The organism is Streptococcus parasanguinis CC87K (assembly GCF_000507765.1).
GTDB lineage: Bacteria > Bacillota > Bacilli > Lactobacillales > Streptococcaceae > Streptococcus > Streptococcus parasanguinis_J.
This window is the reverse complement of sequence record NZ_KI669402.1, coordinates 115,343-341,077: the sequence shown is the minus strand read 5'-3', so window position 1 is coordinate 341,077 and position 225,735 is coordinate 115,343. Positions and strand designations below refer to the sequence as shown.

At 41.8% G+C, this 225,735-nt stretch carries 206 protein-coding genes, 1 tRNA gene, 1 other RNA gene and 3 pseudogenes (1 of these 211 running past the window's edge); 163 read left to right on the top strand and 48 right to left on the bottom strand.

Annotated elements, in window-relative coordinates:
- Positions 1-38 precede the first annotated feature (38 nt).
- The 4 genes and pseudogenes from HMPREF1195_RS08120 to HMPREF1195_RS08105 all read right to left on the bottom strand — a co-directional run.
- Positions 39-1,961: pseudogene (locus HMPREF1195_RS08120) on the bottom strand (GH92 family glycosyl hydrolase); the annotation flags it as partial.
- Positions 1,962-2,042: 81 nt separating this feature from the next.
- A complete protein-coding gene (locus HMPREF1195_RS08115) occupies positions 2,043-3,182 on the bottom strand; it encodes a tyrosine-type recombinase/integrase (protein ID WP_023919699.1) in 1,140 nt (379 codons plus the stop codon).
- Positions 3,169-3,372, bottom strand: a complete 204-nt coding sequence (locus tag HMPREF1195_RS08110; RefSeq protein WP_000998327.1) for a DUF3173 family protein — start codon at positions 3,370-3,372, stop codon at positions 3,169-3,171. The genes HMPREF1195_RS08115 and HMPREF1195_RS08110 overlap by 14 nt, the downstream gene beginning before the upstream one ends.
- Positions 3,369-4,361, bottom strand: coding sequence for a hypothetical protein (locus HMPREF1195_RS08105; RefSeq protein ID WP_023919696.1), 993 nt, complete (start codon positions 4,359-4,361; stop codon positions 3,369-3,371). The genes HMPREF1195_RS08110 and HMPREF1195_RS08105 overlap by 4 nt, the downstream gene beginning before the upstream one ends.
- Positions 4,362-5,018: 657 nt before the next feature.
- On the opposite strand from HMPREF1195_RS08105, the gene HMPREF1195_RS08095 reads away from it, so the two are divergent.
- Positions 5,019-5,312, top strand: coding sequence for a helix-turn-helix transcriptional regulator (locus tag HMPREF1195_RS08095; RefSeq protein ID WP_023919694.1), 294 nt, complete (start codon positions 5,019-5,021; stop codon positions 5,310-5,312).
- 153 nt (positions 5,313-5,465) lie between these two features.
- On the opposite strand, the gene HMPREF1195_RS08090 is transcribed toward HMPREF1195_RS08095, so the two are convergent.
- Positions 5,466-6,314, bottom strand: a complete 849-nt coding sequence (locus HMPREF1195_RS08090) for a helix-turn-helix domain-containing protein (RefSeq protein ID WP_023919692.1) — start codon at positions 6,312-6,314, stop codon at positions 5,466-5,468.
- 244 nt (positions 6,315-6,558) lie between these two features.
- Between HMPREF1195_RS08090 and HMPREF1195_RS08085 the strand changes: the two genes are divergently transcribed.
- Positions 6,559-7,734: an MFS transporter gene (locus tag HMPREF1195_RS08085; protein ID WP_023919690.1), complete on the top strand. Its 1,176-nt coding sequence runs from the start codon at positions 6,559-6,561 to the stop codon at positions 7,732-7,734.
- Positions 7,735-7,978: 244 nt separating this feature from the next.
- Here HMPREF1195_RS08085 and HMPREF1195_RS08080 read toward each other — a convergent pair.
- Positions 7,979-8,149, bottom strand: a pseudogene (locus HMPREF1195_RS08080) (cell wall anchor); the annotation flags it as partial.
- A 215-nt stretch (positions 8,150-8,364) separates the two neighbouring features.
- On the opposite strand from HMPREF1195_RS08080, the gene HMPREF1195_RS08075 reads away from it, so the two are divergent.
- From HMPREF1195_RS08075 to HMPREF1195_RS08030, 10 genes are all read left to right on the top strand, one after another.
- Positions 8,365-9,645 carry a glycoside hydrolase family 125 protein gene (locus HMPREF1195_RS08075; RefSeq protein ID WP_023919687.1) on the top strand — a complete coding sequence of 427 codons (1,281 nt, stop codon included), beginning with the start codon at positions 8,365-8,367 and terminating at the stop codon, positions 9,643-9,645.
- Positions 9,646-9,721: 76 nt separating this feature from the next.
- Complete coding sequence (locus HMPREF1195_RS08070; protein WP_023919685.1) at positions 9,722-12,367, top strand: alpha-mannosidase; 2,646 nt, start codon at positions 9,722-9,724, stop codon at positions 12,365-12,367.
- 90 nt (positions 12,368-12,457) lie between these two features.
- Complete coding sequence (locus tag HMPREF1195_RS08065) at positions 12,458-13,327, top strand: ROK family protein (RefSeq protein WP_023919683.1); 870 nt, start codon at positions 12,458-12,460, stop codon at positions 13,325-13,327.
- Entirely contained in the window at positions 13,321-15,201 is a 1,881-nt protein-coding gene (locus tag HMPREF1195_RS08060) for a beta-N-acetylhexosaminidase (protein ID WP_023919681.1), read from the top strand. Before HMPREF1195_RS08065 ends, HMPREF1195_RS08060 begins: the two co-directional genes overlap by 7 nt.
- Positions 15,202-15,428: 227 nt before the next feature.
- Positions 15,429-16,358, top strand: coding sequence for an ABC transporter permease (locus HMPREF1195_RS08055; protein WP_003009701.1), 930 nt, complete (start codon positions 15,429-15,431; stop codon positions 16,356-16,358).
- Positions 16,359-16,371: 13 nt separating this feature from the next.
- The gene (locus tag HMPREF1195_RS08050; protein WP_003004100.1) at positions 16,372-17,304 is read left to right on the top strand and encodes a carbohydrate ABC transporter permease; all 933 of its coding nucleotides are present in this window, start codon (positions 16,372-16,374) and stop codon (positions 17,302-17,304) included.
- A gap of 79 nt (positions 17,305-17,383) precedes the next feature.
- Positions 17,384-18,865, top strand: coding sequence for an ABC transporter substrate-binding protein (locus HMPREF1195_RS08045; protein ID WP_023919678.1), 1,482 nt, complete (start codon positions 17,384-17,386; stop codon positions 18,863-18,865).
- Positions 18,866-19,036: 171 nt separating this feature from the next.
- Positions 19,037-19,648 (top strand): YesL family protein, encoded by a 612-nt coding sequence (locus HMPREF1195_RS08040; RefSeq protein ID WP_023919676.1) that lies wholly within the window; start codon positions 19,037-19,039, stop codon positions 19,646-19,648.
- Positions 19,649-19,650: 2 nt separating this feature from the next.
- Positions 19,651-21,297, top strand: coding sequence for a sensor histidine kinase (locus HMPREF1195_RS08035; protein WP_023919674.1), 1,647 nt, complete (start codon positions 19,651-19,653; stop codon positions 21,295-21,297).
- A 10-nt stretch (positions 21,298-21,307) separates the two neighbouring features.
- Positions 21,308-22,612: a response regulator transcription factor gene (locus tag HMPREF1195_RS08030; RefSeq protein ID WP_023919672.1), complete on the top strand. Its 1,305-nt coding sequence runs from the start codon at positions 21,308-21,310 to the stop codon at positions 22,610-22,612.
- 40 nt (positions 22,613-22,652) lie between these two features.
- Here the strand turns inward: HMPREF1195_RS08030 and HMPREF1195_RS08025 are convergent, their stop codons facing one another.
- Entirely contained in the window at positions 22,653-23,507 is an 855-nt protein-coding gene (locus HMPREF1195_RS08025) for a putative RNA methyltransferase (protein ID WP_023919670.1), read from the bottom strand.
- Positions 23,508-23,614: 107 nt separating this feature from the next.
- Complete coding sequence (locus tag HMPREF1195_RS08020; protein WP_023919667.1) at positions 23,615-23,932, bottom strand: YciI family protein; 318 nt, start codon at positions 23,930-23,932, stop codon at positions 23,615-23,617.
- 87 nt (positions 23,933-24,019) lie between these two features.
- On the opposite strand from HMPREF1195_RS08020, the gene HMPREF1195_RS08015 reads away from it, so the two are divergent.
- From HMPREF1195_RS08015 to HMPREF1195_RS07995, 5 genes are all read left to right on the top strand, one after another.
- Positions 24,020-24,337 (top strand): winged helix-turn-helix transcriptional regulator, encoded by a 318-nt coding sequence (locus HMPREF1195_RS08015; RefSeq protein ID WP_023919666.1) that lies wholly within the window; start codon positions 24,020-24,022, stop codon positions 24,335-24,337.
- 124 nt (positions 24,338-24,461) lie between these two features.
- Positions 24,462-25,328 (top strand): ABC transporter ATP-binding protein, encoded by an 867-nt coding sequence (locus HMPREF1195_RS08010; RefSeq protein WP_023919664.1) that lies wholly within the window; start codon positions 24,462-24,464, stop codon positions 25,326-25,328.
- The gene (locus HMPREF1195_RS08005; protein ID WP_023919663.1) at positions 25,328-26,170 is read left to right on the top strand and encodes an ABC transporter permease; all 843 of its coding nucleotides are present in this window, start codon (positions 25,328-25,330) and stop codon (positions 26,168-26,170) included. Before HMPREF1195_RS08010 ends, HMPREF1195_RS08005 begins: the two co-directional genes overlap by 1 nt.
- Positions 26,171-26,188: 18 nt before the next feature.
- Positions 26,189-26,644, top strand: coding sequence for a LytTR family DNA-binding domain-containing protein (locus tag HMPREF1195_RS08000; RefSeq protein ID WP_023919662.1), 456 nt, complete (start codon positions 26,189-26,191; stop codon positions 26,642-26,644).
- Positions 26,645-26,653: 9 nt separating this feature from the next.
- Positions 26,654-27,067, top strand: a complete 414-nt coding sequence (locus HMPREF1195_RS07995; protein ID WP_023919661.1) for a DUF3021 domain-containing protein — start codon at positions 26,654-26,656, stop codon at positions 27,065-27,067.
- 62 nt (positions 27,068-27,129) lie between these two features.
- Here the strand turns inward: HMPREF1195_RS07995 and tyrS are convergent, their stop codons facing one another.
- Positions 27,130-28,386 carry a tyrosine--tRNA ligase gene (tyrS, locus tag HMPREF1195_RS07990; RefSeq protein ID WP_003004779.1) on the bottom strand — a complete coding sequence of 419 codons (1,257 nt, stop codon included), beginning with the start codon at positions 28,384-28,386 and terminating at the stop codon, positions 27,130-27,132.
- A gap of 182 nt (positions 28,387-28,568) precedes the next feature.
- Between tyrS and pbp1b the strand changes: the two genes are divergently transcribed.
- The 23 genes from pbp1b (at position 28,569) to folK (ending at position 54,869) form a co-directional block, all read left to right on the top strand.
- A complete protein-coding gene (gene pbp1b / locus HMPREF1195_RS07985) occupies positions 28,569-31,025 on the top strand; it encodes a penicillin-binding protein PBP1B (RefSeq protein ID WP_023919660.1) in 2,457 nt (818 codons plus the stop codon).
- A 351-nt stretch (positions 31,026-31,376) separates the two neighbouring features.
- Positions 31,377-34,946 (top strand): DNA-directed RNA polymerase subunit beta, encoded by a 3,570-nt coding sequence (rpoB, locus tag HMPREF1195_RS07980; protein ID WP_023919659.1) that lies wholly within the window; start codon positions 31,377-31,379, stop codon positions 34,944-34,946.
- A 159-nt stretch (positions 34,947-35,105) separates the two neighbouring features.
- A complete protein-coding gene (gene rpoC / locus HMPREF1195_RS07975) occupies positions 35,106-38,759 on the top strand; it encodes a DNA-directed RNA polymerase subunit beta' (protein ID WP_023919658.1) in 3,654 nt (1,217 codons plus the stop codon).
- 323 nt (positions 38,760-39,082) lie between these two features.
- Positions 39,083-40,237 (top strand): non-hydrolyzing UDP-N-acetylglucosamine 2-epimerase, encoded by a 1,155-nt coding sequence (gene wecB, locus HMPREF1195_RS07970; protein WP_023919657.1) that lies wholly within the window; start codon positions 39,083-39,085, stop codon positions 40,235-40,237.
- Entirely contained in the window at positions 40,238-41,026 is a 789-nt protein-coding gene (locus HMPREF1195_RS07965; protein WP_023919656.1) for an MMPL family transporter, read from the top strand.
- Between the two features lie 9 nt (positions 41,027-41,035).
- Complete coding sequence (locus HMPREF1195_RS11240) at positions 41,036-41,176, top strand: hypothetical protein (RefSeq protein ID WP_003004308.1); 141 nt, start codon at positions 41,036-41,038, stop codon at positions 41,174-41,176.
- A complete protein-coding gene (locus HMPREF1195_RS07960) occupies positions 41,169-42,479 on the top strand; it encodes a glycosyltransferase family 2 protein (protein WP_023919655.1) in 1,311 nt (436 codons plus the stop codon). Before HMPREF1195_RS11240 ends, HMPREF1195_RS07960 begins: the two co-directional genes overlap by 8 nt.
- A gap of 8 nt (positions 42,480-42,487) precedes the next feature.
- Positions 42,488-43,591 carry a family 8 glycosyl hydrolase gene (locus tag HMPREF1195_RS07955; protein WP_023919654.1) on the top strand — a complete coding sequence of 368 codons (1,104 nt, stop codon included), beginning with the start codon at positions 42,488-42,490 and terminating at the stop codon, positions 43,589-43,591.
- 223 nt (positions 43,592-43,814) lie between these two features.
- Positions 43,815-44,204 carry a DUF1033 family protein gene (locus HMPREF1195_RS07950; RefSeq protein WP_031572596.1) on the top strand — a complete coding sequence of 130 codons (390 nt, stop codon included), beginning with the start codon at positions 43,815-43,817 and terminating at the stop codon, positions 44,202-44,204.
- An 87-nt stretch (positions 44,205-44,291) separates the two neighbouring features.
- Positions 44,292-45,233 carry a competence type IV pilus ATPase ComGA gene (gene comGA / locus HMPREF1195_RS07945; RefSeq protein WP_023919652.1) on the top strand — a complete coding sequence of 314 codons (942 nt, stop codon included), beginning with the start codon at positions 44,292-44,294 and terminating at the stop codon, positions 45,231-45,233.
- On the top strand, positions 45,166-46,197 hold the full coding sequence (comGB, locus tag HMPREF1195_RS07940; protein ID WP_192832140.1) for a competence type IV pilus assembly protein ComGB: 1,032 nt from the start codon (positions 45,166-45,168) through the stop codon (positions 46,195-46,197). The genes comGA and comGB overlap by 68 nt, the downstream gene beginning before the upstream one ends.
- Complete coding sequence (comGC, locus tag HMPREF1195_RS07935; RefSeq protein ID WP_023919650.1) at positions 46,194-46,511, top strand: competence type IV pilus major pilin ComGC; 318 nt, start codon at positions 46,194-46,196, stop codon at positions 46,509-46,511. Before comGB ends, comGC begins: the two co-directional genes overlap by 4 nt.
- Positions 46,501-46,905: a competence type IV pilus minor pilin ComGD gene (gene comGD, locus HMPREF1195_RS07930; protein ID WP_003004513.1), complete on the top strand. Its 405-nt coding sequence runs from the start codon at positions 46,501-46,503 to the stop codon at positions 46,903-46,905. The genes comGC and comGD overlap by 11 nt, the downstream gene beginning before the upstream one ends.
- Complete coding sequence (gene comGE, locus HMPREF1195_RS07925; RefSeq protein WP_003004353.1) at positions 46,871-47,158, top strand: competence type IV pilus minor pilin ComGE; 288 nt, start codon at positions 46,871-46,873, stop codon at positions 47,156-47,158. Before comGD ends, comGE begins: the two co-directional genes overlap by 35 nt.
- Positions 47,148-47,600, top strand: coding sequence for a competence type IV pilus minor pilin ComGF (comGF, locus tag HMPREF1195_RS07920; RefSeq protein WP_003004681.1), 453 nt, complete (start codon positions 47,148-47,150; stop codon positions 47,598-47,600). The genes comGE and comGF overlap by 11 nt, the downstream gene beginning before the upstream one ends.
- Complete coding sequence (comGG, locus tag HMPREF1195_RS07915) at positions 47,566-48,024, top strand: competence type IV pilus minor pilin ComGG (protein WP_023919648.1); 459 nt, start codon at positions 47,566-47,568, stop codon at positions 48,022-48,024. The genes comGF and comGG overlap by 35 nt, the downstream gene beginning before the upstream one ends.
- 30 nt (positions 48,025-48,054) lie before the next feature.
- Positions 48,055-49,008 carry a class I SAM-dependent methyltransferase gene (locus tag HMPREF1195_RS07910; protein ID WP_023919647.1) on the top strand — a complete coding sequence of 318 codons (954 nt, stop codon included), beginning with the start codon at positions 48,055-48,057 and terminating at the stop codon, positions 49,006-49,008.
- 51 nt (positions 49,009-49,059) lie between these two features.
- Positions 49,060-50,253, top strand: a complete 1,194-nt coding sequence (locus HMPREF1195_RS07905; RefSeq protein WP_023919646.1) for an acetate kinase — start codon at positions 49,060-49,062, stop codon at positions 50,251-50,253.
- Between the two features lie 72 nt (positions 50,254-50,325).
- Positions 50,326-51,057, top strand: a complete 732-nt coding sequence (locus HMPREF1195_RS07900; protein ID WP_023919645.1) for a CPBP family intramembrane glutamic endopeptidase — start codon at positions 50,326-50,328, stop codon at positions 51,055-51,057.
- Positions 51,058-51,209: 152 nt separating this feature from the next.
- Positions 51,210-52,160, top strand: coding sequence for a dihydropteroate synthase (gene folP / locus HMPREF1195_RS07895; RefSeq protein WP_023919644.1), 951 nt, complete (start codon positions 51,210-51,212; stop codon positions 52,158-52,160).
- Positions 52,161-53,471, top strand: coding sequence for a bifunctional folylpolyglutamate synthase/dihydrofolate synthase (locus HMPREF1195_RS07890; protein ID WP_023919643.1), 1,311 nt, complete (start codon positions 52,161-52,163; stop codon positions 53,469-53,471). It begins immediately after the preceding gene.
- An 8-nt stretch (positions 53,472-53,479) separates the two neighbouring features.
- Positions 53,480-54,034 carry a GTP cyclohydrolase I FolE gene (gene folE / locus HMPREF1195_RS07885; RefSeq protein WP_003019101.1) on the top strand — a complete coding sequence of 185 codons (555 nt, stop codon included), beginning with the start codon at positions 53,480-53,482 and terminating at the stop codon, positions 54,032-54,034.
- A 25-nt stretch (positions 54,035-54,059) separates the two neighbouring features.
- Complete coding sequence (folK, locus tag HMPREF1195_RS07880) at positions 54,060-54,869, top strand: 2-amino-4-hydroxy-6-hydroxymethyldihydropteridine diphosphokinase (protein ID WP_023919641.1); 810 nt, start codon at positions 54,060-54,062, stop codon at positions 54,867-54,869.
- 335 nt (positions 54,870-55,204) lie between these two features.
- Here the strand turns inward: folK and HMPREF1195_RS07875 are convergent, their stop codons facing one another.
- Complete coding sequence (locus tag HMPREF1195_RS07875; protein ID WP_003009791.1) at positions 55,205-56,689, bottom strand: DUF1846 domain-containing protein; 1,485 nt, start codon at positions 56,687-56,689, stop codon at positions 55,205-55,207.
- Positions 56,690-56,933: 244 nt separating this feature from the next.
- Positions 56,934-57,998, bottom strand: coding sequence for a glutamyl aminopeptidase (pepA, locus tag HMPREF1195_RS07870; protein WP_014712788.1), 1,065 nt, complete (start codon positions 57,996-57,998; stop codon positions 56,934-56,936).
- A 142-nt stretch (positions 57,999-58,140) separates the two neighbouring features.
- Between pepA and HMPREF1195_RS07865 the strand changes: the two genes are divergently transcribed.
- The 19 genes from HMPREF1195_RS07865 to HMPREF1195_RS07770 all read left to right on the top strand — a co-directional run bounded on the left by HMPREF1195_RS07865 (position 58,141) and on the right by HMPREF1195_RS07770 (position 74,267).
- Complete coding sequence (locus tag HMPREF1195_RS07865) at positions 58,141-58,431, top strand: DUF4651 domain-containing protein (RefSeq protein WP_003004245.1); 291 nt, start codon at positions 58,141-58,143, stop codon at positions 58,429-58,431.
- On the top strand, positions 58,428-58,745 hold the full coding sequence (locus tag HMPREF1195_RS07860; RefSeq protein WP_023919639.1) for a thioredoxin family protein: 318 nt from the start codon (positions 58,428-58,430) through the stop codon (positions 58,743-58,745). The genes HMPREF1195_RS07865 and HMPREF1195_RS07860 overlap by 4 nt, the downstream gene beginning before the upstream one ends.
- Before the next feature lie 9 nt (positions 58,746-58,754).
- The gene (gene ytpR, locus HMPREF1195_RS07855) at positions 58,755-59,381 is read left to right on the top strand and encodes a YtpR family tRNA-binding protein (protein WP_023919637.1); all 627 of its coding nucleotides are present in this window, start codon (positions 58,755-58,757) and stop codon (positions 59,379-59,381) included.
- Between the two features lie 101 nt (positions 59,382-59,482).
- On the top strand, positions 59,483-59,878 hold the full coding sequence (locus HMPREF1195_RS07850; RefSeq protein ID WP_021154298.1) for a single-stranded DNA-binding protein: 396 nt from the start codon (positions 59,483-59,485) through the stop codon (positions 59,876-59,878).
- 190 nt (positions 59,879-60,068) lie between these two features.
- Positions 60,069-61,052, top strand: coding sequence for a substrate-binding domain-containing protein (locus HMPREF1195_RS07845; protein ID WP_023919635.1), 984 nt, complete (start codon positions 60,069-60,071; stop codon positions 61,050-61,052).
- On the top strand, positions 61,052-62,368 hold the full coding sequence (locus tag HMPREF1195_RS07840) for a sensor histidine kinase (RefSeq protein WP_023919633.1): 1,317 nt from the start codon (positions 61,052-61,054) through the stop codon (positions 62,366-62,368). Before HMPREF1195_RS07845 ends, HMPREF1195_RS07840 begins: the two co-directional genes overlap by 1 nt.
- A 5-nt stretch (positions 62,369-62,373) precedes the next feature.
- Positions 62,374-63,057 carry a response regulator transcription factor gene (locus HMPREF1195_RS07835; protein WP_037585171.1) on the top strand — a complete coding sequence of 228 codons (684 nt, stop codon included), beginning with the start codon at positions 62,374-62,376 and terminating at the stop codon, positions 63,055-63,057.
- Entirely contained in the window at positions 63,054-64,352 is a 1,299-nt protein-coding gene (locus HMPREF1195_RS07830; RefSeq protein WP_023919631.1) for an ABC transporter substrate-binding protein, read from the top strand. Before HMPREF1195_RS07835 ends, HMPREF1195_RS07830 begins: the two co-directional genes overlap by 4 nt.
- Positions 64,353-64,492: 140 nt before the next feature.
- Positions 64,493-64,930, top strand: coding sequence for a PTS sugar transporter subunit IIA (locus HMPREF1195_RS07825; protein WP_023919629.1), 438 nt, complete (start codon positions 64,493-64,495; stop codon positions 64,928-64,930).
- A gap of 14 nt (positions 64,931-64,944) precedes the next feature.
- Complete coding sequence (locus tag HMPREF1195_RS07820) at positions 64,945-65,439, top strand: PTS sugar transporter subunit IIB (protein ID WP_000261775.1); 495 nt, start codon at positions 64,945-64,947, stop codon at positions 65,437-65,439.
- 56 nt (positions 65,440-65,495) lie between these two features.
- The gene (locus HMPREF1195_RS07815; RefSeq protein WP_014712796.1) at positions 65,496-66,338 is read left to right on the top strand and encodes a PTS mannose/fructose/sorbose/N-acetylgalactosamine transporter subunit IIC; all 843 of its coding nucleotides are present in this window, start codon (positions 65,496-65,498) and stop codon (positions 66,336-66,338) included.
- The gene (locus HMPREF1195_RS07810) at positions 66,322-67,176 is read left to right on the top strand and encodes a PTS system mannose/fructose/sorbose family transporter subunit IID (protein ID WP_037585172.1); all 855 of its coding nucleotides are present in this window, start codon (positions 66,322-66,324) and stop codon (positions 67,174-67,176) included. The genes HMPREF1195_RS07815 and HMPREF1195_RS07810 overlap by 17 nt, the downstream gene beginning before the upstream one ends.
- Positions 67,177-67,277: 101 nt before the next feature.
- Positions 67,278-67,571 carry a hypothetical protein gene (locus HMPREF1195_RS07805; protein WP_003004348.1) on the top strand — a complete coding sequence of 98 codons (294 nt, stop codon included), beginning with the start codon at positions 67,278-67,280 and terminating at the stop codon, positions 67,569-67,571.
- Between the two features lie 129 nt (positions 67,572-67,700).
- Entirely contained in the window at positions 67,701-67,982 is a 282-nt protein-coding gene (groES, locus tag HMPREF1195_RS07800) for a co-chaperone GroES (RefSeq protein WP_003013619.1), read from the top strand.
- Between the two features lie 21 nt (positions 67,983-68,003).
- Complete coding sequence (gene groL, locus HMPREF1195_RS07795) at positions 68,004-69,629, top strand: chaperonin GroEL (protein WP_003004647.1); 1,626 nt, start codon at positions 68,004-68,006, stop codon at positions 69,627-69,629.
- Positions 69,630-70,541: 912 nt separating this feature from the next.
- Complete coding sequence (locus HMPREF1195_RS07785) at positions 70,542-71,276, top strand: response regulator transcription factor (protein ID WP_023919626.1); 735 nt, start codon at positions 70,542-70,544, stop codon at positions 71,274-71,276.
- A 13-nt stretch (positions 71,277-71,289) separates the two neighbouring features.
- Positions 71,290-72,594 (top strand): sensor histidine kinase, encoded by a 1,305-nt coding sequence (locus tag HMPREF1195_RS07780; RefSeq protein ID WP_023919625.1) that lies wholly within the window; start codon positions 71,290-71,292, stop codon positions 72,592-72,594.
- A 288-nt stretch (positions 72,595-72,882) separates the two neighbouring features.
- Positions 72,883-73,557: an ABC transporter ATP-binding protein gene (locus HMPREF1195_RS07775; RefSeq protein ID WP_023919623.1), complete on the top strand. Its 675-nt coding sequence runs from the start codon at positions 72,883-72,885 to the stop codon at positions 73,555-73,557.
- Positions 73,558-73,559: 2 nt separating this feature from the next.
- Positions 73,560-74,267 carry a hypothetical protein gene (locus HMPREF1195_RS07770; protein WP_023919621.1) on the top strand — a complete coding sequence of 236 codons (708 nt, stop codon included), beginning with the start codon at positions 73,560-73,562 and terminating at the stop codon, positions 74,265-74,267.
- A 132-nt stretch (positions 74,268-74,399) separates the two neighbouring features.
- Here the strand turns inward: HMPREF1195_RS07770 and HMPREF1195_RS07765 are convergent, their stop codons facing one another.
- On the bottom strand, positions 74,400-74,933 hold the full coding sequence (locus tag HMPREF1195_RS07765) for a hypothetical protein (protein WP_003004327.1): 534 nt from the start codon (positions 74,931-74,933) through the stop codon (positions 74,400-74,402).
- 215 nt (positions 74,934-75,148) lie between these two features.
- On the opposite strand from HMPREF1195_RS07765, the gene HMPREF1195_RS07760 reads away from it, so the two are divergent.
- From HMPREF1195_RS07760 to HMPREF1195_RS07750, 3 genes are all read left to right on the top strand, one after another.
- On the top strand, positions 75,149-75,679 hold the full coding sequence (locus HMPREF1195_RS07760; RefSeq protein ID WP_023919619.1) for a hypothetical protein: 531 nt from the start codon (positions 75,149-75,151) through the stop codon (positions 75,677-75,679).
- 209 nt (positions 75,680-75,888) lie between these two features.
- A complete protein-coding gene (locus tag HMPREF1195_RS07755; RefSeq protein WP_003004721.1) occupies positions 75,889-76,476 on the top strand; it encodes a type IV toxin-antitoxin system AbiEi family antitoxin domain-containing protein in 588 nt (195 codons plus the stop codon).
- The gene (locus tag HMPREF1195_RS07750; protein ID WP_003004480.1) at positions 76,469-77,290 is read left to right on the top strand and encodes a nucleotidyl transferase AbiEii/AbiGii toxin family protein; all 822 of its coding nucleotides are present in this window, start codon (positions 76,469-76,471) and stop codon (positions 77,288-77,290) included. The genes HMPREF1195_RS07755 and HMPREF1195_RS07750 overlap by 8 nt, the downstream gene beginning before the upstream one ends.
- Positions 77,291-77,784: 494 nt before the next feature.
- On the opposite strand, the gene HMPREF1195_RS07745 is transcribed toward HMPREF1195_RS07750, so the two are convergent.
- Both HMPREF1195_RS07745 and HMPREF1195_RS07740 read right to left on the bottom strand, forming a co-directional pair.
- Positions 77,785-78,930, bottom strand: a complete 1,146-nt coding sequence (locus HMPREF1195_RS07745; protein WP_023919618.1) for a low temperature requirement protein A — start codon at positions 78,928-78,930, stop codon at positions 77,785-77,787.
- Between the two features lie 216 nt (positions 78,931-79,146).
- Positions 79,147-79,656: a helix-turn-helix domain-containing protein gene (locus tag HMPREF1195_RS07740; protein ID WP_005591592.1), complete on the bottom strand. Its 510-nt coding sequence runs from the start codon at positions 79,654-79,656 to the stop codon at positions 79,147-79,149.
- A gap of 208 nt (positions 79,657-79,864) precedes the next feature.
- Here HMPREF1195_RS07740 and HMPREF1195_RS11390 point away from each other — a divergent pair, with 208 nt between their 5' ends.
- From HMPREF1195_RS11390 to HMPREF1195_RS07720, 4 genes are read left to right on the top strand one after another with little or no spacing between them, the layout of a single operon-like run.
- Positions 79,865-80,047, top strand: a complete 183-nt coding sequence (locus HMPREF1195_RS11390) for a hypothetical protein (protein ID WP_003009863.1) — start codon at positions 79,865-79,867, stop codon at positions 80,045-80,047.
- A 45-nt stretch (positions 80,048-80,092) separates the two neighbouring features.
- The gene (locus HMPREF1195_RS07730) at positions 80,093-81,070 is read left to right on the top strand and encodes a replication initiation protein (RefSeq protein ID WP_037599698.1); all 978 of its coding nucleotides are present in this window, start codon (positions 80,093-80,095) and stop codon (positions 81,068-81,070) included.
- An 11-nt stretch (positions 81,071-81,081) separates the two neighbouring features.
- On the top strand, positions 81,082-81,270 hold the full coding sequence (locus HMPREF1195_RS07725) for a DUF3173 domain-containing protein (protein ID WP_000369785.1): 189 nt from the start codon (positions 81,082-81,084) through the stop codon (positions 81,268-81,270).
- Position 81,271: 1 nt separating this feature from the next.
- Positions 81,272-82,411: a site-specific integrase gene (locus tag HMPREF1195_RS07720; RefSeq protein ID WP_023919611.1), complete on the top strand. Its 1,140-nt coding sequence runs from the start codon at positions 81,272-81,274 to the stop codon at positions 82,409-82,411.
- Positions 82,412-82,497: 86 nt separating this feature from the next.
- On the opposite strand, the gene HMPREF1195_RS07715 is transcribed toward HMPREF1195_RS07720, so the two are convergent.
- The 3 genes from HMPREF1195_RS07715 to HMPREF1195_RS07710 all read right to left on the bottom strand — a co-directional run bounded on the left by HMPREF1195_RS07715 (position 82,498) and on the right by HMPREF1195_RS07710 (position 84,106).
- Positions 82,498-82,570 (bottom strand) — tRNA-Lys (locus HMPREF1195_RS07715).
- A 5-nt stretch (positions 82,571-82,575) separates the two neighbouring features.
- A non-coding RNA gene (gene ssrS / locus HMPREF1195_RS10785) (6S RNA) lies at positions 82,576-82,768 on the bottom strand.
- A 66-nt stretch (positions 82,769-82,834) separates the two neighbouring features.
- Entirely contained in the window at positions 82,835-84,106 is a 1,272-nt protein-coding gene (locus HMPREF1195_RS07710) for a replication-associated recombination protein A (protein WP_003013609.1), read from the bottom strand.
- A 114-nt stretch (positions 84,107-84,220) separates the two neighbouring features.
- Between HMPREF1195_RS07710 and HMPREF1195_RS07705 the strand changes: the two genes are divergently transcribed.
- From HMPREF1195_RS07705 to dtd, 12 genes are all read left to right on the top strand, one after another.
- Positions 84,221-84,691: a DUF3013 family protein gene (locus HMPREF1195_RS07705; RefSeq protein ID WP_003014200.1), complete on the top strand. Its 471-nt coding sequence runs from the start codon at positions 84,221-84,223 to the stop codon at positions 84,689-84,691.
- A 50-nt stretch (positions 84,692-84,741) separates the two neighbouring features.
- Complete coding sequence (locus HMPREF1195_RS07700) at positions 84,742-87,057, top strand: P-loop NTPase family protein (protein WP_023919608.1); 2,316 nt, start codon at positions 84,742-84,744, stop codon at positions 87,055-87,057.
- A gap of 254 nt (positions 87,058-87,311) precedes the next feature.
- Positions 87,312-87,743, top strand: coding sequence for an NUDIX hydrolase (locus tag HMPREF1195_RS07695; RefSeq protein ID WP_023919606.1), 432 nt, complete (start codon positions 87,312-87,314; stop codon positions 87,741-87,743).
- Entirely contained in the window at positions 87,740-88,636 is an 897-nt protein-coding gene (locus HMPREF1195_RS07690; RefSeq protein ID WP_023919605.1) for a GIY-YIG nuclease family protein, read from the top strand. Before HMPREF1195_RS07695 ends, HMPREF1195_RS07690 begins: the two co-directional genes overlap by 4 nt.
- Before the next feature lie 10 nt (positions 88,637-88,646).
- Positions 88,647-89,597, top strand: a complete 951-nt coding sequence (prmA, locus tag HMPREF1195_RS07685) for a 50S ribosomal protein L11 methyltransferase (protein WP_023919603.1) — start codon at positions 88,647-88,649, stop codon at positions 89,595-89,597.
- Position 89,598: 1 nt separating this feature from the next.
- Positions 89,599-90,342 (top strand): 16S rRNA (uracil(1498)-N(3))-methyltransferase, encoded by a 744-nt coding sequence (locus HMPREF1195_RS07680; RefSeq protein WP_023919601.1) that lies wholly within the window; start codon positions 89,599-89,601, stop codon positions 90,340-90,342.
- A 142-nt stretch (positions 90,343-90,484) separates the two neighbouring features.
- Entirely contained in the window at positions 90,485-90,877 is a 393-nt protein-coding gene (locus tag HMPREF1195_RS07675) for a DUF1310 family protein (protein WP_021154325.1), read from the top strand.
- A 2-nt stretch (positions 90,878-90,879) separates the two neighbouring features.
- Positions 90,880-92,196: a hypothetical protein gene (locus HMPREF1195_RS07670; RefSeq protein ID WP_023919600.1), complete on the top strand. Its 1,317-nt coding sequence runs from the start codon at positions 90,880-90,882 to the stop codon at positions 92,194-92,196.
- A gap of 3 nt (positions 92,197-92,199) precedes the next feature.
- A complete protein-coding gene (locus HMPREF1195_RS07665; RefSeq protein ID WP_023919598.1) occupies positions 92,200-92,589 on the top strand; it encodes a hypothetical protein in 390 nt (129 codons plus the stop codon).
- Entirely contained in the window at positions 92,576-92,869 is a 294-nt protein-coding gene (locus tag HMPREF1195_RS07660; protein ID WP_023919596.1) for a hypothetical protein, read from the top strand. The genes HMPREF1195_RS07665 and HMPREF1195_RS07660 overlap by 14 nt, the downstream gene beginning before the upstream one ends.
- 83 nt (positions 92,870-92,952) lie before the next feature.
- Positions 92,953-95,172 carry a RelA/SpoT family protein gene (locus tag HMPREF1195_RS07655; RefSeq protein WP_023919595.1) on the top strand — a complete coding sequence of 740 codons (2,220 nt, stop codon included), beginning with the start codon at positions 92,953-92,955 and terminating at the stop codon, positions 95,170-95,172.
- Between the two features lie 206 nt (positions 95,173-95,378).
- Positions 95,379-95,822: a D-aminoacyl-tRNA deacylase gene (gene dtd, locus HMPREF1195_RS07650; RefSeq protein WP_003004672.1), complete on the top strand. Its 444-nt coding sequence runs from the start codon at positions 95,379-95,381 to the stop codon at positions 95,820-95,822.
- Positions 95,823-95,843: 21 nt separating this feature from the next.
- Here dtd and HMPREF1195_RS07645 read toward each other — a convergent pair whose 3' ends face one another.
- Positions 95,844-96,497: a metal-dependent transcriptional regulator gene (locus tag HMPREF1195_RS07645; RefSeq protein ID WP_023919592.1), complete on the bottom strand. Its 654-nt coding sequence runs from the start codon at positions 96,495-96,497 to the stop codon at positions 95,844-95,846.
- Positions 96,498-96,621: 124 nt separating this feature from the next.
- Here HMPREF1195_RS07645 and HMPREF1195_RS07640 point away from each other — a divergent pair, with 124 nt between their 5' ends.
- Positions 96,622-97,647, top strand: a complete 1,026-nt coding sequence (locus tag HMPREF1195_RS07640; RefSeq protein WP_023919590.1) for a DUF3114 domain-containing protein — start codon at positions 96,622-96,624, stop codon at positions 97,645-97,647.
- A gap of 34 nt (positions 97,648-97,681) precedes the next feature.
- Here the strand turns inward: HMPREF1195_RS07640 and tpx are convergent, their stop codons facing one another.
- The 4 genes from tpx to HMPREF1195_RS07620 form a co-directional block, all read right to left on the bottom strand.
- A complete protein-coding gene (gene tpx / locus HMPREF1195_RS07635; RefSeq protein WP_023919588.1) occupies positions 97,682-98,176 on the bottom strand; it encodes a thiol peroxidase in 495 nt (164 codons plus the stop codon).
- 78 nt (positions 98,177-98,254) lie between these two features.
- Complete coding sequence (fimA, locus tag HMPREF1195_RS07630; protein WP_023919586.1) at positions 98,255-99,184, bottom strand: metal ABC transporter substrate-binding lipoprotein/fibrin-binding adhesin FimA; 930 nt, start codon at positions 99,182-99,184, stop codon at positions 98,255-98,257.
- Positions 99,185-99,195: 11 nt separating this feature from the next.
- Positions 99,196-100,038: a metal ABC transporter permease gene (locus tag HMPREF1195_RS07625; protein WP_003004302.1), complete on the bottom strand. Its 843-nt coding sequence runs from the start codon at positions 100,036-100,038 to the stop codon at positions 99,196-99,198.
- A complete protein-coding gene (locus HMPREF1195_RS07620) occupies positions 100,035-100,757 on the bottom strand; it encodes a metal ABC transporter ATP-binding protein (RefSeq protein ID WP_023919584.1) in 723 nt (240 codons plus the stop codon). The genes HMPREF1195_RS07625 and HMPREF1195_RS07620 overlap by 4 nt, the downstream gene beginning before the upstream one ends.
- Positions 100,758-100,949: 192 nt before the next feature.
- Between HMPREF1195_RS07620 and HMPREF1195_RS07615 the strand changes: the two genes are divergently transcribed.
- The gene (locus tag HMPREF1195_RS07615; RefSeq protein WP_023919580.1) at positions 100,950-102,845 is read left to right on the top strand and encodes a M13 family metallopeptidase; all 1,896 of its coding nucleotides are present in this window, start codon (positions 100,950-100,952) and stop codon (positions 102,843-102,845) included.
- Between the two features lie 404 nt (positions 102,846-103,249).
- On the top strand, positions 103,250-104,341 hold the full coding sequence (locus HMPREF1195_RS07610) for a glycerol dehydrogenase (RefSeq protein WP_023919579.1): 1,092 nt from the start codon (positions 103,250-103,252) through the stop codon (positions 104,339-104,341).
- Positions 104,342-104,657: 316 nt separating this feature from the next.
- On the opposite strand, the gene HMPREF1195_RS07605 is transcribed toward HMPREF1195_RS07610, so the two are convergent.
- Entirely contained in the window at positions 104,658-105,980 is a 1,323-nt protein-coding gene (locus tag HMPREF1195_RS07605) for a DUF1958 domain-containing protein (protein ID WP_080674710.1), read from the bottom strand.
- A 165-nt stretch (positions 105,981-106,145) separates the two neighbouring features.
- On the opposite strand from HMPREF1195_RS07605, the gene HMPREF1195_RS07600 reads away from it, so the two are divergent.
- The 3 genes from HMPREF1195_RS07600 (at position 106,146) to HMPREF1195_RS07590 (ending at position 111,608) form a co-directional block, all read left to right on the top strand.
- Positions 106,146-108,122, top strand: coding sequence for a peptide ABC transporter substrate-binding protein (locus HMPREF1195_RS07600; RefSeq protein WP_023919573.1), 1,977 nt, complete (start codon positions 106,146-106,148; stop codon positions 108,120-108,122).
- A 120-nt stretch (positions 108,123-108,242) separates the two neighbouring features.
- Positions 108,243-110,744, top strand: coding sequence for a leucine--tRNA ligase (gene leuS / locus HMPREF1195_RS07595; protein WP_023919571.1), 2,502 nt, complete (start codon positions 108,243-108,245; stop codon positions 110,742-110,744).
- A 192-nt stretch (positions 110,745-110,936) separates the two neighbouring features.
- The gene (locus tag HMPREF1195_RS07590) at positions 110,937-111,608 is read left to right on the top strand and encodes a DUF4352 domain-containing protein (protein ID WP_023919569.1); all 672 of its coding nucleotides are present in this window, start codon (positions 110,937-110,939) and stop codon (positions 111,606-111,608) included.
- 76 nt (positions 111,609-111,684) lie between these two features.
- On the opposite strand, the gene HMPREF1195_RS07585 is transcribed toward HMPREF1195_RS07590, so the two are convergent.
- From HMPREF1195_RS07585 to cbiM, 3 genes are read right to left on the bottom strand one after another with little or no spacing between them, the layout of a single operon-like run.
- Complete coding sequence (locus tag HMPREF1195_RS07585; protein WP_023919567.1) at positions 111,685-112,410, bottom strand: energy-coupling factor ABC transporter ATP-binding protein; 726 nt, start codon at positions 112,408-112,410, stop codon at positions 111,685-111,687.
- A gap of 12 nt (positions 112,411-112,422) precedes the next feature.
- The gene (locus HMPREF1195_RS07580) at positions 112,423-113,211 is read right to left on the bottom strand and encodes an energy-coupling factor transporter transmembrane component T (RefSeq protein ID WP_023919566.1); all 789 of its coding nucleotides are present in this window, start codon (positions 113,209-113,211) and stop codon (positions 112,423-112,425) included.
- A complete protein-coding gene (gene cbiM / locus HMPREF1195_RS07575) occupies positions 113,204-114,187 on the bottom strand; it encodes a cobalt transporter CbiM (RefSeq protein ID WP_021154344.1) in 984 nt (327 codons plus the stop codon). Before cbiM ends, HMPREF1195_RS07580 begins: the two co-directional genes overlap by 8 nt.
- A 290-nt stretch (positions 114,188-114,477) precedes the next feature.
- On the opposite strand from cbiM, the gene HMPREF1195_RS07570 reads away from it, so the two are divergent.
- The 5 genes from HMPREF1195_RS07570 to HMPREF1195_RS07550 are packed head-to-tail and all read left to right on the top strand — an operon-like array spanning position 114,478 to position 118,654.
- Positions 114,478-114,927, top strand: a complete 450-nt coding sequence (locus HMPREF1195_RS07570; RefSeq protein WP_003018359.1) for a MarR family winged helix-turn-helix transcriptional regulator — start codon at positions 114,478-114,480, stop codon at positions 114,925-114,927.
- 18 nt (positions 114,928-114,945) lie between these two features.
- Complete coding sequence (locus HMPREF1195_RS07565; RefSeq protein ID WP_023919563.1) at positions 114,946-115,800, top strand: SDR family oxidoreductase; 855 nt, start codon at positions 114,946-114,948, stop codon at positions 115,798-115,800.
- Complete coding sequence (locus HMPREF1195_RS07560; protein ID WP_023919561.1) at positions 115,793-116,521, top strand: ATP-binding cassette domain-containing protein; 729 nt, start codon at positions 115,793-115,795, stop codon at positions 116,519-116,521. The genes HMPREF1195_RS07565 and HMPREF1195_RS07560 overlap by 8 nt, the downstream gene beginning before the upstream one ends.
- Positions 116,514-118,034, top strand: coding sequence for an ABC transporter permease/substrate-binding protein (locus HMPREF1195_RS07555; protein ID WP_023919560.1), 1,521 nt, complete (start codon positions 116,514-116,516; stop codon positions 118,032-118,034). The genes HMPREF1195_RS07560 and HMPREF1195_RS07555 overlap by 8 nt, the downstream gene beginning before the upstream one ends.
- Positions 118,031-118,654, top strand: coding sequence for an endonuclease III domain-containing protein (locus tag HMPREF1195_RS07550; protein ID WP_003009934.1), 624 nt, complete (start codon positions 118,031-118,033; stop codon positions 118,652-118,654). The genes HMPREF1195_RS07555 and HMPREF1195_RS07550 overlap by 4 nt, the downstream gene beginning before the upstream one ends.
- A 76-nt stretch (positions 118,655-118,730) precedes the next feature.
- Here HMPREF1195_RS07550 and HMPREF1195_RS07545 read toward each other — a convergent pair.
- The 3 genes and pseudogenes from HMPREF1195_RS07545 to HMPREF1195_RS07535 form a co-directional block, all read right to left on the bottom strand.
- Positions 118,731-118,961: pseudogene (locus HMPREF1195_RS07545) on the bottom strand (IS3 family transposase); the annotation flags it as partial.
- Between the two features lie 231 nt (positions 118,962-119,192).
- Positions 119,193-121,856, bottom strand: coding sequence for an ABC transporter permease (locus tag HMPREF1195_RS07540; protein ID WP_021154352.1), 2,664 nt, complete (start codon positions 121,854-121,856; stop codon positions 119,193-119,195).
- Positions 121,857-121,868: 12 nt separating this feature from the next.
- Positions 121,869-122,570, bottom strand: a complete 702-nt coding sequence (locus HMPREF1195_RS07535; protein ID WP_023919558.1) for an ABC transporter ATP-binding protein — start codon at positions 122,568-122,570, stop codon at positions 121,869-121,871.
- Positions 122,571-122,799: 229 nt separating this feature from the next.
- Here HMPREF1195_RS07535 and HMPREF1195_RS07530 point away from each other — a divergent pair, with 229 nt between their 5' ends.
- The 5 genes from HMPREF1195_RS07530 to glmS all read left to right on the top strand — a co-directional run bounded on the left by HMPREF1195_RS07530 (position 122,800) and on the right by glmS (position 127,781).
- Positions 122,800-123,174, top strand: a complete 375-nt coding sequence (locus tag HMPREF1195_RS07530) for a TetR/AcrR family transcriptional regulator (protein WP_023919556.1) — start codon at positions 122,800-122,802, stop codon at positions 123,172-123,174.
- Between the two features lie 9 nt (positions 123,175-123,183).
- Entirely contained in the window at positions 123,184-123,348 is a 165-nt protein-coding gene (locus tag HMPREF1195_RS11305) for a TetR-like C-terminal domain-containing protein (protein ID WP_230514280.1), read from the top strand.
- Positions 123,349-123,524: 176 nt separating this feature from the next.
- Positions 123,525-124,220: a gamma-glutamyl-gamma-aminobutyrate hydrolase family protein gene (locus tag HMPREF1195_RS07525; RefSeq protein ID WP_023919554.1), complete on the top strand. Its 696-nt coding sequence runs from the start codon at positions 123,525-123,527 to the stop codon at positions 124,218-124,220.
- Between the two features lie 134 nt (positions 124,221-124,354).
- Positions 124,355-125,740, top strand: coding sequence for a glycoside hydrolase family 1 protein (locus HMPREF1195_RS07520; RefSeq protein ID WP_023919552.1), 1,386 nt, complete (start codon positions 124,355-124,357; stop codon positions 125,738-125,740).
- Positions 125,741-125,972: 232 nt separating this feature from the next.
- Complete coding sequence (gene glmS, locus HMPREF1195_RS07515; protein ID WP_013904548.1) at positions 125,973-127,781, top strand: glutamine--fructose-6-phosphate transaminase (isomerizing); 1,809 nt, start codon at positions 125,973-125,975, stop codon at positions 127,779-127,781.
- Positions 127,782-127,839: 58 nt separating this feature from the next.
- Here glmS and HMPREF1195_RS07510 read toward each other — a convergent pair whose 3' ends face one another.
- Positions 127,840-128,697, bottom strand: coding sequence for a 5'-nucleotidase, lipoprotein e(P4) family (locus HMPREF1195_RS07510; RefSeq protein ID WP_003004374.1), 858 nt, complete (start codon positions 128,695-128,697; stop codon positions 127,840-127,842).
- Between the two features lie 435 nt (positions 128,698-129,132).
- On the opposite strand from HMPREF1195_RS07510, the gene HMPREF1195_RS07505 reads away from it, so the two are divergent.
- The 12 genes from HMPREF1195_RS07505 to HMPREF1195_RS07450 all read left to right on the top strand — a co-directional run bounded on the left by HMPREF1195_RS07505 (position 129,133) and on the right by HMPREF1195_RS07450 (position 137,951).
- Complete coding sequence (locus HMPREF1195_RS07505) at positions 129,133-130,134, top strand: uroporphyrinogen decarboxylase family protein (RefSeq protein WP_023919550.1); 1,002 nt, start codon at positions 129,133-129,135, stop codon at positions 130,132-130,134.
- A gap of 17 nt (positions 130,135-130,151) precedes the next feature.
- Positions 130,152-130,352, top strand: coding sequence for a hypothetical protein (locus HMPREF1195_RS07500; protein WP_023919548.1), 201 nt, complete (start codon positions 130,152-130,154; stop codon positions 130,350-130,352).
- Between the two features lie 99 nt (positions 130,353-130,451).
- Complete coding sequence (locus tag HMPREF1195_RS07495; RefSeq protein ID WP_023919547.1) at positions 130,452-131,453, top strand: uroporphyrinogen decarboxylase family protein; 1,002 nt, start codon at positions 130,452-130,454, stop codon at positions 131,451-131,453.
- Positions 131,454-131,479: 26 nt separating this feature from the next.
- Entirely contained in the window at positions 131,480-132,358 is an 879-nt protein-coding gene (locus HMPREF1195_RS07490; RefSeq protein WP_023919545.1) for a transporter substrate-binding domain-containing protein, read from the top strand.
- Between the two features lie 66 nt (positions 132,359-132,424).
- Positions 132,425-133,117: an amino acid ABC transporter permease gene (locus HMPREF1195_RS07485; RefSeq protein ID WP_023919543.1), complete on the top strand. Its 693-nt coding sequence runs from the start codon at positions 132,425-132,427 to the stop codon at positions 133,115-133,117.
- A 3-nt stretch (positions 133,118-133,120) separates the two neighbouring features.
- A complete protein-coding gene (locus HMPREF1195_RS07480) occupies positions 133,121-133,807 on the top strand; it encodes an amino acid ABC transporter permease (RefSeq protein ID WP_023919541.1) in 687 nt (228 codons plus the stop codon).
- 19 nt (positions 133,808-133,826) lie between these two features.
- Positions 133,827-134,591: an amino acid ABC transporter ATP-binding protein gene (locus HMPREF1195_RS07475; RefSeq protein ID WP_003016067.1), complete on the top strand. Its 765-nt coding sequence runs from the start codon at positions 133,827-133,829 to the stop codon at positions 134,589-134,591.
- 107 nt (positions 134,592-134,698) lie between these two features.
- A complete protein-coding gene (locus HMPREF1195_RS07470; protein WP_023919539.1) occupies positions 134,699-135,097 on the top strand; it encodes a DUF1310 family protein in 399 nt (132 codons plus the stop codon).
- A gap of 186 nt (positions 135,098-135,283) precedes the next feature.
- Positions 135,284-135,670, top strand: coding sequence for a DUF1310 family protein (locus HMPREF1195_RS07465; protein ID WP_023919537.1), 387 nt, complete (start codon positions 135,284-135,286; stop codon positions 135,668-135,670).
- Between the two features lie 2 nt (positions 135,671-135,672).
- A complete protein-coding gene (locus tag HMPREF1195_RS07460; protein WP_023919535.1) occupies positions 135,673-137,274 on the top strand; it encodes a lipase family protein in 1,602 nt (533 codons plus the stop codon).
- Positions 137,253-137,633, top strand: a complete 381-nt coding sequence (locus HMPREF1195_RS07455) for a hypothetical protein (RefSeq protein ID WP_023919533.1) — start codon at positions 137,253-137,255, stop codon at positions 137,631-137,633. Before HMPREF1195_RS07460 ends, HMPREF1195_RS07455 begins: the two co-directional genes overlap by 22 nt.
- A gap of 18 nt (positions 137,634-137,651) precedes the next feature.
- On the top strand, positions 137,652-137,951 hold the full coding sequence (locus HMPREF1195_RS07450) for a hypothetical protein (protein WP_023919531.1): 300 nt from the start codon (positions 137,652-137,654) through the stop codon (positions 137,949-137,951).
- Positions 137,952-138,008: 57 nt separating this feature from the next.
- Here HMPREF1195_RS07450 and HMPREF1195_RS07445 read toward each other — a convergent pair whose 3' ends face one another.
- Positions 138,009-138,851 (bottom strand): DUF4839 domain-containing protein, encoded by an 843-nt coding sequence (locus HMPREF1195_RS07445; RefSeq protein WP_023919530.1) that lies wholly within the window; start codon positions 138,849-138,851, stop codon positions 138,009-138,011.
- Between the two features lie 366 nt (positions 138,852-139,217).
- Here HMPREF1195_RS07445 and HMPREF1195_RS07440 point away from each other — a divergent pair, with 366 nt between their 5' ends.
- The 7 genes from HMPREF1195_RS07440 to HMPREF1195_RS07410 all read left to right on the top strand — a co-directional run bounded on the left by HMPREF1195_RS07440 (position 139,218) and on the right by HMPREF1195_RS07410 (position 147,180).
- Entirely contained in the window at positions 139,218-141,347 is a 2,130-nt protein-coding gene (locus HMPREF1195_RS07440; RefSeq protein WP_023919529.1) for an AAA family ATPase, read from the top strand.
- Positions 141,348-141,572: 225 nt separating this feature from the next.
- Positions 141,573-141,818, top strand: a complete 246-nt coding sequence (locus HMPREF1195_RS07435; RefSeq protein WP_003009969.1) for a hypothetical protein — start codon at positions 141,573-141,575, stop codon at positions 141,816-141,818.
- A 156-nt stretch (positions 141,819-141,974) separates the two neighbouring features.
- Positions 141,975-142,301, top strand: a complete 327-nt coding sequence (gene yajC, locus HMPREF1195_RS07430) for a preprotein translocase subunit YajC (protein WP_003004444.1) — start codon at positions 141,975-141,977, stop codon at positions 142,299-142,301.
- A 154-nt stretch (positions 142,302-142,455) separates the two neighbouring features.
- A complete protein-coding gene (locus HMPREF1195_RS07425) occupies positions 142,456-143,205 on the top strand; it encodes an isoprenyl transferase (protein ID WP_003009971.1) in 750 nt (249 codons plus the stop codon).
- Between the two features lie 9 nt (positions 143,206-143,214).
- On the top strand, positions 143,215-144,018 hold the full coding sequence (locus tag HMPREF1195_RS07420) for a phosphatidate cytidylyltransferase (RefSeq protein WP_023919527.1): 804 nt from the start codon (positions 143,215-143,217) through the stop codon (positions 144,016-144,018).
- A gap of 36 nt (positions 144,019-144,054) precedes the next feature.
- Positions 144,055-145,314, top strand: coding sequence for an RIP metalloprotease RseP (gene rseP, locus HMPREF1195_RS07415; protein ID WP_003009974.1), 1,260 nt, complete (start codon positions 144,055-144,057; stop codon positions 145,312-145,314).
- 15 nt (positions 145,315-145,329) lie between these two features.
- Entirely contained in the window at positions 145,330-147,180 is a 1,851-nt protein-coding gene (locus HMPREF1195_RS07410) for a proline--tRNA ligase (RefSeq protein WP_023919525.1), read from the top strand.
- A 54-nt stretch (positions 147,181-147,234) separates the two neighbouring features.
- Here HMPREF1195_RS07410 and HMPREF1195_RS07405 read toward each other — a convergent pair whose 3' ends face one another.
- Entirely contained in the window at positions 147,235-147,786 is a 552-nt protein-coding gene (locus tag HMPREF1195_RS07405; protein ID WP_023919523.1) for a hypothetical protein, read from the bottom strand.
- Positions 147,787-148,263: 477 nt separating this feature from the next.
- On the opposite strand from HMPREF1195_RS07405, the gene HMPREF1195_RS07400 reads away from it, so the two are divergent.
- The 23 genes from HMPREF1195_RS07400 to HMPREF1195_RS07290 all read left to right on the top strand — a co-directional run bounded on the left by HMPREF1195_RS07400 (position 148,264) and on the right by HMPREF1195_RS07290 (position 179,781).
- The gene (locus HMPREF1195_RS07400) at positions 148,264-148,551 is read left to right on the top strand and encodes a WXG100 family type VII secretion target (RefSeq protein ID WP_003016069.1); all 288 of its coding nucleotides are present in this window, start codon (positions 148,264-148,266) and stop codon (positions 148,549-148,551) included.
- A 140-nt stretch (positions 148,552-148,691) separates the two neighbouring features.
- Positions 148,692-151,715, top strand: coding sequence for a type VII secretion protein EsaA (gene esaA, locus HMPREF1195_RS07395; protein ID WP_023919521.1), 3,024 nt, complete (start codon positions 148,692-148,694; stop codon positions 151,713-151,715).
- A complete protein-coding gene (essA, locus tag HMPREF1195_RS07390; RefSeq protein WP_003009984.1) occupies positions 151,712-152,167 on the top strand; it encodes a type VII secretion protein EssA in 456 nt (151 codons plus the stop codon). The genes esaA and essA overlap by 4 nt, the downstream gene beginning before the upstream one ends.
- Positions 152,168-152,410 (top strand): EsaB/YukD family protein, encoded by a 243-nt coding sequence (locus HMPREF1195_RS07385; RefSeq protein WP_003013697.1) that lies wholly within the window; start codon positions 152,168-152,170, stop codon positions 152,408-152,410.
- A gap of 1 nt (position 152,411) precedes the next feature.
- Entirely contained in the window at positions 152,412-153,701 is a 1,290-nt protein-coding gene (gene essB, locus HMPREF1195_RS07380; RefSeq protein WP_023919519.1) for a type VII secretion protein EssB, read from the top strand.
- Between the two features lie 3 nt (positions 153,702-153,704).
- Positions 153,705-158,120, top strand: coding sequence for a type VII secretion protein EssC (gene essC, locus HMPREF1195_RS07375; protein ID WP_023919517.1), 4,416 nt, complete (start codon positions 153,705-153,707; stop codon positions 158,118-158,120).
- A 13-nt stretch (positions 158,121-158,133) separates the two neighbouring features.
- On the top strand, positions 158,134-158,736 hold the full coding sequence (locus tag HMPREF1195_RS10525) for a hypothetical protein (protein ID WP_023919515.1): 603 nt from the start codon (positions 158,134-158,136) through the stop codon (positions 158,734-158,736).
- 10 nt (positions 158,737-158,746) lie between these two features.
- The gene (locus tag HMPREF1195_RS07365) at positions 158,747-159,136 is read left to right on the top strand and encodes a hypothetical protein (RefSeq protein WP_023919514.1); all 390 of its coding nucleotides are present in this window, start codon (positions 158,747-158,749) and stop codon (positions 159,134-159,136) included.
- A 6-nt stretch (positions 159,137-159,142) separates the two neighbouring features.
- Complete coding sequence (locus HMPREF1195_RS07360; protein WP_023919512.1) at positions 159,143-159,475, top strand: hypothetical protein; 333 nt, start codon at positions 159,143-159,145, stop codon at positions 159,473-159,475.
- A complete protein-coding gene (locus HMPREF1195_RS07355) occupies positions 159,472-160,140 on the top strand; it encodes a hypothetical protein (protein ID WP_023919510.1) in 669 nt (222 codons plus the stop codon). The genes HMPREF1195_RS07360 and HMPREF1195_RS07355 overlap by 4 nt, the downstream gene beginning before the upstream one ends.
- Positions 160,130-160,591 carry a hypothetical protein gene (locus tag HMPREF1195_RS07350; protein WP_023919508.1) on the top strand — a complete coding sequence of 154 codons (462 nt, stop codon included), beginning with the start codon at positions 160,130-160,132 and terminating at the stop codon, positions 160,589-160,591. The genes HMPREF1195_RS07355 and HMPREF1195_RS07350 overlap by 11 nt, the downstream gene beginning before the upstream one ends.
- Complete coding sequence (locus HMPREF1195_RS10520; RefSeq protein ID WP_023919507.1) at positions 160,588-162,699, top strand: hypothetical protein; 2,112 nt, start codon at positions 160,588-160,590, stop codon at positions 162,697-162,699. Before HMPREF1195_RS07350 ends, HMPREF1195_RS10520 begins: the two co-directional genes overlap by 4 nt.
- Before the next feature lie 167 nt (positions 162,700-162,866).
- On the top strand, positions 162,867-163,580 hold the full coding sequence (locus tag HMPREF1195_RS07340) for a DUF6572 domain-containing protein (RefSeq protein WP_230514283.1): 714 nt from the start codon (positions 162,867-162,869) through the stop codon (positions 163,578-163,580).
- A 182-nt stretch (positions 163,581-163,762) separates the two neighbouring features.
- Complete coding sequence (locus HMPREF1195_RS07335) at positions 163,763-164,290, top strand: hypothetical protein (RefSeq protein ID WP_023919504.1); 528 nt, start codon at positions 163,763-163,765, stop codon at positions 164,288-164,290.
- A 194-nt stretch (positions 164,291-164,484) separates the two neighbouring features.
- Positions 164,485-168,879, top strand: a complete 4,395-nt coding sequence (locus HMPREF1195_RS07330; RefSeq protein ID WP_023919502.1) for a PolC-type DNA polymerase III — start codon at positions 164,485-164,487, stop codon at positions 168,877-168,879.
- 354 nt (positions 168,880-169,233) lie between these two features.
- A complete protein-coding gene (locus HMPREF1195_RS11350; RefSeq protein ID WP_023919500.1) occupies positions 169,234-169,356 on the top strand; it encodes a hypothetical protein in 123 nt (40 codons plus the stop codon).
- A gap of 62 nt (positions 169,357-169,418) precedes the next feature.
- Positions 169,419-170,729: a DUF262 domain-containing protein gene (locus HMPREF1195_RS07325; protein WP_021154385.1), complete on the top strand. Its 1,311-nt coding sequence runs from the start codon at positions 169,419-169,421 to the stop codon at positions 170,727-170,729.
- Positions 170,723-172,600 carry a DUF262 domain-containing protein gene (locus HMPREF1195_RS07320; RefSeq protein ID WP_023919498.1) on the top strand — a complete coding sequence of 626 codons (1,878 nt, stop codon included), beginning with the start codon at positions 170,723-170,725 and terminating at the stop codon, positions 172,598-172,600. The genes HMPREF1195_RS07325 and HMPREF1195_RS07320 overlap by 7 nt, the downstream gene beginning before the upstream one ends.
- Positions 172,601-172,700: 100 nt before the next feature.
- Positions 172,701-172,964: a type II toxin-antitoxin system RelB/DinJ family antitoxin gene (locus HMPREF1195_RS07315; RefSeq protein ID WP_023919496.1), complete on the top strand. Its 264-nt coding sequence runs from the start codon at positions 172,701-172,703 to the stop codon at positions 172,962-172,964.
- Between the two features lie 246 nt (positions 172,965-173,210).
- The gene (locus HMPREF1195_RS07305) at positions 173,211-176,063 is read left to right on the top strand and encodes an AAA family ATPase (RefSeq protein ID WP_023919495.1); all 2,853 of its coding nucleotides are present in this window, start codon (positions 173,211-173,213) and stop codon (positions 176,061-176,063) included.
- Between the two features lie 255 nt (positions 176,064-176,318).
- The gene (locus HMPREF1195_RS07300; protein WP_023919493.1) at positions 176,319-177,560 is read left to right on the top strand and encodes an aminopeptidase; all 1,242 of its coding nucleotides are present in this window, start codon (positions 176,319-176,321) and stop codon (positions 177,558-177,560) included.
- A gap of 467 nt (positions 177,561-178,027) precedes the next feature.
- Positions 178,028-178,693: a DUF443 family protein gene (locus tag HMPREF1195_RS07295; RefSeq protein WP_023919491.1), complete on the top strand. Its 666-nt coding sequence runs from the start codon at positions 178,028-178,030 to the stop codon at positions 178,691-178,693.
- Positions 178,694-178,776: 83 nt separating this feature from the next.
- Positions 178,777-179,781: a hypothetical protein gene (locus HMPREF1195_RS07290; protein WP_023919487.1), complete on the top strand. Its 1,005-nt coding sequence runs from the start codon at positions 178,777-178,779 to the stop codon at positions 179,779-179,781.
- A 63-nt stretch (positions 179,782-179,844) separates the two neighbouring features.
- Here the strand turns inward: HMPREF1195_RS07290 and def are convergent, their stop codons facing one another.
- Positions 179,845-180,459, bottom strand: a complete 615-nt coding sequence (def, locus tag HMPREF1195_RS07285; RefSeq protein WP_003004253.1) for a peptide deformylase — start codon at positions 180,457-180,459, stop codon at positions 179,845-179,847.
- A 60-nt stretch (positions 180,460-180,519) separates the two neighbouring features.
- Positions 180,520-181,206, bottom strand: a complete 687-nt coding sequence (locus HMPREF1195_RS07280; protein WP_023919485.1) for a cyclic nucleotide-binding domain-containing protein — start codon at positions 181,204-181,206, stop codon at positions 180,520-180,522.
- A gap of 144 nt (positions 181,207-181,350) precedes the next feature.
- On the opposite strand from HMPREF1195_RS07280, the gene HMPREF1195_RS07275 reads away from it, so the two are divergent.
- The 7 genes from HMPREF1195_RS07275 (at position 181,351) to trxA (ending at position 188,830) form a co-directional block, all read left to right on the top strand.
- Entirely contained in the window at positions 181,351-182,514 is a 1,164-nt protein-coding gene (locus HMPREF1195_RS07275; RefSeq protein ID WP_023919483.1) for an MFS transporter, read from the top strand.
- Positions 182,515-182,619: 105 nt separating this feature from the next.
- Positions 182,620-183,783 (top strand): MFS transporter, encoded by a 1,164-nt coding sequence (locus tag HMPREF1195_RS07270; RefSeq protein WP_023919481.1) that lies wholly within the window; start codon positions 182,620-182,622, stop codon positions 183,781-183,783.
- Positions 183,774-184,502 (top strand): pseudouridine synthase, encoded by a 729-nt coding sequence (locus HMPREF1195_RS07265; RefSeq protein ID WP_023919479.1) that lies wholly within the window; start codon positions 183,774-183,776, stop codon positions 184,500-184,502. The genes HMPREF1195_RS07270 and HMPREF1195_RS07265 overlap by 10 nt, the downstream gene beginning before the upstream one ends.
- Positions 184,503-184,722: 220 nt before the next feature.
- Complete coding sequence (locus tag HMPREF1195_RS07260) at positions 184,723-187,446, top strand: Cna B-type domain-containing protein (RefSeq protein WP_023919477.1); 2,724 nt, start codon at positions 184,723-184,725, stop codon at positions 187,444-187,446.
- Between the two features lie 262 nt (positions 187,447-187,708).
- Positions 187,709-187,978: a 30S ribosomal protein S15 gene (gene rpsO / locus HMPREF1195_RS07255; protein WP_003004251.1), complete on the top strand. Its 270-nt coding sequence runs from the start codon at positions 187,709-187,711 to the stop codon at positions 187,976-187,978.
- A 300-nt stretch (positions 187,979-188,278) separates the two neighbouring features.
- Positions 188,279-188,503: a DUF4649 family protein gene (locus tag HMPREF1195_RS07250; protein WP_023919474.1), complete on the top strand. Its 225-nt coding sequence runs from the start codon at positions 188,279-188,281 to the stop codon at positions 188,501-188,503.
- A gap of 12 nt (positions 188,504-188,515) precedes the next feature.
- Positions 188,516-188,830 carry a thioredoxin gene (gene trxA / locus HMPREF1195_RS07245; RefSeq protein ID WP_023919472.1) on the top strand — a complete coding sequence of 105 codons (315 nt, stop codon included), beginning with the start codon at positions 188,516-188,518 and terminating at the stop codon, positions 188,828-188,830.
- Positions 188,831-188,880: 50 nt separating this feature from the next.
- Here trxA and pepF read toward each other — a convergent pair whose 3' ends face one another.
- The gene (gene pepF / locus HMPREF1195_RS07240) at positions 188,881-190,677 is read right to left on the bottom strand and encodes an oligoendopeptidase F (protein ID WP_023919471.1); all 1,797 of its coding nucleotides are present in this window, start codon (positions 190,675-190,677) and stop codon (positions 188,881-188,883) included.
- 154 nt (positions 190,678-190,831) lie between these two features.
- Here pepF and HMPREF1195_RS07235 point away from each other — a divergent pair, with 154 nt between their 5' ends.
- The 11 genes from HMPREF1195_RS07235 (at position 190,832) to HMPREF1195_RS07185 (ending at position 203,495) form a co-directional block, all read left to right on the top strand.
- Positions 190,832-192,148 (top strand): DUF6287 domain-containing protein, encoded by a 1,317-nt coding sequence (locus tag HMPREF1195_RS07235; RefSeq protein WP_023919469.1) that lies wholly within the window; start codon positions 190,832-190,834, stop codon positions 192,146-192,148.
- 104 nt (positions 192,149-192,252) lie between these two features.
- A complete protein-coding gene (locus HMPREF1195_RS07230; protein WP_023919468.1) occupies positions 192,253-192,990 on the top strand; it encodes a hypothetical protein in 738 nt (245 codons plus the stop codon).
- 371 nt (positions 192,991-193,361) lie between these two features.
- Positions 193,362-195,584, top strand: coding sequence for a polyribonucleotide nucleotidyltransferase (gene pnp / locus HMPREF1195_RS07225; protein ID WP_023919467.1), 2,223 nt, complete (start codon positions 193,362-193,364; stop codon positions 195,582-195,584).
- 24 nt (positions 195,585-195,608) lie between these two features.
- Positions 195,609-196,226 (top strand): serine O-acetyltransferase, encoded by a 618-nt coding sequence (gene cysE, locus HMPREF1195_RS07220; RefSeq protein ID WP_023919465.1) that lies wholly within the window; start codon positions 195,609-195,611, stop codon positions 196,224-196,226.
- A 12-nt stretch (positions 196,227-196,238) separates the two neighbouring features.
- Positions 196,239-197,105: a GNAT family N-acetyltransferase gene (locus tag HMPREF1195_RS07215; RefSeq protein WP_023919463.1), complete on the top strand. Its 867-nt coding sequence runs from the start codon at positions 196,239-196,241 to the stop codon at positions 197,103-197,105.
- Between the two features lie 3 nt (positions 197,106-197,108).
- On the top strand, positions 197,109-197,873 hold the full coding sequence (locus HMPREF1195_RS07210) for a nucleoside phosphorylase (protein ID WP_023919462.1): 765 nt from the start codon (positions 197,109-197,111) through the stop codon (positions 197,871-197,873).
- 41 nt (positions 197,874-197,914) lie between these two features.
- Complete coding sequence (gene cysS / locus HMPREF1195_RS07205; RefSeq protein ID WP_023919460.1) at positions 197,915-199,258, top strand: cysteine--tRNA ligase; 1,344 nt, start codon at positions 197,915-197,917, stop codon at positions 199,256-199,258.
- Positions 199,251-199,646 (top strand): Mini-ribonuclease 3, encoded by a 396-nt coding sequence (locus HMPREF1195_RS07200; RefSeq protein ID WP_023919458.1) that lies wholly within the window; start codon positions 199,251-199,253, stop codon positions 199,644-199,646. The genes cysS and HMPREF1195_RS07200 overlap by 8 nt, the downstream gene beginning before the upstream one ends.
- Positions 199,646-200,506, top strand: a complete 861-nt coding sequence (locus HMPREF1195_RS07195) for a helix-turn-helix domain-containing protein (protein ID WP_023919457.1) — start codon at positions 199,646-199,648, stop codon at positions 200,504-200,506. The genes HMPREF1195_RS07200 and HMPREF1195_RS07195 overlap by 1 nt, the downstream gene beginning before the upstream one ends.
- Before the next feature lie 124 nt (positions 200,507-200,630).
- Complete coding sequence (locus HMPREF1195_RS07190) at positions 200,631-201,761, top strand: ABC transporter ATP-binding protein (protein WP_023919456.1); 1,131 nt, start codon at positions 200,631-200,633, stop codon at positions 201,759-201,761.
- 66 nt (positions 201,762-201,827) lie between these two features.
- On the top strand, positions 201,828-203,495 hold the full coding sequence (locus tag HMPREF1195_RS07185) for an alpha-glucosidase (RefSeq protein WP_023919455.1): 1,668 nt from the start codon (positions 201,828-201,830) through the stop codon (positions 203,493-203,495).
- Positions 203,496-203,879: 384 nt separating this feature from the next.
- Here HMPREF1195_RS07185 and HMPREF1195_RS07180 read toward each other — a convergent pair whose 3' ends face one another.
- Together HMPREF1195_RS07180 and HMPREF1195_RS07175 are read right to left on the bottom strand one after the other, a co-directional pair.
- Positions 203,880-207,110, bottom strand: coding sequence for an LPXTG-anchored zinc carboxypeptidase (locus tag HMPREF1195_RS07180; RefSeq protein WP_037599734.1), 3,231 nt, complete (start codon positions 207,108-207,110; stop codon positions 203,880-203,882).
- Between the two features lie 117 nt (positions 207,111-207,227).
- The gene (locus tag HMPREF1195_RS07175; protein ID WP_023919451.1) at positions 207,228-208,190 is read right to left on the bottom strand and encodes an aromatic acid exporter family protein; all 963 of its coding nucleotides are present in this window, start codon (positions 208,188-208,190) and stop codon (positions 207,228-207,230) included.
- A 96-nt stretch (positions 208,191-208,286) separates the two neighbouring features.
- Between HMPREF1195_RS07175 and rlmB the strand changes: the two genes are divergently transcribed.
- The 5 genes from rlmB to rpsI all read left to right on the top strand — a co-directional run bounded on the left by rlmB (position 208,287) and on the right by rpsI (position 211,419).
- Complete coding sequence (gene rlmB / locus HMPREF1195_RS07170) at positions 208,287-209,015, top strand: 23S rRNA (guanosine(2251)-2'-O)-methyltransferase RlmB (RefSeq protein WP_003010074.1); 729 nt, start codon at positions 208,287-208,289, stop codon at positions 209,013-209,015.
- 18 nt (positions 209,016-209,033) lie between these two features.
- Positions 209,034-209,546, top strand: coding sequence for an NYN domain-containing protein (locus HMPREF1195_RS07165; protein ID WP_014712893.1), 513 nt, complete (start codon positions 209,034-209,036; stop codon positions 209,544-209,546).
- Positions 209,546-210,409, top strand: a complete 864-nt coding sequence (locus tag HMPREF1195_RS07160; RefSeq protein ID WP_023919447.1) for a DegV family protein — start codon at positions 209,546-209,548, stop codon at positions 210,407-210,409. The genes HMPREF1195_RS07165 and HMPREF1195_RS07160 overlap by 1 nt, the downstream gene beginning before the upstream one ends.
- A gap of 152 nt (positions 210,410-210,561) precedes the next feature.
- A complete protein-coding gene (rplM, locus tag HMPREF1195_RS07155; RefSeq protein ID WP_002876943.1) occupies positions 210,562-211,008 on the top strand; it encodes a 50S ribosomal protein L13 in 447 nt (148 codons plus the stop codon).
- Between the two features lie 18 nt (positions 211,009-211,026).
- Complete coding sequence (gene rpsI, locus HMPREF1195_RS07150) at positions 211,027-211,419, top strand: 30S ribosomal protein S9 (protein ID WP_000075973.1); 393 nt, start codon at positions 211,027-211,029, stop codon at positions 211,417-211,419.
- Positions 211,420-211,529: 110 nt separating this feature from the next.
- Here rpsI and HMPREF1195_RS07145 read toward each other — a convergent pair whose 3' ends face one another.
- The 3 genes from HMPREF1195_RS07145 to HMPREF1195_RS07135 form a co-directional block, all read right to left on the bottom strand.
- Positions 211,530-212,747 (bottom strand): site-specific integrase, encoded by a 1,218-nt coding sequence (locus tag HMPREF1195_RS07145; RefSeq protein ID WP_023919445.1) that lies wholly within the window; start codon positions 212,745-212,747, stop codon positions 211,530-211,532.
- Positions 212,748-212,818: 71 nt separating this feature from the next.
- Positions 212,819-213,025 (bottom strand): helix-turn-helix transcriptional regulator, encoded by a 207-nt coding sequence (locus tag HMPREF1195_RS07140; RefSeq protein ID WP_051385333.1) that lies wholly within the window; start codon positions 213,023-213,025, stop codon positions 212,819-212,821.
- Positions 213,026-213,103: 78 nt separating this feature from the next.
- On the bottom strand, positions 213,104-213,466 hold the full coding sequence (locus HMPREF1195_RS07135) for a MerR family transcriptional regulator (RefSeq protein WP_023919443.1): 363 nt from the start codon (positions 213,464-213,466) through the stop codon (positions 213,104-213,106).
- Between the two features lie 253 nt (positions 213,467-213,719).
- On the opposite strand from HMPREF1195_RS07135, the gene HMPREF1195_RS07130 reads away from it, so the two are divergent.
- Positions 213,720-214,475 (top strand): SDR family NAD(P)-dependent oxidoreductase, encoded by a 756-nt coding sequence (locus HMPREF1195_RS07130; protein ID WP_023919441.1) that lies wholly within the window; start codon positions 213,720-213,722, stop codon positions 214,473-214,475.
- Positions 214,476-214,654: 179 nt separating this feature from the next.
- On the opposite strand, the gene HMPREF1195_RS07125 is transcribed toward HMPREF1195_RS07130, so the two are convergent.
- The 6 genes from HMPREF1195_RS07125 to HMPREF1195_RS07100 form a co-directional block, all read right to left on the bottom strand.
- The gene (locus HMPREF1195_RS07125; protein ID WP_023919439.1) at positions 214,655-215,266 is read right to left on the bottom strand and encodes a Fic/DOC family protein; all 612 of its coding nucleotides are present in this window, start codon (positions 215,264-215,266) and stop codon (positions 214,655-214,657) included.
- Positions 215,259-215,447, bottom strand: coding sequence for a hypothetical protein (locus HMPREF1195_RS07120; RefSeq protein WP_000171299.1), 189 nt, complete (start codon positions 215,445-215,447; stop codon positions 215,259-215,261). Before HMPREF1195_RS07120 ends, HMPREF1195_RS07125 begins: the two co-directional genes overlap by 8 nt.
- Positions 215,448-215,855: 408 nt before the next feature.
- On the bottom strand, positions 215,856-216,488 hold the full coding sequence (locus tag HMPREF1195_RS07115) for an ABC transporter ATP-binding protein (protein WP_023919434.1): 633 nt from the start codon (positions 216,486-216,488) through the stop codon (positions 215,856-215,858).
- Position 216,489: 1 nt separating this feature from the next.
- Entirely contained in the window at positions 216,490-218,505 is a 2,016-nt protein-coding gene (locus tag HMPREF1195_RS07110) for a bacteriocin-associated integral membrane family protein (protein ID WP_023919430.1), read from the bottom strand.
- 307 nt (positions 218,506-218,812) lie between these two features.
- On the bottom strand, positions 218,813-218,944 hold the full coding sequence (locus tag HMPREF1195_RS11345; protein WP_023919428.1) for a PhrA family quorum-sensing system peptide: 132 nt from the start codon (positions 218,942-218,944) through the stop codon (positions 218,813-218,815).
- A gap of 478 nt (positions 218,945-219,422) precedes the next feature.
- Complete coding sequence (locus tag HMPREF1195_RS07100) at positions 219,423-219,785, bottom strand: hypothetical protein (protein ID WP_023919426.1); 363 nt, start codon at positions 219,783-219,785, stop codon at positions 219,423-219,425.
- Positions 219,786-220,438: 653 nt separating this feature from the next.
- On the opposite strand from HMPREF1195_RS07100, the gene HMPREF1195_RS07095 reads away from it, so the two are divergent.
- Positions 220,439-221,050 carry an SdpI family protein gene (locus HMPREF1195_RS07095; protein ID WP_037599669.1) on the top strand — a complete coding sequence of 204 codons (612 nt, stop codon included), beginning with the start codon at positions 220,439-220,441 and terminating at the stop codon, positions 221,048-221,050.
- Positions 221,051-221,153: 103 nt separating this feature from the next.
- Here the strand turns inward: HMPREF1195_RS07095 and HMPREF1195_RS07090 are convergent, their stop codons facing one another.
- Positions 221,154-222,932, bottom strand: a complete 1,779-nt coding sequence (locus HMPREF1195_RS07090) for an ABC transporter ATP-binding protein (protein ID WP_023919423.1) — start codon at positions 222,930-222,932, stop codon at positions 221,154-221,156.
- A gap of 46 nt (positions 222,933-222,978) precedes the next feature.
- Entirely contained in the window at positions 222,979-223,677 is a 699-nt protein-coding gene (locus HMPREF1195_RS07085) for a hypothetical protein (protein WP_023919421.1), read from the bottom strand.
- 454 nt (positions 223,678-224,131) lie between these two features.
- Here HMPREF1195_RS07085 and HMPREF1195_RS07080 point away from each other — a divergent pair, with 454 nt between their 5' ends.
- The gene (locus HMPREF1195_RS07080) at positions 224,132-224,980 is read left to right on the top strand and encodes a helix-turn-helix domain-containing protein (RefSeq protein ID WP_023919419.1); all 849 of its coding nucleotides are present in this window, start codon (positions 224,132-224,134) and stop codon (positions 224,978-224,980) included.
- 573 nt (positions 224,981-225,553) lie between these two features.
- Positions 225,554-225,735, top strand: the start of a protein-coding gene (locus HMPREF1195_RS07075) for a C39 family peptidase (RefSeq protein WP_023919417.1). 523 nt of this gene lie beyond the right edge of the window; the window shows 182 of its 705 coding nt (coding positions 1-182); its start codon is at positions 225,554-225,556; its stop codon lies beyond the right edge, outside the window.

Below are 225,735 nucleotides of genomic sequence, written 5' to 3'. Positions count from 1 at the left end.
AATTGAGAGGCTAGGACTTTTGTCCCAGCCTCTTTTTCTTATGCATGTGGGGGGAGCCAAGAAAGCTCAAATTGGAGCAATTGGGCTTCAAGGAGGTCTTGATGGGAAATCTCTTGTTTCTCTTTACCATCTAATAGGGCTTTTTGGATGAAATAGGCGCCTGCAGTGTGTGAGTTGGCGCAAATCTTGAGCTCTTGCTTGGGAAGATGGAGAAGGACTTCTTTAAAGAGGGGGAGCCCTAGATCATAGATTGGTTTTCCTGGGCAGGTTGGATAGAGTCCAAGGGCTGACCAGATGTACCAAGCAGATAGGCTACCGTTGTCCTCATCACCTGGATAGGCTTGGAAATTTGGATGGAAAGCTTGGGAACGGATCTGGTGGATCAGGAGATTGGTATATTCGGGGTGAAGACTGTGGCGGAAGAGGTAGGGAAGGTGAAAGCTGGGTTGATTGGAGATGGCAATCTGCCCAAATGGGGCTTGGGCCATTTCACTCATTTCATGGATTTCATAGCCATATCCTCTTACATCAAATTGAGGTTTTTGATTGGCCAGATCCAGCAATCGTTGGGTGAAGGCTTTTTTACCGCCCATCAGCTCTATCAGGCCGGAGAGGTCGTGTAAGGCTCCAAAAGTAGCCTGGGTTGCAGAGCATTCTGCATAATCTCCTCCCCAGCTGGTAGGAGAGAAGGGTTCTTTAAAGGTTCCATTGGTGGATCGTGCTCTCATAAAGCCTGTTTGGGCATCGTACAATGTTCGGTAGGAGAGGCTGGAAGCAGCATACCGAGCGGCTGTTTCTGTATGAACCAATTGCTTGGCAACGCTAGCAATGCAAAAATCACTATAGGCATAATCTAGGCTATGGCTAACACTTTCATGAAAATCTTCGGGTAGGTAGCCAAGGGCCTTGTAGCTTTCATTGCCATGGCGACCAAAATGTTGAGTGGGATCTGTTTTTTGAGCCGTCTGGAGCATGGCTGTCAGCATGTTTTCATGTAGGTCTGGTGCGATCCCTTTTGTGACAGCATCCGCAAAGACGCCATCGATGAGGGTACCTGGCATCATTCCTCGTTCATCTGGGGCCAACCATTTTGGTAGAAAACCAGTATCCTTGTAAGTGTTTAAAAATCCTTCGAGAAAGTGACGGTAGTAATCGGGGTAGACAAGGCTAAAGAGCGGAAAAGAGGTCCGAAAGAGGTCCCAAAATCCGATATTCGTATAAGCTTTTCCTGATTTGATTTCATTATGGGTGACATCCAGGTGCCAGTCATTTCCCTCAGTATCCGTTTCATAAAAAGTTTGAGGGAAAAGGAGGAGTCTGTAAAGGCAATGGTCGAAAAAGGCTTGGTCACGCCCTCCGGTATCCTTCACTTCAATTCGTTTTAGCAGCTGATTCCATTGATCGGTTGCTTCTTTTTTAGCTTCCTCTAGGGAAGGGTTGGGAAGATGGCTGTGAGCCATGTCTTGGGACAGATAAGAAGTTCCTAATTGGACGGTCACTTCCTTGCTAGAAAAGGTGAGAAAAAGATCATGATCGATGTGAGTGACGTTCTCAATCGGCTGGCTAAATTGCCACTGGAGATAGAAAGAGTAGGAAGTATCTGCGGTATGGGCCTGATCCAGAATGCGGAAGTGGCAGGTTTGGTCTGTCAGGGTCAAGTCCTCTAGTTCCTTTGCTGCATGAAAGCAGAGTGTCAGTCTTTCTGGTGCTCGAAAGTGCATGACAGCCCCGTAGCGGCTTGGAACCAGCTCGCTTTGAATCTGATAACGTTCCGAAAAAATACGGAGGTAGTGGGGCTGGAAAATAGCTTCTTTCATTGAATAACTGCTTTGGCGACGGAAGAGGTCGGAACTTGTAACTTCTCCTGTGATGGGCGTGATGAGGCACCAAGCGTAGTCTCCTATCCAAGGACTAGGCTGGTGGGTGAGGCGAAAACCCTGAAAAATAGGAAGTAGTGGGAAAATATGAAAAAAAGCCCTTTAAAATGAGGCTTTTGAGGCGTATTTTCTTTTTTTGGTAGCTAATTTGGTAGCCAAAGAGATTTAGTCGATAAAATCACTTGATATGAGATTGAGTTTATCTGTTAATTCGGAATCAGCGTTTGGGTATAAATGACTATAAATGCTAAGTGTAGTTTTGACATCAGAATGACCTAATCGTCTTTGAATATATAGAGCATTTACATTATATTCATTAATAAGTAATGACGCATGGGAGTGTCTTAAACCTTTTGGTTGAATGTATTTAACTCCTGCTCGTTTAGAATATTTTAGAATCTGGTCTCTAATACTACGTTTACGATATGGATTTCCATCAAGTGATAGAATGAATGGTATCTTGTCAACTTTTGCTTGTCGTTCTTTCCATTCTTTAAGTACGTTTAGAGTATTATCATCAAGGCCAATGGTTCGTCTGGAACTTTCAGTTTTTAGTTTGTTACGCCGAACCCAATTTTCACGGTTTATATACTGTAAGTTGTGATTGATTGCTAGAGTTTTCTTTTCAAAATCTACATCTTCCCAATAAAGAGCAGTCGCCTCATTTACACGCATTCCTGTAAAATAATAAAGCCAAAAAAGCGTATAAACAAAGTGCTCAAAATAACTCTTTTTATCAAGTGATTGTATTACTTTTTGGAACTCGTCTTTTGTCCAAAAATCTATATGTTTTTTTATGATTGGAATTGGACTAATATTACTTGTGGGAATTTCATGAAAAATCAACCCATATTTTTTTGCAGTTTTCAAAACTTGATTAAGCAAAGTCATCTTGTTTCTTGCATATGAATTTGAATATTTCTCTAATAAACCGTTTCTATAATTAATCACATCATAAGTAGTAATTTCTCTAGGTTTTTTCTTACCAAAGTATTGAATAAATTCATCGAATATAACTTGACGTCTGTGTTCGAGATCCGGACTTGTTGTAGCGTAATAATTTGGCATAAAAACTTCTTCCATAAACTGCTTAAAAGTCCATTGAGTATGCTTAATTCCTCCTTTTTGTTGTATCTTATTCAAGGCTCTTGTACGTGCTTCAAAGGCTTCTTTTGCGGTTTGAAAACCACGTCTACGTTCTTGATAAGGTTTACCAGTAGCTAGGTCAACTCCAGCTTTAAAATAATAAGTATATTTGCCAGTCTTATCATCTTTCGTAACACCGGTATATCTAGTTTTTGACATGTAGTTCCTCCAATCCAAGTATCTCTGCTACAACTGATACTGGAACAGTTCCAAGTCCTTTATTGTTATAGAAATCGAAACCACGCTCGACCATAATATGTTTTGCTTGCCGTAAAATATTATAAGCAGTCCATTTTGAAAAACCTAAGTCCATAATTTCTTGTACTGTCATAGTTAATTTATCGTTCATAAATCAATTTCTCCTTTACTAGTAAGTTCTAGGAATTCTCCTATTAATTGTTTGAGTTCATTATTTAATCGTGGGGTTTGTTCTTTAAGTGCATCTTGTAGCTCTAAAGAAAATGAGCTACTATCAAATGCTTTTAAATGTTTTCTAAGCCTAGTCTTTTTAACTCTAATAGTGTTAGGTTTCAGATAGGGGAATAATTCGGGTAAGAGTGCAGGTTCATGGAGAAAGATATAAGCAAATGCTTTGCTATCATCTGGAACACTTGAAAGACTAAAAAAGCTAAAATTCTCCAATCGTTTAGAAATTTCTGAAATGGTTTCCTCGTTTATAGCCTTTGTTCGTAGTTGGAACTCTAACCGCCACCAAAAGGGTTTGTTTTCTATATCTAATTTATCAGCTCTTTTGTGACTTAGTACCTCTATATTCTTATCGTACAAACGTACTTGAACGTTGCTACCACTTGCACCCCAGTATTTACTTTCTATATTGCCCCCTCTACCGTAGAATATTTTATGACTAACCCCTCCTTTGATATGTTGTAAAAAAACTATTTCTGGCCTATTAAAGATATCAAAAGCAAGGTCTAATCGTGACAGTCTAATTTCTAATCGATTTAATCGAGCGTAATTCATAATCTGCCTCCACACTTGTAACCCCTCAAATTCTTTTAGTGAGTTAGGGTTGAAGTCTAGGCGTATGACTTGATAACCACCATAATCCGATAGTTGAAAGAAAATTAGATTTATACTATCTTCGTCTATCGTTTTATAAAGAGTAAAATAGTCTTCTCTTAGATTTTCTTGAATACTAAATTCTTGAATTATATTATCGAGTGATTTTCGTAATTCACGAAATATTCGTCTAAGTGATTGGTTCTCGCTATCAAAGATTACTGTTAATCTGTCAATGCTGATATAAATCGATTTTTCTAGTTTTGATAAATCTACTTGACTTTGATATTCTCGTAGAGATTGAATGGTATTTTTCAACTGTAACGCCTCCTTTCTATACTTAAAATCTGCGTAATTCGTTGCTACTATTGATTTTTGCCGATGACTCGTTACTTAGGGCGTTGCCTTAAGTGTATCTGATTGCTGGCTGTTAGAAACGCCAGTTTTTATATTAGAGATTGGGAGAACTTCGAGCTTCGGGCGCTCTGCCTTCGGCCCGCGCCCTTGCACTTGTCTCCCAATCTCTAATTTATTAGTTTTTAAACTACCCAAAATACTTGTCTAGAAAAATCGATAGCAGTTCAAGTGCTCGAAGTTCAATTTCTTCGTCTCGAATATTGTTAAATACATCATCATTTATTAGAACTGATGCACCTAAACTAGGCGAATAAAAAGAATGAGTATTGTTAGTGTTGTTGTCTTTTATTGTGTATTGTGTAGATTTCATAATCTCCTCAATCTAGCCATATCTCGCTTCTTATGGACTTTTTATTACCATTTTGGTATAATTGTATTGGTTTTAAACGAAAGCCTCAGAACGCTTTGCAGAGCTTTCTGGGGTGTTTTTGCATACTCATAAAATTAACTAGTATCACTTATTTTGTATGCTTTGTTTTTATATAACCATTTTGGTTATATAAGTATAATACAACCATTTTGGTTATAAGTCAATAGAAAAACGAAAGGAATTTTAAAATGTTAAAAGACAATATAAAAAAAGCCCGACTAAATGCAGGACTTACTCAATTAGAAGTTGCTGAAAAGTTAGGTGTAGCTCAAGCTCAATATGCTAGGTGGGAAAATGGAGGGAGAAATCCGAAAGATGAAACAGTAGAAAAATTAGCTGAAATCTTTGGTACGTCTCTTGAGATTTTAAAAGGACGTGATGACGGACTAGAAGAAATTGTTAGTTTATTGAGAGAATATGAATTGACAGAAGCAGATAAAAACAAAATTATTAAAACTTTAAAGGATTTATTACATAAATAAATCAAAATAATGTGGTAGTTGGAGAGCACAAAGTGAATAATATCCGGGAGTAAAAAAAGCAAGCTAAAGCATTTATTAAACGCTGGGAAAATAGAGGAAACGAAAGGCAGGATAGTCAATCTTTTTGGTGGTTAAAGATTAACTATCTTTATGCTATTGATTAATATATTTGTCATAGTGCTCTTGGTACTGTGCTTTTATATTATATTCTCCTAGAATTTCAAATACCTGAAGTGCTTGTTTCATCTTTTCGATTCCGTTCGCAGGATTGCACTTAAATTCAAAGTATCCACATGTATATAAGAAGACGGTTTGTTCATAATAGTTTAATTCATTATTTAGTAATTTTTTTATTTCTTTGATTAGAAAACTACAATTTTGAAATTCTTCTTTATCAATACTAACAATTAGGCAATTGATTGCCAATTGTGTAACAAGCCGTTTATTTGTCTTATTTAATGTTGAATAGATATAATTTTTTAACATTTCTATAGTTAATAGGAAGTAGGAGTTATATTTAATTGTTCTTACACAGTTACCTAATAGGATAATTTCATAGTAACCCCAGTTTTCAACTTTAAAAAGATAATCTGTTAGCTGTAATAACTCCTCGTCCGAGGGGAGAAAATTTTTATTTGTTGTATAGAGAATCGATTTTACCATTGTCTTTTCATAAGGACCCAAGTTATAACTTGAAGAGTTTGATAGTAATTCAATAATACTATCAAAATTTTTTGTGTAGTAGTGTTTTCGAATATATTGCACCAAGTTAGCGAATGAACCAGTTCTAGTAGAATTATTGTCATGAAGAATAATAAATTCATCCAAAGTTATATGTAATTTATCTAAAATATTGATTAGTCGAATACAAGAGATTTCTGATTCTCCCCGTTCAAATCTAGATATTTGAGATTTAGATAAATTACTATCAGCAATTGAACATAAACTGATTTGCTTTCCTTTTCGAAGTTTTCTGAGTGTTATACCAAGTTTTGATTTCATATTTCCCATTTTCCCAACAAAAAAGTAATTGATTTTTATTTATTGTACAATAAATAAAAACTGAAAGGAAGTCTAAATATGAAGAAAATTTTAAAAAATTCCCTAATTTTATTGTTGGTTATGGATATTATTATTGTCGGTGGATAAAATGTTTAGGTATACACCTCAGTCTTTAGATATCATCTAAAGACCTATTTAATAAAAAGTGATATTCATCGTGATTTAACTAGAAAGAAGGGACATTTTGGATATTAACAAGAAAACGTTTTATACAATTACTTTTGGTGAGTTTATATCAAATGTTGGAGATAGATTTCAGAAAATTGCTTTTCCAATTTTAATTTACCAAGAATTTCATTCGTCTTTTGCAATGGGAGGAATGGTGATTATTGAATTGCTACCTCAATTCTTCTTGGGATTTGTTATGGGTTACTTATTAGATAATTTCAATAAGAAAAAAATACTATTATGGTCTACATTAATACCTGCATTATTATGTAGTGTAATACCGATATTATCTAAATATTCAGTTTCTATATTTTTTTACTATGTTATTGCATTTTTGATACCTTTATTTTCGACACTTTTTCAAACAGGATTCTCAGTCATTACTCCTGCCTTATTTGAGAAGGAAGAATTGCAAAAATATAATTCTCAGTTTCAAGGTGTTCGAACTATTTCAAAATTAATTTCTCCAGCTCTAGCAGGGGTACTAATGTTAAAGTTTAATATTAATAGCATTTTTTTTATTAATAGTGCTTCTTTCTTGTTATTATTTCTTTCAATCCTAATTTCATATATTCCAGAGCAAGAACACAAGGAGAATGGTAATGATGATATAAAAGAAATTTTTGTAGGTTTTAAAGAGAACTTTACAAATATTAAATTGAGGATTTCTTTACTCTTTACTATTGTTGTGAATATCGCTATGCTAGGTTTCAATGCAACGATTATTTTTTATTTACAGGATCAATTAAAATTATCAAATAGTCTTGTTGGGATTGTTTACTCAATTGCTGGATTTGGAAGTTTGATAGCAGTAACCTTTCTTTCTACTTTTTTGAATAAGAAGGATGCCTTTATCTTGATGAATATATCAATGGCAACCATCCCACTTGTCATTATGGCGAGTGGAATAGTAGAAAATTGGATATTTTTTGGAATTTGTTATTCCATTTTGAGTGGACTAATTACAATAGCTTCTGTCTCGATTACAACAATACAGCAACAAGAAAGTACTGAGTATAATATTGGTAAAATACTTTCTAGTTCTTTTGTAATAGCTACCATTTTTGCTCCTTTTGGAGGGATACTGGCTGCTTATTTTAATTGGCTTTTAAATCCGAGATTAAGTCTAGTTATTTTGGGATTACTAAGTAGTTTATTGGTTATTCTTATAAAGAGTTATGAAAAAAATTAACTAAGAAAAGAACGGCAATAATTATTAAGGAAGATTAGTAGAAAAATTATCATTATCTAAATAGAATCATATCATCTAGAAAATTTGATACTTGACTTTTGGTATAAATCATATTAAAAATAATTCCAAATTTGTTGGTAGCTTTTTGGTAGCTAAACAGACAAATTTTATAATGTTTATCAAAATGAACATAAAGAGAATGTTGATTTGTCAGCATTCTTTTTTATTTCAAATGTATTCTCGGAATTAGAAGATTGGGGTTGAAAAACCAAGCCCCTTGTTCGTGTGTCGTCTGGGGAAGGAAGTAGTTCATTCCAAAAGGGACTCCAGTATAAGGGAGGGTATTTCCGTGGGAATAGTGGGGATGATTCTCGCTTCCCCAGCGGGTATCGATGGTCTGGCAAGTTGTGCGCATCTTGTCTCCTTTTTCTTCATCAACCTTAAATGATCTGTGTTTTTCTTGGAACACGCGGTGGTATTTTCTTCATTGTATCAAAGTGTTGTCAAATATGATAGCGTTTTTATCAAATGGAAAATTTTGTAGAAAAAGGGCTATAGTTTGCGTATGTATTTCCCCTTTGAAATCTTTTATACTGAATAGGAAAGAATCGATACGTGTGAGGAAAATAAATGACCTATTCAAAAGAAATTGTGCGAGAATGGTTGGATCAAGTGGCTGAGCGAGCTAAGGAGTACCCGGAGTGGGTGGATGTCTTTGAACGTTGTTATACAGACACTTTGGACAACACAGTTGAAATTTTAGAAGATGGTTCAACCTTTGTGTTAACAGGGGACATCCCAGCTATGTGGCTGCGTGACTCAACGGCTCAATTGAGACCCTATCTTCATGTGGCAAAAAGAGACCCTCGTTTGCGCCAGACCATTGCTGGTTTGGTCAAACGCCAGATGACCTTGATCCTCAAGGATCCCTATGCTAACTCTTTTAATATTGAGGAGAACTGGAAAGGCCACCACGAGACCGACCACACCGATTTGAATGGCTGGATTTGGGAGCGCAAGTATGAAGTGGATTCGCTTTGCTATCCCTTGCAATTGGCTTATCTCCTGTGGAAGGAAACAGGTGAGACTAGCCAATTTGATGAGACTTTTGTTACAGCGACCAAGGAAATCCTTCATCTTTGGACAGTGGAACAAGACCACAAGAATTCCCCTTATCGCTTTGTTCGGGATACAGATCGTAAGGAAGACACGCTGGTGAATGATGGCTTTGGGCCAGATTTCGCTGTGACAGGGATGACCTGGTCAGCCTTTCGTCCAAGTGATGACTGCTGTCAGTATAGTTACTTGATTCCGTCCAATATGTTTGCAGTGGTTGTCTTGGGTTATGTGCAAGAAATCTTCGCAACATTGAATCTAGCCGATAGCGAGAGCATCATTGCAGATGCCAAACGCCTGCAGGCGGAGATTCAAGAAGGGATCGAAAACTACGCCTACACCACTAACAGCAAGGGTGAGAAAATCTATGCCTTTGAGGTAGACGGTTTGGGAAATGCTAGCATCATGGATGATCCGAACGTACCAAGCTTGTTGGCGGCTCCTTATCTTGGTTATTGTGCGATCGAAGATGAAGTCTACCAAGCCACTCGTCGGACGATTTTGAGCCCTGAAAATCCTTACTTCTATGAAGGGAAGTATGCTAGTGGGCTCGGAAGTTCTCATACCTTTTATCGCTATATCTGGCCGATTGCTTTATCCATTCAAGGATTGACAACAAATGATAAAGCTGAGAAAAAACATTTGCTGGACCAGTTGGTTGCCTGCGATGGAGGCACGGGCGTCATGCACGAAAGTTTCCATGTAGATGATCCAACCAAATACTCGCGTGAATGGTTCTCTTGGGCCAACATGATGTTCTGTGAATTGGTCTTGGATTACTTGGATATTCGCTAATGAGCTGTCGCTTAACAGATTCTGGGAAAGAATCAAAAATATATTTTTAAATTTAAGTTAGAATGAGGTTTTACTCATGGAAAATGTTGTTGTACATATCATCTCTCACAGCCACTGGGATCGTGAGTGGTATTTACCTTTTGAAAGTCACCGCATGCAATTGGTGGAACTCTTTGACAATCTCTTTGATCTTTTTGAAAATGACCCTGAATTCAAAAGTTTCCACTTGGATGGACAAACCATTGTCCTTGACGACTATTTAGAAATTCGCCCTGAAAACCGTGACAAGGTGCAGCGCTATATCGACGAGGGCAAGCTCAAGATTGGTCCCTTCTATATTTTGCAGGATGATTACCTGATCTCTAGTGAAGCCAATGTCCGCAATACCTTGATTGGACAGGCTGAATGCGCTAAATGGGGCAAATCTACTCAGATTGGTTATTTCCCAGATACCTTTGGAAATATGGGGCAAGCCCCTCAAATCCTTCAAAAATCAGGGATTCACGTAGCAGCCTTTGGTCGTGGTGTTAAACCAATCGGATTTGATAACCAAGTCCTCGAAGATGAGCAATTCACCTCTCAATTTTCTGAAATGTACTGGCAAGGGGCGGATGGTAGCCGTGTGCTAGGTATTCTCTTTGCCAACTGGTACAGTAATGGGAACGAAATTCCAGTGGATAAAGATGAAGCTTTGGCTTTTTGGAAACAAAAATTGGCAGATGTTCGTGACTATGCCTCCACCAACCAATGGTTGATGATGAACGGCTGCGACCACCAACCAGTTCAACGAAACTTGAGTGAAGCAATTCGCGTGGCTAACGAACTATTTCCTGACGTGACCTTTATCCATAGCTCTTTTGATGAATATGTGCAAGCAGTGGAAAGTGCGCTTCCTGAGCAATTATCAACAGTTACAGGAGAATTGACCAGTCAGGAAACCGATGGTTGGTACACACTGGCAAATACGTCTTCCTCTCGGATTTATCTCAAGCAAGCCTTCCAAGAAAACAGCAACTTGCTCGAGCAAGTGGTGGAACCTTTGACCATCATTACTGGTGGGCACAACCACAAGGATCAATTGACCTATGCCTGGAAGACACTCTTACAAAATGCGCCACACGATAGTATTTGTGGATGTAGCGTAGATGATGTTCACCGTGAAATGGAAGTTCGTTTTGCCAAGGTCAACCAAGTTGGAAACTTCGTCAAGACCAACCTTCTGAACGAATGGAAGGGTAAGCTAGCAACTCAAAAAGCCCAGAGTGAGCACCTCTTTACGGTCATCAATACTGGCTTGCATAATAAGGTGGATACCGTCAGCACGATTGTCGATGTAGCAGTTTGTCCGTTTAAGGAATTGCATCCGACAGAAGGCTTCAAGAAAATGGCCGCTTTGACCTTGCCAGACTACCACGTAGAAGATTTAGATGGGCATCTTGTAGAAGCAGAGATTGAGGACTTGGGAGCAAGCTTTGGCTATACCCTGCCTAAGGATAAATTCCGTCAACCTTATATCGCGCGTCAAGTGCGCGTGACGGTTCCGGTTCACCTAGCGCCTCTTTCTTGGACCACCTTCCAGCTCTTGGAAGGCAAAGCACCTCATCATGATGGTCTTTTCCAAAATGGGGTGATTGATACGCCATTTGTAACCCTTAGTATCGATGATGGCTTGACCCTCTATGATAAAACGACCAATGAGGCTTATGAGGATTTCCTTCGTTTTGAAGATCGTGGTGATATCGGTAATGAATATATCTACTTCCAACCAAAAGGAACCGAGCCGATCTATGCGGAGTTAACAGCTTATGAGGTCTTGGAAAACAATGCTCGCTATGCCAAAATCTTGCTCAAGCATGACTTGACGATCCCGGTTAGCGCGGATGAACAATTGGATGCGGAGCAAAGAGGCATTATCGAGTTTATGAACCGCAAGGCAAGTCGCTCAGAAGAGATGACAACCATCCCTCTTGAAACGGAGATGACCATCTTTGTGGATGACCCGCAAATTCGCTTCAAGACACGCTTTACCAATACTGCTAAGGATCACCGCATTCGTCTCTTGGTCAAAACTCATAACACTCGTCCAAGCAATGACTCGGAAAGCATTTATGAGGTGGTCACACGGCCAAATAAACCGGCTGCTTCTTGGGAAAATCCTGAAAATCCTCAACACCAGCAAGCTTTCGTCAGCTTGTATGATGACGTCAAAGGGGTAACAGTGGCCAATAAAGGATTGCATGAATACGAAATCCTTGGAGACGATATGATAGCTGTAACACTTCTCCGTGCTTCCGGTGAACTTGGTGACTGGGGCTATTTCCCAACACCAGAAGCACAATGCTTACGGGACTTTGAGGTTGAATATGCAGTAGAATGCCATCAAGCTCAGGGACGCTTCTCTGCTTATCGCCGAGCTAAAGCTTTGCAGACACCGATGACCAGCCTTCAAGTTGAAAAACAAGAAGGAAGTGTAGCAGCATCTGGTAGCTTACTCAAGCATACAGCCTTGACACATCCTCAGGTTTGTCCAACAGCCTTTAAGGTAGCAGAAAATGAAGAAGGTTACATCCTTCGCTATTACAATATGAGCCAAGAAAATGTGCGCGTGTCAGAAGGACAACAAACGGTTGTCGATCTTCTTGAACAACCGTATCCGGTCCATACAGGTTTATTGGCACCGCAAGAAATCCGGACAGAATGGATTAAAAAAGAAGAAGTCTAGCTGGTTGCAGCTGAAGAAACAATAAAAGGAAAGGAGGAGCGAAAAAGTAAGAACCAACTGCTGACTCGCTCCTTTTTACAGGTAAAAGCAATGACCATTGCAACGATTGATATCGGAGGGACTGGGATTAAGTTTGCTAGTCTCACTCCGGATGGAAAGATTTTAGATAAGGCCAGCACCCCAACGCCAAAAACTCTAGAAGATTTGTTGGCTTGGTTGGACCAGCGATTGTCAGAACGTGACTACCGTGGGATTGCTATGAGTGTGCCAGGGGCTGTTAACCAAGAAACAGGGGTAATTGAAGGGATCAGTGCCATTCCTTACATCCATGGTTTTTCATGGTATGAGGCCCTTTCTCATCACAAGCTACCTGTCCATCTAGAAAATGATGCCAACTGTGTTGGACTGAGTGAATTGCTGGCGCATCCTGAGATTGAAAATGCAGCCTGTGTCGTGATTGGTACAGGGATCGGTGGCGCCATGATCATCAATGGCAAGCTTCACCGTGGTCGTCATGGCTTGGGCGGTGAGTTTGGCTACATGACAACCATCGAACCTGCAGAAAAGCTCAATAACTGGTCACAACTAGCATCAACAGGAAATATGGTGCGCTATGTCATTGAAAAATCTGGTCAGTCTGACTGGGATGGCCGTAAGGTGTACCAAGAGGCGGCAGCAGGCAATGCCCTTTGCCAAGAAGCTATTGAGCGGATGAATCGCAACCTAGCCCAAGGACTGCTCAATATCCAGTATCTCATCGACCCAGATGTCATTAGCCTGGGTGGCTCTATTAGTCAGAATCCAGATTTTATCAGAGGGGTTCAAAAAGCAGTAGATACTTTTGTGGACAGATATGAAGAATATACAATTGCTCCAGTGATTCAAGCTTGCACCTATCAGGCAGATGCCAATCTCTACGGTGCCCTTGTCAACTGGTTACAGGAGGAAAACCAATGGTAACTTTTACCGGAATCAGCAGTAAACAAGCGCAAGCTTTAGAGTTGCTCCAAAATCACATTTCTCTACCAGATGTAGAAGTGGCGGTTGGTCAGTCTGACCATGCTTCTATCTCTATCAAGGGGGAGAATGGGCAGTATCAATTGACCTACCGTAAACCTCATCAACTCTACCGTGCCTTATCTGTGCTCGCAACAGCTTTAGCAGAAGGGGACAAGGTAGAGATTGAAGAGCAGGCGGCCTATGAAGATTTAGCCTATATGGCGGACTGTTCGCGCAATGCCGTGCTCAATGTCGCATCTGCCAAGCAGATGATTGAAGTCTTGGCTCTGATGGGTTATTCAACCTTTGAGCTCTACATGGAAGACACTTATCAAATTGAAGGACAACCTTACTTTGGTTATTTCCGTGGAGCATACTCAGCTGAAGAGTTACAGGAAATCGAAAGCTACGCCCAGCAGTTTGACATGACCTTTGTGCCATGTATCCAAACTTTGGCTCACTTATCAGCCTTTGTCAAATGGGGCGTCAAAGAAGTGCAAGAGCTCCGCGATGTAGAAGATATTCTTCTCATCGGTGAAGAAAAAGTTTACGACCTGATTGACGGTATGTTTGCGACGTTGTCTAAACTACAAACTCGCAAGGTCAATATCGGGATGGACGAAGCCCACCTGGTTGGTTTGGGACGCTACCTTATCCTAAATGGTGTGGTGGATCGTAGCCTCCTCATGTGTCAACACTTGGAGCGCGTGCTGGATATTGCCGATAAGTATGGTTTCCACTGCCAGATGTGGAGCGATATGTTCTTCAAGCTCATGTCAGCAGATGGCCAGTACGACCGTGAGGTGGAAATTCCAGAAGAAACGCGTGTTTACCTTGACCGTCTCAAAGACCGTGTGACCTTGGTTTACTGGGATTATTATCAGGATAGCGAAGAAAAATACAATCGTAACTTCAGTAACCACCACAAGATTAGCCAGGATATTGCCTTTGCAGGTGGGGCTTGGAAGTGGATTGGTTTTACGCCCCACAACCATTTCAGCCGTCTCATTGCAGTAGAAGCCAATAAAGCTTGCCGTGCCAACCAAATCAAGGAAGTTATCGTGACGGGTTGGGGGGACAATGGTGGGGAAACAGCCCAGTTCTCTATCTTGCCAAGCTTGCAAATCTGGGCAGAACTTAGCTATCGCAATGATTTAGAGCGTCTATCTGCCCACTTCAAGACTAATACAGGTCTATCTGTTGAGGACTTTATGCAGCTGGATCTTGCCAACCTCTTGCCAGACCTACCAGACAATCTTAGTGGTATCAATCCTAACCGCTATGTCTTTTATCAGGATGTTCTTTGCCCAATCCTTGACAAGCACATGACTCCTGAACAGGACAAGCCATACTTTGCCAAGGCGGCTGAAATTCTTTCTGACATTAAAGAAAAAGCTGGTGTCTACGCCTATCTCTTTGAGACTCAGGCTCAGTTGAATGCCATTTTAAGTAATAAAGTGGATGTGGGCCGACGCATTCGTGAGGCCTATCAAGCAGGTGATAAAGAGAGCTTGCAACAAATCGCTAGAGGAGAATTGCCAAAACTCAGAAGTCAGATTGAAACCTTCCATGACCTCTTTAGCCACCAATGGTTGAAAGAAAACAAGGTCTTTGGCTTGGATACCGTAGACATCCGGATGGGTGGACTCTTGCAACGGATCAAGCGAGCTGAAAGTCGGATTGAAAACTACCTAGCAGGCGAAATCTCTCGTATCGATGAACTAGAAGTAGAGATCTTGCCATTCAACGATTTCTACGGAGATCAGGACTTCGCAGCCACAACGGCTAATCAGTGGCACACCATTGCGACAGCTTCGACCATTTATACAACGTAAAAAATGCCAAGTTGGATGACAGGTATCTCATCCACGGTGGGATAGGAGTAGAAGAGGAACTGTCTTTACGACCACCCTTTTCTACTCTTTTTTAAAGCTATGTCATAAATTTGTAGAATTTTTTCTATAATTAGGAGTTTGAAAATGTAAATGGGCTATCTTATAATAGGTGATGTAAACGCTACCAAAGTAAATAAACACGCTCAAGGCTCAAAGGGGGGAGTTAAATGAAAAAGTTTGTAAGGACTCTGAGAGAAAATTTCATTTTTCTTTTAATGGTCTTACCTGGTGCAGCGTGGTTAATCTTATTCTTCTATATTCCGGTTTTTGGGAATATCGTAGCATTTAAGGACTATCATATTACGGGAGAGGGCTTCATTGACAGTGTCATGAAGAGTAAGTGGGTTGGCTTTGACAACTTCAAGTTCCTCTTTAGTTCCAAAGATGCCTACATTATTACAAGAAACACGGTATTGTACAACTTAGGATTCATCTTCTTAGGATTGATTGTTTCCGTTGGGATCGCCATCATCTTTAGTGAGTTGAGATCAAAAAGAGTGGTCAAGGTGCTTCAAACCTCCATGCTCTTCCCATACTTCCTATCATGGGTTATCATCAGCTTCTTCACCGATGCCTTCCTTAACGTGGACAAAGGATTGGTCAACCACATCTTAACTTCATTTGGTATGAAAGCCATCAATTTCTACTCGGAATTGTGGATCTGGCCAGCGCTTCTCCTCTTCTTAGGAATCTGGAAAGGCTTTGGTTATAGTAGTGTCATGTACTATGCAACCATCATGGGAATTGACCCAACTTACTATGAAGCAGCGACTGTGGATGGTGCGTCTAAGTGGCAACGCATTCGCAACATCACCATTCCTCAGTTGTCTTCCTTGATTACGGTTTTGACTATTCTTGCAGTCGGAAATATCTTCCGCGCAGATTTCGGTCTTTTCTACCAAATCCCGCATAATGCTGGAGCGCTCTATAGTGTGACCAACGTTATTGATGTTTATGTCTACAACGGTTTGACCAAGTCAGGGGATATCGGGATGACAGCAGCAGCCGGTCTTTACCAATCGGTAGTCGGTTTGGTTCTTGTTTTAATCTCAAATATCATTGCCCGTCGCATTGATAAGAATGCCGCTCTCTTCTAGAAAGGAGGATCGTATGAAAAAATCAACCATTCAAAAAGAAAAAATTGATAATGTCGGGATCCATTCTTTCAGTAAGAAGAGCAACTTCTTCTTTACCTTGTTGTTGACCTTGGTCGGATTGACCTGTGTGCTTCCCTTCATCTTCGTTGTCATGATCTCTTTGACTGACGAACAAAGTTTGGCAGTCCATGGCTTCCAATTCTGGCCAGCAAAATTTGGATTTGATGGTTACCTCTTCTTGGTACAGTTCAAAGACAAAATCTTGCAAGCCCTCTTCATTACCTTGTTTGTGACCATTGTGGGAACAGCATGTAATGTCTTTATCACCACAACCTATGCTTACGCAATCTCACGGAGTACCTTTAAATACCGCAAGTTCTTTACCGTATTTTCACTCCTTAGTATGCTCTTTAGTGCAGGGTTGGTTCCAAGCTACATTGTGACCACTCAACTCTTGCAGTTAGGTGATACCATCGGGGCTTTGATTATCCCAATGTTGCTCAGTCCATTTAACATCATATTGATGCGGACCTTCTTTAAACGGACCATTCCAGAAGCTATCCTTGAATCCGCTCGGATCGATGGGGCAAGTGAAACACGGATCTTCTTCCAAATCTGCTTGCCATTGTCTCTACCAGGGATTGCGACCATCAGTTTGTTCACCGCTTTAGGGTTCTGGAATGACTGGTTCAATGCCCTCCTCTATATTAAGAGTGACAACCTTTACCCATTGCAATACCTCTTGATGCAAATCCAAAACAATATGGATTACATCGCTAAAAATGTCGGGGTATCCGGCCAATTGGCAGGAGCTGTACAATCCATCCCACGGGAAACAGGACGTATGGCCATGGTGGTTGTGGCAACAGTGCCAATCGCCATTCTCTATCCATTCTTCCAACGCTACTTTGTAAAAGGCTTGACCATCGGTGGTGTGAAAGAATAACATCGTTCATTGAAAATCAACAGGATTTTCAACTCATAACTTAGTCTAAAAAGAAAATAACATAAAGGAGATTTTTCTTATGAAAAATTGGAAAAAATATGCGTTAGCATCTGCTAGTGTCATCGCTCTTGGAGCTACTCTTGCTGCTTGTGGAAGCCTTACAGGTAACAACAAGAAATCTGCAACAACTGAAGACGGTAAACCAATCATCAAGATGTACCAAATCGGTGATAAACCAGATAACTTGGATGTTCTTCTTAAAAATGCCAACAAGATCATTGAAAAGAAAGTTGGCGCAAAATTGGATATCCAATATCTTGGTTGGGGTGACTACGCACAAAAAATGAACGTTATCATCTCATCTGGTGAAAACTATGATATTGCCTTTGCTAATAACTATGTCATTAACGCTCAAAAAGGTGCTTATGCTGACTTGACAGAATTGTACAAGAAAGAAGGAAAAGACCTTTACAAAGCACTTGACCCAGCTTACATCAAAGGGAACACTGTAAATGGCAAGATCTATGCTGTTCCAGTAGCAGCTAACGTGGCATCTTCTCAAAACTTTGCCTTCAACGGACCACTTCTTGAAAAATATGGTATCGACGTTTCAAACGTGAAAGACTATGCTTCTCTTGAACCAGTCTTGAAAGCTATCAAAGAAAAAGATCCAAACGTTGTTCCATTTGCAATGAACAAGAGCTACGGTGGACCTTCAGATGACTTCGACTATGTGGCTGTTGATGGACTTCCATTCGTTGTTGACTTGAAAGGTGACACCACTAAGATCGTTGACCGTTACACAATTCCTCGTTATGTAGAAAACTTGAAGACTCTTCACAAATACTACGAAGCAGGATACATTCCAAAAGACGTAGCAACGAGCGACACTGGTTATGATCTTTCTCAAGATACATGGTTGGTTCGTGAAGAAACAGTAGGACCAGCTGACTACGGTAACAGCTTGCTTACTCGTGTAGCAAACCGTAAGATCGACATCAAACCATTTACTGAACTTTACAAGAAGAACAACACTACTCAAGTAGCTAACTTTGTTATCTCAAACAACTCTAAGAACAAAGAAAAAGCCATGGAAGTGTTGAACCTCTTGAACACTGATCCAGAACTCTTGAACGGCCTTGTTTATGGACCAGAAGGCAAGAACTGGGAAAAAGTTCCTGGCAAAGAAAACCGTGTCAAAGTCTTGGATGGCTACAACGGAAACACTCACATGTCTGGATGGAACACTGGTAACAACTGGATTCTTTACATCAACGAAAACGTAACAGATGAACAAATTGCACAATCTAAGAAAGACTTGGAAACTGCAAAAGAATCTCCAGCACTTGGCTTCATCTTTAACACAGATAAAGTGAAATCAGAAATCACAGCTCTTACAAATACTTTGAACCAATTCGCAGGTGCGATCAATACTGGTACTGTGGATCCTGAAGTAGAAGTTCCTAAGATGCTTGAAAAATTGAAATCAGAAGGTGCTTACCAAAAAGTGCTTGACGAAATGCAAAAACAATACGACGAATTCCTTGCTTCTAAAAAATAAGAGCAGGTAGTGCGAAAAAGGCTTTGGAGGGATCTCCAGAGCCTTTTTGTGTCTTTATGAAAATGAATCCTGTAAATGAAAATCAATATTTCAATTTACCAATGCAAATAGGGGGAAAGCGTTTTATTTTTATGGTATAATAGAATCACTAATTGGAAAAGAGGCTGAATGATGGGAAAAATCATCGAGTTCATTTTTACGAGAGTCTATGTTGCTATGCTGGTAACAGGGATTTTTTGGGTCTTGACGATCTGTGGGGGTGTTCTCTTGGGAGTAGGACCGGCTAGTGCCACTATCATGAGCCTCTATGCGGAAAATGGCATGACCTACAAGGACTATCATTGGTCACGCGCTTGGGAACTCTTCAAAGAAAATCTACGCCCGGCTAATCAAGTCTTTTATACCTTCTTTGCCATTGAAGGGGTTCTCCTCTATGGCATGTACCTCATGATCCAGATCCCTCACTTGAATTTCTTCCAAATTTTGGTTCTCTTGTTTAATCTGGTTTTCCTCTTGGTAGCGCCTCTAGCTTACGCCGTTTATTTGAAATTACAAGTTCATTTCGATCTTTCTTATGCTAATAGTATCAAGCTTAGTTTGATCGGAATGTTGCTGGACATTCGTCCGGTTCTGAAGCTCATCCTTGGAACTGCGCTACTTGGCGTCATTAGCTACTATATGCCAGCCCTTCTCTTTTTCGTCTTGATCGGTGTATGGCATTTCTTTGTCAATGATATCTTTGACCCTGTTTATCAAAACATCCACGAAAAATTGGTATCCTAACGATGAAAAAAATTTGGTTAAGTACGCTTTTAAAATTCTACGCCTATGTCATGGTGGTCATTTTGACTATTATGGGCCTGGTCGTTGCGGGGATCTCTTGGAAAAACCAGCAAGCTGAAGCCGACCGGATCGCCCAACGGGTCTTGACCGAAGTGGTGACGGATCTCGAGACCTCTTATCAACGGGTCACACAAGAAGGTCGTAGCCTCGTTGAAAACCCTGCAAAATTAGAAGGGATTTATCGCTATTTTACCTTGTCACCATCGGAGTATGAGACTTGGCGATTGAATGCCCAATTCCCTTCCTATATCCAATTGTCCCTACATAAGAATATTGACAGCCTCTATTTGAGCAATAAAAACATCGAGGGCATCGATGTCACCTTGTCTGATTACAAGACGGTATTTGTCTCTACCCGGCAATCAAAGGGAGGCAAGCAGGTCTCAGCGGACCATTACAAGGCTCCTGCAACAGCTATTCCAGTTCCTTTGACAGACCCGACAACGGGTGCTGGAGTTGGGATTGCTTATATGACGCTGGACCAGGAAATTTTGACGGCAGCGATTGACAATGCCAGAGGTGATCTTCCGGTCGCTGTGCGGATCTTCACTCCCTTTGGGAAAGAGATGTACCATGAAGGGGATAAGGGACAATCAAAAGATGTTAAATGGCAAACCCGTAGCACGATCTATGGCTACAAGGTGGATGTAGCTGTTTCTGAAAGTTATCTGCTCAAAAAGGGTCTAGCCAACCTGACCACTTTTCTCTCCATTGCTTTCTTGATTTTCTTGATCCTTTACTTATTAATGCGGCAAATTTTCAAAAATTACCGTCGTCAAGTCCTTGATCTGGTCGATACCATGAATCTGATCAGTCAAGGCGATAGTGAACGACGGATTGATACCTCGACCAAGGACCAAGAACTGCTGGTTATTGGTAATATGATCAATACCATGTTAGACAATATGGATAAGAACATTCGAGATATCTACCAGCTACAGCTCAGCCAAAAGGATGCCAATATGCGGGCCCTACAAGCCCAGATCAATCCCCACTTCATGTACAATACACTGGAATTTATCCGGATGTATGCCGTCATGCAAGAGCAAGAAGAGTTGGGTGATATTATCTATGAGTTTAGTAGTCTCTTGCGCAATAATATCTCAGATGAGCGAGTGACGACAGTTGAAAATGAGCTAGAATTTTGTCGCAAATACAGTTACCTCTGCATGGTACGTTATCCAAAATCAATTGCCTATGGCTTTAAGATCGATCCAGGCTTGGAAAAAATGAAGATTCCAAAATTCACCATCCAGCCTTTGGTCGAGAACTATTTTGCACATGGAGTGGACCACAAACGCAAGGACAATGTGATTAGTGTCAAAGTCTTGCAAGGAGAAGGGCAAGTCATGATTCTAGTTACTGATAATGGGCGCGGGATGGAAGAAGAACAGCTAGAAAAAATTCAAGAGATACTAGCCAATCGCAATCCACGCTCAGAAATCGAAGAAAAGAGTGGGCGGCAGTCCATCGGAATTGTCAATGTTCATGAACGCATGCTACTCTACTTTGGAGATCGCTACCATATCCAAGTCTTCTCCCAACCTCACCATGGAGTGACCTATACGATAACCATTCAAGATGAATAAAGGAGACAGAATGTACAAAGTCTTATTAGTAGACGATGAGTATATGATTACAGAAGGGTTAAAAAAATTAATCCCCTTTGACCACTGGAATATGGAAGTGGTCGCAACTGCTGAAGATGCAGATCAGGCTCTTGATTATGTGCGAGAACATCCGGTGGATGTGGTGATCACGGATGTCAATATGCCTGGAAAGACCGGACTTCAGATGATTGCAGAGATGAAGGATTTAATTCCAGATGCTGCTTTTATCATTATGTCAGGCTATCAGGATTTTGAATATGTCAAGACAGCCCTCAATTTGCGCGTGGCAGACTACCTGCTCAAACCTGTCAATAAGGTGGAGATGGGCAATATCCTAGAAAAAATCCAGCACCAAATCCAGCAACCAAGCCAAGAGTTGGCCAACCGCTTGATTCACGATGACATCTCTGAGGAAGAGTTTTGTCGGTATATCGCAGGCCGGAATTCACTGTGGATTGGGATTGCTAAGGAGAAAAAAGGTTTTATCAGCTCGTCTTACCAAGTTCTCGGGCAAAATCTTCAACTCTTTATCTCAGATCAAGAAGAAGAAGCCATGATTGAGAAGGCCTTTGAGCCACCCTATAAGGAGCACTTTCATCAATTTAAGGACCTAGTGGAGCGGAGACTCTTTTATGGAGCGACCCCTCTCAATCAAGACGAGGAAGTCTTCAATTATTATGAACCAGCCTACCGGGTGATCATGCAAGGAAATATCCAACAGATCTTAGAAGAACTGGATTGGTTAGAAAAAATGATCCTTGAGAAGACCCCTAAGGTCTCACTGACCAAGCAGCTCTTTATCCAATTTTTGATGGATGTCTTTCATTTGTTTGAATACCTGCAAGGTGATAATTTAGCTGATGTAGTCAAGAAAGTCCAAGAAACTGCCACTTTTAGCGAGATGATTGGCTTTATCCAGGAAGAGTTGTCCCGTTTCTTATCCCACTATCGGATGAATGAAAATGTAGCGAGTGTCCTCCAAGTGATTAGCCGTGATTACCAAAAAGAGCTGTCACTCAAGGACATCAGTCAGGGTCTCTTTATCAATCCAGTCTATTTAGGCCAATTGATTAAACGAGAAACCAATGCGACTTTCGCAGAACTCCTCAACAAACAGCGAATTAAGGCCGCCCAGCAGCTCCTCTTATCGACCAATGACAGCATTGAAGATATCTGCTATAAAGTCGGTTACAGCAATGTGGGCTATTTCTACAAGGTTTTCCGTAAACTCTGTGGAAAATCGCCTAAAACCTATCGCTTACAAGTCATGACAGAGCAGGCAGAAGATGAGTAAAAGGCTGAGACGATTTGTCTCAGCCTTTTCACTTTTCATTTTACGTCCTTTGTATCTTGATTTTCCCAACCAGCAGCTCCGCTTCAATGGTGATTTCTGTGAGTTGATTCCAGTCGATCTTTTCTTGGTCAACGTGAAATAGAAGAGGGGTCATGGCGAGGAGCGCTTGGCGTTCTTCAGGAGTTAAACTCTTGGTGAGGCTGACCGTTTCGGATGAAAGGATCTGGCAGTGGTCTTTAAAGTGCTCCAAAATTTCCTGGTTGGAGTAGGATTGCTTGGTCAATTGATCTTGGGCCAGCTGACGAATTTCTTTCAGATGAGAAGAGGTTGGGACGACCTTAATGATCACCCCTTCAGCCTTTAAGACACGCTCAAATTCAGCGTAATTAGCCGGGGAGAAGATGTCCAAAATGACCTCCATACTCTTGGATTGAATGGGTAGATGAGCCAAGTCTCCTACAAACCAATTGACCTTCCAGCTAGTGTCACTCTTGGCAGCTAGTTGCACAGATTCCTTGGAAAGATCAAATGCATAGAAAGTAGCTTCGGGATAAGCCTCTTGTAGCTTTCGGGAGTAATAGCCTTCTCCACAACCGGTATCTAGAATCTTGGCATCACTGGTCGGAATTTTTTGTCCGATCGCTGTTAGAATCGGCTCATAAAAACCTGCTTCTAAGATCAGCTGGCGATTCTGAAAATTTTCTTTGTCATAGTCCTTTGATTGCTTGATCTGGGGAGCCAGGTTGACATAGCCAAATTTCGCCAAATCAAAAGAATGGCCCTTGGGACATTTAAAACTGGTCTCCACAAGTTCTAGGTCCAGTTGACAGACGGGACAGGCAAAAGCAGTGGCTGTTTGAAATCGTTGTAACTTTGGTTTAATCGGTGTATTCATATTAGTAGTGTAACAAAAGAGCCTCTAGATAGCAACCGATGTTTTAATGGTACTAAGTCACACTTTTTTAACGATCCTACGCAGTATTGAATGGAACTTGAGTCTCTTTATTTAATTTCCTCATTTTCGTCCAATGGATTGTTCAGGACGTTTTTCAATTCTGGACAATATTTACTTGCCTCAAATTCAATGATCTCATATTGAGCAATCTCATTTTGATAGAATGGATCGTGTGTAATGATTTCTTGAACGGCTTCTTTATTTTTAGCTCTCATGAGAATGATACCGCCGGTCCTTGGATTTTTCCTTCCAGATGCGATAAAATGACCTTTTGTATAATACTGATTTAAAAACTCTATGTGTTTTTCTAAGAATTTTTCAACTTCATCAAGGGGCTTGATATAGGTAAGATTTACAATAAACATAAGTGACTCCTTTAAAATAAATGATAAATAGATTATAATACTTTACAAACTACCTGAATAGTAGGCACATTTTTGTAAGGAGAAAAAATGTTAACAAATAAAAATTGGAACTGTAGTATGTCTCGAGTCTTAGATGTGGTTGGTGGGAAATGGAGGATGAATATATTATGGGTTATAAACAAGCATAAGAGAGTTCGTTTCAATCAATTGAGAAGAGAAGTTGAAGGGATTACAACGATCAGTTTGACACGTGGATTAGATGTTTTAATAGAGAACCAATTGATTGAGAAATATGATTTTAAAACGATGCCACTCCATACAGAATATGAGCTGACAGAAAAAGGCAAGTCACTGATGCCGATTTTAAAGGACTTGAATCAATGGGGAAAAGAATGGTTGCAATAAATTTTTTCCTCATTTTAATCTCTTCTATCTCGCCACTCATCTCTTCATTTTGACCACTTATCCCCAAAAGCCGTTTTTTAAACGGCTTTTTTGCTAGACTGGTTCTATCAAAAGGAGAGAGAACATGATATTACAAGCTAAAAACATCAGTAAACGATATGGAAATCATATAGCCGTAAACAATATTCACTTACAGTTTGAAAAGGGAACGTTTAATGCGATTCTAGGACCAAATGGGGCGGGGAAATCAACGACGATTTCCATGTTGATTGGTTTGAAACAACCAACGCAAGGTGAAATCATCTATGAACCAGGTACTAAAATTGGTGTGGTCTTCCAGACTAGTGTCTTAGATGAGATGCTAACGGTTAGAGAAAATCTGACCATTCGTGCGAGACAGTATAAAGGCTTGAAACCCAATCGTGTATCTAGTCTCATTGATCGGCTAGGTCTATCAGCTTTCCAAAAGCAGAAATACGGGACGCTTTCAGGTGGCCAAAAGCGTCGGGTTGACATTGCGCGTGCCCTGCTCTCACAACCAGATATTCTGTTCTTAGACGAACCAACGACAGGTTTGGATATCCAAACTCGGAAGTCTATCTGGGATTTGCTCTATCAATTGCAGAGAGAAGAGGGAATGACTGTTGTATTGACCACGCATTATCTTGACGAAGCAGATGAAGCTGATCAAATTTATATTGTGGACCATGGGGAAGTGATTGCTCAAGGATCGGCGCTAGATATTAAGAGTCAATATGCAAAAAACATCTTGAAGATTCGTTTCAAGGAGAGACAGCAGATAGAAAGTCTCAAATCTTTGGGAATGTCAGTAGAGCAACAAAGTCAATTGGAGTATATTTTTCAACCCAAGAGTGAAAGGGAAGCCATTGATTACCTGGCACAAGTTAGAGATAGAATAGCCCATTTTGAGTTTCGTCCAGGGACCATGGATGATGCCTTTATTGCACTTACAGGAAGGGAGGTCCGCTAATGCTAGCCTTACTAAAGCGAAATTTTTTATTGTACTTCAGAAATCGTTCAGGAGTTTTCTTCTCCCTGTTGGGAGCCTTGATTTCCTTTGTTCTCTATATTATTTTTCTTCAAAAAAATCTAACAGATGCTTGGGCTCAGCTCCCCAATAGAGGTCCTGTGTTAAATAATTGGTTAATGAGTGGGACGCTGGCTGTAACAGGGATTACGACAAGTCTGGCTGCCCTGACTCAGTTAGTAAAGGATCGTGAACGTCAAGTAGATCAGGATCTTTATTTATCGGATCAAGGAAAGTGGCGGTTACCATTTTCGTATCTAACGAGCGCAATCATCATCTCTTTTTTCATGCAGGCCCTTATGTATGTGCTGATGTGTGGCTATTTTAGAGAAGTTCCAGCACTGTCTTTATTACCTGAAGTACTCCACATCATGCTGCTTAGTAGCCTGCTTTCTAGTTTGGTGAATGCCATTTTTGTTTATTTTTTCCATTCCGTAGACAGTCTTGGGAAGTTTTCGACCATAGTGGGTACAGCTTCTGGTTTTTTGGTAGGGACTTATGTACCTTTAGGTGTTCTACCTGATTTTGCACAACTACTAATGAAATGTACTCCAGCAACTTATATTGCTGCACTTTATCGGCAAGTACTCATGAAAGAAGCATTAAATGAGACCTTTAAAGGTCAAGATAATCTTCTTCAAGAGTTTCAAGAAAAAATGGGCGTTCAGCTCAAATGGCAAGCCTTATTGACAAAGGAACAAACATACCTTATAGTGTTAGGTGGTATTCTTTTAGCTTTGGGGATTTGGGTTTCCTTAGCAAAAAGATCGAATAAAAGAAAGTAAGTGAGAATTGGAGTAGGAATGAAGATTCGTTTTGAGGAAAAACAGGATATCCCAGAAAACGACCCCTGTGTGGTCATTCAAGCCAAGCAATTATCTGATCAAGCACGAGAGGTGATGGACTATCTCGAACAGTTTTCGACAGTGAATCAAGTAGTGATCCCTATCAAAACAGAAGATCATTTGATCATGGTGAAAATTGATGACATTATTTTAGCTGAGATTGATAAGAATCAGCTAACCATTTATACGACATACAAAACGTTCACCGTCAGAGATACTTTGACAAATTTTCAACATCGGGTTAATCGTCGTAATTTTTTACAGATATCACGCCACGCGGTGATGAATATCGACCATTTAGAATCGCTATCGGATAGTTTTTCAGGCAATATGATGGCTAAACTGACACGCGGAGTGAAATCAAGTGTCAGTCGGAAATATGTCAAATCCTTGATGGATTATTTAGGGGTATAGGAGAAAGTGATGAAACGATTTATAGCTTATTTTGTATCTGGTATGAGGACAGGATCCTTCTTTTATTTGTGTTTGGTGTTATTATCCCATGTCTATCCCAACATCGTCTATCCCGCTGTAAATGTCCGCAATATCCTGGCGATCTTTTTGATGAGTGGGACAATGGGGGTCTTGACATTCATTCTTGAGGAAGAAGAGTTTTTGACCTATAGTTTGCGTGTGGCCTTGCATTTAGTTGCGACAGCTGCCATCTTAGCATTAACCTACTTGTTTTTTGGCTGGGGGACAGCCTTACGGAGCCCGATTCCTTGGTTGATCTTTCTAGCCATTTACGGCCTGATCTGGCTGTACCAGATTTGGCAGCTCCATAAAAAAACTCAACGAATTAACCAAGCATTGTTGCATCGCAGAAAAGGGAAATAGTCCCAGAAAAAAGTGTATAAGAAAACCACGAAGTTCATACCAAACTTCGTGGTTTTACTTTCTTAATAAGTTAAAACAAAGTATTTTTTCTTACCGCGACGGATAACGGTCAACTCATTTTCTAATTTATCGCTATCGCTCAAGACATAGTCAAGGTCTTGGATGCGTTCGCCGTTGACGTAGATAGCTCCGTTTTGAACATCTTCGCGGGCTTGGCGTTTAGAATTTACCACACCAGCTGTGACCAAGAGTTCAACAATGTTGAGGTTGTCTTCTGCTTGGACCTGGTAGTTTGGCACACCACGAAGGCCTTGTTTGAGTTCTTTAACAGAAAGGTTTTTGATATTTCCTGCAAAGAGTTGTTCTGTGATGTTGAGGGCTTCCTTGTAGGCTTCTTCGCCGTGGACAAGGGTAACCACTTCACGCGCTAAGATCTTTTGAGCCAAGCGTTCATGAGGAGCAGCCTCAAACTGTTTGCGGATCTCTTCGATTTCGTCCAGTGACAAGAAAGTGAAGATCTTCAAGAAGCGCACAGCATCTGCATCCATCACATTCATCCAGAATTGGTACATTTCGTATGGAGATGTTTTGTCTGCATTGAGCCAGACCGCATTGCCTTCTGATTTACCGAATTTCTTACCAGTTGCATCTGTGATCAAAGGCACAGTCATAACATGACCAGTTTTATCTGCTTTACGACGCATCAACTCAGTACCGGCTGTCATGTTTCCCCATTGGTCAGATCCACCGATTTGAAGGGTTACATTGTGTTCTTGGTTGAGGACGTAGAAGTCATAGCCTTGCATGATTTGGTAGGCAAACTCTGTGTAAGAAATCCCTGTTTCAATCCGTTTTTTAACAGATTCTTTACTCATCATAGCATTGACCGTAAAGTATTTTCCGACATCACGAAGGAAGTCAATAAAGCTAATGCTTCCAAACCAATCGTAGTTATTGACCATTTCGGCTTTATTGTCCCCATTTTCAAAATCGAGGAAACGAGACAATTGCCCTTGAATAGAGCGAACCCATTCTTGTACAGTTTCTTTTGTTTGGAGACTACGTTCAGCATCTTTGAAGGACGGATCACCAATGAGACCAGTCGCACCGCCAACGAGCGCATAAGGTTTGTGTCCTGCTAGTTGAAGACGACGGCTCGTCAAGATGGCAACCAAGTGACCAAGGTGAAGGCTGTCAGCAGTTGGATCATAACCAGTATAATAAGAAACCTGACCTTCTTCCAGTGCTTTGCGTAAGGCTTCTTCATCCGTCGTTTGAAATACCAAACCACGCTCTTTTAGCTCATCAAAAATGTGCATGTGTCTTTTCTCCTTTATAAGTTTATTCATTTCTCTATTCTACCATAAACCACGGAAATGGCAATGCTTTCCATCATTTTCTTGTCCTTACCCAGGCAGAATGAGTGACGATTTCTACGCTCTTGTGATTGAAAACAAGGGGTCTAATCTGCTATAATATAGGGAACAAGGAGAAAGAATCAGTGAATCAATTAAAAGAGAAGCTGCAAGAGTTTTGGAAGAAGGTTCAAAAATTCTTTGCAAAGATGTATACAGAAACTCCGAATAAGGAAAAAAATGAGGAAAGTAGCTGGTCTGTCGGCGATATTTTTGCGACCTTTTTGCGCACCCTCAAACTCTTGTGGGATGTGATGATCGCCCTGTTCGTGTGCCTCTTTTTATTTGGCGCAGGGATCGGGATTGGTTATGCGGCGAGCCTCTTTAGCAATGTCAAGGTTCCAAAGACAGAAGAATTGGTCCAGCAGGTCCGCAACGTTAGCAGTGTTTCAAAACTGACTTATTCCGATAAGAGCTTGATTGCAGAAGTGGACAGTGATTTGATCCGTACGCCCGTAGCTGGAGATGCCATTTCAGACAATGTCAAGAAGGCTGTGATCGCTACTGAGGATGAGAATTTTGAAAGCCACAAGGGGGTTGTGCCTAAAGCCGTTCTTCGGGCAACACTTGGATCTGTAGCCGGCGTGGGTTCCTCTAGTGGGGGATCAACCCTGACCCAGCAATTGATCAAACAGCAAGTCGTGGGAGACGCTCCAACCTTTACTCGTAAGGCGACAGAGATTGTCGATGCCTTGGCTTTAGAGCGGGGAATGGATAAAAATGAAATCCTAACCACCTACTTAAATGTTTCGCCTTTTGGACGAAACAATCGGGGACAAAATATTGCAGGTGTGGAAGCTGCAGCTCAAGGGATCTTTGGCGTCTCTGCAAAAGACTTGTCTGTTCCACAAGCAGCCTTTATCGCTGGCTTGCCACAAAGTCCGATTGTCTACTCTCCTTATGCTGCAGACGGTAGCCTAAAGAGCAAGGAGAATCTCGAGTTAGGTCTGGCGCGTGCCAAAGACGTTTTGTTCAATATGTACCGGACGGGAGTCTTGTCGAAAAAAGACTATGAGACCTATGCTCAATACGACTTGACCAAAGACTTCATGGCTCCAGATGGCATCGAGAAAACACCGCATGACTACCTCTACTTCCAAGCCATGGAAGAAGCAAAAGAGGCCATGTATGATTACTTGATCAAGCGAGACAATGTCACCAAGCAAGACTTGAAAAATAATGAAACCGTCAAGGCTTACCAGGAATTAGCTGAGAGCGAGTTGCGCGAAGGTGGCTACACCATTCAAACCACGATTAACAAACCGGTTCACAATGCGATGCAGGCGGCAGTAGCGAATTTTGGAAGCGTCTTGGATGATGGGACGGGTCTTGTAGAAGTTGGGAATGTCCTTATGGACAACCGAACGGGTGCCGTTTTAGGATTTATCGGTGGACGGAATTTTGACGGCAACCAAAACAACCATGCTTTTGATACAGAGCGTTCCCCAGGTTCTACTATCAAACCATTGTTGGCCTATGGGATTGCCATCGACCAAGGCTTGATGGGAAGCAATAGCATCCTTTCTAACTACCCGACTAATTTCTCAAGTGGTGAGCCAATCATGCACGTGGATAGCCGAGGGACAGCCATGATGGATCTCCGTGAGGCCCTCAATACCTCATGGAATATTCCAGCTTACTGGACTTACCGGACCCTTCGTGAAAAGGGTGTGGATGTCCCATCCTACATGAAGAAAATGGGCTATGATATCCCTGAATATGGCATTGAGAGTCTGCCAATGGGGGGAGGAATTGAGGTCACTGTTGCCCAACATACCAATGGTTTCCAAACCATTGCTAACAATGGGAACTACCTCAAACGCTACATGGTAGAGCAAATCATTGATCGAGATGGGGATGTAGTATACAAGCACGAGGCAGATCCTGTTCGTGTTTACTCTCCAGCGACGGCAACGATTATGCAGGATCTCTTGCGCGGGGTTATTACGTCTGGTGCTACAACGACCTTTAAGTCACGGATTAGCCAAGTCAATCCAACGCTGGCAGGTGCTGACTGGATTGGAAAAACCGGTACCACTAACTCAAATGGGGATATGTGGCTCATGCTGTCCACCCCTAATGTTTCTTTAGGAGGTTGGATTGGCCATGACAACAATGCTTCCATGCAGACCTTGACTGGATACAACAACAATGCCCAATACATGGCGCAGTTGGCAAATGCGATCTACCAAGCAGATCCAAGTCTCTTCGGAATTCAGGATAAATTCACTCTCGATAAGAGTGTGATCCGCTCTGAAGTGCTCAAATCGACTGGTGAAAGACCGGGTCGCGTCAATGTCAATGGCCGGGATATCGATGTGAGCGGTCAAATGGTGACGAGTCTTTGGGCCAAAAACGGAGCGCCAACCACTCAATACCGCTTTGCCATCGGGGGATCGGATAGCGATTATCAAAGTGCTTGGGCAGCGATTCTCGGTAATAGCAGTGGAAATCAGTCGAATAATAAGAACAATTCGACAACCAATAGTTCATCAAGCAATAGTTCAAATCGAAACAGCTCAAATCGTGGCAATCGACGCTAGTCTGATCCAGTAGAAAACCTAGAGAAAGCCTTGATTTTTGGAGCAAAAAACGGTATAATAGTGATAACTAATTTGTCGTGTGCTTTATTTGAAATATTGTCCAAATAAGAGCTTACAGCAGTTAAATCTTACTTGAATAAGTCGATTTAGCTGCTCTTTTTGTGCCTATTTTTCAGAAAAAACCTAGTTTGTTACACAAATTTAATTTTTCTAAAAATTACAAAAAGCGACGAATGAGGTGAAGAGACAGCTCTTCACGTGATGCAAATCACACAATTGTAGTTAAAACCGGATAGGTGGTGAAAGTCATTTTACCAAGCTATCCTAGTATGGAAAAAGGAGCTAAAAACTTTGGCAGGACATGACGTTCAATACGGGAAACATCGGACCCGTCGTAGTTTTTCAAGAATCAAAGAGGTTCTTGATTTACCAAACTTGATTGAAATCCAGACAGACTCATTCAAAGATTTCTTGGATCATGGCTTGAAGGAAGTATTTGAAGATGTGCTTCCCATCTCAAACTTCACGGATACAATGGAATTGGAATTTGTGGGTTATGAAATCCGCGAACCTAAGTATTCGCTTGAAGAAGCGCGCATCCACGATGCCAGCTACTCAGCACCAATCTTTGTGACCTTCCGTTTGGTCAACAAAGAAACAGGTGAAATCAAGACCCAAGAAGTTTTCTTTGGTGATTTCCCAATCATGACGGAGATGGGAACTTTCATCATCAATGGTGGAGAACGGATTATCGTATCTCAGTTGGTCCGCTCACCAGGTGTCTACTTCAATGATAAGGTGGACAAGAATGGTAAGGTTGGTTATGGATCAACTGTTATCCCTAACCGTGGGGCTTGGTTAGAGCTTGAAACTGACTCAAAAGACATTGCTTACACACGTATCGACCGCACACGTAAGATTCCATTTACAACTCTTGTGCGTGCTCTTGGATTCTCTGGAGATGATGAAATCATCGATATCTTTGGGGACAGCGAATTGGTTCGCAATACCATTGAAAAAGATATCCACAAAAATCCAATGGATTCACGGACAGATGAAGCCCTCAAAGAAATCTACGAGCGTCTTCGTCCAGGTGAACCAAAAACAGCGGAAAGCTCACGTAGCTTGTTGGTAGCTCGTTTCTTTGATCCACGTCGTTATGACTTGGCACCAGTTGGTCGCTACAAGATCAACAAGAAACTCAATATCAAGAATCGCTTGTTGAACCAAACAATCGCAGAACCATTGGTAGATGCTGAAACAGGGGAAATCCTTGTAGAAGCTGGTACTGTCATGACGCGCGATGTGATCGACAGCATCTCAGAACAATTGGATAACGGTTTGAACAAAATCACCTACATTCCAAATGATGCTGCTGTTTTGACAGAGCCAGTAGAATTGCAAAAATTTAAAGTTGTCGCTCCGACAGATCCAGACCGTGTTGTCACCATCATCGGAAATGCTAACCCATCTGACAAAGTACGGATTGTGACTCCAGCTGACATCTTGGCAGAAATGAGCTATTTCTTGAACCTTGCAGAAGGTATTGGCCGCGTGGATGATATCGACCACCTTGGAAACCGTCGGATTCGTGCCGTTGGTGAATTGCTTGCCAACCAAGTGCGTCTTGGACTTTCACGGATGGAACGAAACGTTCGCGAACGGATGTCTGTACAAGATAACGATGTCTTGACACCACAACAAATCATCAACATCCGCCCAGTAACTGCAGCAATTAAAGAATTCTTTGGTTCTTCCCAATTGTCACAGTTCATGGACCAACACAACCCGCTTTCTGAGTTGTCTCACAAACGTCGTTTGTCTGCCTTAGGGCCTGGCGGTTTGACACGTGACCGTGCCGGATATGAAGTGCGTGACGTGCACTATACCCACTATGGTCGTATGTGTCCAATCGAAACACCTGAAGGACCAAACATCGGTTTGATCAACAACTTGTCATCTTATGGACACTTGAACAAATATGGCTTCATCCAAACGCCATACCGTAAAGTGGACCGGGAAAAAGGTGTAGTCACCAACGAAATCGTTTGGTTGACAGCCGATGAAGAAGATGAGTACATCGTCGCTCAGGCTAACTCTAAGTTGAACGAAAAGGGTGGCTTTGCTGAGCCAATCGTTATGGGACGTCACCGTGGTAACAACCAAGAATTCCCATCTGATCAAGTCGACTACATGGACGTATCTCCAAAACAAGTAGTTGCCGTTGCGACAGCATGTATTCCTTTCTTGGAAAACGATGACTCCAACCGTGCCCTCATGGGTGCCAACATGCAACGTCAGGCTGTGCCATTGATCGATCCAAAAGCCCCTTATGTGGGTACTGGTATGGAATACCAAGCAGCCCATGACTCAGGAGCTGCAGTCATTGCTCAACACGATGGTAAAGTTACTTATGCAGATGCAGACAAGGTAGAAGTTCGTCGGGAAGACGGTTCGCTTGATGTCTACCATATTCAAAAATTCCGTCGTTCAAACTCAGGTACTGCCTACAACCAACGTACCCTTGTAAAAGTTGGCGATGTCGTTGAAAAAGGCGACTTTATCGCTGATGGTCCATCGATGGAAAAAGGGGAAATGGCCCTTGGTCAAAACCCAATTGTCGCTTACATGACTTGGGAAGGGTATAACTTCGAGGATGCCGTTATCATGAGCGAACGCTTGGTGAAAGAAGATGTCTACACATCTGTTCACTTGGAAGAATTCGAATCAGAAACACGCGATACCAAGTTAGGCCCTGAAGAAATTACCCGTGAAATTCCAAACGTCGGTGAAGATGCTCTTCGTGACTTGGATGAAACAGGTATTATCCGTATTGGTGCAGAAGTAAAAGAAGGCGATATCCTTGTCGGTAAGGTAACACCGAAGGGTGAAAAAGACCTTTCTGCTGAAGAACGTCTCCTTCACGCGATCTTTGGAGATAAATCTCGTGAAGTGCGGGATACTTCTCTTCGTGTACCTCACGGTGGAGATGGAGTCGTTCGCGATGTTAAGATCTTTACGCGTGCAAACGGAGATGAATTGCAATCGGGTGTCAACATGTTGGTTCGTGTTTACATCGCACAAAAACGCAAGATCCGCGTCGGAGATAAGATGGCCGGTCGTCACGGAAACAAAGGGGTTGTGTCTCGTATTGTTCCAGTTGAAGATATGCCTTACCTTCCAGACGGTACACCGGTTGATATCATGTTGAACCCTCTTGGGGTGCCATCACGTATGAATATCGGTCAGGTTATGGAACTTCACCTTGGTATGGCCGCTCGTAACTTGGGTATTCACATCGCAACACCAGTCTTTGATGGAGCAAGCTCAGAAGACCTCTGGGATACTGTGAAAGAAGCTGGTATGGATAGCGATGCCAAGACCATCCTTTACGATGGACGTACAGGTGAGCCGTTTGACAACCGTGTTTCTGTTGGTGTCATGTACATGATCAAGCTTCACCACATGGTTGATGATAAACTCCATGCCCGTTCAGTCGGACCATACTCAATGGTTACCCAACAACCACTCGGAGGGAAAGCTCAGTTTGGTGGACAACGTTTCGGGGAAATGGAAGTGTGGGCCCTTGAGGCTTATGGTGCATCAAATGTCCTTCAAGAAATCTTGACTTACAAGTCAGATGATGTCAACGGACGTTTGAAAGCTTATGAAGCGATTACCAAAGGTAAACCAATTCCAAAACCAGGTGTACCAGAATCCTTCCGCGTTCTTGTCAAAGAATTGCAATCTCTTGGTCTTGACATGCGTGTCTTGGACGAAGATGATCAAGAAGTGGAACTTCGTGACCTTGATGAAGGGGAAGACGATGATGTGATTCATGTGGATGACCTTGAAAAAGCACGTGAAAAAGCAGCAAAGGAAGCAAAAGCAGCCTTTGATGCCGAAGAATCAGAAAAATAATCAGTAAAAATGATTGTCCTGTGAGCAACCAATGCTTCTAGCAGGATGATTCGATAACAAGATACAGACACAAGGAGGTGGCAAGAAAGTTTCCTTTCTTTCCCCACCTAAGCTGTATCCAAATGAAACAAGTATGAAAACAAGGAAAGGTAAGAAATAGTGGTTGATGTAAATCGTTTTAAAAGTATGCAAATCACCCTAGCTTCTCCAAGCAAGGTCCGTTCATGGTCTTATGGAGAGGTCAAGAAACCTGAAACAATCAACTACCGTACATTGAAACCAGAACGTGAAGGTCTCTTTGATGAAGTCATCTTTGGACCTACAAAAGACTGGGAATGTGCGTGTGGGAAATACAAACGGATCCGTTACAAAGGGATCGTTTGTGACCGCTGTGGGGTTGAAGTAACACGTGCGAAAGTTCGTCGTGAACGCATGGGGCACATCGAGTTGAAAGCTCCTGTATCACACATCTGGTACTTCAAAGGCATCCCTTCTCGTATGGGATTGACCTTAGATATGAGCCCTCGTGCCCTTGAAGAAGTCATTTACTTCGCAGCTTACGTGGTGATCGATCCAAAAGATACACCACTTGAGCACAAATCCATCATGACAGAACGTGAATACCGTGAACGCTTGCGTGAATACGGACCAGGTTCCTTTGTAGCTAAGATGGGTGCAGAAGCGATCCAAGACCTCTTGAAACAAGTGGATTTGGAAGCTGAAATTGCTCTCTTGAAAGAAGAATTGAAGACTGCAACTGGTCAAAAACGTGTGAAGGCTGTTCGTCGTTTGGATGTCTTGGATGCCTTCTACAAATCTGGTAACAAGCCAGAATGGATGGTTCTCAACATCCTTCCGGTTATTCCACCAGATCTTCGTCCGATGGTCCAATTGGATGGTGGCCGTTTTGCTGCCTCTGACTTGAACGACCTTTACCGTCGTGTGATCAACCGGAACAACCGTTTGGCACGTTTGCTTGAGTTGAATGCCCCTGGTATCATCGTGCAAAACGAAAAACGGATGCTCCAAGAAGCCGTTGATGCTTTGATCGATAACGGTCGTCGTGGTCGTCCGATCACAGGACCAGGTAGCCGTCCACTGAAATCATTGAGCCACATGCTCAAAGGGAAACAAGGACGCTTCCGTCAAAACTTGCTCGGTAAACGGGTTGACTTCTCAGGACGTTCCGTTATCGCCGTTGGTCCAACTCTTAAGATGTACCAATGTGGTGTGCCACGTGAAATGGCGATCGAGCTCTTCAAACCATTCGTCATGCGTGAAATCGTTGCGCGCGATATCGTACAAAATGTTAAAGCTGCAAAACGCTTGGTCGAACGCGGAGATGAACGTATCTGGGATATCTTGGAAGAAGTGATCAAAGAACACCCAGTTCTCTTGAACCGCGCACCGACCCTTCACCGTTTGGGGATCCAAGCCTTTGAACCTGTCTTGATTGACGGGAAAGCCCTCCGCTTGCACCCCCTTGTCTGTGAAGCCTACAATGCCGACTTCGATGGAGACCAAATGGCCATCCACGTACCGCTTTCAGAAGAAGCTCAAGCAGAAGCTCGTATCTTGATGTTGGCTGCTGAGCATATCTTGAACCCTAAAGATGGTAAACCAGTCGTTACGCCATCTCAGGATATGGTATTGGGGAACTATTACCTCACGATGGAAGAAGCTGGTCGTGAAGGTGAAGGAATGGTCTTTAAAGACCGTGATGAAGCCGTGATGGCCCTTCGCAATGGCTATGTTCACTTGCATACACGTGTCGGAATTGCGACGGATAGCTTGAACAAACCTTGGACAGAAGCACAACAACACAAGATTCTCTTGACAACTGTTGGTAAGATCCTCTTTAACGATATCATGCCTGCAGAGCTTCCATACCTTCAAGAGCCAAATAATGCCAACTTGACAGAAGGCGTTCCAGCTAAGTATTTCTTGGAGCCTGGTCAAGATGTCAAAGCAGCGATTGAGAAATTGGAATTAAACGTTCCATTCAAGAAGAAAAATCTTGGAAATATCATCGCAGAAATCTTCAAACGCTTCCGTACAACCGAAACATCTGCTTTCTTGGACCGCTTGAAAGACTTGGGTTACCATCACTCAACCCTTGCTGGTTTGACAGTGGGGATTGCCGATATTCCGGTCGTTGAAGATAAGGCAGAAATCATTGAAGAATCTCACAAACGTGTGGAACAAATCACCAAACAATTCCGTCGTGGTTTGATCACAGATGACGAACGCTACAATGCCGTTACAGCTGAATGGCGTGCAGCCCGTGAGAAATTGGAAAAACGCTTGGTAGATAACCAAGATCCGAAGAACCCAATCGTTATGATGATGGACTCTGGAGCCCGTGGTAACATCTCAAACTTCTCGCAACTTGCCGGTATGCGTGGTTTGATGGCCGCTCCAAACGGACGGATCATGGAATTGCCAATCCTGTCAAACTTCCGCGAAGGTTTGTCAGTACTCGAAATGTTCTTCTCAACTCACGGTGCCCGTAAAGGGATGACCGATACGGCCTTGAAGACAGCCGACTCAGGTTACTTGACTCGTCGTTTGGTTGACGTGGCCCAAGACGTCATTATCCGTGAAGACGACTGTGGAACAGACCGTGGACTTGTGATCCGTGCCATTACTGATGGTAAGGAAATGATCGAGCCACTCGAAGAACGTTTGACTGGTCGTTATACCAAGAAATCTGTTAAACACCCTGAAACAGGTGAAGTCATCGTTGGTCCAGATACCTTGATTTCAGAAGACCTAGCACGTGAAATTGTCAAAGCTGGTGTGGAAGAAGTCACTATCCGCTCTGTCTTTACATGTAACACCCGCCATGGTGTCTGCCGTCACTGTTATGGTATCAACTTGGCGACTGGTGATGCGGTTGAAGTGGGTGAAGCAGTTGGAACTATTGCTGCCCAATCTATCGGGGAACCTGGTACACAGTTGACCATGCGTACCTTCCACACGGGTGGGGTTGCCTCAAATACCGATATCACGCAAGGTCTTCCTCGTGTCCAAGAAATCTTTGAAGCCCGCAATCCAAAAGGGGAAGCGGTCATCACTGAGGTCAAAGGGGAAGTCACAGCGATCGAAGAAGATGCTTCTACACGGACCAAGAAAGTCTTTGTTAGCGGAGCAACTGGTGAGGGCGAATACGTTGTCCCTTACACTGCCCGCATGAAAGTCGAAGTGGGAGATCAAGTCTCTCGTGGTGATGCTCTGACAGAAGGGTCTATCCAACCAAAACGTCTCCTTGCCGTTCGTGATGTCTTGTCTGTTGAAACTTACCTTCTTGCAGAAGTACAAAAAGTATACCGTAGCCAAGGGGTAGAAATCGGCGACAAACACATCGAGGTAATGGTGCGTCAAATGATCCGTAAAGTACGTGTCATGGATCCAGGAGATACAGACCTTCTCATGGGTACTCTGATGGACATTACAGACTTTACAGATGCCAACAAGGACGTCCTTATTTCTGGTGGAGTTCCTGCGACAGCTCGTCCAGTCCTTATGGGAATTACCAAAGCCTCACTTGAAACCAACAGTTTCTTGTCTGCGGCTTCCTTCCAGGAAACAACTCGTGTTCTTACAGACGCAGCGATCCGTGGTAAGAAAGACCATCTCCTTGGACTTAAGGAAAATGTTATCATTGGTAAGATTATTCCTGCAGGTACAGGTATGGCTCGTTACCGTAACTTGGAACCACAAGCAGTCAATGAAGTCGAAATTATCGAAGAAGTGCCATTAACAGATGGAACAGTCGATGAAGTTCAAACAGCTGAAGTCGTAGAAGAATAAGAAAATAAGTCGGAACTACAAGTTCCGGCTTTTTTTTTGCAAAAATTATAAAAATTTATTATTTGAAAAATAATTGTATAATTATTGAATTATTTTTTTACCAAAAATATTAGCCCGGTAAAAGTCGTGCTGTAAATACTTACAATTAGTGATTATATGGATATGTATTCTAAACACCAAAATAATAAAATGACTAACTATTAGTAATTTCTTTATAAAACCCAAAATCGGTTTGACATTTAAAGTCATTGGCGGTAGAATGAAAAAAGATGTACACAATTTAAAAAAATGTTGAATTACATGCATGTCAACGGGAGAAGTTTATGGGAAAATTGAAAATTATGGTTGTGTTTGGGACGCGACCGGAGGCCATCAAGATGGCCCCTTTGGTGCTGGAGTTACAAAAACAAAAGGAGGTTATTGAGACCATCACAGTGGTCACTGCCCAGCACCGTCAAATGCTGGACCAGGTCTTAGAAACCTTTAACATCGTACCTGATTACGATTTGGATATTATGGGAAAAAGCCAGACCTTATTGGACATTACCTCTAAAATTCTGAATCAATTAGATCCAATTATCAAAAAAGAAAAGCCGGATATGGTGCTCGTCCATGGAGATACGACAACCACCTTTGCGACGAGTCTGGTTGCCTTTTACAATCAAGTCCGCATTGGTCACGTCGAAGCTGGTTTGAGAACCTTTGATAAATATTCACCGTATCCTGAAGAGATGAACCGTCAAATGACGGATGATTTAGCGGATCTGTATTTTGCGCCGACAGGCGAAAGTAAGGCCAATCTCTTAAAAGAAAATCATCCGGAATCCTCTATTGTAGTGACGGGAAATACTGCCATTGACGCGTTGAAACTCACGGTTCAAGAGGACTATCACCACGAAGTGTTAGATCAATTGGATCCAGATAAAAAAGTCATCCTGGTCACCATGCATCGAAGAGAAAATCAAGGCCAACCCATGCGAGCGGTCTTTGGAGCTCTGAGAGAAATGGTGGATCAAGAACCGACTATTGAAGTGGTTTACCCAGTGCATCTTAGTCCAGCGGTCCAAGAGGCGGCAAACGATCTATTAGGAGATCATGATCGGATCCACCTCATTGAGCCTCTAGATGTGCTAGATTTCCACAACTTAGCTTCGAGAAGTTACTTTATCATGTCGGATTCAGGTGGGGTGCAAGAGGAGGCGCCATCATTAGGGAAACCGGTATTGGTATTACGCGATACAACGGAACGCCCAGAAGGGGTCAAAGCGGGAACTTTGAAATTAGTTGGAACGGATCCTGCCGTCGTCAAAACGACGATGACAGAGCTCTTAACCAACGAAAGCCTGTATCTTCAAATGGCAAATGCCCGAAATCCTTATGGGGATGGAAAAGCTTCTGAGCGAATCGTACAAGCCATTAAACATTACTTTGGCCAGGGAGAGGTTGCTGAAGAATTTCATGAGGGAGAGAAAGAATAAATGAAAAAAACGGAAAAGTTAAGTAGATGGTTGCTGATTTTGATTGTTTTCGAAGTACTTCTTTTACTTTACTGCTTGTTTTTTGCAAGAGAGATTCTGATTGAAGAAGGATTGTTCTTTGTTTTAGGATTATTTTCTGCTATTGTTTTATCGGATTTATTGTTGACATGGACCATCCTGTTGTCATTTGCCCTTGGGATTGTCTTTTTAGTGGCGGGTGTCGTCTATATCCCATTTCATCAAGCCTTGCTCTTGCTCTTTAGTTTTCCGATCCTGATTGGAATCTTGACCCGAATTCGCTATCACCTCTTTAAAGAGATTGCAAAAGTGAAGGATCAAGAGCCAGAAGCTTACGCAGATTACCGCAACCGCATCGCTTCTTATGGCGGACAAACCAATGATACGATTCAGGCCTTACTCATTCACTGGTCGCACGAGGAATTGTTCTTCCAATTGCAACCGAGAGAGTACAATCGGACCTTGAACCAAATCAACTATTTGTTAACGCATCATCTAAAGCCAAATGAAAGCTTGTATTATGTATCAGACGGTAATTTCTTGATCTTATCTTCTGATAGCGAGCGGGATCTGAAGAGCGATTATATGACGGTCTTAAAACCACAGTTGGAAGGACTGGTGTTCCAAGGAGAAGATGGGGTTCAGGGCATCCAATTTCAGTCAGGATTTCTTGTAGTGGATCAATCCAATCGAACCAAATACCATCGCTATAAAGAAATGATTCGTTACTTAAAACGTCAACTTGAAACAGATATTATTGTGGAATATTAGGAGGAAAACATGTCTCTTACAAATATATTTTTTAATATAGCTGTAGGCATTAGTGTATTTTTTGCCTTGTGCTTTATTGTATTATTTGTAGCTTATACGGTGATTTACCGCCGTGTCAATAAAAACTTTAAGGCGGTGGACCATGATTAGTCAAATTGTGATGATTATTGCCTTGATTTCGATTTGGTTATCCTTAGCCTGGGGCTTAGTGATCCTCTTTTCAGCCGTTCATTTTTGGTTTAAACACAGTGATTTTCGTGTCAATACGGATCCGCTTCCTTATTATCCAAAAGTGACGATCGTCGTACCTGCCCATAATGAGGATGTGGTTATTGCACAGACAGCCAAAGCGATCCTTGATTTGAACTACCCACATGATCGTGTAGAATTACTACTGTTTGCGGATAATTGTTCCGATCGCACTTATGAAGAGTGTTTGGCAGTTAAAGCATTGCCAGAGTATGCAGGACGTGATTTGACCATCATCAATCGCAGTGGGACAGGTGGGAAAGCCGGTGTGTTAAATGACGCTTTGGCCATGGCGACCGGAGACTATATCTGTGTCTATGATGCAGATGCCATGCCTGAAAAGAATGCTCTTTATTTCCTTGTGAAAGAAGTGCTCAAAGATCCAGAGCGTCATGTGGCTTCTTTTGGTCGCAATAAAACGCGGAATGCCGGTCAAAACTTCTTGACCCGCTGTATCAACCAAGAAATTGTCGTTACCCAACGGGTTCACCATGTAGGCATGTGGCATCTCTTTAAGATTGGACGGATTCCAGGAACCAACTTCATTATTCAAACTGAATTTGTCAAGAGTATTGGGGGATGGAAAAACGGTGCCTTAACAGAGGATACTGATATTTCCTTTAAGATTATGCAAAGTGGGAAATTGATTGCTCTAGCCTATAATTCAGAAGCATTTCAACAGGAACCTGAGACCCTGAAGAGTTATTATATGCAGCGGAAACGTTGGGCCAAAGGGAATTATGAAGTGGTTCTTTCTAACTTCAAGCATTTATTTGGTAAGGGAAATTGGCGCGTGAAGTTAGAAGTGACCAACTATTCCTGTATCTTCTTCTGGTTCAATGCAGCTATCGTGTTATCAGACTTGATCTTTTTTGCCAATATTCTGGCCATGTGTCTCCATACAGTGGTGCCAGGCGTGCAAATTCCATTTGCCTTTGATTCAGAAAATATCTATATTGCGCAATTGATGTTGTTCAATTGGATCTTGATGATTGGGCTCTACTTACTTCAGATTAATGTGGCTCTTGCCTCACAATTTGGTCAAGCAACTACCAAGCAAATTTGGTTGGCCTTAGCTGCCTACTTCACCTATTCTCAACTGTTTATCATTGTATCGATTGATGCCATCTCTTCGATTGTGATGGATAAATTATTGCACCGGAAAGAAACTAAATGGGTTAAAACAAAACGATTCGCAGGATAGGAGAAATTATGAATACGAAAAAGATGAGATATGTATGGTTTCTAGTCATCCTTTGCATTTTCTGTTTGACCTTGTTTTTAGCGAGAACGAGAAGTAAAGTGGACATGCGAAATCGAATTTATCGTCAGTGGAATGAGCATTTGGTTGTTTCAAAAGGAAAAGAATCCTATGTTCGAACTACCAATGATAGCAATCAAACGGTAGTGTTATCCGAAGCGCAAAGTTATGGAATGCTCATTACTGTTGCGGCTGCTGAAAAAGGACAGGCCCAACAAGCAGACTTTGACAGACTCTATCAATATTATCTAAATCATCGCTTGGAGGGTACCCAATTGATGTCTTGGAAACAAACCATCAGCAATGGAAAAGCAAAGGATGAGGACCATAACGCCACAGATGGAGATCTCTATATTGCCTATGCTCTTCTAAAAGCTGCTCAGCAATGGCCAAAGCAAGCCAAAGACTACCAGGCTCAAGCCAAAGCGATTTTAGAAGATATTCTCGCACACAATTACAATGAAGAAACCGGTGTGTTAACGGTGGGAAATTGGGCCAATCAGGATTCGGAATTCTATCATTTGATGCGGACGTCTGATACACTGCCAGCGCAATTCCAGATCTTTTATGAAGTGACAAAAGATTCGAAGTGGTTGGACATCAAAGAAAAGATGTTGCAGCAACTCCAAACGATCAGCTCCCAAACAAAAACAGGTTTACTACCTGATTTCATCTGGGTAGATGAGCAAGGGACTCGCGTAGCGGATCCCAAGACGATTGAATCCAAGTATGATGGAGCCTACTCGTATAATGCTTGTCGCCTTCCATATAATCTTGTTCAAAGTAAGGATGCAACCAGTCAAAAATTGGTGAAAAAGATGTTAAACTTTTTCAAGAGTCAAAGAAACCTGTACGCGGGTTATGACTTGAAAGGAAAAGCCTTGAACAATCATCAGGCAGCAAGTTTTTTGGCACCGATAGTCTATGCTTCTGAACACGAAAAAGGCTATCTGAAGTTGGTGCAACAGAACAAGTATATCTTTACACAAGATCTACCTCTGAATAACTATTACGATGCAACCATGACAACTATGATTGCACTAGAATTGTTCTAAATACTTGAGAAAAGAGAGTTCCCCAGGATGGTCTGTCCATTTTGTTGGGACTCTCTTCTTTTGATTCTCGAAAAAAGGAACCAATAGCAATTAGGCAGTCTATTTTTGAAAAATAATTGTGAAAATCACCTGAAAACTACCTGAAAAATCATGCTCTGAGCAGAAAACTTTTATTCTCAAAGGATTTTCTATATAATAGAGGATACAAAGGATGGAAGAGTTTATGTATCGAGTGATTGAAATGTACGGGGACTGTGAACCCTGGTGGTTTTTAGAAGGTTGGGAAGAAGATATCGTGAGTAGTCGGAAGTTTGAAGACTATTACCAGGCTTTGAAATACTACAAGCAGAAGTGGTTGGAGTTAAATGAGCACTTTCCAAGTTATAAGAGTCGGAGTGACCTCATGACGATCTTTTGGGATACCAAGGAGCAAGAGTGGTGTGAGGACTGCAGTGAAGATGTGCAGTTTTTCCATTCGATTGTCCTCCTAGAAGACGAGCATAAGATCCCTAAAAGCAAGCTCCGCCCAGGCTACGAAAAGGAAAGAGGCAGTCGCAAACACCGTTCTTGTCAATATACACTCGATTCAAAAAAGGGGACGACCCTGTCATAAGAGAAATGCGGAAGATTTTTTAGAGCGATCTAGAAAGTCTTCTTTTTTTGTCTTCTTTTTCGAATAGTATAAGTGAGAGGAGGAACTATGATTCAAGAAATTGCAAAAAAACTGATCCGTATGGGAAAGAAGGAAGAGGCTCAGGATCTTTACTTCATTCCTCGGAAGGAGGAGTACCAGGTTTTTATGAGGGTGGGAGACGAGAGGCGCTTTGTGCAGTCCTTCCCTTTTGAGGACATGACGGCTATGATTAGCCACTTTAAGTTCGTGGCAGGGATGAATGTGGGAGAAAAAAGGCGCAGCCAGCTAGGGTCGTGTGATTACCCATTAGAGGATGGAGTGGTCTCGATTCGCTTGTCGACGGTGGGAGATTATCGTGGCTATGAAAGCTTGGTCATTCGGCTCTTGCATGATGAGGAACGTGAATTGCGGTTTTGGTTTGATCAGTTGCCAGACTTGCAGAAGAAATTGGCCGGTCGTGGTCTCTATCTCTTTGCAGGTCCTGTTGGTTCGGGAAAGACCACTCTCATGCATGCTTTGGCGCAAGAGCGCTTTGCGGACCAGCAAGTCATGTCTATTGAAGACCCTGTCGAGATCAAGCAGGATAATATGCTTCAGCTTCAGCTGAATGACCAGATCGGCATGACCTATGACAACCTGATCAAACTCTCCTTACGCCATCGGCCGGACCTTCTCATCATTGGAGAGATCCGAGATAAGGAAACAGCTCGTGCAGTCGTACGAGCTAGTTTGACAGGAGTCACCGTCTTCTCTACTATTCATGCCAAGAGCGTTCGAGGTGTTTATGAGAGGCTCTTAGAACTTGGAGTGAGTGAGGAAGAGCTCAAGATTGTTTTACAAGGTATTTGCTACCAACGATTAATTGCAGGAGGAGGTGTGGTCGATTTTGCGACGGAAAACTACCAAGAGCACTCAGCCAGCCGCTGGAACCAACAAATGGATCTCTTGGCTCAATCGGGATATATCCAGCTGGCTCAGGCCCAAGCCGAAAAAATTATCTACCGCTAAACAAAAGCAAATCATCGAATTGTTTTTGAATCTTTATTCGAGTGGTTTTCACCTGTCTGAGATTGTCGATTTTCTGGATCGCTCTCACCTAGTGGAGAGTCGTTTGGTTTCCCAGATGCGAGAGGATCTCTCGCGGGGGCGGAGTTTTTCAGAGATGATGGCAGGGATCGGTTTTTCAGATGCAGTGACGACACAGCTGTCTCTCGCTGAGCTCCATGGCAATCTTGCATTGAGCTTGGAGAAAATCAGTGCTTACCTAGAAAACATGCGCAAGGTCAAGAAAAAGTTGATCGAGGTGAGCACCTATCCTCTCATCTTGCTTGGATTTTTAGTTCTAATTATGCTAGGCTTGCGCAATTATTTGCTTCCTCAAATGGATGCTCAAAATATTGGGACGCAATTGATCAGTTCCTTCCCCCAACTCTTTTTGGTCTTAGGAGCGGGACTGGTGGCCTTCTTTTTACTCGGATTTCTCTATTACCGCCAGTCAGGCAAGATCAACGTTTTTAGAACCTTGTCTCATCTGCCTTTCGGAAAAGGCATGATTCAAGCTTATTTGACAGCCTATTATGCCAGAGAATGGGGCAATCTGATTGGGCAAGGATTGGAATTGACTCAGATTTTTTCCATGATGCAGGACCAAAAATCCCAGCTTTTTCAAGAAATTGGAAGGGACTTAGCTCTTTCTTTAGATCGTGGCCAGTCCTTTTCAGAGACGGTCAGGGGGTATCCTTTTTTCAAAAAAGAATTGCCTCTTATGATTGAATATGGTGAAGTCAAATCAAAGCTCGGAAGTGAGCTAGAGATCTATGCTGAAAAAACATGGGAAGATTTCTTTCGTCGGGTTCACAAGGCCATGAATGTAATACAACCCTTGGTGTTTGTCTTTGTGGCTCTTGTGATTGTCTTACTCTATGCAGCCATGTTGCTGCCGATTTATCAAAATATGGAGGTTCGTTTATGAAAAAATTAAAAACCTATAAGGTTAAGGCCTTTACACTTATTGAAATGTTGGTGGTCTTATTGATCATCAGTGTGCTCTTATTGCTCTTTGTGCCGAATTTGACCAAGCAAAAAGACTCCGTGAAAGAGACAGGAAATGCAGCGGTTGTGAAGGTGGTCGAAAGTCAGGCTGAATTGTACGAGCTCAATCATACCAATGACCAAGCCACTCTATCAAAGCTAATTGCTGATGGAAATATTACCAACAAACAAGCAGAATCTTATCGTGCCTATTATGCGAAAAATAGTGGAGAAACTCGTGCGGTTGCAGATTAAGGCCTTCACCTTGGTGGAGACTCTTCTGACCTTGATGATCGTCAGTTTTATCTATCTGGGCTTATCGGGATCGATCAAGACGAGCTTTCAGCAGGTGGAAGAAAAAGTATTTTTTGCAGAGTTTGAACACCTCTATCAAGAAAGCCAGAAAATAGCGCTGGCAAGGCAAACGGAATTGGATGTTGAAGTGACTGCAAGGAAGATTCAAACGCCTTACCAGACGGTGGAGATTCCTGATTCTGTCATTTTGCAAGATCCTAAAACTATTCGTTTAGACCGTGCAGGTGGCAATTCATCCCTGGCCAATGTTCACTTTCAGACACAGAGAGGAGTGGTGACCTATCAGCTTTCGCTTGGAAATGGGAAAATTAAAAAAAGCATCCGTTCCCGCTAGTATTCTCATAGAATCTTTGGTAGCCTTGGGTTTATTTGCCATGATTACGACCTTATTGTTAGGGGAGATCCGGCGTTCGCGCAAGGAGCGACTAGCGGATTTCAAAGAGGTAGAGGTCTTATCTGTCGCTCAAATGGCGCTTCAGACAGGGCAAAATCATCTAGAGGCCAATGGCATTCAGGTTCAAGTCGAAAAAGATGCCGATCAACTCACGGTCTATCATCAAGGGAAGGTGGTACTGCATGTGGAATAACGGAAAGGTCAAGGCCTTTACCCTGCTCGAAGCCTTGGTCGCTCTCTTGGTGCTCAGTGGGGGAGTGTTGGTCTTTCAAGGCTTGACCAAGCTCCTGCATGCTGAATTGGACTACCAGGCACATCAAAAGCAGGAAGAATGGATACTTTTTCAGCAACAATTGCAGGTGGAATTGGATCGGAGTCATTTTGAAAAAGTAGCGGACAATCATATCTACTTGGTTCAGGATCAAAAACCAATTGCCATTGGTCAATCGAAAGGGGATGATATCCGAAAAACAGATGATAAGGGCAGGGGCTATCAGCCTATGATTTCAGGGGTTCACTCTAGTCAGATTTGGCAGGAGGGAGAGTCGCTTCATCTGCGGTTGAATTTTGAAGATGGTCTAGAAAGGGAGTATGTCTACCATGTGGTACCAGCGATACAAAATGAAAAAAGTTAAGGCTGGTGTCTTGCTTTACGCTCTCTTGATGGCAGCGATTTTTAGTCTCTTGCTTCAGTTTTACCTGCACCGTCAGGTTGCGGAAAGACGAATCTTAAAGACGAGTCAAGATCGCCTTCAGGCCTATGCTTTGGTGCAAATGGCTCTTGAAAAGAGAAAGAGTGATGAGAAGACATCAGAGATTCATTTAAAATCTGGAACCGTTCAGCTAAAGAAGGATACTGGTTTTCTTCATGCCCAGGCTGAGATGGATGGCGAAAGCTATGAGTTTGTCCTTCCAGTAAGGGAAGAAAAAGAAAGTAAGAAGAGCCAAAAAGAAAAGAAGAAGACACAGAAAGATAAGGAGAAGGCAGGGAGCGAAACGCCTTCTGAAGAGACGCTAAACGAGACCAAGGAACCATCAGAAAATAGCGAAAAAGACTAATTTTTGGTATGATAGGGTGCGGAGGAAATCATGAATTTCGAAAAAATTGAACAAGTCTATACCTATCTATTAGAAAACACTCAAAGTATTCAAAATGAATTGTCGACCAACTTTTATGACGCCTTAATTGAACAGAATGCCATGTATTTGGATGGCAAGACGAATCTAGACATCGTTAAAAACAATAGCAAAAAATTAAAAGAACTAGGTTTAAGTAAGGAAGAATGGCGCAGAGCCTACCAATTCCTTTTTATGAAAGCTGCTCAGACAGAACCTTTACAAGCGAATCACCAGTTCACACCAGATGCGATTGGTTTTATCATTACATTTTTGATCGATCAGTTGGCCAAAGGCGACCAATTGGATGTCTTAGAAGTGGGAAGTGGAACCGGAAATCTCGCTGAGACCATTGTCAACAATAGCCGCCTCACGATTGATTACTTAGGATTGGAAGTGGATGATCTCTTGATTGATCTATCTGCTAGTATCGCAGATGTGATGGAGTCTAGCGTTGTCTTTGCACAAGGCGACGCGGTGCGTCCACAAGTGTTGAAAGAAAGTGACTTGATCGTTAGCGACTTACCGATTGGCTATTATCCAGATGATGCGATTGCACAGCGCTATCAGGTGGCGAGCTCCGAAGGCCATACCTATGCTCATCACCTCATGATGGAACAGGCTCTGAAATACCTGAAACCTCAAGGAGTAGCCATCTTTTTGGCTCCAAATAACCTCTTGACGAGCCCTCAGAGTGATCTGTTGAAAGCTTGGCTAACAGACAAGGCTCAAATCCTTGCCATGCTGACCTTGCCAGAATCTCTTTTTTCAAATCCCGCCTATGCTAAGACGATTTTCGTCCTACGAAAACAAGAAGAAGAGTCTGTTCAGCCCTTTGTCTATCCTTTTACCGATCTCCAGGATCAAGACCAGGTGGTTCACTTTATGGAAAGTTTCCAAAACTGGTTAAAGGATAGTGAAATTTGATCAAAGATCTGATATAATAGAGGAAGTGAAAACGCTTAATGAGGTGAATATATGTCGAAAACAATTTCTATTAATGCAGGAAGCTCTAGTTTGAAATGGCAATTGTACCAAATGCCAGAGGAAACTGTTCTTGCAAAAGGGTTGATTGAACGGATCGGTTTGAAAGATTCTATTTCAACTGTTAAATTTGATGGACGCTCTGAAAAACAAGTATTAGATATCCAGGACCATACACAAGCTGTAAAAATTTTGTTGGATGATTTGATTCGTTTTGATATTATCAAATCCTACGATGAGATTACAGGTGTGGGCCACCGCGTCGTTGCTGGTGGAGAATACTTTAAGGATTCTGCCTTGGTAGATGACGAAGTCCTTCGAAAAGTAGAAGAATTGTCTTTGTTAGCACCTCTTCATAATCCTGCAAATGCAGCTGGAATTCGCGCCTTTAGAGAGATTTGTCCAAATATTACCAGTGTTGTGGTATTTGATACTTCTTTCCATACAACCATGCCGGAAAAAGCTTATCGTTACCCTCTTCCAACCAAATATTACACAGAAAATAAGGTCCGTAAGTACGGTGCTCATGGAACCAGTCATCAGTATGTAGCGGGTGAAGCTGCTAAACTTCTTGGAAAACCATTAGAAGAATTGAAATTGATCACCTGCCACGTTGGAAATGGTGTATCTGTTACAGCGGTTGACAAGGGAATCTCTGTCGATACCTCAATGGGCTTCACCCCTCTAGGTGGAGTCATGATGGGAACCCGTACAGGGGATCTCGATCCAGCGATTATTCCTTACTTGATGGAACATACAGAGGATTTCAATAAACCTGAAGATATCAGCCGTATCCTCAATCGTGAATCAGGTCTTCTGGGTGTTTCTGGATCTTCTAGTGACATGCGGGATATCCATACAGCGATGCACAATGGAGACGAAAAAGCTAAATTGGCTTACGATATCTTTATCGATCGTTTGCAAAAATACATCGGTCAATACTTAGCAGTCTTGAATGGTGCAGATGCCATCATCTTTACAGCAGGAATCGGTGAAAATGCAGTAAATGTTCGTTCTTCTATTATCAATGGAATCAGCTGGTTTGGCTGCAAGGTCGACCCTGAAAAGAACGTCTTTGGAGTTGTCGGAGATATTTCTACAGATGATTCCCGTGTGAAGGTATTGGTGATTCCAACGGATGAAGAGTTGGTGATTGCGCGTGACGTTGAACGTTTCAAAAATCAGTAAACTGTAATAAAGAGAGAAGGCTGGAGGCGAAAGCCCCAGTCTTCTTATTTTATACAAGAAAGAGGTTGTCCATTGAAAAATATACAGTCATTTGTTCGAAAGCACCCATTATGTAAGAATGCCCTCTGGCTCCTTCTTTTTGTGCCCTTATTCTTTCTCTCACAATTCCCCCTCATCACCATGGTTTATTCCCTTCAAGAAGGAATGGATGCAAGGTGGGTCACTATCCTCACTCTCTTGGTGACAGTGGCGGTGCTATTTATTTTTTATATAGTCATCAAAAAGAGCCCTCTGGAGAACTTAGATGCTCGGGTTATAACCTGGCCGTCTTTGGGGAGAAATTTTCTTTTTCTTCTCTTGTTGATGGCTAATAACCTGCTCGCCTATCCCTTGTTGAAACAAGAGGCAGGTGGTACGACGGCAAACCAAGCGGCTCTGAATGAACTGCAATCTCATGCTCCTTTTCTTGCTATGGGCATGGTCGTGATCCTTGTTGCTCCGATTCTAGAAGAGCTGCTCTGTCGGGCCATTATCCCTCGTTTGATCTTTCGAGGGGCAGAACCAATCGGTTATCTAGCCGGTGCTCTCTTTTTTACGTACTTGCATGGACCGAGTACCCTAGGGGAGTGGGTAGCTTACGGAGGCATGTCCTTGATCTTAACTTGGGTGGCTTATCGCTATAAGCGGATCGAGTATAACATTTGCCTTCATATGACCTTGAATGCGCTAGCTTATTATTATCCGGTGGTCATACTCCTTTGTTTATTGCCAGTATGGAGAGTTTTCTTCCATGATAAATTATGATAAAATGGTAGGTACCAATGAGTTTTGATGCAGAACCATCCTACAGAAGGTCAGAAATCCGTATGGAGAGTAGACTCAGAGGTTTAGAACACTTGTTCTAGCCTCTTTTGTTCGCAATCATGCTGTAGGAAGGGAATCAAAGGAGAACGAAAATGATTGATAATAAATGGCTGAGTGGCCAAGGGACCCTTCTTTGTGGGATCTTAAATGTCACTCCGGATTCATTTTCTGATGGCGGTAAGTATACGAGTGTGGATGCAGCCGTGCAGCAGGCGAGAAAACTGATCCAAGAAGGAGCTCAGATCCTCGATATCGGAGGAGAATCAACCAGACCAGGAAGTCATTATGTGGAAATCCAAGAAGAAATTGACCGCGTGGTTCCAGTGATCGAAGCTATTCGGCAAGAAAGTGATGTCTTGATTTCAGTGGATACCTGGAAGTCCCAGGTGGCAGCCGCAGCGCTTGAAGCTGGAGCTGATATTGTCAATGATATTACTGGTTTTCTTGGAGATCCTAAGATGGCTGCTGTGGTTGCGGAGCATGAAGCGAGCGCAGTTCTCATGTTTAATCCAGTGATGGCAAGACCGCATCATCCAAGTTCCACTATCTTTCCAAGTTTTGGTTTTGAACCAGTCTTTTCAGAGCAAGAACTTCAACAGATGGCTCAAGAACCGATTCAAGACGTGATGTGGACCTTCTTTGACCGCTCGCTTGCGGTAGCGAAAGCAGCTGGTGTCCAGATGGATCGTATTATGCTGGATCCTGGGATCGGATTTGGTTTGACCAAGCGAGAGAACTTACTTTTATTACAAGAACTCGGGACGATTCACCAAAAGGGCTATCCGATCTTTCTAGGGGTCTCCCGCAAACGTTTTGTGGTCAATATTATTGAGGAAGCTGGATTTGAAACAGATCCTGCAACGGAGACTGGTTTTTGGAATCGGGACCTGGCTTCGAGCCATTTGACCAGTATTGCAGCCAGTCAAGGAGTCGAAGTGGTGCGGGTGCATGATATTCCCCTTCACAAGATGGCAGCCAGTCTGGGCCAAGCTATTTTCCAAGCCCAAGAGGCAGCAGATACCAATTTAAAACAATACAAGTAAATGAAGACAAAAGAACATCAGTTGGATCTTCGTTGGCTAGAGGCCTATCGTTCCCAAGATCCACATTTCGGCTTGGAGCGCATGGAAGCTCTCTTGGCTTTGAGAGGAAATCCTCACCTAGACTGTCGGGTCATCCATATTGCGGGGACCAATGGCAAAGGCTCTACCATTGCCACCTTGTCCCAACTCTTGAGGCAGGCAGGTTTACGAGTTGGAGTCTTTACCTCTCCTTATCTGATCCATTACAATGACCAAATCACCATTAATGGCGAAGCCATTTCGGATCAAGACCTGCAAACCTACCTGGATAGTTACCAGCAACTCCTGGAAGCTGAACAATCAAGGGCTGTTTTTCAAGGGTTGACGGAATTTGAAGTGATGACGGCCATCGCCTATGATTATTTTGCTCACGAGGAGCTGGATTATGTGATCATGGAAGTCGGTATGGGGGGACGACTAGACAGTACCAATGTCTGTCAGCCTGTTCTGACGGCGATCACTTCGATTGGCTTGGATCATGTCGCCCTTCTTGGGCCAGATCTGGCTTCCATCGCCCGTGAAAAGGCAGGCATCATTAAGCCAGGAATTCCTCTGGTTCTAGGGAAATTAGAAGCAGAAGCCAGCCAAGTCATTGAAGGCATTGCGATTCAGAAGCAGGCACCGATAACAGCCTATGACAGAGATTACCAAGTTGAGCTAGAGGCCTCTTGTCTATCGGGCCAATCCTTTTCTTATCACAGTTCCAAAAGAGAAACAGCCTCCTATCAAGTAGCGCTCTTAGGTCATCACCAGGCTAGAAATGCAGCTCTTGCGATCAGTATCTGTGATGTACTTTTTGAAAGAGAAGGGCGTGAACTCTTGTCAAGAGAGTTAGTGGATGAGGCCTTGCATCAAGTCGTCTGGCCTGGCCGGATGGAAGTGGTCTCGCAAAATCCCATGATCTTACTAGATGGGGCCCATAACCCCCATGCCGTTGCGCCTTTGATCGCAAGTCTTCGGGAACTGTTCCCAAGTCAAAATAAGACCATTCTTTTTACCTGCATCCGGACCAAAGCCTTAGAAGAGATGCTCATTCAGTGGCAGGAACTAGAAAATAGTCGCTTGATCCTCACGAGCTTTGAAGATCCAAGAGCTTATTCTCAAGAAGAGATAAGAGCTGCTGCGAAAAACCATCAGCTTGAGGAAGTCAACTGGCAAGAGTTTCTACAAAACTGGCAAGCTGAAGGCAATGAGCTCCTCATTGTAACGGGGTCGCTCTACTTCCTTAGCCAGGTACGACCTTATTTATTAAAAACAGAAAAATCCAACTAGGAGATGATATGGATACAAAGAAAATTGAAGAAGCAGTGAAAATGATCATCGAGGCAGTCGGTGAAGATGAGAACCGTGAGGGACTTCAGGAAACGCCGACCCGCATTGCCAAGATGTACCAAGAAATCTTTGCAGGATTAGGGCAGACAGCAGAAGAGCACCTGTCTAAATCATTTGAAATCATTGATAACAATATGGTGGTCGAGAAGGATATCTTCTTCCATTCCATGTGTGAGCATCACTTTTTACCATTTTATGGAAAAGTGCACATTGCCTACATTCCAAATGGCCGTGTGGCTGGGCTTTCCAAACTGGCTCGTACGGTCGAAGTTTACGCTAAAAAACCACAGATTCAGGAACGTTTGACGGTAGAAATCGCAGATGCCTTGATGGAATATCTTGGAGCACAAGGAGCACTTGTCTGGGTAGAAGCAGAGCATATGTGTATGAACATGCGTGGTGTCCGTAAACCTGGGACCGCTACAGTGACAACTGCTGCGCGTGGACTGCTTGCGACAGATAAAGACTTAAAAAATGAAGCCTATAAACTCATGGGCCACTAATGGCTGGCTATAAGAGGTGAACAGAGTGGATCAATTACGGATCAAGGACTTAGAGGTATACGCCTATCACGGTGTTTTCCCAGCAGAAAAAGAATTAGGACAACGCTTTGTCCTAGACCTATGGGTAGATTATGAGATGACTCGTGCTGCCCGCACAGGTGATTTGGAAGCTTCGATCCATTACGGGATCTTGGCGGAACAGTTGACCGAGTGGATGCAGGCAGAAAAGATTGATCTGATTGAAACGGTGGCCTTTCAATTGGTTCAAAAGATTTTCGAAAGCTATGCCTTCGTAGAAAAAGTTCGTCTGGAGTTGAAAAAACCTTGGGCTCCTGTTCCCTTGCCACTCGAGACTTGTTCGGTGACAATCGAACGGGAGAAAAAACGGGCCTTTATTGGGCTTGGCACCAATATGGGAGATAAACAACTGCAACTAGAGACGGCGCTAGAAAAACTCAAGGATCGAGGCATTCGCCTTCTTCAGACATCCACAAGGATTGAAACAGAACCCTGGGGAGGAGTGGAGCAGGACACCTTTTTGAATCAGGTGGCAGAGGTTGAAACCTGGATGACCCCAGAGGATTTATTAGAGACCTTACTTGCCATTGAGCAGGAAATGGGGCGTGTCCGTGAGGTCAAGTGGGGGCCACGTGTGATCGATCTAGATCTGCTCTATATGGAGGACACCATTTGTTACAGTCCGAGCTTGATCTTGCCACATCCTTATGTGGCAGAACGTGCCTTTGTCCTAGAGTCTTTGAATGAAATTGCTCCTCATTTTGTGGACCCTGTTCAAAGAAAGCCAATTCGCCAATTATGGGATGCCGTCAAATAGTCTCTCTTCTTTGCATCATAAAAAAACAATCCCTGCTCTAGGAATTGTTGAGATTGAAGACAAAGTCTTCTTAAAAAACTTTCCTTAGGTGAGTACGGACGTCAGCGAACTTCTATGAAGTTCCATGACTAATTATTGAGCCTAAGGTCTCAATAATTCCGAGTGCCTGAAACTGAGTCGTTTCAGGCACTTTTCTCACGGCGGAAAGTTTCATTAGATGACTGAATAACTATAACGAGTATAATTTTTAAAGAATTGATTGGATTTTATAAAAGATTCGTTTCTCTACGCTCTCAACAATCCCTCGAGCAGGGATTGTTTTTGTTTGTCTCAGTTTATTTACGATACAAGCGATCGTATTGGTAGACAGGGTCCATGGTGACGTTGATACCGAGCTTGCGAAGGACATTCTTGTCTTCGTCTGTCAGCATCACGGTTGAATGGGCTTCACTGCCTTTCAACTTGCCTAATTCTTGCATCGCAAGCTTAGCATCTTCGTTACTCATGGCCGTAATGGCTAGGGCAATGAGGATTTCGTTCGAGTGAAGACGAGGATTGCGGCTACCCAAATGATTGATCTTCAAGCCTTGGATAGGTTGGACGTATTCTGGCTCGATTAATTTGGTTTCTTTATCAATATGCGCCAATTTCTTGATCGCATTGATCAAGAGGGCTGCTGTTGGACCAAAGAGATCAGAGGTTTTTCCGGTTACCATCTCGCCGTTTGGCAATTCAAGGGCCAAGGCTGGCTCCCCTGTTTCTTCTTCTTTTTGGCGGGCAAGCACGGTCACTTTCCGGTCATTTGGAGTAATGCCTAAATCATTCATCAAGAGCTCAATCTTCTTGACAGCTCCTTCACCGACGCGTTCAGCTTTGACATCCAAAATGGTTTGGTAATAGCGACGGATGATTTCTTGTTGGGAAGCTTCAATCGCAGCGTCATTGTCCACAATGGCAAAGCCAACCATGTTAACGCCCATGTCTGTTGGAGAAGCGTAAGGGGAGGTTCCTAAGATGCGTTCCAACATGCGCTTCAAGACAGGGAAGATTTCGATATCGCGGTTGTAATTGACTGTTGTTTCCCCGTAGGTTTGGAGGTGGAAGGGATCGATCATATTGACATCGTCTAGATCTGCAGTCGCTGCTTCATAAGCCAAGTTAACTGGGTGGTGCAAAGGAAGATTCCATACTGGGAAGGTTTCAAACTTGGCATAACCTGATTTGATCCCATTTAATTGGTCATGGTACATATTGGACATACACGTTGCCAGCTTACCAGAACCAGGTCCAGGAGCTGTCACAACGACCAAATTGCGGCTAGTCTTGATATAGTCATTTTTCCCCATCCCCTCAGGAGAGATGATGTGGTCCATATCAGTCGGATAGCCCTTGATCGGATAGTGGAGATAAGAGGCGATCCCGCTCTTGTCCAGTTGTTTGCGAAAGGCATCTGCTGCAGCTTGTCCAGCATATTGGGTGATGACGACAGAGCCTACAAAGATCCCCAATTCATTGAATTTGTCGATCAAGCGTAGCACTTCTTGGTCATAAGAAATTCCTAGATCCCCACGGGCTTTTGAGTGCTCAATGTTGTTGGCGTTGATGGCAATGACAATTTCCACCTGGTCGCGCAATTCTTGGAGTAGCTTGATCTTATTGTCTGGTTCGTATCCAGGGAGGACACGAGCAGCGTGAAAGTCTTCTAACATCTTACCACCAAATTCAAGGTAGAGCTTGCCATCGAATTGGTTGATCCGCTCAATAATGTGGTCACGTTGCAAGTTCAAATACTTTTCAGAACTAAAAGCTTGTTTTTTCATGTAAAACTCCTGTATATAAGGGAAGGGTCTGCCACACAAATCCAAGGATGAGTGTTCAGTTTCCTACCATTTCATTCTTTCATATTATATCAGAAAACAGATGGAAGATAAAATATTCTAAGATACTTTCCTAAGGGGAGTGTGGATGCCGAGGGGCTCAATGGTGACTCACGCTGGAAAGTTTCAAAGAGAACCTTGTTTTCCCCCTAAAAAAGCCCCTTACGGGGCTTCAGATCGATGTTGTTTAATAGTGTTTGATCAAATCAACTGTAGAGCGATCCAATTTCTTAACCAATGCTTGTAAGAAGGCTTGCGCTTGTAAGAAATCATCCATGGCATAGAGGGTTTGGTGAGAGTGGATGTAACGTGCACAGACACCAATAGTGGTTGATGGGACTCCGCCGTTCTTCAAGTGTGCTGCACCTGCATCGGTACCACCTTTGGCACAATAGTATTGGAATTTGATGCCCGCTTCTTCAGCCGTAGTGAGCAAGAAATCTTTCATATTTGGTAGCATGATGTGACCTGGATCATAGAAGCGAAGCAGTGTTCCTTCCCCAATCGCTCCTTGGTCTCCAAAGACATCGGCTGCTGGCGAACAGTCTACAGCAAGGAAGATTTCAGGATCAAATTTAGTGGTTGAAGTGTGGGCTCCACGAAGTCCCACTTCTTCTTGAACGTTGGCCCCTACATACAGTTCATTGTTTAAGGCTTGTCCGGAAAGGCTCTTGGCCAATTCGCTGACCATCAAGACGCCGTAGCGGTTATCCCATGCTTTAGAGATGACGTTTTTACCATTAGCAGTAAGAATCGCAGAGCTGTCTGGGACCAAGGTATCTCCAGGACGGACTCCATAGCTTTCAGCTTCGGCTTTAGAGCTAAAGCCTGCATCAAAGACGATGTCGCTAATGGCAGGTACGGTTGGTCCACCTGTTCCACGTGTCAAATGAGGAGGAACAGATCCTGAAATAGCAGGGTATTCACGTCCGTCACGTGTAAAGAGTTTGAAGCGTTGGCTGCTGACGACCATCGGGTTCCAACCTCCGATTGGGACAACACGGAAAGTTCCGTCAGCTTTGATTTCGCTGATCATAAAACCAACTTCGTCCATGTGGGCAGCTACTAAGATACGAGGAGCATCGGCAGCTGTTGAATGTTTGACTCCAAAGATCCCACCGAGACCATCTGTCACGATTTCGTCCACATGAGGGGTCAATTGTTGGCGCAAATAATCCCGTACAGGAGCTTCATGCCCTGAGATAGCAGGGATTTCAGTTACTTCTTTGATTTTAGAAAATAAATCAGTCATAGGTTACCTTCTTTCTGATGCTATTTTAACACTTTTTCTACAAGGATGGTAGCGTTATTATGGAAATCAATCTCAAAAAGCAGAGGGAGAGATCCAGCCTAGACCGTTGTCCCTCTGCTTATTTTGTGTTACAATAGGCACTATGAAAGCTAAAAAAATTATTTTGTCTAGTCTGGCTGTAGCAAGTGCAGGAGCTCTTGCGGCCGGTGTTTATAAAATCGCCAAAGATCAAAAGCGTCTCCGTACCCAAGAAGAGTTGGTAGCAGAAGTACGGGAGCAAATGGAAGCCATGGGGACGATTGCGACTCTGTATGTGGAACTCTACGAGTCTAGTGAAGAACGCTTAGTAGGTGGTGTCATTTTTGAAGATGAGCGCCATTACCGCTTTGTCTATGAGGACGGTCTCTTGCATTACGAAGAGGAAAAATTATGATTACACCAAATTCTCTAGAAGAAATTGCTTCATACGTAGAGCAAGATGGCAAGAAAGTCTTTGTCTTTTCAGCCGACTGGTGTGGGGATTGTCGTTACCTCAAGCCTTTTTTGCCGGAGATTGAGGCTGAAAATCCCGAATTTACCTTTATCTTGATTGACCGAGATGCCTATCTGGATCTGGCGAAAGTCTGGGATGTTTATGGGATCCCAAGTTTGGTGGTTCTGGAAAAGAATAAGGAAATCGGTCGGTTTGTCAATCGGGATCGGAAAACCAAAGCGCAGATTACAGCATTCTTAGCAGGATTAAAATAGGAGAAAAACATGATTGTAACATACAACAAAGAACAAGTCGGCGATGTCTTGATGCTGACCTTGAAAAATAGTGGAGAAGCAAAGCTCGCGGTGGAGAGAAAAGGAAAAGTGGCTCGCGTTTACCGTGAGGACAACCAAGAAACCGTTGCCTGGAATATCTTTGATGCCTCATCTTTCTTCGCCATCGAAGGCAAGGGCCAAGTCTTTTTGACAGATGAGCAAGTAGCTCGTTTGAACCAAGAATTGGAAAGAGAAGGCTTCGCAGAACGTTTGGTCAACGATCGGGAACCAAAATTTGTGGTGGGAGAAATCCTTGAAATGGTGGCCCATCCAGATAGTGACCACTTGAATATCTGCCAGGTAGCAGTTGGACCAGATAAGACGGTTCAGATCGTAGCTGGAGCTCCAAATGCGCGGGTGGGTCTAAAGACCATTGTCGCTCTTCCAGGTGCCATGATGCCGGATGGTAGCTTGATTTTCCCAGGTGCCCTTCGTGGAGAAAAAAGCTATGGCATGATGTGCAGTCCGCGTGAATTGCACTTGCCAAATGCTCCTCAAAAACGAGGCATTATTGAATTGGATGACGCAGAAGTAGCAGGGACACCTTTTGATCCTGCTCGTCACTGGCATGAATAAAGAGAAGAATCTAGGATGTTTTGAATCCTAGATTTTTTTGATTTTGGTTTGTCACCCCCATTTTTTGAAATTTTTTCGAATAAATAGATAGGAGGTAAATGATGTATAATAAAGTTATTTTAATCGGTCGCCTGGTGGCGGCCCCAGAATTGCATAAAACCAGCACAGACAAATCCGTTGCCCGAGTGACCGTTGCGGTCAATCGTCGCTACAAGGATCAAAACGGGGAGCGAGAGACTGATTTTGTCAATGTCGTTGTCTGGGGGAAATTGGCTGAAACCATGGCTAGTTATGCCAGCAAAGGGAGTTTGATCTCTTTGGATGGAGAGATTCGGACGCGCCGCTACGAGAAAAATGGCATCATGCAGTATGTGACAGAGGTCCTCTGCCAAAGTTTTCAGTTATTAGAGAGCCGCGCTCAGCGAGCGATGCGTGAAAATGGTGGAACGGGAGATTTAGCCGACATCATTTTAGAGGAGGAAGATCTTCCTTTTTAGAAACAAAAAAAGAAAGCTGGTTCGTTTATAGACCAGCTTTTTTTGATACTTGGTAGGGATTTCATTCGGGAACAAGTCTTTTAAAAATAAATCAAAAATATGCATCTGTACAATAAAAGCCAGCACTTTTCTTGAAAAAGTAGTAAAATAAAGTAATATATATTCAAAATTTTCAGAAAAGGAACGGAGTTTGAAGGGGAAAGAAGAAAGAAAAGAACGGTTGAAATGGCTGATAAAACGGGTTTTACTGGTGATTCCAGTGGCTTGCATCCTCTTGTGGATCTATGCCGTTTGTCAAACCAGTAGCATCAAGGATCAGACCAAGATCGGTGTCACCTATATGACCATGAACAATGAGTTCTATAAAAGTATTCATTCGGAAATTAGTCGAATTGCCGATGAGAGAGGTGCTCTTGTATCTGTTCGAGATCCGGAATTGGATGAAAAAAGGCAGAGCCAGCAGATCGATGATTTTTGCGCCCAAAAAGTAAATGTGATTGTGATTAATCCGGTCAAAGGGGATAGTCAGCCCATTTTAAGGGCTCTTAAAAAAGCTAGAAAACAAGGAATTAAGATCATTGCAGTTGATACCCAGCTCAAGCATTTTAAGCCGGATGCCAGCATTGTCTCCGACAACTACCAAGCAGGAGTCTTGATTGCGAAAGAGCTGATGAAACGCTCTTCAAATGCTCAGATCCTTCTCTTGGAGCACAAAGGGACTGTTTCAGCAGATACGCGGATTCAGGGATTTAAGGATACCATCAAAGGACATGGGTCATATGAGATTATCTCGGAACTAGAAACCAAGGGTCAGACGGAGATCGCCATGCCAGCTGTCCGTAAGTTCTTGCAGTCAGGGGGGAATGTCGATACACTAGTTGCCCTAAATGACCGCTCGGCTATAGGAGCTTTAGCAGCGATCAAGGAGCAAGGAATCACCCATCCCATTGCGATTTATGGGATCGATGGCTCACCAGATATGAAAGCCTTGCTGCACTCGACAGATGATGTTGTAGGAACCGTTGCCCAGTCTCCGTTGAAGATGGGAGACCGCGTAATGGAGGTCATCCAAGATATGACGGCTGGGAAAAGCTACCAAAAAGAGATAACCATTCCGGTTCAAATGATGACAAAGGAAAACATCGATCACTTTGATGTGAATGGGTGGCAGTAATGAGAAAATTTAGAGGTGTGAGATACAGTTTGGCCATCCTGATGGTCGTAAATTTTATCGCTGTGATGCTCAACAGTATCATCTATCTTCAAGCAACCAACTATATTATTGCCCAACGGCAAGCTTCTCTATTAGTAGAACGCTTAGAGCGTATTCCTTTTGCGCCCTCTACAACTTTTTGGTTGTCTGCGCTCTTATTTGCTGGGATTGCCTTGATCTCCATGAGTCGTTACCGGTCTCAAACGAGTCGATGGTCCATTTTTGATAAGTGGAACATTATGGAGATCCTCCTGATGTTGCTCTTGATGTGGGTCCAAAATGTAGCTTATAACGGGCTTATTCTATTGGTTTTTGCGGATATCTTCTATGGTTCCAAAGAGTTGAATACCAAGCGAGACCGCAAGTATTGGTTTGCGTTTATCCTAGTGAGTTTCTTGATTCTCCTTGTGACCAATTCAGACGTCTTTTCGCTTTTCTTTCCGATACCTTCTCTTGATGTCTATATTCATTTTTATCCTGCCTCCATTCGGATTCTGGCCTTTTTCTTGAAGAATTCTCTCTATGCCTTGAATATGGTGCTCTTCATTATTTCGCTTTTGTTCTATATTATGAATGTTCTTGCGGAAAACCACGAAGTAGAAGAAGAGTTGGCCATGGTTTCGAAGGTCAATACGGAGTTGAACAACTATATGGCCTTGTCTGAGAAGATTGCAGAGGATCGGGAGCGCAAGCGGATTGCTCGGGAAATTCACGATACCTTGGGGCATGCGCTAACAGGGATCTCAGCAGGTTTAGATGCTGTCGGAGTCTTGATTGATATCGATCCCAATCGGGCAAAAGAGCAGGTGAAAAGTGTATCAGAAGTGGTTCGTGAAGGAATCCAGGATGTGAGAGGCTCTCTCAACCGCCTCCGTCCAGGTGCCCTTGAGGGACGAACCCTCAAAGATGCTTTGGAAAAGATGATCCGTGAGTACCAAACGCTTTCCAACTTGCAGGTTGATTTACACTATGAATGGGTCGATGTCGATATGGACGTCATGATTGAAGATACGATCTTTCGTGTGATCCAGGAGTCTATGACCAATGCGGTTCGTCACGGTCATGCCAGTCAGATGAGCCTTCATTTTTTTGAGAATGAAGAAGATTACCTGATCGAGTTGCAGGACAATGGGGTTGGGTTTGAAACCTTGACCTATGGCTATGGGCTCAAGCAGATGATGGAGCGCATTTCCATCCTAGGAGGACAGCTTCAATTTGAAAGTCGCGATGGATTTTTCACGCGCGTCAGTTTACCGAAATATAAAGAAGGGAGATAGAGATGGTGATAAAAGTAATGGTGGCAGATGACCAGGCCTTGATTCGAGAATCTCTGAAAATTATTTTGTCAGCCCACCCCGATATCGAAGTGGTGGCCACAGTGGAAGATGGGAATCACGTCTTGTCGAGCATTCCACAGACACATCCTGACCTGATCTTAATGGATATTCGGATGCCAGGCATGGATGGGGTTTTGGCGACAAAAGAGGTAAAAGAGCACTATCCGGATATCAAAATTATTATTTTAACGACCTTTGATGATGATGAATTTATCTATAGTGCACTCAAGTATGGTGCTTCAGGTTATCTTTTAAAGGGAGCCTCGACAGAGGAACTCTATGAAGCGATTAAGGTGGTGTATCAAGGCGGAGCCATGATCAACCCGAATATCGCTAGTAAAGTCTTTCAAATTTTCTCACAAATGGCCAAAACCAACTTCTCTATTGCTGTAGATGAGGACAATGTCAAGGATTTGAGCACGACGGAATGGCGCATTATCCAAGAAGTCGGCTATGGGGAGTCCAATAAAGAAATTGCGGCCAAACTCTTCTTGTCAGAAGGAACCGTGCGCAATTACTTATCAACGATTTTGGCGAAATTAAACCTACGAGATCGAACGCAATTAGCGATCTGGTCAGTCCAAACAGGAGTGACGAGACGTGATTTTTCTAAAGGAAATACAGAATGAAATTGAAGCGAAAGCATCTTTGTTGGGGGATTGGCCTCCTTGTTGTGCTCTGTGCGAGCGCAGGTTTTTATTGGTGGAAACAGCAACCGACCGTACTCCATATCGGTGTTTATGCAGGTTCTAGCTGGGATGTGCCGACCAGTCAACGTTCCCATGCCTTGGATCGAGCGATTCAAAAATTTGAAAAATCCCATCCCCACGTCCGTGTAGAGTATGAAAACGGGATTCCGCAGTCAGATTATTCAGACTGGCTCTCTGAAAAGATTGTCTCAGGAAAGACGCCAGATGTGTTTATGGTCTCTGAGCAAGATCTTTCTTTATTAGCAGCGCGGGGGGTGCTAGAAAAGTTAAACGGCTATATGGATCGAAAAGACCAAGCTGCCTTTTATCCCGTTGCCTTTGAATCGGGTGTCTATCAGGGGCAAACCTATGCCTTACCTTATGAAAGCAATCCGATTTTGATGTGTGTCAATAAAGATCTCTTAGATAAAGAAGGTATCGCGGTTCCCAAAGAAGGCTGGACCCTTGAAGAGTTCTATACGATTTGCAAGAAACTAACCAAAGATACCAATGGGGATGGGCAATTGGACCAATTTGGGAGCACAGAATACACCTGGAAAGAAGCCTTGGCGGCAAATGGAGGTCATCTTTTCCAAGGAGGCATGCTCAAGCTGACAGCTCCAGAAGTGAAAGAGTCTTTGACTTTTCTGCAAAAATTGGAAGATCTAAATAAAAATTACAAGGTGAGCTCTAAAGATTTTGACCAGGGGAAAGTCGCCTTCTATCCCATGACCTTGGCCCAATATCGGACCTATAAACCTTATCCCTACCACGTTTCAAAATATTCAAACTTCACCTGGACCTGTATCCCGATGCCTGCTAAGTCAAAAACGACCAAGGCAACCTTAGTCACGACGACTTCTTTTGCTATGTCAGCTCGGAGTTCTCATTCCAAGTTGGCTTGGGAATTGATGCAACTTTTGACAGAGGATCCAGACATTCAACAAACTCTCTTTGCCCAATCCCAAGGGATCTCTGTCATGCCACAGGTAGTCAAGAGTCGCTCTAGTAAAGACCTTTTGCAGGTGGATGATTTTGGAACAGATTCCTTGACCAATCAGACCTTGAACCGCATCATGGAACAAGCTGTTGAAAGTAGTCCGAAAAATGTCTCAAAAGAGGTGCTAGAAAAGCTAGATTACTTGATTGGCAATGCCTTGCGTGATCAGGATGTCGAGAACCGCTTGCCTCAAATTCAGAGGGAGATTGAAAGTAGTCTACAGGTAGGAGTTTAGAGTAAAATAAGATGGCATTTTGTCAAGTGACAGATGTCATTTTTTTATTGCTAAATGTCATATTGGGAATGTGACATTTGACAATGTAAAAGCGCTTTCAAATAGTCTACAATAGAGTCAAATAAAGGAGGCGTAGCAAAATGAAATACCTCATTTTGGTCAGTCATGGTGGACTGGCAGAAGGTCTAAAAACATCACTAGCCATGTTTGCTGGTGACAAGTTGGATCAGGTCATCGCAGTTGGACTCAAAGAAGGAAAATCAGTTGATGACTTCGCAGTTGATTTCAGAGAGAGCATTTCAGGATTGACAGCTGATGATTCTGTTTTGGTCTTGGCAGATATCGTAGGTGGTAGTCCATTAACCACTGCAGCCACGGTTCTAGAAGAAGCTGGAAAGCTCGATGGAGCCTTGATCCTTGGTGGGATGAACCTTACCATGGCCTTGACGGCAGTTGTGATGAAGGATGTGTTGGATGGAGACGATTTGTCAGCCACCATCTTATCAGAAGCACGATCTGCACTACAGCCTTTTGAAATTTCAGCCGCTGGTGCTGAAGAAGATGATGACGATATTTAATAGGGAGGTACCTTATGGTAGTAACATTTGTACGGATTGATGACCGCATGATTCACGGTCAGACAGTCACACGCTGGGCAAAAGAAAAACCATGTGATGGTTTGATTGCCGTAAACGATGCAGCAGCATCAAACAAGGTTTTGATTCAAGCTTACAAAGGCGCATCAGACAAGAAAACCTTTGTATGGACAAAGGAAGCCTTTAAAGAAAAATCAGCAAAAGTAACAGAATCAGATAGTCGTTACTTCTTGATCACCAAAAATCCAATCGATATGAAGGAAATTTTGGTCGACCAAGGGTTTGTCCCAGGTGATGTCAAAGAAATCATTGTTGGCCCTGCAAATGATCGTCCTGGAGCTGTGAAATTGGGAAATAACCAATCCATCACTCAGGAAGAAGCAGAAGCCTTCCAAGCTATTCAAGCAGCAGGCTACAAGGTGAAATTCCAATTGTTGCCAGATGTTTCCATCGGTTATTGGGATGATTTCAAATCAAAATTTGGTTTTTAGAACTAACAGTCTGATCTGTTAGGTAAATAAATTTACAAACAAAAGGAGCGTTTGTTATGACAATTTCATGGATTCAAGCAATCTTGCTTGGTATTTTCGCCAGCTTGTCTTCAATGCCTGGTATGGGAGGTTCCAGTATCGGGAACTATACACTCGGTCGTCCCTTGATCGGTGGGTTGATTTCAGGTTTAATTCTTGGAGATGTGACAACCGGTATTATGGTCGGGGTTGCCCTTCAAGTCGTTTATATCGCCTTGGTAACACCTGGTGGTACCGTATCTGCCGATGTGCGTGCCATCTCTTACATCGGTGTTCCTCTTGCTATCTTGTTTGTGCATGCTAATAACATCACAGATGAAGCAGGAATCGCCGCAGCTGCAGCTCCAATCGGTGCAGCCGTTGGGACAATTGGTACAGTTCTTTTCTACGGTACCGCTACTATGAACTTGGTTTGGCAACACATTGGTTGGAAAGCCGTTGAAGAAGGAAACTTCAAAAAACTCTACGCAGTTGACTGGGTTTACCCTTGGATCTCTCACTTCCTCTTCTCTTTCCTTCCAACAATGATTATCACCAAATACGGTGAAAACATGGTTGATTTGATGAAACAATACCTTCCTATGGATGGTTACTGGATGAAAGCCCTCTTTACAGTCGGTGCTCTTCTCCCATGTGTCGGTATTGCCATCTTGTTGAAACAAATTGTTACAGAAGCAACTGACTTCATTCCATTCTTTGTTGGATTTACCTTGGCAAAATCTCTCGGATTGAACTTGGTATCCAGTGCCGTTGTTTCATTAATCTTTGCAGTAATCTACTATGAACTTGAAGTGATCAAATCGATGAAAGCTGCTCCAGCCGGAGTGGTGGATCTAGACGATGATGAGGAGGATATTTAAAATGGCTGATAGAAAGAAAATTTCAAAGAAAACATTAGCAAAAGCATTCCATCATTGGTATTATGGTCATTTGACTTGTTTCTCTCAAGAACATATGCAAACCTTCGGGTACTTGACTTCTATGCTTCCAATCGTAGAAGAAATGTATGACACAAAAGAAGAACAAAAGGATGCTATGCAAACCTATACGGCCTTCTTCAACACTGAACCACAACTTGGATCTCTTGTTGTAGGGATCACAGCTGGTTTGGAAGAAGCGCGTGCAAACGGAGATGCAGTGGATGGCGAAACCATCAACGGTATGCGTGCCGGTTTGATGGGACCAATCGCTGGTATTGGTGACTCATTGGTTGTTGGTACCTTGATCCCAGTTCTCTTAGGGATTGCCCTTGGTCTTTCTAAAGGTGGTAACGTCGCTGGTGCTCTCTTCTACATCGTCGTATGGAACCTCTTAGTCTACTTTGGTATGCGCTTTGCCTTCTTCAAAGGTTACCAATTAGGGGATAAAGCCGTTGAATTCCTTGTAGGACCAAAAGGACAAGCTCTTCGTAAAGCGATCAGCGTCGTCGGTGGTATGGTTATCGGTGCCGTAGCAGCTACTTGGGTATCTGTTACAACAGCCCTTCAATTCAAGAATTCTGAAGGAAAAGTCTTCTTGAACATCCAAGAAAAGATCGATGGTGTTTATCCAGGTCTCTTGACAGCAGCCTTCATCACTCTTTGCTGGTGGTTGATGTCTAAGAAAAAAATTTCACCAAACAAAGTCATGTTACTTCTCGTTGTAGTGGCTTTGATCGGTGTTGCCCTTGGTATCTTTGACCCACATCTTAAATACTAAGGTCAAGAAAAAACGAATTTGCTAGTAGGAGTTTTTGAGAATGAAGTGAATGGACCTCCTTTATTTGCACTTCATTCTCAATTTTTATCAGGAGGAATCCCATGGTTACAAAACAAGAACTTGTCAATGGATATGAAACAGAAATCAAGTACCAACGCCACATGCTTGAAAACCTTGGTCGTTGGTTCAGCTTACTCTTTATCATTGCCAGTATTGGTGTGGTATTGATCTATCTCTTTCACAAAAGTTTCCTCCCACTCTTGATCCTCGGGATTTTACTAGCCTTGGTTGGAATTTTAGGCATGATTGTTTTTGGATATGGTATCTACCGTGGGCGGATCAATCTTCAAAAAGTGATCGATGATTTCAATCAAAAATTGACAATTTTAAATTGATATTTTAGAAACATCTCATCTATTTTTGAGGTGTTTTTTTCTTGACTATTTCTGACCAAGTGATACAATAGAAACATAAGTTAGCACTTATGTATAGAGAGTGCTAAAAACACGTATGGAGGAATGAACATGTTAAAACCATTAGGAGACCGTGTGGTCTTAAAAGTAGAAGAAAAAGAACAGACTGTTGGAGGTTTTGTCCTCGCAGGTGCGAGCAAGGCTGATACAAAAACAGCTGAAGTAGTGGCCGTTGGTGAAGGTGTGCGTACCCTAAGTGGTGAACTCATTGCTCCAGCTGTAAAAGCAGGAGACCACGTTTTGGTTGAAAGCCATGCAGGAATTGAAGTGAAAGATGGGGAAGAAACCTACACCATCGTTGGAACATCAAACATTCTTGCAATTGTAGAGTAAGAGAAGAAAGAGGTAAGAGAAATGGCAAAAGATATTAAATTTTCATCTGATGCACGTTCTGCAATGGTCCGTGGTGTCGATGTCTTAGCAGATACAGTGAAAGTTACGTTGGGCCCTAAAGGACGCAATGTGGTTCTTGAAAAATCATTTGGTTCACCCTTGATCACAAATGATGGGGTGACCATCGCAAAAGAAATTGAATTGGAAGACCATTTTGAAAATATGGGTGCTAAATTGGTGTCAGAAGTGGCTTCTAAGACCAATGATATCGCAGGTGACGGTACAACGACCGCAACGGTTTTGACCCAAGCCATCGTCCGTGAAGGGATCAAAAACGTTACTGCAGGTGCTAACCCAATTGGCATCCGCCGTGGGATTGAGACCGCTGTTGCAACAGCAGTAGAAGCTTTGAAAAACAATGCGATCCCAGTATCAAGCAAGGAAGCGATTGCTCAAGTAGCTGCTGTGTCTTCTCGTTCTGAAAAAGTCGGTGAGTACATCTCTGAAGCCATGGAAAAAGTTGGCAAAGATGGGGTCATCACGATTGAAGAATCTCGTGGAATGGAGACAGAACTGGAAGTCGTTGAAGGCATGCAGTTTGACCGTGGTTACCTCTCACAATACATGGTCACTGATAATGAAAAGATGGTGGCAGACCTTGAAAATCCATACATTTTGATCACTGACAAGAAGATTTCAAATATCCAAGAAATCTTGCCATTGTTGGAAAGCATTCTTCAAAGCAACCGTCCACTCTTGATCATCGCAGATGATGTCGATGGCGAAGCTCTTCCAACACTTGTCTTGAACAAGATCCGTGGTACCTTTAATGTCGTAGCTGTCAAGGCACCAGGATTTGGAGATCGCCGCAAAGCCATGCTAGAAGACATTGCCATCTTGACAGGTGGTACAGTCATTACAGACGATCTTGGTTTGGAATTGAAAGATGCAACCATTGAAGCACTTGGTCAAGCAGCTAAAGTTTCAGTCGATAAAGACAGTACTGTCATTGTCGAAGGTTCTGGTAACCCAGAAGCGATCGCTAACCGTGTGGCTGTTATCAAGTCACAAATCGAAACTACAACCTCTGAATTTGACCGTGAAAAATTACAAGAACGTTTGGCCAAATTGTCTGGTGGTGTTGCCGTGATCAAGGTTGGTGCTGCAACAGAAACAGAATTGAAAGAAATGAAACTCCGTATCGAAGATGCCCTTAATGCGACTCGCGCAGCCGTTGAAGAAGGAATCGTTGCCGGAGGTGGTACAGCTCTTGTCAATGTTATCTCTGCAGTCGCAGCCCTTGAATTAGAAGGAGATGAAGCAACCGGACGCAATATCGTTCTTCGTGCTTTGGAAGAACCTGTGCGCCAAATTGCTCACAATGCCGGTTACGAAGGATCTATTGTGATTGATCGCTTGAAAAATGCCGAAGTCGGAACAGGTTTCAATGCTGCAACAGGTGAATGGGTGAATATGATTGATGCAGGAATCATCGACCCAGTTAAAGTGAGCCGTTCAGCCCTTCAAAACGCCGCTTCCGTAGCGAGTCTGATCTTGACGACCGAAGCAGTCGTAGCCAACAAACCAGAACCAGCAGCCCCAGCAGGACCAGGAATGGATCCAAGCATGATGGGTGGGATGATGTAAGACACTTAGTCTAATGGGTGCTGAAGCACCTCATTAGACTACGGCAAGCATCATGGTGCCTTGCCGAAGTGTCTTACTAAGAAAATAAAGAAGGCGTTATCGGCCTTCTTTATTTTCTGTCGTAACCTGATACCCATGATTGGTTCTAAAGCACGAATCATTTGACGCCAGCCGCTATTGTGCGGTCTGGCTAATCGTCTTACTAGCTCAAAGAGAGTGGGACAGAAATCGGTAATTCGTTAGAATTCGATTTCGTTGTCCCACCTCCGCACAGTTGAGTAGGGCTGTAAAAGCTGATGAAATCAGCGTAGTAGAGCCCACTCAACCACTGCGTCTTGCTCGACAATCCAAAAATAATTGAGAGGCTAGGACTTTTGTCCCAGCCTCTTTTTATCGTGCTTTGGGATTTTCATTTGTTATGGAATAATATTTTTATTTTAAATTTTGTAACAGAAATGATAAATACTAATTAAAGAGGACTTGCGTAGATGCTTGGGAATCAAGCATTTGCGGTGTTTTCAGGCAGAGGGATATTTGCCAACAAATTGCAATACAAATTAACTGATTTTGTAATAATTCTAGTGTATACTAGTAAGAGTAGATCACAGGTCTACATTGTTGCAAGGGGAGAACTTCCCACATACATGTCTATTGACAATAAAACTTGATCGTAATATCGCTGCTAGTAAAATGAGAGTTTGAACATAGCATAGATTTTATCGACCTTTTTCATATTAAAAAATATTTTTCAAATTCCCCTTGCGCAAGCTCTTCCGGATTCCTCCGGGAGAGTTTTTTCTTGTTAAGGAGAAAAAGATAGAATGCCTTTTGAGTCTACTTTGAAAGAATGGCTCAGCAGCTATTATTTATGGTAAAATAGAACATATTCGTCGAGGGGAAGGAGTGAAGACTTTGTTGAAGATTTTTGTGTTAGAAGATGAGTGGATCCAGCAATCACGAATCGAATCGGTCTTGCAGGAACTGATTGCTCAGAAATCCTTGCAATGCAAAGCACCAGAAGTGTTTGGGAAGTCAAGCCAGTTGCTAGATGCTATCACAGAGAGAGGCGCTCATCACCTATTCTTCTTAGATATCGAGATTAAAGGTGAGGAGAAAAAGGGTCTAGAGATCGCAAAAGAGATTCGCAAGAAAGACCCCCATGCGACCATTGTCTTTGTCACCACTCACTCTGAATTCATGCCCATTACCTTTCAGTACAAAGTAGCCGCCTTGGATTTTATTGATAAAACGCTGGGTGAGGAAGAGTTCAGAAAAAGAATCGACTCGGCCATTGACTATACCTTGGAGCAAGCTGGGACCACGATTGCGCAAGATGCTTTTACATTTGAGAGTGCGATGGCGCGTGTACAAGTTCCCTTTAATAAGATTTTGTATGTTGAAACGTCTCCAACTATTCACAAGGTCATTTTACATACCCAGGATGAGCGCTTGGAATTTTACGCTAGTATTGCCGATATCGAAAAAGCAGATCCTCGCTTGTATCGGTGCCACCGCTCCTTTGTGGTGAATCCACAAAATATTACGAAGATTGATAAAGAAGCCAAGAAAGCTTTTTTTGAAAATGGGGACAATTGCTTGATCTCACGGACCAAGTACAGAGGCTTACTGGAAGCTTTGAAAAAATAGAAGGGAGAAAGAATTGCTGTTAGATTTTCTCATATATTACTTAAAGTTCTTCGTCAGCATGCTGATCTATCGTCATATCAGTAGACAAGAGTTCGCTTGGCGCTGGCTCTTTTTGTGCCCTTTCTTCTTTGCAGTCGTCTTTACCCTTGTGCCACCGGTAGGCTTTTTTGGCTATTTCTTAGTATTTATTGCCTATAGTTTCTATCGAAATCGTAACATACGACACCTTTTGAACATTTTTTATGGGCTCTACCCGGTTGTCATGGAGAGTCTCATTGGGCGTCTCTTAGCCTTTTATGTCTTTCCAATGCTAGGGATTGTACTTGTTCATGAGGCATCTGTCAGCTGGTATGATGCTCTACTTGAATTGCTGGTCTTTCCTGTCTATTTAGGGCTCACTAAATTGTTAAAACTAGATTTTACAGATTTAAAAGTAGGGTTTCAACGGCAGTATTTTAATCGTTTCTTACTTCCAATGGATCTTTCTATGTTTGTGTATTTAGTCAGTGTTGTAGGTCTGGTGGTTTTTGAGGATGCTATTCCGCATGCAGATGCTTTACGGGAACATTTAAATAGTATTTATTTGATCTTATTTTTTATGATGCTCTTGTATTTCAATGCAGTGTCCAAAGAACGATTGAAACAAGAGATTCTAGAGCAAAAAGATAGGCAACTGCAGGAGTTAGCCACCTATAGCCAACACGTCGAAATGCTCTATGGGGAGATTCGTGCCTTTCGTCATGATTACCTGAATATTTTAACAAGTCTCAAGTTAAGTATTGAGCATGAAGATCTCAATGCGATCAGGGAAGTCTATGAGAATGTTCTTCGAGAGAGTGGCCAACAATTTTACGATAGCAAGTTTGATATTGCCAAACTCAGTCACATCGAAAATCCAGCTGTAAAAAGTGTTCTGTCCGCAAAATTGTTGGAAGCTCAAAATAAAGGGATTGGGATCTCTGTCGAGATCGATGAACCTGTTCGTGATCTATTCATCGAGGTTTTAGATTTCATCACCTTCTTATCCATCCTTTGTGACAATGCTATTGAAGCGAGTCTTGAATCAGATGACCCACAGCTGACTCTTGCCATGCTCCAGGAGGAAAACTCCCTCATCTTAATAGTTGAAAATAGTACAAAAGCTGAAAAAATAGATCTGGCGAGAATTTTTGAAAAGGACTACTCAAGTAAAGGAGATGGCCGCGGTCTTGGCTTGTACAAGATCCAACAATTACTGGAAAAGTATCCCAAAACGACAGTGTCTACCAAGAGTTCAAACTACCGATTTACCCAGAGTCTGACCTTTTGGAAGGAATAATAGAAGAGAGAGTGGGACAGAAATCGGTCATTCGTTAGAATTCGATTTCGTCGTCCCACCTCCGCACAGTTGAGTAGGGCTGTAAAAGCTGATGAAATCAGCGTAGTAGAGCCCACTCAACCACTGCATCTTGCTCGACAATCCAAAAACAAGAAGAGGCTAGGACTTTTGTCCCAGCCTCTTTTTTGACCATTCACGACGATTTTTTGACCGATTCTGACAGAGAGCCTCTAAGGCTTTCTCTTTGACGTATAATGGACACAAGATCAATAAGAAAAGAGGGATCCTATGTTTCAGGTAGCATCTATTACAAAATCGTTTAAGGAGAAAGCTGTATTAAAGGGGGTGTCTTTTTCGATAGAAGAAGGAGACAAAATTGCCTTGCTGGGAAATAATGGAGCAGGTAAAAGCACCCTCTTCAACATTATCGCAGGGCAGCTCCAGGCTGATTCGGGGACGATAAAGACTTCGCTTGATTTTCAAAGAGAAATTGGGATGATGCCTCAGGGGGATCTGCTCATCGAGGATCTAACCGTTGCTGAATTCGTCGAATTAAAAAGCCGGATGAATCAGCAGAAGCAGGCTGATATCAATGGACTCTTAGAAATGGTCGAATTGAGAGAATCAAGAGAGCAGATGGTGGGAAGTCTTTCTGGTGGCCAAAAGAGACGCTTGTCCTTGTTGTTAACCATTTTGAATCATCCAAAGTTGATTTTTTTAGATGAGCCGACGACTGGCATGGACTTGGAAGCAGTGGATAATTTTTGGAAATTGCTGGAGCAGCAAGAGTTTACATCTGTTGTGGTGACCCATGATTTCAACCAAATTGATGCCTTTTTTACAAAAGTCCTGATTTTAAAAGAGGGTCGAATTGCTGCAACAAAGGCTGTTGAGGACATTCACCAGGCTGGTCAAACCATTGAGCAGTATTTCCGAGAAGAGATGAATAAAGGAGGGGAATAAGCATGAAAAAGATTCAATTAAAACAAGTTTTACGAAATAAGCGCTTCGTATTATTCACCATTATTTTACCCATAGGCTGGTATATCTTCTTTTATCAGCTTCAAAAAGGGGTTTCACCAAGTATTTTATTAGGTATTGCCGTATTTATCGGGGTCATTGGTAATAGCCTTGCAACTTTTAGTAAGCGAATCGCCTCAGATATCGGTTTTTATTCTTTTGAATCCCGCTTTACAAGCTATAGTGTCAAGAACTATTTATGGGATCAATCGATCGTACAACTGATTTTGAACAGCTTGATCTTTTTAGCAGTACTAGTAGTTGCTGTTCTAGGTTTTCACTTTCCAGTGACGACTAGCCTGTTGGTGCAATTTTTCCTCTTATCCTTGATGGGGATCTACTTTAGCGTGATTGGCTTTGTTCTTGGGGTCAGGGTAGATGCCAAGACGATTGATACCATTGGCTTTCCTGTCATTATTTTGGCCGCTATGACCATTATTCCCTTTGATACGCTTGGTGCAAGTGGAGGATTTATGGACTTAGTTGGCAAGCTACAACGGGTTTTCCCAGGCTATTATTATACAAAGCTGATCCAAGATTTGACTGAGAAACAAACGATCGATGCTACCCAATTAGCGCTCTTTGTTGCCGTATTTGGATTGAATTTGCTATTTTTCTATCTGCTCGTACCCAAAGGGAAAATGAGGAACTAAGAGCAGTTAAAAAAGCCTTGAATTTTCAAGGCTTTTTCTTTGCTATAAAACGGTTATTCGGTATTCGTTCGTCAAATACTTGGAAAGATCTTGCTATTCTAAAATTCTAATGGAGGGCTTTTTTATTACATGCTAATAGAAAAAATCAATGCCGTAGTTTTCTTTTAGATAGGTCGCTAACTCGGCTTTTTCTTCCTCTCTAAATCGACAGAGGCTAAGGGCGAGACGCAATTTCAAGGTGCTTGTATTGATGATGATGTTTGATTTAGAAATATTTTCTAACTGGGTGACTTCTCTGAGGTTAAAATCTAAATAGCAAGCCTTGCTGTTGACATGATCAGGGTCGCTAACATCCACTTCGACATAAGATGCTCGCAACAATTCTTCTTTTGGAATGAAGATTTCTTTTGAGAAGAAAAGCCCAGGGTAGACATAAATACCTTCAAAGGTGAATTCAAAGGAGACTCTGTGGCTAGTTAGTCTTTTGATGCCTGCAATTGTTGCGTAGATAGCAGCGAAAAAGAGAATGGTTGAAATCACAGTGGGAAGATTTAGTTGAGAAAAGTCGATCAATCCATGAGCGGGAGAAAAGAAAAATTGAAAGGATACACCCGCCGCAAAGATTAGATAACCGACACCAACAAATTTTGAATAATAGATTTTCATTTTGGACTCCTTACATTTCAAATGCATGAAAACTTGGAATTTCAAGTACCCTTATCATAGCGGATTCGGTGAAGAGCTGTCAAATGTTTGGTAGGGTTCTTGTGATTAGATCATTTCAGGTTATGGTATACTAGATGGAAAGTGTGGCTAGGAGTGAAATGAAAAGCTGCTGTAGAAATCATAACCGGGTCAATGCTGGTAAGAAAGGAAGACAAATGGTAACACCCCTGATATTTATTATTTCTCTCGTCTTGCTTTTGCGTCGTTTTACAAGCAAACGTTCACGAAAGATCATTGGATTCTTATATGCTTCATTTGCAGTCTGGTTTGTTTATTCGATCCTTACTTATGGAAGCTACACCCTCCAGCCTGGTCAAAGTGTTCAATTGAGAGTTTATCCCAATACGGATCAGCTAGAATATAGGTCGGAACTCCAGTTTAAAAAATTTGATGATGCTAAGTTAAAATTGTCCGGTCGAAAAGGTTGGGGGATGAAAGATAGTCACATAGTCTATAATGTTGAAAAGCAAACAATAACGGAGCTCATTTTTTTAAAAGACAAAACAGATCGTAAAGACTTACCAAATGATAAAAGTAAGAGTTTCTATTTAGAAAACGATGGAATAGTGATTCAAGGGGAAGTAGAGGAAGTATTTGGGGTGACGGAACGAAAGCCCTACAACATCACCATCACCAATGTAGACGATAAACCAGTCCACTTTAAAGCACAAGTGGTGGATCGGTGAACTGTGAATTGGACCTCCATCTACTCCAGCCGCTTCAGTCCAAAGAATTGGGACGATGTGACCGTCAAGTATATTTGGAGAGAGGATTTTGGAAAGTGATGTCGGAGCTATTTGTCCGGCATCTTTTTATGAATAATCGTTATTGTTACTTTTGTGCGTGTGATATGATATAATAAAAGCACAGAAGTAACAACAATAGGAATGCTGAAATGATTCAAAAACAAATACAGGAAATGCTAGATCATCAGTCTATTATTAGAACATCTGATGTAGTTAAAAAAGGGATCCCAAAGCCTTACCTAAATCGAATGGTGGAAAATGGTCAACTCATAAAGGTTGCCAGAGGGATTTATATCACCGATTGGTCTCAGTATGATGAGTATGCCATTTTCCAACTCCAACATCAAAAAGTGATTTATTCTTATCTATCAGCATTGTATCTCCATGGGCTGATAGATGTTATTCCTAAATACAAAGAAGTGACGGTCTATACAGGTTATAATCCTCATCGATTTCCTAAGGAGGTAAAAAGGCATTTCATCCAGAAAGAATTGTATGAAGTCGGTGTGACAAAGCTACAAACGTCCTTCGGAAATGAAGTAAGGGTATATGATTTGGAGAGATCGATATGCGATCTCATTCGCGAGCGACAAAAGATAGATGTGGAAATATTTTCGACTTCTTTAAAGAGATATATTCAATCTTCAAAAAAAGATCTACGAAAACTCTACAAATATGCGCGAGAGTTTCATGTGCTCGAAAACGTCCAATCATTGATGGAGGTCTTATATGAATAAAGATAGATTGATTGCTCTGTGCCATAAAATTTCAAACGAAAAACAGGTAGATTTCAATGTTGTGCTAACTTATTATTTTCTAGAAACGATACTTGCAAAGATAGCATCTAGTCCGTATAGTCATAACTTTGTATTCAAGGGAGGATTTCTTTTATCCAATATTATTGGTGTTGAAAGTCGAACAACTTCTGATATGGATTTTATTTTAGAACAATTTAAGATGGACAAATCTCTACTAGAAAGTACTTTAAAGGAAATCCTAACTGATGATTTGGTTCATTATGAAATTACTAAGATAAGTGAAATTAAAGATGAAGATCCTTATGGTGGTTATCGAATCCATATTTTATGTCGGCTTGATAATATACGTCAGACAATTCCTTTAGATATTGCGACTGGTGATCCTATTACTCCCAAATCCGTTTCCTATCGTTATCATAGTCTCTTTCAAGAGATTGACTATGAGATCGTGGCCTATAATTTGGAGACAATATTGGCTGAAAAATTAGAAACGATTTATCGAAGATCTTTCTTTAACACTCGAAGCAAGGATTTTTATGATGTGTATGTAATTTATAGTATGGAAAAAAGCCGATTGGATAGTAAAAAGCTTCGATCAGCTTGCGAGGCAACATTTTCCTATCGTCAGACAACGTTAGATGTAGTAGATTTTCAAAATATGATTGATGAGATGAAGGATGATATAACATTGGCGCGTCATTGGGAAAATTATCAGTCTCATTACCCTTATGCAACTTCTATTTCTTTCAGGGATGTTTTGGAAGTTGTTCAACAGCTATTGTTAGAATTATGATACCTAATATAGACTTTCATTAACAAACTACCTCCGAGGTGGTTTTGAGATTATAACGATGTGTTAGATAAAAGCGAGCTTTGTCATGAAGCTCGCTTATTTGTATTCATAAAAAAGTGAGCTAAGTACTCTTAAGACAAGCAAAAAAGCCTTGGTTTTCAAGGCTTTTTGTGCATAAAAAATGCCCCCTACATGAATTTGTAAGAACTTTTCATATTGAAAATAAACAAAAATGTTGAAATATAGCTGATTTTAGGGAAATACTTTTAGGTATTTTCAATGTAAATATTTCAAAATGGGGCAAAAGTGGGGCAAAAACGAATGACTCACATTTGGTTTGAAAATCTATAATACCTAATGATTATGCCATACTAGATATATAGTGTTGTTATAAATAAATGTCAGTGCGAGTTCAAATCGGAGGATAAAATGGAAAAACAAATTAATGAAAAAAAAGCCTTGGTTCCCAAAGCTTTTTTAATGTTATAAACTCATTAAAACAACTCCCAGTAAGGTGTGGAATGTTTTTTAGTCTGTGTCATATAAAAATAAATAGAATGAATAGCTATAGCTAGAGCTAAAATGGTTGTAATACTTACTACTATTATAGGATTAGAAGCAAAGATTAAAGAGAGAATCAAGGCAGCCAGATAGAGTGTAGCTTGGACACAGTAGTAACTTTTCGAATAGCGAAGATAGTGTTTGTTATAGGGCCCATTTGCTAGGACAGCAGCTTGGAAGAGGCCAATTCCGATATAAAAGAAGCTGGTTGCAAAGAGAAGATTAGTTTCAGGATTCAGAAGAAAACTCATCGAAACGGTCATCATAAGAAGTCCAATGAAAATAGGATAGTGACTGTAAATTAGAAATAGTCCCTTTTGATTAGATTCTTCATCAATAGCATGGTCGAATTGAACAAAATAAAACAAGAACAGAGAAAGCATAATAATGAAATAAAGAACCGAATAAATCGAGAATTTCTCGATTGTAAAGAAGTTAACTAGCTCCATAATCATCTCTCCAAACGTAATAATGACAAGAAGGGAGATGCGCTCGATTAAATGGGGGAGAACTATCTGGAAATGTTCATCTTTACTAATCGAGGTAATTGGCGTAATAAATGTTAGCAGAATACTAGCATAAAGGATATAGACTCCAATGTAAATAGGAAGAAGAGCTGCTAGATAGATTTCTAAACTTCGTAGACCTGTTATCCATAGAAAACCTTTGATACTTTCCCTATGAACATTATCGGTTGATTTTTTAAAAAACTCAACCAAATATTGAAAAAATAAGGTAAGGGTTAATGTACCAATAGCCCAACAGACATAATGAAAATATTGTTGCCAATCATCTTTAATCAAATTGGATATAAAGAGTAAAAGTCCCATATTGATAAACATGATTACCATGTTAAATATAGAGTTCTTTCCATAGCGATTGGTATAAACGGTTTGAATCATCCAGGCATTGATGAGAAGCAAGACAGACATGAAAAAATCAAGCAAAGAATTCCAAGTCAAAATACCGTTATGAAGATGGTGAATTAAAGTAGTTACTTTTGAAATCGCAAAAACAAAAACTAGATCATAAAAAAGTTCTGAATAATTTACACGTTTATGTTTAACAAGAGTTGTCATCTTAAGACCTTTCTATTCTAGAAGTACAATTTATTATAACAGAAAATGGTAATGAGAGAAAAGGAGATGCTTAAATAACTTCATGTGACGCGAATTGTCAAAATCTCGGAGCACATTTACCTCACGTACCAGCTTACAGGCGGTGTGTTTGACGATTGATAATGAAGAATAAGATTATACAATAGAAAAAGCGAGCCTAAAACTCGCTTTTTTTATTTAATCTAATAGCTCCTTATTTTCAATTAAGAGTTCTAGTGGAGATTTATCTCTTGCTTCAATAAAACCAGGTTCATATTGGGTATGAAGTGTTCTTTTCTGAGAAGTTGGATCAATATACAACTCTTTTCCATCTTCTGTGTATAGTTGGTTGCCTCTTGTTAGGTAAAGTAAATCCTCTAAGTACTGTCCATCAGTATGTAGGAAATGCTCGATGTATTTAACAGCTTTTAAGATTTCACTTACTTTATCAGAGTATTCATTAGATTCAAGAACACTCTTTTCTAACTCAATCTCTTTACTCGTTCCAAAGAGTTGGGTTGGAGTTGCATTAAAATATTCTGCTATCTTATCCAAATTTGCAAAGGTAGGATAGCTTTTTTGTTTTTCGTAATCAGAGATGGACTGTTTACCGATTCCTAAATCTTCAGCTAGTTGAGTTTGGCTTACTCCTTTTTCTATGCGTAGTCGTGCCAAATTGGGTCCAAAATTTTGAATAATAAAGGTCATGGGAAACTCCTATTTTTATTTTTAACTTATTTTATCACCTATAAACTTACAAATCAAGTTTTTAGTTGACTAATTAAAATATTTTTTATAAAATATATTTATAACTTATAAATAAGTTATAAATAATACAAAAATAGCTCGTAAGTTTAGGATTGGTGAGTGGGGAGGAAGTTGAGGACGAGACTATGACTTATGACTATTCGAAGCCTTGGAGCTAGAAATTGTGTGGACAAGGACAAGGGACGAGCCTGACGGGAAGTCAGGCGAAGTCCTGCAGACTGCCGTCCAGACAATTTCTAGCCAAGCAAAAGCTGGCTATTCTAACAGCCAGCAAAAAGGTACACTTAGGGCAACGCCCAAAGAACGACGGAACGAACAAACGTTGATTTGACGGTGTTTCTGAGACCTAAAAAATCTAAAAGAAAGGGGGACAATTTTGTTGGTTTCTATACAAGATTTAAGAAGTATTCAAGAACGATGTGATGTAGGAGAATTAGTACAGCGGTTAGATGTCAGTATTGATAGATTAACGGTTATCTGGGATACAGACATTGGTTCCCTAAGACGAATTTTCAAAAATCTGAAACAGGCAATAAGTACAAGAGTTGATTCATTTGAAATACATGATAACGTACGAGATGATGTCTTTACTTTAGTTAAAGTTTTTAATGAGTATGATTCAATCAATATTATATTTTTCCAATTAGCCATTTATGGAGGTGAACAATTGATTCGAATTGATTTCAATCCTAATACTTTAAAAGAATTTGATGGAATGAAAGTATGGAGACAATTAATGTACTTTGCTAGATTGAATTCATTGACGGTACGTTTGTCTCGTTTTGATTTGGCATTTGACATTTTCAACAGACCTGAAATCGTTAATTTGCAACATATTAAAGGTGGTGTTACCCATAAGGTCTTCTACGGTAGAGGGGGCGAATTAGAGACGAAATATTGGGGTTCTAGTGGTAGTAATGTACAAGTTAGGTTATATGATAAGAATAAAGAAATCATTGCTCACAAGCGCGAAGAGAAGCTAGATTTGGCTGTAAATCCGTTTTGGTGGAGACTGGAGTTCCAACTCAGAACCAAAGCGATTGGTGAGGAGATGGTCCAAGATATTATGAATCGACTTGATAATTTCGGATTTTATAAGCTAGAACATATTCGAGTGGATCAAAGAGCATTTACAATTATCTTTCTCAACAATCCTGAACTGTTATCATTGGCTTTTCCAAATTTAAAATCAGACAGCATCAAAAAGAAAAAAACAAGAGTCCGCAAACTATTGAGAGAGGAAACGAACCAATTTGCGGAAGAATTAAAAGAAGTATTAACACAGAATCTCTCTAAATTAAATGCAGAATTACAACTACTTGTAGGTGAGTTTCTGAATTTAGAAAATAATTAAGGAGGATAACTATGGATAATAATTTAATTAGTAACAAAGAATTAATTGAAATGGGCTATCGCCCTCATACAGCGAATGATATCATTCATCAGGCAAGAGAATTACTTGTATCACGAGGCTATACATTTTATAATCGCAAACGTTTGATGGTTGTTCCAAAAAGTGTTGTAAATGAGATTCTAGGAACAGAGGTGGCGTAATATGGCAAGTGTTCGTTATCGAAAGCGGGGAGATAGTAATTTATGGACCTATGAAATTCGTAGCGAAGGAAAAACTATTGCTCATAATAGCGGTTTTAAAACAAAAAAACTTGCAGAGTCAGAAGCTGAACCGATTCTGCAAGAACTTCGTTTAGGGAAAAGAATTTCGAGAGATATTTCTCTTGTAGATCTGTATCAAGAATGGCTTGAACTAAAAATTCTACCGAGTAGTAGGTCAGAAGAGACAAAGAAAAAATATCTTCTCCGTAAAAACACAATTGAAAGATTATTTGGAAATAAAAAAGTCACTCAAATTCGTGCGAGTGAATACCAAAGAATTATGAATAAGTATGGGCAGACAGTTGGTAGAAATTTTCTTGGTAGATTGAATACTGGGATTCATCAGAGCATCCAAATGGCAATTGCTGACAAAGTTCTAATAGATGATTTTACACAACATGTCGAGTTATTTTCATCCAAAGAACAACAGATGACAGAAGAGAAATATTTACATACAGAAAAGGACTATCTGGATTTACTTTTAGCAGTAAAGAGAAAATTTGATTACCAACGTTCAATTGTTCCTTATATCATCTATTTTCTATTAAAAACAGGCATGAGGTTTGGAGAGTTAATAGCGTTAACTTGGAATGAAGTTGACTTTGACAGAGGACTGCTAAAAACATATAGGAGGTTTAATACCCTTTCTCATAAATTTGTCCCTCCAAAAAACAAAACGTCTATTCGGATGGTACCGATAGACGAAGAATGTATTAAGATATTACAAGACCTAAAAATTGAACAGGAGAAGGCTAATAAAGAGCTAGGAATCAAGAATAGGTATAAAATGATTTTTCAGCATTATGGATATATTCACTTGGTACCAGATATTGCAAGTGTCAATAAAGCTTTGAGTGTTCTTTTAAATGAATTAGATATTTATCCAATTATCACGACAAAAGGAGCACGTCATACCTATGGAAGCTACCTCTGGCACAAAGGATTTGACCTTGGAGTTATTGCAAAAATTCTAGGGCATAAAGATATTTCAATGTTAGTAGAAGTATATGGACACACTTTAGAAGAGAAAATTTTTGAAGAATTTAATCAAATTAGAGATGTCTGGAAAGATTGCTCATAAAAAAATGTGGGGCAAATGATGGGGCAAATCAGTTATAGACAAGCAAAAAAGCCTTATAAATCAAGGCTTTTTCCTGTTGATTTAGATGCCCCCTACAGGGCTCGAACCTGTGACCCATAGATTAAGAGTCTACTGCTCTACCAACTGAGCTAAGGAGGCAAATATAAAAAGCTGTATTGGTGCCGAAACTTCACGATTTGTATTGAACCCGCGCAATTAAGCAGGTGGGCAACTCGCTCTGACTTAGCTGCTTCCGCGTGAAACGGCCTGCATACTGCCAGAAGTCTTTTGTTTCCCTAATAATACAAAAAATAGTCGGTCAACACTTAAGTGTGAAGTCGTACACCACAGCGTTTCTATATGTATATGATACCACATTTTGAAAATATTTCAAGGGAAAATCTCAATTTTTTGAAACCGATGTCACTTTTTCTTAAATTGATCAATCTTCTCCTTGGTGGCTCCGAGAGCACGCTCGTACTTGCCGTTTTCATTGGGAATAAAGTAGGAAGCGTGTTTGAGCTTATCTGGCAGGTAGTCCTGATTGACCCAGTTGCCAGGGTAGTTGTGAGGGTATTTATAGTTTTGCGCATTTCCCAGTTCCTTGCTTCCAGCATAATGGCCATCGCGGAGGTGGCGAGGAATGGGAAGGTTGCCAGAACTTCTAAGGTCAGCCAGCGCCTTATCCATCGCGACGTAGGCTGAGTTGGATTTAGGTGAAAGGGCTAGATCGATGACGATGTTGGCGATGAGAATGCGGGCCTCAGGAAAGCCGATGCGCTCAGCTGCCTGAAGGGCTGTTACGGTATGAATCTGCGCATCTGGATTGGCTAGGCCGATATCCTCATAGGCGATGACGGTCAAGCGACGAGCGAGGCTGGGTAGATCTCCGGCTTCGATCAAACGAGCGGCATAGTGGAGACTAGCATCGACATCCGAACCACGGATAGATTTTTGCAGGGCAGAGAGCACATCGTAGTGGCCGTCTCCATCTTTGTCCATGGTGATGTAGCTACGCTGGAGGCTGTTTTCCATGATCTCTAGTGTAATATGGCGGATCCCTTCTGCATTTTCAGAGGTCGACAGCACAGCCAGATCGAGAGAATTAAAGGCAGAGCGAAGATCTCCATTGGTTGAGGTAGCGATGAAATCCAAAGCGTCCTCATCGAGCACGACTGGAAAGTCAAAGCCACGCTCGGGATCATCCAGCGCCGTTTTTAGAGCTTGCTTGACCTCCTCTGTCGTCAACGGTTCCAGCTCAAAGATTTGTACGCGGCTACGAATAGCGGGTGTGACAGAGAAAAAGGGATTTTCAGTTGTTGCACCGATCATGATGACCAGACCACTTTCGAGCAAAGGCAGGAGAAAATCTTGTTTGGTTTTATCGAGGCGATGGATTTCGTCCAAGAGCAGGACCAAGCCACCAGAAAATTTGGCCTCCTCTGCGATTTCTTGTAGGCGTTTTTTACTGTCAACCGTTGCATTAAAGGTCCGAAAAGCATACTTGGTCGTTCCTGCGATCGCAGAAGCAATACTGGTCTTTCCGATCCCCGGAGGTCCATAGAGAATCATAGAGGACAGACGATTGGCTTCGACCATGCGGCGAATGATTTTGCCTTCTCCGACCAGGTGCTGTTGACCGATGACTTGATCGATCGTTCGTGGTCGCATACGGAGTGCGAGATTGTCGGGCATTTCCTTCTCCTTTCTAGCTTTGTCTCCTTTCAAAGAGGCGTTTTTTATGGTAAGATTGTAGTAACTATTGTATCATATTCCGCTCTAAGAGTGGGAAATTAGAAAGAGGACGCTATGTCTAAATACGGATTTTTGGATGTTTTAGAAGAGGAGATGGACAAGGTTTTTCCCTTTGATTTTGAGATCAATTGGGATAAGAAAAACCACGCGGTAGAAGTGGCTTTTCTCTTGGAAGCGCAAAACACAGGAGGGGTTGCACTAGTTGATGAAGCTGGCGAAGAGTCTGATGAGGATATCTTCTTTGAAGAAGCTGTTATCTTCTACAATCCAGCCAAGTCTCATGTGGAAGAAGATGCCTATTTAACAGCGATTCCTTATGAGCCTAAAAAAGGCTTGTCTCGTGAGTTTCTAGCCTATTTTGCGACTTTCCTCCGAGATACAGCCGAGCTGGCCTTGGATGAGCTCATGGATTTCTTAGCAGACGAAGAAGCAGAGAGCTTTGAGATCGTCTGGAACCAAGAAGTTTTTGAAGAAGGCAAAGTCGGCCTAGAAGAAAGCACCTTTTACCCTTACCCGAGGTATTAGAAAGAAGACAAGCTTGATTTGAGTAAATGTAATGTAAAGAGAGGTAAATCTTGACAGCGGAAAAAAAATATATTGGTGCTTATAGCCGAGATGTTAGAGACTATTTTTCATTGTTGCCTACAGAACGAGAAATAGTAGAGCAGTTGCAGGCTATATACAGAGAAGAGAAAGGGCTTTTTGTCTTATGTGGTAACAGAGGGTCAGGAAAATCAAGTCTTAAAAATATTTCTTTGGAATTTGATAGAAAGTATAGTGGTGATAAAGATGACAAAGAAATTCTTGTAGTGAATGTGTCTTTTTTCAGTGGTAATAAAGATTTTCATAGAGAAATTTTAATGCAAATTCCTAATGCTATTTCCAAAAGAATGGAGGATATTGAAGACTATCTTGATGGTTTTATTAACGATGATAGAGGGTTTTATCCAACTCTAGAATTTAATGTTGAGAAAAAGACAAAAGAATACAATTGGTTAGAACAAAATCAAATTAGAAAAAAATTTTCAACAATTCATAAAAAGTTGAAAAAAATTGAGGAAAAAGAAAATACTTCAAATATTCATAATTTATGTAACAAGTTATTAAATAAAACCAGCGATGTAGAGGAACAATTTAAGATTTTAAATAAACAACATGGATTTCAAAAAAATAGCTGGTTTTCTTTTGAAAACAATCGAGTAGATATTTCAACTTTTCGTAAAAACATTGACGAACTGTATCAAAAGGTTGAGTATTTTGAAATAAAAGCGGATGAGCTGAAAAAATTAGAGGAAATCTTGCGTATTTCTCAACAACAACTGCAATATTTTGATATAGAAATAACAAATACAAAAAGATATTTAGAATCAACTACTTCAGATATATCAGCCGATTCATCTATTGATTTAAGTGCTGGTATAGGAGTAATAAAAACGGGATTACAATTAAGAGGGAAAAATTCTTCAAGCAACAATGAAGAATTGTCTCGGGAGTTAAAAAGTATTGTTACTGAGGAATTAAAAGAGCGTCAGCTACTACGACTTTTAAAAAACATGTCTGCATACTTTAATATTACTTTTTCTATAGATGAGTTAGATAAATGTAACACAGCTACAATTATTGATATGATTGATAAAAATAAAAGGTTATTTTTTGATTGTAATGTTTCGACATTGCTAATTACAGATATATCCACTGCAATATCTTTATTGGAAAAATCAGATTATATTTCTGAACCTAATATCATTGTTGTCCCTGACTTAGGTATTTTGGATTATATTCACAGGATTAATAATAAAGGGCTACCCCTAAGTTATAATTTTATTACTATTCTAGATTCCTATTTTGTGAATAGAATGAATAATAGGGAGTTAAATTATGGTAGAAAATATGAGGGAAGTACTTATTTTTCCAAGGGATTTGAACTTTACAAGTTTATGAATTCTACTCTTTATAAAGGTATAAATGAACTTTATAGACCGATGATATTGAAATTTTATTGGGAGTTAATTGACTTACTGGATTTTGTCGGGGAATTATCTAAAGAAGAATATGAACAGTTTGAGAATAGTTTTTTTAATAATAATGACTTGCATTCTTTAAAAATTAAGTTTATTCTGCATAAAATAATAGAGCAATTAACGACACAATCTTTTGATTACTCTTTTATTCTAAAAGATGATCGAAGCCAGTCTAGACAGACTGAAGTATTGGGAGAGTTTAATAAAAATGAATCCCATATTCGCAATTTTTTGCGACAGCTAGCTTTAAAACCAACGATACTTTCAGATGAGACTGCTTTTTTAAAAATAAATCATATAGATTCTCAAACTGAGGAATTTTACTACTTTGACATAGAATTCTCAGATTATCTAAGTAAATTGGGTATTGATGATGAAAAGTTTAAAAATATCTTATTGCAACTATCCGAGCCAGGAAAAAAAGGTTTATCTGATGGAAGAACTTATCGTTTTGCAACGGAGTTTTATGACCCTTCTCAAGGAGTTGATGATGCACGAGAAATTGTAAGGAGAGAGAATGTAGTTGGTGTCATTTTATTCTATCCTTATGACCATTCAGAGAGTGCTGATCCAAATCATCAGCCACTACAAAATGGAATTATTGTAACGGTAAATGATTTTGATGAAACTATATTATATCCATATCTGGGTTATATTGGTTTACATTCTCACAAACCGTATTATCTAACAGAGTTTAAAAAAGAATTAGAGAACCAAGATATTCCAATTCATGAAATAAAAGACGATGAGTTATGGGAAGCTTGTTTTGAAAAAGATAATAAAGAACTTAAAGATAAGATTTTTGAAGTGTGTAAAAAAGAAATAAAAAGTTGGCTCTATGAAATGAAAAATAGTAGAATCAATAGATAAAAAAATGGGCTAGACAAACAATTAATCTGAATAGTAAGTTTAGGAAATTGCAAGAGAAGTGTTCCACCTTCTTCACAATATATAGCAACCTCAATACTAAAAAATTTTAGTCAAATGAAAATTTGCTCTAAACTAAAAGGCTATTCAGCTTGCCAAACAAAAAAAGAATAACAGTAGAATGTTATGGGGCAGTATACGCTATTATTAAAACTGGTTAATAGAACTGGAAAGAAAATTAACCGAAGGAGTCTGATATGGAAATAGAAATTTCTGATTTTACAGGCTGTAAGATTGCTTTGTTTTGTGGGGATAAGATTCTAACCATCTTGCGCGATGATAAAGAAACGATTCCCTATCCTAATATGTGGGACTTGCCAGGTGGTGGTCGGGAAGGAAATGAGACACCTTTTGAGTGTGTGGCGCGTGAGGTTTATGAGGAACTGAACATCCAACTGTCTAAAGATGACGTCATCTGGTCTGGGATCTATCCTGGCATCTTGGATGAGAAGAAACAGTTCGTTTTTCTAGTTGGCAATCTAGCCCAAGAAGATTTTGATCGCATTGACTTTGGAGACGAGGGACAGGGCTATAAGTTAGTGAGCTTTGAAGAGTTTTTAATTTCAGATCGGGTTGTGCCTCAATTGCAAGAACGAGTGAGAGAATATGTGGAGAAGAAATTAGGATGAAGCGTAGTAAAAATATCAACATGTTTCTCATGGATGGAGAAGTTACTGGGATAATTAAATGTACCTTGTCAAATTGGACAGGGGTGATTTATAAAATTCCTCGAATTCAATTGGCTGATTTGAAATCTCGTGACGAAATGAAACAAAGTGGGATTTATTTCCTATTTGGTCGTAATGAGGATAAGCAAAAGGATGTTACCTACATCGGGCAGGCGACGAATCGCAAAAATGGTGAAGGTGTCCTTTTACGTGTTCAGGAACATACTCGTGATAACCATGCAGATTATTTTAATGATGTGATTATTTTGACGACGCAGAATATTTCCTTTGGTCCCACAGAAATTAGTTACTTGGAAAATAAATTTACACAACTAGCAAAGGACGCGGGGCGCTTTATTGTCAAAAATGGGAATGAGCCCAATTCTGGGAATGTAACAGAAGAAAAGCAGTCTGAGTTGGATGAGGTTGTAGAAAATACTTTGATGATTGTAGGAACCTTAGGGTACCGAGTGTTTGTTCCTATGACCAAGAAAACAGATCAGAATGTTTCTAATGAAAATTCAACTCATCTCTATTTGAAGCGAAAAACAAAGAAATCAAATCGAATGATTGAAGCTATCTGCGAACAGACTTCGGAAGGTTTTGTTGTTTTAGAAGGCAGTCAAGTGGATGAGGTTGATTCACCCGCAATACCAGCAAGTCTAAAAGAATTGCGTAAGGAATTAATCAAATCAAATGTGATTAAAGATGGTGTTTTACAAGAAAAACAACTGTTCTCCAGTCCATCTTACGCAGCCGCTTTTGTACTAGGCATGAATACGAATGGTCGAACGGATTGGAAAAATAAGGACGGTAAGACTTTAAAAGAATTAGAAGAAACAATGGATTGTTAAGGAGAATCAAATGGAAACATGGCAAGAGTTAAAAGTTACAGTGAAGCGTGAGGGTGAGGAACTAGTCTCCAACCTCTTGATCGAGTTAGGCGCCCAAGGGGTAGCAATCGAAGACAGCATGGATTATGTGGGAAATGTCGACCGCTTTGGTGAGATTTTTCCTGATGTCGAGCAGCAGGAGGAAATCGTGGTGACGGCCTACTACCCGGAAACGGTTGATGTAGCAGCGGTTGAAGCGGACTTGCAGGCTCGCTTAGCAGAATTGACGGATTTTATGGATCTAGGAGAGGTCAAGATGGGGACGACTGCCTTGGCTGAGGAAGACTGGGCAGATAACTGGAAGAAATACTATGAACCAGCTCGTATCACTCATGACTTGACCATCGTGCCGTCATGGACAGACTATGAGGCAACGGCGGGAGAAAAGATTATCAAGCTGGATCCTGGTATGGCCTTTGGGACAGGAACCCACCCAACAACCAAGATGAGTCTCTTTGCATTGGAGCAGGTTCTTCGTGGTGGGGAAACGTTATTAGATGTAGGGACTGGATCCGGTGTCCTTTCCATTGCTAGCTCACTCCTAGGTGCCAAGGAAATCTTTGCTTATGACTTGGATGACGTAGCGGTTCGTGTCGCTCAGGAAAATATTGAACTCAACCCGGGCATGGAAAACATCCATGTTGCCCCAGGTGATTTGCTTAAGGGTGTGGAGATTGAAGCAGATGTTATCGTGGCCAATATTTTGGCGGATATCCTCATTCATCTGACGGATGACGCTTATCGCTTGGTCAAGGACGAAGGTTACCTGATCATGAGTGGCATTATCAAAGACAAATGGGACATGGTGCGTGAATCAGCTGAGTCGGCTGGATTTTTCCTTGAAACCCACATGATCCAAGGGGAATGGAATGCCTGCGTCTTCAAGAAGACCAAGGATGTCTCCGGTGTGATTGGAGGCTAGCATGCAGCAGTATTTTGTAAAAGGTTTGGCTAGCTCACCTGTCGCCATTGAGGACAAGGAAACCAGCAAGCACATGTTTCAGGTTATGCGCTTGAAAGAGGATGATGAGGTGACTTTAGTTTTTGATGATGGGATCAAGCGTTTGGCGCGCGTGGTCAATGTAGAAGCCCGTCAGTTGGAGCTAATCGAAGAATTAGTTGACAATGTGGAACTGCCAGTCCAAGTGACCATCGCATCAGGCTTTCCCAAGGGAGACAAGCTCGAGTTCATCACTCAGAAAGTAACCGAACTCGGTGCTAGCCAGATCTGGGCCTTCCCTGCAGACTGGTCCGTTGCCAAGTGGGACGGCAAGAAATTGGGTAAAAAGGTCGAGAAACTAGAAAAAATCGCCCTTGGAGCAGCCGAGCAAAGCAAGCGGAATTTGGTCCCAAGCATTACCCTTTTTGAGAAAAAGGCAGACTTTCTAGCCCAACTGGACCAGTTTGACTCTATCGTAGTGGCTTATGAAGAGTCAGCCAAAGAAGGAGAAGCCGCTGCGCTTATCCAAACAGTCTCGGGTCTTGAAAAAGGGGCAAAATTGCTCTTTATCTTTGGACCAGAGGGTGGCCTCTCCCCTGTAGAAATTGAAAGTCTTATAGCCAAAGGAGCAGTCCTTGCAGGCCTTGGACCTCGCATTCTCCGTGCAGAAACCGCACCACTCTATGCCCTCAGCGCCGTGAGTGTTGTTACAGAATTAATGAACTAACGAAGTGAAGAAATCGCTTCGTTATTTTTTTTTACAAAAATCTTCTATTTTCAAAAATTTTTACGAATTATTAAAGTAAGAGTAATAAATTTGAAAACTAAATAGTGTAAAGTGATACTACAGGAATTTATGGAGGATGAAAATGAAACCAAAAAGAAAAATCGGTCGTTATATATTTGGAGTGTTGCTATTAGGAGTGTTGCTATGGGGAGGTCTACTTGTAAAGAACCATCTTGATTTTCAACATGAAATGGTTCAGATCGTGCATAGTAAGGAAGTGGAAAAGTTGATAGAAGAAGAACTAAAGGCAACAGATCCAGATGCCTTGACGCCAAAAGGTAAGATCCAATCGTATGAAATTAATGATGAAACGATCGAACACAATCCAATGGGGGGGATAATGTTTGAAGTGACTATAAATGGAAATAAAGAGATAACTGGAAGTATGGGATTGAGGAAGAGTAGTGAAGATGGCCCGATTAGATCTGTAGGGATGTCTGAGTCTACAGAACTACAGAATCTAATAGGAGATTAAAAATGGTATTTAATGATGAACAAAAGAATGATATTGCATGGCAGGAATATACGAAATACAAAGTTGGAAATAAAGTAAAAATTGATACAGATAATAAGAAAAAAACAATAGGCTATGTTTCTGAAGTTTTTGGCCAGGCACCAGAAGAGGATATGGTTTCCTCTCTCGAAGACTTGAAAGCACGGTTTCAAGGAGCTCTATCTGGTTTAAATGGATATATTGTGACAGATAAAAAAATCACTCATGAAACCAGACCAGAAGATGTGCATGAAGTAACAATTTTGTTTGAGGGATCGGAAGCTAAATTTGATAAAAATTTCATGGGGGCTGTAGATGATTGGGTGCTCACCGATGCTCCAACTGCATTACAAATATCAATGGCCAAGAGACTTGGGATAAAAACCGGGAAAATTTCCCAGCTTGATGCGGCTTCGAAAGAAGTAAAAGCAGCAATGGATAGATATCCGAATGCGCGTTTCAAATTTTATGCCCATTCTTTAGGGGGCTTAAATCTCCAAGCTTCACTTGGATCTTTGGAAGATAAGTATTTAAACAGAGTGGATGAGGCTTATATATATGAAGCGCCTAACCTTTATCCACAGTTAAGTGATGCAGAAAAGAAACAGGTCGATAAGATTAAATATAAAATTTTTAATTTTATAGACAAGCGTGACTTGGTCACATGGGAACATTCTGAAGAGGGGAATGAAGGAGTTGTTGGAACACTTGTTCGAATTGACAGTAAGGATGCAGGCAATTTAGGAAAACAACATATGTGGGGTGGTTACGACTACAAGTCTGGCTACTTGAACGTCAAAGAAGAGGGTTTAGATGACTATCGGTTAGCTCGAATAAAGCAGACAAAAGAACAACTGCAGTTAAAGAAACAAGCATTGGAGACTTGGAAAAAGAGCGGACTTTCTGGAAGTGACCTTATTTTCATGGATACGACTCAGGCAATGGGAATAGTGGAGTCGCTGAAGGAGTTTACTCTCATTGCCTCTGATTATATTTTAGCTGTCTGTGATTTCCGTATTGCGGATATAAAAGGAACCTGGGAGACGTTATTAATTTCTTGCCGTTCAACTGTATTAGGGACCCGTTGCACAGAAAGTGATATTATAAGCGCACTTGCTCAAATTGGTGCAACAAAAGAAACGATTGAGACGAATCGCATCACAGAATTAGAAAAAATTAAAAAAGATACTCTAAAAATAAAAGAAAGTATTTTTAGTCTATCAACAGACATGGCGAAAGGAATTGCAACTGTAATAGGCACGGATGTTTCTCTAGCAAGCCAATTTCAATTGCAATGGTAAAGAATGGGTAACAAAGAGATTGAATACATTAATGCGATTAGAGAAGTAGAAGAAAAATGGAATGGTACTGAAGAAGAATTAAAAATGGAGATGAAAGAACTAGAGAAAAGAATGAATCATATCCATGATCAGTATTGTTTTACAAAACAAAGCATTGAAATGATGGAAGAGGAAGTAGGATATTTCTCTAAGACGATGGGTAATACGGAAATTTTATCGGATTATTATCGGGAATTATCAGATGTTTATGAAGAATTGAATGCAGAGCACTATCACGAACTAGCTCATATTGAGGAAGCGCATCAGTTAAAACAAAAAGAATTACAGGTAGCCTCTGAAAAATATGCGAATGAGATTGCAAAATTACGAAAGGAGATGTATGTCGAAAATTGATCTTACAAATGATTTAACATACGAAGATAAGCGTTTCATGGCAGCTCTTCTTAGTGTTAAATTTATGGGGGAAATAGCCTTAACAAAGGCAACTGTTGACCAAAAAAGCATTAAAAAAAGAATTTCATCTAGTATAACAGAACTTGAAAGTTCTCTAGATCAGGTTATTGGAACTATTGATTCGGATTTGGCTGGAAAATTTTCAAACTCTGTTAAAGAAGGGGTTGGAAGAAAAAAATTGGAGTTAAACGCTTTGCAAGAGTTTTGTAAGACAAAGTAGTATCCGTATATTAAAGTAGCTTCATTGGTTCCCATCTGCTTCTAAAAGTGTTAAAATAGTATCCAAGAAACTGGAGAAACTACATGCCGAAAGAAGAGAATTTAACAGGGGACCAAGTCGTTGCCCTTACAAAAAAATATTTATCACCTGAGGATGTTGCTTTTGTGCAAAAGGCTTTGGTCTATGCAGTTGATTGTCATAGTGGCCAATTCCGTCAGTCTGGCGAGCCTTATATCATTCACCCGATTCAAGTGGCAGGAATCCTTGCCAAGCTGAAACTGGATGCTGTGACGGTCGCCTGCGGCTTTTTGCATGATGTCGTGGAAGATACGGATGCGACTTTAGATGATTTAGAGCGCGAATTTGGTCATGATGTGCGCGTGATTGTCGATGGGGTGACCAAGCTCGGGAAGGTCAAGTACAAGTCCCATGAAGAGCAGTTGGCGGAAAACCATCGCAAGATGCTCATGGCCATGTCTCAAGATATTCGTGTCATTTTGGTCAAATTGGCAGACCGCTTGCATAATATGCGTACTCTGAAGCATTTGCGCAAGGATAAGCAAGAACGCATTTCGCGTGAGACCATGGAGATCTATGCACCACTAGCCCATCGTCTCGGGATTTCCAGCGTCAAGTGGGAATTGGAAGATCTATCCTTCCGTTATCTCAATGAAGTCGAATTCTACAAGATTTCCCATATGATGAAGGAGAAACGTCGCGAGCGAGAAGAGTTGGTCGAAGAGGTTGTCCACAAGATCGAGACCTATGCTGGGGAACGTCATTTGCATGGGAAAATTTATGGTCGACCAAAGCATATCTATTCGATCTATCGCAAAATGCAGGATAAAAAGAAACGCTTTGATGAAATCTATGATTTGATCGCCATCCGCTGCATCCTAGATACTCCAAGTGATGTTTATGCTATGCTAGGCTACATCCATGAGCTCTGGAAGCCAATGCCGGGGCGTTTTAAGGACTATATTGCCAACCGGAAGGCCAATGGCTATCAGTCTATCCATACGACTGTATACGGCCCTAAGGGACCGATTGAATTCCAGATCCGAACCAAGGAAATGCACGAGGTTGCCGAATACGGGGTTGCGGCTCACTGGGCCTATAAAAAAGGAATCAAGGGTCAAGTCAACAGCAAGGAATCGGCTATTGGGATGAACTGGATCAAGGAGATGATGGAACTCCAGGACCAGTCAGGCGATGCTAAAGAATTTGTTGAAAATGTAAAAGAAGACATCCTGGCAGAAGAGATTTACGTCTTCACTCCAGACGGAACCGTGCGCTCGCTTCCCAAAGATTCCGGACCGATCGATTTTGCCTATGAGATCCACACCAAGGTTGGGGAAAAAGCGATTGGTGCCAAGGTCAACGGCCGGATGGTGCCCCTCAATACCAAACTTCGGACGGGAGATCAGGTGGAGATTATCACCAATGCCAATTCCTTTGGTCCGAGTCGTGACTGGTTGACCCTTGTTAAAACTAGCAAGGCGCGCAACAAGATCCGTCAATTCTTTAAAAATCAAGACAAGGAATTGTCTATTAACCGTGGCCGTGACCTCTTGATGGCCCAATTCCACGAGCATGACTTGGTAGCCAATAAGTTCATGGATAAAAAGCACATGGACAAAGTGCTACAAAAATCAAGCTATAAGACAGAAGAAGCCTTGTTTGCGGCGATTGGTTTTGGAGAGATTGGGGCTATTACCATCTTTAACCGCTTGACGGAGGATGAACGCCGAGAAGAAGAGCGGGCTAAGGCGCGTGCGGAAGCTGAAGAGCTGGTCAAAGGTGGCGAGGTCAAGGTTGAAAATAAAAAAGATACCTTGAAGGTCCGTCATGAAGGTGGCGTGGTTATCCAAGGCGCTTCTGGCCTCTTGATTCGGATTGCAAAGTGCTGTAACCCAGTTCCAGGTGATGAAATCGTCGGCTACATTACCAAAGGGCGCGGTGTTGCGATTCACCGCAGAGACTGTATGAATCTTCGCGCTCAAGACAACTACGAGCAACGCTTGATTGATGTAGAATGGGAAGATAACAACACGACCAAAGACTATATCGCCCACATCGATATTTACGGACTCAACCGTGCCGGACTTCTTAACGATGTACTCCAAGTCCTCTCCAATACAGCTAAGATGATCTCAACTGTCAATGCCCAACCAACCAAAGACATGAAATTTGCCAATATCCACATTTCCTTTGGGATTCCGAACCTATCGATGTTGACAACGGTTGTGGATAAGATTAAGAGTGTGCCGGAGGTATACTCTGTTAAGCGTACTAACGGCTAAACGGCTGCTCAGTTATCTTTTATGGCTTCGCTAGCTCGCCTCGCCGTACTTCAGTACTGTCTTCGTCTCGCTGCCTTGCCCTAAAAGCAACTGAACAGCCTTTGGTTTTCGGATAGTCTGCCTGCGTCTCACTGCCTTGTCTGAAGTTGATGTTCTTTGAAGGTTAGTAGTGAATGCCAAATAGATTTATAAAATAGGATAATCAAATGAAATTAGTGATTCAACGGGTTAAGAGTGCCTCGGTTTCCATTGATGGTCAAGTCTACAATGCGATCCAGCAAGGCTTGTTGCTCCTAGTGGGAGTGGGGCCTGAGGATGACCAGAAGGATTTGGATTATGCGGTCCGCAAGGTATCGCAGATGCGTATTTTCTCAGATGAGGAAGATAAGATGAATCTTTCGGTCAAAGATGTCCAAGGGGAAATCTTGTCGATCTCTCAATTTACCCTCTTTGCGGATACCAAAAAAGGCAACCGTCCTGCTTTTACAGGGGCTGCCAAGCCAGATATGGCCAGTCAGTTATATGATGCCTTTAATGATCAATTAGAAAAAGAAGTCCCTGTCAAACGAGGGATCTTTGGGGCCGATATGGCGATTGAATTGATCAATGATGGTCCAGTGACGATTTTGTTAGATACAAAAAATCCATAAGTAAGAAAACATGCAGTCGGTTTAGACTGCATGTTTTTCGATATAGAGTTGTTGGGCGATCACTTGGTTGATAGAAATTTCTTGTCCATGGATGATTAAGTGATAGAGGCCTGTGTAGTCATCATACCGTTGAAACGCGATAGTATTCCCAATCTGGAGATGGATCTGGTCTAAGAATTTTAGCAATTCATAGGTGTCATGGACCCTTTGCAGAATATACAGACCAGGTTGGGTCGCTTCGCTGAGACGGTCTTGGTAGGCTTCGACAAGCCTTTCGCCTTTCTTTGGAATTGTCCCACCGTGAGGGCAGGTCTTAGGAGTTCCAAGCATGTGATCCAGCTGGTCAATGAAATGTTCAGAAACGGTATGCTCGAGAACTTCTGCCTCTTCATGGACTTCTTCAGTTGTATAGTCAAGTTTTTCCAGAAGAAATACTTCGATCAAGCGGTGCTTGCGGTAGAGATCAGAGACCAACTGCGATCCTAGATCCGTTAGCAAATACCCACGAGACTTGTCCTTCACCAAGAGACCCTCTGAGATCATGCGCTTAATCATCTCGGTCACAGCGGGTGGAGAGACCTGCATGCGACTCGCGATTTCCTTGTTGCTAATTTTTTCTACTTCTGTGCCAATTTCATAAATGCACTTGAGGTAATCTTCTTTGTTTGGTGTCATGCTTTCCTCTTTTCTTCGCTCACTTCTAGTATATCAAAAATCTCTTCAAAAACGCTAGTGGAGTAATGAGAATTGTCTCAAGCTCCAAAAGATGGTAGTATAGAAGCATAGAAAGGACGGCACTATGAACAGACGGGAATTAGTGAGATTAGGCTGGAGAGAGAGTAGTTTAGCCTATCTAGAGAAGCACTTGCAGGGATTGAAAGATCCACAAGCCTACCAAGAACAATACCAGTCTGTCTTTTTCTTTGCCAGTCCTCTGTTTCAAAATATGTGGTTTCAAGAGATCAAAGATCTAACGGAAACGGCTGCCCAAGACTTGCTGAGGGGAGTCATGAAAATTCTTCTTATGCCAAGTGACCTGTCCGGAACTTGTGAAGAAACAGCCTTTCTTCTGAGTAGGATGGCTCCAGATTGTCCGCCAGGTTCCGACTTTTGGAAGGCTTTTTCACACGTCGTGCAAATCGCCTTTGAAAAGGATCCCTTAGCAGATCAGTCGGGAGATCAGCTCTTGAAACGCCAGGTTCACCAGTTACGCTACCTACTTTCAAGTTACCAAGCCCAGTGGATTCGGACGCATGAGTCCAGAGCTGGACAGACTGACGAGGAGGCCTTACAAGCTTACATACAAAAGGCTAGAGCGGTCACGGTGGATGCTTATGCGGCTGCCCGCCTTCACAATAAGGTCTCCCTAGGGCCAGATGGTCACCTTCATTATCCATCAGGGGCCTCCCAACAAGTCAATTTCAAGGTCTTGTTAAATTTTCATACGGAGTATATTCTCGATCAAGCCGGGCGTTTTCTCAATGAAGTCGATCCAGTAGAAGTTTCTGAAAATGGCATTGTCAATGGGGCTAGTTTTAACTACGGGCTGGCTAGGGGACGGACCCATAAGGACTTAGATATTGACCCCGTCAAAGCTTGGGACCCAGCCTTTCGGAAGCAGGTCCTTTATCGTCAAGGTGTTCGCTATCTAGCCCCTAAAAATGATCGCAGTGTCGAAGGCTACTGGAGTCGAAAAGGGGTCTTTGCACAAGAAGGCAAGAGCTACAAGCAACAAGTGGCACAGCGCGTGCGGAGTTTCCTCAGAGGCATCCCTCGCTTACGCTGGCGCGTCCTCCTACAGAATGGACTTCATCGGATTTTATAGCAATGGAAAAGAGGTCGCAGACCTCTTTTTTCATTTATTCAAGCGCATTGACGGCTTCGATTGCAGCGTCGTAATTTGGTTCGCTGTTGATATTTTCTAGGTATTCAACGTAAGTAACCTTGTTATCCGCATCTAAGACCAAGACAGCACGCGCAAGTAGGTGCCATTCATTGATCAAGAGGCCGTATGCTTTCCCGAAGGAATGGTCGTAGTAGTCTGAGAGCATGATGGCATTGTCGAGCCCTTCAGCAGCGCACCATTTACCTTGAGCAAAAGGAAGGTCGACAGAGACCGTCAAGACGACAGTGTCTTCCATATCCGATAAGGTTTGATTGAAGTGACGTGTTTGAGTGGAACAGATACCAGTGTCAATAGATGGGATGATGCTGAGGACTTTTTTCTTGCCAGCAAAATCAGCTAAAGATTTCTTCTCAAGAGCTGGAGTGATCAATGAAAAATCATGGGCCATTTCCCCTACTTGAAGTTGAGATCCGGTAAAGGTCACAGGGTTTCCTAAAAATGTTGCCATAAAAAGACTCCTTTTTTCTTTTCATTGTACATCAATGAAGGGGGAAGAGCCACTGATTTGTTTAGAAATCTGAATGGTCTACTGACTCAATCCTTCTGCGATCTTGTCTAAGTTCCACTTCATCATGCTGTAGTAGCTATCGCCCTTTTCTCCTTCTTTGGCAATCGAGTCAGTGAAGATCTTTGCATAGATCGGGATATTGGTATCCTTAGACACAGTTTTCATAGGACGCTCATCGACACTGGATTCGACAAAGAGGGCCGGTACTTTGGTTTGCCGGAGCTTTTCTACCAGCGTTTTGATTTGGTCAGGTGTCCCTTCTTCTTCCGTATTGATTTCCCAGATATAGGCAGATGGGACGCCGTAGGCTTTGGAGAAGTACTTGAAGCAGCCTTCACTGGTTACAATCATCTTCTTCTCTTCTGGGATATTGTTGAATTTTTGTTTGGCTTCTTGGTCGAGCTTACTAAGTTTTTCAGTATAGGCTGCTAGATTTTTTTCGTAGAAGTCCTTGTTTTTGGGATCTTTTGCGATCAATTGTTTGGCAATGTTTTTAGCGTAGAGGATCCCGTTTTCGAGATTGAGCCAAGCGTGAGGGTCTTCTTTTCCAGCTTGGTTTTGGCCTTCCAAGTAGATGACGTCGACTCCGTCGCTAGCTGCGAAATAGTCTTTGTTTTCAACTTTATTGGCATTTTTGACCAATTTAGTAAACCAAGCATTGCCACCGGTTTCGAGGTTGATCCCGTTGTAGAAGATGAGGTCTGCTTGCGAAGTCTTTTTGACATCTTCTGGAAGCGGTTCGTACTCGTGAGGATCTTTGCCGACAGGAACGATACTGTGCAGATCGATCTTATCCTCAGCAATATTTTTAGTTATATCTGCAAGGATTGAATTGGTGGTGACCACTTTCAATTTACCAGAAGCTCCAGAAGAAGAGCCTTTGCTACAGGCCAACAGACCAAATAAGAGCGCCACAAAGAGGGCGAGGATAGAAGCGGTTTTTTTCATGTGTTTCTCCTTTAATGAGATGAAAGAGCGTGCTTATTCTTTCTCTGCTTAGGAGCGATAAAGAAGCTGATGAGAAAGAAGACAGCAGAAGTGAGGACAATACAAGACCCGACGGCGATGTTTAAGCTATAGCCAATAAAGAGTCCCAGGATGGATGCAAGAGCACCTAATCCGGATGAAAGGAGCATCATGGACCAGAGACTATTGGTATAGAGATAGGCCGTCGCAGCGGGTGTAATGAGCATGGCGACGATGAGAATGGTTCCGACACTCTGCATAGCAGTGACAGAAACCAAGGTCAAGAGCACCATAAGGAGGTAGTGATAGACCTTGACCCGGACGCCCATGGATTGAGCCAGAACAGGATCAAAAGATGTGAGCAGTAAGGGTCGAAAGAGTAGGACAATCACCAGCAAGACCGCAGCACCAACACCGATGGTTATCCACATATCCCGGTCTTGGACGGCCAAGATATTCCCAAAGAGGATGTGGAAAAGGTCGGTGGAACTTTTAGCGACTCCAATCAGGATGACTCCTAAGGCGAGGAAAGAAGAAAAGGTAATCCCAATTGCAGTGTCGCTCTTGATGATGGAGTTGCTCTTGATATAGGTGATAAGGACGGACGCCAGGAGGCCAAAGACAATAGCGCCAATAAAGAAATTGATGCCCAGGATAAAGGAGAGAGCCACACCAGGAAGAACTGCGTGTGAGATAGCGTCTCCCATGAGAGACATGCCTCTTAAAATAATGAAGCATCCAACGGCTCCAGCGACAATCCCGATGGCGATGGCTGTGATCAGGGCATTCTGTAAGAAGTGGAATTGCTGTAATCCATCGATAAATTCTGTAATCATCCGACGCCACCTCCTATAAAGAGTTCATGCCCATAGGCTGCATGCAGATTTTCTTTGGTAAAGGTTTCCTCTGTTTTCCCAAATGCAATCAGTTTACGATGAAGGAGGAGGACCTGGTCGAAATAAGCTGGGACCTTGCTGAGGTCGTGATGGACGATCAGAATGGTCTTGCCTTCTTGTTTCAAGGTCTGGAGGGTCTGCATGATGATGTCTTCGCTGACAGAGTCAATCCCTGCGAAGGGCTCATCCAAAAAAATGACATCCGCTTCTTGGACCAAGCAGCGGGCGATCAGCACCCGTTGGAATTGCCCTCCTGAAAGCTGGCCGATCTGGCGATCCGCTAGATCAAGAAGATTGACAAGTTTCAAGGCATTTTCCACTTTTTGGAGATCTTCTTTGCTTTTTCTCTTGAAGATAGAAAGGTGGGGATAAAGACCCAGTGAGATGCACTCTCTCACCGTGATGGGAAAGTGGAAATCAATAGCGGATTTCTGTTCGACGTAGGCCACCCGTTGAAGAACTTGGCTGAGATCTTTTTGATCGAGCTGGACCTTTCCCGCATGAGGGAGAAGACCTAGCATGGCCTTGATCAGGGTTGATTTTCCTGCTCCATTGGGTCCAAGAATTCCTAGGATGGTTGGACCCTGGATGGTGAGGGAAAGATCCTCCAAGGCCAGTGTTTGCTGGTAAGCAACACTGAGATGTTCAATTTGAATCATGATTTTGCTCCTTTACTATTAATATACATGAATAAAAAAATTAAGTCAAGTTAATTTTTAAAATAATTATACATGAATAAAAAGTTAAGTCAAGTTAATTTTTAAAATAATTCAACTTAATTCTCTTGAAATCATTGAAAAAAGTTCCTATTTTTGATAAGGTTATTACAAAAGAATGAAAGCGAGAAGATCATGGTACGTTTACAAGATGATTTTTATGATTACGTCAATGGGGCATGGGCTGAGACAGCTGTGATTCCAGATGACAAACCGTCAACCGGTGGTTTTATGGACTTGATCCAAGATATCGAAAACTTGATGTTGGATATTACTGGAAAATGGCAACGAGGAGAAGAGCTACCTGAAGACAGCATTCTGCAAAACTTTGTCAAATACCATAAAATGGTGGCAGATTTTGATGCGCGAGAAGCAGCTGGTGTAGCACCAGTCATGCCCTTGATCAATGAAATCAAGGCCTTGTCTTCTTTTGAAGACTATACCAGCAAGTTAGGCACCTATGAACTAGCTGGCAAACCAAATCTCATGCCATTTAGCGTGTCACCAGACTTTATGAATGCCCAAATGAATGTCTTGTGGGGAGAGTCTCTTGCTCTCATCTTGCCAGATACAACCTATTATGAAGAAGGCAACGAAAAAGGCCCAGAATTACTGGCTATCTGGCGCCAAATGATGGAAAAACTCTTACCTAAATTTGAATTCTCAGAGGCAGAAATCAAGGATATCCTGGATAAGGTCATTGCGGCGGATGCAGAATTGGCCAAATATGTCTTGTCAAATGAAGAAAGATCCGAGTACAACAAACTCTATCATCCTTATGAGTGGGCAGATTTCAAGGCCTTGGTCCCAGAATTGCCACTCGATGCCTTCTTTACTGAAGTGATCGGACAAACACCAGATAAAATCATCGTGCCAGAAGAGCGTTTCTGGAAGGAATTCGCACCAAAATACTACTCGGCAGCCAACTGGGAAACCATTCATGCCAAATTGAAACTTGGTGCAGCTTTAGATTGGACGTCTTTCTTGACGGAAGAAATCCGTGTCTTGTCTGGTGAATATGGACGGATCATCACGGGGATTCCAGAACCTCGTCCAAAAGAAAAAGCCGCTCTGGCCTTGGCAGAAGGACCTTATAGCCAAGCACTTGGACTCTGGTATGCGGGAGAAAAATTCTCACCAGAAGCAAAAGCAGACGTAGAGCATAAAGTAGCGACCATGATTGACGTCTATAAGGAGCGCTTAGAAAAAGCAGACTGGCTCGCTCCTGAAACTCGTGAAAAAGCCATTGTCAAACTCAATGTCATCACACCACATATCGGCTACCCTGAAAAATTACCAGAAACATACGCCAAAAAGATCATCGACGAAAGCAAGACCTTGGTTGAAAATGCTCAAGCCCTTTACGAAATTTCCATTGCCCATACTTGGAGCAAGTGGAACCAACCGGTTGATCGAAGCGAATGGCACATGCCAGCCCATCTGGTCAATGCCTACTATGATCCGCAACAGAACCAAATCGTCTTCCCAGCAGCGATTTTACAAGCACCTTTCTATGACCTTCACCAATCATCATCAGCCAACTACGGCGGAATCGGTGCAGTCATTGCCCATGAAATCTCCCACGCCTTTGACACCAATGGTGCTTCCTTTGATGAGCACGGTAGCTTGAAAGACTGGTGGAAGCCAGAAGATTACGAAGCCTTTACCGCTCGGACTCAAAAAGTCATCGATCAGTTTGAAGGACAAGACTCTTACGGTGCCAAGATCAACGGGAAATTGACCGTTTCTGAAAACGTAGCAGACCTCGGTGGTATCGCTGCAGCCCTTGAAGCCGCTAAGAAAGAGGAAGATTTCTCAGCAGAAGAATTCTTCACCAACTTTGCTCGCATCTGGCGCATGAAAGCTCGGACAGAGTACATGCAACTCCTCGCAAGTGTCGATGTCCATGCACCAGGAAAACTTCGCACCAATGTCCAATTACCAAACTTTGACGAATTCTTTGAAACCTTTGATGTCAAAGAAGGCGACGGCATGTGGCGCGCACCAGAAGATCGTGTGATCATTTGGTAAATCAAGATACTAAGCCCGTAAAAAAAGCGAGAAGAAAATAGGAGATTGACCATGTGGGCCATGCCCACCAGGCAATCTCTCTTTTTCTCGACGCTTTTAGGGCGAGTTCAATTTCGCGATACTCGTTTCGTTGATCAAAGGAAGTAGTCTCGACTTCAGTTAAGCCATTGATTGATTTTCTCAATGCTTGTAAAAAAATAAAAATCCCAAAAGCCAAGTTTCAATCTACTGAAACTAGCTTTGGGGATTTTTGATAATAAGATTCATCAAATGAAAATGAAACGCTTCCAATGACTGCGTGAACAGATAAATTTAATTGATTGGAGCCTTGTATAATTCTTTGAATTTCATAGAAATAAATGCTACTATGGGTGTGAACTAAATAAATTTTAAAGGAGCAGACTATGAGAAATTTTGCAAGTCCGTCACGTTACATTCAAGGGGAAAATGCCTTGTTTGAAAATGCGCAATCTATTTCAGAATTAGGGACTCACTCTGTTTTACTATGTGATTCAGTGGTTTATGATATCGTAGGGAAACGTTTTGAAGAATACCTTGGTCAAAATGGGCTTACGGTTTTGCCAGTCTTCTTTAATGGAGAAGCTTCTGATAACGAAATCAATCGTGTGGTTAGTTTGGCAGAAGAAAATGGCTGTGATTTGGTCATTGGACTTGGTGGAGGAAAGACCATTGATAGTGCTAAAGCTATTGCTGATCTTTTAAAATCACCAGTTGTGATTGCCCCTACCATTGCCTCTACAGATGCTCCTGTTTCCGCCTTATCTGTTATCTATACAGATGAGGGTGCCTTTGAGCGCTATATTTTCTACTCTAAAAACCCAGAATTAGTCTTGGTGGATAGTAAAGTGATCTCTCAAGCACCAAAACGCTTGCTCGCTTCTGGTATCGCAGATGGTCTAGCAACTTGGGTCGAAGCGCGTGCGGTGATGCAAGCCAATGGAAAAACCATGTTGGGTCAACGACAAACCTTAGCGGGTGTCGCCATTGCACAACGTTGTGAAGAAACCTTATTTGCAGACGGTCTTCAAGCCATGGCTGCTTGTGAAGCCAAAGTTGTAACCCCTGCTCTTGAAAACATTATTGAAGCTAATACCCTTCTCAGTGGTATTGGATTTGAAAGTGGGGGATTAGCTGCTGCCCATGCCATCCATAATGGCTTTACAGCCCTTACTGGGGACATCCACCATTTAACTCACGGTGAAAAAGTAGCCTACGGAACGCTCGTTCAATTGTTCTTGGAAAACCGTCCGAAGGAAGAATTGAATAAATACATTCGTTTCTATCAACAAATCGGTATGCCAACTACTCTGAAAGAAATGCATCTTGAAACTGCAAGTTATGAAGATCTTCTCAAGGTTGGCCAACAGGCCACCATCGAAGGAGAAACCATCCATCAAATGCCATTTGAAGTGAAGGCTTCTGATATTGCCCAAGCCATCGTAGCAGTAGATGCCTACGTTCAAGGTTTAGACTAAATCAATATCTGTCATTCACAGATAATGTAGACAAACTGATTTTTTACATCAAACAAACTAATGGATGCCTAAAAAATTAAAATTAGATACTTTTTAAGGCTCATTAAAAAATGCTTAGGAACTTTCCGCCGTGAGAAAAGTGCTAGAAACACGATTGTTTCTAGCACTCGGGAGTTTTGGAACTTTAGGTCCAAAACTAAGTCATGGAACTTCTTCGAAGTTCGCTGACGTCCGTACTCACCTAAGGAAAGTTTCTAAGATGACTTTGTCGACAAACCAAGAACTCCCATACCTTATGGTAATGGGAGTTCTTTTTCTATTTTCTTCTTTTTGGATCGGTTTGTTTAAAGATCAGGTATAAAATTCCGGCAGGCAGGAAGCAGAAGAGCCACATAACATCGAGTCCCTTGCTTTTACTGCTAGAGGTCGTTGTTTTAGACTCACTGACGGCCACTCCCGCTTTAATACTTGGAGATACCTGTTGCAAGCCGTTCTGAACGACTAGGCGGTTGTCTTCCAGTTTAAGGGCTGGCTTCGTCCCCTTCTTAACGGTCGCATAGAAGTCTTGCTTCAAGTGAATTGTCTTCCCGTCGATGGTATGATCGCCTGCAGAAAGGATTTTTTTATACTGGTAGTCTGCGAACATTTTCTCAGCCAAGGTATTCCCGATTTGATTGCGGTAACTTTCGGCGATCTCGACATCGTAGTTTCCAACCCCCAAAATGACTTCGATAATCCGCTGTTTACCCCGCTTGGTTGTCGCGGTGTAGTTGTAGTCAGCAGTCGGGCTGGATCCAGTTTTGAGTCCATCTGTTCCTTTAAGGGCGAATTTTCCACCTTCGAGGGAAGTATTGTAGTTATCGTAGCTTTGCTCGTAGGGGGTTCCTTCCATGATCGTAGTGTGAGCTTGCTTGGTGTATTCCAACATTTCTGGCAGGTCGTTTACGATGTGATAAGCCAGAATAGACATGTCCCGCGCTGTAATTTCGTTATTGGCATTGACATCGTAGCGCTGAGGATTGTAGTAGCCCTGAAGGACCGAAATCATCGCCCCATTTGGATTGTGCCATTTGGTATGGCTCATCCCCATTTCTTGTGCGTACTGATTCATTAAGTCCAAAAACTTATCGGGATCATTGTCAGTGACGGCGTTGGCGAGCATAATCACGGCTGCACTAGAAGATGGAACAAAGAGCATCTTGATCAATTCAGATACTTTGTAGTCAACACCAGCTACAATGGGTGAGTTACTTAACAGATTGTTTTCCGAGATGGCTTGGTCTGCCTCTGTTGCTGTGACCACGGTATCGTACTTGATCTTGCCTTCTTTAAGGGCCCGAAAGACTACATAGGCACTCATGAGTTTGGCCATGCTTCCTGAGTCCCGGACCGTGTCGATATTGTCTCCGTACAATATAGCTCCAGTATTGGCGTCGATGACGATGTCAGCCTTAGGCTTGTAAAAATCATCCAATACCAGTCCAGCATCAGCTGCGATTTTCATGACATCTTCTTGCTGGTAGATGTCGTCCGCAAAGGCAGTGGAAATAGGGCCTAATGTCAAGACTCCTACAAGGAGGGACAAGAGGCTGTGTTTTAGTCGTTTGTGTAAATGTCTCACATAATTCATAGATTCCATTATATCATACAGGCCAGGGATTCAACTTGAAAAAATTTTAGAAAAAGTAGAAATTGAAAAAATAAAGGAAAAATAGAATAATTTCGCAGTAAAAGCGTTTACATTTCTCTAGAAAGTGCTATAATTTAAATTGAGTATAACATTTTTTACAATGAGGTGATTTATATGAACAAAGGGAAGGTACTCTTAGCTACCAGCGCTCTGCTTTTATCAGCTGGTGTACTGGCAGCCTGCTCAGGAGGGAAATCTAGTAGCTCTGGTGGTCAGACATTTAGCTATGTCTATACCCAGGATCCGGATACCTTAGACTACTCGATTTCCAATAAAAAATCGACTTCCGAGTTTACAGGAAATGCGATAGATGGCTTGTTGGAAGTGGACAAGTACGGGAACTTGATCCCATCGCTTGCTAAAGACTGGACTGTTTCCAAGGATGGCTTGACCTATACTTATAAACTCCGTAAAGGGGTCAAATGGATGACTTCTGAAGGGGAAGAATATGGAGAAGTCAAAGCCCAAGACTTTGTCACAGGTCTCAAACACGCGGCAGACAAGAAATCACAAGCTATTTACTTGGTCCAAAAATCTGTCAAAGGCTTGGATGATTATGTTTCAGGGAAGACATCTGATTTTTCAACAGTTGGTGTAAAAGCTATTGACGATTACACCGTTCAATATACCTTGAGCCAACCAGAAAGTTTCTGGAATTCTAAGACTACGATGGGGATCTTGATGCCGGTTAATGGAGAATTCCTGAAATCTAAGGGAGATAACTATGGTCAAGGGACTTCTCCGTCTAGTATCCTCTACTGCGGTCCTTATTTGATTAAATCCATCACTTCTAAATCTTCTGCGATATTGGAAAAGAACCCAACCTACTGGGATGCGGATAATGTTAAGATCAGTAAAGTGAAGCTGACCTATTATGATGGACAAGACTCAGAATCCTTGATTCGTGGGTTTGATAATGGCGACTATACAGTTGCCCGTGTTTTCCCAAATGGTTCCAACTATAAGAGTGTAGAGAAGAAGCATAAGGACGACATTGTCTATACTGACCAAGGTTCCTCTACCTACAACCTTTCCTTCAACATTGACCGTCAGGCCTATGAAATCACAAAGAAGACTACTGATGCTCAAAAGACTTCAACCAAGAAAGCAATCTTAAATAAGGACTTCCGTCAAGCCATTATGTTTGCCTTTAACCGCAAGGCTTATGTAGCGCAAACTAACGGGGAAGCGGGTGCCAATAAGGTCATCCGTAATACCTTTACACCACCAAACTTTGTCCAAATTAATGGCCAACAATTTGGTGACGCAGTAGAAAAAGACCTAGAAGCTTATGGGGATGAATGGAAAGGGGTCTCTGTCGCAGATGGAAAAGACACCCTCTACAATCCAAACAAGGCCAAAGAAGAGTTTGCCAAAGCCAAGGCAGATTTGCAAGCTCAAGGAGTTGAATTCCCAATTCATTTGGACCTTCCAACTTCTTCAACTTATACAGATGGGATCAAACAAGCTCAATCCTTTAAACAGTCAGTTGAATCTACACTAGGAGCAGAAAATATTGTCATCGATTTGAATATGATTTCTGAAGATGATCTGCAACGGGTTACCTACTTTGCTGAAAGTGCTTCGCAACAAGACTGGGATTTGAACAATAACTTGGGTTGGGGACCAGACTATACGGACCCATCTTCTTACATCGATATCACTAGTGGTAAATCCGGCGAAAACGCCAATTCTTACTTTGGATTCGATGCTGGTACGGATAATGCAGCCGCAAAAGCAGCTGGTTTTGATGAATATGATCAATTGATCGAAGATGCGCACAATGAAACCAAAGATGTGAACAAGCGTTACGAAAAATATGCTGCCGCTCAAGCTTGGTTGACCGATAGTGCCCTCTTGATTCCGATCCATTCAGATGGAGCTTCTCCAGTCGTTCGTAAGACTGTACCATACTCTGCAGCCTTTGCTTGGACAGGCCACAAGGGTCAATCCTTCAACTATAAATATTTGGAAGTTCAAGACAAGGTCGTATCGGCTAAAGACTACGACAAAGCGCGTGATCAATGGAAGAAAGAAAAAGAAAAATCCAATAAAAAAGCGCAAGAAGAACTTGAAAAGCATGTGAAATAGACTTTTCTTGAAGAAAACAGGAAAGACAGGTCCCGTATGGGACCTGTTTTCTTTGTCTGAACCTTTAAAAATCGCCTAAAAATGGTATAATAGGAGCATCACGAAAATTGGAGAGACGCTATGAGTTTTTACAATCATAAAGAAATTGAGCCTAAGTGGCAAAAATACTGGGCTGACCATCACACCTTTAAGACAGGAACGGATGCTTCAAAACCTAAGTTTTATGCATTGGACATGTTCCCTTATCCATCTGGAGCGGGTCTTCACGTAGGACACCCAGAAGGCTACACAGCGACTGATATCCTCAGCCGTTTCAAACGTGCGCAAGGCTACAATGTCCTTCACCCAATGGGATGGGATGCCTTTGGTTTGCCTGCAGAGCAATACGCTATGGATACAGGAAATGACCCAGCGGAATTTACAGCAGAAAACATTGCCAACTTCAAACGCCAAATCAATGCGCTTGGCTTCTCTTACGACTGGGATCGTGAAGTCAATACGACAGATCCGAACTACTACAAGTGGACGCAATGGATCTTCACTAAGCTTTACGAAAAAGGCTTGGCTTATGAAGCTGAAGTGCCAGTAAACTGGGTTGAGGAACTAGGAACAGCTATCGCCAACGAAGAAGTTCTTCCAGATGGAACCTCTGAGCGTGGGGGCTATCCAGTTGTTCGTAAACCAATGCGCCAATGGATGCTTAAAATCACGGCCTATGCAGAGCGCTTGCTCAACGATTTGGATGAATTGGATTGGCCAGAGTCTATCAAGGACATGCAACGCAACTGGATTGGTAAATCAACTGGTGCCAATGTCACTTTCAAAGTAAAAGGGACAGACAAGGAATTCACCGTCTTTACGACTCGTCCAGACACTCTTTTCGGTGCGACCTTCACTGTTTTGGCGCCTGAACATGAACTAGTAGATGCCATCACGACACCTGAACAAGCTGAGGCTGTAGCGGACTACAAACACCAAGCCAGCCTCAAATCAGACTTAGCTCGTACAGACCTTGCTAAGGAAAAAACAGGGGTTTGGACTGGTGCTTATGCGATCAACCCTGTCAATGGCAAAGAAATTCCAATCTGGATTGCCGACTATGTTCTTGCTAGCTACGGTACAGGTGCTGTTATGGCCGTACCTGCCCACGATGAGCGTGACTGGGAATTTGCTAAACAGTTTGGTCTTCCAATCGTAGAAGTCTTGGAAGGTGGAAACGTTGAAGAGGCTGCTTACACAGAAGATGGCCTTCACGTCAACTCTGACTTCTTGAACGGTCTCAACAAAGAAGAAGCGATTGCTAAAATCGTGTCTTGGCTAGAAGAAAAAGGCTTTGGTCAAGAAAAGGTTACCTACCGTCTCCGCGACTGGCTCTTTAGCCGTCAACGTTACTGGGGTGAACCAATCCCAATCATTCATTGGGAAGATGGAACTTCGACAGCTGTTCCAGAAAGTGAACTCCCACTGGTCTTGCCAGTAACCAAGGATATCCGCCCTTCAGGTACTGGTGAAAGCCCATTGGCTAACTTGACAGACTGGCTGGAAGTGACTCGTGAGGATGGCGTCAAAGGTCGTCGTGAGACGAATACGATGCCACAATGGGCAGGTTCAAGCTGGTACTACCTCCGCTATATCGATCCACACAACACTGAAAAATTGGCTGACGAGGATTTCCTCAAACAATGGTTGCCAGTCGATATCTACGTGGGTGGTGCAGAACACGCTGTGCTTCACTTGCTTTACGCTCGTTTCTGGCACAAATTCCTCTATGACCTTGGTGTTGTACCGACTAAAGAGCCATTCCAAAAACTCTTTAACCAAGGAATGATCTTGGGAACTAGCTACCGTGATCACCGTGGAGCTCTTGTGGCAACTGACAAGGTTGAAAAACGTGACGGTTCTTTCTTCCATGTGGAAACGGGAGAAGAGTTGGAGCAAGCGCCAGCCAAGATGTCTAAATCCCTCAAGAACGTGGTGAACCCAGACGATGTGGTGGAACAATACGGTGCGGATACCCTTCGTGTCTATGAAATGTTCATGGGACCACTTGATGCTTCCATCGCTTGGTCTGAAGAAGGTCTGGAAGGAAGCCGTAAATTCCTTGACCGTGTGTACCGTTTGATCACAAGTAAAGAAATCGTTGCGGAAAACAATGGCGCTCTTGACAAGGTGTATAACGAAACCGTTAAATCTGTCACTGAGCAAATCGAGTCGATGAAATTCAACACTGCCATTGCTCAGCTCATGGTCTTTGTCAATGCAGCGAATAAGGAAGAAAAACTTTATGTAGACTATGCCAAAGGCTTTATCCAATTGATTGCCCCATTTGCGCCTCACTTGGCAGAAGAACTCTGGCAAACAGTCGCAGCAACCGGTGAGTCTATCTCTTATGTAGCTTGGCCAACATGGGACGAAAGCAAACTGGTTGAAGACGAAATTGAAATCGTCGTTCAAATCAAAGGTAAAGTCCGTGCTAAACTCATGGTTGCGAAGGATCTTTCACGCGAAGAATTACAAGAAATCGCTCTAGCTGACGAAAAAGTCAAGGCAGAGATCGATGGCAAGGACATCGTGAAAGTGATTAGTGTCCCTAATAAACTCGTTAATATTGTTGTTAAATAAAAAATGAATCCTCCAGAGCTAAATTCTGGGGGATTTTTGAATTCATTTAGAGAATGAACAAAATAATTTACATAATTTCATAGAGATAAATCACTATTTAAAGAAATTTTTAGTTTTATCCCTCAAAATGCTTTTTTTTTTGAGCAAATACATTATAATTATATCAAAGAAAAAGTTTAAAGGAGATTTCTTATGTCTAAGAAAATCAAGGATGAAAACGGGAACGTTTATGTGAAAAAAACACCTTTCTACAAGAAATGGTGGTTTATTTTGCTTGTAGTGTTAATTGCTTATGGTGCTGTAACGAAGGGTGGAGGTTCAATAACTTCAAAAAATTCAACAGGTAACTCAACGACAACACAAACGACCAGTTCCACTGAGCAAGCAACTAATGATAAAAATGGGAAAACAGCAGTATCTGAAGAGAGTAAGTCTGCCGAGAAGAAATCTGTAGCACAAGCGATTCCCAAAATTGGTGAAGTTACTAAAGTGGGGGATGTTGAATATATTGTAAATTCTAAGTCTATTTCTCAAAATGTTGGAGGAGAGTACGGAAAGACAGCAAATGGTAGCTACTTGATTTTGAATGTAACAGTAAAAAATTCAGGAAAGAAATCAATTACTGTTACGAACGATTTCTTTAAACTGCTAAAAGGTGATACGGAGTATGAAACCGATAGTGTAGCTGGTATGTATGCTAATGAGGAAGGAAAATTCTTTCTTTCAGAGTTAAATCCGGAAAACAGCATCACTGGTAATGTGGTTTTCGACCTTAATGCGGAAACTGCTAATGCATCCGGACTTGTATTACAAGTACAAACCGGTGTTTGGGGAACACAAAAAGGAAAAATAAACTTGGATTGATAAGTTGTTTATGTATAGATATTACGCTTGTCTCTCTCATCAAAAAAACTTCGGTAAAAAAATTTACCGAGGCTTTTTAACATGTAGTGAAGGATTGTTGAATGGCCGGGTCATTTTCCCAATCGGCTCGATCGTAGCTGCCTGTGATGGTGTGTTCTTCAGAAAAGAGGAGGACCCGTTCGACAATCGGTGCGATTTGTTCGAAATGGTGGGAGGAAATCACAATTGTTTTTCCAGCTGTTTTTAGTTCTTGCAGCAAGGTGACAATCAGCTTCTGGTATTTTGGCGAGAGGCCGTTAAAAGGCTCGTCAAATAGCAAGAGACTAGGATTCATGGTGAGGACACTGGCGATAGCGACTAGCTTCTTTTCGCCACCAGAAAGATGGTAGGGAATGCGATCTCTCAGGTGTTCAATCTCTAAAAGACCGAGCGTATCCTTGACGCGTTGTTGGACTTCGGTTTCGGCTAAACCTAATTGGCGTGGCCCAAAAGCCAGTTCATCATAGACACTTGTATTGAACAATTGGGTATCGCTGTTCTGAAAAATGAGTCCAACCTGCTGGAAGAGTTGCCCAGCACGATGGGGATCTTTCAAGAAGTCTTGGTCAATGGTCCAGTCCTTGAAGTGGTACTGACCAGAAGAGAGGGGCAAGAGTCCAACCAGAATTTTAAAAAGGGTAGATTTTCCCGCTCCGTTTGGACCCATCAGGCCAACGGTTTCCCCCTTTTGGATCTGGAGTTGAATATCATGGATTCCAGTCTCCTCGGTGTAGTGGTAATTTCCATCTTGAATGCGAATCATATACTTTCCTTTCTAGCCAAGTAAGATCGTGAAGGTCGTGAGAACTGCCAATTCCAATAGGAAAAAGACGTCTTCCTTCTTCCAGTGGAAGGCTTCTTTGCGCTTTGTATCCATGCCGTAGCCTCGAAGAATCATCGCTTCGTACACTTCTTTTGTATGGTTTTTTGTGGATAGGTACAAGAGACCAAGGAGGGAGCCAAAGAGATTGAGATTCACCTTTTGCCCAACTGTTCTCAGCTGGACGCATTCGATCTGTTGTTGCAAGTGTTTCCCTAAGATATAGCCATATTTGAGTGTGATATCAATGGTTTGCACAAAGGTTTTTGGAACACGTAACTGACGAAGGGCCTCGACCAGTTGCACACTTGTCGTTGTGGCTAGAAAGAGGGAAATATTGAGGACAATCATCCCTGCACGTAGCAAAAAGAGCCCTCCATTTTGAAATCCTTGAAATAAGATGCTAGGTAATATCACAATTGTGGAAATCAGCAGCACCTTGAACAGGACCTTAAAGAGGTGGAGTAGGACCTCTCCAGGAAGCATGGCAATGTGCATTAACAAAAGGATACCAATCAACCACAGTTGGATGGGATGGTGGGCAGTCGTAATGAGAATGGCTAGAATTAAAAAGGAAACGAGTCGCATCCAAGACGAAGTTTTGGCCTTGAATGCGGGCGTCGTTTGTTTCATTTTGCCAAGAAAGTGGCGCAATGTTTGAAGATTCATTTGTAAATAGTGATGGCTTTTGGATGCTTCAAGAGTTGCTTGCTCTTGATGAAGCCAGTCAGGGAGTTTACGCATGAGAAGTTTTTTCTCCGTTCATTGATCGAATGATTTTACTGATGATATAGAAGATAAGGACGGCTGTCACGGCTGAGAGAATATAGCCGATCGCAATTTTAGTTCCAGGAATGGTGTAATCACTAAACAAGGCATCAAATGAGAATCCATTTTTGATCCCTGTTGGAACTTTGCCATGAAGCAGGCTACCCAATTCTTCAGCAGACCATTCACCAAAGGCTGTCCCATCTGCGAGAAGTCCAAGTGGGCTGAGGACGATCAAAGCAAGGAGCACCCAGCGAATTTTTTTAACGAATGAAGTTGTATTGACTGAACTTGGTGTGTACAACTCTGTAGGAGCGACTTGTTTGACAAAACGGTAAATCACAAAGGTGAAGAAGGCTTCGACCCAACCTGCTACAAGGAGGTGAGCTCCCAACATGGCAGGTACGGTAATACTCAATCCATAAGGGTTATAGAGCGGCTGACCAGCTTCTGAAGCGATGAGTGGTTGCAAGCCCAATTCAACACCAGCTAAGAAGGCTGCAGCATTGATCGAAAGATAAGAGCCGACAATGACGCCAAGCGTTTCCTGATGGTGCTTGCGGAACAAGCTATAAATAGCATAACCAACGAAAGGCATCACAATGGCCATGTTGAAAATATTGGCCCCAAGAGCGAGAATACCTCCATCCCCAAATAAGAAGGCCTGTAGCAGTAAGGCGACTGTCAGCGCCAGAGAGGCTGCATAGGGACCTATGAGAATGGCAAGAAGGGTTCCTCCGACAGCGTGAGCGGTCGTTCCGCCAGGGACAGGAACATTAAACATCATTAATAAGAAGGACAAAGAAGCAGCGATCCCAAGCATCGGAGCCAGCTCTTTATTTTCTTTTAATTGCACCTTGACTTTTTTGACAGATAAGACAATAACAGGTGCAGCAGCAACCGCTAAAACCGCACAACTTGCAGGACTAAGGTAATTATCTGGTATATGCATAACAAATTCTCCGTTAGTATGAATTATTTTCGTTAACAGATTACCACATTATAAAATCAGGTGTCGTTACAAAACGAGTCCAACATTTGTTACACATGCTAGAAAGAGGGCTATCTTGCTAAAAGAAATTAGTAGAAAGAAGAAGAAAAAACTAGTTTGAAGGGCTAGAAAGGCTTTTTTAAGGTGAATTTGGATAAAATTATTGGTTCCATATCGAAATAGTTGACAGATGTAACAAGCAGTGGTACAATGATTTTGATATTTCGATATAGAAATAAAAAGGAGACAAAATGGACAAGATGCAAGGGGGATACCAAGCTTTACAGATACGCTTATTGAACGGGCGACTTTTTCAAAAACTCTTGAGCAAGGAACCAGATGCTCAATACCGAAGTGAACAGGGGAAAATTTTAACGATTTTGTGGAAGCAAGAGTTGGGGTGCGCTACTGCGACAGATATCGCTCTTGCGACGGGTCTAGCCAATAATACATTGACCAGTATGGTTAAGAAATTGGAAGAACAAGGCTTGGTTACGATTCAACCTTGCACACAGGATAAAAGGAAAAAATATATTTCTTTGACAGACCTCGGTTGGGCGCAAAAAGAAATCGGTGACCGCGTTAGTAAAGAGTTGGGTGAGATTTTCTACCAAGGATTTTCGGATCAAGAAATTCAAGAATTTGAAGCCTATCAAGAGCGGATTATCACAAATCTAAAAGCTAAAGAAAATGACATCTAGGGAAAGGAGGCAACAGTTATGATTGGAATTACAGGTGTAACAGGGAAATTAGGTTCCTATGTGTCTGATCTTGTCGATAAAAAAGGAATTGCTTCTATCCATCTGGCAAGAAGTCCAGAGCGGGCAACAGTCTACGCGTCAGCGGAAATTCGTAAGATGGTGTATGCCAATACTCCAGAGGTGGTTGAGGCCTTAAAGGGTATCGATGTCTTATTGATGGTCTCTGCTCGGGAAAATCCAGAGCGTGTTGAGGAACACACGAGTTTTTTAAATGCCGCAAAGCTAGCGGGGGTGCAGCATATCGTCTATACCTCCTTTTACGGAGCAGATGAAAAAGCAACCTTTACCTTGTCTCGAGATCATGCCCAGACGGAAGCCTATATCAAGGAGTTAGGATTCACCTATACATTTTTGAGAGATAATTTTTACTTGGACTTCTTGATAGATATTGCTCTTGAAAATGGAGAGATTCGTGGTCCAGCAGGAAGTGGGAAGGTTTCAGCAGTTGCCCGTAAGGACACATCTAGTGTTGCAGCAGAGATTCTTTTACATGCTAAGAAATGGGAAAATCAAACCTTGAATCTAACAGGACCAGAGGAACTTTCCATGGAAGAGATCGTAGCGCTTCTCTCAAAAGAGACCGGTAAGACCATCGCGTATGTGGATGAATCAGTAGAAGAAGCCTATGAGTCACGGAAAAAATGGCCAGCACAAACTTGGGAGTATGATGCCTGGGTCAGTACCTATACAGCGATTAAAGCTGGAGAACAAGCTGGAGTTTCAGCAGATGTCGAAAAAGTCCTAGGGCATCCAGCAAGTAGCTTATTGGATATTCTTAGAGACAGAAAACTTATTGAGGAAAAATATGATTGAATACAAACATGTAGCCTTGCGCTACACGGAAAAGGACATTTTGAAAGATGTCAATCTCCGCATTGAAAATGGAGAATTCATGGTGCTAGTGGGTCCTTCAGGATCTGGTAAGACCACCATGATCAAGATGATTAACCGTCTTTTGGAGCCGACAGATGGCAATATCTATATGGATGGGAAACGTATCAAGGACTATGATGAACGGGAGTTACGTCTCAGTACCGGCTATGTCCTTCAAGCCATTGCCTTATTTCCTAACTTGACCGTTGCTGAAAATATAGCATTGATTCCTGAGATGAAGGGCTGGACTAAAGAACAAATCACTTCTAAGACAGAAGAACTCTTGGATAAGGTGGGTCTCCCTGCTGCAGAGTATGCAAATCGCATGCCTAGTGAATTATCTGGTGGGGAGCAACAGCGGATTGGCATTGTGCGCGCTATCATTGGAGAACCAAAAATTCTATTGATGGACGAACCTTTTTCAGCCTTGGATGCCATCTCTCGCAAGCAGTTGCAGGCTCTTACAAAAGATTTACATAAAGAATTCGGCATGACGACCATCTTCGTAACCCATGATACGGATGAGGCCTTAAAATTAGGGGATCGCATTGCGGTGCTACAGGAAGGAGAAATTCGTCAGGTGGCAGACCCTGAAACAATTTTACAAGCGCCTGCGACAGACTTTGTCGCAGATTTGTTTGGAGGTGCTCACCATGTCTAAACTACTTACAACTTTTCAAGAACGTTTTGGGGACTGGCTTACAGCCCTTGGACAACACTTACAATTGTCTCTCTTGACCTTATTGGTCGCTATTTTTCTGACGATTCTGCTGGCAGTTTATCTAAATAGCCATAAAAAAGCAGCGAACTGGGTGTTACAAGTTGCGGGTATCTTCCAGACCATTCCCTCAATGGCTTTGTTGGGTCTCTTTATTCCTTTCATGGGGATTGGAACCTTACCGGCCCTTACAGCTCTAGTCATTTATGCTATTTTCCCGATTTTGGAAAATACAATCACAGCCTTGAACGGCATTGATCCTAGTCTTGAGGAGGCAGGGATTGCTTTTGGAATGACCAAGTGGGAGCGACTCAAGAAGTTTGAAATTCCACTGGCCATGCCTGTCATTGTATCGGGGGTTCGTACAGCAACCGTTATGATCATTGGGACAGCGACTTTAGCCGCTCTTGTTGGAGCTGGAGGATTGGGTTCCTTTATCCTTTTGGGGATTGACCGTCGGAATGCCAGTCTCATTTTAATCGGCGCAATCTCATCAGCCATTTTGGCCATTCTTTTCAATATCATTCTCAAATGGTTGGAAAAGGCAAAGTTGCGTACGATTGTTGCAGCCTTTGCGGTGATGCTCCTTGGTTTGGGGGCGAGTTATGCTCCAAGCATGATTCCTCAGAAAGAAAAAGAAAATCTAGTCATAGCTGGGAAATTGGGGCCTGAACCTGAAATTCTCATGAATATGTACAAACTTCTCATTGAGGGAAATAGTGACATGACAGTGACGGTTAAGCCTAACTTTGGGAAGACAGATTTCCTTTATCAAGCGCTTAAAAAGGGTGATATCGATATCTATCCAGAATTTACAGGGACCATTACAAGTTCTCTTTTGCAACCAGCTCCTAAAGTCAGCAACGACTCCAAAGAAGTTTTCGAGGTTGCGCGTGATGGTATAAGGAAACAAGATCATCTAGCCTTGCTCAAACCCATGGCTTATCAAAACACCTATGCGATTGCTGTTCCGAAAAGTATTGCGAAAGAGTATAATCTGAAGACGATTTCTGATCTCAAGAAAGTTCAGGACAAGCTCAAAGCTGGTTTCACGTTGGAATTTAACGACCGTGAGGACGGAAACAAAGGACTTCAATCAGTTTATGGACTAAATCTTAATGTGGCTACCATGGAGCCGGCACTTCGCTATGAGGCAATCCAACAAGGCAATATTCAAATAACAGATGCCTATTCAACAGACCCAGAAATTGCTCAATATAATTTAGTTGTTCTAGAGGATGACCAACACCTCTTCCCACCTTACCAAGGAGCACCCCTCATGAAAGAAGCTCTTCTTAAGAAACATCCAGAATTGGAAGGCATTCTGAACAAGTTGGCTGGCAAAATCACAGAGAGCCAAATGAGTCAGATGAACTACCAAGTGGGAGTAGAAGGAAAACCTGTTGCTAAAGTCGCACGTGAGTTTTTGGTAAAACAAGGACTATTGAAGAAATGATTAAGCAAGAAGAAATACAAGAAACTCTTTTGCGACTCTGCAAGCACTATGGAGAACAAAATTGGTGGCAATCGGATAACAAGATTGAAGATTTGGTATCGACCATTCTGATCCAGCGAACAACAGAGAAGAATGCTAAGTTGGCTTTAGCTGGTCTAATGGATGTCATGACAGTAGAGGGTATCCTGGCTTTACCGCTAGAAGAGTTACAGGAACGTATTCGACCTGCCGGATTTTTCAAGCAAAAGTCACAAACGATTAGGGGACTTCTGACCTGGTTAAGAGAAGTTGGTGGTTTTGAGTTTCTTGCCAGAATTGGAACAGAAGATTTACGGAAGCTACTGTTGGAGTTAAAAGGGATTGGACCAGAGACTGCAGATGCACTTTTACTTTATCTTTTTGATCGTCCCGTTTTTATTTCGGATGAATATGCGAGAAGACTTTTTCGACGCTTAGGATTTGGAAACTTTGATACCTATAATGACATGCATGCTGTTTACGGTAACGTCTTGGAAGGCCTCACTCTCAAACAATGCCAAGAGATTCATGCTGTCATTGATGAACATGGGAAAGCTTTTGGCAAAAGTAAAGGCCAGTTAGACGAAAGTTGGTTACGATAAAAAGAGCCTAGGACAGTAGTCCTTTGACTCCACAAAAGAAACTGATTTTGTACTAACCTAAAGTTAGACAATTTATTTAAGCAAAGGATTTAGTTCTGTATTGCACAGGACTAAGTCCTTTTAGTTTTATCTTAATGCGTTTGTTGTTGTAATAATTAATACAGTCTACACTAGCTTGTTCCAATTGCTCAAGTGACTGAAACGTTTTCTCATGACCATAAAACATCTCAGACTTCAGAATGCCAAAGAAGGATTCCATCATGCCGTTATCTGGACTATTGTATTTACATGACATAGATGACTGGAGTATAAGAGTCATCCAAAAGTATGTGCCTCCTTGTTAAATATCAAAAGATTGGTGAAATGAATAGCGAATATCCCTTTTTATTTTACTTAAAATCAGATTTTTGGATGGAAATACCAGATGATAAAGTAAATCATTTAAAAAATAAAAAAGACAAACGCCCAAAATGACGTTTGTCTAGAATAAGGAAGTTATCCTTGTACTTTAGCTCTACTTATTAGCTTAGATCGTATGTTACTCAACAGATTTTAGGGCTTCGAGCATATTGACTTTCTTAAGGTGTTGGTTCACAAAGATACCGAGACCTGTCAGAATGATAATGACAACAAGTGTTGGAATGGCATAGATGAGCCAGCTCAGACCTGGATTGAACATAATATTTTCAGGAGGGATAACCTCTACCATGTATTGATGCAATCCCCAACCAAGTCCGAATCCAACCAAGATACCAATGATAGAGAGATAAATGGTTTCTCGATAGATGTAGAGTGTCACTTCTCTATTAAAGAAGCCTAGAACCTTAATGGTTGATAACTCACGGATACGTTCTGCAACATTGATATTTGTCAAATTAAAGAGAACAACTAAAGCAAGAAGAACAGAAATCCCAATCAATACTGCCATAACACGGCTAAGGGAGTTGACGATGGTCTTGATTTGTGCCTTTAGAGTAGTATTTTGAACAACCCCTTTGACACCATCAAGCTCCATAAATTGACTGGCTGTTTGCTCAACGTTTTTGTCTGAGTGATTCTTCAGTGTCAGAATAGTAGCATTTTGGCTCGCCTCTTTACCAAAAGCATTTCTGTAAGTAGTTTCATTCATAAAGATGAAGTGACCCATATACATTTCAGAAATACCAGCAACTTTGAGTTTGATATCCTTGTCTTGGCTATTTTGAACGGTTAACTCATCCCCTACAGAAACGCCAGCTAAGTCTGCCAATTTCTCAGAAATAATAATCCCTTTGTCGGTCAAATCGAGTTTTTGACCAGTTTCACGATTATTGAGCTTGATGTAATGTTGTAGAGTTTCTTGATCCTTGTCTTTGACCACAAGGGTTGTGATATCTTGACGATCGTTATTATTTCCTGCCACTTTTGAAAGCATTTCGTAATGAATAGAAAGATGTTCCTTGACCTTGCTATCGTTAATTAATTTTTGGATGTTTTCCTTTTCCTGCCCATCCAGATGATCCTTGTTTGCGACAATCATATCATAGCGAATGATGTTAGGGAATTGGCGTGTGTTAAGGTCTCCAATAGAAGAACGAATACCGAGTCCAGCAAAGAGAAGTGCGATGGAACCGCAGACACCAAAAATAGTCATGAACATCCGTTGCTTGTATCGGAAAATATTACGGGCAGTGACTTTTTGTGTAAAGTTCATCCGGTTCCAAAGTGGGGTGATGCGCTCCAAAAGAATCTTAGAACCAGATGTTGGAGGTTTTGGAAGAAGAAGTTGGGCTGGCTTTTCTCCTAATTCGCGCTTGGCTACCATGAAAGCGGGAAGAACTGTGGACAAAAGACCAAGCACAATAGCTAGAAGAGTCTTAAATGGATAAAAGTGTAACTCAATTGGTGCGAGGAGGATTCGCTCTTTATAACTATTGTATATGATAGTTGGAAGGAGAATATGTCCAGCAGCAACCCCAATAGCAGTACCAATCATGCTCGTCACGAATCCATAAATAATAAATTTACGGATGATGTCCTTGTTTTGGTAACCGAGAGCTTTGAATGTCCCTGCCTTAATCCGTTCTTCTTCGACGAAGCGTCCCATTGTTACAAAGGTAACCAAGGCAGCAATAAAGTAGAGGATAACAGGGAAGATATTACTGAGGTTCTGAAAAACAGAAGCGTTGGTCTCATATGAAACGTACCCTTCTGACCAAGGAGCTTCACGACGTGTGTAGACATCGTAGCTTGGTTCAGCAATGCTATCGATTTTTTCTTGAGCTTCCTTTATTTGCTCCTTCTTGTCAGCGATTTCATCTTGTGCCTGAGTCAATTGTCCCTGGACAAGAGGATTCTTATCCTGACCGCTGGCTTTCGCTTGTTCAAGTTTCTTGTTAAGCTCCGTTTCTGCTTTCTGAAGTTGTCTTGTTTGTTGGTCAATCTTAGCCTGTGGATCAGCTTTTAATTCTTTCAAACGGTTAGCAGGCTGATTTTTTACTAATTTTTCAAGCTCATCCTCGTGTTTGGAAACCTTGTCAGTGTAATCCTGGGTATAGGGGTTAGCTCCACGGACGTCTTTGTAAGCTAAGCGTGCAATCATGTAGACGTCGGAATCAAAACTAGATTCAGGAACAACCGCATACCCTTTGAGTTCCCCACTACCAGCTGTCGATGAACCTAGGTCAACACTTGATAAGATTTCAGAAGACTGAACAAAGCCAGTGATGGTAAAACTGTGTTCTTTTAAGACATCCTTACCATTGTCACCCTCTTTTTCAGAAAACTCAATTTTGTCACCGATCTTATAGTTATCTTGATAGACTGAAGAAAGAGCAATTTCACCTTGCTTACTTGGAAGTTTTCCTTTTACAACCTCATAAGTTGAGATATCTTTTGGTTTTGAAAATAGTCGAAAGGAATCAGTGGAACCTTTCAGTACTACATCTTTAAAGTAACCATACTCAATGTTTGCCTCTGATGAGACTTGATTTAGGAGGTCTTGATCTGACTGGTTCAGTCCATAGCTACCAGTAACTGTGAGGTCAGCTGTTTGGTGTTTAGTAAAATAGCTTGTTCCCGTGTGTTGCATATCAGGTGTCGTCACCTTTAGACCCACAAGAGCGAAAGAACCTAAGGCCATGAGTGAAGCAATAGAAACCACCCGTCCTTTAGAACTAGAGAAAGACTTTCTCACGTCCTTCCAATAAGTTTTACGATTCATGAGACATCCTTTCTAGTACTCGAGGCTATCAATATCTTGTGGATGGGCATTGAGTTCAATACTTTGAACACGCGCATCATGCATACGAATCACACGATCAGCAATAGGTGCAAGCGCCCCGTTGTGAGTGACGATGATAACGGTAGCTCCTTCATTGCGAGCCTTGTCTTGGAGAATCTTCAAGACCTGTTTTCCAGTATTGTAATCCAGGGCTCCTGTAGGTTCGTCACAGAGGAGAATTTTCGGATTTTTTGCGACGGCGCGAGCGATAGCTACCCGTTGTTGCTCACCACCAGACAATTGTGCAGGGAAGTTGTTGATGCGTTTTCCTAGACCAACATCAATCAAAGTTTGTTCCGCATCTTTAGCATCCGCGACAATTTCAGAAGCCAACTCTACATTTTCTTTGGCCGTTAAGTTTGAGACCAAGTTATAGAATTGAAAGACGAATCCGACATCGTCTCTACGATAGGCTGTTAATTGTTTCGCATTATAATTGGAGATGTCTTTCCCATCGATGACGACCTTTCCTTCATCATTGGTATCCATACCAACAAGAATATTGAGAACAGTTGATTTTCCTGCCCCAGAAGAACCGAGTATAATCACTAACTCCCCTTTTTCAATTTCGAAAGTGATATCATTGTTTGCGATGATTTCCACATCACCTGTTTTATACCGTTTGTAACTATGTTTCATTTCAATATACGCCATGTGTATTTGTCTCCTTTAAAAATTATCAGCTGCTAAAACAACAACCTGTTGAATAATTACGAAGGTTATTTTATGATTTTTTAAATACGATTGCTACAACAGAAAACAACAATGTGTTGAAATAACGAAGAAAATATGATAATCATAACTGAAAATATCAGATGATAGTTGACATTTTCAAAATTCGAGATATACTTTAATCAACAATATGTAGAAATAAGGGGTTCGTATGCAACAGAGACAAACGACAACTAAGTCAGATATTAAAGAAGCCTTCATTCAGCTTTTGGCTACAAAAAGTTTAGAGGATATAACGATTAGTCAGTTAACTAAAAAAGCGGGTGTCAACCGCTCGACATTTTATCTGCACTACCTAGATAAACAGGATTTTTTAGAGCAATTAAAAGAAGAAACCATAACGACGGTTCGTATGATTTTGAGGAAAGAAACCTTTTATCCCAAAGAAGCCTTAGAAGCCATCTTGTCTTATTTCCAAGAGAACAGTGCTTTTTTTGCTGAAATTGCAAAAAATCCAAGCTTTCGTTTTGCAGACAACATTCGTTATTTTATCTTGGGGATGATTGAGTCTACGCCACGTTCTTGACCAGTCATTGTGGCAGCTTATCAAATGCCAGAGCGCTATGCTATTACCATGTATGTTTCTGGTTTGACAGGACTTATTGTCGACTGGATTATCAATGGGACTCAGGAAAACCCCCAACAATTGACCAAGATTATACTGGATTCCCCAGGGATGGAGTGGTTTAAAGAAAAGTAACTACTTAAGAATCCTCAGGGGCTTTGAAACAGAATTGCCTCTTATTGACAGAAGTTAGATGGCTGAGTCCTTTCATTCTAATTGTTGACTGTCTCTTCAAAAACTCTCCATTGAGTCTAGCTTAAAATTGTGTTACAATAAGCCTTGAAAACGAATGAAAGTATATGGAAACAAGTATGAAAATAAGACCAGTGATTGGAATTACAGGAAATGAAAGACCCTTCCCGGATGATCCAGACGCGAACATGAGTTATGCGGCGACTGGTTTTGTCGAAGCGGTCAAAGAAGCAGGAGGGATTCCCTTGATCTTGCCGATTGGAGATGCAGCCTTGGCCAAAGACTACATATCGATGATTGATAAGCTCATCATCACCGGTGGACAAAATGTCTTGCCCAAGTTTTACGGAGAAGAAATCACCATCGACAGTGATGACTACCTCTTAAAACGCGATCTCTTTGAGTTGGCCTTGATTGAAGAAGCGCGTGCGGCTAAAAAAGCTATCTTTACCGTCTGCCGTGGGACCCAGCTCTATAATGTCGCTCTAGGGGGAACTCTGCATCAAGACATTGAACACCACTGGCAGGACAATCCAGGTCAGTACACCAGCCAAGAGTTGGTGACCAAGGATCAGACGGTCCTGCAAGAGATTTATGGTAAGACCAGTCGCATCAATTCTTTCCATCATCAAAGTATTAAAGACTTGGCAGATGGCCTAGAAGTGATCGCGCGGGATCCTAAAGATGACATCATAGAAGCTGTTCAATCCACAGATGAGAGTCGTTTCCTCGGCGTTCAGTGGCATCCGGAACTGCGTTTTGACAAGAGCCCAGCAGATCGCAAGCTCTTTGAATATGTCGTGACTCAATTGTAAAGAGGACCAGCTCCCTTAGGAATTTTTCCTAAGGGGCTTTTTCTTTAATCTGCGTAAGAAAGACTGTAAATTGTGCCTAGGTTTTGGAGGTGGATTCGTTACAATAGAGCTAGTAGAATGAGGAGGATTAGGACATGTATCAATTTCCAAAGGATTTTTTATGGGGGAGTTCGACCTCGGGCCCTCAAACAGAAGGGCGTCTAGCCCAGGATGGAAAGGGAGACAATCTCTGGGATTACTGGTATAGGATCGAGCCCAACCGCTTTTATCAAGGGCAAGGACCAGAGAAAACATCGACTTTTTATGAACACTGGGAAGAAGATCTGGACCTCTTGTTAGAAACCGGCCACACTGCCTTTCGAACCTCTATCCAGTGGTCACGTATTTTCCCAGAAGGACGAGGGGAAATCAATCAAGCAGGTGTTGAGTTCTACCGCCGTGTCTTTGAAAAGATTAAAGAAAAAGGGATTCACCTCTTGGTCAACCTCTATCATTTTGATTTACCGATGGCTCTTCAAGAGCAAGGGGATGGTTGGGAAAATAAAGAAACCGCCTATGCTTACCAGGAATATGCGCGTTTTTGTTTCAAGACCTATGGAGATCTGGTCGATCAGTGGATCACCTTTAATGAACCTATTGTCCCTGTAGAATTTGGTTATTTTTATGATGCCCATTTTCCTCATAAGGTAGACGCAGCAGCAGCTGTAAAAGTAGCCTACCACACCCAGTTAGCAAGCTCACTAGCGGTCAAGGCCTGTCATGAGGTGAATCCTAATTACCGTATCGGGATTGTGCTCAATTTGACACCAGCCTATCCTCGGAGCCAGCATCCAGAAGATGTGAAAGCTGCGCGTATTGCCGAGCTCTTTCAAGCCAAATCTTTTTTAGATCCATCTGTTCTTGGTCATTATCCTGAAGAATTAGTGGAGATCCTACGGGAGCGTGATCTCTTACCGGATTATGATCCCTTTGAATTGCGCTTGATCGAGGAAAATACGGTGGATTACCTAGGGGTTAACTATTACCAGCCACTCCGTGTAGCAGCTCCTCGTTATGCTCCAAATCCAGCATCTCCCTTACTCTTTGAACAATTTTATGAACCCTATGTCATGCCAGGACGCAAGATCAATCCCCACCGAGGTTGGGAAATCTATGAGCAAGGTTTGTATGACATTGCCCAAAATATCAAGGAAAACTATGGCAATATCGAGTGGATCCTGACAGAAAATGGAATGGGGGTTGAAGGAGAGGAAAAATTCCGCAAGGATGGCGTGATCCAAGACGACTACCGGATTGACTTTGTCAAAGACCATCTTCGTGAGCTCCACCGGGCTATTCAAGATGGTGCTAACTGTAAAGGTTATTTGATCTGGACCTTTATTGACTGTTGGTCATGGCTCAATGGCTACAAGAACCGCTATGGCTTAGTTGAGTTGGATCTCGAAAGTCAAAAACGAACCCTCAAAAAATCTGGTCATTGGTTCCGTAAGTTGAGTCAGCGGAATGGATTTGAAGAGTAGAAAAAGCAACCTATCAACCAAGATGTTGATAGGTTTTTCTTAACCCTCCCTTAACTAGACCAATTTTCTTGAATTTCCTAGTTGACAAACTGGAAGAAGCATTGTATACTGACTCCGCTGGTTGCTTTTTGGTCAAATTAGACTAGACCAATTTTAAAGTAACTGAGAAATCGACCATGGGTCGTTTGACTAAGTAAAGGGGAAAGTATAGCAAGGCTATATCGTAAAAACTATGTGCGGAATCGTTGGTGTTGTAGGAAATACAAATGCTACTGATATTTTGATTCAAGGACTTGAAAAACTCGAATACCGAGGCTATGACTCTGCGGGTGTTTTCCTAGCTAGTGAAGGCAAGAGCCAATTGGTAAAGGCAGTTGGTCGCATTGCAGAATTGTCATCTAAGGCAGAAGGTGTCGAAGGAACAGCTGGGATTGGACATACCCGTTGGGCCACTCATGGAAAACCAACTGAGGACAATGCCCACCCACACCGCTCTGAAACAGGTCGCTTTGTTTTGGTCCACAATGGGGTCATTGAAAACTACCTTGAAATCAAGGAAGAATACCTAGCAGGTCACCATTTCAAGGGGCAAACAGATACAGAAATCGCTGCCCACTTGATCGGAAAATTTGCTGAAGAAGATGGCTTATCTACGCTCGAAGCCTTCAAAAAAGCCCTCCACATCATCCGTGGGGCCTATGCTTTTGCTTTGATGGATGCGGAAGATCCAAGCACGATCTATGTGGCAAAAAATAAATCACCACTCTTGATCGGTCTTGGCGATGGTTACAATATGGTCTGCTCTGATGCCATGGCCATGATTCGTGAAACTAACCAATATATGGAAATCCATGACCAAGAGTTGGTCATTGTCAAGGCTGACAGCGTTGAAGTGCAAGACTATGATGGCAACGTCAAAGAACGGGATAGCTACACGGCTGAACTCGACCTTTCTGATATTGGAAAAGGGACTTACCCATACTACATGCTCAAGGAAATCGATGAGCAACCAACTGTCATGCGTAAGTTGATCCAAGCCTATACAGATGAATCTGGACAAGTAGTGGTAGATCCAGCTATTATCAAGGCTGTTCAAGAAGCAGATCGAATCTATATCCTTGCGGCTGGTACCTCTTACCATGCTGGATTTGCGTCTAAAAAAATGTTGGAAGAGTTGACAGATACTCCAGTAGAACTCGGTATTTCATCTGAGTGGGGCTATGGTATGCCACTTCTCAGCAAGAAACCACTCTTCATCTTTATCAGCCAATCTGGTGAAACAGCCGATAGCCGCCAAGTATTGGTCAAAGCTAATGAAATGGGCATCCCAAGCTTGACAGTGACCAATGTCCCAGGTTCAACTCTTTCACGTGAAGCAGACATGACTATGTTGCTCCATGCTGGTCCTGAAATTGCGGTAGCTTCTACTAAGGCTTATACGGCTCAAATCGCAGCCCTTGCCTTTCTGGCTAAAGCTGTTGGGGAAGCCAATGGCAATGAGAAGGCCAAAGCCTTTGATTTGGTGCACGAATTGTCTATCGTTGCCCAATCGATCGAATCAACCCTTTCAGAAAAAGAAGTCATCGATGAAAAAGTTCGTGGCTTGTTGGAAACAACCCGCAATGCTTTCTATATCGGACGTGGTCAAGATTACTATGTTGCCATGGAAGCCAGTTTGAAACTAAAAGAAATTTCTTACATCCAATGTGAAGGCTTTGCAGCGGGTGAGTTGAAACACGGGACCATCGCTCTGATCGAAGAGGGTACACCGGTCATCGCCCTCTTGTCAGATCCAGTCCTAGCCAGCCACACACGTGGAAACATCCAAGAAGTGGCAGCACGTGGGGCTCATGTTTTAACCATTGCAGAAGAAAATGTCGCTAAAGAGACAGATGATTTGGTCTTGACAGCGGTTCACCCTTACCTCTCTCCAATCTCAATGGTGGTGCCAACCCAATTGATTGCCTACTTTGCAACCCTTCATCGTGGGCTCGATGTTGATAAACCACGAAACCTTGCTAAGTCTGTAACCGTTGAATAAAATTATCTATATAGAAAAAAACATCCTCGTTAGGTTTTTCCTAGCGAGGATGTTTGCTTTATTTGTCAAAACCTTGCAAGGCTTTGAGGCGTTCTTCTGTTTGTCCCTTGGCATCTAGTTTTTTACCTTGGTAAACAGCAGATTCCCATGATCCATACATTGGATTTGGGAAGATGATGAATTTTTCACCAAATTCTTTTTGCAATTCGTCCAATTTCTTGTCGCGATCAGCTTCAGAGGTCTTGGAAAAATCTGCAAAGTCAACCAGGTTGTCCCCGAAGAGCAAGACAAGATTGGTCTTTTCTTGTACAGCTTGGCGACGGCCTTCTTTTGATTTGACGCCATCTTCTAAGAACATGAGGTGGTCACGTCCTTGAACAGGAATGCCTTCTTTTTCAAGGTTCTTGATGGTATCATCTACTTGAGAGGTTGTACGGTCAGAAATGTAGTAGATTTGAACCCCGTTTTGATCCGCATATTGAAGAAAATCTTTGGCACCTGGCACCGCTTTTGCGGCTGCTTTTTTCACCCAAACATCCCAATCTTTAGGATTGAAGGCCGTACCATCTTTGACGTTTTGAACTTGGTAAGGGCTGTTGTCTAAAACAGTTTCGTCCAAATCCAAGACGATGGAATAAGGCTTATCAGAAGGAGTTTGGAGGATCTCTTTCAAACGGTCAGTAGCGACATTGTAGCCTTGTAAATACAAAGCCTTGGTTTCTGCTGCCTTTTGGTACCAGAGAACAGACATGGTATTTTCTTGTGAGCGCTGCTGATCATAGGTCATCGTCACCTGATTTTTAGTGCTACTTGCTTTTGTCTCTTGCGTTTTAGTGGTGTTGCTTCCACAACTCGTCAGTAAAATGACAGAAGCAAGAGCAGAAACGATGGTAAAGGTGGTTTTTGTTGTTTTCATAAACCGTACACTCCTTAAAATTATTCTATAAAAATTATACTCCTTTCAATCTTGCCTGACAAGAAAGAGAAGAAGGTGTCTAGGAATCGGTGAAAAGAAAAAAGAAGGAAAAACGCTGCTATGAAAGGTTTCTTCGCCTCAACATATGCTATTTTTTCCTTTAAAAGAAGGGATATAGTTTTCTGCTATAACCGGATCAAGAAAAGATCAAAGCATCCCTTTTCTTCTAAAATGAAACAATAAAGAAAGATACTCGCAAGTCCCTATTTTCAAGGGCTTGCGTTTTTTTGATGCCTTTCTCAATAAAGAAATTTTAAGGCCTTGATAGGGAAAATATATTAGTCAGCTACTTTTTGAGGTGATATCATGGTTACAAATTCCAGAAGGAAAGCAGTCAGTCTTTCTGTTGGAGAAATATTGAGGAGGATGTACAGTATGAGTAAAAAAGAATTGGTTCTTCGTGCCATTCGAGGCGAAACAGTAGAGCGAATCCCTGTAGGATTTTGGCTCCATTATGTGACCCAAGAAGAAAAAGAATTGGGTCTAGACAATCCGGCTGTAGTAGAAAAAAGTATTAAGGGCCACCAACACTATGTAGAAGAAATTTCACCTGATTTTGTCAAGATCATGAGTGATGGCTTCTTCCGCTATCCGAGTGCTCTTTATTCGAGAGAGATCCAATCGATCCGAGAATTGAAGGATATTCAACCGATTGGAGAGCATCATCCATGGATTGAAAAACAAATCGAGGTGGTCAAGGAAATTTGTTCTCATTTCCATGAAGAGATTGCTTCTTTCTACAATATCTTCTCGCCCATTTCTTATTTGAAACGCTGGTTCCGTACGGACCAATCTCGTGGAGACCAAGTGATTGCAGACTTTATCAAGGAAGATCCAGAAACTTTAGCTCATGTCCTTGACGTGATTGCAGGAGACATCGCTACTTTAAGTCGTCGCTTGATCCAAGAAGCAGGTATTGAAGGTATTTACTTTTCAACCCAGCAGATCCAAGATGAGCGTGTGACAGATGAAGAATACCGCAAGTTCATTGAGCCTAGCAGCATCGCTGTCCTAGAAGCAGCCAATGAAGCTGGAGGCATCAATATCCTTCATATTTGTGGTTTTGAAGGGGCCAGCAATGAAGTGGAGCTCTTCAAGGATTATCCAGCTCAAGTCATTAACTGGGCGACCCATCATGAAGGTCTGAGCCTAGCCGCAGGTCGTAAACTTTTCGGCGATCGTGCCGTTTTGGGTGGCTTTGTCAACGGCAAGAAAGGTTTGCTCTACCAAGGGGAACGAGAAGCTATTGAGCAAGAAACGCGTCGCTTGGTGGCTGAAGCCGGAAGCCGTGGTTTGATTCTTGGAGCAGACTGTACCGTGCCAGATGATTTCCAATTGGAACGCTTAGATTGGGTACGTCAAGCAGCTGTATTGTAAGAAGAAAGGAGAGGGAGATGAAAAAAATCGATGTATGGTGTATCCTGGTAACCGTTTTGTTTTTGCTTCTAGGGCTCAGTAAAGTAGCTCTAGCAAGCAGTCAGGGGAAAGCAAAAAAAGATCCAGATATGGCAAGACTGGAGAAGATTCCAGCTCATAGTTTCTCCCTCATCCGCCCGTCTGATCTAGCAGGAATTCTACTCCTTGAAGATCAGTGATAAAAAAAGATGAAGAGCTTGATAAAAAATATATATTAGTCAAACAATTATCGAAGTGATAAGATAACAAACAAGAAAAGATTAGAACGAGGTAAGAACATGTCATCAAAAAGAGAATTAGTGTTAAAAGCTTTCAAAGGAGAAGCAGTCGACCGTGTGCCAGTTGGATTTTGGCATCATTTTACAACAGAAGAAGAATGGTTGAAAGGATTTTCAAATCCGGAAATTATTGAAAAAAACCTCAATGGCCATAAAAACTTCCTTCACAAGGTCAAACCAGACTTTGTCAAACTCATGAGTGATGGTTACTTTGCTTATCCAAATCCAGCCATTCACAAAGGCCTTGAAAACATCTCTGACTTAGCAGGGATTGAACCACTCGGAGCAGATCATCCATGGATCACAGAGCAAGTAGAGCTCGTTAAAAAAATCCGTGCCGGTTTTGAAGAAGACATTGTGGCTATCTACAATATCTTTGCTCCGGTGACCTACTTCAAATGGTTGGTCGGAGAAGTTTCAGGAGGAGATGACTTGATCGCCAACTTTATCGATCAAGATGCAGCAACTCTTAAAAAAGTATTGGATACAATTGGCCAAGATATTGCAAGTTTGAGCCAACGAATTATTAAAGAAGCAGGAGCAGACGGGATCTACCTCAGTGTTCAAAGTATCCAAGATGCGCGGGTTACACAAGAAGTCTATAAAAACATTATTGCACCGAGTGAACTCCATGTCTTAGAGGCGGCCAATGAAGCCGGTGGCGTAAATATTCTTCATATCTGTGGCTACGAAGGAGCTCGCAATGATATCTATCTCTTCACAGACTACCCAGCCCAAGTCATTAACTGGGCAGTCGGACCAGAAGGAATCAGCCTAGCAGAAGGACGCGAAATCTTCGGTGGACGCACGGTTCTTGGTGGCTTTGAAAATGGTAAAAATGGTCTTCTTTACACAGGAGATAAGGCTGCGATCCAAGCAGAAACCAAACGCATCATCGCAGAAACCGGAACCACAGGTTTGGTCATCGGTGCCGATTGTACGATTCCAAGTGACATTGATGAAGAACGAATCGAATGGGTTCGTGAAGCTGCAGCAGAATAAGGAAAATAGAAAAGGGAGAACAGAGTATGAGTAAAAAAACATGGATTATCGGTGGGGTAGCAGTACTTGCCATTGCAGGTGCAACCATTCTTGGACGGAGCTTGAACCATGCAAACGACAGCAAAGGCTCAACAGGAACGAACAAGGTAACAACCTTGAAAGTAGCCCACACTCAAAACTATGTACCGTATGATTTCGTTGATGAAAAAGGAGAATCAGATGGCTATGAAGTAGCCGTTCTCAAAGCCATTGACGAAAAACTACCAGACTACAAGTTTGAGTACACTGGAACAAGTGATGACGATCTCTTAATCGGTCTAGAATCTGGTAAATACGATATCGGAACCAAAGGAGCTTGGTATACCGAAGAACGTGCTAAGAAATTTATCATTCCAAAAGAACCAATTGGAGCAAGTATCATCGGATTTACCGTACGGAAAGAAGATGCGAATAAATACAAGAACATCGATGACTTCGCTAAAGAAAAAGGAAAATTGGTTCCAATTTCACCACAAAATGCGCAGTGGAATGTTATTAAAGAATACAATGAAAAGCATAAGGACCAACAAATCGAATTAACAGCTGCCGAATCTTTCAAAGTCGCAGATGCCTATGCTTGGGTTCTTGAAGGACGTTACGATGCCTTCTTTGACATCAAACTTTCCTTTGAAAAAGCTGTCACAGATAAAGATGGTTCTTACCACCAATACGCGGACAAACTTAGCTGGTTTGCCTACAAAGGAATTCCAACTTACCCATTGATCCATAAGGATAAGAAAAACGAAAAATTTGCGGAAGCATACAGCAAGGCTATCAAAGAATTGGAAAAAGATGGGACACTTGCTAAATTGTCGAAAAAATATTTCGGTGAAGATGTCTTCAGTTATGTAGATAAAGAGAAATAAGATGGAACTGGGTGCGCATAGCCCCAGCTTCCTTATTTCTATCCGGATACAGAAAGGAAAAGAAACATGGTCTCATACGACATTTCCAAGGTCTGGTCATTTCTTCCAACCTTGGTCCAAGCTCTACCAGCGACCTTAGCTTTGATGGTGTTAACGACGCTTCTTGGTTCTGCATTTGGCTTGGTTTTGACTTGGGCACAAGTATCAGAAGAGAAGGTAGGAGCAGGTCTGGCAAAAGGTTATGTCTTTACTTTACGTTGTACCCCTCCGATTGTCTTGCTCTTTTTGGTCTTTTATGGACTTCCCCAATTTTTGAACTGGTGGTTGGGCATTGACATTGACCACTGGTCCAAGTTTGTCTTTGTCCTTGTTGCCATGTTTCTTCTCTTTGCCGCTATGATCTCTGAGGTCTTCAAGGCAGCCTATTTGGCCATTCCAAAAGGTCAGATGGAAGCGGGCTTGAGTATCGGCTTGACGCCAGCTCAAACCATTTGGCGGATTGTCCTTCCCCAAGCCTTTCGCGTAGCTCTTCCAAATATGACGACTGCCATCTTGAACCTCATGCGCGATGCCGCTTTGGCTTATACCATTGGCTTTATCGATATCATGGGAGCAGGCAACAACTTGATCAGCCGCAATCTTGGGAATTATTCCCTCGAAACGTATACAGCTGTCGCAGTGATCTACTGGGGAATTGCCCTTGTGATCTCCTTCTCCGCTCAACTCCTTGAGAAACGACTCAGTGTAACAGAAAGGTAGCTTATGGATTTCAATTTTATTAGTAAAGCATTTCTAGCCACCTTGGGTGGTGTTCCAGTGACCCTTCTGATCATGGTCGTATCGATTCTCTTGAGTTTCCTTCCAGCCCTCTTTTTGGCGCTCGGTCAGATCTATAAGGTCAAAGGGGTTCGCAGTTTCTCAGTGATTTACTTAGCTTTTATCCGCGCGACACCTCCGATTCTCTTGATTCTCTTCTTTTATAGTCTCTTTCCCAGCCTCTTAAATAGCTTTTTTAAGAGTATTGGCAGTCACTTTAATGTCTTTGAGATCAATCCCATTTACTATGCCTTTATCATCTTTAGCTTGATGACAACAGGGAGCCTGGCTGAAATTCTACGGTCAGCCATTCTGACTGTGGATAAGGGCCAGCTAGAAGCAGCGCAAGCCATTGGTTTGACAAATCGCCAAGCCTATATCCGCATTGTTTTTCCACAAGCCTTGCGTGCGGCCCTGCCCAATCTGTGTAATCTGGTTATCAACTTGGTCAAAGGAACCTCCCTTGTCTTTGTCATGACCATCAAGGATATCACCGCCATTGCCAAGGTCGAAGCCTCTTATGGCTATCAATATTTTGAATCCTATCTAGTGATTTTTATTCTTTATATTGTCATTTGTGGGGTGATTCAGTGGGGATTCAACCTCTTAGAAAAACGCCTGACACTCGCATAGAAGAAGGAGAAATAAGAAGATGTTAGAAGTAGAACACGTATCGAAAAAATTTAAGGACCACCAGGTCTTGGTAGATGTTAATCTCAAGGTCAACCAAGGGGATGTGGTCGTTATTTTGGGGCCATCTGGATCAGGAAAAACAACCTTCCTTCGCTGCCTCAATCACTTGGAAAAGGCAGATACAGGTCACCTCACCCTAGGTGGAAAAGAGTATGACCTCTCAAAACTCAGCAAAAAAGAGATTCTAGAAATCCGGCAAAAGACAGCCTTTGTCTTCCAGCATTACAATCTCTTTGCCAACAAAACAGCGCTTGAAAATATCTTAGAAGGCCTGGTTGTGGCCCGTAAGATTCCAAAAGAAGAAGCCATCCAACGGGCAGAATCAGCCCTTGAAAAAGTTGGTCTCCTCGCTTATAAGGATTACTATCCTTCTCAATTGTCAGGTGGCCAGCAGCAACGGATCGGAATCGCGCGTGCCATCGCAGTGAAACCAGATGTGATCTTGCTAGACGAGCCGACTTCAGCGCTAGACCCAGAGTTGGTCGGTGATGTATTAGATGTCATGAAGCAATTGGCCCAAGAAGGAGTGACCATGGTTGTCGTAACCCATGAGATGGGCTTTGCGCGTGATGTGGCCAACCACGTTATCTTTATGGATGGCGGACACATCATCGAAGAAAACGAACCGCATGAATTCTTCAACAGTCCAAAAGAAGAACGAACCAAACAATTCCTCTCACGGATTTTATCCGATGCCACTTATAGCGTCGAATATATGATTTAACAAGAGACACACCCAGTAAGGGTGTGTTTTTTAGGCTCTGGAAAAAATTTTAAAAAATTGGTTCATTTTTTAGAAATCATTACGAATAATATAAGTGAGAGGGAAATATGACTGATAAAAAACAACGATTAATGCTACTATTCTTACTAACTTTGTTTCTAGGAGGCTGCAGTCTTTTTACAGATAAAGCTGCTGAGAGAAGGGAAATGATTCAGATTGCAGAAAGCACGAAAATGGAGCGAGCGATAAAACACTTGTTAATCAGTATCGATCCGAAAGCTTTCACTTCAGAAGGGATCATTCACTCCTATACCCTGATAAAAGGTGAATTGGAATACAATCCAATGGGAGGGATGAATGTCACTCTCGTTATCAATGGCGATAAAGAGTTAACGATCGATACGACTGTTCAAATGGAAGATTCAGGACAGTTCGAAGCAGGTAGTTACGGTATTTCAGCAAAATTAGATGATCTGTTAAGTAAAGCAGAAGAGACTGGGAAATAAACTCATTCAGGTAAATACCCCTAATATAGGAAAATAGAAACATTTCTGAATCAAAGTTGGTATGTTACATCAATAGCTAGTGCTTGTAACGATTTGGCAACATTTTTTAACAAAAGTAACATTTCAGACGTTGATGGAATTTTGTATAATAAATTTTAAGAAAACTAGAGAAAGAAATGGGAAGAAATGAAAAAAAGTAAATTAATTGTGTTGATAATGGTAGTATTTAGCCTGAGCTTAGGAGGATGTAGCTTTTTTAATGGACAATCTGCCAAGAAACAAGAAATGATTCAAATCGCAGAGAGTAAGAAGATGAAAGTGGCGATTGAAAATATGTTGAAAAAATTAGATCCTAAAGCTCTTACTCCAGAAGGAAAAATAAAATCATATAAAATCTCTAAAGATGATTTAGATTATAATCCGATGGGAGGGCTATTAGTAAAAATAGTTATAAATAATGATGAAAAATTAGTTTTAAGCACAACTATACAAGAGGACGCTACAACAGGGAAATATGAAGAGACCTATTTTGGGGAAACAGAGGAGTTAAGTGATTTATTAGATAAGGAGTGATAATGGCTAATAATTTAAATTTCAATGATCAACAAAATGTTAAAGCTGCTCTACTTGAATACGAAAAAGATGTCAAAATAAATGGAAAGTTTAAAATTGGGACGAAGAAAGACGAATACATTGGTAATGTTGCCCATATTTATGATAACGTAAATGACAATGAGGAGCAGGTCTTCGTTCTTACTAATAATGGCCAAGGCGCGCAACAAAATGCAGTCCCCTATACTGCTTCTGATGAAGCGCGTGCCCAAATCCATGACGTGACTGTCTTGATGAAGGGATCTGAAACTGAAATAAGTACACAAAAATTACTCCATGATACATATACGGATTGGGTAAAGACAGATTTGCCAGCAGCTTCCAATATTTTGAACCCTGGTGGTGCAAGCGAGTATGCAACAGAATATGCGAAGAATTATGCGCGAGATAAGGCTAAAGATGGTTTTAACAATGCTGTAGAAGCTTTTGAAGATGCAATTATTCCTACATCTATTAATCTTCCACCGGAGGCCACTCCCTTAGGTAGGTTTATGAAAAAGGCGCTGGACAATCCTGTCAGCAATTTCATACAGGAAAAAGCATCAGATGCGGTCGGCTTTTTTGCAGAAAGAACAGCCGAAGAACAGGTTAAATTTCCTGCTTTAATAGGAGCTGCTTTTTTAAAAAAATACAATGATGAAAACGGTAATTTCCCGCCTCCGCAGTTTAAAGATGCTGCAGCTCATTTGAAAGAGGTGATCCGAAAATACCCCAATGCCAAGATCGATCTATACGGTCACTCTCTGGGGTCTATGAATATTCAGTATGCGCTTGCCTGCTTAACGGAAGAGGAAGCTTCTCATATTGGGACCGTCCATTTATATAATGGTCCTAATGCCTATTCCATCTTAACACCCGAGCAAAAAGCGCGCATAGATTCGCTGAAGTACAAAATCTATAACCACATTGACCATAAAGATTTGGTTAGCTTGGGCTATCAGGATTCTGGAAGCAAGGAATCCAGTGGGATTGTCAAGCACCTCAAAACTAAGAATTTGAAAAATACTGGCCTGCAGCACATGATGCATGGTTATATCTATGATAAGGATGGGAATTTGGTTCTTGAAAAGGGAACGGAAGCCATCACTCGCAAGGAAATCATTGAAGAGCGGATGAAGGTTTACTATCGCCTAAAGGATAAATTGCAAAAAACAGGTGGTGGACTGAGCTCAAGTGAACGGATCTATCTGGATGCTTTGCAGGCGCGCTTGGCTTCTGATGAGCTGATTCGAGTAGTGGATGAAGGGCTGGAGCAAGCTCAGAAATCTAAGGCACAACTGGATACAGATTTAGAAGCTTTGGAGAAAGTATTACAGACCGTTCCGAAAGGATTCATTCTCAGCCTTGATGAAGTAGAAGAGGCCTATGCACAGGCTGGTGCGACAAGGCAAACAGTTGTCACTGAAGTAAGAGAAAGGTTCGACAATCGTTTGGCTGCATATCAGTCCTTATCGAATGAATTCCATGCTTTAAACGAGCAAGTGAATGCAGGAATTGAACTCTTAAAAACAAAAGATCAAGAAATAGCAGGAGAAATGAACCAGTGGGAACAACTAGCTTATTAATTTCATCTACTCTTTCGAAAAAGGAAAAGAAACTAGATCACTTGGAAAGAGAGTTCCAAAAAGCGCGCTTGGAGCTAGATGAAAAGCGTTGCCTAGTGGAAAGAAAACAGCAGCTCTTCACCCAGATGCTGGAAGAAGAGTATGCGATGGCAGCTTCCTTCTTACAAGAGCAGGAAGTTGATAACAGTTGTGGATGGGAGTCCCTCCATCGCTGTATCGAAGAGTATGATCTCGAAGCTAGAGAAGCTGCACAAGTAGCCTTAAAACAGATCGAAATCGAGGAAGAGAATTTATGGCAATCCTACCGGAAAGATAGACGCCAACTGGAAGAGGAGTTTGCACAAGATAAAGTTTCATAGTATAGAAGAGGAGGAAGTATGGGTGATAGTCCAGTCAAAGATTTCTTTGATTTAGATATGAAAGATAAGATGAGGATCATCGAAAGCCGAAAGAAACTTGAAAAAGATTTAATCCGGGTTGTCTATGCGCCCGTTTTATTGACCTGCAAGGCAGGAGTTGAGAAGCGTTACAATGATGGCTTGACTGCGATTACAACAGTAGCCGAAGAAGATGTCCAGGTAGTTGGAAAGCAATTGGATCAGTCCATAGTGGGTCAATTTGCTAAAAATGTACAGACGGCTATTCAAGAAAAAGCTGGGAAATTTAATACAGTGTAAAAATTATATGAGTAAAATTATAATAGAAAAAAGCCACATCGATTGAGTGGCTTTTTTCTATCGAGGGCTTATTTCTATAAGACCTAAATGTAGTATTTCTTGTCCTATATTATATCCTGACAATCTTGCTTTTATATGAATATTTTCTCCTTCAATTATGTTATTACCATTAAAACTTTTAAACTCAGGATCTACCGCAGGACGTACCTCATCTAATTTAAAATTTGGTGACGGGACTGCTTCATTTGGACCTTTATAATCTCCTGAATAGATTAGGATGTCGTTATAAGTATTTCGTCCCTCGCTTTTTGCGATATCAGCAATATGACCATCAAATTCCACCACTTGTCCTTTATATTTATTAACGAATTCGTTGATCTTATCTGGATCTTCAGTTTGTAGAATTGTTGCAAATTCTGTGTTGTTTTTAGCAGTGAGAATTGAAGGAGTGCTAGAGGAACTACTAGCACTGGAAGAACTGGACCTCGTTTCTGAACTGCTTGTTTTGGAACTTTCTGAAGAACTACTTTCAGTTTTTATACTAGATGATGTAGGATCAGTAGTTTGTTTCATGATTTTTGAACTAGGGGTTGCTTGTTTGGCGGATTTTGATGTGTCATCCTTAGGACCAAAAATGATGAGTAAGCCTGTTATTACAATAAGCAAGATGGCACCAGCGATACTTCCAATAAGTTGTAGCTTTTTCAACTGATCTCGTTTCCGTATCTCCTCACTAGATAGTGGAGTGATAGAAACCTCGGCTTCTTTAGAAAATAATCCGAATATACCTCCACTTCCTTCTTCTAGTACTTCAATGGTCGCATCTTCTTTTTTGACGTTTAAATCTTTAAGACCTTTTTTAATAGCTTCTTCAATATTTTTTCCTTTATAAATCCCCATGATATTATCCTTAACTAGTTATTTTATAATCATTTTACCTAGATTTTATAAAAAAGTAAAGAATAATTTAAAAAATTATGTAAAAAAGTGTTGACAAAGGAATCAGTCTGCGTTATAATAATTTATGTAAACAAAAAGAGGTTGGGAAAACCTACTGGTTTACAAGATCAATAGTGGAAAGGAGATGGTGATATGCTATTTCCAGAATTAAGACAACTAATTGATAAAAGGGAAAATAGAAACTGTTAGCCTGTAGAGCTATTATTAAATAAATGAATTAAAATTATGTAAACAATCAAACGGCAGCCAATTGGTCTGCTAATTTTCAAGAATGAATTAAAATTATGTAAATTAGAGGTATACAATATGAATAACAACTTTAACAATATGGATGATCTTTTCAATCAACTAATGGGAAACATGGGTGGTTTTCGTTCTGAAAGCCGTCGCTACATGATCAACGGTCGTGAAGTGACACCTGAAGAATTCGCTATTTACCGCCAAACTGGTCAACTCCCAAATGAAGGAAGCGAGCAAGTGCAACACCATCAAGGTAAAGGAATGAAACAAGATGGGATCCTTGCAAAACTTGGTCGTAACTTGACCGAAGAAGCTCGTGAAGGGAAATTGGATCCGGTCATCGGACGTAATAAAGAAATTCAAGAAACTGCTGAAATCTTGTCTCGTCGTACCAAGAACAATCCTGTTCTTGTAGGGGATGCTGGTGTTGGTAAAACAGCAGTTGTAGAAGGTTTGGCACAAGCTATTGTGAACGGGGATGTTCCAGCTGCTATCAAGAACAAAGAAATCATCTCGATTGATATTTCTGGTCTAGAAGCTGGTACGCAATACCGTGGTAGCTTTGAAGAAAATATTCAAAATCTGATCCAAGAAGTCAAGGCTATGGGAAATGTTATTCTCTTCTTTGATGAAATCCATCAAATCCTTGGTGCAGGTAGCACAGGTGATGGTCAAGGCTCTAAAGGTCTTGCGGATATCATCAAACCTGCTCTTTCACGTGGGGAATTGACAGTCATTGGGGCAACTACTCAAGATGAATATCGTAACACTATCTTGAAGAATGCGGCACTTGCTCGTCGTTTCAACGAAGTGAAAGTCAATGCTCCATCAGCTGAAGATACTTTCAAGATTCTCCAAGGGATCCGTGATCTTTATGAAAAACACCACAATGTCATCTTGCCAGATGAAGTTTTGAAAGCAGCGGTTGATTATTCGATCCAATACATTCCACAACGTAGCTTGCCTGATAAGGCCATTGACTTGGTCGATGTGACAGCTGCTCACTTGGCAGCCCAACATCCAGTAACAGATGTCCATGCTGTGGAACATGAAATTGAAGAAGAAAAAACCAAACAAGAAGAAGCTGCGGCTAAAGAAGATTACGAAGCAGCTTTGAAAGCAAAAGTTCGTATCGAAGAACTTGAAAAGAAAATTGAAAACCATACGGAAGACCATAAAGTAACAGCAACAATCAACGATGTGGCTGAATCTGTAGAACGGATGACGGGTATTCCAGTATCACAAATGGGTGCAACTGATATCGAACGTTTGAAAGATATGGGTCACCGTTTGCAAACTAAGGTTATCGGTCAAGATAAAGCCGTTGAAGCAGTGGCACGTGCTATCCGTCGGAACCGTGCAGGATTTGACGAAGGGAACCGCCCAATCGGTAGCTTCCTCTTTGTAGGTCCTACTGGTGTCGGTAAGACTGAATTGGCTAAACAATTGGCTCTTGATATGTTTGGAACCAAAGATGCCATCATCCGTTTGGACATGTCAGAATACAGCGACCGCACAGCCGTTTCTAAATTGATTGGTACAACAGCTGGTTATGTTGGTTACGATGATAACAGCAATACCTTGACAGAACGTGTTCGCCGTAACCCATACTCAATCGTCCTTCTCGACGAAATTGAAAAGGCAGATCCTCAAGTGATCACCCTTCTCCTTCAAGTCTTGGATGATGGTCGTTTAACAGATGGTCAAGGGAACACGGTCAACTTCAAGAACACTGTGATTATCGCCACTTCAAACGCTGGCTTTGGTTACGAAGCCAACTTGACAGAAGATGCGGATAAACCAGAACTCATGGATCGTTTGAAACCTTACTTCCGTCCAGAATTCTTGAACCGTTTCAACGCTGTCATTGAATTCTCACACTTGAGCAAGGAAGATCTTTCTAAGATTGTTGATTTGATGTTGGTAGATGTCAATAAGACCCTTTCTAAGAAAGAAATCGACTTGGCAGTGAGCGATGCAGCTAAAGAATACATGACTGAAGAAGGTTATGATGAAGTGATGGGTGTTCGTCCACTCCGTCGGGTAGTTGAACAACAAATCCGTGACAAAGTCACAGACTTCCACTTGGATAACTTGGATGCCAAACATCTCGAAGCAGACATGGAAGATGGTGTCCTTGTGATTAGAGAAAAAGACACAAAGAAGGAAGAAAACACTGATAAACAAGCAGACTAAGGCGAATTAGTTTGTGAAAAATAGAGGCTGCTATCATATAGCAGTCTTTATTTTTTCTTCCCACCTGGGGGAAATTATTCGCCGTAGAAGGCCAAAATCCTCCTATTTGAGCTAAAAAAACATCAATAATTAGTGAAATTAATCCAATTTGAGCAAAATTATTAATAAATAAAGAAAATAAGTATATAATCTATACAAGAATAAAATTTGAGGAATGGAAGTAAGATGAGCAATACAATTGATATCTACTCAACTCCTGAATACAGAAAAGTGGAAGCCGTTGTTCAACTGATGGTTGACGGTCGCTTGACGAGCTATCGTGTCGCAACTGAAACAAACATCAGCAAAATGAGCTTGGCGACTTTGACGAAGGGAACGAGTAAAATCAAAAATATTACCTATCAAACGGCTTTGGCCTTGATTGATTGGTATGATGAGAATCATGAAAAGTATGGCATTACGATTGACTAGTCAGTAGCCCACTTTTCGTGGTTTTTTTCTTTTTCATCAAAACGTGCCTCCTCTCTGAGACTGGAGTCTGATTTTACTTGAAGAGGATGGGGAAACTTGAAAAGACGGGCGAAATTTGATATAGTATAGCATATATGAAAATTAAAGGAGAAACATATGCAAGGCGGAAGTTTGCTAATTATGCTCGTTCTTATGGTCGGTTTGATGTACTTCATGAGCCGTAGCCAAAAGAAACAGTATCAAAAACGGATGGAAAGTTTGAATAAACTTCAAAAAGGAAATGAAGTCATCACGATTGGTGGCTTGTACGGAACCATCGATGAAGTCGACACAGACCGCAAGACCGTTGTCTTGGATGTTGATGGTGTCTACCTGACCTTTGAATTGGGAGCGATCAAAACAGTTCTTCCTGTATCAGAAGGGATTTCAGCTACTGCTACAGAAGGTGCTAGCTCAGATGCCGATTCAGCCATCGAAGAATAATCATTAAAGAAGAGGCAAGGGCCTCTTTTTTGGTGGGCAAATAGGACGATGTGATGAAGGAAAGTCCTGCTGGTTCAAAAAAGAGGCCAGAGTCCCTATTTTATGGGGATTTATGGTATAATGAAGCGATAAATATTGAAATAGGTAGAAAAACATGTTTCGTTTTAAGAAAAAAGAAAAAATCGAGATACCTTTAGAAGTCCCGAAACACATTGGAATCATTATGGATGGCAATGGTCGCTGGGCGAAAAAGCGGATGCAACCGCGCGTCTTCGGTCATAAGGCGGGGATGGAAGCTCTCCAAGAAGTGACGATTGCAGCAAAAAATATGGGGGTTCAGGTCTTGACTGTCTATGCCTTTTCTACGGAAAACTGGACACGCCCTGAAGATGAAGTCAAGTTCATCATGCACTTGCCGGTCGAGTTTTATGATCGTTTCGTCCCCGAATTGCATCGCAACAATGTCAAGATTCAAATGATCGGTGATACCAAGAAATTACCAAAAGAAACGCTGGAGGCTTTGGAAAGAGCAGAAGCGATGACCCATCTCAATACAGGCTTGATCCTGAATTTCGCACTCAATTATGGTGGACGTGCTGAGATCACTCAGGCTGTGAAGCAGATCGCCCAAGAAGTCTTGGATGCGAAGTTCAGCCCAGAAGATATCACAGAAGAGATGATCGCAGATTCTCTCTATACTGAGAGTTTGCCACGTGTCCTAAGGGACCCGGATTTGATTATTCGTACCAGCGGAGAGATCCGTTTGAGTAATTTCCTTCCTTGGCAGGCTGCTTATAGTGAGTTGTATTTCACAGATGTGATGTGGCCAGATTTTGGAGAGGAAGCACTACGAAGTGCCATAGTAGAATATAGCCATCGCCATCGGAGATTTGGTGGTGTTTAGGAGAAGATGATGACGAAAGATTTACAAAAACGTGTGATTTTTGGAGGAATTGCCCTGCTCTTTTTCATTCCAACAGTAATGGTTGGAGGGGTGTTCTTCCAGATTGTGATTGGCTTGATCGCCATGCTAGGGGTTCATGAATTGCTCAAGATGAAGGGGCTTGAGACAGCGACCTTTGAAGGAGCGCTAGCCATGTTAGCGGCCTTTGTCCTGACTTTGCCGATCGAGGACTACCTCCCTTACCTTCCAGCAGATGGCAATATGATTGCTTATGGTTTGGTTGTCTTGATTCTCATGGGAACAACTGTTCTTGCTCAGAATTACAATTATGAAGATGTGGTCTATCCCATTGCGTCTAGCTTTTATGTTGGACTTGGTTTCCATTCCTTAGTAGATGCGCGAATTGCTGGTATTGATAAGGTTCTTTTAGCCCTCTTTATTGTTTGGGCTACAGATTCAGGTGCTTATCTAGTAGGAAGTCGGTTTGGGAAACGCAAGCTCATGCCTGCGGTTTCTCCTAATAAAACGATTGAAGGCAGTCTTGGGGGAATCTTGTCTGCAGTTGCGGTAACTGTGATCTATATGATCGTGGATCGTTCTGTGGCGGGTGGACATGGTTTTCTTGCTATGATCTTCTTTACCATCCTCTTTAGTATCGCAGGTCAGTTTGGAGATCTGGTAGAGAGTGCGATTAAACGCCACTTCGGTGTGAAAGATTCTGGGAAATTTATTCCAGGACATGGTGGTGTTCTAGACCGCTTTGATAGTTTGATCTTTGTCTTTCCCTTGATGCATTTCTTGGGCTTGTTCTAAGACAGAAGAGATAGAAAGGAAACCACGTATAGAACGATGCAGTTTATTGCCTTTATTGTTATTTTTGGAGTGATCGTTCTCGTTCACGAGTTTGGTCATTTCTATTTTGCAAAAAAATCGGGCATCCTGGTGCGAGAATTCTCGATTGGGATGGGTCCCAAGATCTTTGCCCATATTGGTCAAGATGGAACAGCCTATACGATTCGCATTCTACCTTTAGGTGGCTATGTTCGTATGGCTGGCTGGGGTGAGGATACAACTGAGATTAAAACCGGAACGCCTGTCAGCTTGACGCTAAATGAGGCTGGCAAGGTCGTCCGGATCAATCTTTCAGGAAAGAATCTGGATCAGACAGCCCTTCCCATGAATGTTACCCAGTTTGACTTTGAAGACAAACTGGAAATTACGGGTTTGGTTCTCGATGAGACCAAGACTTATAGTGTTGATCATGATGCGACCATCGTTGAGGAAGATGGGACAGAAGTGCGGATTGCGCCGAGAGATGTTCAGTATCAGAATGCCAGCATTTGGGGACGGTTGATCACCAACTTTGCGGGTCCTATGAACAACTTTATCCTCAGTATTGTCGTCTATTCACTCTTAGCCTTTATGCGCGGTGGTGCGATTGACTACTACAGCAACAATGTTCAGGTGGCACCTGATGGGGCGTTGGCTAAGGTCGGTGTCAAAAGCAATGTTCAGATCCTTCAAGTCAACAACGACACCGTTAGCAACTGGGATGAGCTGACAGATGCTGTCGAAAAAGCAACCAAGGACAGCAAGACGGCTCCTAAATTGACCCTGAAAGTCAAAACAGACGGCCAAGAAAAAGAAGTCAAAGTGAAGCCAACCAAGTCAGGGAATCGTTACTATCTGGGTGTGACAAACGGCCTCAAGACTGGATTTGTGGATAAACTCTTGTCTGGTTTTACAGATACCTGGAATACAGCGACACGGATTTTGGGAGCTTTGAAAGATATCATTTTCCACTTCAGTCTCAATAAACTGGGTGGTCCGGTTGCCATCTACAATGCCAGCTCACAAGCTGCTCAATTAGGGATTCCAGCAGTCTTGTCTCTTATGGCCATGCTCTCTATTAATATTGGGATCTTCAATCTAATCCCGATTCCAGCTTTGGATGGGGGTAAAATCTTGATCAATTTGATCGAGGTCGTCCGGAGAAAGCCACTGAAACAGGAAGTAGAAACCTATATGACGCTTGCAGGTGTAGCTGTAATGGTTATTTTGATGATTGCTGTCACCTGGAATGATATTATGAAATTATTTTTGAAATAGAAAAGGATATTGTCCATGAAACAAAGTAAAATGTTGATTCCAACGCTTCGCGAAATGCCAAGCGATGCTCAAGTCATTAGCCATGCTTTGATGTTGCGTGCAGGTTATGTTCGCCAAGTATCAGCTGGTGTCTATTCGTATTTGCCACTAGCTAATCGAGTGATTGAAAAAGCAAAAGGCATCATGCGCCAAGAATTTGAAAAAATTGGAGCAGTAGAAATGCTTGCTCCAGCCCTTTTGAGTGCGGATCTCTGGCGTGAATCTGGTCGTTACGAAACTTACGGGGAAGACCTCTATAAGTTGAAAAACCGTGAAGGCTCTGACTTTATCTTAGGTCCAACTCACGAAGAAACCTTTACCGCTATTGTGCGCGACTCCGTAAAATCTTACAAACAATTGCCGTTGAATCTCTACCAAATTCAACCAAAATACCGCGATGAAAAACGCCCACGGAACGGTCTTCTTCGGACCCGTGAGTTCATCATGAAAGATGGTTATAGCTTCCATGCTAACTACGATAGCTTGGACGTTACTTATGATGAATACAAGGCAGCTTATGAGCGGATCTTCACACGCAGTGGCATCGACTACAAAGCCATCATCGGTGATGGTGGTGCCATGGGCGGAAAAGATAGCCAAGAGTTTATGGCTGTTACACCTGCTCGTACAGACTTGGATCGTTGGGTTGTTTTAGACAAATCAGTGGCTTCCTTTGATGAGATCCCAGCAGAAGTCCAAGAAGAAATCAAAGCAGAATTGCTCAAATGGATGGTCTCTGGTGAAGATACCATTGCCTATTCAAGTGAATCCACCTATGCTGCCAACTTGGAAATGGCTACTAACGAATACAAGCCAAGTAACCGTGTTGTAGCGGAAGAAGAAGTGAAACGCGTGGAAACACCAGGTGTCAAATCGATTGATGAAGTAGCTGCATTCTTGAATGTTCCAGAAGAAGCTACTATCAAGACTTTGGTTTACATCGCAGATGGTGAGCCTGTTGTTGCCCTTCTCGTAGGTAATGATCAGCTCAATGAAGTGAAGTTGAAAAACCACCTCGGCGCAGACTTCTTTGAACCTGCAACCGAAGTGGAAGTGAAAGAATTATTAGGAGCTGATTTTGGCTCTCTCGGTCCAGTTGATCTTCCTGAAAATGTTAAGATTATCGCAGACCGCAAGGTCCAAGACAGCCGTAATGCAGTAGTCGGTGCCAATGAAACAGGCTACCACTTGACTGGTGTCAACCCAGGACGTGACTTTACTGCAGAATACGTCGATATCCGTGAAGTTCGTGAAGGCGAAATCTCACCAGATGGGAAAGGGTTCTTGAACTTTGCACGTGGGATCGAAATCGGTCACATTTTCAAACTCGGTACACGCTACTCCGCTAGCATGGGAGCAGATGTCTTGGACGAAAACGGTCGTGCAGTTCCGATCATCATGGGCTGCTACGGAATCGGTGTCAGCCGTCTTCTTTCAGCTGTTATGGAGCAACATGCACGCCTCTTTGTCAATAAGACTCCAAAAGGGGAATACCGTTACGCTTGGGGGATTAACTTCCCTAAAGAATTGGCGCCATTTGATGTGCATTTGATTCCAGTCAATGTCAAGGATGAAGCAAGCCTTGCTTTGACCGATCGGATCGAAGAAGCTTTGGTGAATAAAGGCTACGAAGTCTTGGTGGATGACCGAAATGAACGCGCTGGTGTCAAATTCAGCGATAGTGATTTGATTGGACTTCCAATCCGCGTAACAGTTGGTAAGAAAGCAGCTGAAGGCATCGTTGAAGTGAAAATCAAAGCGACAGGAGATACCATTGAAGTTCATGCGGACAATCTCCTTGAAACTCTTTCAATCTTGAACAAATAAGAAAAAGCTTTCTGAGCTCTCACCAGTGTGGTGATGAAACTCAGGAAGCTCTTTTTATTTTTCTTCTTTGAGGCCTTGATCTTTGAAATAGGTAAAGAGATCTTGAGGTTTGCCATTGAGGTATTTCTTGAACTCGGCTCTTTCTTCCTCCCCTTGATCCCCGTAGATGGAAGCAAACTCATCTTTCTTGATTTTTGAGAAGTCAGCTTGTAAGACCTTGGCATAGGATTGTTTATCTTTCGAAATTTGAATGCGGAAGCTAAGACCAGGCTTGCCATTTAAGCTTTTATAGATATCGCTATGTTCTAATTCTTCTTGGTAGATTTCCTTTAACTCGGAAAGATCCATGTCTTGCAAATCTGAGGAAATGGGTTCAAAACTAAGAAAAGTAAAAGAGACAATTTCATCTTTTTTGTAGCCGATTTGAATTTTGTTTTGGTGGTGATCGCCGAGGTCACTAACAAAGGTCTTGTTTTGGACTTGCTCCTTTTTGGTTTGAGTGGCCTCTTGCTTGGAAGAAGCGTTAGTAGTCCCTTTGCCTTGTTGGCCTTGGCTACAAGCGGTAAGAGCTAGTAGACAGACAGAGACAAGTAGAAATTTTTTCATATATACTCCTTATAGGTTAATGGTGTTCGATCTTGTATGAAACAAGTTTTGAACAGGTTTCATTATACCATAAAAGTTTTAAAAATGAAAAAATATACAAAAGTCATCGAAATTTGCTTTTAAAAACACCTAAAATCAACAACTTTTATCTATGTGTTGAGTTAATATAAAAGGACAGAGTGTCTTCTTTTCTTTCCAGAAATAATACTAGTTGGAGACTACTGGGGCAAGGAATTCGGGAAATATATTACAGTTTTATGACAAAATGTTACACAATTGTAACAAAGTTACAATGTTTTATCAGTTAGTCCTCTAAACTTGACATTCTGGCAATATTTCATTAAGATATTTTTAAGTAAATAATACAAACAGGGAGAAAAAGGTAAAATATACAGTTATCTGGCATTTTACTAATTCGTACTAAAATGTATTGTTTATGAAAAAAATATAAGGGTATCAGCCCAAAAGGAGAAACATATGGCTCAAATTAAATTAACTCCAGAAGACCTACGTGCTTCAGCACAACGTTATGCACAAGGTTCTCAAGAAATCGATCAAATCCTTACTACTTTGACTCATGAACAACAAGTCATCGACGCAAACTGGGATGGATCTGCATTTGATAGCTTTGAAGCACAATTCAACGAATTGTCTCCAAAAATCAAACAATTCGCTCAATTGTTGGAAGACATCAACGGTCAATTGATCAAAGTTGCTGATATCGTTGAACAAACTGACCAAGATATCGCTGCACAAATCCACTAAGATAACTAAGATAGTCTTGGAGGTGATCTTACTTCTTGTAGGTAGATCACCCTTTTGTCTTTTGATATATAGAAAATAGGGGTTAGATTCTTAATTCCTAACCCCTATTTTGTATCTATGAATTAGAAAAAGGAAAAGGTATGGAAGTTAAAAATAAAAAATGGTTAAAATACATCGGTCAGAGTGCGGTTGTGCTCCTTTTGATGGGATCTGTCGTGGGTCTTTATACGACGGTTCAAAAGGACCAAAAGCAAAACGAAGCCAAGACCGTGCAAACAACGGAAAACACTAAGCTCAACATTGCGGTTGTCAATGAAGACAAGGCAGTCAAGCTGAATGATAAAGAATATAACCTTGGGGCTAGCTATGTAAAGAATATCGAACGGGATAATTCGCAAAACTGGTCTGTACTCCCTCGTGGAGCTGCTGAGTCAGGGCTTGCAGATGGCAAGTACCAGTTGATGATCGTTATTCCAAGTGATTTCTCAGAGAAGGTCTTGGAAGTGAACGCGGTTAATGCAGAGAAGACAACGGTGACGTATAAGGTCAATGCGGCTGGGAATTCTCAGGTTGAGAACGAGGCCAATAAAGTCGCTAAAGATATCGTTTCAGACTTGAATAGCCAGTTGGTTGATATGTATATGGTCAGCATTTTGAGCAACCTTTATACAGCTCAAAAGAACGTGGAAACAAGTAACAAAATTCAATCCACCAACATTGGTTCTTACCGAAGCAACTTGCTGGATTCGGCCTTGGATTCCAAGAATATCTTCCCAAGTCTCTATAGCTTGTCTACGTCATCTGTCGAGTCGAACAATGCCTTGAAGACAGTCCTTGAGTCTTATACACAGGCTTTTGATCAATTGACCCAATCTCAGGATCAGTACGGTCAAAACTTCGACACATTGATCAAGCAACGCTCTGAGGATAAGATCAGCCATGAAGAGTTCATGAACCAGCTGATGTCTATGAACCAGTCTGTTGTCAGTGAAAAGACTCAAGAGTTGTATAAGAATCTACAACAAAACCAAGAAGCAATTACCAAACAATTGAGTCAACCAACTGAAACAGCAGGAGATGCTTCAGGTACCAAGACCTATGCAGGCTTGACAAAAGATGTGAATGATCGTGTGGCAGACCTTGAAAAAGGGATCAAGGCAGAACGCGACAAATTAGATGAGCACGAAAAGAACATCGAGTCTTCTGTAAAAGCGAAGATCCTTGACTACTATGGTCTAAATGAAGGAGACAAAGTCACTCTTCGTACCTTGCTTGGAAAGCCAAAAATCGAAACTATCAGCAAGGCTCGAGATAAAGCGGATGATGACATTCGTCAAGCAATTGAAAAACTTCCGTCTTTAGATCCTGCTAGTCTGAATTTGAATAAGTATGGAAATCTCAACGCAGCGATTAATTTTGATAGTGCTTTTGCTGGAACAAAGGCGCATCCAAAAGGGAACGCCGATGACTTAAAAAAATTGGCTGCAGAAGTGGATGCCAAATCAACGGCAGTTGCGGATGTCCTTAATGCTAAATCTGGAAAACAAAAAGTTAGCATTCAAGTACCTGCCGGAGTCAAGGTTGATACTTGGACCTATGATGGACAGACTTATGCAGGCAGTGGTGAGCAGGAAGTTGAACTGAAAGATGGCAAACAAATTCAAATTCACCTTGTTGAAGATGGAGGAGCTATGCCAAGCGCGATTGATGTTGAAGTTCTTGTGAATGGGGTTTCTTCAACCAGTGTGACTGTATCTGCAGATGAATTGAAAACAGCTGTCGCTAACTATGCATCGAAAGCTAGTGAAATCGCCTTGGATTATCAACGCGCAGGAGCATTGATCGATGCCTACTATCCAGAAGATGACAACCATGTTCGTCATTCACTCTATGATCCAATCGAAGATATGGATTTGACAAACGCTTTGGTCGACATCGTGAAGGCTGCTGTTTCAAGTAACATGAAGGACTACCGTAAGAGTATTGAAACGGATGAATCTGGGGATGCAACGAAGAGTGTGAAAGCCCAGTTAGATGGTACCCTTAAACAGTTGCAAGACTTGGGACCACAATTGCAGGCCAATCTTCAAGCGATCGAAAACACCAACAAGGATCTAACCCAAAATATCAATGATCAATTGACGCAATATGCTGATCTTCAAAAACGTTTAGAAGAGATATCAAAAGCGCAAGAAACAGTGACACAGGCTCAAACCAAGACCGATGCAGATTTGTCAGCTCTTGGTTCTGAATACACGTCATTATTGAGCTCGACAGAAGGCGTTAAGAGCTCATCTCGTAGCAATGTAGAAGCGGCTAACTCTACCAATGAAATCTTTGGCCAATTGAACAAAGAATTGGAAAAAGCCCAAGGCAATACAGAGAAATTGTCTAGCAATGCAGAGAGCTTGATGGGTGAATTCGACAAGGAATTGTCTGAAAATGGGAACTTCGTCGAAGCCTTCCGTAAGGTCTTCAACAATGCCTATGAAAACGGAGTGCCGAATGAAGTCTTGCTCGACTTCTTGTCAAATCCAGTTGCAGAGAAATCTTCTTCTGTGAAAGCGACTATCAACGTCTACCGTCCATTTATCTGGATCTTTATGTTGGAAGTCTTGAGTCTCTTTACAGCTTATCTCTTTGCGAATCAGCCAATCATCCGTAAGGTTAAGGATCGTTTCAAATTGGATCGTTTGCAAGAATCAGATCTCTTGTCTGTCGGTGTCCTTGTGGGACTTTCTCTCATCCTTGGACTGGTGATCGGAATGATTTCAAGTATTCAACTCTCTGTTGGTCGTGAATATGTACCTTCATGGGTATTCTTAGCGGTTCTAGCAAGCTTTGTCTTGGTACAACTACAATACCTTCTCTTGAAACACTTCCGTGTGATTGGAATGGGACTGGCCTTCTTCATGTTGATCAGCTATGTCTACCTATCAAGCGCGATCGGAACGACCGCGACCTTGTCAGGCCTTCCAGCACTGGTGAAAAATGTCAACCTCCTTTCTATTTTAGAAGGACAGTTTGCGGGTTACTTTGATGGACAAACAGCCGGTATCGGCGTCTTCTTCGGATTGTTGGTCTTCTTCGGACTTTTGGCGGTTGCCAATATCTTCATTCCAAAGAAGTTTACTCAAACAAAGGAAATTGAATCAAGCTTATGAAAAAAATGATGTATCTTCTCTTTGTCTTTAGTCTCATTCCAGTAGTTGCTGTTTCTGCAGATGATTTTATTGATAATCGTCTGCAGGTCAACAACTCACGTCTTGAGACCGAGCAGGAAAAGACACTTGGGGGCCAATTGGATGCGACTGAGTCTCTTTTCAATGAGAAGGATCAGAAAAAATTAGCAGATGAAAAACGCAAGCAAGAGAAACAATTGACCGATTCTGACGGCCAGTTGTTTTCTGCTATAAAGGGAAAGAAAAAAACGGGACCTGAAGCGGACCTGTTCCAGCCTGAAAATCAAAAATTATCTAAATTCGAGTCCAATGTGGAGGACAATTCGGCTAGCCTGTCGGATTTTATTCCAGCCTTGCAAATGCTGGCTTGGAGTGCCCTTCTCTTTGGGATTGCTGGCTATATTTCCTATCGAATCTATAGAAAAGAGGCCTAAATGGACCAACATATCAATGTCACCTTCCGTATGAATGGTGCAAGCCATGACCTCCGAATCCCAACACGGATGGAGGTGCGACGCTTGATTCGGGAATTGGATCAGATCTTTGGGTCTGCCATGGAGCCTAGAAGCAAGTATCAGTTGCGCGTGGTAAATAAGGGCATCTTGCTAGATGAAGGCAAGGTGGTACAAGAGTATCCGATCACGAGTGGTGATCTGATCGAGATTGAGGAGTGGTAAGGTGAAAGAAGAACAATTTACACTGGAAGAACAAGTCTTCCGTTTTGAAAAAGAAGAAACAAGCTGGCGGCTGGACCTTAAGCGTTCAGAAGTGGATAGCCAGGATTTACGCAATTTATGGATTTTGGATCTCCATCATCCCTTGTTTTTAGAGCAGAGCATGACAGCGGATCAAGACCAGATTCATCTGACCTATCAGACGGATGCGCTAGGCTTGAGTGCTGAAGAAATCCAAGAATTACCAGTATCAGACCGTCTGCGTCTAGCCATCAATGTCTTGGATTTGGCGCCGGCCTTGGAGCTTCCAGTGACCTTTATGTTGCATCCTATCAATTTGTTTGTGACCAAGGATGCGCAAGTCAAGATCGCTTATCGCGGGGTTCCGGGAATGATGGTGCCACGCAAGTGGGATCAGGATGAATTCTTGCGTCAGGCCAAGTGCTATGCGGTCACTCTTTTTGGGGACTGGGATTTTATGGAGCTCTATCAAGGCACGCTTGAATTAGAAGATCTGCCTGATTTCTTGGTAGAAATCCGTGATGCTGCTAGCTTAGAAGAGATGAAAGCTCTCTTAGAGAAAGCCTACCAAGAACGCAAGGAAGAGGAAGAAAAGACCTTGACCTTGGTTTCAAGTCGTCAACACCGAATCTTTAAGTTGGCAACAGTATGGCTTTCAGCTGTAGTGGCCCTCTTACTCTTGCCCTTGATTTATTTGGTTTTTTTCCAAGCACCCTTTAAAGAAAAGTTGCTTCAAGCGGATACAGCCTACCTCAAGGTAGACTACACCGGTGTGATAGATGAGCTAGAGGGAGTAGCTCCAAGCAGTCTTCCAACGACACAAAAATATGAGTTGGCAACGTCTTATTTGCAAGGCTTGAATTTCTCAGAGGACCAAAAGAAGGTCATCCTCAACAACGTCACGCTCAAGTCAGACAGCCTCTATCTCCACTACTGGATCTATATCGGTCGTCATGATTTTACCCAAGCGCTGGATACAGCCAAGCGGATCGACGATTCAGACTTGATCATCTATGCCCTTCGTAAAGAAATCAAGGCGACACGTGATAGCGAAAAACTCTCTGGTGAACAGCGCGAGAAGAAACTCTCTGAGCTAGAGGGCGAATACAAGAAATACTGGGATGCCCGCTCTAAACTCTTGGAAGCAGAGACAGATGAAACCAAATCTTCTACTAGCAGCTCAACAACGGCTTCATCTACGGAAGGTTCCTCAACAGAAAGCTCGTCTTCTACAACTGCAAGCTCGACTGAGTCTAGCGAACACAAGGAGTAGTCTATGAAAAAACGTATCATACTCTATAAAAAAGGTTTTCGCTATGAGCTAGCGCTAGAAGAGGGGAAAACAGCGACCGTATCGAATCAAGAAACAGCTCAGTTGACCCTGGCTTCGCAAGAAAATCCCCTTCATTTTCAATGGAGTCAAGGAGAAATCTTCTACCAGTATGGTGAAGACAAGGGTGTGCTTGAAAATAGTACGATCCTTGGGGATGTAGTCTGCTACTTGGCGACAGGAGAAGTCCATACCTATGAACTGCTAGACAAGGAAGAGATCCTTGTAGCAGATGAAAAGGGTGCGGATGTGCGCTTGCACTATCCAGTACGCTTTCTCCTTGCGAAAAAAGAGCAGACTTGGACTTGTCAGCTCTTATCTGGAAAACTCTACCATAACCACAAACTCGTCAGTGAAGCGACTTTTCCACTGGCCTTTGGGGATGAACTTGCCATTGGAGATGTGACCTTTAAGCTCTATCCAGAAGAATTTGGTGTGGAAGGGGCTGTCGAAGTAAGTCCTTATCTGGTGCCACGCTTGCATTCGCGTTACGACTTTTACAAGGACTATCCAGAGTACCACCGGTCTCCGCGGATCATCTACCGGAGTTCGGAAGACAAGATCTTGATCAATCCTCCGGGAGCGGAGCCTCAAAAGCCATCGGATGAACTCTTGAAGTTGATCATGCCACCCCTCATCATGGTTGGGGTGACCCTCTTGATCACCATTTTCCAACCACGGGGGCTCTATATCATCGCGACGGTATCCATGTCTGTGGTCAGTGTGATCTTTTCGGTCCAAGGCTTCTTCAAGAATCGTAAGAAATACAAAGAAGACAAGAAAGAGCGCGTGGAGCTCTACCATCTCTATCTCAAGGATAAGGCCAAGGACTTGGAACAGCTCTCTCGGAAGCAGCGAGAAGGCATGTTTTACCATTTCCCAGCGATCGAAGACTTGACCAAGATGGTCAAACGCTATGACTCGCGGATCTACGAAAAAACACCGCTTCATTTTGACTTTTTGGCCTATCGTTTGGGCTTGGGCAAGGTTCCAACCAGCTATGAGCTCAAATATGGTCAGGAAGAGCGTAGTGGGAAGAAAGATGCCTTGGAAGAAGAAGGCTATGCCCTTTTCCAAGCTCATCAAAAAATTGACAATCTTCCGATTGTAGCCAGCCTTAATCGGGGTCCCGTAGGGTATGTCGGCCCTCGTCCTATCGTGTTAGAGCAGTTGCAACTCCTGGTTGCCCAATTGGCTGTCTTTCACTCTTACCATGATCTGACCATTATTCCGATCATTCCAGAAGAAGAAAAAGAAAGCTGGGATTGGATGCGCTGGTTGCCTCATGCGACTCTGCAAGACATGAATGTCCGTAGCTTTGTCTACAATCAGCGGACACGCGATCAGGTCTTGAACAGTCTCAACCAAATCCTCAAGCTCCGCAAGGCGCAAAAAGAGGAAGAAAAAGCCAATGATACCAAGATCTTCCATCCGCACTATGTGGTCCTCATTACCGATGAGACCTTGATTTTGGACCATGTCATCATGGAGTTTTTCCGTGAGGATCCGACAGAGCTCGGCTGCTCCATCATCTATGTGGCAGACGTGCTCTCATCTCTTTCTGAAAATATCCAAACCGTTATCTCTATCAAGGACCGCAACCAAGGGCAATTGCTCTTGCAAGAAGGGGTTCTTCGGGAGCTTGACTTCCAATTGGATCACTTCCCTGAAGGTTATGACAAGGAAGCCATCTCGCGTGGCCTTGCGCCTCTCAAGCATATCCAACAGCTCAAGAGCTCGATTCCAGACTCAGTGACCTTCCTTGAAATGTACCAGGCGGAAACTTTCAATGACCTCAAGGTCTTGAGTCGTTGGGAGAGCCATGCCCCTTACCAAAGTTTGGCTGTTCCGATCGGTCTGCGCGGGAAGGACGATTTGGTCTACCTCAATCTCCATGAAAAAGCTCATGGACCCCACGGTTTGATCGCAGGGACAACCGGTTCTGGTAAGTCTGAAACCATTCAGTCTTATATCCTGAGTCTTGCCGTCAACTTCCACCCACACGATGTGGCTTTCCTCCTCATCGACTACAAGGGTGGGGGAATGGCCAACCTCTTCAAGGATCTGCCTCACTTGCTTGGGACCATCACCAACTTGGATGGTGCCCAGTCTATGCGGGCCCTCGCCTCTATCAATGCGGAGATCCATCGTCGGGAGCGCCTCTTTGGTCAATATGGGGTCAACCATATCAACCAATACCAAAAGAAATTTAAACTGGGTGAAGCGACCGAACCGCTTCCTCACCTCTTCTTGATCAGTGACGAGTTCGCCGAACTCAAGGTCAACCAACCAGATTTCATCAAGGAGTTGGTCTCTATTGCGCGTGTCGGGCGTTCCCTCGGTGTGCACTTGATCCTTGCGACACAAAAACCTTCTGGGGTTGTGGATGACCAGATCTGGTCTAACTCCCGCTTCAAGCTAGCCCTCAAGGTGGCAGACCGTGGCGACTCTATGGAGATGTTGCGGACGGCAGATGCGGCTGAAATCACCCAGACCGGTCGTGCCTACCTCCAAGTCGGGAATAACGAAGTCTATGAACTCTTCCAAACCGCTTGGTCAGGAGCAGACTACCAGCCTGAGAAGGACCAGCTAGGAATCGAAGACCATACCATCTACTTGATCAATGAACTGGGCCAATACGAAGTCCTAAACCAAGACCTCTCTGGTCTGGATATGGCAGAAGAAATCAAGGAAGTGCCAACAGAGCTGGACGTCATCGTGCAAGAAATCAACCATTTGCACCAACAAGAAGGCATCGCAGCTGTGGCCCAACCATGGTTGCCACCCCTCAAAGAGCGGATCACGCTGGATGAGTTGGACAAGGTCGTACCGATCGAGGCTTGGCAAAAACGGACAGCTCCAAGCGTCCTGATTGGGGTCGCCGATATCCCGCAAGCGCAAAAGCAAGAAGCAGTCGCCATCGATCTATCAAAAGATGGGAATATCCTCCTTTACGGAAGTCCAGGTACAGGAAAGACCACTTTCCTCCAGACAGCCGCAATGGATCTGGCTCGCAAGCAGAGCCCAGAAAATCTGACTATGTATCTGCTTGATTTCGGAACCAATGGTCTAGCACCCTTGACTCAATTGCCACATGTGGCTGATAGTCTCCTACTCGATCAGACGGAGAAAATCCAGAAATTCATCCGGATCATCAACCGCGAGTTGGATCGCCGCAAGAAGCTCCTCTCTGAGCATGGTGTCGGCACTATCGCCCTCTACCGTGAAGTGACCGGTAAGCAAGAGCCAACCATGGTCATCCTCATGGATAGCTATGAGTCTATGAAGGACGAGCCTTATGAGACAGACCTCTTCAAGCTCTTCATGCGGATCTCCCGTGAAGGTCTCAGCATCGGTGTGCACTTGATCATCACAGCTAGCCGTCAGAACAACCTACGGGCTCAGCTCTATTCAAACTTCAAGCACCAGCTGACCTTGCCACAAAATGATCTCTCTGAAGTCCGCGGTATCGTGGGGGCAACCCCACTAGCAGCTACGATGGAAGACATCAAGGGACGCGCCCTCATGAAGCGTGACGAAGTCGATGTCGTCCAATTCGCCCTACCCGTCGCAGGGGACAATGATATCCAAATCATCAACAACCTCCGCGACCAAGTCCAAAGCCTCAAGGAGATGTGGACAGGCCGCACCCCAGCAGGCATCCCAATGGTGCCAGATGAGTTGACAGAAGATATCTTTATAAATCTCCCTACAACTCAAAAGGTTATACAAAATATGGATTTACCAATAGGCTTGGAATTTGAAGAAGTAGAGGCGTTCGGAATACCTCTTAAACGTCTAAAACATTTATTGGTATTATCTGATAAGGAAAGTACTATGATTTCTGTTACAAAACATTTAATCAAGATGTTGTTTTATGTTTCTGAAACTGATGCTATCACAATTTTTGACCCGACTGGAGAATATAGTGAATACTCGAATAATGTAGGTAATTATATTGGTTATGATATGGACTATCGTTCGACTGTTGAGTCTTTGAAAGAGAAAGTACTTTTAGCTAGGAAGCAACGAACAATATCTGAATGTTTTGTAGTTATAACTGATGTTGCTCAGTTTGTGTCACAAAGCGCTATTGAACCAAATGAATTAGCCCTTTTGATGGAAGAAGGACAGAGAGTGGGACTTCATTTCATCTTTGTTACTCATAAAACATACTTGACCGGTTATACAGACATACCGAAATATTTGAAAGCTCATTTAGATACTGCTGTTATTGCCATGAAGATGGGAGAACAGACGATATTTACTAGATCATCTATGGGCCGAGAAGAGCCACTTTTAGACGATCAAATTTATCTTCATTATCAAAATGTGCAAACAAAATTAAAAATTACAAAATAGAAACGAGGAAAATATGACCAAAGAAGAGTATTTAGTTTTAAAGAAAGAAGCGAATCTTCGCCTGCTCCTCATCATATTGCTTCTGATTTTGGGAACTGCCTTATCAGTTGTTATGATTGCAAATCATTCTCCTTATCGAAGTTTTTTATCTATATTGACAATTATCCTTTTTGGACTTAATTTTAGATTTCTGTTTCCTTGTTGGCAACAAAAAAAAGCTATAGAAGCTGAACATCCTGATTGGAAAAAGATTAAGGGAAAAGATACAGATAATTCAGGTGGAAATCACTTAAGAATAGTTCTAATATTTACTGGTGCTGGGATTGTACTTGTTATGTCTTTTTTCTCACTGTATAGACCTGTTGTTACCAAACCATTTATTGAAATTGATCCTAAAATATATGAAAATATTGAGAACCAGAATTCATATCAATCTTCGACAGAAAATTTGGAAGAATCGTCTGGACAGCAAAACACAGAAGAAAGTTCTTCCTCAGAAGCAGATAGCTCTGCTAATAGTAAAATCCCGAACAGTAGTATGCTAAAGCAAGTTCAGAAGGAATTTCTAGAGGATTTACACAAACAACGTGAGGCAGAAAATCAGAATAATCAATAAGGAGGAGAAAATGGCTAGTGATGCAACTTTAAAAAGTAGAATACAAGCAAACAAAGCTAAAAAAGCAAAATATGAGCGAGTAAAAAACTCAATTGCTTCACACGGTTTTAGTGAAACCATTGACTTAAGTCACTTTAGAGAATATATAAAACATTGTAAAGATGCTATTGATAAAATAGATGGGAATGAAGGCTATCATTATTTATCAAACTTTAAAAGTAAACTGAGCACAGAAAAAGCTACGATGGAAAAATATGTTGATTTTGTAAGAGATGCTAATTCGTCATTTAAAGACTTATATAAGACTCTTGAAGCTAAAATAAAGGCTTTAGACACTGCTATTGAAAGTGATAAAGCAGCATATAATAAAGGAAAAAATATTCTTGAACGGGAATGGTAATGGTATATGAATACAAATATTAATGATATTGACGGAAGTTATGCTAAAGATACAATAACTTATGATGATAGTCAAATTGATACACTTCTGAGTGATTTATCAGAGGTACTGAACCTTCTTTCTCAAATTGATTCAGAAGTGGCTGGGTTGGAAGCTAATGAAAAGAATTGGGAAGGTGAAAGTAAGGTACAATATACTGAACTAAAAGGGTTTGTAAAGCAATATCGTACTGATTATGGAAGTAGTGTTAAGGAGCTAAAAAAGACTGTTAATGGTTTAAAGACATTATTGGGATCAATAAGTAGCTCACATGTTATACAGGAGATAGATGGCGCATGAAATTTACAATTGAAGCACTATATGCTTTGCATATTTTTAATGATTATTCAAATGATTTGGTCTTTCTTCCTACTCCTTTTAAGGAAGGGGAAGGCAAAAAGGAAGGTTTGCTGAGAATATTAGAGACAGGATATGAAGATTTGAAAAAAATGGGGCTCGTTCTTGATAATAAACCAACCGAGAAATGTGCGGAATATGGACTATATTTGAAGGAATATCATGATGCTGAATACCACTGTCAGATTGATTTAAATTATTTCTATGCCCCGCAAGTTGATGAATTCAATAATATGGCTGTCATTATTCATCAAGACGATGAAGGCCTCTACCATATTAATAGAACTGGTGATTTAGTTTTTCTTGCTTTTTTGATGCAGCATCACCCTGTTTTACAGAATGCAGATGATAAAATAAAAGATTATCTTCATTCACAATGGGAGGAGGAAGCATATCTAAGGTTTATGGTGCATCATGGGAATGATGAAGGGATTCACATTACTGTAGCGAACTTTGGTAAAATCACTCAAGATATTTTATATGTGACCAATAGTGAACATTTATATAAATATGATTTGGAGCATCAGTTACTATGTTCAATTGACAGTGAACAACTAAAAAAAGAAATTTTAGGGAAATTGAAAGTGAAGGTATATAATGGCGGATAAAATTAGTATAAATCTTACCGAACAAGAGAATATCATTATTCATTGCCTGAATTTAGTGAATTTATCTACTCAGCTTACGACAAAAATGTCAACTGTACGCTCTAATCTTCCTGCTCTTTCCTCACAAGGGGCTTTCCATGATTTAGTTGCGAATAGTGATAGTAATCTTGGAATAGGTCTATATTACTTGAAAGCACAAGAATTTGCGACTCTTATAGAAGTGTTGGCAAGACATGCACAAAACACCTATGAAAAAATGGTTGATATGGATAAAGCTCTGGCTGTTTATGTAGCAAATTTGACTTTAAACGACCCCAATTCCAGAGCGGAAGATAAGAAATATATTAAAGAACAACCTGATGATGCTATAAAACAAATAAAATCAAGGATGCAGGAAATGAAAGCTAATTCTGCTGAGGGCTCTGCTTTGCCCACCGGAGGTGAAAGATGACTAAGTATTATTCTAACAAGCCAGACTTTAGTAGTGACACACCGTGGGTACTTTTTTTGAATGCGACCGCTAAGATGAAAGATTTCTTAGAAGATATTGAAGCATTGGGAAAAAAAGTGCAAGAAGAAGAGGTAGAGGATCTTTATGTTCAAAGAGGTGAGGCAGCTTTAGGAGTGACAAAAGAATCAGGGCCTTTTAAGACATCTTACGATCGTGTGAACACAATGTTTACTAGTGCGAAGAAGATTCACCCTGATATCATGCAAAACATCGATAGTAAATTTACTAAAGGGATGGATGATGCCTTTGTTACATTGGAAAAGGTAAACGGGCATGCGAATCCTTATAAGAGTAAGTATATTAAAAAAGATGTCATTAAATCTCGCCAGGTGCCCGGTCCGAATGGGTATGTAAAAGAAGCTTATACTGATCAAGAGTCCTATAAGTTATACGAGCTTTTAGATGGGAAAGTCAGTCCGATTAGTGCTGCTAAAGAGGTTTATGATGAACGTTTGGGAGTTGCTAAGCAAATTCTAGCAAATAAGGATAAACTGAGTGCTGAGCAACGCAAAGTGATTGAAGGAAAGACTGCAGAAGAAATAGTCGAGATACAATATCCGACAGAATTACCAAGTTATCAACGATTGAAAGGTAGTACTTTTCAAGAAGAAAACAAAAATTGGTTGCAGTATATAGATTTAGGGTTACAAGTTGCGGCTATAGCTGCTTCTGTAGTTGGAACAGTCTCGACAGGGGGTATGGGTACTCCGCTTTTAGCCGCTAGTATGAGTTATGTAGCTGTAAATAGTGGATATGCGATGACTACTGGAAAAACGTTGATTACAGGAACGCAGCTGACTAGTGAGGAAAAGTTTTGGTCAGGAGTGGAATTTTTTGCGACCTTAATTAATGGAGGAGGTATTGTTAAACTTGCCAAACTTGGTGAAGGAGGTACCACTCTTGTAAGAGGGATTGCTAAGGCGGCCACTCATGCAGATGATATGGCAGATGTCGCTCAGACTATTTATGCAGTGGTTGCTGATAAAAATCCGAAGGAAGCCATATTTAGCTATGTGGGAAAACAGGTGCTTGGCTTTAGTGTTGGTAAATATGTAGATCATCAAAACGTGAAGCGAATAAATGCGGAACTGGATACCAGCTATCAAGATTATTCTTCTAGAAAGTTAAATGCTGGCGAAACATCTCTTACAAAGTCAGAGTGGCAAAAAAAGGTTGAAACATTAGAAAAGAATAAGGCAAGTTCTGCCGACTTCAAAGCAACTCAAACTGAAGAATTCAACAAAATAGCTACAAATGTTGAAAAGAGAATTACAATTGCTACAAATATGGATGGTGAAATAAAGAAAGTTCGAGTTGATGCTATTGGTTTTGATAGTAATGGTAAGATTCGTATCCAAGACTATACTGCATCTAGCAATATTTCTTCCAAACGTCAGGCAATTCTTGATAATATATCACAAAATGGCGGAGTCATTGTTGGTAAGGGGAAAGGCGAATTTGTTGGCGGTGTAGAAATTCCGAAAGGAACTCGGATTGATGTAATTAACAGTAGCAACCAAAAAGTTGAAAACTTTAAGATGGAACTGGAAAAACTACAGCGACCAGATATGTCTAGAAAAATCGTTGACGGTTTAATTAGTACAGAAAATGGTCAACGTTTAGATCCGTCCAGATATCTTTCGCACCAAGAGATAGAGACACATCTAAATATGTTTAAGGATGGAGTTGTAAAGGTTATCAATAAAGAAGGATTTCATAAATCTATGATGGAATTTGGTGGGAATATTGGACCGGAAAAGGGACATTATGTAATGCCAAAATTTATATATGATAAAGCTGTATTGGCATCAGATGGGAATCCGAGAGTATTAGAGGAACTATTAGGCTTAGATAGAGGGTATTTAGGTGATTCACCTCTTACTATTAATGTTAAAAATCCTAAAAATTTACGTATGCCGTCAGGAAATGAACCCGGTGCTTGGCAAGGTCTTTGGGAACCAGGAGGTTTTACAAAGGGAGGTATACCAGAGGCAGTTGTAGATCAATTTAAACCAGGTGATTATACGGTAGGAAAGGTATTTGAATAGGTGTTTGTATGACAACAGAAATTCAGCAATATAAAAATTGTACGATATTAAAAAACAAGAATGATTATCAGATCCTGTGGAGTAGAGGGAAAGAAGTGCTTAACTTTCCCATTAGCCAAAAATTAGCAGAACGTGTTTCAAAATCAGAAAAAGATGCTTTAGAAGTAATGTTTTATTGTGAACATCATCGTTGGCCAAAGGCAGATGAGTTAGATGATTATAATCATTCCAATACGATTGTACATAGAGGCGATGGATTTGTTGTATATGAAACAGATGGTTATTACGAAATTAGCTTCTTTAAAGAAGTTGGAGGAGCTATGGGCCCAGAAGTATGCTACCCCATTACTAAGGAACTAATGGATAAAGCATTTCAATCTTCTAGGGACGCATATGAGGTGATGATTTATGCCGAAACAGGGCACTGGCCCTTAAGTAAGCAAGATGATATTGATAGAAACTATATACGTAATCATCCTGAAACTATGCTACCAAATATAGAAGATCAACGTGAGTTGTTTGATGTTGAAGAGTTTAAAGCTCTTGTAAAAAAAGCTATTGTTTCAGAACTAGAACCTAGCGAACTTGACGCTATTGGTATAGTTGATAATCATTTAGAGCTTCTTCTGGTGGATTCAGTCGGCTGGCAGGAAGAGATAGAAGCAGTCCATCTGGAAATTCTGCAGGAAAAAATTAACAATTACATTCACTTCCTCGAAAGCAAGCAGTATGTGGAGCGATATGGTGATAAGTTTGATAAAAAAATCATCCATATCACATTCCAGTATTCCCCATCTGATAATGGATTGGCCTTTCTTGCGGCGGTTCAGAAAGTGTTACAACCGACGGATATGAGTTTGAAGATAGAATTGCCGGAGTAATTAGAGGGAAGAGCCTTTTCAGCGACAATATGTAAATTTAGGAAAGTTAAACCAAAGAGAGAACCACGGTTCTCTCTTTTTCATCCCTCAACTCTCTCCACCCAGTAACTAACTTGATCTTCAAATTAATTTTCGGTATGATAGTAAGGAATGATGTATAAATAATGGATGAGGAGTGACCGATGTCTAAAGATACTTATTTACAGGTGAAAAAAGAATTTTGGATGCGTTTTGCTTTTAATGTGGGGATTGCAGGGATCGGTCTTGTGTTATTGATCGTTATGATCTTCAATCAATCGCGCTATATTCCCTACTTGCTTGTGGTCATGGGGATGATTTCCTTGATGAACCAAGTCTTGGTCATGCCGATCAAGACTAAGAAAGATGCCTGTGAGAAAGAGCATCCGGAGTGGAAGGAGATTTCGATGAAGGGCATCAAGGTCGACTCTAAAGAGCAGTTAAAACGCTATGGGGTGAGCCTGATCGCTTTGATCGTAGTCATCGGTTCTTTCTTTGCCATGTACCGTCCGACACTTCAAGCGCAAAAGGAGCAAGAGGAGAAAGTGGAAATCCGGCAGAAGTTGCAGCCTGTCATGGAGGACATCCAAAAGCAAGAACAAAGCTCGAGAGAAGCTGTCCGGTCTCAGATGAAGGACCTGCTACGGACATCGAGCTCCAGTTCAGAAACAGAGGCAACAAGTGGGGAATGATCAGAATTGTCTGCTGTTGACCAATCATCGAGAAATCACCGACCGAGCGGTGATTTTTTTGTCTTCACTTCTCCCTCGAATTAATCCTTAAATTGTGATAAAATAAGGGTTACGAATGTTTTTGACTGGTCTGTTTTTGCTTAGAGTCGGGCCACTCAAAAGCGAGCAAAAGAATCAAGATCAAGGGAGAAACAATGTCCAACACCTTTGAAATTTTAATGAATCAGCTGGATATGCCGCTGGAGATGCGATCTTCCAGTGCCTTTTTGCATGCGGAGATTCAAGAAGTCGTGGTGCACAAGGTCAGTCGGGTCTGGGAGTTCCGCTTTGCTTTTGCGGAAGTCTTGCCGATTGCTTTGTTTAAGGAATTGCGCCAGCGCTTGAAGGATGAATTTTCAAAGACGGGAAACCAGGCGACCTTTACCATCCAGGTGGTCAATCAGAACTTTTCTGCTGATTTATTGCAGGCCTACTATCGTGAGGTCTTTGAGGATGGCCCTTGCGCTAGTCAAGGCTTTAAGGGGCTTTATCAAGACTTGCAGGTGCGAGCAGAAGGGCAGGAATTGATCATCTCTGGGCCGTCTTCGGTCGATACGGAGCATTTTCGTAAGAACCATTTGCCCAACCTTGCCAAGCAGTTGGAAGCCTTTGGTTTTCCGCATTTCACCTGTCGAGTGGAGTCTGATGAGGAGTTGACAGAGCAAGAAGTGGCGCGCTTTGAGGAGGAAAATGAAAAGATCTTCCAAGCGGCCAATGAAGAGACCTTGCGGGCTATGGAATCCTTGGCCCAGATGGCCCCGCCACCAGCGGTTGAAGAAAAACCAGCTTTCGATTTCAAGGCTAAGAAGGCGGCAGCTAAACCTAAGCTAGACAAGGCCGAGATCACTCCGATGATCGAGATCACAACTGAAGAGAACCGGATTGTCTTTGAGGGTGTGGTCTTTGACGTGGAGCACAAGGTGACACGGACCGGTCGGGTCTTGATCAGCTTTAAGATGACCGACTATACCTCGAGTTTTTCCCTTCAGAAATGGGTCAAAAATGAGGAAGAAGCCCAGAAGTTTGACATGATCAAGAAGAACAGCTGGCTACGGGTGCGGGGAAATATCGAAATGAACAATTTCACGCGCGACTTGACCATGAATGTCCAAGACATCCAGGAAGTCGTGCATTATGCCCGCAAGGACCTGATGCCAGAAGGTGAGCGCCGGGTGGAATTCCACGCCCATACCAATATGTCGACTATGGATGCCCTGCCGGAAGTCGAAGAGCTGGTTGCCAAGGCAGCTGAGTGGGGCCACAAGGCGGTGGCCATCACTGACCATGGTAATGTGCAGAGTTTCCCGCATGGCTTTAAAGCAGCCAAGAAAGCTGGGATCCAGCTGATCTATGGGATGGAAGCCAATATCGTAGAGGACAAGGTGCCCATCACCTACAACGAGGTGGATCTGGACCTTAATGAAGCGACTTATGTGGTCTTTGACGTGGAAACGACGGGACTTTCAGCCATTTACAATGACTTGATCCAGGTCGCCGCTTCTAAGATGTACAAGGGCAATGTCATTGAGGAGTTTGATGAGTTTATCGATCCGGGGCATCCTCTGTCGGCCTATACGACCCAATTGACAGGGATCACCAACGAGCATGTCCGTGGGGCCAAACCCTTGGTGCAGGTCTTGGAGGAGTTTCAGGAATTCTGCAAGGATGCGGTTTTGGTTGCCCACAATGCCACTTTTGACATGGGCTTCATGAATGTCAACTACGAGCGTCATGGTCTTCCCAAGATCACCCAGCCGGTCATCGATACCCTGGAATTTGCCCGCAACCTCTATCCAGATTTTAAACGGCATGGTTTGGGGCCATTGACCAAGCGCTTTGGGGTCGCCTTGGAACATCACCATATGGCCAACTATGATGCGGAAGCGACGGGGCGCTTGCTTTTCATCTTTATCAAGGATGTAGCAGAAAAGCATGGCGTGACCAATCTAGCCAAGCTGAATTTGGATTTGATTAGTCCAGATTCCTACAAAAAGGCTCGGATCAAACACGCAACCATCTATGTCAAGAACCAAACTGGCTTGAAAAACATGTTCAAACTGGTCTCCCTTTCCAATACTCAATATTTTGAGGGAGTTCCTCGGATTCCTCGGACCGTTTTAGATGCCCATCGGGAAGGCTTGATCCTTGGATCAGCTTGTTCTGAAGGAGAAGTCTTCGATGCGGTCGTCTCTCAAGGAGTTGACGTGGCAGTGAAAGTGGCCAAGTATTATGACTTTATCGAGGTCATGCCTCCAGCCATCTATGCGCCCCTCATTGCCAAGGAGCAGGTCAAGGACATGGACGAGCTCCAGACCATTATCAAGAGCTTGATCGAAGTGGGAGATCGCCTCGGCAAGCCTGTTCTTGCGACAGGGAATGTCCACTATCTGGAGCCGGAAGATGAGATTTATCGGGAGATCATTGTCCGCAGTCTCGGGCAAGGGGCCATGATTAACCGGACTATCGGCCATGGAGAAAACGCCCAACCAGCACCCCTACCAAAAGCCCATTTCCGTACAACCAATGAAATGCTGGATGAATTTGCCTTTTTAGGGGAAGACTTGGCGCGCAAGATTGTCATTGAAAACACCAATGCCCTGGCAGAAATCTTCGAACCTGTCGAAGTGGTCAAGGGTGACCTCTATACCCCATTTATCGACAAGGCCGAAGAAACAGTTGCCGAGTTAACCTATCAGAAGGCCTTTGAAATCTATGGAAATCCACTACCTGATATTGTGGATCTGCGGATTGAAAAGGAATTGACCTCTATCTTGGGGAATGGCTTTGCCGTGATTTATCTGGCCTCGCAAATGCTGGTGCATCGTTCCAATGAGCGGGGCTACCTGGTTGGATCGCGTGGATCCGTTGGCTCCAGCTTTGTCGCGACCATGATTGGGATTACGGAGGTTAATCCGCTCTCGCCTCACTATGTCTGTGGCCAGTGCCAGTACAGTGAGTTCATCACTGATGGCTCTTATGGATCTGGTTTTGATATGCCTAATAAGGACTGCCCGAACTGTGGCCACAAGCTCAGCAAAAACGGCCAAGACATTCCCTTTGAGACCTTCCTTGGTTTTGATGGGGACAAGGTACCCGATATCGATTTGAACTTCTCAGGGGAAGACCAGCCGAGTGCCCACTTGGATGTCCGTGATATCTTTGGGGAAGAATACGCCTTCCGGGCAGGAACAGTAGGTACAGTTGCGGCCAAGACTGCCTATGGGTTTGTGAAAGGCTATGAGCGGGATTTTGGCAAGTACTATCGAGATGCCGAGGTCGAGCGCTTAGCTCTCGGTGCAGCTGGGGTCAAACGGACAACTGGTCAGCACCCAGGGGGAATCGTTGTTATTCCAAACTATATGGATGTCTATGACTTTACTCCGGTCCAGTATCCGGCAGATGATGTGACAGCTGAATGGCAGACCACTCACTTTAACTTCCACGATATCGATGAGAACGTCCTCAAGCTCGATGTCCTGGGACATGATGATCCGACCATGATTCGCAAGCTTCAAGACTTGTCAGGTATTGATCCGAACGATATCCCAATGGATGATCCAGGGGTCATGGCCCTCTTTTCTGGGACGGAAGTGCTAGGGGTGACAGCCGAGCAGATCGGAACGCCGACAGGAATGTTGGGGATTCCAGAGTTTGGGACCAACTTTGTTCGGGGCATGGTCGAAGAGACCCATCCGACGACCTTCGCGGAGTTACTTCAGCTCTCTGGTCTGTCTCACGGTACCGACGTGTGGTTGGGAAATGCCCAAGACTTGATTAAGGCGGGCATTGCCGATCTATCGACCGTTATCGGGTGTCGGGACGACATCATGGTTTACCTCATGCACGCAGGGCTCGAGCCTAAGATGGCCTTTACCATCATGGAGCGCGTGCGGAAAGGCATGTGGCTCAAGATCTCAGAAGAAGAGCGCAATGGCTACATCCAAGCCATGAAGGAAAACAATGTCCCTGAATGGTACATCGAGTCCTGTGGTAAGATCAAGTACATGTTCCCTAAAGCCCATGCGGCGGCCTATGTTATGATGGCCCTTCGTGTGGCCTACTTTAAGGTGCATCACCCACTTTATTACTACTGTGCTTACTTCTCGATTCGGGCCAAGGCCTTTGACATCAAGACTATGGGAGCTGGCCTTGAGGCCGTGAAAGCGCGGATGAAGGAAATCGCCGAGAAACGCAAGAACAACGAAGCTTCTAACGTAGAGATCGATCTCTACACCACCCTTGAGATTGTCAATGAGATGTGGGAGCGGGGCTTCAAGTTTGGCAAGCTAGACCTCTATCGCAGTCAGGCGACAGAATTCTTGATCGATGGGGATACATTGATTCCGCCATTTGTCGCTATGGATGGTCTGGGAGAGAACGTTGCCAAGCAAATCGTGCGGGCGCGTGAAGAAGGAGAATTCCTCTCTAAGACCGAGCTCCGGAAGCGCGGCGGTGTTTCGTCTACCCTGGTTGAAAAGATGGATGAGATGGGCATTCTTGGCAATATGCCAGAGGATAACCAGTTGAGCCTCTTTGATGATTTGTTTTGATGGATAAATAATTTTTATTCAAAAGCTATCACTCTTAGATGAACAAAAGTCATAATTACATGACGTAGTAACTGATTGATTTAGTTGTTCGTTTTCTAAGTTTGGAAGAATGTTACAATACCTTTTAAGGGGTAGGACAGAACGAAATTTACTAAAAATCGTACTGTTTTACTCCTATTTTTATATACTTGTATTCTTAAATAGAGAAAGTGTATTGCAGTTGATCTTGAATTGAGAAAAATAATATTATATTCTACAGAGATAATATTGATTTTACAGTTTGTAAATGCTATACTATCTCTAATAATAAATGGTTAATATATAATTAATAAAAAGTTGAAAGGTGATGGAGATATGACTGAATGGATTGTTATTGATCAGTTTGGGAATATGATTGCACAAGGATTTTGGACAAAGGAAGCGGCAGAACAGTATTCAAAAAATATTCCTAATGCAAGTGTTATTCAAAAGAAATAGACACTCTTAACTACAGATTCATATGAATTTGTAGTTTTTTAAATACGATAAAGGCGGATGAAATGGATATTCAATTTACTTCTAAAAAGGTTGGAGAGATATTAAGAAAGGGAAATTTGCGGATTCCTTCTTATCAAAGGCCTTATAAATGGGACAGAAAGCATATTCGTAATCTGTTCTACGATTTACAAGATGCAATGGGAAAAAGGGAATATCAAGTGGGATCTGTCATTTTGCATGAGAATGATGGACATTTAGATATTGTAGATGGACAACAACGTTTAATTTCCATTTCCTTATTACTACATTTACTAGATTATGTAAATAATTACGAAGGTGCTACCCAACTGTTAAGTACCGAATTTGGAGAGCTATCTTGTTATCATGCCAGTGAAAATTATAATGAATGGCAAAATTTAACTCGACTTGTTGGGGAAAAACAGACAAAGAATATTTGTGAATTTTTATTGGAAAATTGTTCTATTTCTTGTATCATCATGCCAGAGGAACGTTTGGCAGAAGCTTTTCAATTATTTGACTCTCAGAATAATCGTGGCAAATCTTTGGAACCTCATGATTTACTCAAAGCCTATCATCTGCGCCAACAAGATTCAGAAGATGAAAAAATTGTTGAGAAGTGGGAGCAGTTTGTGGAAGATAACGATTTAAGTCTGAAAGATCTATTTGATAAGCATCTTTTTCGTATGAGACGTTGGTCTAGGGGAGAAACAGGACTAACCAATAAGCGGTATGGTTCTTATCTACGTTTTACAGAAGATTTTATTGATGATTTTAAAGGTGTTGATTTAAGTAGGGATTTTCCATACCTAGAATTATATCGTCATATTGAAAACTTCCCTATGTCAATTACCATGCCAATCATAGATGGAAGCAAATTTTTTGAATATATTGAATCTGTTCATCAAACGATTAGAGATCATATAGATTTTTTAAATAAACAGTTAGGAATGTCTAATAATCCTGAGAGTAAACAAAATGGTTCAGATTACCCAGACGGTATGTTGAAAATTTACAATAGTTCAAAAGGACGCTATCTCAAGTGCCATAATCTGTTTCTAAATATTTGCTCACTTTTTGCAGAGAGATTTGGAAAAGATGAACTATCAAAGGAAATAATAGAGACTCTTTTTATTTGGGCTTACTATCCCCGTGTGAAGTCTAGAGCTATATATGATGCTACTGTGGGAAACTACGCTGCAGGAGGGAAGTTCAGACAAAGAGAAGTTCAAAAACTTTTTCAAATTTTAGCACATGCTGTAACTCCAAATGATTTCATGATTAAGATAGATAGAGAATTGTTTGAAAATTATACTGTGGAGCAAATTATAGAGGAGGAAAGAGAGAAATGGTAGAGACACACGTCAGCTTGTCCGTTGATTGTTTATTAAACGAAGATAGCTATGCTATCCCTCTTTATCAGAGAAATTTTTCCTGGACTTATGATGAGATTGAGCAATTATTGAATGATGTAGCAGATGCTTTTCAAGAAAAGAGAGACAATTACTATATTGGAACATTAGTTGTCAATGAAGAGAATGGCCTTTTTAAAATCATTGATGGTCAACAACGAACAACAGCCCTTAATTTAATTGCCCTGGTTTTGAAAAATGAGTTTGATTTTAACAAATTAGAGGCAGTTAATTTAACTTTTCCAGCTCGGAGAAAATCAAATGAGAATATTCAAAAACTATTTATCAAGGAAAAAATTTCGGAGGACGATGAAAATGAATTAACTAGAGGTTACGGACATGCTAAAGATGCCTTGAAAAAAGTGTTAGGAGAGCGCAAACTTGAATCTCAGTCTTTCGTTGATTATCTTTTTAATAAAGTCATCATTTTTCGGAGTATACTTCCTAAAGATTTAGATTTGAATCTTTATTTCGAACGTTTTAACTCTCGAGGAGAACAACTAGAAGCTCATGAAATTCTTAAGGCACAAATGATGGCTAAGTTTGGAGAAGATCAAGAAAAGGCGCAAAAATTTGCGAGAATCTGGGATGCTTGTGCTGAATTTGATAAGCCAGTAGCAAGTCAATTTAAGATGAGGCGGAAGAGGGCAGATAATTTTCAGGAGCGTGAACGTATTTTCGGATGGCACTTTTCAAATTACTCCTTTCATAATATTTATGATGACATTGATTTTTATCAAAATGAAAGAAGAAAGTTATCAGATATATTAGGAATAAAGGTCAATGAAAAAATTACAGAATCAGAAAAAGATTTTGGTGACTATACCCAAGTTATTGATTTTCCGACGTTTTTACTCCATGTATTGGCAATTTGGGAAGGTAAGGATACCAGTGAGGTTCAGTTAGATGATAAGAAACTCTTAACTCTATTTGATATAAAAAATAAAAATGAGACTTGGGTTATTGAGTTCAGTGAATTCCTTCTTAGAATGAAACATATTTTTGATAATTTCATTGTTAGAAATTCAAATATGGATTCTTCAAGCAGAAATAAGGATGAATGGTTTTTGCAGAAGGGTACTTACTATGAATACCAGCCAAATGGAAAAGCAAAAGAGCATTACATAGTTGAAGAACGCTTTACTAAGAATACATTTTCAGATTCAGAAATGAACAAAAACATCATTCTTCTTCAATCTATGTTTGCTGTGACTTTCACTGCCAATCGTGATAGTCGTTGGTTATATGAAAGTTTGCGATTCCTCTTCAACCATATTGAAGAGTTAGATCAACCGGAATTTGGTTCTTATTTTAAGGATTTTCTTGAAATAATGGCTGTAAGATTTGCTGAGGGAAGATTATTCACCGAGGAAGATATTATTAAGACATATGGTGATATTCCTGTTTATGCATTCAATTTTGTTGATTACATCTTATGGAAAAACCGTGAAGAATTAGGAAGAAAGTATAAAAGTATAAAATTTGATCAGTTTAAATTTGCATATCGTCGTTCTATAGAGCATTGGTTTCCACAACATCCAAATAGTGATGAAAGAGTTGAGAAAATGGATGATCAATTCTTACACTCCTTTGGGAACCTTTGTATCATTACAGATAGTCAAAATTCGAAATTTGGGAATTTAGTTCCGAGTGCAAAATATAAACAGTGGGAAGGAATTTTTGATCGTCAGAGTTTAAAATTACAAATAATGGCTAGCATAACAGAAAAAACTAAATGGGAATCGGATCAAATAAAAGGACTGGAAAAAGAAATTTTACCTATGGTCAATAGATTCATAGAAAGTAAGTCATAAGGATTGTTTTAACTATTAATTTCAATAGGCTATTGTATATCCAATGAATTTACATTATCCTTCTTTTTGTTAAAATAATAAATAGAAAGAAGGTGAGAATATGTCAAAGACGAGCATGAGTATTCGTTTGGATAGTGAGGTCAAGGAGCAGGCCCAACTAGTGTTCAATCATTTGGGAATGGATATGACAACAGCTATCAACATTTTCCTTCGTCAGGCTATTCAATATCAGGGCTTACCTTTTGATGTTCGATTAGACGATCATGGGAAGTTGCTTCAAGTCGTAACGGATGTAGAGCAAAAGCGGAATATGAGTCAGCCATTTGAATCAGTCTCAGACTTGATGGAGGATTTGCGTGCTTAAGATTCGTTAGTGGCAGACAATGTGCTGCTCCTTTCCACCGCGATGATCTCAGGAGCGATTGCTCTAGCCGGCTTATTTTCAGCCTTGAAAGATTAACTGACAGCCTCTATTTTCCTTTTGAAAATAGAGGTTTTTCAGTCCTTTCAGATCTGATAAGTGTTTTCTTTGGATCCGGATTGTGTTACAATTTTTAGTGACGAATGTTTGTAACAAGGAAACAGAAAAGATGAAACAGAGGAGAAGAGCGTGGCAAGATATTTAGTAGGGCCTTACAACAATAGTTGGAACTTTATGGATGCGATTGAAAAAGCGCAGGATGGAGATACCATCGAGTTTGAAAATGGGTATGTCTTTCAATGGCCGACAAATAAAGTGATCGAGATCGACAAGAACCTTCATTTTGTGGGGCATGTGGTCCCAAATCCAAATGGCAATGGGCGCATGTTTAACAACACGATTGAGGCTTCCTTCCGATTTGTAGAGGGAGCTCAGGTGACATTTGAAGATCTGTGGTTTAAAGTTGGTGGGGATTATACTACCTTGCTCTTATGGAATAGCTCAGATATCACCTGTAAACAGGTCTATTTTGAAGCAACCACTCCAACAAATAATGAATTTTTTATCTATATGGATACGCATTCGAAGTTGACACTGGAAGGAGTCGGGATGAAGGTTCCGGAAAAACACCAAAGTGCCATCGGTATGTCCGCTTCGGAATTGTCTATTCGCAATTCAACGATTTTTTCTAAGATTGATCTGTCAGAAGGCTCTAAATTGTCCTTAGAAAATGTCCATATTGAAAAATTTGGGAATAATACCATCCATGCCAAGGACTCAGAAGTGATCGCAAAAAATTCAACGATTACAGGCGGGGATCTGGAAAAGGACTTTCCACCAGTTTGGTTGAGGAATGTCATCTGGGAGTCTGAAAACTGTAAAATTGAGTTGCCTACCGGTACTGGAGTCTGTCTTGACAATAATGTTCAATTCAATTCGGATTCCGATCGTATCACCTCCATCAATTCATTCAATAGTATGATCCGAGCTCACCAAGCTACATTTTCAGAATTTTTATGCGTCTATGAAGAATCCTTTGCTTCCCTGACTGGGGAAACAACCTTCTTGAATGAGAATGCCCAAACCATTTCATTTGGAGTTTTTGATGATGGTGTGCTGATGGCTGAGCATATGATTTGTCATAAGATTGCGGATCCTAATATACGGCTTCAAGGTGGAGCCTTTGCGAAGGTGGACACCGTGACCTATAGGCAGGGCGATGCGCGTGATCTGACCAAGGAAATCGAGGATGACTGTGACTATCTTGTTGGCAGAGAAGTGGCTAAGGGCAATGCGCAAGTCGTTCCTACGGGACAGACGACGGATGCAACGGTGGCTCCAACTACCGCAAGAGACTCTGGACCAGAGAAGAAACAAGATGCTCTTCAAGAACTCAATAGCCTGATTGGTCTTGAAAAAGTCAAACATGAGATCAAGAAAATGATCAACATGGTGGAATTTAACAAGAAACGAATCGCCAGTGGCAAGGCACCTGAAAAGCAAACACTCCATGCGGCCTTTATGGGAAACCCTGGTACAGGGAAAACCACTGTGGCCCGTCTATTGGGACAAGTGCTCTTTGATGCGGGTGTTCTCTCAGGGGAAGAATTCCGTTTCGTGGAAGCAACGGAGTCCGATCTGATCTCTTCGAATATTGGAGGAACAGCTGAACAGACCCAAGCCCTGCTTGAAAAAGCGCGAGGAGGAATCCTTTTTATTGATGAAGCCTATAGCTTGGATAAAAAGGACAGCGGTGCGGACTTTGGGATCGAGGCGATCAATACCATCCTCAAATTTATGGAGGACAATCGCGATGATATCATGATTATCTTTGCCGGCTATACCAAGGAAATGGAGGAGTTCTTAAAGACCAATCCAGGCCTTCGTTCTCGGGTGCCAAATAATTTCATCTTTGAAGATTTCACAGGAGATGAGATTGTCCAACTAGGTGAAATGATCCTAAGCAAAGGGGACTACAAACTCGAAGACCGGGATTACTATGCGCGGCATGTTAAGCGGGCTTATGATGGCTCGCTAGATAAGAGCAATGGTCGCTGGATTCGTAACCTGGATGAGCAATTGACCAAGACCATGGCAGATCGGGTGGTGGCCCAAGGTTCTGACGATATTGAGACCATCCTCAATAGCGACATCGATGCTGTCCTTAACCAAGGTAAGTATCAAGCAGGAGCCGACAAGGAAGAAGATGGGATGGCTGCCCTCAACCGTTTGGTTGGAATTGCTAAGGTGAAAGAGCAAGTCGAACAATTCGTGGCCATGGCTGAGTTCAATCAAAAACGAGCTGAACAAGGTGGCATCGTCGAAGATACGACCTTGCACTCTCTCTTTCTTGGAAATCCTGGTACAGGGAAGACCACCGTGGCCCGCATTTTGGGCAATATCCTCTTCCAAAAAGGGGTTATCAAGCAGAAGAAATTCATCGAAGTTTCGCGGAGCAATCTGGTTGGAGGCTACCAAGGTCAAACAGCCTTGAAGACGCGTGAAGTCTTGGAGAGTGCACTGGGTGGGGTTCTCTTTATCGATGAGGCCTACACGCTCTATACCGGTTTAAATGACGATTTTGGGAAAGAAGCCTTGGACGAAGTCCTCAAATTTATGGAGGACCACCGCCGCGATATCGTCATTATCTTTGCTGGTTACACGAAAGAGATGCACGACTTCTTGCAGGTCAATTCAGGTCTACAAAGCCGAATCCCAACTACATTTGATTTTGAAGACTACAGCCCAGATGAGATCGTTGAGATCGGTCTGTTAGGATTGCGTAAGCAAGGTTACCAGGTCAATGAAGCCCTTTATGGAGAGATTGTGAGAGGAAATTATATGCGTGCCAATGACCATAGTAATGGTCGCTGGGTCCGCAATCTTAATGAAAAACTCTTGCGCCAAGTATCAACTCGGGTAACCCGTGAAGGTAGTACGGATTACAATTCGATTTTGGATCAAGATTTGGAAGCTTTGAGAGAGAATAGCAGTTCTGAACAACCCCATACCGTGGATGATCAAGGCTATGTTCTTCCTTAAGCTAGAAGGAACAAGAAAAAGGAGGCTGGGACAAAAGTCCTAGCCTCTCAATTATTTTTGGATTGTCGAGCAAGACGCAGTGGTTGAGTGGTCTCTACTACGCTGATTTCATCAGCTTTTACAGCCCTACTCAACTGTGCGGAGGTGGGACGACGAAATCGAATTCTAACGAATAACCGATTTCTGTCCCACTCTCTTTTTGCATGGACTTATGGTATACTAGGAGGAGATCATTCACTTATGAAGGAGAAAAAAATGGTTTTACCAAATTTTAAAGAAAATCTCGAAAAATACGCTAAATTATTGGTTGCGAACGGTATCAACGTACAACCTGGCCATACCTTGGTCTTGAACATCGATGTGGAACAAAGAGAATTGGCCCACTTGATCGTGAAGGAAGCCTATGCCTTGGGGGCACACGAAGTGATTGTCCAATGGGCCGATGACTTCACTACCCGGGAAAAATTCCTCCATGCACCGATGGATCGCTTGGACAACGTGCCAGACTACAAGATCGCGGAAATGAACTACCTCTTGGAACACAAGGCTAGTCGCTTGGGTGTGCGCTCGTCTGATCCAGGTGCCTTAAATGGTGTTGATGCAGAGAAGCTTTCTGCCTCTGCCAAGGCCTTGGGCATAGCCATGAAACCAATGCGCATCGCTACTCAATCCAACAAGGTCAGCTGGACCGTTGCTGCTGCAGCAGGTTTAGAATGGGCGAAAAAGGTCTTCCCAAATGCGGCGAGCGATGAAGAAGCAGTGGATCTCCTTTGGGATCAAATCTTCAAGACTTGCCGGGTATACGAAGAAGATCCAGTCAAGGCTTGGGAAGAGCATGCTGTTATTTTGAAGAGCAAGGCAGATACACTGAATAAGGAACAATTCTCAGCCCTTCACTACACTGCGCCAGGAACTGACTTGACTCTTGGCTTGCCGAAAAACCACGTCTGGGAATCTGCCGGAGCCATCAATGCCCAAGGTGAAAGCTTCTTGCCAAACATGCCGACAGAAGAGGTCTTCACAGCTCCTGACTTCCGCCGTGCTGAAGGTTATGTAACTTCTACAAAACCGCTTAGCTATAACGGAAACATCATCGAAGGCATCAAAGTGACCTTTGAAAATGGAGAAATCGTAGATATCACAGCAGAAAAAGGCGATCAAGTCATGAAAGATTTGGTCTTCAAAAACAAGGGAGCGCGTGCTTTGGGTGAATGTGCCCTCGTCCCAGACCCAAGCCCAATTTCCCAATCAGGCATTACCTTCTTTAATACTCTCTTTGATGAAAATGCCTCTAACCACTTGGCCATCGGGGCAGCCTATGCAACCAGCGTAGAAGGTGGCGCAGAGTTCACAGAAGAAGAACTCGAAGCAGCCGGCCTCAATCGCTCAGATGTCCACGTCGACTTCATGATCGGCTCAAGCCAAATGAATATCGACGGCATCCGAGAAGACGGCACCCGCGTCCCAGTCTTCCGCAACGGAGATTGGGCAATATAGGGAGCAGGACAGAAATCGGTAGACGCAGTCTCGATTTCGTAGTCCTGCCCCCGCACAGTTGATTAGGAAGTACGAGTACCGCAGGTAGGAGTAGTTCCAATCAACCACTGCGCCAAGAGACAGAAATCAGTAACTCGAAGAGTTTGATTTCTACCTCGCTTTTCGGTTTTAAGGCTCGGGCAAAAAAGGTCCGCAGGACCTTTTTAGTCCCCCCGCACAGTTGATTAAGAAGGGCCTTGCTTTGCAATCCCTATCTGTCGCCTCAAAACAGTGTTTTGAGCCATCGACAACTGCGCCAAAAAATAATAGAGTAAAAAGTATCCAACTGTTAAGAGTTGGATACTTTTTTAATCAAAACTTGATCATCAAAGTAAAATCAGGTATCATGGAAGGTAAGTTCTTTCGTGAAAAAGTAAGATAATTTTGACTGTATAAAAATAAAATAATATAGAAAGTAAGATCAATCTATGTTTAAACCAGCAAAAATCGATCGTTTGCCCAAAATGAATTTTCGCTATCGTTTGTTAAAAGTAGAGAATGAGTGGTATTTAATGGAAGTCGATCGGCCAATTATCATCACCTATCTTCTTCCGTGGTTTGTTTATTTTATCCCTCATAAAGCCTATCAGCTAACAGAGGATGAAGTAGAAGCCATAGCTCCGAAAGTTCTTAAAAGAGATAAGAACATACTTTCAACTCAGACTAAAGCAGGGATTTCAACACTTGGTGCTGGTTCCTTAGCAGTTTTACTAGGTAGAGCTTTTCCGATAGAGGATTATTTATATTTTACTTCCCATCTACTGAATCTAGTGCTAATGATCCTTGTTCTAATCATTGCTTTTGGAATTCGCATTTGGATCAGTATTGGGAAAAAAGAGTCGGTCATAAAGCCTTCCAAGAAAGCTAAAAAAATGTATTGTCGCCCAGTAAGATTTAGGTTACTACTAAAAAATCTTCTATTAGTAACATTGGCTTTATTTCTTTCAGTTGTATCATTTTGCTTTGTTCTGAGTACCAGTAAACCCAATCTAATTCTTCATGTGGCCTTATTTGCTTTTTCATTGGTTTTTTTATCACATGGCAATTTATTATTATATGCTTCAGGCGAGGATTATAAGGCTAAAGTCAAGTAGATCCAGTCGAGTGAAACTCAGAAGCAAGTGCAACATCCATCTGCTTTTGGATCTTAAAAGAATTTCTTAGAAAGGAGCATGTCATGAAAAACGAAAAGAAAGTTGATATTGAGCAGGCGAACAAAGTCTACTTTAAAAGTTTAGCCAATACACGTGCTTCAGCGGCTATGATGATCAATTCGTGGACAGGCGTATTTCTGTTCGCATTTGAAATCCTTTGCTTTTATTCGTATGATGTATCAAAAGGTATAAAACCATTTAGCCATTGGTTTTTTGATATCCTCGTCATCTATTGTCTTTACCATATCATTACATTTTTCTTGCCGTTAATGGGTGCATTTATATATAGAAGACAAGTATTGTCAACGACCCTACTCTTATTCACCTATGCAGGGATGTTTTTATCGCTCCAAGTCATGGGCTTGCTCATCATTGTTTCTGCTCTGGCAAATAAAGAATTTGAGGTAGGTTTCCCAAAATATGGCTTCATCGTCATTACTTTTCTTGTGATTTGTACCTTATTGGGCTTTATTTATCATCATTTTTGGCTTAAGAAGCAGTTAAAGATTGGCTTTTCACCAACTAGAACACTGGGAAATTATTTCGCAAAATCAAGTAGTTACAGTAGCAATGCCCTAACGATCATCTTCGTCTGCTCCATGATAGGAGCGGCCCTTACTGGCTATTATGGAGTGGTGCTAGGAGTATCCGTAAGCATACTATTCAGTTACGCTTTTACTCAGTTACTGACAGAAGTAGGCTACCTCTTGTATTTGAAAATGAAAAGCAAGGAATACTGGGAAGATGAACCTGAGGATAATCCGACGTTGTGGGATTTACTATGGGGTTGGTTGAAAGGCTTCAGTCTGAAAAAAGCTAAACATCGTATTTTATTAGAAATTTTAGTTTTTATATCCTTTACAGTAATTGCCTATAATTCAGGATATTCTAAACCAGGAATAAAATATCCATTTTGGCTAGTGTGGGGAGTAAGAATTTTGGTTTATACAATCGTGCTTGATCTATTTATCAGTATAGTGCACTCTATCATGCGCAAGTTTTCGAATAAAAGGCAAGGCAAAAAATAACAAAAAATACCTAACCGAGAGCTTTCTCAGTTAGGTATTTTTGTCATTTACGCCCTTTGTATCTTATTCTAATATCAAAAGTCCTTCTTTGATTTCAAATGGGTTGTTTGGGTTGATGCGGTCATAGAACATGATGCCGTTGGTGTGGTCGATTTCATGTTGAACGACGATGGAGTTGTAGCCTTTGAGTTTGATGCGTTTCTTTTCCCCATCTTTTGTGAAATACTCAACCGTCACGCGGGCGTGGCGAACGACATAGCCTGGGACGTTTCGGTCTACAGAGAGACAGCCTTCCCCGTCGCCAAGAGCCGCATCTTGCACAGAATGGGCGACAACCTTTGGATTGTACATGACTTCTTGAAGGCTATAGGCTTCTTTTGGTGGGTTACCATCGGCATCTTCTGGATTGGGAACCAAAACAGCGATGATTCGTTTCGAGATATCCAGCTGAGGGGCAGCAAGTCCCACTCCTCCACGGAGGCCAAGTTTTTCAGCCATAACAGGGTCTTGAGAATGGTGCAAGAATTGCATCATTTTTTCACCCAGGATAATTTCCTGATCAGACAAAGGGAAGGTCACATCTTCTGCAACAGCTCGAAGTGTGGGATTTCCTTCGCGGATAATGTCATCCATATCAATCAAATGGGACGCTCTTGTAACTTTTTCAATTGCTTTCATCGTTTTACTCTCACTTTCTTTCTACCCTCCATGATAACACAAAAGAACCTAAAATTAAAGTTATCTGTCGACGGTTTCCGCATGTTTGATGGACAAATCATTCATTCTTTTTGCATCTAAAATCGTATAGATTCGTCCTTCTCTTTGGACTAAGCCCTCTTCGATCATCTGCTTGATGACACGGCTAAGGTGGCGGTAGCTGATCCCAAAACGCAGGGCCAGCTGATTCATCTTGGGCTTGAGGGTCCCATTTTCATCGCAATGCTCCAGAAAATGCGAGGCGAGGCGTTCCTTGACCGAATAATGAAAGTTGGCAGGAGCCAAATAGTTGATCTGGTGTAATTTCTCAGCCAAGGTCTTGGCCGTAGAGCGCAAAAAGGTCGGGTCCAGCAGGAGGCGGTCCTTGAAATGCCGAGCAGAGAGCTGGACGACTAGTGAGTCTTGGTCTGCAATGACCGATGTGATACAGACCCGATCGAGCAGGAGCTCAATCTCTCCTAACAGTCCAGGTTTTTCTTGGATTTCAAGGATGGTGTCGCTACCATTTTCAAGACTGTGGACGATCTTGAGCCGGCCTTTGAGAAAATAAGGAATGACATCTTGGTCAGAACCCTGGCGGCAGATATACTCTCCAGCCTGATAGAGAACGAGGTCCAGCTGACTAAGACAGTCACCTGGAAAGATCTGATCCAATTGGTAGTCAGTGATGATCTCCTTGAGTCTTGTAGATGGGGAAATTTTTTTCATCTTAATCTCCTAAAATAGGACAAATGTCCTATTTTTCTCTTTCTAAATTGATTATACTAGGATTCTATTGAAAATACTAGTTTGAATCTTTTCTAAAAAAATAGTAAAGTCAAATGTTACCAGTAAAGTGTAGGAAATAAAAAAATGAAAAAAACAATGGAAAGAATCAGTCTCTTGAGCTTGTCGCTCATGCTGATCTCATCATTTTCAATTACAGCCGGTTTGCCAGCTATGAAGGCCTATTTTAGCCAATTCGGATATTCAGCAGGCCAGGTGGAACTCTTGGTTTCCCTGCCGGCCTTTGCGGTTGTGGTCATGCTCTTTTTAAATAGCCTGATCGAGCGGTGGATGAGTGAGCGCCAGATGATTGTCGCAGGGCTCTTGCTCTTTTCAACTAGCGGCCTTGTGCCTTTGGTCGTGCAGGACTATCCTCTCATCTTTCTAAGTCGTTTGCTCTTTGGTTTGGGGACAGGAATGATCAATGCCAAGGCTATTTCGATTATCAGTGAACGCTACTCAGGCAATGACAAGACTCGGATGCTGGGCTATCGGGGGTCTGCTGAAGTGGTGGGCTCTGCCATCTTGACTTTTATTGTTGGACAACTCTTACCCCTAGGCTGGCCAGTGATCTTTGCTGTATATGGAGGTGGTTACTTGATTTTACTCCTCTATATCCTTTTTGTCCCCTATCCTAAGGGGAAAAAACAGGCTAGCTTGAAGGAGAAAAAGAAAGGTTCCGCACGCCTTCGCTCCCCTCAATGGCGTTTTAGTCTGATGCTAGCCGTGATTGCTGGTATCATCATTTGTTTCAATTCCATCATTAGCCTGCGCGTGCCGGATATCATTGTTGACGTTCGTATGGGAACAGCGACAACAGCTGGAACCGTCCTAAGTCTGATGCAATTGACAGGGATTGTAGCGGGAGTGGGATTTGCTAGTTTGACACATGTTTTCAAAAAGAACTTGCTCATGATCATGTGCTTTGGTTTCGGTCTAGCTTTAGCCTTGATTGGCTTGTCTGGACAGCTGTGGAGCTTGGTTCTAGGAACCCTCTTGGCAGGATTTACCTACAGTACGGGAGTCACCAGTATCTTCTATCACCTATCTGAAAAAATTCCGACTAATCTCCTGAATCTTGCGACCTCGCTTGTCTTGATTGGCTGCAATCTCGGATCAGCCCTCTCTTCTTTCTTCATCCAGTTGGTGACGCCACTAGCTCCCTCTAATAACCTGCTCTTTGTCTGGATTGGTGCTTTGATGGTCCTAACGGGAGTCTTTGCCTCACAATTGTTAGCACGAACGAAATGATGGAGAAATCATTTCGTTTTTTTAATTCAATCTATTGCGTCCTGTCACTAGCTCGTGTTATTATAGGAGGAGTGTGAAAAAAAGATTAGTTTAAAGGATAGAATAATGAAAAAAATCATGGAGAAAGTGAGTATTCTCGCGCTTTCATTTATTTTGACGACCTCGTTTTCGATTTCGAGTGCGCAGTCGGCCATGTTTGCCTATTACAAGGGAATTCCTCACAGCATGATTGAGCTCTTGGTCTCGCTTCCTTCTGCCGGGATCATGGTTTCACTCATCTTCAATAAATGGATTGGACGCCTATTTTCAGAGCGTCAGATGATTGTGACGGGCTTAGTTGCTTACGCTCTATGTGGCTTTATTCCCTTAATCAGTCCAGCTTATCCGGTTGTCTTTTTGTCTCGGATTATTTTCGGGATGGCAGTTGGTTTGCTCAATGTTTCTGCTATTGCCATTATCAGTGAGCGCTATAAAGGAAAAGAACGCGTCCAAACCCTTGGTATTCGTGGTTCTGCAGAGGTTGTTGGGACGGCCGTTTTAACCTTTGGAGTTAGCCTTTTGATTCGCTTTGGCTGGCAGGCTGCCTTTCTCGTTTACGGCATCAGCATTCCTATCTTACTTTTGTATCTCTTATTTGTGCCCTATGGATCTACGACGGAAGCAGTGGAGGAAAAACACCGGGATGTCAAGATGACAGGGGGTCAATGGCGGACAGCGCTCGGCTTAGCAGTCGTTGCGGCAGCTATCGTCTTGTCCAATGTCATGATCACCGTTCGGATTCCAAGCGTGGTAGAGCAAGTGGGACATGGCACTGCCCAAACTGCGGGGGTTATTTTAGCAGCCATGCAATTTGTTGGGATCTTGGCAGGTTTGGCTTTCTCGCCCTTGACCTATCTATTCCGTGATCGTTTATTATTGGTTTCGGGAGTAGCTTATGGTGTGGCCCAACTGTTGATCGGGCTTTCTGCCAATCTCTGGATGCTTGCCATTGTGACCGTCCTTGCAGGCTTTGCCTATAGTGTAGCTCTCACAACTGTTTTTAATGTCATATCTGATCAGATGCCTGCTGGAGTACTAAGTCAGGCAACGTCCATTGCGGTTTTGGGATGTAGTACAGGTTCGATCGCAACGACCTTTGTCCTTAGTCTATTAGGGACGATCTCATCTGCTCCAGTCTTCATTTTTGGATTTTCTGGTATCCTCATGATCCTGGTTTCCTTTTTTGGCCTTTGGATTGTACGAAAGAGCGGGAAGAAACCATGCGCTTAGATAAATTTTTAGTAGATTGTGGTGTGGGGAGTAGGACCGAGGTTAAGCAACTCCTCAAGCAAAAGAAAATCGCAGTAAATGGAAAAAAAGAGACAGCAGGAAAGCTGCAGATTGATCCAGCTAAGGACCAGGTGACCTTTATGGGAGAAGACCTGGTCCATGAAACCTTCGTGTATTATCTGCTTAATAAACCAGCTGGAGTCATCTCAGCGACTGAAGATGATCACCACCAAACTGTGCTAGATCTATTGGATGAGACAGCCCGTCACAAGGAAGTCTTTCCTGTCGGGCGCCTGGATATCGATACCCATGGCTTGCTGCTTTTGACCAATAACGGGAAGCTCGCTCATGCCATGCTTTCGCCGAAGAGGCATGTGTCGAAGATCTACCGTGCCCAGGTGGCTGGGATCATGGATGATGCTGATGTAGCCCGTTTTGAAGCAGGCATTGCCCTCAAAGACTTCACGACCTTGCCCGCGAGATTGCAGATCGTAGAGGTGAATGAGGCAAATGCCAGCTCCTACGTCGAAATCGAAATCGCTGAAGGAAAATTCCACCAAGTCAAGCGTATGATCGCGGCTTGTGGCAAGGAAGTGGTGGATTTAGAGCGGATCTCTATGGGTCCTCTAACGCTAGATCCAACTCTTCAATTGGGAGAATGGCGGAGACTCCATCCTTCTGAACTCAAGTCCCTAGAGGTCTTCGGAGTTCCCTTATAAGCAAAAAAATAAGCAGTCTGATTCTTACAGACTGCTTGTTTTTATTTGTATCAAGAAAATGAACTGAAAAGACAAAAAATGAATTTAATTGCTTGTTATATCAAAGCAAATTGTTTATAATGAAAAAAGATAGGTTGTGTATAAAATCACAATATGTAGTGATAATTTTTCAACTTACATACCTTATCTAGTAAACGTAGAAAAAGGAGAAAAATCGTTTATGAAAAAGTGGCTCTATTCTGTTGTGACAACAGTTGCCCTATTTTTACTAGCGGCTTTAGGATTTGCCAAACCCAATAGTCCAGCTAAAGTCCATGCAGATACGATCAATGATGTTGTGACATCTGTAAACATCTCGAAATCAACTGGTGGAGCGATTACAGATCCACTCGGTGTTTGGGAGAGTTTTCAAGTTGAAGCAAACTTTGTGTTGCCAAATGGTCGTGTAAAAAAGGGAGATCAGACCGTTATCCAACTTGGAGATGACTTTAAGGTCTTTGAAACGGACACCATTGACCTGCTGGATCCAAGCGGTCAAAAAGTTGCGACAGCAACGGTAGACGATCAAAGAAAGGTCATCACAGTAACCTATACAGACTATCCTGAAAGAATGGCCAATGTGACAGGGAAACTGCGTTTCTTTGCGCGTGTAGACCACCAAGTCGTCAAAGGACAAAAGACACTTGATTTTACTCTTACGATCGATAAGAAAGTGATTTCAGGTGGGAATATCGATTACAAAGGGGTCAATCCAGGTGAGAATCCTCCTACTCCAGAAGTCTTTAGCAAATGGGGTTGGACCAACTCAGATGATAAATTAAAATTGACCTATACCTTGAATATCAATCAAGGCCATACAGCCCTTCATAATATTGACGTTAAAGACCAATTGGCCTTTACAGATGGGAAGATCAAGGCAGATTCTGTCAATATCCATACAGGGACTTGGCAGGTCAGTGACGAAGATGGGGCTTATCATTTAAAAGATACCACAAACGTCACCAAGAATTATTCCCCTGTTGTCAGTGCTGATGGTCGTTCTCTAACGGTTCATATTGGAGATCTAGCTCCTGAACAAGGAATGACGATTCGCTATGATGTCTATCTGGACAAGGTTCCAGCCATCAATACATCCTTTAAAAACAATGCTAGCATGACAGCTACAGAAATCAAGGAGCAAAATAAGGTTGCAGACATTCTGTATCAGTTCCTTGATGGAGACTTCAATGGTGAGAAATATTCCTTCACGATTCACAAAAAAGGTGAAAATGGCCAAGCGCTTGCAGGTGCCGTCTTTGCTGTGACAGCAGATGATACTGGTGAGCAAGTGGGAACCATTACGACAGATGAGAATGGTGTTGGCACCATTACAGGCTTGATCAAACAAGCTTATACGGTTCAAGAAATTCAAGCTCCAACAGGCTATGTTCTCTCTGAAGAACCTATCAAGATTAGCAAGGATGATTTTGGAAATGACCTTGCGATTTCTCGTGATGTTGTGAACCAAAAAGAAAAAACAAGTGTCTCTGGCCAAAAGACATGGAATGACAATGACAACCAAGATGGCAAGCGTCCATCAAAAATCACAGTCAATCTCCTAGCAAATGGTGTCAAAGTCGCTTCTAAAGAAGTGAAACCAGATGCAGCAGGAACTTGGGCTTATCATTTTGATAATCTCGATGTGGTCGATGATGCTGGCAATATTATTGCTTATACTGTTTCAGAAGAACCTGTTGAAGGTTATGAAACAACTATCGAAGGAACCAATATTACCAACACTCGTACACCAGAAGTTGTTGAAATTCCAGTAACGAAAGTTTGGAAGGACAATGACAACCAAGATGGCGTTCGTCCTGACAAGGTTACTGTTCGTCTCCTTGCAGATGGTACAGAAGTAGCTAGCCAAGAGCTAAGTGCAGCGACTGATTGGAAGACAGTCTTTACTAATCTTCCAAAATACAATCACGGTAAACAAATTGTCTACACAGTCACAGAAGACACAGTAGCCAATTACTCTGCTGCGATTGATGGAACAACCATTATCAATAGCTACAAGCCAGGTAAAACCAGCGTCACTGTTACAAAACGTTGGGAAGACAACAATGACCAAGATGGCAAACGTCCAAGCGCCATTAAGGTACAGCTCTATGCAGATGGCAAAGCTCAAGGAAAAGAAGTGGAACTTTCTGATAAAAATAACTGGACCCATACCTTTAGCAATTTGCCTCTAAAAGCGAAAGGCAAAGAGATCCAGTACCAAGTGAAAGAAGTTGGGATAGTCAAAGGCTATACTAGTACGGTCGATGACAGTAACAAGGGAAATGTAGTGATCACCAATAGCCGCACACCAGAAGTAACGGAAGTAGCGGTCAAGAAGATCTGGGATGATGCAGACAATAAAGATGGTCTTCGTCCTGAAAAAATCACAGTTCGTCTCCTTGCGGATGGTCAAGAAGTAGCTGTAAAAGAAATCACAGCTACTGATAATTGGCAGGCAAGCTTTACAGATCTACCTGTATACAAGGAAGGTAAGAAGATTGCCTACACGATTACAGAAGATCCAGTAGCAGGTTATACAAGCAACATTGATGGTTTCACGGTAACCAATCGTCATACACCACCAACAACACCTCCTACCACACCACCAAGCACACCGCCAACGACACCGCCAACGACACCGCCAACAACTCCACCGACGACACCACCAACAACTCCACCGACGACACCACCAACAACTCCACCGACGACACCACCAACAACCCCACCAACAACGCCGCCAAGCACACCGGAAAAACCAGAAATTCCAACTACACCAAAAGAAGGAAAGAAAAAAATTCTTCCATCAACTGGTGAAGTTGTTGCTTACGGGTTGACCATACTCGGTGCCCTCTTAGCAATTTTTGCTTTGGCTTTGCTCTTGCGTGGTAAACGGAAAGAGAAATAAGCTTCATACCGAAAAAAGGCAAATATCCTAGAGATATTTGTCTTTTTGAATAAGTTACTTGAAGAATGATCCATCAAACCGTCCAAATTCCCAAGGTTCTTTTTAGAAAAGAGAAAAGCTCCTCTCAAAGGAAACATAAGTGTTTGACAGAAAGATGAAATCTTGGTAGAATAAGAAGGTCGAATAGACAACTAACTCTTTCTTGGTAGCAGGATATGCCAAACCTGCCACTCGGATAGAGCATAAAGAAAAGGAGCTTATCATGGCAATCTCAAAAGAGAAAAAAAATGAAATCATTGCACAATACGCACGTCACGAAGGTGACACTGGTTCAGTAGAAGTACAAGTTGCTGTCCTTACTTGGGAAATCAACCACTTGAACGAACACATCAAACAACACAAAAAAGACCACGCTACTTACCGTGGTTTGATGAAGAAAATCGGTCGCCGTCGTAACTTGTTGGCTTACCTTCGTACAAACGACGTTAACCGTTACCGTGAGTTGATCAACTCTCTTGGACTTCGTCGTTAATCTGCTCTATTTTTCACTTACGCTGCGTTGTCACCTTGCCTCGATATACTCGAGTATAATCTTCGGCTTCGGTTCCTAGCATAGTAAGGTAAAATAGACCAGATCTATCTCCCTTCGGGGAGATTTTTTGTTTTCACCAAGATTTTAGCCCGAGCTCAAAACAGCTCTATGGATTCAGAGGGCTTTTTCTTGTCTTTTCCTTATCGAACAAGATCTATCATTCTGAGAAAGTCGTTTTGTTTGACAGATGTAATATCTAGAGTTACAATTGATACATCATAAGAAATAGAGGTTATTGCTATGATTGATATTACATATCTAGACGGTGCAAAACAAGAAAGAGTCATGCATTTTGATTCCTATGAAGAGTTTGAACGATCCCAACAGACCTGCTTGATTGGGGTAGCAGATTTTTATCCTGTTGTGAAACTGACCTATAATGGGCATGAATTGGATTACCAAGGGACTTACGGAGATGTCTTCTTCTATTTGATGAAGCAAGACCTCGATCAATACAAAAACTAAAGGAGAAAAACAATGGTAAAAGCAATTACAGATGCAACATTTGAAGCAGAAACCAAAGAAGGCTTGGTCTTGGTAGACTTTTGGGCAACCTGGTGTGGTCCATGTCGCATGCAAGCTCCTATTTTAGAAAAATTATCGGAAGAACTTTCGGAAGATGAGTTAAAAATCCTAAAAATGGACGTGGATGAAAATCCAGAAACAGCGCGTGCTTTCGGCATTATGTCCATCCCAACCTTGCTCTTTAAAAAAGATGGGCAGGTTGTTAAACAAGTAGCAGGAGTGCATACCGCAGCACAAATTAAGGCCATTGTGGCTGAGTTGAGTTAAAAAGCAAAAAAGCTAAAGAAGAATGAACCTTCTTTAGCTTTTTTTGAATTTTATTCTCCCAATTCTGCACTGTAGGCAATGATTTGATCCACAGTGTCCGAAAGGAATTGGATGGTATCGCGGAGTGGTTTGTCAGTTGAGATATCTGCTCCGATGATCATGGCTGACTCAAGTGGGGTCTTGCTGCCACCTGATTTAAGGAGGTCTAGCCAATCTTTAGCTCCGTTTTCGGAGTTCTTCAAATGCAAGTATCCCGCTGTTGAGATAACCAAGCCAGCTGAGTAGGTATAGCTGTAAAGCCCCATGTAGTAGTGGCTTTGACGCATCCAGGTCAAAGCTGCGTCATCATCGATTTCAACGGCATCTCCCCAGAATTCTGTCAAGACTTCCTTCATGATGCTATTGAGCTTGCTAGCGCCGAAGGTGCCACCTTCTTCGATCAAGGTGTAGACCTTGCGTTGGAAGGCTGCTTCCAACAAGTGAGTGATGAAGTTGTGGAAGTAGGTGTCTGTCAAACGGTGAGCCAAGGCAAAACGTTTTTGACGAGGGTCGTCAAACTGGTGTTCCAAATAGTCGCTGAGGAGAAGCTCATTAAAAGTAGAAGGAGCTTCCACATAGTAGGTCGACATGTGGGCGTTGAAGTAGCTTTGGTTGTTGTCTGAGAAGATAAATTGACCAGAGTGTCCGATTTCGTGGATCAGGGTGTAGACATCGCTCATGCGTCCTGTCCAGCTCATGAGGACATAAGGATGGACGCGGTATGGGTCGGCTGCATAACCACCGGAATCCTTGCCTTCATTGGCTGCGAAATCAACCCAGCGTTCAGTTTGGTAGCGGGCAATTTCGCGGGAGTATTCTTCCCCAAGGGGTGCTACAGATTTCATGATCAAATCATAAGCATCATCAATGGTGACATCTGGGTTGAGCGCACTGTCCAAATCCAACTTCCAATCAGCAAAGGTCATTTTCTCAAGACCGTTGACCTTGGCCACGTGTTTGAGGAATTTTTGAGCGACCGGAGCGAAGTCCTTCATGATCAGGTCAATCTGACGATCAAACATGGCACGATCCACTTCCTGCTCAGCTAGGAGATAGTCAAAGACAGAGTCGTAGCCCCGCATATCTGCAATCAGTTTTTCAGACTTGACTTGAGCTAGATAGGTAGCAGCAGCCGTGTTTTGGTGCTTGCGAAGACCTTCTGAGAAAGAACGAAAGGCTTTTTCACGAACTTCTGTATTCTCATGGTTTTGGTAGAAGTTTTCATAGGTGACAAAACTATTTTTGTAGACTTTTCCATCCACTTCGAAATCAACCATTTCAAAGTCGCCTGCTCGCATCTTGGTATAGATGTCTTGTGGTCCGTAGAAGACTTCACCAAGGTTGGTCAAGGTCTTTTCCACATCAGCTCCCAAGTAGTGAGCTTTTTTAATTTTAGCCTGACGAATGGCAAAAGTGAGGTGAGGGAGTTGCCCCAGGCGTTCGAGGACTTCTTCATCCGCTTCTACCAAAGCATCATCAAAGAAGGAAAGTTCAACGCTGGCCCAAGTTTCGAAATCCATCCCCGCTTGAGCAATCTCTGCAAAAGCTTCGTCGCCAAAGTCAGTGGTTTGTGGCATAAAGCTGTAGTTGCCAATGTGGCTGAGTTGGATGTGGATTTGCTCAAAAATCGCAAAGGCAGCTTCGAAGTCTTCAAAGGTGTGGAGGTTACCCTTGTAGTTACGGACAAATTCATTGATTTCTTCACGTGTTTTTTCAATGGCACGCAAGAAGTCTTCCTGGTCTTGGTAGAGGGCTGTGAGGTCCCAGAGTTCGTTCTCAGGAAATTCAGAACGTTTTTTTAATTCCATAATGTTCTCCTTTTGATCGGTATTCTTCCTTAAGTATAGCAGAAAATAGGACAGAAACATAGAGGGAGAGGGGAAAATGCTTGTTTGAAAATCTTGAAAGAGCTGGAAAAATTGACCATTTTTGATATACTAGGATAGAAATGAGGAGGTTTTTATGAAAAAGGTTATGATTTCACTACTGGCGGGTGCGTCCGTTCTAGCTCTGGTGGCTTGTACGCCCAAACGCTATGAACGCCAAAGTAAACCAAAGACAGCAACGTCATCATCGGTTAAAAAAGAAAAGAAGGATACGGGTCAAAAGTATTATCAAGAGGTTTTGGAGCGGTATGCTAAGTATGATACAGCTCTTAAAAATGGCGATAAGTCAGGCCTGTTTGCGGAATTAGGTAAGATAAAATCTGGCTCAGAAGAAAGCATCTATCTAGATGCTTTGGAGCGCTTAGGAACTCCGGTAACCTTCCAATACGCTTTTACAGACTTGAACAAAGATGGTGTGGATGAGCTCTTGGTGTCCAATCAATACACGGGAAACAAACAATATGTTTCTGCCATCTATTACCTCAAGGGTCAAGAAGCCGAATTGCTCCATACAGCTTATACAGCTGCGGTTGGTGGCTATCGCTCCAGCCTAGACCTTTTTGATAATGGGCAAATTGTCTACGCCACTTGGCAATCTGTGAACCCAGACCGGGAATTGACCCTTTATTCGCTAGGAAAAGGGGAAGCCAAGGAAGAAAAGAAAGCAACCATTCAAATTGGTGGTGACCAAACAGCAGAGCAAGCTCTTGGGATTTCAGCCAAGCAGTTGGACCTCAGTAAGCTAGACTGGAAAAAATTTGATGGTTCAGGGGATTCCAAATCAACAGCTAAAGCCGAAGAGAAAAAATCGGAAAGCTTCCAAGTGCAAGTCAGTGTGTCGGATCTCCGTATTCGAAAAGAGCCCTCAACCTCAGCTCCATCTGCAGGAATGATCGCAAAAGGAATTCACACCATTACGGAAACCGTAGAGGCAGATGGTCATACTTGGGGCAAATTGGAATCTGGACAAGGCTGGATCGCCCTTGAATTCACAACGCGGGTGGATGGTTCTAAATCAGTGAGCTCAAGTAAGAAAAGCAGCGGAATGAATATTCAAGAAATTCAGAACGGTGATTTTTCAAGTATTGCAGGGACCTGGAGAAATGGGAAAGGAATGAGTGTAACATTTGATGATAACGGTATATCAAAGATAAATGGTGCACCAACAGATCAGGTTGTAGACCGCTTTAATCATGAATTTGGATACTTAAGTAGTAGTGTTCATTCAACTGCCCCAGCTGGTGCTTCAGCAATGAGTTTTTTCCCAGCAGGTCAAGAGTTTCCTGCATCATTAAAATATGGAAATTTTTCTGTTGATAATAGTAAGGATATTATTTATTGGGGTCAGAATGTTATTTCAGATCAAAGCGACTTGTTCTATAAGGAAGACTAAAAAAGGTTAGAAAAACAAAAAATTATATTTGCTAGTGGTCTCTTCATTGATACTGAGTAAATAGATTTCCTTTGATAGACTAGGATAAAAAAATAGGAGATATTGTGAAAAAATTTATTATTTTATTCTTAACAGTTGGTTCGGTAATTTCCCTAGTCGCCTGTGCTCCGAAACGCTACGAGCGTAAGCATGCTCCAGTAGGAACTTCATCCATCAAGAAGTCCTCTGGTGAGACCCAAGAAAAAGAGCAGTCGCAAGAAGAAAAGTCAGATAAAAATGATAAAGAAGCCATTGGGACCTTATCAAAAGCAGACCAAGCGGATATCTATTCGATCATTGAAAACAGTGCGTCTTTGACTTATTCACTTCAGGTACAACCGACTCGTTTGCTGGAGTTGAACAACGATCACAGTGCAGTTGAAGGCTACTCGCAAGACATGTTCATTGATTACTACAATACCTACACGCCGGGGACCTATAATCTGCAAGATATCATTGATAAATTAGATGCAGAAGAGACATCGGACTCTATCCGCAGTCTTTCACAAGACAAGCTGATCCAACTAACAAATGAAAAGAAAGATGGCTGGATCTATTCGACAAAGGATAAGGCCTTCTACGAAATTGTACCTGGCGGTCGTGGGGGAGCGATGCCACCGATGGAAATCCCTTCACCGGACGAATGGGTGATCAATGAAGATTCAGTTGAAGTGACAACGACTATCCAAGGAACTTCCGACCCATACAGACGTTTTGTCTTGAAACGCAACAACAAGAACTACAAGGGTGGAACCAACAAAACACGCTTTTATGTCGATAGTACAGAATTTGTGAAATCGTAAAAATAATCAGAAGCTATATCTAGCTCTAAAATTTTTATATAGAACTTGCTGAAGAATCAAAGAAAAAGGCCCTCAAAGCCTTTTTCTTTTGGGCTTGAATATGTTAAAATAAAAGGTATACGTGCTTGGATACAAAGATGAGGATATAACATACAGATAGGCTGTTGAAATTCCTATCTCGTTGAGTTGCTTGACGGCCTTAGTATCTTGATAGTTGAACACGGGCTAAATCCCTAGTGAAAAAGATAGATTTCCTAGTGTGCGTGGCACACTGCGTCAATCTCCTATTTTCATACGGGATTCTTCACGCCCTTTGTATCCTGATTTTTGTAGGCAAGTCGTATAATTTTATCAATCCAAAGGGGATTACAATGACAAAACAAGTGTTTCAAACGACTTTTGCGGGTCGTGAGTTAATCGTAGAGACTGGTCAGGTTGCTAAGCAAGCAAATGGCGCTGTTGTCGTACGTTACGGTGAGTCAACTGTCTTGACGGCAGCTGTCATGTCTAAGAAGATGGCAACTGGGGATTTCTTCCCACTTCAAGTCAACTACGAAGAAAAAATGTATGCGGCTGGGAAATTTCCTGGTGGCTTTATGAAACGGGAAGGACGTCCTTCAACAGATGCGACTTTGACAGCGCGTTTGATCGACCGTCCAATCCGTCCGATGTTTGCGGAAGGCTTCCGTAACGAAGTGCAAGTCATCAATACGGTTCTTTCTTACGATGAAAATGCATCTGCACCAATGGCAGCCATGTTTGGTTCATCATTGGCCTTGTCTATCTCAGATATTCCGTTTGACGGACCAATCGCTGGAGTACAAGTGGGTTATGTCGATGGAGAAATCATCATCAACCCAACGCAAGAACAAGCTGAGCGCTCGCTTCTTGAATTGACAGTAGCTGGTACCGAACACGCCATCAACATGGTAGAGTCTGGTGCTAAAGAATTATCAGAAGAAATCATGTTGGAAGCTCTTCTCAAAGGGCACGAAGCCGTTAAAGAATTGATTGCCTTCCAAGAAGAAATCGTAGCAGCAGTTGGGAAAGAGAAAGCAGAAGTAGAATTGCTTCATGTGGACGCTGAATTACAGGCTGAAATCATTGCAGCCTACAACAGTGACCTTCAAAAAGCGGTCCAAGTAGAAGAAAAATTGGCGCGTGAAGCTGCAACTCAAGCAGTGAAAGACCAAGTGACAGCTGTTTACGAAGAAAAATATGCAGACCACGAAGAATTTGACCGCATCATGCGGGATGTGGCTGAAATCTTGGAACAAATGGAACACGCAGAAGTGCGCCGTTTGATCACTGAAGACAAGGTTCGTCCGGACGGTCGTAAGGTCGATGAAATCCGTCCTTTGGATGCACAAGTGGACTACCTTCCTCGCGTACACGGTTCAGGACTCTTTACTCGTGGACAAACGCAAGCACTTTCTGTCTTGACCTTGGCGCCAATGGGTGAAACGCAAATCATCGATGGTTTGGATCCAGAGTACAAGAAACGCTTTATGCACCACTATAACTTCCCACAATACTCTGTAGGGGAAACTGGACGTTACGGTGCACCTGGTCGTCGTGAAATTGGTCACGGTGCTCTTGGGGAGCGTGCTCTTGCTCAAGTATTGCCAAGCTTGGAAGAATTCCCATATGCGATTCGTTTGGTAGCAGAAGTATTGGAATCAAATGGTTCTTCATCTCAAGCCTCTATCTGTGCAGGAACACTTGCCCTTATGGCGGGTGGTGTGCCAATCAAAGCGCCAGTAGCAGGTATTGCAATGGGTCTCATTTCTGATGGAAATAACTATACCGTATTGACAGATATCCAAGGTTTGGAAGACCACTTTGGAGATATGGACTTCAAGGTTGCAGGTACGCGTGACGGGATTACAGCCCTTCAGATGGATATCAAGATCCAAGGGATTACTGCAGAAATCTTGACGGAAGCTCTTGCTCAAGCCAAGAAAGCTCGTTTTGAAATCCTTGATGTCATCGAAGCAACCATTCCAGAAGTGCGTCCAGAATTGGCTCCAACTGCTCCAAAAATTGATACCATCAAGATTGATGTCGACAAGATTAAGATTGTCATCGGTAAGGGTGGAGAAACCATCGATAAGATCATCGCTGAAACAGGCGTTAAGATTGATATCGACGAAGAAGGAAACGTGTCTATCTACTCGAGCGACCAAGACGCGATTAACCGTGCTAAAGAAATCATTGCAGGTTTGGTTCGTGAAGCCAAAGTGGATGAAGTCTACCATGCCAAAGTGGTTCGGATCGAGAAATTTGGTGCCTTTGTCAACCTCTTTGACAAGACGGATGCTCTCGTTCATATCTCTGAAATGGCTTGGACTCGTACCAACCGTGTCGAAGACTTGGTAGCGATTGGCGATGAAGTGGATGTCAAGATTATCAAGATTGACGAAAAAGGTCGTGTCGATGCTTCTATGAAAGCACTATTGCCACGTCCGCCAAAACCTGAACATTCAGAAGAAAAAGGTGAAAAGGGTCCTCGTCATGGCGATCGTCCTCGTCACCACAACAAAGACCACAAACCTAAAAAAGACTTTACCATTACACAAAAAGATTCAGAATAATCATTAGAAAAGGAGGAGCACGGTATGGGATGGTGGCGTGAAACCATCAATATTGTAAAAGAAAATGACCCAGCAGCGCGTACCTCGCTGGAGGTCCTTTTGACCTATCCGGGCGTCAAAGCACTGGCAGCTCACCGTGTTTCCCACTTTTTGTGGAACCATGGCTTTAAGCTTCTAGCTCGGATGCATAGTCAGTTCTGGCGTTTTTGGACCCAGATTGAAATCCATCCAGGTGCGACCATTGCTTCCGGTGTCTTTATCGACCATGGAGCGGGCCTCGTTATCGGGGAAACGGCCATTGTTGAAAAAGGCGTTATGCTCTACCACGGGGTGACCCTTGGGGGAACAGGGAAGGATGTCGGTAAACGCCATCCAACGGTTCGTGAAGGAGCCTTGGTCTCCGCTCATGCTCAGGTCATCGGTCCGATTGAGATTGGGGCCAAGGCCAAAGTAGGAGCGGGAGCGGTCGTGGTCTCCGATGTACCGAGTGATGTGACCGTTGTCGGAATCCCTGCTAAAATTGTTCGTGTTCACGGTAAGAAGGATGAGCCAATCATTCACCAAGAAGAAGAAAAACGCGAATACTATGTGAGTAAGATGGAGCATGCTAAGGAAGCCAGTCATCGGTCTTCTAGCTTGTAAGGAGATCGCTACGTGATTCAAGCAACCAATACATTGAATGACCACCAACTACTGGAAGCAAAGGCCCTTATTGCCATCTGTCAGAAGTATGACGGAACTTTTCGGGATCCTTATCTCTCCAATATGCTCAATTTTGATCCCGATATGCCCGCCTTTTTCCTTTATTATGAAAAAGGTGAACTTGTTGGCCTATTAACGGTTTATGCAGATGACCCAGATGTGGAAGTAGCGATTCTGGTCCACCCCAATCATCGTCGTCAAGGCATTGCGCGGGCTTTGTATAGAAGTTTTGAGACAGAAACGGCATCTTATCCCATTGAGTCTGTGACTTTTCAGACAGAGCGTGTTTTTCTAGAGCGCCATCCTGATTTTGTCAACAACTGGGGACTGGTCGAGGATGAAGAGACAGAAACCTGGTTAGGTAAGGATAGAAGACCTTATCCGTTGGCAACTGTTTCCAATCTGGACGTTTTGTTAGCAGATCGTTCGTATCAGGATCAAATTAGTCAGTTGAAATTTCAGGCATTTTCAGAGGAACATGAATCTAAAGAAGTTGTGGATAGATATGTCGCTAAAGCTCTGAAAGATCCAGAAAGTCGCCTATATATTTTGCTAAAAAACGGTCAGGTTATTGGAACTTGTACAGTTGATTTATCGAGTAATACGAATTACCTCTATGGTTTAGCAATAGCCGAACATGAACGTGGAAAAGGCTATGGAAGCTATTTGGCAAAATCTCTCGTCAACCAACTCATTGAGCAAAATGACAAGGCCTTTCAGATTGCCGTGGAAGACAGCAATGTTGGTGCCAAACGTTTGTATGAAAAGATTGGCTTTGTCAAACAGACTCAGGTGGTTTATTTGAATGCGAAGGAGTAATAAATGCTATTAGAAGAATTTGAAAATGTACCTGCTGTTATAGAGCCAACTGATCGAAGTCTTCTTAGTAGTGGAGAAATCTGTGATACTATAATTCTGTCTTTTAATGGAGAAATCCTTGAACGAGTAAAGCAGATAGATGGTGTCTACGAAGGTGGCTATCTTACTAATCTAAATGGCAAATTTCCATGGTATATCTATGAAAAAGATGGGAGTAAGGTAGCAGTTGCTATGGCTCTTATTGGAGCTCCAATGGTTGTTGGACTCTTAGAAGAACTCAAAGCAAGAGGATTTAAGAACTTTATCGTTTTAGGATCTTGCGGAGTTCTAGACCAGTCTATTCAAGCAGATAAGATTATCCTACCAAGCTCGGCTTTACGTGATGAAGGTACTAGTTATCACTATGCTCCAGCAAGTGATGAAATAGCCTATGAGCAATTTCTACTCTTAACTATGGAAAAAGCCTTGGATAAAGCTGGCATTGAGCATATTCGAACAAAGTCTTGGACCACAGATGCCTTCTATCGTGAGACAGCTGCTAAGGTTAAACGAAGACTAGCAGCGGGAGCGAAAGTTGTAGATATGGAAGCTTCAGCTATTATGGCCTGGTCCCAATATCGACAAGCCAAGGTCTATCAATTTTTCTATACGGCTGACTATGTGGATCATCACAATCATGAATGGGATGCTAGACGCGAAGATAGAAAAGCAGATGCTATGACCTTCTTTGATATTGCTGTCGATATTGCGTTAGAGTTGGAAAAATAAGAATATAGATTCAAAATCTAGAAACAGAAAGGAAATGAAGCGTGTTAAAAATTTATGATACCATGTCTCGTGATTTGCGAGAATTTGTCCCCATCGAGGAAGGGAAGGTCCGCATGTATGTATGTGGGCCAACGGTTTACAACTATATCCACGTGGGGAATGCCCGTTCAACGGTAGCCTTTGACACGATTCGTCGCTACTTTGAGTATCGTGGCTACGAAGTTGCCTATATTTCCAACTTTACCGATGTGGATGATAAGATCATCAACCGTGCCAAGGAAGAAGGCATTACTCCTCAGGAAGTGGCGGATAAGTACATCGCGGCCTTTCGTGAAGATGTGACGGCTCTTGGGGTCAAGCCTGCAACCGCCCACCCTCGTGTGGTTGAGTTTATGGATGACATCATTCGCTTTGTTACCGACTTAATCGAAAAAGGCTATGCCTACGAGAGCCAAGGCGATGTCTATTTCCGTGTGGAAAAATCCCACAACTATGCTAAGTTAGCCAATAAAACTTTGGAAGACCTAGAGCTAGGTGCTTCTGGTCGGACAGATGAGGAAACAACTCGCAAGGAAAATCCGGTCGACTTTGCTCTCTGGAAAGCTGCCAAACCAGGAGAGATTTCTTGGGACAGCCCTTGGGGACCTGGTCGTCCTGGCTGGCACATTGAGTGTTCGGTCATGTCAACGGGGATTTTAGGCGATACCATAGATATCCATGGTGGTGGAGCTGACCTTGAGTTTCCGCACCATACCAATGAAATTGCCCAGTCAGAGGCTAAAACTGGTCAAACCTTTGCCAACTACTGGATGCACAATGGCTTTGTCAATATTGACAATGTCAAGATGTCCAAGTCTTTGGGCAACTTTATCACTGTGCATGATGCTTTGAAGACGATCGATGGTCAAGTGCTTCGTTTCTTCTTTGCGACCCAACACTACCGCAAGCCGATTAACTTCACAGAAAAAGCTGTCCGCGATGCGGAGACTAACCTCAAGTATTTGAAAAATACTTATGAGCAACCTTTCGCCGGAGAAGTGGATCCAGCAGACTTACAAAACTTTGTGGACAAGTTTATTGCGGCCATGGATGAAGATATCAATGCCGCAAACGGAATCACCGTTGTCTTTGAATTGGCCAAATGGATCAATTCAGGTCATTACAACCAAGACGTCAAGGATGCCTTGGCAAAGATGTTAGAAGTCTTTGGAGTGGTCTTTGTTGAAGAAGTTTTGGATGCGGATATTGAAGCCTTGATCGCTGAACGTCAGGAAGCGCGGGCTAAGAAAGATTTTGCGCGAGCAGATGCCATTCGCGATGAATTGGCTGCGCAAGGAATCAAGCTCTTGGATACAAAAGAAGGTGTAAGGTGGACACGTGATTGATGTCAATCTAATCAATGGGATCGCCCTTGCCTTTGAAGGAGATGCGGTCTATTCCATGTATATTCGCAGGCACCTGATTTTTCAAGGGATGACCAAGCCCAATAAGCTTCACCAGGCTGCAACCCGCTACGTCTCTGCTAGAGCTCAGGCTAGCTTGATTGAAAGTATGCTGGAGCAAGAAATTCTGACAGAAAAAGAGTTGGAGATCTACAAGCGCGGTCGCAATACCAATAGCCATACCAAGGCCAAAAATGCGGATGTCGTGACTTATCGTATGTCGACAGGCTTTGAAGCCGTTATGGGCTATCTTCATATGACGGGTGAGCTTGCTCGTTTAGAAGATTTGATCAACTGGTGCATCCAGCAAGTAGAAGAAGGAAGAAAGTAGTGAAAAATATCAGAGAGTGGTTTCCTCATGCAGAGGTGACGGATCAAGCCCATCCACCAGCTGGTTATGTAGCGATACCCCTTCAGGCTCATCAATGGCTGCTACTGAAGGAAGAAGAGCTAACCGAGCGAGAAAAACAATTGATTTCCTGGTTGGGCGGTGAAGAAGAGGTTGCCCCCAATCCTTGGTACCAATACCTGATCGATGGAAAGGGAGAAGCCCCTCAGGTCATCAAAAAAATGCAGCTTGTCTATTGCCACCTATCGCACTCAACAGCGGAAGGGATGGCTTCTTGGTTAGAGATGATGCAGACACTCTTGCCCAACTTCCGAGCAACCTTGCAATTGAGTGGACAAGATTATGTGCTCATTCTGGACCAAGACCAGTCTTTGCCTGTGGCCGATATCTTAAAAGATACTGTCTCTGCCATGGAGTATGATTTTAACATTCGTTTATCTATCCTGGTCGGGCAAGTATGGACCGAGTCAAAAGAAGGAAAAGTGGCTCCGGTTATCCGAGCAGAACAGGCGGTTTTTCGAGCTTGGATCCGAGAAGGGCATCAAGGCGTCTATCGCTTTTCTCAACTCTATCTGTGGGGGATCGAGCAGGCAGGTCTGGATCTTACTCCAATCAAAGAAAGCTTGCATCAGTTGATTGAAAGTCAAGATCAATTGCAAGACATCATTGTCGCTCTTTGGGAAAATGGGGCAGTCGTGACTAAGGCGGCTCAGCAACTCTATCTCCATCGCAATTCGCTCCAATACAAGATTGATAAGTGGGAAGAGTTAACGGGTCTCCAGTTGAAAAATCTGACAGATCTGGCTCTTTGCTACCATTTAGTCTTGCAAGATGTCATTTAAACGGAATCAATCGAGAGTTTTGTGCAACTTGCACAAAACTCTTTTTCTTTTTTGTGAGACTTGCCATAGATTTGTAAAACGTTTTCATTTACAATAGAACTATAAAAATCAAAGGAGTACCATCATGGTAGAATTAAATCTTAAAAATATTTACAAAAAATATCCAAACAGCGAACACTACTCAGTTGAAGACTTCAACTTGGACATCAAAGACAAAGAATTTATCGTTTTCGTAGGTCCTTCAGGATGTGGTAAATCAACAACTCTTCGTATGATCGCTGGTCTTGAAGATATCACAGAAGGTGAGTGTTCTATCGATGGCACTGTTGTAAACAACGTGGCACCTAAAGACCGTGATATCGCCATGGTATTCCAAAACTACGCTCTTTACCCACACATGACTGTGTACGATAACATGGCCTTTGGTTTGAAATTGCGTAAATACAGCAAGGAAGATATCGACAAACGTGTACAAGAAGCAGCTGAAATCCTTGGCTTGAAAGAATTCTTGGATCGTAAACCAGCTGACCTTTCAGGTGGTCAACGTCAACGTGTTGCCATGGGACGTGCCATTGTCCGTGATGCAAAAGTATTCTTGATGGACGAACCTTTGTCAAACTTGGATGCAAAATTGCGTGTATCCATGCGTGCTGAAATCGCGAAAATCCACCGTCGTATCGGAGCTACAACGATCTATGTAACTCACGACCAAACAGAAGCGATGACACTTGCTGACCGTATCGTTATCATGTCTGCTACTAAAAACCCTGCAGGTACTGGTACAATCGGACGTGTAGAACAAATCGGAACTCCCCAAGAAGTTTACAAAAATCCAGTGAACAAATTTGTAGCTGGATTCATCGGAAGCCCTGCGATGAACTTCATTAACGTGAAATTGGAAGGTGGACACATCGTTGCTAATGGATTGAATTTGAAAGTTCCAGAAGGTGCTTTGAAAGTTCTTCGTGAAAAAGGCTATGATGGTAAAGAATTGATCTTTGGTATTCGTCCAGAAGACGTGAATACAGAAGCTGCATTCCTTGAAACTTTCCCAGAATCAGTTGTGAAAGCTACGATCTCTGTGTCTGAGTTGCTCGGTTCTGAATCTCACTTGTACTGCCAAGTTGGTGACAACGAATTCATCGCTAAAGTGGATGCGCGTGACTACCTTGGAACTGGTGCAACCATCGAACTTGGATTTGACTTGAACAAAGCTCACTTCTTCGATAAAGAAACTGAAAAAACAGTATACTAATATCTACTGACACTATAGAGACTGAGACGATTTGTCTCGGTCTCTTTCATTTTAAGGAGACAAGACATGGAAAAAGATTGGTGGAAGGGGAAGATCGCTTACCAGATTTACCCAAAAAGCTTTAAGGACAGCAATGGCGATGGTGTTGGTGATTTAAAAGGAATCACGGAAAAACTCGATTACCTTCAACAGTTGGGGATTGACATTCTCTGGTTATCGCCTGTTTACAAGAGCCCTTTTATTGATCAGGGATATGATATTTCCGATTATTATGCCATTGACCCCCTTTTTGGGAGCATGGAAGATATGGAAGAGTTGATTGCGGAAGGTAAGAAGCGAGGAATTTCTATCATTATGGACTTGGTGGTTAACCATTGCTCCAGTCATCACGAGTGGTTCCAAAAGGCTTTAGCGGATCCAGATGGCCCTTATGCGGATTACTTTTATTTTATCGAAAGTGACAAAGAACCCAACAACTGGGAAAGTTACTTTGGGGGCAGTGTTTGGGAGCCGGTTCCTGGCACCAACAAATACTATCTTCATTCTTTCCACAAGGATCAGCCAGATCTCAATTGGCAAAACCCTGTCTTGCGCGAAGAAATTTACAGTATGATCAATTGGTGGTTGGACAAGGGAATCGCGGGCTTTAGGATCGATGCTATTATCAATATCAAAAAAGATCTAGAATGGCGTTCGCTTCCGTCTGATCGCGAAAATGGCTTGGTCCCAGTACCGGAGTCGCTAGTGAATGCCCAATCGATTGAACCTTTCTTGCAAGAGTTAAATGAGCGAACCTTCGCCAAGTACAATGCCTTCACAGTTGGGGAAGTGTTCAATGAAACCGACGAAGAATTGCATTTCTTCATTGGAAAAGACGGTGTCTTTTCTTCTATCTTTGACTTCAAGCAAACCTGCTTAGGGCAGGAAGGAAAGGGCTGGTTTGACCATACTCTTCCAACAGCGGAAGAACTTAAGGAAAGTATTTTCCAAGCGCATGAGCGCGCAGATAGGATTGGTGTTCTCTCGACCATCATCGAAAACCACGACGAACCTCGAGGGGTGTCCCATTATATCGCAGAAGGTCCAGTAAATGATACCAGTAAAAAAGCCCTGGGAACCATTCAGGTTTTGCGCAAGGGAATTCCGTTTATCTATCAAGGTCAAGAAATTGGAATGGAGAACCAAGTCTTTGAATCAGTGGAGGGCTTTGATGATATTGCGACCATCAATGGCTACCACGTTGCTAAAGAAGCTGGTTTGAGTGAGGAAGAAGCCTTAGCAGCGATTGCCAACTATAGCCGAGACAATGCGCGGACACCGATGCAGTGGTCAGCGGAGCCAGGTCTGGGCTTTAGCGATGGACCAGCCTGGCTGATCAGTCCCAAACCAGATTATTCCATTAATGTGGAAGACCAGGAAAAGGATCCAGATTCTATTTTGAATTATTACCGCCAGCTGACGGCCTTGTATCGCCATCCCCTCTATGGAAATACCATCCGGTTTGGAGATATGATCCCAGCTTATCGGGACCGCGAGAATATCATCGCCTTCGAACGCCGTGGAGACAAGCGTATCTTGGTAATCAGCAATTTCCAAAATCGCCAGGCCACTTTGGAGTTACCAGCTCCGATTAAAACGCTCGTTTTAAATAATACTGCTGGGTTGTTCCAAGAAGGAGACCAGGTATTAGAATTGGTCCCTTACCAAAGCATCGTGCTGGAATTGGTGGAATAAGGAGAAACTTTGCATCAGTGTTAGACTTTAATGTAGAATAGTATTTTCATTAAATATTCTGGAGAAATTTATATAAGTTTTCTATACTTTAGAATCAGTCAAGTATAAACTGAAACTTTCCGCCGTGAGAAAAGTGCTTGAAACATTATTGTTTCAAGCACTCGGGAGTTTTGGAACATTATTGTTTCAAGCACTCGGGAGTTTTGGAACATTAGGTCCAAAACTAAGTCATGGAACTTCCTGGATTGCTGAAATCATCCACCGGATAATTTCACCTAACCTCCGTACTCACCTAAGGAAAGTTTTGAAAGATATTTTATCTCCAAAAAGAACCTTCGCAGAAACGAAGGTTCTTTTCATGTCATCCAAGTCTAAAGCTGAATCTTATTCAACTTCCTTCTTTTTCAAGAGGAGGAAGCCTCCGCTAATGGCTAACAAGAAGCCTGAAAGAATGAAGTGCGCCGTTGTGTCTTCTCCAGTTTGTGGCAATTGTGCCTTGGCTGGACTTTCTTGGAAGCTTTGTCCCGCTTGGTAAGTCAAGGCTTGCACACTTTCTCCATTTTCAGTTGTCATTTCTTTTTGTGGAAGGAGAACTTTAGGAGTCTCCTTCTTGGTCAAGATTGGCTGTGGAGTGGTTGTTTGGTTATGAATTGGAACCACCACTTGATCTGGTTCTTTCGCTGGAACGTAATCCATCAAGCTTGCTAACTTGCTGCCAAAGATCGCATTGGTTACCCAGCGGAAGAAGTGGACAGGGTGTTGACGGTTGGTTGGATTTCCGGCATAGACAAAGAGTGGTTGTCCCATCAGTTCTCCAGAGATGGCCATGACCTTATTGGCTAGGACTTCATTTTTTGGCCACCAGCCAGCAATGTAGTAGTCGCTCGGAGCGATACTCATCAAGGTTTTGAAATGCTCTGGAACCTTTTCAATCCAGTTTCCTGAGTTGGAGTAGAAGAGGGTATTCTTCTTATAACCGCTGGTCAGTGGATCTTGGTCATCGATGATCGCCTTCATCAAGCCTTCGTAGTCGCTACCGCCTTTTAGTTTTTCAGCGTCAAATCCTGCAAGAACTCCCAATTTTTCCAGTTTCTGCATGGCTTCCCCACCAATGACCAGGGTTGGTTTCTTACCAAAGATGGAAGCGTCAAAGCGGTTGCTTTCCAAAATAACAACATCCGCTTCTTCTGGCGTATTGACGATTTGGAAGCCTAATTTTTCAAGGACCAGACTAGTATGAGCAGGCGCATCTACTCCAGCCCAATTATAGTGGTAGTTCGGAGAGTAGACCTTCATCGGTTTCAAGGTTGGTCCGCTTGGCACCTTGTAGAGGGCATCCCCATAAATGGCATAGTTTGGCAGGAGCGAAGCAAAGGTATCGCGGTCAACGATGTAGCCATCGTCTGTTAGATAGACGGATTTTCCTTGTGCAATAGCCTGGTTAACAGCTTTAACGGCACTGGCTGAGGTATTTGCAATCACATAGTAAGGAGCTTTTGGATCGATCTCAGAGGTACGAGTGGCGCGGGTGGTGGTGACTTCTCCTAATTTTCCGTTGAAAAGACCATCCGCAAAGACAGGTTCGGACTTGAAGCCTCTCATATCTGGGAAGTTGACCAGCAACTCTGCGTACATAGCAGCCCAGGCAGATTCGTTGGAGCCCTTGTAGAGAATGTGGTTGGCATAGCCACGTTTGGCTTGGGCCATGTCAATGACTAAGTCCCCTTTTTTATAGTTGCCAATATCTTCTTTGAGTTCCTTAACGAGGACACCATTGCGTTTGAAGTAGTCGATCATATTGAAGGCTTCTTGGGCATCGTTGTCTTTGTCGAGGCTCATTGGGATGACGTAGTAGTCTGGGAAGAATTTCGGACGACCATTTTTCACACGTCCAACGACTTCCCCATTTGGGCCAACCAGTTCATTTTCGGCTTTTGGATCTTCGGTTTTATTGAGACCACGCAGGTAGAAGTTGAGACGCATCTCAAGGAGACGGTCCGGATCTTGGTTGAGGAAGTCAATCCCTCCTAGGACAGCATTGCGACCTGCTTTGTAGGATTCTTCATTTCCTTCTGGAATTTCGATGGTATGGCCTAAGATACCATGGTAGACAGCATAAACCCCTGTATAGCCAGAGAAGGAGTCATCCCAGCCATCACCCCAATCCAGTTTTGGAATGATGTAACTATTGTATTTAGAATTGGCAACTCCTGCCCGTCCCATATGATGGGCATTTTCTAGCATCAGGTCTGACAGAAGATCGTATTCGAAGTTCGGATCATGTGGTGGCGTTGCAGGTTCGATTAAGAATTCTTTGACAAAACCGTGTAAGTCGTAGAGAGCGATCGGATTCCATTTGTTGATCATTTGGATAACCGTGCGAACTTCAGGGTTGGTTTGGTAGCTGGCATCCCGGTTTGGATCGAGCCCGTTTGCTAGGGCCCGCAGGTTGAGAGCATCCCCATCTGGGTTTTCCGTGAAGTCAAATAAGAAGATGAATTTATTGAGCAAGGTTGGAATATCTAGCGTGACTGTTTTAGCATTTCCAGCTTCATCGGTGGTGTTAAAGGTCACCTTTTCCTTGGTCGCAAAAGTATTGAAGAGGCCTGTGATGATATCAATGCCTGGCTGTTCATCCGCGTGGGTGTTGTGGACCAAGACAGGTAATTTGTAATCCAAGGTCTTGTCTTTTAGTGCGGCCAGCATTTCGCTTGGCTTAGTCAAAGCTGTAGGGTTGGTACTAGAGAGGTAGTGATCGATGCTGGCTTGGTCCTTGCTCACGATCCCCATCTTCATATCCCGGCCTTGGGCACTCTTGCCAAGGGTTTCCAGCTGCACCAAACGATCGGGTTTCGCTTCTTCCTTGGATTTTTCGATGGCAGCTAGCATCTCTTCATGCGTATGGTAGTCCTGATAAGGTCGAAAAACAAGGGTTTTATTGATGGTCACACCTAAGTCTGCATTGGTTCCGACCAGCTCATGGTTGCCGATGTAATTGCGATAAGTCCGGCGAATATTATTTGGGCTACGAAGGCTAAGATCTTCACCAAAGAGATCCTGCACGTCAATGTGGAGATCCAAATCATTGCCGTTTGCGGTCTCTGTGATGGTGAGGAATGGATCCTTGCTCAGTGTTCCTGTCTCCATATCCCAGGTTTTCCACTCAGAGAGAGGCTTATTGTCTAAGGTCCAGCTGATCTTGCCAGCAGCTTGAGCTTTTTCTTGGACTTTGTCATCAATCGTACTCTTTTCAGAGAGATAAATGGTGCTATCCGCCAAGCGTGTCGCTTGGTCAGCGGTTGTTGTAGCACGGTTGGTGACTGGACTAGCGGCTGGAGCAACTTCTGTAGTAGAAGCCACATCGGAAGTCGCTGCTGGTTCCGCAGAAGTGGCAGTGACTGCGGTGTCTTCTTTTTCAGCTACAGAAGGACTGGCAGTATCAGCTGTCACAGGTTGCTCAGTAGCAGGTGTCGCTTCAAGTACCGTGCTTGGTTCTGTTTGAGGCGCTTCTAAGCTATCGGCTGAAGCTTGGCCATGACCGATAACGGAAAGCAAGACAGCCGCTGAGAGGCTGAGTGTTGTAGTGTACAAATGTTTCTTATACGAAGACTTCATCATATAGAAGACCCTCCTTAAAAAGTTATTTTCTAGTTCTAGTATACCATTTTAGGAAAGCGTTTACAACAACTGCCTGAATAAAAAAGCCTTTGCATCTTGCAAGGGCTTCTTTGTCTATTCTGTCTCCTCATGGAATTGTTGGTAAAAATCAACCTTGACCTGGATAAAAGTTTCTAAGTCTCTTAAGAGTTGGAGCAAGGTGGCGCGTGTTTCGAATTCTTCACGGGTCTTAGGAAGAGGGCGTTCGCGAAAGATCGCTAAATACTGACTAATATCATCAAGAAGATCTTGGGCGGGATTTTCCTGACTTAATTGTTGGGCCGTCTTCTTAAATAGTTGAGCTAGGATTATGCTTTCGCTCGCCGCCAACTGACAGCGGTTGACGTTTTCTGCCATATCCCGCAGAATATCGTTTTGCCGCTTGCGCATTTCGAAGTAGTGAATATGGTAGTTGGTTTGGTGAAAGAGGTGGTTGGAATGGTCCAGATAGACTAGATTTAAAGCGTCCTGTAGGATACCATCCAACTCCTTAATCAAGCGAGCATCATTGCGACCATCCCCTTTACCAAGTAATTCCGCAAAACGACCAAGGATCTTCTTTAGTTGGTCTTCGACAACATTATGGTAATGATCGATCGCTCCCTGATTAGAAGGCATATAGAGATTGGCCAGCAGGGCAAAGCTGGTCCCTATCAAAAAGAGAGCAAGTTCATTGAGCAAGAGCCCCCAGGAAGTAGACTGCTCAATCAAGAGATGGGTGACCAGCACCGTACTTGGCGTGATGCCGATCTGCCAACCCAATAAAAAGGCACAAGGGACATAAAGAGCGATAAAGACTCCCAATGCCCAGAGGTTGAACCCTAATAAAGAAAAGGCGAGACTTCCGATAGCAAGGGCCAGTAAGGTCGACATAAAGCGCTGGTAGGCCTGCTTGATGGTACTGCGACGCGTATCAGAGATACTCAAGATGGCAATGACGCCAGCTGAGATGGCATAGGTCAAGCCCAGAGCATAAGCCAGGGCCGCTGCTAAACAGGTGGCCAAGGTGAGTTTGATGGTTCGTTGAAAAAGAGGCATGGCTTCCTTTCTATTTTGCTGGTTTCGATGAGATAGAGTTGATTTCATTATATCATGAATTGGCCTCTTCCTCCTTTCTTGTGGTATACTAGTTCTATGGAAAATAACGATATCGTATACGGTGTCCACGCAGTCACCGAGGCTTTACAAGCCAATACAGGCAATAAATTATATATTCAAGAAGACCTCCGAGGAAAAAATGTCGACAAAATCAAGGCCTTAGCAGCTGAGAAAAAAGTGTCGATTTCTTGGACGCCAAAGAAAACCCTGCAGGAAATGACGGAAGGAGCTGTTCACCAAGGCTTCGTTCTCCGTGTGGCAGCCTTTGCTTACACAGACTTGGCAGCGATTCTGAAACAGACAGCCCAAGAAGAGAACCCACTTTTATTGATTCTCGATGGTTTGACAGATCCACACAATCTTGGATCTATCTTACGGACAGCTGATGCGACCAATGTCTCAGGCGTCATCATTCCTAAGCACCGTGCAGTCGGGGTAACTCCAGTGGTTTCAAAAACTTCTACCGGAGCGGTGGAACACATTCCCATTGCGCGTGTGACCAATCTCAGTCAAACTCTAGACAAGCTAAAGGAAGAGGGCTTCTGGATCTTTGGGACTGACATGAACGGCACGCCATCTCACCAGTGGAATACGGCTGGCAAGTTAGCCTTGATCATTGGCAATGAAGGAAAAGGGATCTCGGCCAACATCAAAAAACAAGTCGATGAGATGATCACCATTCCTATGAATGGTCATGTGCAAAGCCTCAATGCCAGCGTGGCAGCAGCTATCCTTATGTATGAGGTCTTTCGCAATCGACTATAATTCTAGAAAGGCAATGATATGAAACGAAAAATCTTATTGGTTGACGGCTACAATATGATTGCCTTTTGGCAGGAGACCCGCCAGCTCTTTCAAAAAAGTGAGCTCGATGCAGCCCGCAATATCCTCCTGCAAAAACTGAGCCACTATGCTAGCTTTGAGGGGATCGAAGTCATCTGTGTCTTTGATGCCCAGTATATGCCAGGAGTGCGGCAGACCTATGAGGAGTTCAATGTTCAGGTGGTCTTTACCGGTGAGGATGAGACGGCAGATGACTATATCGAGCGCTTGGCGGCAGAGCTTAACACGCCCCTCCACCAAGTATCGGTAGCGACCAGTGACTTAAATGAGCAATGGACCGTCTTTGCTCAAGGGGCCCTTCGGGTATCTGCCAGAGAGTTAGAAAAACGGGTCGCAGTCGTCAAAGGAAACCTCAATCAGGCGCAGCGAGTGGTCAACGATCAAAAACCACCCATGCGACCGCTCGATCACCAAGTATTGCGACAATTACAAGAAATGATGGGAGACAAGTAATGACATTTGCTATTTTAACCGATTCGACCGCAGATTTAGACCAGAACTGGGCCAAGGAACATCAGGTGACCATTCTTGGGTTGACCATTGAGTTAGATGGGACGGTTTACCAGACAGTAGGCCAAGGTCAATTGACCAGCCCTGAGCTTTTAGAAGCCATGAAAAATGGGGCCAAACCGACAACCAGTCAGGTCAATGTGGGCCAATTTCAGGAAACCTTTGAACAATTTGCCAAAGAAGGAAAAGATCTGCTCTATGTGGCCTTTTCATCGGTCTTATCTGGGACTTATCAGAGTGCAGTCATGGCACGAGACCTGGTTTTAGAAGACTACCCGGAAGCCGTGATCGAGATTGTCGATCCAAAGGCTGCTGGGATTGGAGAGGGCTATCTGGTTATGCGGGCAGTAGCTGCGCGTGATGAAGGTCGTTCATTAGCAGAAGCCAAAGAAGAGATCATGGCTCTAGCTCCAAAACTGCGGACCTATTTCCTCGTCGACGATCTCTACCACCTCATGCGTGGTGGTCGCCTCTCAAAGAGCGCTGCTATCATGGGAAGTCTAGCCAGCATCAAGCCTATTCTCTGGATTGATGCAGAAGGTAAATTAGTGCCCATTACGAAAGTCCGTGGACGCAAAAAAGCCGTCCGAGAATTACTGGAGTTGATCAAAACCGATATCGGTGAAAGCACAGCCTTGGTCTCTTATACAAACGATCTAGAAGGAGCCGAAGCGTTGAAGGCAGAAATGCTTGCGCTTGAAGGCATCGATGAAGTCCTTGTGATGCCTCTTGGACCAGTCATCTCCGCCCACGTCGGCCCAAATTCCTTGATCGGATTTGTCATAGGAAAAGAAAATCGCAAATAATTTTCCAAATCGGTTGACTTTTATCTTAGAATTTTGATACAATAGTAGGCGGTATTGTTTACCCCATTTGTAAGGCCCCGGAACCTTTCAAATACCCTGCGGACCGGAACATCCGCCCTGTAAACAAAAACGACATTCATATAGGAGAAATCATGAACAAAACTACATTCATGGCTAAACCAGGCCAAGTAGAACGCAAATGGTACGTTGTTGACGCAACTGATGTACCTCTTGGACGCCTTTCAGCAGTTGTTGCAAGCGTGCTTCGCGGAAAAAACAAACCAACATTCACACCTCACACTGATACAGGTGACTTCGTAATCGTTATCAATGCTGAAAAAGTTAAATTGACTGGTAAAAAAGCAACTGATAAGATCTACTACACTCACTCAAACCACCCAGGTGGATTGAAATCAATCTCTGCTGGTGAACTTCGTTCTAAAAATGCAGTACGTTTGATCGAGAAATCAGTTAAAGGTATGCTTCCACACAATACTCTTGGCCGCGCTCAAGGTATGAAATTGAAAGTATTCGTTGGAGCTGAGCACACTCACGCTGCACAACAACCAGAAGTTCTTGATATTTCAGGACTTATCTAAGGAAAGGAACAATAAAGTATGTCACAAGCACAATATGCAGGTACTGGACGTCGTAAAAACGCTGTTGCACGCGTTCGCCTTGTTCCAGGAACTGGTAAAATCACTGTTAACAAAAAAGATGTTGAAGAGTACATCCCACACGCTGACCTTCGTTTGGTCATCAACCAACCATTTGCAGTTACTTCAACTGTAGGTTCATACGACGTTTTCGTTAACGTTGTAGGTGGTGGATACGCTGGTCAATCAGGAGCTATCCGTCACGGTATCGCTCGTGCCCTTCTTCAAGTAGACCCAGACTTCCGCGATTCATTGAAACGCGCAGGACTTCTTACACGTGACTCACGTAAAGTTGAACGTAAGAAACCAGGTCTTAAGAAAGCTCGTAAAGCATCACAATTCTCAAAACGTTAATCAATACGATTATATCAACGTTTCGAAACACTTCATGGTTCACACCATGGAGTGTTTTTTTGATGATTTTTAGCAAAATTCACACCACTTTTCACACCAAATTCACACCATTACTTTTTAAGATTACGAAAGGCAATTTCTCCAACAGCCATTGGGATTACGTTTGAAGTGTTCACATAAGTCTTAGTTGTAATCGTATCACTATGAGTGAGTGCTTCAGAAATAGCCTCCATAGAGGTTCCAGCCTGTTTAGCGAGTGTAGCTCCTGTATGTCGTAATTTATGAGGGGTTGCATGTGCGAGTTCTGGATGACGACGCTTAACAGATTTCATCTTGTTGTTAAGATAATCAGCATGGAGACAACTGTTTACATTTCCCTTTGTATCAATATACGTAAAAACATACTGTTCAGGAGTTTGCATGATGTTAAATGAAGCCAGTTCAGATTTTTGTTGCTTCTTCCAAGAATTTAACAAGTCGGTAAGTTCTTGTGGAATCGAAAAAATCGTCTTTTTATTCCCTTTAGTTGACTTTTGATTTTTATATCGATCTAAGGCTTGAACCAATTGAATTTGTTGATTTTTGAAATCAATATGTTTCCATTGCAAAGCGTAGCTTTCAGATTTTCTATCTCCTAAGAAAAAAGTTGTATAGAATAACACATAATCTTTGAACAGGAGTTTGTCATTTTTTAAATCTTCTTCAAAAGCTGTAAACCATGCTTGAAGTTCTTCTTGAGATAGATATAAATCTTCATCTTTTTTAGATTCCTGTAACTTGATTTTCTTAGTGGCTTTGATACGGCTTATAGTTTTTGATAGGCGATTAGTTTCGATATACTCTAATTCTTCTGCCCAGTCAAAGATAGAGTTAACGTAGCTCCTGATAACTTTGAAATTTGCATATTCTTCAGCCTTTTGAGTCAATAGATTTAGTACAACTTGCTTATTTTGATTAAGAAAGTCTATTGAATAATTCCCAAGTAAGGGTAAGATGTGTTTTCTAAAAGCAATTTCTGTTCCAACTATGGTTGCTTGAGAAGGTGGTTTAGCAGTAGAAGTAGTCTGACCTGCTTTGTAGGATTCCCACCAAACGTTTTGATAGAAATCTGAAAAAAGGATAGAACCACTATTTTCTAATGAGACGGAATCTCCACTATGAATTTTATCAATCTTATTTTGAAGTTCTAGTTCATATTTTTTAGCCTCACTCCTTAGTTTGAAACGTTTTTCAATCACTTTTTTATCAATTCCCAATGATGATTTGACTTCTTCTGGGATATAGATACGTAAGCGATAAGTTCCATTTTTAGTTTTTGTAATTGACATAGTATTCTCCTTTTTTTGAATTGAGCTAGAAAAATACCGTGGCTTAATTATATCAAACCACGGTTATAATGCTACTGATTTTGTAACCACTGATTGAGTTCGGCTCTATCAAAGCGGACAGTTTTTCCAACTCGAATAACTGGTAACCCCTTTTTTATCCAAGAATCAAGCGTATTATTGGCAATTCCTTGATACTTACAAGCTTGTTGCTTGTTCAAGAATGGACTTTCAATGTTGTTACCATCCAATTTATTCTTTATTTCATTTTCTATGCTAATTTATGTAAAAAAGTTAACAAAAAGGGATTGAAATTTTGTTTTCAATCCCTTTTTTGGATAAAGAAAATAATAATGGTGCTAATTAGGATTAATACCTAAATAAGTTTTAATTTTCTTTTCAAGAAAATCAATATGTTGGTTAATTTCAGTTTGTTGCTTATGAAGTTCATCAAGTTGAAAAAATAGTAGTCTATGTCGTTGAGGAATTGTGGAGTCTCCTTTATATCTTAGGTCAGCGTATTCTTGCATATTTTTAATAGACATTCCTGTCTTTTTTAATCTAATAATGAATTGAGTCCACGCTATATCAGAGTCATCATAGTATCTACGATTATTTTCTTCTCTGTGTGAGTAAATCAATTTTTCTTGCTCATAGTATCGAAGTGTGGAAATAGAAAGTCCAGTTTTTTTAGCAAATTCTCCAATAGAATAGTGAGCCATAATATTTCCCCCTTTTTTTAATATTTTAGCATAATTTTAAAAAAATCGAAAAATTTTCAGTTTTCTCTTGACATAAAGTGCACTTTACTATGTAAAATACATAGCATCAAAGGAATTTGATATAAAGTACTCTAATTTATGAGTTGATTGAAAATAAAGGAAATTATGGAATCGCTTCTCTGTGTAGGTGGCGGAATGGGAGCAGCGACTCTTATAAAAAATGCAAATAGCAATCTGTAAAGGAGAAAATAGTATGGAACAAACGAAGAATTATACTTGTATTACTGGAGCCAGTGCTGGTATAGGAGCGGAGACAGCAAGACAATTTGCAAAATTAGGAACGAATCTTATTTTAATTGCTCGGCGTCAAGAACGACTAGAAAAATTGAAGCAAGAGATTTTGAACCATTATCCGGATTTAGATGTTGTTATTAAAGTTGTTGATTTATCGAAGTCCAGTAATGTTTTTGCTCTTTATGAAAGCTTGAAAAAATATCACATTACTACTCTAATAAATAATGCTGGTTTTGGAAATTATGATAAGGTTGAATCTCAAGATTTAGAAAAGATAATAACATTAATCCATCTAAACATTGAAGCTTTAACAATTCTATCAACTCTATATGTGAGAGATTATAAAGATTGTAAAGGCGCTCAATTGATTAACTTATCATCTAGAGGCGGATACATGATGGTTCCAAATGCAGTTACATACTGTGCAAGTAAATTTTATGTCAGTGCTTTTACAGAAGGCTTGGCATTGGAACTAGAGGCAAATCAACATCAATTAAAAGCTAAGGTTTTAGCTCCAGCTGCCACAAAGACGGAATTCGGTCAAGTTGCTACAGATTCTAAAGAATATGATTATGATGAGCATTTTGCTAAATATCACACAAGTGAAGAGATGGCACAATTTTTGATGGAATTATATCAAAGTGACAAAGTTGTTGGTTTAGTTGATGTTACAAATTTTGAATTTCATCTTAGCGGACCACTACTTAAACATTAATTATTTTAATAAATATAGATAATGTGGTATCGATTAATAGTTGCAGTCGTTTTATGATAAGAAGAAAGCTTCTGAAATCTAACGTTTCAGAAGCTTTTTGTCTTTAAGTTTTGAGTAAGTTATAATTTTCTGTGATATTTAGGATATTTAAAAAAATACAAGTGTTTTTGTAGATTAATTTACAATTTTTCCAGTATTTTACCAAGTAGTTCTTCTAACTTTCCTAAGTCCCCATAGACTGTCCCATCCATATAAAGATTGTAAACTTCATCATCTTGTTCCACGCGTATTTGTGCAGAGTATCCTTTTGATAATGCTAAGGAACGAATGACTTCTCGTTGAGTTCGTCCATTCCCTTCTCGAAAGGGATGGAAATAATTAAGATTATCAAGAATTTTTGCTAATTGTTTAATAATCTCATCTTTTGAATTAGCAGTTTGATAATAGTTATGAATAAGGCGGTTTATATATGCTTGGGCAGTACTGAAAGATTGTATTGACATAAAAGGATTCCCATTTTTTGAGATATTCACCTTGCGAAATTGTCCCGCCCAAGCATAGACATCTTGAAATAAATATTTATGAATGACTAAAATATCACTAATGGAGTAGACTTCTATGGTTTTCAAGCGCAAGTCTGCAAGCCTTCTAGTAACGAATAAATGCTCATTCCGGTAGGCTTCTTCAATATTTGTAATATTTTGTTTGTTGATTAAGACTGTAGAATTTGGATAGGTATATTGGTGATTGGGGTCAATGTACTCATAGCCTTCGTATTGATTTTTAACCAATATTCAATTCCTTTCGTTTGTTGATAACATAAGTTTTTAAATCAATCACATCTTGAACAGTAGGTTCATAATTTTCAATCATTGATGACCCAATAGCATACCAGACGGTATCGAAATCTGAAAAGTTATCAAAGGGAATCCCTAAAATTGTTAATTCTTCTTTATTTACATCAAGAGTCATGGCACACTTCCTTGTATAGCGTTATCTTTATTATACCATAAAATCGGTATTTTTACCTAAAGGGATAGAGACCAAAAGATATATGTAAGCGTATAGATTAATACTTATGAAACGGTTGTAGGAGGAAAATCTCTCCTACACTATTATTGATTCTGAGAGAAAATCGCAAAATATCATCTACCAAACTTTCAATTATTAAGATTTTTTGCAGTTTATCTGAATTAGAATCGCAAGGCTTCTCAATAATATAATTGTCGAATTTTTTCATTCTAACTTCCTCTCCACTATTTCTTCCTTTATCAAGAAAAAGTTAGCTCAATATTAATAAAGTACAATTCTAAATTAACTCCAATTATTGATTCATGATAATATTTCAGTAACTCATCGTGTAATTAAAAACAAGGATTTTTATTTCAAACGATCCATCGTGATCACTTCATCAGCCATCTCCCAAATTGCCGGATTATGTGTTGCGATAATGATTAGTCTATTATCATCTCGAAGAGATAGCAAAATCTCCATAATCAACTGAGAGTTTGCTGGGTCTATTGAAGCTGTTGGCTCATCTGCCAGAATAAGGGGTGGATTCTTTAAGATAACTTTTGCCAAGGCAACCCGTTGCGATTCTCCGCCCGATAACTCAAAGATGCGCTTATCTAAGTCAAGATAAGCCAGGCCGACCTGTTCTAAAGCCTGCTTCTGCCTCAACCGCTGTTCCGACCGACTCAACTTTTGACCAATGAGACCTAGCTTAAGGTTTTCTTCAATACTTTGGTTTTCAATTAAGCCAAAGTTCTGGAAGAGGTAGCCCAATTCGTGACGGAAAAAATCACTCGATTTATATTTGGCCAAGTCTTTACCTCGGTAAAAAATCGTCCCATCATAAGATTCTAATTTCCCAATCATGTTCATCAAGGTTGTTTTTCCGCTACCACTTGAACCAATTAAGGCATAGACTTTTCCAGCCTCAAATGTCATTGAAAGATTCGAAAATAACTCTCGTTCTCCAAAAGATTTACTCACCTGTTTAAGTTCAATCATATTAACCTCCCTTCAAAACAAGCATGGACATCTTGTTTTCTTTCTGCATTTGGACATGTAACTGTAAAAGAGATAGACCAGTAAAGAGTAACGAGACTAAGAAAGCAACTACTATCTCTACCTGAAGAAATACACTCGCAACAAATCCCAGTAAAAACACACCCAGTTGAGCAAAGAGATAAGTGCGATGGATTTCTAAGAACCTGAGACCTGCAATGCGTTTGATAAAAATGGCACGTCTAAATTCTTCGAAGTAGAGCCTATTCATAGTGTTAAACAACAAGATTGAAGTTGCAATCCCAAGCACAGCTCCTGCTAGCATTACCCAAAGTTCCCTCTGGATATTATCCAATAATGTGATGTAGTTGTGGTAACCTGTTTGCATTTCTGAGACCCAATTTTCAATGCCTTGTCTCTGGATAAGCTCCTGGGCATCAGACAATTGATTAAAGAGAACGTAGTTCTGTACTGCGTCTACCCAAAACAAAATGGACTGTGGACCAGTTGATTGGGGTGTTATAACAATGATGATTGGATCTTTCAAAAACTGCTGGTAAGAAATAGGGGTCGTATTATACACAAAACGATCCTTACCTGATTCCAAATAACCTACCGTAGCAGTCATTTGCTGTCGTTCATCTTGACTAGACATGCGACTGGTTAAGTCGTCTTCAAAAACAGATTTATAATGTTCTTCCTCTGAACGGAGGTGTTCAGGCAGCAATAAGACAAACTCCCCTACATCAAGGTGATTCATCTTTTGCTCAATAGTTGTATCTACAGGAATGTTTTGACGCTCCAAGTATTGCGGTGTGACGATAAGGACATTGCCATTCGGGCTGTAATCGTGCCATTCTGTAGAGGTTGTCAAGTTTTTGGAGGAAGCCATGCCATTTTGCAAAGTACGGTCAATTAACTGGTGTCTAGATAAGAAAGCCTTTTGTTCTGAAACAGCCAGATCCATCAATTGATACCAAGTTCTGAGTTTCCTTTGAGCTTGTTCATCAAAACCAGGACTCGTTCCGTCACGGCTGATTGATAGGATAATCAGTTGCCTTTCCTGACTCCAAACCTCTTGTCCAATCCGATGCTGTTGCCAGGCTTGGGAATACTTTAAGCTACTCCCTATTCCCAGCGTTACAATAATAATCGCTAATAGTTGACCGATTAAAATCAAACTAATGATTCCTCTGACAGGCAATTGCCCTTTTATAATCTGCATCAGGTGTATCTTTTTTATCCCAACTGCGAAGAGTTGAGCGAAAAACAGGGAGATCGACAACAAGATGAGATTATAACTGAGCAAGCCTTCTCCTATGGTCATTAGGGATTGCGTTGGAAGCGACAGAATTTTTTGCATAAGAATGGCGAGCACGCAAGCTAAACTGAAACCAATAGCTATCCCTTTCAAATCCTCACCAACTGGTCTAAGGAAAATGGACCACCGTTTCTCTCCTGAAATGAGGCGAATGCCCGACGACCGTAATTGGCTAATTTGACTAATTAAAGTCAGTGCTACAAAGGTTAAGATGAAAATCAATAGACTGATTAACTGAAATCCGTTACTAAAGATAGCCATTAACGTAGATAGTTTAGATGGAATTATCAGGTGCATGTTAGTCAAGCCAAGTTGACTTAGCTCCTCCCTTAGCAAGTGAATGTCTAGGTGTCCATCGAATATAAAATAGTTTGTTTCAACACTACTACTTTGAGCATCTTCTAGATTTTTTTCCTGAAGCCCATCAGGCAACTTTCCATTCCCAAAGGTCGTATAAGAAAAAACTGTAGTACCTTCTGAGTTAAGATCTTGGTGTTGAATCGCAATAAAGCTATCCGTTTCTTCTGCTAGTTTTTCCAAGCGTGTAGCAACATGCTGAAAAGTTGTTTCAGGGGAAGAATCACGTACAACAACGTTGGGGTAATAATGGGAGACATATGTATCAGTCCAAATGGTAAATACCCAAACAAAGAACAAACTAGCAAGCAGGTTGGATATGAGTATAAATAATTTTTTCATAGTGCACTCCTTATTCTAAAATAGAGGGGAGAAATACCCCTGCCCTCTATAAACTAACAAGCTTACTAAACTATTGATAAAAGAATCTTCTTCAATTTTTATAAACCAATCTTAAATACTTTAGATTTTGTAACTCATAATTTTCAACAGTTGGTTAGCTATGAAAGCATTTTATCAAACATCTCCATTCTTATATCTATCTGGTATTGTTACAAGCTCTCATCAGAATACCTTTCTCTAAATAGTTGAATTTTAAAGTAATACGAAATCAATCAGCCTTCCCAACATCAAGACCATCAGACTTCTTTTATGATTCTACTCGAATCTCCAATCGTTTATTCTTCTGAATAAACTGTTGGTAAGGAATTGTATTACTAAACGCAAAAACCCCTAGTAATGCTAATATAGCTAATTTTTGAATTCCACGATTTTTCTTCATTTGTGAAACCCCTTTCTGTTTCCTTATTTTTATTCTAACATATATATTTTTATTTAGCCGATTTTTTATTGTTTATTGAACTTTTTTTAATACTAAATTTTATAATATAATAGATACAATGACTTTTAAAACACTTCTTCCCTATCCATAGGTGGATAGGGTTTTTCGTTGTTTATTACACGTTCTAAACATTCAATACTAGATCTTAGGTGAAACATTTCATGTTTCCTATATTTTTCATCCTGTGAGTTTAATAGTTCATTTAGGTGACGTCTAATATGCCAAATGGCTTTTCTAATATTTGCTTCTTTTAAATTATTCATGAATCCATTGGATAATAAAATATAATCCAATTTCTTTGATTAAGCTAATTTACATGAAATATAAGCTATTCGGTTAAGAATAAGCTTAAAAGTTTTTTGAAATAATCTATTCAGCACAAAAAAACACCTATTCGGTAAAATAGGTGTGAATAATGTTATTTATATCCATATTGTTTTAGAGCGTTTTTATATGCTTCGCTACCTTTAAGATAGTAGTCGTGCTTAACTCCGCTAATATCAACAGAAAAGACCCCATCTTTAAATGAATAATCTTCTGATTGACTCGCAATATTTTGTCCAGTTAATTCGATTGTATTCTTTTTTTTGTTAATGATAAAACTATCGGCTTCTCCATGCTCAATGGAAGCACTATCTCCTTTAATAGTAAATACCAACTCGTTTCTTTCACTTGAGATCCAATAATACTCCCCATCTAAAGATTGGTAGTTGTTTTTTGAGCAAGCAATTAACGTGATTATTGATAACGAAAGTAGTAGTATACCTATTATTTTTCTCATAATCTTTGCCTCCTTTTTCAATATAGTATACCAAAATATCATTACAGAATTAATACAATTAATGTCTGTTATAATAGAAAAATCAGATATTGTCTATTATAACAGACATTCACTAGGCTTAGTCCTGTGAAAGAAATATCTTTATTAATTTTAAAAAAAGTAGTATAATATATTTACCTGAATAGAGTAATTAGTATTGTAGGTTCGAATCCTACCCCCATCATTCGCTCTAATTACTAACTGCTTTGGCATAATTACTTCTGTTCTATTTGAAAAATTTATTGAACTCATTTTTTGGGAAAATAAAACTAACAGTAGGAGAGTGATTTTTATGTTAATTTTTTCAGGAATTCTCCTAATTACATCTAGCGTTAACGGTGGGGTAGCCAAATAGGAAAAGGCGGAGTAAAAGTTAGATGTATATTATGTGAGAGTGAAGATCGTTTTAAAAGCGATCTTTTATTTATAGTACGATTTGTAAGTAAAAGAACAAATAACAAAAAGAGGAGCTTCATACTAAAGTTCCTCTTCTTTATATATATCCGAATCATTATTTTTATTTCAAAAAAGGTAGTGATTCGGTTGATTTATATTGCAATGTAGTGAAATTTAGAATTTCAAAAATCGCTTAAAATCAAGGTTTCTCACATCTATTGACGTGTAGTGAACCCCTATTTCACTTCATACTTTGGGGGTTGATGATTTGGTCACAATTGCCTAACCAAATCCCGATTCACTTTAATATTGCTGATCAGGCCGATAACTTCCAACCAAAACCCCTGGTTGTGTTTGGTCTTCCTATTTTCGATCTCATGGTGCATCTGTTTATGATCTTTATGATCGGACGTGATCCTAAGAATCGCATGATGAATGAGAAAATGGTCAAAGTAAACCACTGGTTGACTCCAATCGTTTCTTTAAGTATCTCCTATCTCATCTATAGCAAGGCGCTAGGATCTACTACCAATCCATCAGTTTTTGTTTCGGTGTTGCTAGGGCTCATCTTTGTGGTCATGGGCAATTACATGCCTAAGTTGAAAGTGAATCACACGGTTGGAATCCGCCTACCTTGGACCCTGCAGAGTGAAGATAACTGGCACAAAACCCATCGCTTTGCAGGGAAGTTGTGGGTCCTCGGAGGTTTGATCCTTCTTCTTGAAGCAGGCCTTCAATTCGCGCTGTCTTATGTACTGGTGCTGGTCATCCTCGCCATTGTCCTCATTCCGATCCTATATTCTTATCAATTAAGTCGGAAAAATCGTTAGTATAAAAAACAACCAGAGAAGAACTAGTTGGGAACTGTTTCTTATCCGGTTGTTTTTGCTTGTTCTCATAAGAATACGCTCTTATACCGATAGCAATTCAAAGTTAGTTCAATTCTTTATAATATAAAGAAGATTGCATGGTATAAAGCTCTTCATAGTATTTGTTGGTTTTCATTAAAGCATCATGTTTATCAAATCCTTCAATCCTTCCATTTCTTAATAACAAAATTTTATCTGCTTGTCGGACGCTTGATAATCGATGTGTAATGAAAAATACGGTTTTTCCTTCCGTTAATTTTAAGAATTTCTCAAATAATTCATATTCGGTTCGGGCATCGAGTGCAGCTGTAGGCTCATCTAGAATCAGTATAGGTGAATGAGAGAAGAAAGCTCTTGCCAGCGCAACTTTTTGCCATTGACCTCCTGAAAGGTCACGACTATGATCGAATTTTTTTCCAAGAATAGTATTTAGGTCTGATAGACTACTTTCAAACCCACTGTCCTCTAACGCCTTTAGGATTTGATCATCTGCATTGATCTCCTGTATATTCGAAATGCCCACGTTCTCTCTAAGGGTAAGATCGAATTTAGAAAAGTCCTGAAAAATAGCGGAGACATTTTCCCTAAATTTCTCTGGGTCAAAGTTGCTAATCGATATGTTATTGATCAATAATTCACCTTCTTCAATATTGTAAAATCGGGTAAGTAACTTAATCAATGTGGTTTTTCCTGCGCCGTTTTCTCCAACAATAGCAATCTTTTCTCCCTTATTGACGCTGAAGCTGATATGTTTTAAGGCATAGTTTTCATTAGTTGGATACTTAAATGATACGTCTACGAAATCTATTTTTTCAATACTTGATGGCACGGCAACTGTAGCACTCTTAGAGTCTGATGGCAGTGCAATAAACTTGAAAAATTTTTCCATATAAAGCAAGGTGTCGTACAGCAAACTAGAATCTTCAATCAATCTTGACATACTATTAATGGCATACACAATACTTGAAGAAAAAAGCATTATGGCTCCAATTCCCAATTGTCCTACTTTGATAGAATAGATGATATAGATAAAACTTCCTACACTCAATAGAGCAGTTAAAATCAAAAAAATGACAGAACTATTAAATTTTTTTAACCTTGTCTTTTGAATATTTCTTTTTATACTGGAGAAAGATTGAGTATACTTCTTCATAAAGAAATTGTAGAGGTTGTATAGTCTCACATCTTTGATCGCCTCTGACGATAGTAAAACCTGACTATAATATTCCAGTTTTCTTGATTCTTCACTGTTGGAAACAAGGACTTCAAAAGCTTGCTGTTGAAGGGAATAAGAAATCATCCCTTGTGGAACTAAAACCAGTAGCATGAGTAAGGCAATGACTGGATGAAATGATGCAAATATAACCAGCATTGAAATAAACAGTATTGCATTTGAAATAATACTAGTCCCAAAGACCAATAAATTCACAGGTCTCCAACTGGCTTCTGAACTTAATAATTGAATATCATTATAAAAATTATTGTCTTCAAAATAGTCAATCGTCTGAATTTCCTCAGACTTTTTCATAATATCACAGTTCAATGTATAGGTAAGATCATCTGTTAACTTGCCTTGAATCATTGTTGTTAATGGCGTAAATATATTATTTAAAAGAAAAGCAACACCCCATACTCCAAGCAATAAAAACAATAATTGTTGTGATAGGTTGTTCATTCTATTAATGAGTATATTCGCAATATACAATGATAACGAAGGCAATAATGCCTGGATCGGTATCGTGATAATCAAAATTAAAATATTGAATGGCGATGTTTTCCACAGATAGAGTATACTTTTAACATACAATACAAGGTAAGTTTTATATTCGCTAACTTTAACCATTTGTCCCCCCTCACTAATAAAACTACAAGCTCAAAGAAAATAGAGCTTAAATGAACTTTTCTTTGGAATTAGTCTCGGCTACAGAATACCCCCAGTTGAAAGGCATTTTATATGTTTCATATAACCTGCGAATATCTGATTCAGAAATTTCATTCTGTTCTATCACGGAATAGCGAGATTTTATTTTTCCGTCCTTGTATTGAACAATACAGTACTGAAAAGCATCAAGTGTGAAGAGTGAAAATCTTTTACCACACTCATCGTACTCAAAAACTTCAATTGGAGAATCATAAGAATAATAAATATCTAAATCAGGCGCAAGTGCTTCGATTGTGATTGTGGTTGATTTAGATGTCCAACAACTGGTTCTATATTTATGATGTGCAGCAATTTTTACAAGATTCGATGGTTCATAGTGCACTTTTCCAAAATAAACAATTGTCAATCCTTTAACAGTCATTTCGATGCAAAGTTGACTATCGTTCCAAAGTCGGTAAATATTCTCATCTGAATCAGATACTTCTACTAGTGAGGAATTCGTTGATAAAATCGCATTTTTTCCTAAGATCATCCCTTCCTCTAACGGAATCTCCTTGTCATTAAAGCTGACAGTTGCACCTTTGCCAGAAATTGATCTAACAATGACTGCAAAACTCCCATCAGAAAAATCACCAATTTTTTTATAGCAAGACTCATGTTTTCCAATATCTCTCACCGAATGATATAAACCAAGTATTTTTGTCATAGTGTAGCTCCTTTTCAAAATATGTAAACCTTTTTAAACAAAATATAACATTTTTTATAATTAGCCAATTAAGTTTTAATTTTTCACTTACATAATATGCTTTTATAAAAAATTACATTTCTATTTTTAAAACTTTAAAAATTATTTCATTTAATTCTAAGCAAAAAACTATTGATACTATGTATCAAATTGTATGCGATATTTTCTATTTTATTAGATAGTAAAGTTCTAATACAAACAAATCGGGCCTCTAATTATCTCCTTTCAATTAATGGAATCCCCACCATCTCCAAATATCTAACAAGTTGAAGAGTGGGAGTGATGCTACAAAAAATAAATAAATAGTGATTTTTTTCACGTTTTTCACCTCTTTCTTTAATATATATGATATACTAAACATATATCGAAATGTAAAAATGTCACATATATACACATAGTTAGAGGTGAAGCTGTTATGCGTTGGGATTACGGTACGATCTATAAAAAAATACGGAAATCAAAACATATTAGTCAAGAGGAAGTTTGCCAGAATTACACTTCAAGAGCGCACTTGTCGCGTATTGAATCGAACCAAGTGGTGCCTAGTTTTGAGTTGATGGAGCATCTTCTAAAGCAAGTTGGCCTAGATTTCGAAGAATTTCGATATATATGTCATTCTTACCACCATTCCGATAGAGAAGAAATTATCTTATTAGCAGAAGGGAACAATGCCTACCAATCAAATGATAAATTATTGGAACTGAAGAATAAGAGTGTAGCTTATTTAAATAAACATCCTAATGATATTCCTGTGTCAAATATACTAAAGAGAGTAGAGGTCATTCTTTGTTTGCGAGAATCTGGTCCAGATGAGAAGGTAAGAATGATGGCCATGGAAGCATGGAACGAAATTAAAAATCAGGATGCCTGGTATCATAGTGACCTTAAATTAATTGTCGTTATTTTATTTACACTTCCACTAGAAACAGTGATTTCTATCTGTGATGAAGTTATAGATAGGTTGAATGATTACTCTGATTATACAGAGATTCTTCCCACCAAATATAAATTACTCTCTAATTTAGCTAGCATTTTTCTGTGGAATGGTTTGATAGAGAAGTGTACCAGTATCAGTTATCTATTGTTAGATACGGCAAAAAAAAGTAAGCGATATGATTTTCTAGGAAATGCTAAAGTGACACTTGGAATTTGTTTAACTGATAAAAAGTTGGTCGATGAAGGATTGCAACTACTCGAATTAACGGATGAACAAACACTATTGGAAGCATGTCAGTCAGATGTGAATCGTTTTTTCAAGGAATGAGTTTCTAAATGGATTTAGTCATAAAACGGTTTGAAGATATAATCGACATATTGTTGTATCCATGCTCAATGGTTATTGGGTAAGGGATGGCAACCTACACATTATCCCGTTAGATCAGCTAGTTAAGCAATATTTGAAAAAATGATCATTTAATTTAACAAATAATAATTTTGAATTGCACCTCAAATGTTAGAGTTCGTCTAATATTTGAGGTGTTTTTAATATGAAATACAATTATTTTCAATTATCAAATAAAGAGATTTCCGTTCAGAAGACTTTGATAGCATAGTTTGAACCACTAAATACTGAGGAAAATATTTTGAGTTCATTTATCTAAGTATAAAATGTGTATATAAGAGACAATTTGACATTTGCTTTTTTATTTTGTGTATTATTATTCTAGAAAGAAAAAAATAGATTTCAATTTTAAAATCGTTCGTTATCTTTTTATTGTAGATAAATAGGTAATGAAGTAATGCTATAGAAAGGAAAAGTGATTCCATTGAGCTATATAATAAATATGATGGTTTTAAAAAGAAAAAGCTTGATCTAGTTTGGAAAGGATAATGAAAAATGTTCAAATGTTCTAAAATATTAGGTACATTCACAACTGTACTAAGTTGCATTTTATTAGCAGGTAATGTAGTCGCATCAACAAAAACCGAGTCTATTGCATCAGATACAGGTATTATTGATGGAGGAGTCGATTTAAATACTCAGCCAAATGAGGCACCAAAATATTCTGAACGAGCTCC

What these genes read in the sequence shown, in the direction of transcription:
- HMPREF1195_RS07270 (WP_023919481.1), top strand. Translation starts at nt 182,620, where the DNA reads ATGAAAAAAATCATGGAGAAAGTGAGTATTCTCGCGCTTTCATTTATT.
- HMPREF1195_RS07680 (WP_023919601.1), top strand. Translation starts at nt 89,599, where the DNA reads ATGCAGCAGTATTTTGTAAAAGGTTTGGCTAGCTCACCTGTCGCCATT.
- HMPREF1195_RS07670 (WP_023919600.1), top strand. Translation starts at nt 90,880, where the DNA reads ATGGTATTTAATGATGAACAAAAGAATGATATTGCATGGCAGGAATAT.
- HMPREF1195_RS08090 (WP_023919692.1), bottom strand. Translation starts at nt 6,314, where the DNA reads ATGAAATCAAAACTTGGTATAACACTCAGAAAACTTCGAAAAGGAAAG.
- HMPREF1195_RS08020 (WP_023919667.1), bottom strand. Translation starts at nt 23,932, where the DNA reads ATGTTTATTGTAAATCTTACCTATATCAAGCCCCTTGATGAAGTTGAA.
- HMPREF1195_RS07425 (WP_003009971.1), top strand. Translation starts at nt 142,456, where the DNA reads ATGTTTCGTTTTAAGAAAAAAGAAAAAATCGAGATACCTTTAGAAGTC.
- HMPREF1195_RS07475 (WP_003016067.1), top strand. Translation starts at nt 133,827, where the DNA reads ATGTTAGAAGTAGAACACGTATCGAAAAAATTTAAGGACCACCAGGTC.
- HMPREF1195_RS07250 (WP_023919474.1), top strand. Translation starts at nt 188,279, where the DNA reads ATGATTGATATTACATATCTAGACGGTGCAAAACAAGAAAGAGTCATG.
- HMPREF1195_RS07590 (WP_023919569.1), top strand. Translation starts at nt 110,937, where the DNA reads ATGTCTAAGAAAATCAAGGATGAAAACGGGAACGTTTATGTGAAAAAA.
- HMPREF1195_RS07645 (WP_023919592.1), bottom strand. Translation starts at nt 96,497, where the DNA reads ATGACACCAAACAAAGAAGATTACCTCAAGTGCATTTATGAAATTGGC.
- HMPREF1195_RS07290 (WP_023919487.1), top strand. Translation starts at nt 178,777, where the DNA reads ATGAAAAACGAAAAGAAAGTTGATATTGAGCAGGCGAACAAAGTCTAC.
- groL (WP_003004647.1), top strand. Translation starts at nt 68,004, where the DNA reads ATGGCAAAAGATATTAAATTTTCATCTGATGCACGTTCTGCAATGGTC.
- HMPREF1195_RS07550 (WP_003009934.1), top strand. Translation starts at nt 118,031, where the DNA reads ATGATTAAGCAAGAAGAAATACAAGAAACTCTTTTGCGACTCTGCAAG.
- HMPREF1195_RS08050 (WP_003004100.1), top strand. Translation starts at nt 16,372, where the DNA reads ATGAAAAAATCAACCATTCAAAAAGAAAAAATTGATAATGTCGGGATC.
- HMPREF1195_RS08015 (WP_023919666.1), top strand. Translation starts at nt 24,020, where the DNA reads ATGTTAACAAATAAAAATTGGAACTGTAGTATGTCTCGAGTCTTAGAT.
- cbiM (WP_021154344.1), bottom strand. Translation starts at nt 114,187, where the DNA reads ATGCATATACCAGATAATTACCTTAGTCCTGCAAGTTGTGCGGTTTTA.
- HMPREF1195_RS07825 (WP_023919629.1), top strand. Translation starts at nt 64,493, where the DNA reads ATGAAATACCTCATTTTGGTCAGTCATGGTGGACTGGCAGAAGGTCTA.
- HMPREF1195_RS08115 (WP_023919699.1), bottom strand. Translation starts at nt 3,182, where the DNA reads ATGTCAAAAACTAGATATACCGGTGTTACGAAAGATGATAAGACTGGC.
- leuS (WP_023919571.1), top strand. Translation starts at nt 108,243, where the DNA reads ATGAGTTTTTACAATCATAAAGAAATTGAGCCTAAGTGGCAAAAATAC.
- HMPREF1195_RS08010 (WP_023919664.1), top strand. Translation starts at nt 24,462, where the DNA reads ATGATATTACAAGCTAAAAACATCAGTAAACGATATGGAAATCATATA.
- HMPREF1195_RS07470 (WP_023919539.1), top strand. Translation starts at nt 134,699, where the DNA reads ATGACTGATAAAAAACAACGATTAATGCTACTATTCTTACTAACTTTG.
- HMPREF1195_RS07875 (WP_003009791.1), bottom strand. Translation starts at nt 56,689, where the DNA reads ATGAAAAAACAAGCTTTTAGTTCTGAAAAGTATTTGAACTTGCAACGT.
- HMPREF1195_RS07765 (WP_003004327.1), bottom strand. Translation starts at nt 74,933, where the DNA reads ATGAAAATCTATTATTCAAAATTTGTTGGTGTCGGTTATCTAATCTTT.
- HMPREF1195_RS07655 (WP_023919595.1), top strand. Translation starts at nt 92,953, where the DNA reads ATGCCGAAAGAAGAGAATTTAACAGGGGACCAAGTCGTTGCCCTTACA.
- HMPREF1195_RS08025 (WP_023919670.1), bottom strand. Translation starts at nt 23,507, where the DNA reads ATGAATACACCGATTAAACCAAAGTTACAACGATTTCAAACAGCCACT.
- HMPREF1195_RS10525 (WP_023919515.1), top strand. Translation starts at nt 158,134, where the DNA reads ATGACCAAAGAAGAGTATTTAGTTTTAAAGAAAGAAGCGAATCTTCGC.
- HMPREF1195_RS07610 (WP_023919579.1), top strand. Translation starts at nt 103,250, where the DNA reads ATGAGAAATTTTGCAAGTCCGTCACGTTACATTCAAGGGGAAAATGCC.
- pepF (WP_023919471.1), bottom strand. Translation starts at nt 190,677, where the DNA reads ATGGAATTAAAAAAACGTTCTGAATTTCCTGAGAACGAACTCTGGGAC.
- HMPREF1195_RS07120 (WP_000171299.1), bottom strand. Translation starts at nt 215,447, where the DNA reads ATGACTCTTGATGTAAATAAAGAAGAATTAACAATTTTAGGGATTCCC.
- essC (WP_023919517.1), top strand. Translation starts at nt 153,705, where the DNA reads ATGAAAAAACGTATCATACTCTATAAAAAAGGTTTTCGCTATGAGCTA.
- HMPREF1195_RS07510 (WP_003004374.1), bottom strand. Translation starts at nt 128,697, where the DNA reads ATGAAAACAACAAAAACCACCTTTACCATCGTTTCTGCTCTTGCTTCT.
- HMPREF1195_RS07905 (WP_023919646.1), top strand. Translation starts at nt 49,060, where the DNA reads ATGTCGAAAACAATTTCTATTAATGCAGGAAGCTCTAGTTTGAAATGG.
- HMPREF1195_RS07110 (WP_023919430.1), bottom strand. Translation starts at nt 218,505, where the DNA reads ATGAAAAAATTATTTATACTCATATCCAACCTGCTTGCTAGTTTGTTC.
- HMPREF1195_RS07555 (WP_023919560.1), top strand. Translation starts at nt 116,514, where the DNA reads ATGTCTAAACTACTTACAACTTTTCAAGAACGTTTTGGGGACTGGCTT.
- HMPREF1195_RS07525 (WP_023919554.1), top strand. Translation starts at nt 123,525, where the DNA reads ATGAAAATAAGACCAGTGATTGGAATTACAGGAAATGAAAGACCCTTC.
- HMPREF1195_RS08070 (WP_023919685.1), top strand. Translation starts at nt 9,722, where the DNA reads ATGGAAAATGTTGTTGTACATATCATCTCTCACAGCCACTGGGATCGT.
- HMPREF1195_RS07535 (WP_023919558.1), bottom strand. Translation starts at nt 122,570, where the DNA reads ATGGCGTATATTGAAATGAAACATAGTTACAAACGGTATAAAACAGGT.
- HMPREF1195_RS07750 (WP_003004480.1), top strand. Translation starts at nt 76,469, where the DNA reads ATGAATAAAGATAGATTGATTGCTCTGTGCCATAAAATTTCAAACGAA.
- esaA (WP_023919521.1), top strand. Translation starts at nt 148,692, where the DNA reads ATGGAAGTTAAAAATAAAAAATGGTTAAAATACATCGGTCAGAGTGCG.
- HMPREF1195_RS07810 (WP_037585172.1), top strand. Translation starts at nt 66,322, where the DNA reads ATGAGGAGGATATTTAAAATGGCTGATAGAAAGAAAATTTCAAAGAAA.
- HMPREF1195_RS07330 (WP_023919502.1), top strand. Translation starts at nt 164,485, where the DNA reads ATGTCCAACACCTTTGAAATTTTAATGAATCAGCTGGATATGCCGCTG.
- essA (WP_003009984.1), top strand. Translation starts at nt 151,712, where the DNA reads ATGAAAAAAATGATGTATCTTCTCTTTGTCTTTAGTCTCATTCCAGTA.
- HMPREF1195_RS07755 (WP_003004721.1), top strand. Translation starts at nt 75,889, where the DNA reads ATGATTCAAAAACAAATACAGGAAATGCTAGATCATCAGTCTATTATT.
- HMPREF1195_RS07745 (WP_023919618.1), bottom strand. Translation starts at nt 78,930, where the DNA reads ATGACAACTCTTGTTAAACATAAACGTGTAAATTATTCAGAACTTTTT.
- comGF (WP_003004681.1), top strand. Translation starts at nt 47,148, where the DNA reads ATGTGGAATAACGGAAAGGTCAAGGCCTTTACCCTGCTCGAAGCCTTG.
- HMPREF1195_RS07695 (WP_023919606.1), top strand. Translation starts at nt 87,312, where the DNA reads ATGGAAATAGAAATTTCTGATTTTACAGGCTGTAAGATTGCTTTGTTT.
- rlmB (WP_003010074.1), top strand. Translation starts at nt 208,287, where the DNA reads ATGGAAAATAACGATATCGTATACGGTGTCCACGCAGTCACCGAGGCT.
- HMPREF1195_RS08000 (WP_023919662.1), top strand. Translation starts at nt 26,189, where the DNA reads ATGAAGATTCGTTTTGAGGAAAAACAGGATATCCCAGAAAACGACCCC.
- HMPREF1195_RS07675 (WP_021154325.1), top strand. Translation starts at nt 90,485, where the DNA reads ATGAAACCAAAAAGAAAAATCGGTCGTTATATATTTGGAGTGTTGCTA.
- HMPREF1195_RS07480 (WP_023919541.1), top strand. Translation starts at nt 133,121, where the DNA reads ATGGATTTCAATTTTATTAGTAAAGCATTTCTAGCCACCTTGGGTGGT.
- tpx (WP_023919588.1), bottom strand. Translation starts at nt 98,176, where the DNA reads ATGGCAACATTTTTAGGAAACCCTGTGACCTTTACCGGATCTCAACTT.
- HMPREF1195_RS07360 (WP_023919512.1), top strand. Translation starts at nt 159,143, where the DNA reads ATGAATACAAATATTAATGATATTGACGGAAGTTATGCTAAAGATACA.
- HMPREF1195_RS07830 (WP_023919631.1), top strand. Translation starts at nt 63,054, where the DNA reads ATGAAATTGAAGCGAAAGCATCTTTGTTGGGGGATTGGCCTCCTTGTT.
- cysE (WP_023919465.1), top strand. Translation starts at nt 195,609, where the DNA reads ATGGGATGGTGGCGTGAAACCATCAATATTGTAAAAGAAAATGACCCA.
- HMPREF1195_RS07530 (WP_023919556.1), top strand. Translation starts at nt 122,800, where the DNA reads ATGCAACAGAGACAAACGACAACTAAGTCAGATATTAAAGAAGCCTTC.
- HMPREF1195_RS07710 (WP_003013609.1), bottom strand. Translation starts at nt 84,106, where the DNA reads ATGCCCGACAATCTCGCACTCCGTATGCGACCACGAACGATCGATCAA.
- HMPREF1195_RS07130 (WP_023919441.1), top strand. Translation starts at nt 213,720, where the DNA reads ATGGAACAAACGAAGAATTATACTTGTATTACTGGAGCCAGTGCTGGT.
- HMPREF1195_RS07185 (WP_023919455.1), top strand. Translation starts at nt 201,828, where the DNA reads ATGGAAAAAGATTGGTGGAAGGGGAAGATCGCTTACCAGATTTACCCA.
- rpsI (WP_000075973.1), top strand. Translation starts at nt 211,027, where the DNA reads ATGTCACAAGCACAATATGCAGGTACTGGACGTCGTAAAAACGCTGTT.
- pepA (WP_014712788.1), bottom strand. Translation starts at nt 57,998, where the DNA reads ATGACTGATTTATTTTCTAAAATCAAAGAAGTAACTGAAATCCCTGCT.
- folP (WP_023919644.1), top strand. Translation starts at nt 51,210, where the DNA reads ATGATTGATAATAAATGGCTGAGTGGCCAAGGGACCCTTCTTTGTGGG.
- HMPREF1195_RS07690 (WP_023919605.1), top strand. Translation starts at nt 87,740, where the DNA reads ATGAAGCGTAGTAAAAATATCAACATGTTTCTCATGGATGGAGAAGTT.
- HMPREF1195_RS07960 (WP_023919655.1), top strand. Translation starts at nt 41,169, where the DNA reads ATGATTAGTCAAATTGTGATGATTATTGCCTTGATTTCGATTTGGTTA.
- HMPREF1195_RS07450 (WP_023919531.1), top strand. Translation starts at nt 137,652, where the DNA reads ATGGGTGATAGTCCAGTCAAAGATTTCTTTGATTTAGATATGAAAGAT.
- HMPREF1195_RS07965 (WP_023919656.1), top strand. Translation starts at nt 40,238, where the DNA reads ATGAAAAAAACGGAAAAGTTAAGTAGATGGTTGCTGATTTTGATTGTT.
- HMPREF1195_RS08035 (WP_023919674.1), top strand. Translation starts at nt 19,651, where the DNA reads ATGAAAAAAATTTGGTTAAGTACGCTTTTAAAATTCTACGCCTATGTC.
- HMPREF1195_RS07720 (WP_023919611.1), top strand. Translation starts at nt 81,272, where the DNA reads ATGGCAAGTGTTCGTTATCGAAAGCGGGGAGATAGTAATTTATGGACC.
- HMPREF1195_RS07260 (WP_023919477.1), top strand. Translation starts at nt 184,723, where the DNA reads ATGAAAAAGTGGCTCTATTCTGTTGTGACAACAGTTGCCCTATTTTTA.
- tyrS (WP_003004779.1), bottom strand. Translation starts at nt 28,386, where the DNA reads ATGCACATTTTTGATGAGCTAAAAGAGCGTGGTTTGGTATTTCAAACG.
- HMPREF1195_RS07665 (WP_023919598.1), top strand. Translation starts at nt 92,200, where the DNA reads ATGGGTAACAAAGAGATTGAATACATTAATGCGATTAGAGAAGTAGAA.
- HMPREF1195_RS07265 (WP_023919479.1), top strand. Translation starts at nt 183,774, where the DNA reads ATGCGCTTAGATAAATTTTTAGTAGATTGTGGTGTGGGGAGTAGGACC.
- HMPREF1195_RS07210 (WP_023919462.1), top strand. Translation starts at nt 197,109, where the DNA reads ATGCTATTAGAAGAATTTGAAAATGTACCTGCTGTTATAGAGCCAACT.
- glmS (WP_013904548.1), top strand. Translation starts at nt 125,973, where the DNA reads ATGTGCGGAATCGTTGGTGTTGTAGGAAATACAAATGCTACTGATATT.
- HMPREF1195_RS07320 (WP_023919498.1), top strand. Translation starts at nt 170,723, where the DNA reads ATGGTAGAGACACACGTCAGCTTGTCCGTTGATTGTTTATTAAACGAA.
- HMPREF1195_RS08075 (WP_023919687.1), top strand. Translation starts at nt 8,365, where the DNA reads ATGACCTATTCAAAAGAAATTGTGCGAGAATGGTTGGATCAAGTGGCT.
- HMPREF1195_RS07115 (WP_023919434.1), bottom strand. Translation starts at nt 216,488, where the DNA reads ATGATTGAACTTAAACAGGTGAGTAAATCTTTTGGAGAACGAGAGTTA.
- HMPREF1195_RS07325 (WP_021154385.1), top strand. Translation starts at nt 169,419, where the DNA reads ATGGATATTCAATTTACTTCTAAAAAGGTTGGAGAGATATTAAGAAAG.
- ytpR (WP_023919637.1), top strand. Translation starts at nt 58,755, where the DNA reads ATGATTGTAACATACAACAAAGAACAAGTCGGCGATGTCTTGATGCTG.
- HMPREF1195_RS07840 (WP_023919633.1), top strand. Translation starts at nt 61,052, where the DNA reads ATGAGAAAATTTAGAGGTGTGAGATACAGTTTGGCCATCCTGATGGTC.
- HMPREF1195_RS07500 (WP_023919548.1), top strand. Translation starts at nt 130,152, where the DNA reads ATGAAAAAAATCGATGTATGGTGTATCCTGGTAACCGTTTTGTTTTTG.
- HMPREF1195_RS07275 (WP_023919483.1), top strand. Translation starts at nt 181,351, where the DNA reads ATGAAAAAAACAATGGAAAGAATCAGTCTCTTGAGCTTGTCGCTCATG.
- HMPREF1195_RS07815 (WP_014712796.1), top strand. Translation starts at nt 65,496, where the DNA reads ATGACAATTTCATGGATTCAAGCAATCTTGCTTGGTATTTTCGCCAGC.
- HMPREF1195_RS07950 (WP_031572596.1), top strand. Translation starts at nt 43,815, where the DNA reads ATGTATCGAGTGATTGAAATGTACGGGGACTGTGAACCCTGGTGGTTT.
- HMPREF1195_RS07775 (WP_023919623.1), top strand. Translation starts at nt 72,883, where the DNA reads ATGTTTCAGGTAGCATCTATTACAAAATCGTTTAAGGAGAAAGCTGTA.
- HMPREF1195_RS07495 (WP_023919547.1), top strand. Translation starts at nt 130,452, where the DNA reads ATGTCATCAAAAAGAGAATTAGTGTTAAAAGCTTTCAAAGGAGAAGCA.
- HMPREF1195_RS07400 (WP_003016069.1), top strand. Translation starts at nt 148,264, where the DNA reads ATGGCTCAAATTAAATTAACTCCAGAAGACCTACGTGCTTCAGCACAA.
- HMPREF1195_RS07860 (WP_023919639.1), top strand. Translation starts at nt 58,428, where the DNA reads ATGATTACACCAAATTCTCTAGAAGAAATTGCTTCATACGTAGAGCAA.
- HMPREF1195_RS07605 (WP_080674710.1), bottom strand. Translation starts at nt 105,980, where the DNA reads ATGGAATCTATGAATTATGTGAGACATTTACACAAACGACTAAAACAC.
- HMPREF1195_RS07565 (WP_023919563.1), top strand. Translation starts at nt 114,946, where the DNA reads ATGATTGGAATTACAGGTGTAACAGGGAAATTAGGTTCCTATGTGTCT.
- HMPREF1195_RS07440 (WP_023919529.1), top strand. Translation starts at nt 139,218, where the DNA reads ATGAATAACAACTTTAACAATATGGATGATCTTTTCAATCAACTAATG.
- comGC (WP_023919650.1), top strand. Translation starts at nt 46,194, where the DNA reads ATGAAAAAATTAAAAACCTATAAGGTTAAGGCCTTTACACTTATTGAA.
- HMPREF1195_RS07995 (WP_023919661.1), top strand. Translation starts at nt 26,654, where the DNA reads ATGAAACGATTTATAGCTTATTTTGTATCTGGTATGAGGACAGGATCC.
- HMPREF1195_RS07505 (WP_023919550.1), top strand. Translation starts at nt 129,133, where the DNA reads ATGAGTAAAAAAGAATTGGTTCTTCGTGCCATTCGAGGCGAAACAGTA.
- HMPREF1195_RS07135 (WP_023919443.1), bottom strand. Translation starts at nt 213,466, where the DNA reads ATGGCTCACTATTCTATTGGAGAATTTGCTAAAAAAACTGGACTTTCT.
- HMPREF1195_RS07660 (WP_023919596.1), top strand. Translation starts at nt 92,576, where the DNA reads ATGTCGAAAATTGATCTTACAAATGATTTAACATACGAAGATAAGCGT.
- HMPREF1195_RS07180 (WP_037599734.1), bottom strand. Translation starts at nt 207,110, where the DNA reads ATGAAGTCTTCGTATAAGAAACATTTGTACACTACAACACTCAGCCTC.
- HMPREF1195_RS07805 (WP_003004348.1), top strand. Translation starts at nt 67,278, where the DNA reads ATGGTTACAAAACAAGAACTTGTCAATGGATATGAAACAGAAATCAAG.
- HMPREF1195_RS07705 (WP_003014200.1), top strand. Translation starts at nt 84,221, where the DNA reads ATGTCTAAATACGGATTTTTGGATGTTTTAGAAGAGGAGATGGACAAG.
- rseP (WP_003009974.1), top strand. Translation starts at nt 144,055, where the DNA reads ATGCAGTTTATTGCCTTTATTGTTATTTTTGGAGTGATCGTTCTCGTT.
- HMPREF1195_RS07420 (WP_023919527.1), top strand. Translation starts at nt 143,215, where the DNA reads ATGACGAAAGATTTACAAAAACGTGTGATTTTTGGAGGAATTGCCCTG.
- pnp (WP_023919467.1), top strand. Translation starts at nt 193,362, where the DNA reads ATGACAAAACAAGTGTTTCAAACGACTTTTGCGGGTCGTGAGTTAATC.
- HMPREF1195_RS07315 (WP_023919496.1), top strand. Translation starts at nt 172,701, where the DNA reads ATGTCAAAGACGAGCATGAGTATTCGTTTGGATAGTGAGGTCAAGGAG.
- HMPREF1195_RS07080 (WP_023919419.1), top strand. Translation starts at nt 224,132, where the DNA reads ATGCGTTGGGATTACGGTACGATCTATAAAAAAATACGGAAATCAAAA.
- HMPREF1195_RS07100 (WP_023919426.1), bottom strand. Translation starts at nt 219,785, where the DNA reads ATGAGAAAAATAATAGGTATACTACTACTTTCGTTATCAATAATCACG.
- HMPREF1195_RS11345 (WP_023919428.1), bottom strand. Translation starts at nt 218,944, where the DNA reads ATGAAGAAAAATCGTGGAATTCAAAAATTAGCTATATTAGCATTACTA.
- HMPREF1195_RS07820 (WP_000261775.1), top strand. Translation starts at nt 64,945, where the DNA reads ATGGTAGTAACATTTGTACGGATTGATGACCGCATGATTCACGGTCAG.
- HMPREF1195_RS11350 (WP_023919500.1), top strand. Translation starts at nt 169,234, where the DNA reads ATGACTGAATGGATTGTTATTGATCAGTTTGGGAATATGATTGCACAA.
- HMPREF1195_RS07570 (WP_003018359.1), top strand. Translation starts at nt 114,478, where the DNA reads ATGGACAAGATGCAAGGGGGATACCAAGCTTTACAGATACGCTTATTG.
- HMPREF1195_RS07365 (WP_023919514.1), top strand. Translation starts at nt 158,747, where the DNA reads ATGGCTAGTGATGCAACTTTAAAAAGTAGAATACAAGCAAACAAAGCT.
- rplM (WP_002876943.1), top strand. Translation starts at nt 210,562, where the DNA reads ATGAACAAAACTACATTCATGGCTAAACCAGGCCAAGTAGAACGCAAA.
- HMPREF1195_RS07190 (WP_023919456.1), top strand. Translation starts at nt 200,631, where the DNA reads ATGGTAGAATTAAATCTTAAAAATATTTACAAAAAATATCCAAACAGC.
- HMPREF1195_RS07955 (WP_023919654.1), top strand. Translation starts at nt 42,488, where the DNA reads ATGAATACGAAAAAGATGAGATATGTATGGTTTCTAGTCATCCTTTGC.
- HMPREF1195_RS07295 (WP_023919491.1), top strand. Translation starts at nt 178,028, where the DNA reads ATGTTTAAACCAGCAAAAATCGATCGTTTGCCCAAAATGAATTTTCGC.
- prmA (WP_023919603.1), top strand. Translation starts at nt 88,647, where the DNA reads ATGGAAACATGGCAAGAGTTAAAAGTTACAGTGAAGCGTGAGGGTGAG.
- HMPREF1195_RS07085 (WP_023919421.1), bottom strand. Translation starts at nt 223,677, where the DNA reads ATGACAAAAATACTTGGTTTATATCATTCGGTGAGAGATATTGGAAAA.
- HMPREF1195_RS08040 (WP_023919676.1), top strand. Translation starts at nt 19,037, where the DNA reads ATGGGAAAAATCATCGAGTTCATTTTTACGAGAGTCTATGTTGCTATG.
- comGA (WP_023919652.1), top strand. Translation starts at nt 44,292, where the DNA reads ATGATTCAAGAAATTGCAAAAAAACTGATCCGTATGGGAAAGAAGGAA.
- HMPREF1195_RS07335 (WP_023919504.1), top strand. Translation starts at nt 163,763, where the DNA reads ATGTCTAAAGATACTTATTTACAGGTGAAAAAAGAATTTTGGATGCGT.
- HMPREF1195_RS08030 (WP_023919672.1), top strand. Translation starts at nt 21,308, where the DNA reads ATGTACAAAGTCTTATTAGTAGACGATGAGTATATGATTACAGAAGGG.
- HMPREF1195_RS07640 (WP_023919590.1), top strand. Translation starts at nt 96,622, where the DNA reads ATGAACAGACGGGAATTAGTGAGATTAGGCTGGAGAGAGAGTAGTTTA.
- HMPREF1195_RS07145 (WP_023919445.1), bottom strand. Translation starts at nt 212,747, where the DNA reads ATGTCAATTACAAAAACTAAAAATGGAACTTATCGCTTACGTATCTAT.
- HMPREF1195_RS08055 (WP_003009701.1), top strand. Translation starts at nt 15,429, where the DNA reads ATGAAAAAGTTTGTAAGGACTCTGAGAGAAAATTTCATTTTTCTTTTA.
- HMPREF1195_RS07600 (WP_023919573.1), top strand. Translation starts at nt 106,146, where the DNA reads ATGAACAAAGGGAAGGTACTCTTAGCTACCAGCGCTCTGCTTTTATCA.
- HMPREF1195_RS07760 (WP_023919619.1), top strand. Translation starts at nt 75,149, where the DNA reads ATGGTAACACCCCTGATATTTATTATTTCTCTCGTCTTGCTTTTGCGT.
- folE (WP_003019101.1), top strand. Translation starts at nt 53,480, where the DNA reads ATGGATACAAAGAAAATTGAAGAAGCAGTGAAAATGATCATCGAGGCA.
- HMPREF1195_RS07165 (WP_014712893.1), top strand. Translation starts at nt 209,034, where the DNA reads ATGAAACGAAAAATCTTATTGGTTGACGGCTACAATATGATTGCCTTT.
- yajC (WP_003004444.1), top strand. Translation starts at nt 141,975, where the DNA reads ATGCAAGGCGGAAGTTTGCTAATTATGCTCGTTCTTATGGTCGGTTTG.
- HMPREF1195_RS07585 (WP_023919567.1), bottom strand. Translation starts at nt 112,410, where the DNA reads ATGATTCGCATTCAAGATGGAAATTACCACTACACCGAGGAGACTGGA.
- HMPREF1195_RS07280 (WP_023919485.1), bottom strand. Translation starts at nt 181,206, where the DNA reads ATGAAAAAAATTTCCCCATCTACAAGACTCAAGGAGATCATCACTGAC.
- HMPREF1195_RS07625 (WP_003004302.1), bottom strand. Translation starts at nt 100,038, where the DNA reads ATGATTACAGAATTTATCGATGGATTACAGCAATTCCACTTCTTACAG.
- HMPREF1195_RS07405 (WP_023919523.1), bottom strand. Translation starts at nt 147,786, where the DNA reads ATGAAAAAATTTCTACTTGTCTCTGTCTGTCTACTAGCTCTTACCGCT.
- HMPREF1195_RS08065 (WP_023919683.1), top strand. Translation starts at nt 12,458, where the DNA reads ATGACCATTGCAACGATTGATATCGGAGGGACTGGGATTAAGTTTGCT.
- HMPREF1195_RS07615 (WP_023919580.1), top strand. Translation starts at nt 100,950, where the DNA reads ATGGTACGTTTACAAGATGATTTTTATGATTACGTCAATGGGGCATGG.
- HMPREF1195_RS07355 (WP_023919510.1), top strand. Translation starts at nt 159,472, where the DNA reads ATGAAATTTACAATTGAAGCACTATATGCTTTGCATATTTTTAATGAT.
- comGG (WP_023919648.1), top strand. Translation starts at nt 47,566, where the DNA reads ATGTGGTACCAGCGATACAAAATGAAAAAAGTTAAGGCTGGTGTCTTG.
- HMPREF1195_RS07520 (WP_023919552.1), top strand. Translation starts at nt 124,355, where the DNA reads ATGTATCAATTTCCAAAGGATTTTTTATGGGGGAGTTCGACCTCGGGC.
- HMPREF1195_RS10520 (WP_023919507.1), top strand. Translation starts at nt 160,588, where the DNA reads ATGACTAAGTATTATTCTAACAAGCCAGACTTTAGTAGTGACACACCG.
- HMPREF1195_RS07235 (WP_023919469.1), top strand. Translation starts at nt 190,832, where the DNA reads ATGAAAAAGGTTATGATTTCACTACTGGCGGGTGCGTCCGTTCTAGCT.
- HMPREF1195_RS07340 (WP_230514283.1), top strand. Translation starts at nt 162,867, where the DNA reads ATGTTTTATTGTGAACATCATCGTTGGCCAAAGGCAGATGAGTTAGAT.
- HMPREF1195_RS07435 (WP_003009969.1), top strand. Translation starts at nt 141,573, where the DNA reads ATGAGCAATACAATTGATATCTACTCAACTCCTGAATACAGAAAAGTG.
- HMPREF1195_RS07465 (WP_023919537.1), top strand. Translation starts at nt 135,284, where the DNA reads ATGAAAAAAAGTAAATTAATTGTGTTGATAATGGTAGTATTTAGCCTG.
- HMPREF1195_RS08045 (WP_023919678.1), top strand. Translation starts at nt 17,384, where the DNA reads ATGAAAAATTGGAAAAAATATGCGTTAGCATCTGCTAGTGTCATCGCT.
- HMPREF1195_RS07385 (WP_003013697.1), top strand. Translation starts at nt 152,168, where the DNA reads ATGGACCAACATATCAATGTCACCTTCCGTATGAATGGTGCAAGCCAT.
- HMPREF1195_RS07540 (WP_021154352.1), bottom strand. Translation starts at nt 121,856, where the DNA reads ATGAATCGTAAAACTTATTGGAAGGACGTGAGAAAGTCTTTCTCTAGT.
- trxA (WP_023919472.1), top strand. Translation starts at nt 188,516, where the DNA reads ATGGTAAAAGCAATTACAGATGCAACATTTGAAGCAGAAACCAAAGAA.
- HMPREF1195_RS07850 (WP_021154298.1), top strand. Translation starts at nt 59,483, where the DNA reads ATGTATAATAAAGTTATTTTAATCGGTCGCCTGGTGGCGGCCCCAGAA.
- HMPREF1195_RS07770 (WP_023919621.1), top strand. Translation starts at nt 73,560, where the DNA reads ATGAAAAAGATTCAATTAAAACAAGTTTTACGAAATAAGCGCTTCGTA.
- dtd (WP_003004672.1), top strand. Translation starts at nt 95,379, where the DNA reads ATGAAATTAGTGATTCAACGGGTTAAGAGTGCCTCGGTTTCCATTGAT.
- HMPREF1195_RS07160 (WP_023919447.1), top strand. Translation starts at nt 209,546, where the DNA reads ATGACATTTGCTATTTTAACCGATTCGACCGCAGATTTAGACCAGAAC.
- fimA (WP_023919586.1), bottom strand. Translation starts at nt 99,184, where the DNA reads ATGAAAAAAACCGCTTCTATCCTCGCCCTCTTTGTGGCGCTCTTATTT.
- HMPREF1195_RS07910 (WP_023919647.1), top strand. Translation starts at nt 48,055, where the DNA reads ATGAATTTCGAAAAAATTGAACAAGTCTATACCTATCTATTAGAAAAC.
- HMPREF1195_RS07865 (WP_003004245.1), top strand. Translation starts at nt 58,141, where the DNA reads ATGAAAGCTAAAAAAATTATTTTGTCTAGTCTGGCTGTAGCAAGTGCA.
- HMPREF1195_RS07560 (WP_023919561.1), top strand. Translation starts at nt 115,793, where the DNA reads ATGATTGAATACAAACATGTAGCCTTGCGCTACACGGAAAAGGACATT.
- HMPREF1195_RS07350 (WP_023919508.1), top strand. Translation starts at nt 160,130, where the DNA reads ATGGCGGATAAAATTAGTATAAATCTTACCGAACAAGAGAATATCATT.
- HMPREF1195_RS07580 (WP_023919566.1), bottom strand. Translation starts at nt 113,211, where the DNA reads ATGCGTAAACTCCCTGACTGGCTTCATCAAGAGCAAGCAACTCTTGAA.
- def (WP_003004253.1), bottom strand. Translation starts at nt 180,459, where the DNA reads ATGAAAGCAATTGAAAAAGTTACAAGAGCGTCCCATTTGATTGATATG.
- groES (WP_003013619.1), top strand. Translation starts at nt 67,701, where the DNA reads ATGTTAAAACCATTAGGAGACCGTGTGGTCTTAAAAGTAGAAGAAAAA.
- HMPREF1195_RS07090 (WP_023919423.1), bottom strand. Translation starts at nt 222,932, where the DNA reads ATGGTTAAAGTTAGCGAATATAAAACTTACCTTGTATTGTATGTTAAA.
- HMPREF1195_RS07740 (WP_005591592.1), bottom strand. Translation starts at nt 79,656, where the DNA reads ATGACCTTTATTATTCAAAATTTTGGACCCAATTTGGCACGACTACGC.
- HMPREF1195_RS07725 (WP_000369785.1), top strand. Translation starts at nt 81,082, where the DNA reads ATGGATAATAATTTAATTAGTAACAAAGAATTAATTGAAATGGGCTAT.
- HMPREF1195_RS08060 (WP_023919681.1), top strand. Translation starts at nt 13,321, where the DNA reads ATGGTAACTTTTACCGGAATCAGCAGTAAACAAGCGCAAGCTTTAGAG.
- HMPREF1195_RS07175 (WP_023919451.1), bottom strand. Translation starts at nt 208,190, where the DNA reads ATGCCTCTTTTTCAACGAACCATCAAACTCACCTTGGCCACCTGTTTA.
- HMPREF1195_RS07485 (WP_023919543.1), top strand. Translation starts at nt 132,425, where the DNA reads ATGGTCTCATACGACATTTCCAAGGTCTGGTCATTTCTTCCAACCTTG.
- HMPREF1195_RS07620 (WP_023919584.1), bottom strand. Translation starts at nt 100,757, where the DNA reads ATGATTCAAATTGAACATCTCAGTGTTGCTTACCAGCAAACACTGGCC.
- HMPREF1195_RS07300 (WP_023919493.1), top strand. Translation starts at nt 176,319, where the DNA reads ATGGTTTTACCAAATTTTAAAGAAAATCTCGAAAAATACGCTAAATTA.
- HMPREF1195_RS07460 (WP_023919535.1), top strand. Translation starts at nt 135,673, where the DNA reads ATGGCTAATAATTTAAATTTCAATGATCAACAAAATGTTAAAGCTGCT.
- HMPREF1195_RS08095 (WP_023919694.1), top strand. Translation starts at nt 5,019, where the DNA reads ATGTTAAAAGACAATATAAAAAAAGCCCGACTAAATGCAGGACTTACT.
- rpsO (WP_003004251.1), top strand. Translation starts at nt 187,709, where the DNA reads ATGGCAATCTCAAAAGAGAAAAAAAATGAAATCATTGCACAATACGCA.
- HMPREF1195_RS07890 (WP_023919643.1), top strand. Translation starts at nt 52,161, where the DNA reads ATGAAGACAAAAGAACATCAGTTGGATCTTCGTTGGCTAGAGGCCTAT.
- HMPREF1195_RS08005 (WP_023919663.1), top strand. Translation starts at nt 25,328, where the DNA reads ATGCTAGCCTTACTAAAGCGAAATTTTTTATTGTACTTCAGAAATCGT.
- HMPREF1195_RS08110 (WP_000998327.1), bottom strand. Translation starts at nt 3,372, where the DNA reads ATGAACGATAAATTAACTATGACAGTACAAGAAATTATGGACTTAGGT.
- HMPREF1195_RS07410 (WP_023919525.1), top strand. Translation starts at nt 145,330, where the DNA reads ATGAAACAAAGTAAAATGTTGATTCCAACGCTTCGCGAAATGCCAAGC.
- comGE (WP_003004353.1), top strand. Translation starts at nt 46,871, where the DNA reads ATGGGAAAATTAAAAAAAGCATCCGTTCCCGCTAGTATTCTCATAGAA.
- HMPREF1195_RS07490 (WP_023919545.1), top strand. Translation starts at nt 131,480, where the DNA reads ATGAGTAAAAAAACATGGATTATCGGTGGGGTAGCAGTACTTGCCATT.
- wecB (WP_023919657.1), top strand. Translation starts at nt 39,083, where the DNA reads ATGGGAAAATTGAAAATTATGGTTGTGTTTGGGACGCGACCGGAGGCC.
- HMPREF1195_RS11240 (WP_003004308.1), top strand. Translation starts at nt 41,036, where the DNA reads ATGTCTCTTACAAATATATTTTTTAATATAGCTGTAGGCATTAGTGTA.
- HMPREF1195_RS07445 (WP_023919530.1), bottom strand. Translation starts at nt 138,851, where the DNA reads ATGGGGATTTATAAAGGAAAAAATATTGAAGAAGCTATTAAAAAAGGT.